Source organism: Pseudomonas sp. NFR02 (assembly GCF_900119375.1).
Classification (GTDB): Bacteria; Pseudomonadota; Gammaproteobacteria; order Pseudomonadales; family Pseudomonadaceae; genus Aquipseudomonas; species Aquipseudomonas paracarnis.
Window position 1 is genome coordinate 570332 of sequence record NZ_FPJJ01000001.1, and the last position, 230686, is coordinate 801017.

Below are 230686 nucleotides of genomic sequence, written 5' to 3' on the forward strand. Positions count from 1 at the left end.
GCTCGACCCAGGTGTTCCAGCGATCATAGGAATAGACCTGATTGTTGATGATGTCGCGGGCGTTGAGGGGCACGTTGTCCAACAGCGTTTCGTCGATATCCACCACCACCGCCGGGGGCAGGCCGGCCAGGTTGCGTGGGGCAAAAGGCAGGGCGTCCCAGCTCGGGTCGGCCAGGGCGACGTCCAGTTGACGGGTGGCATTGGCGAAGAGCTGGCGGTAGATCAGTTCGTGCTCGATGGACGTCTGGGTCCAGAGCACGGCGTCGAGTTGGTCATTGGCCGGCGGGTGTTGCTGGCAGCCTGCGAGGGCGGTGGTGAGCAAGCAGAGGCTGGCAAAGAACAGGTTGCGCATGGGCTAGGTCTCGAAGAGCGTGGTGGCGTGGTCAGCACGCCAGTCTAATCACTTGCGATGCTCGCGGCTCGTTGCCGTTTCGCAATCGTCTTAAAGCCAGGCTTCACCCCAGGTGGGCATGTGGTGATTGCCCATTCGCCAATGGGGCTGCCGAGGCCTGAGGCACACACCGCCGACCCAACGCTCATGGCTGGCGTGGTCCATCCAGTTGGTGTCGCCGTTCAATACAGCCTGCCCCAGTGGCGTCAACGCCAAGGGGCGCTTAGGCCATGGTTGATCCCTCTCTGTTTCCACCAGCAACGGCTGCTCGCCATCGATCAACGGCCGCATCAGCGCATGAAACATCAGGTCGCCAAGGAACGGCAGGGGTTCGCGCCTGGCCATCAACTCTGCGAAGACCCGGGCAAACGCCACTGGCCCGCTTTCGGCGATATACCTCAGCGCCAAGCGCTCGGTCAGTGAGAGGCCATCCTCAATTCCTGGCAACTCCTGCAATTGGCGGCGTAGCGCCGGTGCAAGCAGCGGCAGGCTCGGGTGAGCGGTACGGGCCAGTTCTGCCAGCTTGGTCGGCGAGGAGTCGCAATAAGCCGACCAGGCTTGTTTGGCCAGGTGCACCGCCGTGTCGTCGATCAAGCGTCGCTGCGGCCATAGCCAGGCAAGCACGTCGGGCGCCAGTTGCCCGATCCCGATAAACCGTTCGACGCCCGGTATGCGGTCGACCTCGATCAGCTCAAGTTTTTTCGGCGTGCGTTCAAGATTTGAGAGTGCGCGAATCAGGAACAATTGGTCATAGGCATCCGCTTCACACCACAACACGCTATGTTCGGCGCCGGCCAGTGCGTCCAATTGGGTGTATTCCCCGTCAACGCGCAGGTTTACATCAGCAGGGGTCAAGGCAAAAGTCTGGCTGATAAAAGCGCTGCGCAGGCGGCGGAATTCGGCGCTGGGAAGATTGCGTACGGGGCCCATGCACAGTGGGTCGCTGAGCATCTGGAAGCGGCCCTTGAACCCAGCCACCTGCAAGCTGTGGGCGATGTCATTGCCACAGCGCCAATGGTGAGTACGTGCCTCGTCGCTGGCCTCGAAACCGGGGTGGCGCGCAGCAAAGTCCAGGGCATCGATATGCGCCTTGAGCTTGGGCCAACTGGCAAAACCCAATTGCCTGGCGACCTGCCATTGGGCCTGGGCCAAGGTGGCGCTGGGGTCTAGTTTTTTCAGGTGCGACAACAGTTCCTTGGCGCGCTTGCGCTGCTGCTCAAGGTTGAGGCGGCCATTGGTAGAGGAGGCCAAAGGGCGTTGCGACATACGAGCTCCTTGCACAAACCTTTTCCGCTTCAAGGTTGGGAGTCGTAGAAATGTGGTGGAGCTGGGATGTCTTGGGCGCAGCCCTTTCCGCGGAAGGTGGCGTAGAGAGCGCCAGGCGGGAAATATAGGCAGCATTGCCGTTCGGTGCAACCCTGAAAATGTGGGCTTGCCCCAATGCCACTCAGTCAAGCGCAGCTCCCACATAGGATTTTCGTTGCTTTGGGGATTGCGTTCGCTTAATTCATCGACATTGGGGCAGGTGCTGTTTTATTTGTCCTGGCGCGCATCCAGGGTTTTTTGATGCTCGGCCAGGAAGGGTTGCTCCGCTGGATCAAAACGATCAATCCCGGCGGTGAAGCGGTGCCAGTAGGGGTACAACGGCTGACGGCGAGTGACGGCTTCGATGCGCGCCGACTGCTCGTCGGTGAGTTTCAGTTCGGTGGCCGCCAGGTTATCGCGCAGGTGTGCTTCCGTACGGGCGCCGACAATCAGCGAGGTGATCCCCGGGCGATCCTTGAGCCAGGCCAGGCAGGTGCGGGCGACCGAGACGCCGTGTTCATCGCCGACGGCGGCGAGGGTCTCGATAATGTCCAGCGCACGTTCCTGGTCGTGGACGTAGGGTTCCGGCCAACCGCTGCCCTGGCGGGTATTGGCCGGTGGCTTGTGCCCGCGTCGGGTTGTGCCGGTCAGCAAGCCTTCGCCCATCGGGCCCCACACCAAAGTGCCGACCTGCTGGTCCAGGGCCAACGGCAGCAACTCGAACTCGGCCTCGCGGGATTCCGGGGTGTAGTAGATCTGCTGGGTAATCGGCTTGAGCATGCCGTGCAGTTCAGCCTTGCCCAGGGTTTTCATCATCTGCCAGGCGGTGAAGTTGCTGGTGCCGAAATAGCGGATCTTGCCCGAACCCACCAACAGGCGCAGGGCTTCCAGGGTCTCTTCGATTGGCGTCATGCCGTCCCAGTTGTGCAGTTGGTACAAGTCGATGTGGTCGGTACCCAGGCGCTTGAGGCTGGCTTCGCACGCGCGGATCAAGTGGTAGCGCGATGAGCCGGAGTTGTTGGGGTTGTCGTCCACCGGGCTGCGGCCCTTGGTGGCTAGCAGAATGTCGTGACGCTTGTCGCCCAGCGCCTTGCCCACCACTTCTTCGGCCAAGCCGTGGGAATAGAGATCAGCGGTGTCGACCATATTCACCCCGGCGTCGAACGCCATATCGAACATGCGCTTGGCCAGGGGCACATCCACCGCACCGCATTTTTCAAATTCTGCGCGACCGCCAAAAGGGACGGTGCCAAGGATGATTTCCGATACCAGCAGGCCGGAATGACCCATTTGTCGATACTGCATGTTGCCTCCTACTTAACGTTGCACGTGAAGGTGTGAACGATGGGGGCGGCGATAGTTTGAATTTTTTCGTGAAATCCTCGCGCCCGTCTTGGCATGACGTCAATGAAGATTGTTTCGCTGGATGAAATGCTGGATTGTGAATCCTGGTCATTCCGCCAGACAGGGCAGCGGTAGAACATCCCTGGCGTCGATACCCACTCATTTGGAGCCTGTCATGACCCAGCCTGCGATCAAACTCTATGGTTTTCCCCTGTCCGGCCACTCCCACCGGGTCGAGCTGATGTTGTCCCTGCTGGGGCTGGCGAGTGAATTTATCCTGGTGGACCTCAAGCAAGGCGCGCATAAAACGCCTGAGTTCCTCACCACCCTGAACAGCTTTGGCCAGGTGCCGGTGATTGATGACGGCGGCATGGTACTGGCCGACTCCAATGCGATCCTGATTTACCTGGCCAGCACCTATGGCAGCGGCCAATGGCTGCCGAGCGACCTTGTCGGGCAAGCCAAGGTGCAGCGTTGGCTCTCGGCCGCCGCCGGCCCACTCCATGCCGGGCCTGCCACGGCGCGCTTGGCCACGGTGTTTGGCGCCGAGGTGGACACTGTCGGCGCAATCAACCGTGCCCATGCCTTGCTGAGCGTGATGGAGCAGCAACTGAGCCAGAGCCGTTTCCTCGCCAGTGAGCAGCCCAGCATTGCCGATATCGCCTTCTACACCTATGTGGCCCACGCGCCGGAAGGCAATGTGTCCCTGGCCGACTACCCTAAGGTGCGCGCCTGGCTCGCTAGCATCGAAGCACTGCCGGGTTTCGTTGGCATGCCGCGCACGGCGGTGGGGCTGCAATCGCAATAACAACCAAGGGGCACCGATGGACCGTTTTCATGAAATGCAGGTGTTCCTGGCCGTGGCCGAGGAGGAGGGCTTCGCGGCTGCCGCCCGGCGCCTGAACACGTCGCCGCCCAGCGTGACCCGCGCCATTGCCGCTATGGAACAACGCATCGGCACCCAGTTGCTGGCGCGCACCACCCGCAGCCTGCACTTGACCGAAGCCGGCCAGCGTTACCTGGAAGATTGCCGACGCATCCTTGCCGAGCTGGACGAAGCCGAGGAAGCGGCGGCGGGCAGTTACTCCATCCCGGGCGGCCAGTTGACAGTGACCGCACCGGTACTGTTTGGCGAGTTGTATGTGGCGCCGGTACTGGGGGATTATCTGGACCGTTTTCCCTTGGTGAGTATCAACGCCTTGCTGGTCGATAGGGTGGTCAATATGACCGACGAAGGTGTTGACGTGGCGGTGCGTATCGGCCACCTGCAGCCATCCTTGCAGCAAACGATCAAGGTCGGCGAAGTACGCCGGGTGGTGTGCGCATCGCCGGCTTATCTTGACCAACACGGGCGGCCCCAGCGCCCCGAGCAGCTGCGTGAGGCCAAGCTCGTCACCTCATCGTCCAGCCAACTGGTCAGTGAGTGGACATTCATCGACGCCGGCCAGCCGCTGAAGGTACCGATCGAGCCACGCCTGGTGGTCACCGCCAACAATGCCGCGATCAACCTGGCCCGCCTGGGCTGGGGCATGACGCGGGTACTGTCTTATCAAGTCGCGGCAGCGGTGGCGGCGGGTGAGTTGGAGCTGGTGCTGGAGGATTTCGAACCGGCGCCGCTGCCGATCCACGTGGTGTTCCAGCAAAACGGCCGCATACCGGCCAAGGTCAATACGTTTGTGGATTTCCTCAGCCATCGCCTCGGGCAGGACCCGGCCCTGAACGCGGCGACCAAGCAGCGCGCCTGATGGAGCGTTTTCGCGATATGCAGCTGTTTGCCGCGCTGGCCGGGCAACCCAGCCTGGCGTCGGCGGCACGCCATGCGCAGGTCTCCGGCCCGACGCTGGTACGAGCGGTTGCGCGCCTTGAGGCACGCCTGCGCGTGGTGTTGCTGCAACGCAGCACCCGTGGGGTCAGCCTGACCGATGCAGGCCAGGCTTACCTTGCCGACTGTGTGCGTCTGCTGGCAGCGGTGGACGCGGCCGAGGCTTCGGCCAACGGTTTGCATGTGCAGGCCCAGGGCGACCTGCGGATATTCCTGCCGTTGCTGTTCAGCCGCTATGTCATGGCGCCGTTGTTGGCCGGCTATGCGGATCGCTACCCGGCGGTGCGTGTCATCGCGCACTACCACGATTATTTCCCTAACCTGCACGTAGAAGGGCTGGATGTGGCGGTGCTGGTCGGCGAATTGCCCAGTTCGTCGCTGATTGCGCGGCAGGTCGGGCAGGTGGGCACTGTCCTTTGCGCCAGCCCCGCTTACTTGGCGAACCGGGGCGAACCCCGACATCCGGCCGACCTCAAGCAGCATCATCTGATTGCCAGCGCCGACCCGGTGCACTGGGATTTCCCGCATTACACCCTCAAGGCTCGCGCCCGGCTGCGTTGCGCCACTGTCCAAGGTGCGATCAATGCGGCGGTGCAGGGGGCGGGCGTGATTCGAGCCTTGAGTTACCCCCTGCACGAACACCTGGCGAGCGGCCAGTTGCAGCGTCTGTTGCCTACCTTCGAGTTGCCGCCGCAGCCGGTGTATGTGGTTTACCGCGAAGGTCGTCATGCGTCGATGCGCGTGCGCAGCTTTGTCGACTACTGCGTCACCGCGTTGCGCGAGCATCCGGCGTTTCAGTTGGCGTAATAGTGGATTGCCCAGGGTGGGCATTCTCTCCATCGCGGTGTGGGTGCAGCATCTTCAGTATCTAACCGGAGGTGAGCGCCATGCACTCGATTGAACCAACCCCTTGGCATGTCGGCGAACGACACATGCAGGAAAGTGCCGGCGTCTCTGAACGCATGGCCATGATCGGGCCCAAGGTCATTCGTGATCATCTGCCTGAGCAGCACCGCGATTTCTATCCGCTGCTGCCGTACTTGATCGCGGGCGTGGTGGACGAACAAGGCATCCCCTGGGCGACGATGCTGGAGGGCGCACCAGGCTTCGCGCACTCACCAGATCCGCACACGCTGCAGATCGACAGCCTGCCTTCCAGAACTGATCCCGCCTGGGCTGGAATAACGGATGGCTCGGCCATTGGCCTGCTGGGCATCGACCTCAACACCCGCCGCCGCAATCGCATGAATGGCCGCATTGGAACGCTTGAGCAGGAGGGCTTCACGGTCGAGGTGGTACACACCTTCGGCAACTGCCCCAAGTACATCCAACTGCGCCCCGTCGCCGGCATTGCGCGCAAACCCGGCAACCTGGCCGAGCGCAGCAACCGCCTGGACGATGCAGCTCAAGCGCTGATCCGCCACGCCGACACTTTCTTCGTCGCCAGCTACGTCGAACTGCACGGCGAACGTTCGGTGGACGTCTCCCACCGAGGCGGCAATACGGGATTTGTGCGAGTGGAAGGTAACGTACTGACCATCCCGGATTTTGCCGGCAACCTGTTCTTCAACACCCTCGGCAACCTGCACGCCAACCCGGTGGCGGGGTTGTTGTTTGTTGATTTTGAGACGGGTGACGTGCTGCAAGTGGCCGGGCGTACTTCGTTGATCCTGAGCGGGCCGCAAGTAGCTGAGTTCGAAGGCGCGCAGCGCTTGTGGACGGTGACGGTGGAACATGTGGTCCGCCGCCCGGCAGCGTTGGCCTTGCGTTGGCAATTCGCTGAATTTTCACCGCACAGCCTGGCGATGGGCACCTGGTAGCCTGGCACGATAATGCCATGTAGGAGCGAGCTTGCTCGCGAAAAACGTCAACGATAACGCGTGCTTCCTGAGTAAGTGCGGCGCCTGTGGGTTTTTCGCGAGCAAGCTCGCTCCTACAGAAGGTGGTATGAAGTGTGGCGCAGGCAGGTGGATGAGCTCGCTCTAGGGAAGAAGGTCAGCCTGACGTCGAGTCATGCCGTAATCAGCATTGGGAAACAGCTGACTGGTCATCTCGATGATTTTGCTTTGCGCGTCGATGAACTTGCCCATTCGGGCGCCACCCGAAGTTGAGTCATACAACGCCTGTCCGACCCTTCGACCGTTCTCGAACACCTGAATATCGGCGAAGCTCATGTACAGCGCCATGTCCCAGCTCCATGTACCGATATAAGTGGTCGACAGCGCGCAACTGGCGGGCGGGGCGCCTGGCGGCAACTCGCGGGGTTGAAAGCCCTTACTGCGTAATTGAGCGGTGTAAGTCGTATTGAAGCCTTCACGCAAGCCTGCGGCGGGAATCATGCAGATTTCGGGCGAGTGAACAGTTGAGGAGGGAACGGGGGTGACGGTTTGCGTGATACTGCAGCCGGTGAGGGCGCCGCATACCAGTAAGCAAGCGAGGGTTGTTACCTGGTGCATAGCGACCTCCATGTCATAAGTAGTGGCTGGATGATAGCAGTGAAGTTCCAGCATGGATCACTATCTACTGAGACACAGCCGATCCAATGTGGGAGCTGTCGAGCTTTAGCGAGGCTGCGATGGCGGCGGCACTGTCAACATACTCATTGCCTGACCCACCGCTATCGCGGCCTCGCTAAAGCTCGACGGCTCCCACAGGGGAATGTCATTGCCTGGCGGGTTTGCGCGTTTTCATCAGGCCGCCGGGCACTCAAGGTTCAGCGCTTCACCCACGAACATGTTGCTGGATGTTGAACCATCATCCTTAGCGATTCCTTTGGGTTAGCCTTGTTTTCCTACTGACAACAAGGATTGGTCATGCAACGAAAGGTTATTAATCCCACGACGGTATTCAACTCCCTGCAGTACGGTTTCAGCCAGGCCATGGAAGTGCCAGAGGGCCGGCGAATCATGCTGTCGGGGCAGGTGGGGGTAGATGCTCAAGAGCACACGGTCGGCCCCGGCATCGCCGAACAGACCGCCGCAGCGTTGGACAATATCGAAAAGGTGCTGGCCGAGGTCGGTGGCGACCTGTCTCATGTGATCATGCTGCGGCTGTATATCGTCGAGTCTGCCCGTGAGCAGCAAGCGTCGATCGCCCATGCGCTACTTGAGCGCTTCCCGCACAACCCGCCACCGTCTTCGTGGATTATCGTCAGCGGGTTGTCGTTGCCGCAGTGGTTGATTGAGATTGAGGCGGAGGCGGTGATATGAGTGGCTTTCACCGAGCGCTGACAAATGCTGCTGATCATCTGTAGTCAAACCGCGATTCCCCCCGTACCATTCGCCCCCCTCGCAGTGACGCGAGGCGCAGCGCCAGGAAGGCTCATCCCATATTTTTCCTGACGCCTGCCGTTTATTTTTATGCCTGCGTTCAGGGTTCGATATGTCTCGCTTCTCTCGGCCTTTGGCCTTGTTCTTGATTACGGCAGCCCTGGCAGGTTGCGGTACTCAGTCTGCGTCGCTGGTTAGCCAGCCGTTGCAACCTGGCCCCCAGGACCCGGTCGCTTATGTAGTCGGATCAATCGGCCCGCAGAGCCTTAGCGCATCTCCTGCGCCTAATCAGCGTTTACTGTTTCGCAAGCGCGGTTCCGAGTTTGGCGCCGCAGCGATCTGGGTGGGCGTCGGTCGGCAAACACCTCAGGATGTGAAGGATGCGGCCGGTGCCGCCAGTGTATTCGTGTTGGCGCTCAAGCCTGGGGATTATGAGTTCTATGATTTTCAGTTTTTCTCCAGCAGTTATTCACCCCCTCTGGGGACGACCTACACCTCGGTGCAGGCGCGAGAGAAATTCAACCTGCCACTGCGCCTGAAGGCCGGCAACGCCTATTACCTCGGTGAATTTCGCTCGTTATGCCTTGGCGCTTCGCTGTGTGCCTTCCGCTGGCGCGACCAGCAAGCACGCGATGAGCCGCTAGCGCGGCACTCTGTTGCGGGCCTGCCGGCTCTGGAGTTGTTGCCGCTGGATTATCGCAGCGCCGCCCCTTATATCATCGCGCCGCTGCCATCCGGCGCGGGCCAGAACATCCTTCACGAGACACGCCCATGAACCGTTTTATTACGTTCAGCGCCCTGGCGCTGCTGACCGGGTGTGCAACCACCCATACGCTTCCTGAGCGTGCATTGCCGGATGGCAAGGAATATCTCAAGCCGATCCACGTCATGATCGATGACCCGCTTAATGCAGCACAAATTCGTAACCAATTGCGTGAGACTGGGGTGTTTCGCAGTGTCGAAAGCGGCCGGGGCAACGCGGACGATTACTCGGTGTGGGTGCGCTACAACGTTCAGCGTGATATGCCGCCTTTCCCGGTGGTACTGCTGAGCGCGGCAACTCTGTTTCTGCTGCCCCTGTCCGTGAGCATTGACACCACCACCGAGTTCTCCCTGCAGCACAATGGGAAGCAGCTCAAGCAGTACAGCTACCGCAACGTCACCCACAAATATTCCTGGCTGCTGGATGGCCCTGGCGGGATGGAGCTACAGAGCGGTCACCGTGTTGCACGGGCTTTTGCCGAAGATGTACAGCGCGACGGGCTGCTGCCCGAAGAGCACGCACAATGATCAGGACTACGTTACTGGCCGCCGTGCTGTTGCTCGGTGGTTGCGGTACCGCCCTCAACCCGTTGGATTACAAGGCAGAGCGTGCCTACGTGCCGATGAGTGTCACGATGCCGTCGCCCGTGTCGAGGTTTGAACAGCAGACGCAACGCGAAGTTATCCAGTTGTTGCGTGACACAGGTGCCTTCAGTTTTATGGATGGCGGTTTCAGCAAGACGGGCTACAGCTTGTTGGTCGATCAACGCGGCGGTAAAGGGGCCGGTGCGCTCCCGGCGATACTTGGCGCGTTGACGCTGTTGACCGTGCCAGTGCCCTACACCTACGAGCGCCAGTTGCACGGCTCGCTGTTCAAGGACGGGCAACTGCTCAAAACCTATGCTTACAAGCGTGGTGGTTGGACAGCTACGACCTGGTACATCCCCATGACCGAGCCCCGCAGCGAAAGCGAGATGTTGAGCGAGTTGATGCGGGATCTGGAGCACGATCACTTGATTCCTTATCAGTGACAGTTGGTTATTTTAATTAGTGTTGATAGAGAGGTTCACGGATGAATTACGAATTGTTGTTTGGCTTGGATGTGCAACTGGGCTTTTTGGTGATGGCCTTTGTGTTGGTGATGGCGGTGATTGGCTTCATTCTCGACAAAGACACCACGCCGCAAGTTGTCGTGGCGACCGGCGTTGCGCTGATTTCGATTGCCGCGTGTGCCGTGGTCTCCATCGACGCATTCAATGGGCTGGCGCAGTCACTGCACGAAAAAGGCAAAATCAGCGGTGCTCTGTTTGACCAGGTGAAACACCGCTCCAACCTGTTCCTCTTTGTTTTCCCGTTTGTAACCGCCGCCATCGGCACGAACCTGATTTCCGACGTGTTGACCAAGAAATTGCATTATGAAAAATCCTTGGGCCCTGTGAATTTGTTGCAAGGGTGCTTGGAACTTATGAAAATTCTTTTCGGTTTGGTTATTTTTCCGTTTGTTGCAATTGGCTTGGCGCCCTTCGTGTTGGTCGATACGTGGAAGCGCCATGTCACCCGTTATATGGAAGGAGTTGGCGCAGTGAATCGTCATCTGCAACTCAAGATGCTGAAGGCCGACATCATTTCCAGGAACCTGTTTCGTGGCCCACCCGCCAAAGCTGCGCCCTGATTCCGGTCGTCGGCACTCAGCCCTTAATACCGAACCATCACCGACTTAAGCTCGGTGTAGTCCTCAATGAACGCACTGCCAAACTCCCGCCCTAATCCCGAAGACCGGCTGCCACCAAACGGCACTGCCGGGTCGAGCAAGGTGTGCATGTTCACCCACAGGGTGCCGGCCTTGACGGCCGGGATCATGCGCAGGGCCTTGCCCAGGTCATTGGTCCACAGGCTGGCGCTCAACCCGTAGGCCCCGTGGTTCATCATGGTCAGTAGTTCGTCTTCATCGTCGTAGGGCAGGAAGGTGGCGATGGGGCCGAAGGTCTCTTCGTTGAGCAGGGTGTCGTGCAGGTGGTTGGCGAGGATCACGGTGGGTTCGACGTAGCAGCCGGGGCGGTCGATGAGGTGGCCACCGTGGATGATCGTGTTGTTTTCGGCGCGGGCCTGGTTGAAGTAGCCGAGCAGTTTTTGTTGGTGTTGCTGGTGGGTCACCGGGCCGAATTCGGTGTGTTCATCCAGGGGCGAGCCGATGGTCAGGCGGCTGAGACGCGCCTTGAGTTTTTCCAGCACGGCGTCGATTTGCGAGCGGTGCACGAAGAAACGTTCGGCCGCTGCGCAGATTTGCCCCGAGTGCAGGAAACCCGCTTCGATAATGCCATCCACCGCTTTGTCTACATCCATGTCGCGCAGGAAGCCGGCGGCGTTCTTGCCACCCAGTTCCAGGGTCGCGCGGGTCAGCCCGGCGCCCATGGCACTGCGGCCTACTGCAATACCGGTGGGCACTGAGCCGGTGAAGGACACCTTGTGCGTGCCGGGGTGTTCCACCAGCCCCTTGCCGACTTGGCCGCCGCCGGTCAGCACATTGAGCACCCCCGCCGGCAACCCGGCGTCGATGGCCAGTTCGGCGATGCGCAGCAGGGTCAGCGGTGTGAATTCGCTGGGCTTGATGATGATGCTGCAACCGGTCACCAGTGCCGAGGCGAGCTTCCAGATGGCGATCATGGTCGAGAAATTCCACGGCACAATGCCCACCACCACGCCCACCGGTTCGCGCAAGGTGAAGGCGGTGTAGCGCTCGCCATTGAACGAAGGCAGCGACGGCGTGAGGGTCTGGCCGCTGAGCTTGGTGGCCCAGCCTGCGTAGTAGCGCAGGAAGTGCGCGGCCTGGTCGACCTCAAAGGCGCGGGAAATCTGGATGATTTTTCCCGACTGGCAGGTTTCGATCTGCGCCAGTTCTTCGCGATGGTGTTCCAGCAGGTCGGCCAGTTTCAGCAGCACGTTGCCACGGATGGCGGGAGCGGTCTGGGACCACAGCTGGAAACCACGGTTGGCGCAAGCGACCGCGGCGTCGATATCCGCCAGGTCTGCGTCGGCCACGTCGGCGATCACCTGGCCGGTGGCGGGGTTGGTCACGCTCAGGCGTGCATCGGCGTGGCTGCGCACACTGGCGCCGTCGATAAACAGCCCATGACGGCGACGCAAAAAGGCTTCGACGTGAGGCAGCAGCGGGATATCGCTCATGGCAGGTTCCTGGCAGTTCACAAAAGAAACCCCGAGGTTAACCAACGCGCAGGTACGCGGCTTGACTGTGCCTGCCAGGTTTTATGCCTGTGCCTGCCGTGCCTGTGAAAAGTACAACCTTGCCTGCCGAACGTGCATGTTGTGCCGGCGCAAGCCGTTCGATACTGGCCCTGCATCCCGCGCCGTTCCACGATTCGGAGCGCCTGCCGGACTTCCAATAATAAGCAGGGCCGTCCATGAAAAAGCCAAACCCGCTCCTCGAAGACCTCAAGCCTCTTCTGCCTGCCATTGCCGCGAACGCCAGCCGTGCCGAACAGCTGCGCCAGGTGCCGGATGAGAATATCGCGCTGCTCAAAAGCATCGGCCTGCACCGCGCCTTCCAGCCCAAGGCATTCGGTGGCCTGGAACTGTCGCTGCCCGAATTCGCCGACTGCATCGCCTTGCTCGCCGGCAGTTGCGCCAGCACCGCCTGGGCCATGAGTTTGTTGTGTACCCACAGCCATCAACTGGCGCTGTTCTCGGCGCAGTTGCAGGAGGAGATCTGGGGCGCCAACCCGGATGCCACGGCCAGCAGCAGTATTGCGCCGTTCGGCCGGGTGACCGAGGGCGAGGGTGGCGTGTACTTCAGTGGCGAGATGGGCTGGAGCAGCGGCTGTGACCATGGCGAGTGGGCGATTGTCGGCTGCCGTCGCCAGAATGCCGAAGGCACCCAGGATTACTGCTTTGCCGTCCTGCCGCGCAGTGACTATCAGATTCGCGATGACTGGTTCGCGGCCGGCATGAAAGGCAGCGGCACCAAGACCCTGATCATCGACAACGCCTGGGTGCCCGAGCACCGGATCCAGAAGGCCAAGGACATGATGGAAGGCAAGTCCGCAGGCTTTGGTCTGTACCCAGACAGTCAGATTTTCTACGCGCCGTATCGGCCGTATTTCGCCAGTGGCTTTTCCACCGTCAGCCTCGGCGTGGCCGAGCGCATGCTGGAGGTGTTCCGCGAAAAAACCAAAAACCGTGTGCGCGCCTACACCGGTGCTGCCGTTGGCGCAGCGACCCCGGCGCTGATGCGCTTGGCCGAGTCCACCCACCAGGTGGCCGCCGCTCGGGCGTTTTTGGAGAAAACCTGGCAAGACCACGCCGAACACAGCGCTGCCCACCGCTACCCCGCGCGAGAAACCCTGGCGTTCTGGCGCACCAACCAGGCCTACGCCACCAAGATGTGCATCGAAGCGGTAGACCGCCTGTTCGCCGCCGCCGGTGGCAATGCCTGGTTCGAACACAACGAAATGCAGCGCCTGTTCCGCGATGCCCACATGACCGGCGCGCATGCCTACACCGACTATGACGTGTGCGCGCAAATCCTTGGCCGTGAGCTGATGGGCCTGGAACCCGACCCGAGCATGGTGTAGCTGCGTTTTCCCTACAACAATCAGGGCGGCCCATAGAGGCCACCCGGGAGTCTTGCATGTCTGACGTATTCGACCCACGGGCCTTTCGTCGCGCCTTGGGCAATTTTGCCACCGGCGTGACCGTGGTCACCGCCGCCACCGCCTCCGGGCGCAAGGTGGGCGTGACGGCCAACAGTTTCAACTCGGTGTCCCTCGACCCGCCGCTGGTGCTGTGGAGCATCGACAAACGCTCCAATAGCCATGCCGTGTTCGAGGAGGCCAGCCACTTTGCCGTGAATGTGTTGGCGGCGGACCAGGTGCATCTATCCAACAATTTTGCCCGCCCCCGTGAAGACCGCTTCGCCCTGATCGAATACGAACCGGGGGAGGGAGGCTCGCCGGTATTCGCCGATTGCTCGGCGCGTTTTCACTGTGAGAAATACCAGCAGGTGGACGGCGGCGACCATTGGATCATGATCGGCAAGGTGGTGGCCTTTGATGATTTTGGCCGTGCGCCGCTGCTCTATCATCAGGGCTCCTATGCCGAGGTCCGGGCGCTGCCTCCGTGCGCGCCCGAGGCGGTTTAGAACGGCACGGCGACCACCAGTTGGCTGTAGACATTGGTGCCGTTGCCGCCGATCTGATTGCCGCCGTTTTCGGCTGATTTATTCGGTTTGTACAGGCCGAGCAGCGGCGTGATGATCAGGTGCTCGTTGACGGCCCATTCGGCATACAGGTCCAGTTCGCGGCCATCCAGGTTCAATTGGCCGCGGGTGCTGACGGTGTTGTAGTCGAAGAACAGCGCCCCAAGCGTGACGTTCTCCAGTGGCTTGACCTTGAGCGCCACGTGCTGCACGGCGGTGTTGCTGTTGAAGGGGCCGGAATAGTTGCCCGCTACTTCGCCCTGCACCCAGGTGCCGTAGCCACGGTTGAAGCCTGAGAACATGCCGTCCCAGTTCTTCGAATAACGGGCGTAGCGGTAGGTCAGGTCCGGTGACCACGGCAGGTTGGTGAAGGTGTAACCGGCTTCGGCGTAGCCGGCATTTTCCTGGCCGTCACGACGGCTTTGGCGCGCCAGTTCGAAGGCGAAGTGCGCGTTGTCGATACCGGCATTGCCGGCGCCGCGCAGGCTGTAGAGGTTCATGCCTTTGCGCTGGCGCTGCAGGTCGGTGGCGAAGCGCTCATCCACATCGATGCCGTGAATATAGGTCAGCCCCAGGGTACCCGGCGCGGCACTGTATTCCAGGGTACCGGCGGCCATTTCGGTGAGGGCCTGGGCGCGGTTGTCGGATTTGATCCACATCAGGCTGCCATGTACGCCGTCCTTGCCACCCAGGCGAATCACCGCCGTCTTATCGAAGGCATGGCGCGCGGCGATGTAGTAGGCGCCGCCGCGATTGAACTCGCCGTCGCCCACACCGTTGCCCAGGTTGGGGCCATCGTCGTTAAGGATAAAACCGTCGCCCAACATGATGATCTGGCGGCCAAACGACAGGTCCACACCGTCCTTGCCCAACACCGGGAACAGCTCCCCGGACCGCCAGCCGGCGAAGGCTTCGTCAAACTTGGTGGTGCGCTCGGTGCCGTTGGTCAGCCCGGATGCGTCGCCATCGCCCCAGGTACCGGAACTCACCAGGTTGGCCGTGCCATACACACCGCCCTGGTTGCCCAGGCTCTGGTCAACGCTCAGGCCGTACTTGATGAACGCCTCACGCCAGGTGGAGCCGCCGCTGCGCCCATCGTAGTTCTTCGGGCTATTGAACATACCGTACACGGCGAGGAAGTTGCCGGTGACCTGAGTGTCGGCGTCTGCATACAACTCGATGGCCTGCGCCTGGCCCACCAGCAGTGCCACGCCCAGGCCGACCGTCTGGCGCAGGCGGCGGTTTTTCAGTGTGTGCTCCATTGTTATTGACCCCATCTTGGTTAAGAGTGAGGGCGCATTAGGGCGAGCGGTATGAGGCCAAGTCTTTTCCCTGCGTGCCAGGCAATTGACTCTGGCCGCCAGGCCACACGCCCTGGCAGGCAGCAACAAAACCGGCGGCAGACAGGGGCAAGACGATCAACGGGAGTGGGGCGCAGAGTGCCGACACATTAAAAAAAACCGCTTCGAGGACCCCTCCATGTCGATCAACGACCGACTCACCGCACACCTCAACCGGGGCACGGTAGGTTTTCCCACTGCGTTGGCCAGCACCATCGGCCTGATCATGGCCAGCCCGGTGATCCTCACCGCCACCATGGGTTTCGGCATCGGCGGCAGCGCCTTTGCCCTGGCGATGCTGCTCGCCGTGGTGATGATGCTGGCCCAGGCCACCACCTTCGCCGAGGCCGCGTCGATACTGCCTACCACCGGTTCGGTGTACGACTACATCAACTGTGGCATGGGTAGGTTCTTTGCGATCACCGGGACCTTGTCGGCCTACCTGATCGTGCATGTGTTCGCCGGCACCGCCGAAACTATCCTCGCCGGGGTCATGGCCCTGGTGAACTTCGAACACCTCAATACCCTGGCAGAGTCGGCCGGCGGCTCGTGGTTGCTGGGCGTCGGTTTCGTACTGGTGTTCGGCGTGCTGAATGCTTTTGGCGTCAGCGCATTTGGCCGCGCCGAGATCATCCTGACCTTCGGCATGTGGACCACCCTGATGGTGTTCGGCGTACTGGGCCTGATCGCCGCGCCGGCGGTGCAGTTGGAGGGCTGGTTCGGCGAGTCGTTGGTGGGCACCGACCTGGTTACCGTGCTGTCGCTGGTGGGCATGGCGATGTTCATGTTCGTGGGCTGCGAGTTCGTCACCCCGCTGGCGCCGGACCTGCGCCAATCGGCCAAGGTGATGCCACGGGCGATGATGCTCGGGCTGATGGGCGTGGCCACCTGCATGTTCATCTATGGCGCGGCGATGAAACGCCAGGTGGAGAACGTGGTGCTCGACGCAGCTTCGGGGGTGCACCTGTTGGACACACCCATGGCCATTCCCCGGTTCGCCGAACAGGTGATGGGGCAGATCGGCCCGTTGTGGCTGGGCATCGGTTTTCTGTTCGCTGGCGCTGCGACCATCAATACCCTGATGGCCGGCGTGCCGCGCATTCTCTACGGCATGGCAGTGGATGGCGCCCTGCCCAAGGTGTTCACCTACCTGCATCCGCGCTTCAAGACGCCGCTGTTGTGCATCCTGGTGGCCATGTTGATCCCGTGCCTGCACGCGCTGTACCTGGGCGGCAACACCGACAACATCATGCACCTGGTGCTGGCGGCGGTGTGTGCCTGGAGTTTCGCTTACCTGTTGGTGACGCTGTCGGTGGTGATCCTGCGCATTCGGCGTCCGGACTTGCCCCGCGCCTATCGCTCGCCGTGGTTCCCGCTGCCGCAGATCGTCTCCAGCATCGGCATTCTGTTGGGCATGTGGTTTATCACCCCGCCCGGCATGAACCCGGCGGACATCTACGTGCCGTTTGGCGTGATGCTCGGCGTGACGGCCACCTACGCGCTGTTCTGGACCCTGGTGGTGCAGAAGGTCAACCCCTTCAAGCCCGCCTGCGTAGAGGAGGTGTTGGCCAAGGAATTCAATCACGAACCGGGGCACGCCCATGCAAGTTATAGCGACCTTGCGGCAAAAACTGTTTGAGCTGTTTCGTGCTGACCGCGCACCCAGTGGGTATCGGCCGGGGGTGACCCTGGCCCACCTGCGGCGTGATCTGGGCCTGGCAACCCTTGAAGTGGACGGTGTGGCCTTCGAAATTGTCGAGCGCACCGAGTCGCAGTTGTTGATGCACCTGGTGCTGACCGAATATGTCCTGGGCGCTCCCGCGGCAGCGGGTGGCGCTGGCAGCTTCGAAGTGCACCATGGCGGCGCGATCCGTCGCAGCGGCATTCATGTGCGGCGCCGCTCTGGCAATCAGGCACTGGGCCGTGAGTTGCAGGCGCGTCTGCTGGCTGACAGCACGTTGTTCCAAGCGTTAATGCCGCTGGATTTCAAGCGCCTGCGCATCGAGCTGCACGACCGGCAATGGTGCGTTCGCCTGGAGCATATGGGCGGCAGCGAGGTGGTCAACCGCATGCCGGCGTTTCGGCGCTACATTGCGCTAAGCCGTGCACAACGCGAGCATTTGCTCGCCACATTGGTCGGCCTGCACAGGGTACTGTCGAATCTCTGATTGGCACCATTAGTGCTTCTGCAAAGGGCAAACAGGTTGTTGTTGCGTGCATATAGATAACATGTTAACTATTGCGCAGAACAACAAGAATAACGCCACTGCGGAGACACCCCATGAGCATCCCACAGCATGCACCCGACGGGCTCGACAGCTGGAACCGCGAACTGCGCGCCGCGTGCGGCCACTTCGATACTCAGCTGGCTTTCAACCGTTCGCTGTTTATCGGCGAGATCCACAACCTGTCGCGTGGCCTGGCCATCCTGCGCACCAACGCCGGGCTGATCAAACGCCCGACGCACCAAGCCGACCATGACAACGACCAGGAATGTTTCCTGGTCAGCCAGCGCAGCGGCTACTCCCAGATCACCCAGAACGACCAGACCGTACAACTGGCCCCCGGAGAAATGCTGTTGATGGACTCGGTGGGCTCCATCGAAATCACCCCCTTCGGCCTGATCGAACACGCCTCGTTGTCCCTGTCGCGCAGTGCGGTGTGCAAGCACCTGGGCGGCCAGGCACGGGCCTTCGGCAAGATCTCCTCGACCAAAGCCTGCGGGCGCATGCTGCATGTGCTGATGGACCAACTGTGCAAGGACGATTCCGACGAAGACGCCACGCAAGTGGAAGCGCTGCAAGCGGCCTTCGTCTCGCTGTTGGGGTCGGCGTTGGAGCAGGGCGATGAGTGTCGCGAGGGCGTTGCTGCGTTGCACGGCAATAACCTGCGCAGCTATGTACAAAAGGTCATCGATGAGTCCCTGAGCCAGCCAGGCCTGAGCCCGATCGGCCTGGCCAACCGCCTGAATATTTCGGTGCGGCATCTGTACCGTCTGTTTGAAGAACAGGACGACAGCGTCTGCCGCTATATCCAGCGCGCACGGCTCAAGCGCAGTGCGGATGACTTGACCAACCCGTTCCTGCGCAGTGAGTCGATCACCTCGATTGCGTACAAATGGGGCTTTACCGACTCGGCGCATTTCAGTCGGTCGTTCAAGAAGCAGTTCGAGGTGTCGCCCAAGGAGTTTCGTTCCAGCCGGTTGCAGGCGGTGGGGGCATAAACAGCTCCTCGTGATCGTTCCCACGCTCTGCGTGGGAACGCCGCCCCGGACGCTCCGCGTCCCGCTCCAGAAGTCGTGACGCGAAGCGTCACAGGATGCATTCCCACGCAGAGCGTGGGAATGATCGGGTTTCAGATTTCGGGCAGCGTCGCGCCACCGTCCACCACCAGCGTCTGCCCGGTGATATAGCCCGCCAGGTCAGAGGCCAGAAACACCATCGCCCCGGCAATATCCGCCGCCGCGCCCAGGCGCCCCAGCGGCACACGGCGGGCGATGCTGTCATTCACGGCCGCATCGCCCAGGTTATCCATCGCCGGAGTGGCGATCATGCCGGGCTCCACGCCGTTGACCCGCACATTCAACGGCGCCAGCTCCAGCGCGGCATTGCGGATAAACCCATTCACCCCGGCCTTGGACGCCGCATAGTGGCTCAGCCCCGGGTAACCCACCCGGTTGCCGGTGACTGAAGACGTCACCAGCACGCAGCCCCGGCCTTGCTCGCGAAACCTCGGCAACGCCGCCTGGGTCAGCCAGAACAGCGCCGACAGGTTCACCGCCAGGGTGCGCTCCAGGATCGTTGGGGTGATGTCGGCAAAGGCGGTCAGCGGAAAGTACCCGGCGTTGTGCACCAGTACATCCAGTTGCGCCAAGCCTTGGACGCAAGCAAACACCGCTTTGGCATCCGCCAGGTCAACGCCAACGGCTTCAACTTGATGCCCCTGTGCGCACAACCGGGCAGCCACGGCTTCAGCCTGTTCAAGCAGACGGTCAGCAATCACCACCCGCGCACCGCGTTGGGCAAAGGCCTGGACGATGCCCAGGCCAATGCCCTGGGCGCCGCCGGTGACCAGCACGACCTGGCCGCTGAAATCCAGGTCATTCGTCATGGGCAGGCTCCAGGCGCGTAAACGCCAGCGTCGGCACGTCGACGATGCTGGCCCCACCGTCCGCCACCAACGTGGCGCCGGTAATGATCGAGGCGTCGTCGCTGGCCAGGAAGCGGCACACCTTGGCGATCTCGTCGGCACGGGCGGCGCGCCGCAGCGGGACATCGGCACACACCCGTGCATAGGCCTGCTGCAAGCTCTCGCCGTACGCCTCCATCAAAGGCCGCATCTCCGCGTCGGCCATCGGCGTGTGCACCCAGCCTGGGCACACCGCGTTCACGCGCACGCCATGGGGGCCATAATCACGGGCCAGCGAGCGGTTGAGCCCGAGCAGCGCATGCTTGGCGGTGGTGTAGCCACACACCTCGGGGCCTGCCGCCAATGAGGCGATGGAACCAATCAGCACCATGTTCCCGGCGCTTTCCTGCAACAGCGGCAGGCAGGCGCGGGCGCTGTAGAACGCACTGTCGAGGTTGCTGCGCAGCGCGCCTTCCCAGGTGGCCGGGCTGGTCTGGGTCGCGCTGCCTAGCCCGTGGCCACCGGCACAGGCCAGCAGCACATCGAGGCGCCCGAAGTGGCTGCGGATTTGCTGGATAAAGCCGTCCCAGGTGTCCGGGCAGGCGGCATCGCCCACCAGGATCAGCCCGCCGGTGTCCTGCGCCACCTGTTCCAGGGGCTCACGACGCCGACCGATCAGCACCAGCCGTGCGCCTTCCTGTGCGTACAAGCGTGCGCAGGCAGCGCCGATGCCGGTGCCGGCCCCGGTGATCACCACCGTGCGCGGCTCAGTCACGGGGATACTCCGTGCGGTTGAGCACCTGGCAATAGGAACTGATCGGGAAGTTCGACAGCGCGTCGAAGGACGTCCCGGCATAGCCGAAGATCTTGCCGTCGCTGCGGTGCTGTTGCAGGTCGATCAGCACCAGGCCGAGGGTCGGTACGATCTTCTCCTGCCAGACGAACAGGTACAGCTGTTCGGCGATCTTGTAGTAATGGCAGCGGTCGGTGTCGCACAGGCCTTTCTCCACGCCCTCAAGGCATTGCCAGGCGTAGAATTGCGGGTTGAGGTAGATGTGCTCGTAGACCTCGCTGGGGCTGTAGCGATAGTGGTTGCGCAGGCCGACCAACTCGTCGGTGGGGGCGTGCAGGCAGTGGCCGTTCTGCCACGGCCGGTCGAGGCTGCCATGGAGGAAGTCAACCTGTACCGAGGTCAGCGGTTTGCCGGCCAGGGCGCGGTGGTAAAGGCCTTCGTGGGTCTCTGCTGGTTCCGGCATACGGCCAATCACCGCGGTAAAGGAGGCATTTGGTGTGTCCAGCACCAGGCTGATCGACCAGCTTTGCCCGGCCTCGTGCTTGATAAAGTCCACCAGGTACAGGCCCGGGCGAATCGAGCTGGCGCGGTAGGCGGCGCTGCCGCTGGAGTGGCCATCGGCGGCGTGCCAGGCCAGGCGTTCCTGTTCGAAGCGGTGTTCGATCTGCCAGCCATTGGCAAAGTGCAGGGTGAAGGTCTGGCCGGCCAGGTCGGCCAGGTTCGGCAGGATGAAGGCCTCAGGTGCAAACCCCTCAGCCAGGGCGCCTACGGTGATCCAGTCAGATGAATTCGACATGGCAACCCCTCCCTTACACGACGGCGAAGTAGTGTTTGACGAAACTCTCGCTGACCACTTCCCACAGCACGGGCGTGCCCTTGGTCACGAACCAGCTGTCACCGGCTTTGTAGCGGGTGGATTGGCCGGTGGACTCGTCGGTCAGCACCACTTCACCGGTGACTATCGTGGCCTGTTCGGCGAACGGGTAAACCATGCGGAACTTGCCCTGGGTCGTGCCGAAGTACGCACTGCTGACCGCATCGGTGGGCGCGCCAAAGGTCATCTTGCCGAAGGCGCGTACTTCGCCTTCGAGGATTTGCGAGCCGAGGTCGGCCACGGTGCCCAAGGCGTCGAGTTCCGACAGCTGGACGTTGTGTTTCAGGGCGGTAAGAGGCATGGCAGTGGTTCCTGTGAGTGAGAAAAGAGGGTTAGCGGCGCCCATTCCAGTAGCCGGAAAGTTGGTGCCAGGATTTGCCCGCCGTCAGCAGCAGGGGGCGAATCGCGTCCTTGCCGATGATGGTGGGGCGGTGAATCGAGCTGACCAGGTCATAACGCGCCGAGCCTTCGCTCATGCCTTCGGCCAGTACCTTGCAGATGATGTGGCTGGGCGTGACGCCAAAGCCGGAATAGCCCTGCACGAAAAACGCATTGCTGCGCCCCGGCAAGGTGCCCACTTGCGGGAACAGGTTCGGGCTGCACGCCATCGGGCCGCCCCAGGCCAAGTCGATTTTCACGTCCTTGAGGTAGGGGAAAATCTTCAGCATCAGGTGACGGTTCCAGGCTTTCAGGTCGCCGGGAATGTGCTCCACCAAAGGCGTTGCGGCGCCGAACAGCAGGCGGTTCTCGTTGGTGACGCGGTAGTAGTCGATCACTGGGCGGATGTCGCTGTAGGCCCCACGGATTGGGCTGATGCGCTGGATCAACTCCTCGGACAACGGCTCGGTCATCATCTGGAACGCGTAGGTGTTGATGGTCGAGCGGTGCAGTTCTGGCTCCAGCTTGTTGAGAAAGCTGTCACAGGCCCACAGCAACTTGCTGGCGCGTACCGAACCGCGACCGGTGCGCACGGTGATGCGCTCGCCGTAGCTGACTTCCAGCGCCGGGCTGTTCTCGAAGATCTTCACGCCATGGCTGGCCAGTGCGGTAGCTTCGCCCAGCAGCAGGTTCAGCGAGTGCACATGCCCGCCACCCATGTGCAACAGGGCGCTGGTGTAGGCGGTGGAGCCGATGATCTGCTGCACATCGGAGCCGCCGAGAAAGCGGATTTCGTGCTGGCTGTTGATCGACTTGAAGTCTTTCTCCCAGGCGCGCAGGGTTTTTTCCTGGCGGGCGTTGAAGCCCATGTAGCCGTAGCCGTGGCAAAAGTCTGCATCGATGTTGTACTTGGCGATGCGGTTCTTGATGATGTCGGCGCCCAGGTCGCTGATCTCGAACACTTGGCGCAGCCCGTCTTCGCCCACGTCCTTCTTGATCTTCTCCAGGTCATGGCCGATGCCCGCCATGATCTGCCCACCGTTGCGGCCCGTGCCGCCAAAGCCCAGGTAGCGCGCTTCGAGCACCACAATGTTAGTGATGCCTTTTTCCGCCAGCTCAAGGGCCGTGTTGATCCCGGAAAAGCCGCCGCCGATGACCACGACGTCTGCGTCGATATCCTGTTCCAGGGTGGGGAAGCTGAGGTTGTATTTTTTGGTGGCGGTGTAGTACGTGGGGGTTTCGATGTTGATCATGGCGCAGCCTGAAAAAGTGAAGGAAGGCGCTAAAGCGGATGCCTCCATTAGGGCCCCTGGCGGGCTGGAAGTCTTGATCCTGCGTGCCCGGTTTTTTGATTCAGCGCGCCACGGGCGAGGGCACCTACAAGTTATAGCGCGCTCGCCGGCCGGGAATGTTAGAGTTTCGTTAAACTATTAACTAAATACTTCGTGACCCTGAGCCCTATGTCCACACCTCGACAATCCCTGACCCTGGCCTTGCTGCAAGCGCGTGAGGCCGCGATGAGTTTTTTCCGTCCTTCCCTGAATGAACACGGCCTGACCGAACAGCAATGGCGCATCATCCGCATCCTTGAACAGCATGGAGAGTTGGAGATCTACCAACTGGCGGAACTGGCCTGCATCCTCAAGCCGAGCATGACCGGCGTGCTGGTGCGCATGGAAGCGGCCGGCATGGTGCACCGGCGAAAGGCCGAACAGGACCAGCGCCGGGTGCTGATTACCCTGGCGGACAAGGGCAAAGCGAGTTTTGAGTCCATGAGCCAGTGCATGGAGGCCAACTACCAGCGCTTGCAGGATCAGTTTGGCGAAGAGAAATTCCAGACCTTGTTGGGGTTGCTGGATGACTTGAAGAACATCAAGCGATAAACCAACAGCTGAATCACCACCGATCAAAATGTGGGAGCGGGCTTGCTCGCGAATGCGGTATATCCGTCAATGAATCTGCTGACTGACACGCCGCATTCGCGAGCAAGCCCGCTCCCACAGGGGATATCAATACACTGCGCCAGTGGTGGTGGCCTGTGGAATATCTTTGAACTTCCCGGCCAGGCTTTGCAGCCCCCGCATCAACACCGTGGTATCCACCCCCACCGCCACGAACGTCGCCCCCAACTCGATATAGCGTCGTGCGAGATTTTCATCTGCACTGAGAATCCCTGCGGCCTTACCCGCCTTGACGATACGCACGATGGCGTCCTCAATCGCCGCCTGTACCTGCGGGTGCCCCGGGTTACCCCGGTGGCCCATGGACGCGCTCAAATCTGCCGGGCCGATAAACACCCCATCCACGCCTTCGACGGCGGCGATGGCGTCCAGATTGGCCAGGCCCTCGGCATTCTCAATCTGCACCAGCAGGCACATCTGCGCGTCGGCCTGGTCGAGGTAATCGGCGATGCTGTTCCAGCGCGAGGCGCGGGCCAGGGCGCTGCCGACCCCGCGAATACCCTGGGGCGGGTAGCGCAGGGCGCGCACCCGTTCTTGGGCCTGGGCGGCGTTTTCGACCATGGGTACCAGCAGCGTCTGGGCGCCGATATCCAGCAGTTGTTTGATCAGCGCCGTGTCGCCGATCACCGGGCGAATCAACGCCTGGCTGGGGTAGGGCGCGATGGCCTGTAATTGCGCGAGCATCCCCGGCAGGTGGTTGGGCGCATGTTCGCCGTCGATCAGCAGCCAGTCGAAACCGGCGTTGGCCGCCAGTTCCGCGCAGTAGGCGTTGGCAAGGCCGAGCCACAGGCCGATCTGTACTTCGCGGTTGTGCAGGCGTTGCTTGAAGCGGTTGACAGGCATGTCCATGACAGCACTCCTGGGTTCAGACGAAGCGGCAGGCAATCGAGCCGAGCAGGTCGTAGTCGACGTGGAAGGTATCGCCAGGGCGGGCCGCCACCGGGCGGGTAAACGAACCGCCGAGAATCACTTGGCCGGGCAGCAGGGTGACGTCATAGGGCGCCAGCTTGTTGGCCAGCCACGCCACGCCCTTGGCCGGGTGGTTGAGCACCGCCGCCGACACCCCGGACTCTTCGATCACTCCATTGCGATACAACACCGCCGGCACTTTGCGCAGGTCGATCTCGGTGGGGCGCACCGCACGGCCACCGAGCACCACACCGGCGTTGGCGGCGTTGTCGGAGATGGTGTCGAATACCTTGCGGGTGGCGTTGGTGTGCGGGTCGACCTGCTGGATGCGGGCGTCGATGATTTCCAGCGCGGGGATTACCCATTCGGTGGCGTCGAGCACATCGAACACCGTGCAGTTAGGCCCCTTGAGCGGTTTTCCGAGAATGAAGGCCAGTTCCACCTCCACCCGTGGCACGATGAAACGCTCGAAGGGAATGTCGCTGCCTTCGTCGAAAAACATGTCGTCGAGCAGGGCACCGTAATCGGGTTCGGTGATATTCGACGACACCTGCATGGCCCGTGACGTGAGGCCGATCTTGTGGCCCTTGAGCGTGCGCCCGTCCTTGATCTTCTGCGCGACCCATTCACGCTGGATGGCGTAGGCGTCGTTGATCGTCATATCGGGGTAGTCGAGGGAAAACTGGCGCACCTGTTCGCGGCTGCGTTCGGCGCGGTCCAGGTGGGCGGCGGCCGCAAGGATTTGCTGGGAGTCGAGCATGGCAACGGTCTCTAGTGTGGGTTGACGATGGCGGCCTGGGTGCGCAGCACCAGCAAGCCACCGAGGGCGATAAACAGCGCGAGTACGTACAGGGCCAGGCTGGCGCTCTGGGTGGCGTCGCGCATCCAGCCGATCAGGTAGGGCGCGAGGAACGCCGCGATGCTGCCGAACGAACTGATCATGGCGATGCCCGCGGCCTGGGTGGTGTGGGAGAGAAACGCCGGCGGCAGTTGCCAGAACATCGGCAGCGCGGCACTGGCGCCCATGCCGGCGACCACCAGCCCGCCCATCACCAGCAGCGCATTGGCGGGCGCCAGGCCCGCCACGGCGATGCCGAGCGCCGCCATCAGCAATGGCACGCACAGGTGCCAGCGGCGCTCGCGGTGGCGGTCGGACGAGCGCCCACAGCCGAGCATAAAGAAGCAACCGGCCAGATACGGCACGGCGCTGAGCAAGCCGACCTGGCTGTCGCGGCCGATGCCGGCGCCGTGGATCAGGGTGGGCATCCAGAACGCCAGGGTGTTGACCGCCAGCATCACCGCAAAGTACACGGCCACCAGCAGCCACACCTGCGGGTCACGCAGGATGCCGCCGAACGAGGTGATGGTCTTGCGCTGTTCCTCGTTGCTCAGTTGGGTACGTAGTTGCTGTTTTTGCTCGGCAGTCAGCCAGTGCACCGACTCGAAACTGTCCGGCAACCACTTGAGCACCACCAGCCCCAGCAGCACCACGGGCGCGCCTTCGATCAGGAACATCCATTGCCAGCCGCGCAGGCTGCCGACGTCGTGGAAGTTCTCCAGGATCGCCCCGGAAATCGGCCCGCCCAACACCCCGGCCATAGGCACGGCAATGGCAAACAAGGCGGTGACCTGGGCGCGACGGCGCGCCGGGTACCAGCGGTTCAGGAATACCAGGATCCCCGGAAAAAACCCGGCCTCGGCCACCCCCAGTAGAAAGCGCAGCACGTAGAACCCGCGCGCGCTCTCCACCCACAACATGCCGGTGGAGAGCAGGCCCCACACCACCATCAGGCAGGCGATCCAGCGCCGTGGCCCGACGCGGTCCAGGGCAATGTTGCTGGGCACGCCGAACAGTGCATAGGCGATGAAGAACAGGCCGGCGCCAAAGCCATACACGGTGTCGCTGAAGTGCAGGTCGCTGCTCATCTGCATCTTGGCAAAGCCGATGTTGATGCGGTCCAGATGGGCGAACAGGTAACACACCAGCAACAAGGGCATCAGGCGCCAGGTCACCAAACGATGGGTGCGGTCGTGCTCGGCAAGCCGCAGGCTTGCAGTGGAATGGGCTGTGCTCATGATGGTGTTCTTCTTGTAGTTGTAGGAGCCGGGGTCGTTTCAGCTCGCCGCGTTGTTCAGGAACGCGTGCACATTGTTCTGCTTGAAGTTGAGCTGCGGGTGCAGCTCGATCATCTCGAACGACAACGCGAGCAAGCGCTGTGCCTGCAGCTCGGCGAAGTGCGCGATGATCACCGCGAACACCGCTTGGGCGACGGCCTCGCGCGTGGTCAGGTCGCGGCCATGGCCGACCTTGAGGGTCATGTGCACAAAGGCATAGTCATGCTTGCCGTCGGCCATGCGCCAGGTGTCCAGGCGTACGCCGCGACTGCGAATGCCGCCCAGCGGAAACACACCGCTGTCGCCCAGCACGCGGTGGACTTTTTCAAACAGGCCGGGCAAGTCGGCCTGCTGTTCGAGGTTGTCGGTGTACTCAGCGATAAAGTGCGGCATGGGGCTCTCCCAGGGTTAAAGCGGGAAAATCGCGTTGATCTGGCCGGTGCCCGAACTGCCGAACGGCGGCGTGATGATCTCGGCCGGCTTGGCATAGTCCGGCCCACCCAGCAGGCCCAGGAGCATGGCGGTGTCGTGCATCTTGCCTTCGCCAAAACAGTGTTCGGCGTAGTCGGGCAACATGGCGCAGAACTCCTTGAAGCGGCCTTGCTTCCACATTTGCACGACATGCAGGTCCACCTGCTTGTCGAATTCGCGGGTCCAGTTGTGGATATTCGCCTCAGCCTCGCGGTCGTCCGAGAACCGATGGGACAGCGAGCCGGACGCCAGCACCAGTACCTTGCGATCGCTCTTTTCAATCGCCCGGCGCACGGCGGCGCCGAAGGCAAAACTGTCTTCCAGGCGATGCCAGGCGCACCAGGCAGCGATGGAAATGACTTTGAATTTTTCTGCGTCGGGCACGCCCATATGCATGTAGCGCATGGGCACCAGGGTGCCGTATTCCAGCTCCAGGCTCGGGATGTTGTGGGCCATGCTGCGCACGCCAGCCAGATTGGCTTCGGCGGCGATCAGCTCACCCAGTTCAGGGCAGCCGGGGTAGGCGTAGTCCATGTTCTTGATGAAGTGCGGCAGTTCGTTGCTGGTGTAGGTGCCCTGGAACTGCTCGCCGCAATTGACGTGGTAGCCGCTGTTGACCAGCCAGTGCACGTCGAACACTACCGCAGTGTCTGCCCCGAGTTCGCGGGCACGCCGGCCGATCTCCTTGTGCCCGGCAATCGCCGCTTCGCGACAGCCGTGATGCTTGCCGGGCAGTTCCGACAGGTACATCGACGGTACGTGGCAGATCTTCGCTGCCAGAACCACTTCGCCCATGATGACTCTCCTGAATAATTATTCTTGTATGGCCTGTGAGGTCCCTGTGGGAGCTGGCTTGCCTGCGATGGCATCGGCTCGGTACGGCTGAAGGACCGCGGTGTCTGCATCGCGGGCAAGCCCGGCTCCCACAGGAGGCTTGTTTGAGCCTGGGCTACACGCCCCAGCGCGGAATGTGATGACTGCCCATGGAAATACACACGTTCTTGATCTCGGCAAACACTTCGAAGCTGTACTGGCCGCCTTCACGCCCGGTGCCCGAGCCTTTGACCCCGCCAAACGGCTGGCGCAAATCCCGTACGTTCTGGCTGTTGATAAATACCATGCCCGCTTCGATACCGCGCGCCAGGCGGTGGGCCTTGCCGATGTCCTGGGTCCAGATGTAGGAGGCCAGCCCGTATTCGGTGTCGTTGGCCAGTTGCAGTGCCTCGGCTTCATCCTTGAACGGAATCAGGCACACCACCGGGCCGAAGATTTCTTCCTGGGCGATGCGCATCCGGTTGTTCACGTCGGCAAACACCGTCGGCTGGATAAACTGGCCGCGGCTCAGGTGCGCCGGCAGGTTGGCCGGGCGTTCCAGGCCGCCAGCCAGCAGCGTGGCGCCTTCCTCCAGGCCGATCTTGATGTAGCCGGTGACCTTGTCGTAATGGGCCTGGGTGATCATCGAGCCGACCTGGGTCTTCGGGTCCTGGGGGTCGCCGACGATCAAGCGCTTGGCTCGCGCCGCGAACTCGGCGACAAATCGCGGGTAGACGCTTTCCTGGATGAAGATGCGGCTGCCGGCGGTGCAGCGCTCGCCGTTGAGGGAAAAGATCGTGAACAACGCGGCGTCGAGGGCGCGTTCCAGATCGGCGTCTTCGAAAATCAGCACCGGCGACTTGCCCCCCAGTTCCATGGAGTACTTTTTCAGGCCGGCGCTCTGCATGATTTTCTTACCGGTGGCGGTGCCCCCGGTAAAGGAAATCGCCCGCACGTCCGGGTGGCGCACCAGTGCATCGCCAGCGGTGGCGCCGTAGCCCTGGATCACATTGAGCACGCCGTTGGGAATTCCGGCTTCCACCGCCAGGCGCCCCAGTTCATTGGCGGTCAGCGGCGACAGTTCCGACATCTTCAACACCGCCGTATTGCCCAGCGCCAGGCACGGCGCGGTCTTCCAGGTGGCGGTCATGAACGGCACGTTCCAGGGCGACACCAGCCCGCACACGCCCACTGGCTGGTACAGGGTGTAATTGAGCATCTGGTCGTCCACCGGGTAGGTGTGGCCGTCCATGCGGGTGCAGACTTCAGCGAAGAAATCGAAGTTGTGCGAGGCACGCGGGATCAACACGTTCTTGGTCTGGTGGATCGGCAGGCCGGTGTCCAGGGTTTCCAGCTCGGCCAGGTGTGGCACGTTCTGTTCGATCAGCTCGCCCAGCTTGCGCATCAAGCGCGCGCGCTCTTTGGCCGGCGTATTGGCCCACTTGGGGAACGCGGCCTTGGCCGCCGCCACGGCCTGCGCGACTTCTTCGGCACCGCCGCTGGCCACTTCACCGATGGCCTCGCCGGTGGCCGGGTTGTAGTTGATAAAGGTGTCTTTGCTTTCGACCTCACGGCCGTTGATCCAGTGTTTGATCATGGTGCTCAAGCCTCTTTGCGCGCGGAGAAAAACTCCGTTTCACTGACAATACGGTTGACCAGGCGGCCCACGCCTTCGACTTCCACCACCACTTCATCCCCCGGTACCACATCGGCCAGGCCCTCGGGCGTGCCGGTGGCGATCATGTCGCCCGGTTGCAGGGTCATGAAGCTGGACAGGTATTCGATGAGGTAGGGGATATCGAAAATCATGTCTTTCGTGCTGCCTTCCTGGCGCAGTTCGCCGTTGATCCAGGTGCGCAATTTCAGGTTGCCTGGGTCGGGCACATCGGCCACGTCGACGATCCATGGGCCGACCGGGGTGGTGGCGTCGCGGTTTTTCACGCGAAGGTTGGGGCGGTAGTAATTCTCGAGGTAGTCGCGGATCGCGTAGTCGTTGCACACCGTGTAACCGGCCAGGTAGTCCAGAGCGTCGGCGCGTTTGACGTTGCGCGCGGTCTTGCCGATCACCGCCACCAGCTCGCACTCGTAGTGCATGTAGGCGATGTTGTCCGGGCGCCAGGTGACTTGGCGGTGGCCGGTGTAGGTGCCCACCGATTTGATGAATGCCAGCGGTTCGGTCGGCGGCGTAAAGGCCAGTTCGGCGGCGTGGTCGGCGTAGTTCAAACCCAGGGCGAACATGTTGCCGGTGGCGGGTGGTAGCCATTGCACCTGGTCTTCGGCCAGCAACCGCCCATCCTCCAGGCGCACGCTGCAGTCGGCTTGCACCAATACGTTGTGGGTTGCACCTTCAAAGCGGATACGTGCGCGTTTCATGCCGATGCCTCTGCTGCAATGGTGTTGCTCAGTCGGCCTATGCCGGTGATGTCGACCTCAACCTGGTCGCCTGGCTGCACATCCACGCGGCCTTCCGGAGTGCCGGTGATCAGCACATCGCCGGGGTACAGGGTCATGAACTCGCTGATCTCGGCGATCAATTGCGGGATGTCGCGTACCCAATGGGCGGTAGAGCTTTCCTGGCGCAGCTCGCCATTGACGAACAGCTTGAGGCTCAGTTGATTGGGGTTGGCCACTTGATCCCGCGCAACCAGCCGTGGGCCCAGGGCGCAAAACCCATCGCGGCATTTAGCTTTGACGGCAGGGCGGTAGTAGCTGTCTTCCGGCAGGCTGAATTCATTCACCACCACATACCCGGCCACATGGGCCATGGCGTTCTCCGGGCTGACACGGCTGGCGCGCTGGCCGATCACCACGCCCAGCGCCGGGCCCGGTTGCAGGCGCTCGCCGTGCGGGTGTAACACCACGCCGTCGTGCCCATTGCGCGTGTTGGGGGTTTTGATAAACAGCACCGGCTTGGTCGGTGGCTGCTGGTAGGGCGCCTGCTGGAAGGCGGCGAGATGCTGGTCCAGCAGGCCTTGGTAGTTCAGCGCAACGCCGAACAGGGTGCCGCTGGCAACATCATGCAGGGTACGGCTCATGCGTTTCTCCTGGCGGTGACGACGGCTGCACAGGCCGTTCGTTAAGTTGTTAACGTTATAATTAATATGTTAACTACCGTCAAGCGTGGCACACTGCGCTGGCCTCACAACAACAAGAAGAGAGCCCCGTGAAGCCGATTCCCAACATCAACATCGGGCAGGTCTACGACCAGCGCTACAGCGACGCCGAGGTGCATTACGACAAGCTCGGCAACCTGGCAGGTTTTTTCGGGCGCAATATGGCGGTGCATCGCCATGACCGGTTTTTCCAGGTGCATTACGTCAAGAGTGGCGCGGTGCGGGTATATCTGGATGACCACCAATACGTTGAATCGGGGCCGATGTTTTTTCTCACGCCGCCCACGGTGGCCCACGCTTTTGTCACCGAGGCCGATGCCGACGGGCATGTGTTGACGGTGCGCCAGCAACTGGTGTGGAGCTTGATCGACGCCGACCCCAGCCTTGCTTGCGGTGCCGCATGTGTGGCCTTGACTGGCGACGCCGAGGGTCTGGAGCCACTCTTCGAGGCGCTGTGCAGTGAGATCAACGCCGAACGGGCAGGGCGCGCCGCCGCCCTCGACAGCCTCACAAGGCTGATCATGATCCGCCTGCTGCGCCTGTGCGCCCACGCCCAGCCCGCACGTCCGACAGCCCATGAAGACCTGCGTATCTTCCATCGCTTCAACGAACTGATCGAAGCCCACTATCTGGAACATTGGCCGTTGGCGCGTTATGCCCAAGGTATTGGCGTGACCCAGGCGCGGCTCAATGAAGTGTGCCGGCGCATCGCCGACCTGCCCTCCAAGCGCCTGATCCTTGAACGGCTGATGCAGGAGGCCAAGCGCCTGCTGTTGTTTACCGGCAGTTCCGCGAATGAAATCTGCTACCAACTGGGGTTCAAGGACCCAGCGTATTTCAGTCGGTTTTTCTTGCGGTACGCGCAGATGACGCCGGGGGAATATCGGGTGCGTCAGTCGGCGATACGCTGAGGATTGTTCGGAGAAAAAGCGCAACGCTGAGGAATTTTCTGATAGCGGTTCGTTGAACGAGAAGGATGTTGTTACCTGTCTGGCAGGAACTTTCCCGACCGCCTGGCCACGCATGAGTACTTGTTCAGTGCAGGCTTTCGGCAGCGGCGGTGAGCAAGTAGCGCCTGATAGTTTTCGCTTGTCCTCCTTCAATTAAATGAGACTTCCTACAATGCTCACGCACACTCAGCCTGCTTACTCACCTGCGCACTCAACGTTTACACAGCCTGATAAAACCCTTGATCAACCCGTTACAGATCGACCCAATCCCTTGGGTCAATCACCGGCACATTATCCGATTGGCCCAAGCGTTAACTCAAACCGTGACGCAGAGCTGGGGGAGCTGTTGAGGTTGTTGGGTACATTAGTCGTGGCACTTAAAACATGGATGAGCAGGGAGAATGAGGCGCCGAAACCCCAGCCACCCGTTGTGGCTTACCCAACCCCTGTTGTGAGTTCGCCGCACAGACCACTGATGAATACGCAGACTGCACCTGACACCGTGCCAACCGTTAAAAGTGTATGGAAAGAACAATTGGCGCCCTTCATGAACCGGCCGAACCTGGCCAAGACCCGTAGCGCGTTTGATACCGAACTCGCTGAGATGTTTTCAGGTAAAAACTATGAGCCAATCACTACGTTTATGTCTGAAAAACCCAAAGGGCAAAAGCCTGACGACCTGCGCAATGGGTTGCGTGCCACGTATGAGAACTTTCCTTACCTGGGCATCTTGGGCCGAGAGGAGCACGTGGCCGCGATCAAGGTTGTCATGGCTACATTCGGGCAAAGCCCTATCGGGATTTTCAAGCACGTCGTCAAACATGGCGACCACTATGACGTGACGATGCGAGACGGCTTCAAGCTGATAATCACCGTTGAAGAACTTGAACTGGCGGCCAGGGCGGCAAAGTTCAGTGGCGGCGATGAAGGCATGGTCAAGGATGCGCAATTTCTGTTTGGCGTGATGAGCAAGCGCCAGCACATTGAGCTGGCGCGCGAGAGGGCCGCGGACCGTTTCTTCAGCCACTATGAAAAAGACAGCGCGTACCATGCCGAGGCTAGTTATCCGGGTGTACTGGTGGGGGCCGGAGGCGGCATCGACGGTGACACGGCGCTGTCCTATCTGGGGCTGAAAGAACATATGCAGGTCATCGAGGCCAGTGCTTTGGGGGCGCAGGTCGGGGTGCCGTTGGACAAGGGCGGGAGAAACAAGAACGGCGTGATTATTGAGGGCGTGATGGAGGGCCAGTTATACAACACGCCGGTTTCACCGTCATTGAAGGTAGTCACTCTTCGCGGGTAATTTGAAGTGTTCGGTAAGTGTCAGGAGGTTATCCAACATGTTAGTGTCTTGCGTTAATGCTGTTGCTCTTGGTCATGCCAGGGCGAGCGATGCTGTAACTTCTCCAGTTGTTTTGTCTTCTTCCAATCCGCCTGCGCCAGCCAGCGAAGCCAAACAACTCAGTAGCCTGGTAGGCGAGTTGGAGCGTCTGTTGGCGACGTTATCCGCTCGGTTGAAACCCGACGTTGATTCAGTAACTTTGCCTGCGAGTGTCACCGATAACCGCACCGTCAATCGTGACGAATTCTTGAAAGGTACGCCTGCGAATACGGGCATCAAGCCCACTGATATTTTCAAAAGCTTTTACCAATTGACCGAAGGTAATTGCGTGACGATATCCGCCATTAAGGCCGCGATGATGAGATTCGGCCATAACCCTTACGGTATTTACAAATCCATCGTGGTCACCGACACCGGCTATCGTATTGTCACGCGCGATGGGTTCAAGCTGCACATCACCCATGACGAACTGAAGCAGGCCACGGCCGGCGCCAACTTCGGCACCGACCGGCCCAACGATGTTCTGGTCAATGCGCACTTTCTATATGCCGTCAGTGCCAAACGCGCCTACCTCGAAAATAATGACGGGGAGGCTAATAAGAGTTTTGCCGCCGCCATACGCAGCCTCAATGATGGCGAGTATCCGGGACAGGCCTTGCGTCGCCTGGGCTTGAAAGACTTCGTGGCGCCCGCAACCCTCCAGAACTTCCTGAACGGCGCTATCGGCACGGTCACCAGCGGCTTTCATTCGATGGCCGTGGTGGGCGGCTTCCTGGACAAATACGGGCACAAACAACCACTGGAAAGCGGCGATGCAAACCGGCGTGCCGCGGTTGGGCTCAAGTTACTCTAACGTCGTGTGTTTATCAGGCGCCCACCATCCATTTGGCCAGGCCATGCCGGCCGCTCACGCCCAGCTTGGCGGCGGCGCGCTTGAGGTAGGTCTCGATCGAGCTGTTTTTGACACTGAGTTTCTCCGCGATTTGCGGCACGGTACCGCCGGTCAGCAGACCGAGGCACACTTCCTGTTCCCGCGCCGAAAGGGTGATGTCGCTCAAAGACAAGCGTTTGTAGAACTCACGCTGCAACTGCGATTGTTCCAGCAGGGTATGGGCCGGCTCAGTTTCGGCGCGTGGAGCCTGGCGCAGGCTCTGGGCGTGCCGCTCCATCAACGGCAACAGTGTGTCCGACAGGCGCTTGAGAAACGACAACTCAGCCAGGGAAAACCCCTGCTGGGTCGGCGGACGGTAGAACGAAATCACACAGCGTCGATTGCCCTGGCGCGATACCAGGTTGCATTGGTGGGAAGTGCCGCGCGGATGCGCGCTGTTGGCCTTGGCGTTCATCTGGATCAGCAGCGGGTCTTGCATGTGCAGCATCTGCCGCAACAGCGGGTGGTCGTTCAGCGCATGCAAGGTCTGGGGCACCGACAAATCCTTTTTCACCCCGGCGCTGCCCAGTAACTTGATGCCCAGCACGCGGTCGCGCAGTTCATCCAGGGTCCATTCGCTGAGGTCTACCAGGTGAATCGGTACCCACTTGCCCACCAACTGCAACATCGTGGCGGCGAAATGTTCGTCGCCGCTGTTTGAAATCAACTCGCCCATTTCGGCATAGAAATGCGGGCCGCAGGTGCCGCCAATACTGGGGGTCAGACTCATAGCCATCTCATCCTTGATGTCGAAAACCGTCAACGGTTGCCCAGGGCCTGTGCAGGGCGCTCCGTACTGCTTGAACGTAACTCGGCGTTCGAGATTTCATTTAGCCATGGGGCTTTGTCCTACGTATGTAGCGGGAACGAGGGACACAAGCTGCCATAAAAACTGCGCCATTAAACCGACGTTTCTCATGAGTTGAGCCGGCTACGTACAGGCGTAAGTTATTTTTAGACTTTGTTAACTTATTGATGTAAATGAGAAATTTATAAAATCAATGGGATATCCAGAGGCTCGGCATGGATCAGCTGTAGCCAATCTCCTACAACGCTTTAATCGTTTCAGCCATGAACCTTCGGCCAAGGCCTATCCATCCATTTGAATGTCCGGGTTTCGGGTGACAGACACCCCCCGGCGCCCATGCTCCAATCCGGCCACTTCGGCGTAATGGGCCACCTCTGCGCGGCCAGTGCCTGACCCCCATGAGAAGGATCTTATGCAGTATTCCTCCAGCCTGCCGGCCCGCTTTCCCCTCACGGGTGCCCAACATGACATTTGGCTCGACCAACTGCGCGTGGGCGATTCGCCGCTGTACAACATTGGCGGCTGCCTGGATTTTGCCGGCAAAGTCGCGCCCGAACGCATGCAGCGTGCCGTCACACTGCTGGTGGCCCGGCACGATGCGCTACGCACTCAGTTGCACACCGACGCCAATGGCCTGCCAGGGCAAACATTCGCCCCTGAGCTGAGGGTGGAAATGGCGCTGCATGATTTCTCTGCGCTGCCCGACCCATCGGCGGCAACCCGAGCCTTGATGCAGGCGCAAATGGCTCGGCCCTACGCCCTGAGCGGCGAGCCCTTGTGCCGGTTTTTCCTGGTCAAACTTGACGATGATCACTACCGCCTTGGCATCCAGGCTCATCACCTAATCCTCGACGGCTGGGGTTTTGGCCAGATGCTGCAATCCCTCGCGCAGCTCTACAGCGCCCTGGAACAGGGGCGCGACGCCGAGCCGCTGGCGCCGTCCTACATCGACTTTATCGACACCGACCAACGCTACCTGCAATCGGCCCGCTACGCCTGCGACCGCGACTATTGGCTGGGCAGATACCAAGCGCTGCCCGAACCACTGCTCACCCCCAGGCACAACGCCAAGACGTCGAGCAACACCTGGGTGCAAGGCTTCCCGGTGCAGTTGCTCAACCGCATGGAGCAGGTTGCCAACCACTACCAGGCGTCGGCCTTTCATGTGTTGCTGGCGGCGATGTATGTGTATTTCACCCGCACCAGCCAACGCCAGGAATGGGCGGTGATGGCGCGGTTGAACGCGGCACGGTCTTTTGCAGGATCGAGGGGTGGATCGGGTAGGACTTTATTCATGGTGTAACTCCGCGTTGGATTAGGGGAAGACACCTGTCGCGACTAAACCAGGGACACGGCTTGCTGGCCTTTTAAAGTTGTTTCAAGGCGCTAACTCGGCGGACCGCTTGTCGGATTTATTACCGTTTTTTTGAAGTTTCACGCCGCTTCCTACGTAGAACTCGCCAGAGAACGGTTGTTGAATTACGAGGTTGGTAACTTCTAAGATGTTATTTTTTGAAGGAATAATCTGGTGTGTGAAAGTTGATTCATTGCCTCTTCTTTCTGACAATTATTGGTTTTCTGAATTTAATGAGTGAAATTTCCTAATTAGATGTAACTGAATTCCCACAAGGAAAAATTATTTTCGTTGCAAGTTTCTTCTTGTCTACTAAATTGTGAGTGTCACTTCGGTTTGGTGACAATACACGACTATATGAGGAACTTGAAAATGAAAAAATCAGAGTATGGCGAAGTTATCTATGATTTCGACAATGACTATGGATTTAACCCGTATGCTGGCAATGCTGGCGCTTCAGGAAGTCAGGGGGGATGTGGCGGAAGTGGAGGGTGTGGAGGTGGCGGTGGATGTAATGGAGGAAGTGGTGGCTCTGGTGGATGTGGTCACAACTCGATAGAAGAACAATCACTTGCCAAAGAATAGGTTTATTTACCCACTTGACGGGGTTTCTTAGGCAGCGCCTGAAACCCCTACAGGGGATCACATAATGAATATAGCCATTCCTAACTATCAGATTCTCAATTTTGAAACGGAAAGTTTAGTAATATCCGATGCGGGTATCTCTAAGGTGCATTCACGACCGATCTTGAAGGCGTTGCGACAGATACAAATGTCTCCTGCGCTGACGAAGGATGAGTTGGATGCAGCCAGTGCATTTGAGTTTCTGGAGAAAATAATTCCGTTCACGGCGGCTAAGGAGCTTTATTTTGAAAAGACTATAGTTGTGCATTCGTGGGAAGGGATTGCCGCGGTTGAAGATTTATTTAGACAAGAGTTATCGGGTGTCGTAGAGTTTAAAGATTTTTCAAGTGATATAGTAAGTTCTGTTGCGGGGTTTAGATGTTTTATTGTGTTGTTATGCCATTCTTATGATTATGAGGGCCTGAAAAAAATACATTTTGACTTGGCAAAAATATCACCAGCTAGCGCTATTAGCGTTTGTTGGCCGATGGGCGGTTTTTTTTGCATCGGGCAACCTTATATCTCGGAGGTCGGAAACCCTTGTCATTTTTGTACCGTTGATAGACTTATTCATAATGAGTCAGTCAAACGGGTGAAAAACAACTGGGCATCGGCATTGGCGTTTTGTAAAAATGAACATGTCAATGTGCCCTTTAAGAAGTTAAGTTTGTATCAAGAGTTGGTGGTTATTGGTGCAATTATTAGAAATGTGAAGTTTTTTACTGAGAGCGGCGTTTTGCGCAAGTATCATGATGATGTGTTGTGCTCCTCGTATGTGCAATTAAGTGACGGCAGAATATTTCAAGAGTCCAGTTCCCACTGGTATATCTGCGATTGCCTGGAGGTAAGGAAGTGAAAAATATTCCGCATGACTATTATTTTAGATTTATAGACCCTGCCGTCTATGAGGCAGTGCTTGAGTTTCATAGTAAAGGCAACTTCACATTTCATACAGCGTTTCAACATTGCACTGGCCTCCATACACTGGACGAAGAACATCTGACCCAGTTAACCGGGAATGAGCTCGTACTCTATCCTGATATGGGGCTAACGGTCAGCCTTGGATTGTCCGAGGAAGATAGGGCTGAATGCTTATACAGAAATGAATCATGCGAGAAGTTTTTGTCAGCGTCTCTGAACTTTGAAGTGCTTGAAAAGCTGGTGTCACCTCTTGTCTCTAGGAATGTCGGAGCACACAAACGTGGGTATCCGAGTGCAGGAGCACTCTACCCTGTTGAGATCTTCATTTGTTCACTCGCTGAGAGTAATGCAGACTGGCCCATTAAAGAGCGCGTTTTGCACTTGCTTCCTAGTTCTAGGAGGTTTGAAGTGATGCAGGTGGATGTGGATTTTGAATATGTGAAGGCGGCTATAATGGGTTCGTCTGGAGAACAGCTTGGTTTTCCGAGTTTGGCTATTGTTTATTCAGTCTATATGCCTAAAAATATTTTCAAATATAGGTATCGTGGTTATCGCATGGCGCTTATGGAAGTTGGCTCTATTTATATGCTTGTGGAGATTCAAGCAAAAAAATTAGGACTTGCCTGCCGCCCGTGGTCTGCTTATACGGACTCCATGGTATGTAAGTTGCTGGGGGTTAACCCCGCTCTGTTTCTTCCTGTATGTATTCATTTAATAGGTAAGCAGCATGAAACTTGTTAATGCAATGCAGAAGCCGGATCTTCCTGGAGTATTATTGTTTCAACCTGCCGGACTGCTCTATTTACCAAATTCTGTAGAGGTGTCAGACGCTCTTTCAGTTAACGGGTCAGGGGTGGGCGGGGGCGCACGCTCTATCAAAACTGCCTTGGGAGAGTATTTTGAAAGGCGTCATTTTTATAGAGAGATTTTGTCGATAAGGCGCGGCTTTCTTAGTGACTCGTTGACGAGAGCTGAAGTTGATAGTTTTGCCAGCGCTCTTACACAGACGGCTTCAAGGCTGATATCAATTGAAGAGGTTAAAAAACATCACTTCTCACTGACGCAAGTCATGAGAGCTTCTGATTTTTCTGAGTGCTTAATTCCCACTGTATGTATTTCTCTTTCTGCGCACGGCCTCGAAAAGGATAATTTTTTATATCCGCTGAGAGACACCTGTGGGTGCAGCTTTTACTGGAACGTAGATGTTGCGTTTTTAGGAGCTGTAAAAGAGTATCTTGAACGACAATTTCTACTGAGGTTTTGGCTGACTAAGCAATGCCAAGCACTGTTCTCGCTCGGTAAAGTTGAGTGTCTGTTACGAGGGAGGAATGTTAAATATTTATATGATGCGCTAATATTTTCCGGCGAGGTTTCCATTTTCGATATTTCTGACAAACGTTTTCCTGGGGTTTGTTTGTTGGCGGTTTATGGCCAAAACGATAGTGATCGACATGTGAAGTATTGTGCGGGTATGTCCTATTCAGGTGACGTCGGCGAAGCGTTGGAAAAAGCGCTGCTTGAGCTGTGGCAAACTTATCGTTTTATGGATTTGTTTAAATCGATCGGGTCTGATGAGCGAAAAGTGGAGGATGACTATCTTCGCTATTTTATGACCTGTAATGAGTATGGTACCTATTGTGAAATAACCGATTATGTGGTTGCTGATGGTGACGATAGGGAGACTTCTTTGGAGTTTTCATTGGAGGTTTTTCTGTCGGTGCTTAATGGGTTGGGTGTGTCGGGTTATTTTTATTCTCGGCGCGCCAGGATTAATGGGGTTAATTGCGTCTTTGCAAAGTATGTTTCACCTGATCTGTTTCTTCATATGAATAATTCAAGAAACATAAATCTGAGAAATAGTTATTCCAAAAGTTTTGAATCCTTAATGTTTTCGTCTCGTCTGAATAGAATGGTACCGTTTCCATGAGGTGAGCTATGCGTATTTACCCATTATTTAAACCTTTCTTGCTGGCGAAGCTTTTTATCAAGGAACAGTTGAAAGAGCCGGTCGCCCTGTTATGGGTCGTAATATCCCCTGTGGTAACCTTCTACTTGATTAGTTACGCCGGGTACTCTGGCAGAGAAACTTTACGTGACTACGCATCTGCCACTTCATGGTTTTACGCTTTCATCTCTTCAAGCGTGGCACTTTTTGGTTTGGCGTTTTATATAGTGGGGCGAAGAGAAAGTGGTTTTTTGCGTTCTTTTGTGTATGCAAAACGTACCAAGATCACCTTTCTCGCTGGGCAGTTTTTAGCGTACTCATTTATGTCGGTTATTTATTGCTCGGTGTTTTATGTGCTGACGCGGGGCTATTTTGGTTTGATGGCCCTGGAAGAGTGGTTGGTTATTGTTGGTCGTTTCTATATGTGTTTTTTGCTTTTCTCTACGCCATCCTTATTGTTGACGCTGGTGCCCATAGGCTTTCAAAATACTAATACTCTTTTCTCCATATTATCAGTCTCTATGTTGGCGCTGGGTATCGGTAGCCTTAGCACCTCGTATTCACTATTTAACTTAATCGGTCTTTTTAATCCGATGGGGTGGGCCAATCGCCTGATGTTGGTGGGGGTAACCGGGTCCGCTACGTTGGTAGCGTCGATTTTAGGAATGATCATTGTCACAGGGTGGTTTGTGTTCCGATTTTTACTCATCAACCCCGTTTGGAGTCGGTACTGATGAAACGGCTAATCGTGGATGCACTGGACGTTAGGTACGGTCAGCATATTTTATTCAAGAGTGCCTCATTGGAAGTCGAGGCCGGCACAATGACAGGTTTGTTGGGGCCTAATGGTTCCGGAAAAACTACGTTTTTTGACGTAATCTGTGGCCTGAAGAAATTGAATGGCGGTGAAGTGCAACATTCATTTTCCAAGCTACTTTACCTGTCACAGATCATCGCAACGCCTCCCGTATTTCGAATGTTCGATGTTTTTAACATGATGATGCTTTTTTGCTCCGATACGCGCGTTACCCAGCGGCACGCTTTGGAAAAAATTGAAAAGTGGAGCCCTGGTATTGCTGAACGCTATTGCGAAATCTGGAAGAAGAAATCATCCCTTTGCAGCTATGGTGAAAAGCGCTGGTTTTTCACCTTGTCGTTATTGTCCGTTAACGCAGACCTTGTGATTTTGGATGAGCCCACCGCAGGCGTTGACCCGGAGTTCCGTTACCACATTTGGCGTTGTTTGGAGGGAGCAGCGGCGGAAGGTGTGGCAATACTCGTGTCTTCGCATAACATCGATGAGATCGTCACTCACTGCGATGACTTTTACATGCTGAGCCAACAACGCTTTAATCATTTTTCCAATGCCGAGGGCTTTTTGAGCAGGTATGGCGGCAATACTTTGGATGAGGCATTTATTCACGCGGCGAGCCTGTCCAGAACTTGAGATGCTGGTAGCGGTGTCTGAATGCTTGCGAGAGGGGAACGGGTTTCTCCGCGATAGTGGTCCTCGATGGAGATATCACCATAGCGGGCAAGCCTGACGCTTATCAGTTGAGACTGACCGGTAACTATGGCGAGGGAGCTTGATCCCGTGACGGCCTGACAGCCGATATTGATTCGACTGATGCCCTGCGAACCCATGTGGGAGCTGGCTTGCCCGCGAAGAACCTCAACGATAACGCGCACCTCCTGAATAAACGCGGCGCCTGTGAGTTTTTCGCGAGCAAGCTCGCTCCTACAAAATGGGGCCAAACCCGCTTTTACATTTTAAGTGGTTGGCTTCAAAGGCTTCACGCATTCAATAGAGCGATCTACCGTCGTCTTGGCAATCTCCAACAAATGCCACACCGCCAGAATCTTCGCCCGCCCTGGGTTATCTAGCAGCTCGCCGCAATCAAGCGCCGTTGCCGAAGCGCTGTCGAGCAAGCTGGCGGTGTAGAGCAAGGCATCTTCAACACTCAGATCGTCGTTGACGTTGTGGAAACCCTGGCTGGGCAGGTAATGGTCGATGGCGCGGTTAAAGGCGGCACGGTCTTTTGCAGGATCGAGGGGTGGATCGGGTAGGACTTTATTCATGGTGTAGCTCCGCGTTGGATTAGGAGACGACACCCGTCGCGACTAAACGAGGGTGGCGGCTGTACGCAGGTTAGTCGACCGGCCCAACACGAAACATCCGGCGCACCCGAAGGCGCCCTACGCACAGCCACCATAAAACTCATGGAGACCATGCCGTGTTGGAAGATACGAGCGACTAAACCCGATCACTGATGAGCAGTGATGGACCGCAGACTAGCCACCGATTCCAACCGGCACAAGGCGGCGGAGATTGTCTCGGAAACGTCCTGCAATTTAAAGGGACACGGCTTGCTGGCCCTTTACAAACCATGACAAAAGGCCAGCAAGCACAGTGCCTCAGCGTATCCCCGGAACAAACGCCACACTCCCTCCCTCACGCGCCCTGAACAACCGCTCCCCATTATCCGGCTGGGTCGTCACCATCTGACGATCCACCCCCAGAAACGCCAACGGCGTCGGCTCGTCCTTGGAATACTGCGTGACGATAATCGTGCGTTGCGGATCAAACCCCTGGCCGCTGGTTTTTTCCAACCAGGCCATGAACGCGACGCTGTTGCCCTGGCGCGGGAAGTCCTGGCTTTCGCTGACGTAGTAGAAAGGTTTACCGTGGTTTTGCAGGTACATGGGCAGCTTGTTGTCGACCTCTACCAGCACCAGTTGCCATTGGGTCCAGGGCGCGCTTTTCTCCGCCTGGGCTTGCAGGTCGGCGGCGAAGCGGGTAACGCCGCCGTTGCCATTTGTCCAAGGGTAGATCACGCCCAGCACCAGCAAGAGCAGGCCTGCGCTGAGGCCAAAGCCTGTTTGCCAGCGCGGCCAGCTCATCGGTTTTTTGCGCAGGCGTTCGCTCAGCCACCAAGCGCCGAGCAGTTGGGCAAAGGGTACCAGCGGCAACACGTAGTAGCTGCGGCGGCTGCCGCTGGCGGTGAAGAATACAAACAACAGGCCCAGGCCCCACACCAGCCAGCGTACGTTGGGCGGCGCTCTGCGCCAGTTGCGCACGGCCAGCCACAGGCCAAGTATCCAGCAGGGTGCCCAGGGCAGGGTGTAGACCGGCAGGTAAATCAGGTAGGTGTAGATCGGCCCCATATGGTCGAAGGGGTCGAAGAAACGCACCACGTTTTCGCGGAACACCAGCTCCAGGCCGCTCTCGCCGTAAGTGGGGGCGCCGTAGCGGTGGGACAGTACAAAGGGAATCGCATACACCACGCCGGCGATGAGCAGGGCCAGCACCAGGCGCAGGTTGAGGTGGCGTTTGTAGCGGTGTTCGCTGAGCAAGTGTGGCAACAGCACCAGCGCCGGCAATACCACACCGATCAAGCCTTTGAACAGCGAGGTGGCGGCCAGCAACAGGAAAAACACCGTGTAGCGCCCCAGCCGCGTGTCATCCGGCCCGCGCCAATACCACCACACTGCCGCCAGCACGCCGCACACGGTGAGGACATCGGCGGTGGCCACGCGGGCCCAGAACAGGAAATAGAAGGTGGTGGCGAGCATCCACCCGGCGATCAGCCCGGTGCCTTTGCGAAACAGGCGTTCACCGATCAGGTACACCAGCCAGATGCTCAACCACGCGGCAATCACCGATGACAGGCGCAGCGACCACGGGCCGAGGCCGCCGAGCAGATGGGCAAACCCGGTGATCAGCCAGTAGGAGGGCAGGGGTTTGTCGTAATACGGCGTGCCTTTGAGGTATGGGTCGAAATAGTCACCGCTTTGCAGCATCTGCAAGGCGATATTCGCCCAGCGCGTTTCCGGCCCCCACAGGTCGCGGCTGCCCAGGCCCAGCAAGAGCAGCAAGGCCGAGGTGCCCAGCAGTAACACCAGGGCGCCGCGTTCGGTTTTCCAGAAGCTCATGGGGTGGTCCCTGTGGCAGGCGCTGCATTCAAGGTTGTTGGGGGTAAATCGTCAGCACCAGGTTGCCCTTGCGATAGCGTTTGCCGCCGGGGGGCAATTGCCCTTCTTCGCGGTGTTCGCTGGTGCTCTTGACCTGCATCAGCACGCCGACCGACCCGTGTTGGCGTGCCTCGACCAGCCAGGCCTGGACGCTGTCCGGCGTGACCTTGCGCTGTGCCGCGTCTTCGTAGTTCAAGCCGTAGCGCAGCTCGCCCTGGGTGTTATAAAACGCCACATCGGGCCGGCGCAGGCGCCAGGTCAAGGCCGATGCCAGGCCCAGGTCATTGCTTAGCAAAGCACGGGTAGGTTGCAGTTCGTCCAGATGTTCCAGCACGAATTGGTCGGGCATCTCGTTATCTTCGATCAGGGCCGGCATGCCCGCCGGCAGCAGTGCCACCAGCAAACCAATGCCCAGGGCGGGCATCGCCCACAACGTCAGCGGGCGCACCGCTTGCAGCAGGTTGGCGAGGATCCAGCCCAGCAGCACGATAAACGTCAGGGACAGGCTGAACATCTGCGCATGGCTATTGCCGTACAGCGGGCGGGTGATTTGCAGGTAAATCAGCGCCACCATGGCCGTCATGCCGAGCACGAAATTGAGCGCGCCGTTGATGACCAGTGGGCGCGCCTTGCCTTGCTTGATCAGGTCGATCAAACCGTGGCCCATCAACAAGGCCAGGGGCAACAGGCACGGCATGATGTAGGTCGGCAATTTGCCTTTGCTCAGGCTGAAAAAGCCCAGGGGCAGCAACAGCCACAGGGCGAGAAAGGCAATCACCGGCTGGCGCTTTTCCTGCCAGGTTTTTAGCAGGGTGCCGGGTAACAAGGCAGCCCACGGCAGGCACGCCACCACCATGATCGGCAGGAAGAACCACAGCGGCCGTGCATGCTGTGCATCGTCGGCGGCAAAGCGGCGGATGTGCTCATGCCAGAAAAAGAAATGCCAGTAATCCGGTTCGCGCAAGTGGATGGCCAGGGCCCAGGGCAGGCATACGAGCACGGCGACCAGCACCGCCAACGGCCCGTAGCGCATCAACTCGCCGACGCGCCGCTGCCAGACGAGGTAGGGTACGGCGATCAAGACCGGCAACAGCCAGGCCAGGAAGCCCTTGGTCATGAACCCCATGGCGCAGGCCACCCCCAACACCGCCCAGGCACAGAGGCGTTCGCGTGGCGTGCGGCAGTCCAGGGCAAACCACAACGCCACCAGGCTCAGGTTCACCCACAGGGTGAATTGCGGGTCGAGGTTGGCATACCCGGCTTGCCCGGCTACCAGGCCAAAACTCAGGTAGAGCAGCGCGCAGGCAAAGCTCTTGCGCGGGTCATTCCACACGCGCCGGGCGAGCAGGTAGGTCAGCACCACGCTCAGGATTGTGCTCAGGACCGAGGCGATGCGCACACCGAACAGGTTTTCACCGAATACCGCCTGGCCAAGGGCGATGAGCCAATAGCCGGCGGCGGGCTTCTCGAAATAACGCACGCCCATGAAGTGCGGCGCCACCCAGTTGCCGCTCATCAGCATTTCCTGGCTGACCTGGGCGTAGCGGGTTTCGTCTGGCGTCCATAAACCGTGAAAGCCCAGGGGCAACAAGATGAACACGGCAACGCCCAGCAATAGCCAGGCCAGAGGGTTTACGCGGGGCATGCGCACATCGCTCCATAACGTTCAAGTACGGGCAATGGCGGTATTAACTTAATAGGGTGAAGCATCGTAAGGGTCACTAAGTAGTTGTAGGAAAACATAAATAACAGACGCGACTAAACATGCCAGAACAGGGCTGTCGTTTTGCTGAACACGTTGTGGCTTAATATGTAAACAAGTGTAATTAAAGTTGTTTGAGTGCGGCGGTCCACTCTTCGCTGTTCATGGTGCCCATGGCCTTGAAGGTGCCGTTGGGCACCACCTTGACGAACAGTGCGCTGCCGTACTCTGCAGCGGCTGCGTGAGGGAAGCCCAGGCTGGTCTGGAAGTCGCTCATGCAGGCGCTGTGGGTGATCAGCATCAGGTTGCGTCCCGGCTGTTTGTGGCCGAGGATTTCATCGCCCATGGCGTCGCCGCAGATGGCCAGCGGGCCGGGGGACAGCTCGGTCTTGCCGAACATGAACAGTGACGTCTGGGCGGTTCGCGTGGTGGGGCTGCTGAGTACGTCGGTCAGGGCCATGCCCAATGAATCAAAGGCTTTGCCCAGTTCGACGGCGCGTTCAGTACCGTTGATGGTCAGGCCATCGGCGGGGCCGAAGCAGGGGTTGGCCGAGCGGTCGCAGCGCTCTTCATGGCGCACCAGCACCACCAGCTCACCCTCGCGCCAACTGGCGAGCACCCCGGAGGTCAGCAGGCGATTGCCCACGCCCAGGTCCAGGGGCGAGCTGGGCCAGAATAAAAAGCCCGTCAACAACAAGGCGGTAACGCTGATGCCAAGCAGGTGCAGGCGGTATTTTCTCAGGCGTTTTAACCTTGACCTTTTGGGTTGGGGGTTGGCCAGGATCATGTCTGCCACGCGGTTCATCCTCGGCACTGTTTATTGTGTTTATAAAAAGGCTGCACGATTGGGCAGTTGCCCTTGGTGAGGCAGGAGACTGTCACAGCGCCGCTGTCTTTTTGCTGAACACTTGCATGTTAGGAGTGTCACTTGGATTAACTAATAAGTTGTGAGTCACCACGAGTTGGCGGGCACTTTAAAGTTCGATGGATGGGCAGACGGTGAAATCCATGTGAAAAATTTGCGTGGGCAGGAGCGTCAGCCGTTATTCTCGTTGCTGGTCCTTCAGATGAGCGTTCTTATGTTGCAGGTGCAAGGTGTTGTTAAAAACTACGCGACCCCGCAAGGCCCGCTGACCGTCCTGGCCGGCGTCGACCTGCACCTGGGTGAGCGCAGCAGCCTGGCGCTGATGGGCGAATCGGGCAGTGGCAAAAGCACCTTGCTGCACCTGGTAGCCGGGCTGGACCGAGTGGACGCCGGCAGCATCCGCATCGGCGAGCAGCGCCTCGACCAACTCAACGAAGGGCAACTGGCCCATTGGCGCCGCACGCAAATCGGTCTGGTCTTCCAGCAGTTCAACCTCATCGGCAGCTTGCGCGTGGAAGACAACCTGGCGTTCCAGGCGCGGCTGGCGGGGCGTTTCGACCCGTACTGGCAAGCGCAATTGGTGGAGCGCCTGGGACTGGGCGACTTGCTCCGGCGTTACCCCGAGCAACTCTCCGGTGGCCAGCAGCAACGGGTTGCCGTCGGGCGGGCGCTGGCCTCGCGACCGGGTTTGTTGCTGGCCGATGAGCCCACCGGCAACCTCGACGAAGCCACCAGCGATGAAGTGCTGCAACTGCTGTTGGACCTGCTGCGGGACAGCCCCACCAGCCTGCTGATGGTCACCCACAGCCCGCGCCTGGCCGCACGGCTTGACCGGCAAGTGGTGCTGCACCGTGGCCGTGTCGTGCCAATGGACGCGCGCTGAAATGGCGCTGTTTTACTGGACGCTACGCGCATTGCTGAGCCACTGGCGGCGCCATCCGGTGCAATTTTTCAGCGTGCTCACCGGCTTGTGGCTGGCCACCGCGCTACTGACCGGCGTGCAGGCCCTCAACAGCCAGGCGCGGGACAGCTACGCACGCGCCAGCCAATTGATCGGTGGCGAACCCCAAGCCAGCCTGGTTGCGCCGGACGCCGCCAGTTTCCCCCAGGTACTGTTTGCCGAGCTGCGCCGCGCCGGCTGGCCGGTATCCCCGGTGGTGCAGGGGCGGGTGGTGCTCCAGGGGCGTGACCAACAGCGTCTGCAACTGATGGGCATCGACCCTGTGTCGTTGCCCGGCAGCGGCAGCGTGGCGGGGCAACGCTTGAGCCAGGCGCAAATGCTGGCGTTCTTCGAGCCGCCGGGGCGTACCTGGGTCGCTGCGCAAACTTTGCAGGCGCTGGGGTTGCATGAGGGCGAGCAGCCGCTGACTTCTACTGGGCAACGCCTGCCACCGTTCCAGGTGCAAGCGGATATGGCGCCCGGCCTGCTGCTGACGGATATCGGTTTTGCCCAACCCTTGCTCAACATGCCCGGGCGCCTGTCGCGCTTACTGTTGGACAACACCTTCGCCGCCCGCCACCCCGCGCCACCCGCCGCGTTGCAACTCAAGCAGGGCGAGGACAACAACCTGTCACGCCTCACCGAGAGCTTTCACCTGAACCTGGATGCGGTGGGTTTTTTATCCTTTGTGGTGGGGTTGTTTATCGTGCATGCGGCCATCGGCCTGGCCCTGGAACAGCGCCGTGGCCTGCTGCGAACCTTGCGCGCCTGTGGGGTCAGCGCACGCATGTTGATCCTGAGCCTGGGCATTGAATTGGGGTGTTTGGCGGTGTTGAGCGGTGTGCTCGGTATCGCCAGCGGCTACCTGCTGGCCAGCCTGTTGCTGCCGGATGTCGCCGCCAGTTTGCGTGGCCTGTACGGCGCCGAAGTCGCTGGCCAATTGAACTTGAGCCCCTGGTGGTGGCTGGCCGGCCTGGGCGTGAGCCTGCTCGGCGCGTTGCTCGCCGGAGCCAGCAGCCTGTGGCGCGCAGCGCGTTTGCCGTTACTCGCGCTGGCCAACGCCCAAGCCTGGCATCAAGCCCATGGCCGCTGGCTGCGGCGCCAGGGCTGGGTGGCATCCGCCGCCTTGCTGATCGCGTTGCTGGCACTGTGGCTGGGCGATAGCCTGGCCGCCGGGTTTGTGCTGATGGCGGCCTTGCTGTTGGGCGCGGCGTTGGCGTTACCGGTGCTGCTCAACGGGTTATTGAAAGCGGTGCTGGGGCGCAGCCGCTCGGTGCTGGGCCAGTGGTTCCTGGCCGATTGCCGCCAACAACTGCCGGCCTTGAGCCTGGCGCTGATGGCGTTGCTGTTGGCCCTGGCGGCGAATATCGGCGCCGGCTCCATGACCTCGGGCTTTCGCCAGACCTTCACCCATTGGCTGGAGCAACGCCTCACCGCCGAGCTGTACCTCAACCCGCAAAATCCGCAGCAGGCCGAGCAACTGAAAACGTGGTTGACCCGTCAGCCCCTGGTGCAGGCCGTATTGCCCGCCTGGCAGGTGGCGGTGCAACTGCAAGGCTGGCCCGCGGAGGTGTTCGGCGTGGTCGACAACCCCACTTATCGTCAACACTGGCCGCTGCTGGAGGCGGTGGACGCGCCCTGGGACCGCTTGCTGCAAGACGACAGCCTGATGCTCAGCGAACAATTGGCGCGACGCCTGAAGGTGCAACTGGGCGACACGGTGTCCATCCCCACTCCGCAGGGCACCTGGGCGCCGAAGATCGTCGGCATTTATGCCGACTACGGCAACCCCAAGGGCCATCTGCTGGTCAATGTCCAGCACCTGTTGGCGCATTGGCCGACGCTCTCACCGGCGCGCTTCAACCTGCGGGTGGCGCCCGCCGACGTGCCGCCGCTGATCCGTGAGGTGCAGCGTGAGTTCGCCCTGGAAGACAGCCGCATCGTCGACCAGCAGCAACTCAAGGGTTGGTCCAGCCAGGTCTTCGAACGCACCTTCGCCGCCACCGCGGCGTTGAACAGCCTGACCCTTGGCGTCGCCGGCGTGGCATTGTTCATCAGCTTGCTGACCCAGAGCCAAAGCCGCCTCGGCCAACTCGCGCCGTTGTGGGCGCTGGGCGTGACGCGCCGACAATTGATGCTGCTCAACCTCGGCCAGACCTGGCTGCTGGCGGTACTCACGTTGATCCTGGCGTTGCCGCTGGGGCTGTTGCTGGCGTGGTGCCTGGATGCGGTGATCAACGTGCAGGCCTTCGGCTGGCGCCTGCCGTTGCAAGTATTCCCCGGGCAGCTTGCGCAATTGCTGGGGCTGGCGATGCTTGCCACCTTGCTCGCGTCGGCCTGGCCCCTCTGGCAGCTGTACCGCAGCCGCCCGGCGGATTTGTTGAGGACGTTCGCCCATGAAGATTAAGGCACTGGCGTGCATCGCCTGGTTACTGCTGAGCGGCTGCGACCAGGCGCCCGCACCCGAGGACAGTTTCGCCGGGCTGGGCAGCGATGCCGCGGACTTTGCCCAGGTGGTGCCCGGCAAAGTCTTCAGTTTTCCCGAGGACCACGGGCCCCATGACGGCTTTCGTATCGAATGGTGGTACGTCACGGCCAACCTCAAGGATGCCCAGGGCAATGTCTTCGGCGTGCAATGGACGCTGTTTCGCAACGCATTGAAGGCCGGTCCCGTCCAACCGGGCTGGCGCGATTCAACCGTGTGGCTCGGCCACGCCGCCGTCACCTCGGCCACCCGGCACTACGCCGCCGAACGCCTGGCTCGGGGTGGCGTCGGCCAGGCTGGGGCTCAGGCAGAGCCATTCAACGCCTGGATCGACGACTGGAACTTCGCCAGCCGCCCCGGCACCGCCAGCCCCTTGGCCGACATGCAACTCAAGGCCAGTGGCGCGCAATTTGCCTACGATCTGCACCTGACCTCCAGCCGCCCGCTGGTGCTGCAAGGCGACCATGGCTACAGCCGCAAATCCGACCAGGGCCAGGCGTCGTACTACTACAGCCAGCCGTTTTTCACTGCCAACGGCAGCGTCAGCCTCGACGGCCATACCTACCAGGTCAGCGGCCCAGCCTGGCTCGACCGCGAGTGGAGCAGCCAACCCCTGGCCGCCAGCCAGACCGGCTGGGACTGGTTCTCCCTGCACCTGGACCGCGGCGCGCAACTGATGCTGTTTCGCGTGCGGCAGAAAGACAGCGACGGTTACCTCACCGGCACCTGGATCGACGCCCAGGGCCACACCCAGACCTTGCACAACAGCGACATCCAACTCACACCGCTGACCACCACGGCCATCGACGGGCGCAACATTCCCACACGCTGGTCGCTGAAAATTCCCGGCAAACAGCTGGACATCACCACCGAAGCCGTCAACCCGAAGGCGTGGATGGACCTGGGTATTCCGTACTGGGAAGGGCCGGTGCGGTTTGAGGGTGGGGTGGGGTATTTGGAGATGACGGGCTACTAGGAGGCTACAGCTGAGTTAATTTTTCCCTACGACTCGACGGGTAATACTCCCACAGATTTTTTAAAAAATACTGTACATACATACAGTCTTGTCCTACAGTCCATCCCAGGTGACCGGATGTCACCGGTTACCTGAGCTTCAATTTTTTAACTATGGATGGATAAAAAATGAAATCGAAAAAAGCCTTCATTCTGGGCGCGGCCATGGCGGCCTCTTGCTTCGTTTCGGCCTTTGCCCTGGCCGAGCAAACCCCGGCAAAACTCAGCGCGCAGGCGGTCAAGCAGGCCGTGGACAAAGCGTTGAAACCTGGCGGTACGCTGGAAAAGGCCAGCGTCTCGGGCGAGCTCAAGCAAAAGCTCAATGCGGCCAAGACCGGGCAGTCCAACGTCGTCAAAAAAAGCAAGGCAGCCGTCGGTAATGTGGCGATCGACTCCCCGGTTGGCCAGCTGGAAAAACCTGACTCGGCGCACATGAAACAGGCCGCGGTTGCAGCCTTCACGCCGTTGTTTCCCACCTTGGATATCAACACGCTTTACACTCTCACCGGTGTGGAGACCGGCGCGCAAATCGCTTACCACTTCAACCTGCCGAAAAACGCGCGAATCCAGGTGCAGCTGCTGAACCAGAGTGCCGGCACGGATATGTCGTTGACGCTGTTCCATGACGACGGCCAAGGCAACCTGACGCCGTTGGGCACCTCGGATAACCCCGGCAGTGCCGATGAATACCTCAACGGCGTGTTGCCGGCTGGTGACTACTACTGGTTCATGGTGGCCAATGCCGCGAGCAACTCGCAGTTCAGTTTCGGTGTGGCAGTGGACAGCAATATTGATGCCTACGAGCCCAACGACACTGAGCAAACCGCGTTCGCGCTGCCGGATGCCTTGAACCAGGTGACCGGTAACCTCGACAGCGTCAATGACGTGGATTACTTCTCCTTCGTCTCGTTGCGTGGCCAAGGTGTGGGCATGTTCCTGGGCGATGACGGTGCGGGCACGCGTAACCAGTGGATCTTCGAACGGTTCGATGGCACCCAGTGGGTGGAAGTCCCGCAGGGCTCTACTTCTACCTATCCCAACCTGACGCCGGGCTACACGGTCAAGGTGCGCGTGCGGGCCAACCCGGCGGTGGCATTGAACCCTCAGGCTCAATACAAGCTGACCCTCGGCTCGGCGCCACGCCTGAACCAGCACAATGTGAACGGCGATAACGTGGTGCGGATTCCCAGCTCGATCTTCCAACTGGCCACCCAGGCGGCTCGCAATCTGAGCTGGAGCACCCAGTGGTCAGACAGCACTGGCGAGCCCCTGCGCGGCGTCACTCCTGTACTGCGGGTCGACAAGCATTTTGGCGCCACTTACAACTGGGTCGACTATGAGGCCAAGACTGGCATCACCGGCGCGGCCTCGGGGAATGTCGCGCTGGGCACCTGCTCTGGGGACTACAAAGTGCGCTACCCGGACAGCGCCTCAGGCCAGACCTACAACTGGGAAACCTGGTTCAACGAGGGCGGCTGGCGCATCGAGCTCAGGGAGTTCCCTGGTGTGGGCGTGGGTGGCAATACCGTCCAATACGTCAGCCTCGGCCACATCTGCAGCCAGACTATCGTGCGCTGATTGATCTATGTGTGTGAAGCGGGGGGCAGTCCAGTTGGACTGCCCCTTTTTTTTACCGCGGGTTCCCAATGCAAAGTGCCAAATAGATAGTCCATCAACGGCAGCACGATGTTGAAGTTACGTCCCTGCATCAGCTCACGACGGTGATGCAAGGCGTGCAGGCGATGCATCTGGCGAATCCACGGTAGGCGTGCCACCGGGTGTTCGGCAGGCAGGTGTTCGCAGGCATGGAACACTTCGTAGAGCAGGTAGCCAAGGATCATGCAGCCTGCAAACAACCCGGCAACGTTGGGGCTCAGTTGGCTGAGCAGCCACCAGGCGGGGAGGGTGATGGCCAGGCTGTGCAGCACGATCAGCCAGGCTGGAAACAGGATGACGCGCCAGTCCCGGGGGCTGTCGTAAGTCATGTGATCAGGGGTGAAGAAGCTGTGGTGGTCGCCAGTGTGGCGTGCGTAGAACAGCCGGGCGAATGCATGTTTGTGATGGCCCAGGTGGCGGTGCACGAGATAGATACACAGGTTGAAAAACAGCAGGCTCAAGGGCACGGTCAGCCACTGGAGGGCGGTGATATCGGCGGTGGAGGACCAGGCCAGCGTGATGCAGGCGATGCCGTAGCCAAGCACGAATGCGGCGTGCAGCCAGGGGTTGTAACGCGGGTTGACGCTTGCGCGGTAACGGTCGCGGAAAGTCTCGGTCGGGTGGGGCATGGCCGGCTGCTCGCTGTGTTTTTATTTGAGGCTGAGCTTAGTTGGCGTAAGCGGATGTGCGAGTTTTTACTGACCACCTCATCGCCCTGTGGGAGCTGGCTTGCCTGCGATGGCGGTGTATCAGGGCCAGATCAGTAGACTGACACTGCGCCATCGCAGGCAAGCCAGCTCACATATTTTTGCCCGAGGCCGACCAGTGGAGGCTTGCACAGGTCTGAATTAATTGTTAGCTTCTGGCAAAATGTTAACGATAACATTTGCTCTAAAAATAAAAACAAAACAGAGACCCACGCCATGAAAATGCTCCCAAAAACCCTGTGTTTACTGGCTGCCAGCATCACCCTGGGCAGCGCGACCCCCGCGTTTGCCGACGCCGCCAAGCCCATCCGCATCGGCGCCTCGTTCCAGGAAATCAACAACCCCTATTTCGTCACCATGAAAAACGCCCTGGAAGAAGCCGGCGCGACCATCGGTGCCAAGTTGATCATCACTGACGCCCGCCACGACGTGTCCAAGCAGGTCAGTGATGTCGAAGACATGCTGCAAAAGGGCATCGACATCCTGTTGATCAACCCCACTGACTCCGTCGGCGTGCAATCGGCCGTCAAGTCGGCCCATGCTGCCGGCGTCGTAGTGGTGGCGGTGGATGCCCAGGCAGATGGCCCGTTGGATTCGTTCGTGGGCTCGAAGAACTTCGACGCTGGTTTCCAGGCCTGTGAGTACCTGGCTAAATCCATCGGTGACAAAGGCAATATCGCTATCCTTGACGGCATCGCCGTGGTGCCGATCCTCGAACGTGTGCGCGGCTGCAAAGAGGCGGTGGCCAAGCACCCGGACATCAAGATTGTCAGCATCCAGAACGGCAAACAGGAACGCGATCAGGCCCTGACCGTCACCGAAAACATGTTGCAGGCCCAGCCTACCCTCAAGGGCATTTTCAGCGTGAATGACAATGGCTCCCTCGGCGCGCTGTCGGCCATCGAAGCCAGCGGTATGGACGTGAAGCTGGTCAGCGTCGACGGTGCGCCGGAAGCGATCAAGGCGATCCAGAAACCCGGCAGCCATTTCATCGCCACCTCGGCCCAATACCCCCGCGACCAGATCCGCCTCGCCCTGGGCATTGCCCTGGCCAAGAAGTGGGGCGCCCAAGTACCGGCCAGCGTGCCGGTGGACATCACCCTGATCGACCAGGCCAAGGCCAAGGACTTCAGCTGGTAAACCCCCCAGGCCCCGCGTAGTTCGTGGGGCCCAGGTCTTCCTTCTGAGTGCGAGGTCGGCGGTATGAGCAGTCTTCTGAAGCTGGAAAACATCTGTAAGCGTTACCCTGGGGTGCAGGCCCTCAAGGCCATCAACCTGCAAGTGGAGCGCGGCGAAATCCACGCCTTGCTCGGGGAAAATGGCGCGGGCAAATCCACCCTGATGAAGATTCTGGGCGGGGTCGAGCACCAGGACGAAGGGCAGATCCTTATCGATGGGCAGGCCCGACAATTTGCGACCTATCGGGATGCGATTGCCGCCGGGATTGGCATTGTGTTCCAGGAATTCAGCCTGATTCCCTACCTCACGGCGGTAGAAAATATCTTCCTTGGCCATGAGCTGAGCAACCGCTTCGGCCTGTTGCGCAAACGCGAAATGGCCGAGGCCGCGCAGGCGTTGTTCCAGCGCCTCGGGGTCAGCATTGACCTGCACTGCGCGGTCAAGCACCTGAGCGTGGCCGAGCAGCAGTTTGTCGAAATCGCCAAGGCCCTGGCCCTGGATGCACGCCTGCTGGTGCTCGATGAGCCGACCGCGACACTGACTCCCAGTGAGGCCGAGTTGCTGTTCGACATCATGCGCGAACTCAAGCGCCAAGGCGTGGCGGTGATTTTTATCTCGCACCATCTGGAAGAGATTTTCCAGGTCTGCGACCGCATCAGCGTCCTGCGCGACGGCAGCAATGCAGGCGTTACCGAAGTGGCCGACAGCGATATCGATCACTTGGTCGAGATGATGGTCGGCCGCCGACTGGAATGCAGTTTCCCGCCCAAACCCAGCAGCGAACGCGGCCCCTTGCTGCTGGAGGTCAAGGATATCCAGCTGGTGCGCAACGGCCCCCACAACCGTTTCAATTTGCACAAAGGCGAGATCCTGGGCTTCGCCGGCCTGGTGGGCTCGGGCCGCACCGAGCTGGCCCTGGGCATGATGGGCGCGCTGCCCACGATGAGCAAAGACGTGTGGCTGCGCGGGGAAAAAGTCAGCCTCGATGACCCGGCTCAAGCCCTGGCCCACGGCATCGGCCTGCTCCCCGAAAGCCGCAAGAGCGAAGGGCTGATCACCGCCTTCAGCATTCGCGAAAATATCTCCCTGAACAATTTGCCCAAGTATCAGCACGCCTCGGGCCTGATCGACAAGGCCCGCGAGTGCGCCAGCGTCGAAGCGCTGATGCGCCAGCTGTCGATCAAGGCGCCCAGTGGCGAAAGCCTTGTGGTGAACCTCAGCGGCGGCAACCAGCAAAAAGTCGTGATCGCCCGCTGGATCAACCACCACTGCGACGTGCTGGTGTTCGACGAACCGACACGCGGCATCGATGTGGGGGCCAAGGCGCAGATCTACGCGTTGATGCGCAGCCTCACCGAACAGGGCTACGCGATCATCATGATTTCCTCCGAGCTGCCCGAAGTCATCGGCATGTGCGACCGCGTCGCCGTGTTCCACAAGGGCGCCATCGTCAAAGTACTGGAAGCGTCCGCCGTCAATCCTCAAGAGGTCATGCGCCATGCAACAGGGGGCTCAAGTGAATACGTCCATTAACACCGCCGGCACCGGCCGGTTGCGCCTGAACCTGGCGCGGCTGCTGCGTTCGCCGGCGTTTTATCCCTTTGTCGGGCTGGTGGTGGTGACCCTGGTGATGATCCTCGCCAGCGACACCTTCCTCACCGCCAGCAACCTCTCCAACATCGCCCGCCAGGTGTCGATCAACGCCATCATCGCGGTGGGCATGACCTGCGTGATTCTCACCGGCGGTATCGACTTGTCGGTGGGGCCGGTGATGGCGTTGTCCGGCACCTTGACCGCCGGGCTGATGGTCGCCGGGTTGCCGCCGGGCCTGGCGATTGGCGTCGGGCTACTAGTGGGCGTGGCCTTCGGCATCGGCAACGGACTGTTCGTGGCGTACCTGCATATGCCGCCGATCATCGTCACCCTGGCGACCATGGGCATCGCCCGTGGGTTCGGGCTGATGTACACCGACGGCTATCCGATTTCCGGCTTGCCAGAGTGGTTCGCATTCTTCGGTCGCGCCAGTGTGTTTGGCCTGCAGGTGCCGATCCTGATCATGCTGATCACCTACCTGGCGGCCTATGTGCTGCTGCAACACACCCGCATCGGCCGCTACATCTATGCCATCGGCGGCAATGAAGAAGCGGTGCGCTTGTCCGGGGTGCGAGCGGCGCGTTTCAAGCTGCTGGTGTATGGCATCAGCGGCTTCACCGCCGCGATTGCCGGGCTGGTGCTCACCTCGCGCTTGATGAGCGGCCAGCCGAATGCCGGCGTGTCGTTCGAGCTGGATGCGATTGCCGCCGTGGTACTGGGTGGTGCGTCGATTGCCGGCGGCCGCGGAGTGATCATCGGCACCTTGCTCGGCGCCATGCTGCTGGGCGTGTTGAACAACGGTTTGAACATGCTTGGCGTGTCGCCCTACGTCCAGAGCGTGATCAAGGGCGGGATCATCTTGCTGGCGATTTTCATCAGCCGTCAGCGCCATCGTTAATACCTCACTACACAGGACCGAACACATGGACAAGCACACTCACATGCAAGCCGTCGTCTGCCACGGCCCGAAAGACTACCGCCTGGAGCGCATCGGCAAACCCCAGGCGCGTACCAATGAGCTGGTGATCCGTATCGCCGCCTGCGGCATCTGCGCCAGTGACTGCAAGTGCCACTCGGGCGCGGCGATGTTCTGGGGCGGCGACAACCCCTGGGTCAAGGCGCCGGTAGTACCGGGCCACGAATTTTTCGGCTATGTGGTCGAAGCCGGCGAGGGCGCCGAGGAGCACTTTGAGGTCAAGGTCGGTGACAAGGTCATCGCTGAACAGATCGTGCCGTGTGGCAAGTGCCGCTTCTGCAAATCGGGCAAATACTGGATGTGCGAAGTGCACAATATCTTCGGCTTCCAGCGCGAAGTGGCCGAAGGCGGCATGGCCCAGTACATGCGCATTCCCAAGACCGCCATCGTGCACAAGATCCCCGAATCGGTGTCCCTTGAAGACTCGGCGCTGGTGGAGCCGATGGCCTGCTCGATCCATACCGTCAACCGTGGCGATATCCAGCTCGACGACGTGGTGGTGATTGCCGGCGCGGGTACCCTTGGCCTGTGCATGGTCCAGGTCGCCGCGCTGAAGACCCCGAAAAAACTGGTGGTGATCGACATGGTCGACGAGCGCCTGGAACTGGCGAAAAAGTTCGGCGCCGATGTGGTGATCAACCCCGCCCGTGACAACGCTCGCGAGATCATCAACGGGCTGACGGACAACTACGGCTGTGACGTCTATATCGAAACCACCGGCGTACCGGCCGGCGTCACCCAGGGCCTGGACCTGATCCGCAAGCTCGGGCGCTTTGTCGAGTTCAGCGTGTTTGGCGCCGAGACCAGTGTGGACTGGTCGATCATCGGCGACCGCAAGGAGCTCGACGTGCGCGGCGCGCACCTGGGCCCGTATTGCTACCCGATCGCCATCGACCTGTTCGAGCGTGGCCTGGTCACATCCCAAGGCATCGTCACCCATGATTTCCCGCTGGACGACTGGGCCGAGGCGTTTGAACTGGCCAATTCGACCAAGTCGATCAAGGTGCTGTTGAAGCCGGTGCTCTGAGATGGACTACGTCATCGGTGTAGACATTGGCACCCAGAGCACCAAGGCGCTGCTGGTGGATGCCCAAGGCACGATCATCGCCCAGCATAGCCACGGCTACCGGGTGGACACCCCGAAAGTGCGCTGGGCCGAGCAGTGGCCGCAGGTGTGGCTGGATGCTGTCGAAACTTGCGTGGCCCAGTGCATGGCCAAGGCCGGGGTGCCGGCGCCGCTGGTCAAGGCGCTGTGCATCAGCAGTTTGTACGGTGGTTCGGGCATTGCTGTGGATGCGCAGATGACGCCGCTGTACCCGTGCCTGATCTGGATGGACCGCCGCGCCGGCGAGCAGGTGGCCTGGGTGCGTGAGCATGTGGACCTGGAGCGCTTGTTCGCCATCACCGGCAACTCGGTGGACAGCTACTACGGCTTCACCAAGATGCTCTGGCTCAAGCAGCACCAGCCTCAGGTGTGGGCGGATACCCGTTACCTGTTGCCGCCCAACAGCTACATCAATTGGTGCCTGACCGGCGAGTTGGCGGTGGACCACAGCAGCGCCGGGAATATCGGTGGTGTCTACAACGTGGCGGCGCGCAACTGGTCAGGCGAGATGCTGGATGCGCTGGGTATCGCGCAGTCGATGATGCCCCAGCGGTTGCTGTATTCCGGCGAGGTGGTGGGTGGTTTGCGCGCAGACTGGGCTGCCCGCCTGGGCTTGCAGGCGGGCACGCCGATCCTCGCTGGGGGCGTGGACGCGGCCATGGCGACCCTGGCGGCGGGTGTCACTCAGCCAGGCAATCATGTGGCGATGATCGGCACCAGCATGTGCTGGGGCTATCTGAACCAGCAGGTGGATGCACGTCACGGTTTGGTGAGCATGCCCCACGTCTACAACGGCCACCGCGACCTGTACATCTTCGGCGGTGCGATCACCGCCGGGGCCTCGGTCAGCTGGTTTCGCGAGCAGTTCTGCCAGGCCGAAGAACAGCAGGCCCAGGCCACGGGGCAAGACAGCCTGGCGCTGCTGGAGCAGAGCGCGATGAAGATTCCGGCAGGCAGCGAAGGCGTGGTGTTTTTGCCTTACTTGATGGGCGAGCGCAGCCCGGTGTGGGATGACCGCGCCAGCGGCAGTTTTGTCGGGCTCAACCTCTACCACAGCCGCTTTCACCTGTACCGCGCGGTGCTGGAGGGCGTGAGTTTTGCCCTGCGCCACAATATCGAAGCGGGTACTCAAGGCGCGCACTCCCTGGACCCGCGCTTGATCGTGGTGGGTGGGGCCAGCCATTCGGATCTATGGATGCAGATCATCGCCGATGTCACACGCTACCCCGTCTACACCATCGTGCAGGAGGTAGAAGCAGCCCTGGGCGCGGCGTTGTTGGCGGCGCATACGGTGGGGCTGGTGAGTGATGGGCAGATGGACACCGGCTGGGTGCAGTTGCAATTGCGGGCGCAGCCCAAGCGGGAGAATGTCATGACCTATGACCGGGCGTTTGCCGAGTACCTGAAGCTGTATCCGGCCCTGAAACCGGTCATGCACAACCTGCCAGCCACCTGATTCAACACAGTCCAAAAATGTGGGAGCTGGCTTGCCTGCGATAGCGGAGTGTCAGTCTCCTTATCGGGAGCTGATACACCGCTATCGCAGGCAAGCCAGCTCCCACAGTGGGTCTTCATTGGTTTTGAGATCTTTATTTATGACCACCACCTTCGACTTCTCGCACCAGCGCATCCTCGTCACTGGTGCCAGCAGCGGCATCGGTCGCGAAATTGCCCAGCAACTGATCGCCAGCGGCGCTGAAGTCTTCGCTCTCGGTCGCGATGCCCAGGCGTTGGCTGCATTGGGGTGCCACACCCTGTGCGTAGATATCGCTGACAGCGTCGCCCTCGACAAAACCCTGCAAGATTTGCCGCCTCTGCACGGTCTGGTCAACTGCGCCGGTATCTCACGCCTGGAGCCTGCCGCGGCCATCAGCGCCAGCGCCTTCGACCAGGTGATGAGCGTCAACGCCCGCGCCGCTGCGCAAGTGGCCAGCCGGGTCGCGGCAAAGATGATCGAAGCGAACATGGCGGGCAGCATCGTCAACGTCTCCAGTCAGGCGTCGTTGGTGGCGCTGGACGATCACCTGAGCTACTGCGCCTCCAAGGCTGCACTGGATGCGATCACCCGCGTGCAATGCGCCGAGTGGGGCCGTTTTCGCATACGCGTCAACAGCGTCAACCCCACCGTGACCTTGACGCCGATGGCGGCCATGGCCTGGTCCGACCCGGCCAAGCGCGACCCGGCGCTGGCAGCGATTCCTTTGGGGCGTTTTGCGCAACCGGCGGAAGTGGCGCTACCGGTGCTGTTTTTGCTTAGCGACGCGGCGAGCATGATCAGTGGCGTCAGCCTGCCGGTGGACGGCGGCTACACCAGCCGCTAGCCGTTTTCCAACTGCCCGGCGATGACCACTTTGTCCCGTGGCTTGTGCGGGTCTTGCAGGCGGTCAAGTAGCAGGCGCACGGCACTGCTGCCGGCCAGGGATGCATCATGGGCTACGCAAGCGATGGGCACGCCGAAGATATCGGCGAAGGGCAGGCGGTCGATGCCACAGATGGTCAGGCTGTCATGGGCGATGTTGTGCATGCGCAAGGCGCGCAGGGCGCCCAGGGTGATCAACTGGTTGAAGCCCATGATCGCATCCGGCGCCGAGTGTGCGGCCAGGTAGTCGAGAGTATGTAAATAAGCCGGCATCAGCGTGTAGTCGCCCGCCTGCACCTCGACCTGAATGTCGGGGTGCTCGGCCAGCACTTCGCGCAGGCCCTTGAGGCGCTCCACGCTGATGCGCGAGTGCTCGGGGCCGGTCAGCACCAGCAGGCGCTTGAGGTTCGGGGTTTGGCGTAACAGGTAGTGCGCGGCTTGCAGCCCGCTGTGGTAGTTGTCGAGCACCACGCGGCTGAACGGGCTGTCGTGGATCGTGCGATCGAGCAGTACCACCGGGGTCTTGCCGTTGCCCAGGCGTTCGAGGTAGTCGGGCTGGTAGCTGGGCTCGTCGGAGACCGGCGACAGGATGATCCCCGCCACGCGGTAGCCCAGGAGGGTATCGACTGCCTTGCTTTCGAGTTCTTCAAGTTCATCGGTGTCTACCAGCATGATGGTGTAGCCGTGCTTTTTCGCCTCGCGGGAAATGGCCTTGATCATCTCGCTGTAGAACGGGTTGTCTACAGACGCGGTGATGACCCCGATGATCAGGCTTTCACTGCGCTTGAGCCCACGGGCGAAGGCGTTGGGCACGTAGTCGAGCTCGCGAGCCACTTCAAGAATGCGCGCCAGGGTGGCGGGTTTGACCAGGTCGGGTTTGCTCAGGGCCCGGGACACCGTAATGGTGGTCATGCCGACCCGTTTGGCAATGTCGCTGATGGTGACGGACTTTTTCTTGTTCATCGGTAAGGCTGCGAGAGGAAACACCAGCAGGCTAGCATGTGCGCAGATGTAGAGTGATTCAAATCAGCGGATCCCAGCGTTGCGACCAGTCGCCTTCGGCCTTCACCACCGCGCGTAGCAGTTCCAGGGCTTGCTGCAACACCGCCGAATCCCGCGCCCGCGAGTACACCAGGTAGGTCGGAAAGCTGAATTCCGGCGCCTTGGGCACGCGCTGCATCACGCCGCTGTCCAGGTAGCTTTGCACCACCCGTGTGCGGAAGTAGCCGGCACCGCCGTTTTCCAGAATGTACTGCAACGCCAGCGGCCCCAGGTTGAAACTCAGCGCGGCACGCGCACGGTCGGGCAGGGCGGCGTCGTGTTGCTGGCGAAAACCCTGGCCCCAGTCGATATACACGTAGGGCGAGGGTTTGCTCGCCAGTTGCACCAGAATCAGTTTTTCTTCCAGCACCTGCTCCACCTGCAAGCCCGGCCAGTATTGCGGCTGGAACACCAAGGCGGCGTCGAGCACACCCAACTCCAGTTGGCGCAGCAGGTACTCGCCTTCACGCACCTCGGTGCGCAGCGCGTGCCCCGGAATGTGCTCGCGCAGCGCCTTGGCCCAGCCGAGCATCAATGGGTTGCACAGGCTGACCTCTCCGCCGATATGCAGCACATTGCGATAGCCATCGGGCAACGGCAGGTCGCGTCGCGCCGCTTCCCAGGTCTGCAGCAACTGGTTGGCGTACACCACGAAGGCCTCGCCGTCGGCGGTCAGCCGCGCACCGGCACGGTTGCGCACAAACAGCGTGCAGCCGAGCTGGTTCTCAAGGTTTTTGACACGAGCGGTGATAGCGGTCTGGGTGACGTGCAGTTTCTCGGCCGCTGCGGCCAGGCTGCCGCAGCGGGTGATTTCGAGGAAGGTGCGTGCCAGTTCGATGTCCATGAAGCCCCCGGGGATGAATAGGGGCATTGTAGAGCGATGCAGGATTGGAATGCGATCCATGTGGGAGCTGGCTTGCCTGCGAAATCGCTGGTTCAGTTAGCCCATTGGCCTCTGACACACCGCTATCGCAGCATAGGTATCTACATAACTTTGGTACGACGCTGTATCTGTGGCGAGGGAGCTTGCTCCCGTGGCGGCCTGACAGCGACGCTTATCCACCTGACGCGCCGCAGTCCTATGTGGGAGCTGGCTTGCCTGCGAAGACGGCCTGACAGTCAACTGGGATGTTGGATCAGAGCGCGTACATATCCGTTATTTAGGTAACGGCCACTTAGGGTTCCGCCCTGACGGCGGCTCACTTTGCAAAAGCGGCAAAGTAAGCAAAACGCTCTTGCCCCACCACTCGGCACCTCGCTTAGGCTCGGTGTGCCCGTAATCCGCCAGTGATTTGGGGGGCCGCCGCCACGCGCCATCCATGGCGCGGGGCGGCTAAACCGGCATCCCTGCCGGTTTACCCCCCAAATCCCTGTCGAATTCCGGCCAGCGTGGTTTAACGGGGCGCCTGAGATCAAGATCAAAAGCAGATCAAGAGCGGCTCGCTTCGCATCGTGGTTACCGTTGGCTGCTACAACCTACAAAATTGTGTAGAAGCTGCGACGGCGGTGTGTCAGAGGCCAATGTGCTGACTGAACCAGCGCTATCGCAGGCAAGCCAGCTCCCACAGTTGTAGGTATTTCAGGTCGGGCTTCTCGGTGTGTGCAAGTGCGCTGTGGGGAATGCCTGTGCATACGCGTGACACACCCTAAGTACCTGCTCATCGGCAAACCGCGCGCCCACCACATGCAAGCCCACTGGCAAGCCATTTGCCGCCAACCCGCAGGGCACTGACGCCGCCGGTTGCTGGGTGAGGTTGAACGGGTAGGTGAACGGCGTCCATTCCATCCACTCAGTCATTCCCGAACCCGGCGGTACGTTGTGCCCGGCTTCGAACGCGGTGATCGGCATCATCGGTGACACCAGCACATCGTAATGCTCATGGAAAGCCGCCATCCGTGCGACCAGCGCCGCCCGGGCTTCCAGGGCTGCGTTGAAATCATCCAGGCTCAAGCGCTCGCCCCGTTGTGCAATGCGTAGCAGCCCTGGGTCCAGCAGTTGCCTTTGCGCCTCGCTCATCGTGCCGGTCAGGCGTGCTGCGCCGGCAGCCCATAGGGTGCTGAACACCTCCAGCGGGTCGCTGAAACCGGGGTCGATCTGCTCGACATGGGCGCCCAGTTGCACCAGGCCCTGCACAGCCCGATCCACTACCTGGGCAACTTGCGGGTCGACTTTCACATAGCCGAACGTGGGGCTATAGGCGACACGCAACCCTTTCAAGTCCGTTCCTGGAATGAGCCAGGGCGTGGTTCGCGGCGCACCGATCAAGCCGTCCCGTGCATCCGGTCGCGCCACGGCTTGCAGCATCAGCACGCTGTCTTCCACGGTGCGCGTCATCGGCCCCAGGTGCGACAGAATCGTCATGGAACTGGCCGGCCATTGCGGTACATAGCCGAAAGTCGGCTTGATCCCGAAGGTGCCGGTAAACGCACAGGGAATGCGGATCGAGCCACCGGCGTCGCTGCCCTGGTGCAGCACGCCCAGGTTCAATGCCGCCGCCGCAGCGGCGCCCCCGGACGAACCACCGGCGGTGGTGCGCGTGTCCCACGGGTTGCGGGTGATGCCATACAGCGGGTTATCGGTGACGCCTTTCCAGCCGAATTCCGGGGTGGTGGTCTTGCCCAGCAGCACCGCGCCGGCCTTGCGCATGAAGGCCGAGAAGGGCGCGTCCACGTCCCACGGGCCCTCGGCACTGGAGGTGCGCGAGCCTTTGCGCGTGGGCATACCGACCGTCAGCGTTAGGTCTTTGATCGACGCCGGCACGCCATCCAGCGCCCCGCAGGGTTCGCCCTTGAGCCAGCGTTGTTCCGACGCCCGCGCAGCGTCCAAGGCGCCTTGCGGGTCGACATGGCAGTAGGCATTCACCACCGGGTTATAGCGCTCGATGCGCAGCAACGCGTCTTCGGTGACCTCCACGGGTGACAAGGTCTTGTCGCGAAAGTGCTGCAACAGTTGCACCGCTGTCAGTTGGCCAATCTCACTCATGCCACATCCCCCTGTGCCGCCTTGACCATGGCGCGCAGCAACACCGCGCAACCCGCCGCCAGGTCATCCGGCGCGGCGTTTTCGATTTCGTTATGGCTGATGCCGCCTTCGCACGGCACAAAGATCATCCCGGCCGGGCCCAGTTCAGCGACGAAGATCGCGTCATGCCCGGCACCGCTGACAATGTCCATATGGCTCAAGCCCAATGCCTGGGCAGCCTCGCGCACGGCATTGACACAGGCTGGGTGGAAGTCCAGCGGCGGGAAGTCGGCGGTGGGCGTCAGTTCAAACGTCAAGCCGTTGCGGGCAGTGGAGTCCTCGATCACGCTACGCACTTCATCGACCATGGCTTGCAGCTTGTCGGCGTGCAGGTGACGCAGGTCGATGGTCATGTGCACCTGGCCGGGGATCACGTTGCGCGAGCCAGGGTGCAGGTTCAGGCAGCCGACGGTGCCGCAGGCATGAGGCTGATGCAGATGGGCGATACGGTTGACCGCGCTGACCACTTCGGCAGCGCCCACCAGGGCATCCTTGCGCAGGTGCATGGGCGTAGGGCCCGCATGCGCCTCTACGCCGGTGAGAGTCAGGTCGAACCACTTCTGGCCCAGGCAGCCCATCACCACGCCCAGGGTAATGGCCTGGTCCTCCAGCACCGGGCCTTGCTCGATATGCGCTTCGAAATAAGCGCCCACCGGATGGCCCAGCACCGCACGCGAACCGGCATAGCCGATGCGCTGCAATTCGCTGCCTACCGACAGGCCCTGGTCGTCGCGCTTGTCGAGGGTGTCCTGCAGGTCGAACTTCCCGGCAAATACCCCGGAGCCCATCATGCACGGCGGGAAGCGCGAGCCTTCTTCGTTGGTCCACACCACCACTTCGATGGGCGCCTGGGTTTCGATCTGCAAGTCATTGAGCGTGCGGATCACTTCCAGCCCGGCCATTACCCCGTAGCAACCGTCGAACTTGCCGCCGGTGGGCTGGGTGTCGATATGGCTGCCGGTCATGACCGGGGGCAGGGCGGGGTTGCGGCCAGGACGGCGGGCGAAGATATTGCCGATGGCATCCACACTGATGCTGCACCCGGCTGCCTCGCACCACTGCACAAACAGGTCGCGGGCCTGGCGGTCCAGGTCGGTGAGGGCCAGGCGACACACGCCGCCCTTGGCCGTGGCGCCGAGCCGGGCCAGGTCCATCAGCGACTGCCACAAACGGTCGCGGTTGATCAGCGGGGCATTGCTCTGGAGCGGTTGCGCAAGACTGTTCATCAGGAATCTCCACTCAGGCACTCAAGGCCAGGTAACGGTTTTTGATCGTCGGGTCGGCGCGGAAGTCAGCGGCGCTGCCTTCGTACACCACGCGGCCCTGTTCGAGCACGTAATGGCGGTCGGCGAGCTTGTCGCAGACCATCAGGTTCTGTTCCACCAGCAACACCGGCAGGCCCTCGTCCTTGACCTTGCGCAGGATCTTCACCAGCTCGTCAACGATCACCGGGGCCAGGCCTTCAGTGGGTTCGTCGAGGATCAGCAGCTTGGGGTCGTTCAGCAGGGCGCGGGCGATGGCGAGCATCTGCTGTTCGCCGCCGGACAACGCATGGCCGGCGTTTTTGCGCCGCTCCTTGAGGCGCGGGAACATGGCGTACACGTCTTCCAGTTGCCAGCGGCTGTGTTTGCGGGCGGCGATGCGCAGGTTTTCTTCCACCGTCAGCAGGCGGAAAATCCCGCGGTTTTCCGGCACCAGCGCCAAGCCCTGGCGCGCAATTTCGAAAATCTTCTGCCCCACCAACGCCTGGCCGTTGAAGTGGATCTGGCCCTGGCGCGGGCAGATGATGCCGAGGATGCTACGCAGGGTGGTGGTCTTGCCGGCACCGTTACGGCCCAGCAGGGTCACCAGTTCGCCAGGATTGACGCTCAGCGACACGCCCTCCAGCACATGGCTCTTGTCGTAGTAGGAATGGATATTCTCAACGATCAGCATCAGGCAGCCTCCCCAAGATAGGCAGTACGCACACGTTCATCGGCGCGCACGAACTCCGGCGTGCCTTCCACCAGAATCTGCCCATGGCTCATCACCGTGATGCGTTGGCTGATGGACATGACGATGCTCATGTTGTGTTCGATCAACAGCACCGTATGGTCGCGGCCAAGGTCGCTGATCAGTTGGGTCATGATCGGGATATCGTCGATGCCCATGCCCGAGGTGGGCTCGTCGAGCATCAACAGTTTGGGTTTGGAGCAGATCGACATGCCCACCTCCAGTACCCGTTGCTGGCCGTGGGACAACTCACCGGCCAGGGTGTCGGCGCGGGCCGTGAGTTGCAGGCGTTCCAGCACCTGGTCGGCCATCTCCAGGTGTTCGCGCTGGCTGTCCACCCGACGCCAGAAGTTCAAGGCACGCGAGCCATCGCGGCCCTGGGCGGCCAGGCGCAGGTTTTCGCGCACGCTGAGGTTCTGGAACAGGCTGGTGAGCTGGAACGAACGCGCCATGCCCAGGCCGACGCGGCCGTGGGCGGGCTTGCGCATCAGGTTCTTGCCGTCGAAATGGATCGCTCCGGCGGTGGCCTGGCGTTCGCCCGTCAGGCAATGAAACAGGCTAGTCTTGCCGGCGCCATTGGGGCCGATGATGGTGTGGATGGTGCCGGCTTCGACCTTGAGGTTGACGCCATTGACCGCATGGAACGCGCCGTAGGCCAGCTCCAGGTTCTGGGTTTCCAGCAAGATACTCATAGCCCGTCCTCCTTGGCGACGACTGCGGGTTTGCGCGTGCCGCGCAGCTTTTCGAACAGCGACGCCAAGCCGCCCCACAAACCGCCGCGCATGAAGATCACCACCAGGATCAGGATCACCCCCAGCAGCATCAGCCAGCGCGGCCACAGATCGGAGAGAAAGTCACCCAGCAGCACGATGGAACCGGCGCCCAGCAGTGAGCCGAACAGCGAGCCGGTGCCGCCGACGATGGTCATGATCAGGATGTTCTCGGACATCGCCAGGTCGATATTCGACAGCGGCACAAAGTGCAACAGCATGGCGTACAGCGCCCCGGCAATCCCGGTGACCGCGCCGGACAGCACGAACACCAGGATCTTGAAGTGACGCGTGTCGTAGCCGATGGCCGAGGCGCGGGTTTCATTTTCGCGTATCGCCATCAGCGTGCTGCCGAACGGCGAGGCGATCACCCGGCGTGCGCCGATGAAAATCAGCAGGAACAGCACCGCGACAAAACCGTAGAAGGCGCGGGCATCGGCCAGGGACAGCAGCACGGTGTCACCCACACGAATTTCCGGGCGTGGCACGCTGAGCAGGCCGTTGTCGCCGCCGGTCCAGTCGCTCAGGGTGTAGGCGACGAAGTAGGCCATCTGGCTGAACGCCAACGTGAGCATCACGAAGTAAATGCCCGTTCGCCGAATCGCCAGGGCACCCACCAGCAAAGCCAGCGCGCCACCGGCCAGCGCCGCGCCCAGCAACGCCATGAACAGGCCCAGTTGCAGGTGGATCATCAACAGCGCCGCACAATAAGCACCGGCACCAAAGAAGATGCCTTGGCCGAAGGACAGCAGCCCGGTATAGCCCAGCAGCAGGTTGCAGGCCAGGGCGGCCATGGCAAAGATCAGTATCTCGGTGGCCAGGGTCGCCGAGGGCAACACCAGCGGCAGGCCGATCAGCACGGCCAGCACCCACAGCAACATGGCTCTGGATTGGGTCTTGGCAAACGGCAGGGGGTTTTTCTCGCTCATGTCAGGCTCTCCCGAACAGGCCGTAAGGGCGTACCAGGATCACCACGGCCATGGCGCCGTAGATCATCAGGCTCGCACCCTGGGGCCAGAGTGTGGTCATCAGGCTTTGCACCACGCCCACCAGCAAACCGCCGACCAGCGCACCGCTGAACGAGCCCATGCCGCCGATCACCACCACCACGAAGGCGATGCCGAGAATCTCCGGGCCGACGAAGGGCTGGGCGCCGCGCAAGGGCGCGAACAACACCCCGGCGACACCGGCCAGGGCGACGCCGAGGGCGAAGGTCATGGAGAACAGGCGGAAAATATTGGTGCCCAGTAGCGACACGGTTTCGGTGCTTTCACTGCCGGCGCGCACCAGGGCACCGAAGCGCGTGCGCTCCAGCAGCAGCCACAGGCCCAGGCCCACCAGCCCGGAAAACACGATGAGGAACAGGCGGTAGTAGGGATAGACAAAATCACCCACCACCAGCACGCCGCGCAACAGTTCCGGCACGGCGACGCTTTTGCCCACCGGGCCCCAGATCATCACGCTGGCTTCCTGGATGATCAGAGCGATCCCCAAGGTCACCAGAATCTGGAACATGTGCGGCAAGTGGTAGATACGCTGGATCAACAAGCGCTCAATTACCCAGGCCAACGCAGCCACCACCAACGGCGCGATCAGCAACGCCAGCCAGAAGCTGCCGGTGAGGCTTACCGCGGTGTAGCAGATGTAGGCGCCGAGCAGGAAGAACGCGCCGTGGGCGAAGTTGACGAAGTTGAGCAGGCCGAAAATGATCGTCAGCCCCACCGCGATCAGGAAGTAGATCATCCCCAACCCAAGGCCGTTGAGGATCTGGAACAGGTACAGATTAAGCATGCAGGCACCCTCCGCAGGTGGCCGCTTGCGCGGCCCTGCGCGACAAAAGTTAAGCGGTCAGCCGAGTGTGCAGCCCGTCGCCTCGACTGCGGGGAACGACTGGCCAGCGCTGAGCACTTTGGCCAGGTCGTCCTTGTCGGCCATGTCGCCGCTGGCCTTGCCGATCAGCAGGTAGTAATCCTTGATCACCTGGTGGTCGCCGGCGCGGATCGACTCTTTGCCGGTCGGGCCTTCGTAGCTCAAGCCTTGCAGGGCCTTGGCTACGGTCGGACCGTCGAAACTGCCGGTGGCGATGATGGTGTCGAGCATGACTTTGGTGCTGATGTAGTCGGCGGCCAGCGGGTAGGTGGGGTTGATGCCGTAGGTGGCCTGGGTCAGCTTGACCAGCTCACGGTTGAGCGGGGTGTCGACCTGGTGCCAGTACTGCGCGCCCAGGTACACACCTTCGAGCACATCGCTGCCCAGTTCCTGGAACTGATCCAGGCCGGCAGACCACACCAGCAATACCTTCATGCGCTCCTTGATGCCGAAGTTCACGGCTTGGCGCAGGGTGTTGGACGATTGGCTGCCAAAGTTGAGCAGCACCAGCACATCGGGCTTGGTGGAAATGGCGTTGGTCAGGTAACCGGAAAACTCCTGTTCCTGCAGTGAGTGGTAGCTGTTGCCCACGTGTTCCAGGCTATGTTCCTTGAGCACGTTTTTGGCCCCTTCGAGCAAGGCTTCGCCGAACACGTATTGCGGGGTGATGGTGTACCAGCGCTTGGCGTCCGGCAGCAACTTGATCAGCGGCACCATGGTTTCGCGGATCGCACCGTAGGTGGGCACTGACCAGCGGAAGGTCGCCTTGTTGCAGTCCTTGCCTGTGACTTCATCGGCGCCCACCGGGGTCATGAACACGCCGCCGACCTTGTCCACTTCCTTGGCTACCGCCAGGGCGGAAGACGACAGCGTGCAGCCCTGGAAGAACCGTGCGCCGTCCTGCGCGATGGCCTCTTGCACCTTGCGCACCGCCTTGCCGGCGTTGCCTTCGGTATCGATGACCTTGTAGTTCAGCGGGCGGCCGAGCAAGTCGGGGTGTTGTTGCACCGCCAGGCGTGAACCCATGTCGGCAAATTTGCCATAGCTGGCAAAGGCGCCAGACATGGACTTGAGGCCGTAAAAGGTAAAGGGCTCGGCGGCGAATGCCGAACGCACGCTCAGCGGAAGGCTGAGGGCGGCGGCGGCGGTGAGGCTGGCTTTCAATAACGTACGACGCTGCATGGGGTGACTCCCTGGTTTAGTTATTGGCAGGAGCGGCAAGGGCGATACGGTGGAGCAAGGGCCTGTGGGCAGGCTTGTTATTGGATAACTCGATTTCGCGGGGGAACGGGGTCAAATGTGGGAGCTGGCTTGCCTGCGATGGCATCTACTCGGTCCCTCTGTAACACCGAGGCGCCCGCATCGCAGGCAAGCCAGCTCCCACATTGAACGGGTTCCCACATTGAATGGTTGGTGTGTTTAAGAGTGGTCGAACTCCAAGAGGAAGTGCGGGCTCACCTGGCCTTCCAGCGCGGTCATGTGGTGTTCGGCATCGCACATGTGTTCATGCATCAAGCTGCGCACCGCGCTTTCATCCCTGGCGCGAAAGGCGATCAGCAGTTGCTTGTGATAGTCGAGGTTGGCCGCATCGAACTGCTTGCGCTTGGGCTTGTAGGCCTTTTTCAGCACCACCAGGTCGCGCAGCAAGTCATTGAGGAACTGCGCCATGAAACTCAGCAGCGGGTTGGGGCAGGCCCGGGCCAGCAGGTTGTGGAACTCCAGTTCCGCCAGGCGTTGTTCGCGCTGGCCGGCTTCGCTGTCTTCGGGGGCGCTGCAAAAATCCACGTTGGCTTGCAGGGCCAGGTAGTCGTCTTCGCTCAAACGCCCCAGCACCGACACCGCCAGCTCCACTTCGATGACCTTGCGCAGTTGGTAGACCTGCTCGCCGTCCAGGTGCTGGAAGTGCAGGTAATTGCGCAAGGCGCGGCTGGCCGGCTCGGTGCCGGCCTGGTTCAAGTACGCCCCGCCACTGGGGCCGGTGCGCGTGCTCACCAGGCCCTCCACTTCCAACGCCTTGAGCGCTTCGCGTGCCGAACCCTTGGAACACTGGAAGCTTTCCATCAGCTCGCGTTCGGTGGGCAGGCGATCGCCGGGCTTCAAGGCGTCGGTGACGATCGAGCGCTTGACCGACTCGACAATCACATCGGACAGCTTCTGGCGTTTGCGGCGTAACGGACGACTCAGCATGGCGGTGATTTATCGTATTAATGCGGATAAATAGCACTTAATAACGATTGGGCAGGTGCGTCAACGCAAGGGGTCGTTTTCGGTGAATAGGGGTCGTAAATGCGCAGGTTATTCCCAGGCGCCCAAATCCAGGCAGCGTGCGGTCGCCGGCGGCTGTTTGCCATAAGCGAGAAAATCCCCTAGCCAGCGGCTCACACAGCCGTCAGCGCCTGCGTGTGCCGACTCCTTGAGCAAGAGCTGCTCGACACCGGCGGCGAGCGCTTCGCCAGGCTCGGTATTGATCAGCACCATGCGCCCGACGCGCTCGGGAAACAGCGTGCCATAGCGGTTGCCCAGGCGCGTGGCAGCGGCGTTGCCCAGGTAGTTGAGGCGCGCCTCGCCCAATTGCCCGCGCACGTACTCCATGTCCCGGGCGGCCTGTTCCACGGCATTGCCCTGGCGCAGGTCGCGGGTGCTCAACTCGATCACGTCGTAGCGGTCGACCAGGGTGCGATAGGCGGTGGTGGCAAGCGACTCCCAGCGGCTGGCCAAGTGAAGGACGAAAGGTGCGCCTTTGACCCGCTGGGGGTCGCCGGCCTGGATGAACACCACGCCTTCACGGTTGAGCGGCTGCCGTGCGCCTACCCGTGTCACGCTCAGGCGAATGCGGCCGCGCTGGGGGGCGGCATGGTCGCGGGGCACGCTGACCAGGCCGCATTGGGTGCGGCCAACCACTTCGGGGTCCAGGCGCGCTGTTGCAGTGAGTGGGCAGTCCAGCAACCAGTCGATCGCGGTGGGGGCGATCAAGGGCTCGGCCAACGCCAGGTTTGGTATCAGCCAAAAGCCGATGCAGGCCAGGCCGTTTACAAAAGCGCTGGGTTTCATCATGAGGTCCTGGGCATCCGTGTGATAACGGCTTTTTTACCAAGGACCTTGGGGTGGAAAATGTAAGGTGAAGAAACAACTCGTGTATGAAATATGAGTTTCGTTTATCAGATATCGGTGTTCCAGCCACCGCCCAATGCCTTGTACAGGGCGATGCTGGCTTGCAGGCGCGACAGGCGCAGTAGCACGTTCTGGTCTTGGGCGTCGTACAGGGTGCGCTGGGTTTGCAGTACCGTGAGCAGGTCTTCGGCGCCAGCTTCATAGCGGCTTTGGGCAATCTGGAAGGCGGCCTGCGCCTGTTGCAGCTCTTCGGTTTGCCACTGGCGTTGCTGGTCCAGGCGGGTGATGCTGCTGAGGGCTTTTTCCACATCGGCAAAGCCGTTGATGATCGCCCCACGGTAGGTTTGCAGCAGTTCATCCTGGCGTGCCCGAGCCTTGTCGCGCTCGGCGCTCAGCCGGCCATTATTGAAAATCGGCGCCATCAGGCCCGAAGTCAGGGTGTAGAAGGGGCTGCGCAGGATCTCTTCAGCCTTGGACGCGCCTGAGCCGAGCGTTGCGCCCAATGTCACCGTCGGCAGCATGGCCGCACGGGCCACCGTGACATCGGCGCTGGCCGCCGCCAACTGGGCCTCGGCCTGGGCGAGGTCGGGGCGCCGGCTCAATAACTGGCTGGGCACGCCAGGCCCGATACTTGGCCAGGTCAATGCCTGAAAGGGTTCTGTGCCTAGCTCCAGGGCCTGCACGGGCTGGCCGAGCAAGGCGGCGAGGGTGATCTGCGATTCTTCGGCCGATTGCTCGATCAGCGGCAGTTGCCGTTGCTGACCGGCCACCAGGCTTTTCTGTTGTGCCAGTTCCAGGGCCGTGGCGGAACCTGCGTCGTGGCGGGTCTGCACCAGGTTCAGCACATTGCGCGCATTCGCCAGGTTGAGCTCGGCAATCTGCAGGCGCTGGCGTGCGGCCAGGGTTTGCGCGTAGCGGTCGGCGACGTTGCTGAGCAGGGTCAGCTCCACGTTGGCCTGATCGAACTCACTGGCGTGCAAGCTGTGCACGGCGCTGTCGCGGGCAGCGGCGCGGCCACCCCAGAAGTCGATTTCGTAGCTGGCCGTGAGGTTGGCGTCATAGTTGTTGACAGTCCTGTTGCTCTCGGTGGCGTCCAGCTCCGAGTTGCCGCTGCCGCGCAACAGCCGTTGACGGCTGGCGCTGAGGTTGAACTTCAGTTCCGGCAACAATGGTGCACCGGCAATTACCGCCGTGGCCTGGGCCTGGCGGACACGCGCCATGGCCGCCGCCACGTCGAAGCTGTCACGGCGGGCCTGGTCGATCAGGCGGTTCAGCGCCGGGCTGCCAAACTGCGTCCACCAACGTTGGTTGATGGCTTGGGTCGCTTCGCGTTCGGCAAAATGCCAGGCGGCGGGCGCAGCAAGGCCGTTGTCGATGGCGGGCGGGTTAGTGCCGCAGGCCGTGAGCAACAGGCACACACTGAGCGCTGACAGTTGTGGAGTGAGAGATCGTTTATTCACTGGTCAACGCCTTAACCGGATCAAGCCGGGCAGCTTTACGGGCCGGCATGAAGCCGAATACGACGCCGGTGACCAGCGCACAGCCAAACGCGCCGAGCACCGCCACCAGGGAAAACTGTACCGCCACTTCAGCCAGCACCAGCACGCCGCCTACCAGCAATGCCAGGGCAATACCGAACAGGCCGCCGACCACCGAGAGCATCACCGCCTCGGTGAGAAACTGGCGCAGGATGTCGCGCTGGCGCGCCCCGGTGGCCATGCGGATGCCGATTTCACGGGTGCGTTCGCGCACGGTCATCAACATGATGTTCATCACGCCGATGCCGCCCACCAGCAGGGAAATCGCTGCAATCGAGCCGAGCATCAGCGACAGGGTGTTCTGGGTCCGTGCTTCGGCCTGGATCATCGCTGCGTCGTTGGTCAGGTGGAAGTCGCGTTTGCCGCCGTGCAGCTTTTGCATAAGCTGACTGATGGCTTGCTCGGCCTCTTGCACCTTGCGTGCATCGGCGGCGGCAATGACAACGTATTCGGGATTATAGGTGCCGAACAGGCGCACGCTGGCGGCGGTATAGGGAATGGCGACACGGTCGTCGCTGTCTTGCATCCCGGAGCTGGAGCCTTTTTCCGCCAACACGCCAATCACTTGGAAGGGCACGTTTTCGATCAGGATGTATTGGCCGATGGGGTCTAGCTGGCCTTTGAACAGTTTTTCGCGCACGCGATGGCCGATCACCGCCACCGTGGCCCCGGCGCGTTCGTCGGCTTCGGTAAAGTAGCTACCTTGGGCCACTGGCCAGTTGAAGATGTCCGGGAAGTTGGTGTCGTTGCCGCCCACATAGGCCATGTAGTCGACGTTGCCGAAGCGCACGCCGGCGTAGGTGCCGTTCACCGGCATGATGCGCTTGACCTGGGGCAATGTAGCCAATGCCGCCACATCATTGAGGGTCACGATACCTGCCGGTGTGCGCGGGTTAGGCGAAAAGCCGCTCAGATAGATGATGTTGGAGCCGAAGGCCGCCATCTGCGCCATGACCTGACGCTTGCTGCCTTCGCCCACCGCCAGCATCACTACCACCGACGCCACGCCGATGATGATCCCCAGCAGCGTCAGCGCGGTGCGGAAGCGGTTGATCCACATGACCCGCCAGGCTGCCTGCACCGCGTCCAGCAGCTCGGCTTTCCAGGCACCATTGTGTTCGGCACCGTCGGCCAGGCGCTGGCGCAGATCCACGGCTTGCAATGCGTCGCTGCCGGCCGGGACGGGCACGTGGGTGGTACTCAACGCCGAATCGCTGATGATCCGGCCGTCGCTGATCTCAATGATGCGGTTGGCATGCGCCGCGACTTCGCGGTCGTGGGTAATGAGGATAACCACATGGCCCTGGCTCGCCAATTCATCCAGCAGCACCATCACCTCGGCACCGCTGTGGCTGTCGAGGGCCCCGGTGGGTTCGTCGGCAAGGATTATATGCCCGCCGTTCATCAACGCCCGGGCAATCGAGACGCGCTGTTGCTGACCACCGGAGAGCTGGTGCGGGCGGTTGTTGGTGCGATCGGCCAGGCCCAGGCGGGTCAGCAGAGCCTTGGCACGGGCATGGCGTTCGGCAGCGCTGATACCCGCATAGATCGCCGGCATCTCAACGTTTTCCTGGGCCGAGCCGGACGGGATCAGGTGGTAGCCCTGGAACACGAAACCAAAGGCTTCGCGGCGCAGCCAGGCCAGTGCGTCGCTGTCCAGGTGCGCGACGTTTTCCCCTGCGAACAGGTAGTCGCCCACGGTGGGGCGGTCGAGGCAGCCGAGGATGTTCATCAGTGTGGATTTGCCGGAGCCGGAGGCGCCGACGATGGCAACGAACTCTCCTGCATGGATCGACAGGTCGATCCCACGCAATACGTCGACCTGCGGGCTGTCGCCGCCGCCGTAGGATTTGCGGATGTTCTTGAGTTCGATCAGTGGCGTGGTCACATCAACCCCCGCTGCCGCTGGCTGGGCCGATCAACAGGTGATCGCCTTCGTCCAGGCCATCCAACACTTCAACCCGCAGGCGGTCACTGATACCCAGCTGTACTTCTCGCTCCTTGATGGCGCCGTTTTTGGTCACGACCCGCGCGATCTGCTTGTCGGTGCCTTGGCTGCCGAGCAGCGCTGCGACCGGGATGGTGAGAGCGTCCCTGGCCTGGCTGGCGACGAAAAACACCTGGGTGGTCATTTCGGCCATTAACGCATTGTCAGCGTTGTCCACATCCAGCAGTACGGTGTATAGCACTACCCGGCCACTGCCGGTTTTGCTGGTACTACTGGGGCTGCCACTGCCTTGGCTGGTTTCGTTCAGGGGCTTGGGCGGGATCGGCAGGATCTGGCGCACGGTGCTGGTCCAGCGCCGGGTGCCGCCGGCGAGGGTGGTGAAATAGGCGCTCATGCCCGGTTTGACGTGGCCGATATCGGCTTCGGACACTTCGGCCCATACGGTCATCGGCGACAGTTTGGCGATGCGCAGGATCAACGGCGTCTGTTGCTGGGCGTTGAGCGTCTGGCCGACTCGCGCATCTACCGCCACTACGGTGCCGCTCATCGGCGCGTAAATCCGCGTATAGCCCAGTTCGGCCTCGTCACTGCGCAGGCTGGCCTGGGCCTGGCGGATCTGGGCCTTGAACATGTCCACCCGCGCCTGGGTCGCACTCAGTTCGGCCTTGGCGGTTTGCACATCTTCTTCGCGGGTGGCATTCCCGGCGCTCAGGCGCTGCTGGCGCTGATACTTCTGGCGCGCCAGCTCGTGCTGGGCTTTTTGCTCCTGCAACTGGGCCTCGAGGTTTTCGATGGCGTAGCGGCTGGCGTCGAGTTTGGCCTGCTGCGTGGCAGGGTCGATCTCTACCAGTAGCTGGCCTTGCGTGACCTGGTCACCGGCCTCGACATGGATCTTGCGGATCTGTCCGGAGGCCTGGGCGCCGACGTCTACGTAGCGTCGCGGTTGCAGGGTGCCCAGGGCGGTGACACTGTTCTCAATGTCGCCGCGCACGACAGTGACCGTGGGCAAGCTATCTCGACCTGGCGGCAACAGCTGCCAGGCTGCCACTGCAAGGAGGGGGATCAGGCAAACCACAGCAAGGAGGGCGAGGCGGGCGGGGCGAGGGCGTTTCATGCTTTGGTTCCAGCCAGGGAAAGGGGGCCGAGTGGCGAAGAGCTGACTGTTATACGAGAAAATTGCGCGAATATTTAGGCGTTTACATACGCAGTAACAGCTGCGTCGGCGAAAAAAACCATACGTGGGAGCAAGACTTCTTTAAAAGTAGATGAGAATTACTATAAATTGCACATACTCAAACTGCCATCATCGATGGCTGTCTGTTGGGAGCAAGTTCGCTCGCGAAAACGTCAACGATAACGCGTGCATCCAGATAAAACGATGTGCCCTCAGGTTCTTCGCGAGCAAGCACGCTCCTACAGGATTAACACCACCGGGAGGTGCTCAGGAGTCATGTTGGAAAACTACTATCGCGAGCTGGTGTGTTTCCTGAACGCCAAGCTGGGTAACCGCCAGGTGGCCGAAGATGTGGTGCATGACGCCTATGTGCGGGTGCTGGAGCGCGTAAGCGATACGCCAATCGAGCAGCCTCGCGCGTTTCTTTACCGCACGGCACTGAACCTGGTGATCGACGGCCATCGGCGTAATGCCTTGCGTCAGTCCGAGCCTCTTGAGGTGCTGGACAGCGAAGAGCGCTTCGCCGCCTGTTCCCCCCACACCAGCCACCACCAGGGCCAGCGCCTGGAGATGCTCGAGCGCGCCTTGGCCGAGTTGCCGGCGGCCTGTCGCGACAGTTTCCTGTTGCGCAAACTCGAAGGCCTGTCCCACGTGCAAATCGCCGAACGCCTGTGCATTTCCCGCAGCCTGGTGGAAAAACACATCGTCAATGCGATGAAGCACTGCCGGGTGCGCATGCGCGAGTGGGAAGCGCACTGATCGGCTGTTAGTTAAATTTTATTTCACTGTCCTCGTTTCCTATCAACACACGGCCTGTTGTTCAGGCCATGAAGGTATTCCCGCCCCACCGCCATGGGGCTTATCCAGAGGACACTGGAATGACACAGGCAATTGCTTCGCCCGCGGTTCATGACCTGATCGGGATCGGTTTCGGCCCTTCGAACCTGGCGCTGGCCATCGCCCTGCAGGAGCGTGAAAAGGCCCAGGGCAAGCTGGACGTGCTGTTTCTCGACAAACAAGCCGACTACCGCTGGCACGGCAATACCCTGGTGACCCAGAGCGAACTGCAGATTTCCTTCCTCAAGGACCTGGTGACCCTGCGCAACCCCACCAGCCCGTACTCCTTCGTCAACTACCTCAAGGCCCACGAACGCCTGGTGGACTTCATCAACCTGGGTACCTTCTATCCCTGCCGCATGGAGTACAACGACTACCTGCGCTGGGTGGCGGGGCAGTTCCAGGCCCAGGCCAACTACGGCGAGGAAGTGCTGGCCATCGAGCCGATCCTGCATCAGCAGCAGGTCGAGGCGTTGCGCGTGATCTCCCGTGATGCCCAGGGCGAGCAGCATGTGCGCACCACCCGTTCGGTGGTGGTCAGCGCCGGCGGCACGCCGCGTATTCCGGAGGCGTTCAAGGCACTCAAGGGTGACAGCCGGGTGTTCCACCATTCCCAGTACCTGGAGCGCATGGCCAGCCAGCCGTGCGTAGACGGCAAGCCGATGCGCATCGCCGTGATCGGCGGCGGCCAGAGCGCGGCAGAAGCTTTTATCGACCTCAATGACAGCTTCCCGTCGGTGCAGGTCGATATGATCCTGCGCGGTTCGGCGCTCAAGCCGGCCGACGACAGCCCGTTCGTCAACGAAGTGTTCTCGCCGGCCTTTACTGACCTGGTGTTCCAGCAAGTCGGTGCCGAGCGTGAGCGTTTGGTCGCCGAGTACCAGAACACCAACTACTCGGTGGTGGACCTGGACCTGATCGAGCGCATCTACGGGATTTTCTACCGCCAGAAAGTCTCCGGCATCGCCCGCCAGGCGTTCCGCACCCTGACCATAGTGGAGAAGGCCACCGCCGGCCCGCTGGGCATCGAACTGGCCCTGCGCAATACCGCCACCGGCGAAACCAGCCTCAACCATTACGACGCGGTAATCCTGGCCACCGGCTACGAGCGCCAGATGCACCGTGAACTGCTGGCGCCGCTGCAAGCCTACATGGGCGACTTTGAAGTGGCCCGCGACTACCGCATCGTCACCGACGAGCGCTGCAAGGCTGGCATCTACATCCAGGGCTTCAGCCAGGCCAGCCACGGCTTGAGCGATACCTTGCTGTCGGTGTTGCCGATTCGGGCGGATGAGATTGCGGCATCGTTGTATGAGCACGATCGAAACCGCGACAAAGGTCGTTCGGTGCAGGACTTGCTCCTGGCTACTGCCAGCTGACCGATCCCCTGTAGGAGCGAGCTTGCTCGCGAAGAACGTCAACGATAACGCGCCTCATCTGAATGAACGTGGCGCTCTCGCCTTCTTCGCGAGCAAGCTCGCTCCTACAGACGGCACTTGTGACAAAGTGTGGCTATTGGTACTGTACAAAAAACCAGTATCGGTAGCCCTCCATGCAGTTGATCGAAAAACTCAGCATCCTCGCCGACGCCGCCAAGTACGACGCGTCCTGCGCCAGCAGTGGCGCGCCCAAGCGCAGTTCCGAGGGCAAGGCGGGGCTGGGTTCCACCAATGGCATGGGCATCTGCCACAGCTACACGCCCGATGGCCGTTGCGTGTCGTTGCTCAAGGTGTTGCTCACCAACTTCTGCCTCTACGACTGCCAATACTGCGTCAACCGCCGCTCCAGCGACGTGCCCCGTGCGCGCTTCAGCCCGGAGGAGGTGGTCACCCTGACCCTGGATTTCTACAAGCGCAATTGCGTCAGCGGGCTGTTCCTCAGCTCCGGCATCATCCGTTCGTCGGACTACACCATGGAGCAACTGGTGCGGGTCGCCAAACTGCTGCGCGAAGAGCATGACTTTCGCGGTTATATCCACCTCAAGACCATCCCCGATGCCGACCCGGCCCTGATCGCCGAGGCTGGCCGTTATGCCGATCGCCTCAGTGTGAATATCGAACTGCCCACCGACGCCAGCCTGCAGACCCTGGCGCCCGAGAAGCAGATCGGCTCGATCAAGCAGGCCATGCAGACCATCTACACCGGCGAACAGACGGTGCTCAACGAACCCCGCGCGCCACGTTTCGCCCCGGCCGGGCAGAGCACGCAGATGATCGTCGGCGCCGACGACACCGACGACAGCACCATCCTGCACGGTGCCGAGGCGTTGTACGGTAATTTCAAGCTGCGCCGCGTGTATTACTCGGCGTTCAGCCCCATCCCCAACAGCCCGAAAAGCGTACCCCTGGCCGCGCCGCCCTTGATGCGCGAGCACCGCTTGTACCAGGCTGATTTCCTGCTGCGCAGCTACGGTTTCAGCGCCAATGAGCTGTTCGCCGGCCCCGGTGACCTGGCACTGGATATCGACCCCAAGCTGGCGTGGGCCCTGGAGCATCGCGAGGTGTTCCCCCTGGACCTCAACCGCGCCGAGCCGACCCTGATCGCACGTATCCCCGGCATCGGCCTGCGCACCACCCAGCGCCTGGTCGACCTGCGCCGTGAGCGCAAGATCCGCTTCGAAGACCTGGCGCGCATGCGCTGCGTGCTGGCCAAGGCCAAGCCGTTTTTCATCACCAGCGACTACCACCCGCAACAGGCCGACAGCACCAGTGTGTTGTTGCGCGAACAATTGCGGGACCGCCCGCAGCCGCAACAGATGGGATTGTGGGGATGATCAGCCTGGAGTGCGACAACCTGTTCAGCACCTGGCGCGAACAGGCCCGCTGGTTGCTCAGCCATCAGGTCGACCCCAGCCAGGTCAGCTGGGGCGAGGTGCAGGCGGCGGACCTGTTCGCTACCGATGAACCTATCCCACCAGGGATGGGGCCGTTTCAGGCGCGCATCCCCAAGGCGCTGTTGCAATTGTTGGAGTCCGCTGCCTGTTATCAAGGTGATCAGCGCTGGAGCCTGTTGTATGAAGTGCTATGGCGGGTCAGCCACGGTGATCGCACGGCCATGCTGGCAGGGGACAAGCTTGGCAGCGAGTTGCAACGGCGCATCAAGCAAGTCAGCCGGGAGGCCCACCACTTGCACGCGTTTGTGCGCTTCATCGCGCTGCCGGCCGAGGCAGGGCCGGAACTGCCGGAGTACGTGGCCTGGCATGAGCCGGCCCATGACATTCTCAAGAGCGCCAGCGAGCATTTTATCGGGCGCATGGGCCGCCATCGCTGGATGATCGCCACGCCCCTGGACGGGGTCTATTACGACGGCGAGCAATTGATTCATCAGCGCCAGTGCCCCGAGGCCTGGCAGCAACTGGCGCAGAATGTTGAAGATCCCCACAGCGCCATGTGGCTGACCTACTACAGCCACATCTTCAACCCGGCGCGGCTGAATCCCAAGGTGATGGAAGGGCATTTGCCCAGCCGCTTCTGGAAGAATTTGCCGGAGGGCAAGTTGATTCCGGGGCTGATCAGTGAAGCCCGCACGGGCAAGCAGAAAGATGGGCAGGCGAAGCTGGTGGGTGCCAAGCCAGGCAAAAGAATATTAAGTGGGCAGGGGTGAATGATCGTTCCCACGCTCTGCGTGGGAATGCCACCCTGGACGCTCCGCGTCTGCTCTTGAAGTTTTGTGACGCGGAGCGTCATTGGATGCATTCCCACGCAGAGCGTGGGAACGAGCTAGCTGGATCAGGCCAGGTCGGTTGATCGTTCCCACGCTCTGCGTGGGAATGCCACCCTGGACGCTCCGCGTCTGCTCTTGAAGTTGTGACGCGGAGCGTCATTGGATGCATTCCCACGCAGAGCGTGGGAACGAGCCAGCTGGTTCAGGCCAGTTCGGTCGCGGTGTTCTTGACCACCGCCAACTCCGGATGCGCCACCAGCTTATCAATGTGCAACTCATCATTGTTCAACCAGGTCTCGGTCAGCACCCGGTAATGTTCCATATCCCGGCAGCGCATGCGCAGGCTGTAGTCGAACGGCCCGCTGATCAACTGGCATTCGAATACCTGCGGGCAGGCTTTCACGCAGGCTTCGAAGGCCTTTTGCGCCGAGCGCCCGCTTTGGTTGGACAAGGCCACCAGCACCAGCAGTGACAGCCCCGGTGAGACCATCTGCACATCGATGATCGCCCCATACCCACGGATCACCCCGCGTCGTTCCAGCTTGCGCACCCGTTCCAGGCAGGGCCTGGGGGTGAGGTGCACCAGCGACGAGAGCTTTTCGTAGGTAATACGCCCCTGATGCCTGAGTACGTCGATGATCGCTTCGTCGATGCGATCCAGCGTAGGGGAAGAATGGGGTCCGTGGGCCTTGGTATCCATGAGTTCACTTCAAACGGTTGGAAAGAAATTGCTGCAAGCGTTCGCTGGTGGGATGGTCGAGGATATCGGCGCCGCCGTGTTCTTCGACTCGGCCCTGGTGCAGGAACAGCACTTGGCTGGACACCTGGCGGGCAAAGCCCATTTCGTGGGTGACCATCAGCATGGTACGACCTTCCTCGGCCAACGTCTGTATGACTTTGAGCACTTCTCCTACAAGTTCCGGGTCCAGGGCCGAGGTGGGTTCATCGAACAGGATAATCTCCGGTTCCATTGCCAGCGCGCGCGCAATGGCCACGCGCTGCTGCTGGCCACCGGACAGGAACGCCGGGTATTGGTCCGCCACGCGGCTCGGCAGGCCGACCTTGTCCAGGTACAGTCGCGCACGCTTCTCGGCTTCGGCGGCGCTCACGTTCAGCACCCGGCGCGGGGCCATGGTGATGTTTTCCAGCACGGTCATGTGGCTCCACAGGTTGAAGTGCTGGAACACCATGGCCAGGCGCGTGCGCAGGTTTTGCAGTTGCGCCTGGTGCGGCGCACGGGTGCCGGCGCGGCCTGGTTGCATTTCAATGCTGATGCCGTCCAGGGTGATCACCCCGGCGTCAGGCTGTTCCAGAAAGTTGATGCACCGCAGCATCGTGCTTTTGCCCGAGCCGCTGGCGCCGATCAAGCTGATCACATCGCCCTGGCGTGCGTTGAGGGACACGCCCTTGAGCACTTCGTGTTCGCCGTAGCGTTTATGGATACCTTCGACTTGCAGCTTGATGGCCGCCGTGGCGGTTTTGCCGACGGGTACATCCATTGGATAAGCGGCCAGGGCCTGCGCGGACTGATTCATGGGTTAGCCTCGGGTAGGAACAAGAAAGCGCATCCAGCGACGTTCGGCCAGCCTGAACAGGCCCACCAGTGCAAAGGACAGCAGCATGTAGAGCAGGGCGGCGATGCCGAAGGCCTGGAAGGTCAGGAACGTCTCGGCATTCGCATCGCGGGCGACCTTGAGGATGTCGGCGACGGTGGCGGTAAACGCCAGTGACGTGGCGTGCAGCATCAGGATCATTTCATTGCTGTAGGCCGGCAGGGCGCGACGCAATGCGGCGGGCACGATCACAAACAGGTTCAGCCGCCAGCCGTGCAGGCCATAGGCGCGTGCCGCTTCGATCTCGCCATGGGGAATGTTGCGGATTGCCCCGGCGAAGATTTCCACGGTGTAGGCGCAGGTGTTGAGCACAAACGCCAACAGTGTGCAGTTCAGCGCGTTGCGGAAAAACTGGTTGAGCAGGGCGTTGTCCTGCACCACTTCCAGGCTGTACAGCCCGGTGTAGCAAATCAGCAGTTGGATATACAGGGGCGTGCCACGGAACAGGTAGGTGTAAACCTCCACCGGCCAGCGCAGCCAGAAATGCTCTGAGACGCGTGCCAGCGCCAGGGGGATCGACAGGCCAAAGCCGAGCACCACCGAGATAATGAACAGCCACAAGGTCATGGCGACACCGGACAGGCCGCTGCCATCGCTGAACAGATAGGCCAGGCCGTATTGCTGGAACAGTTCGATCATCGCGCCATCCCCTTGATGCCCAGGTTATAGCGCCGTTCCAGGCGCTTGAAGATGCGGTTGGAGAGGGTGGTAATCACCAGGTACACCAGGCCCGCGAGGATCAGGAAGTACAGCGGCTCGCTGGTGGACTTGCCGGCGTTCTGCGCGGCCTTGACCAGGTCTGACAGGCCGATGATGGACACCAGCGCCGTGGACTTGAGCAGCACCAGCCAGTTATTGCCCAGGCCAGGCAGGGCAAAGCGCATCAGTTGCGGGAACAGCACCAGGTGAAAGCGCTGCCAGCGACTCAGGCCGTAGGCGGTGGCGGCTTCCAGTTGGCCCGCCGGCACACTGAGGATCGCACCCCGGAAGTTCTCGGTGAAATACGCACCGTAGATAAAGCCCAGGGTGATCACCCCGGCGGTAAACGGGTCGATTTCAACGTAGTCCCAGCCGAACGCTTCGGTCAGGTCGTTGAGCCACAGTTGCAGGCTGTAGAAGATCAGCAGGATCAGTACCAGGTCCGGCACGCTGCGGATCAACGTGGTGTAGAGCGTGGCCGGCACGCGCAGCCATTTGGCGCTGGAGAGTTTGGCGCCAGCGGCGACCAGGCCCAGCGTAAGGCTCAGAGCCAGGGCGAGGAACGCCAGCTTGAGCGTCATCCGGGCACCCTGGGCCAGCATGGGGCCGTAGCCTTGCAGGTTGAGGAGGTCGTTCATGGGGAAGATCTCGAAGGAGTGCACGGATTTACTGTGGGAGCTGGCTTGCCTGCGATAACGGAGGTGCAGTCACGGCGTGGGTGCCTGAAGCAACGCTATCGCGGGCAAGCCCGCTCCCACAGGGGCACGGGTTGCCGGTTACTCGTTGTAGATGTCCTGATCGCCAAAGTATTTCTTCTGGATCTGTGCGTAAGTGCCATCGGCCTGGACGGCGGCGATGCCCTTGTTGATCAGCTCACGCAATGCCTGGTCGTTCTTGCGCAGGCCCATGGCGATGTCCAGCGGCAGGGTCGGGTCCTTGAAGGCCGGGCCGGTCTTGAAGTCGGCGCCTTCGGGCTTGGACAGGAAGTTGAGCTGGGCTTCGAGCTTGTCCGTCAGGGTGGCGTCGAGGCGGCCGTTTTGCAGGTCGGCGTAGTTCTGTTCCTGGGACTGGTATGCCTTGATCTGTGCACCGAGCTTGGCCAGGTGTGCGCGGGCATAGGCTTCCTGCAACGAGCCTTGCAGCACGCCAACGTGCTTGCCGTCCAGCGACTCGGGGGTGTCACCGAAGGTGGCGTTTTTACGGGTGATCACCGAGGTGGGGCTGAGGAACAGGCGGTCGGTGAAGTCGATGACTTTCTCACGAGCCGGGGTCACGGCCATGGAGGACATGATCGCGTCGAACTTGCGCGCACGCAGGGCCGGGATCATGCCGTCGAATTCGTTGTGCACCCAGGTGCATTTCACTTCGAGCTTGGCGCAGATAGCGTTGCCCAGTTCGATATCGAACCCTTGCAGGCTGCCGTCGGCGGCGACAGATTCGAAGGGCGGGTATTCGGGGAACACGCCAAACCGGATTTCTTTCCAGTCCTGGGCGTGGGCAGCAGTGGCGCACAGTGGCAACAGCAACGCAGCGAAGAGTGATCGCAGAGGAGTCATGTGTCGGTCCCTATATTTTGTAATTGATGTCAGGGGCAGTGAATAACTGGGAGCAGAGAATGCTTCATGGTGGTGCGTTTTTTGTGTCGTTTACCCCCTGCGCAAAGCGCAAATTGCGCTGTTAAAACAAGCAATGCAGCGGAATCGGCTGTGGCACCGGCAAAATCGGCTTTTAACCCACTAGAATCTGGCCTGCCCTGGGCGCAAAGCGGCAGGCCAGAGCGGTTTCAGGCGCGCTTTTTATGCTGTACCACAGGTTGCTGGGCCAGGCGTGCGAACAGGTTTTTCGGGTCGGCCAGGTCCGGCACCAGCTCCAGCTCGCTGCCTACATCCAGGGCTTTGGCCACGTCCAATACATAGCGCAGGGCCGAGTAGTCTTCGATGGCAAAACCCACCGAGTCGAACAGGGTGATCTGGCGGTCATTCTCGCGGCCCGGCTGTTGGCCGTTGATCACTTGCCACAGCTCGGTGACCGGCGAATCTTCCGGCATATGCTGGATTTCACCTTCGATGCGGCTTTGCGGTTCGTACTCGACGATCACCCGAGCGCGCTCGACGATGCGGCGGTCCAGCTCGGTCTTGCCCGGGCAGTCACCGCCCACGGCATTGAGGTGCATGCCTGGCTCGATCATCTCGTCAGTCAGGATGGTGGCGTAGGCTTTGTCCGCAGTCACGGTGGTGACAATGTCCGCGCCTTTGACTGCCTCGGCGACGCTGGCGGCCAGGATCACCTTGATCGCCGGGAATGCCTTGAGGTTGGCGGCGAGCTTGGCGGTGGCCTGGGGGTCGATGTCGAACAGGCGGATTTCAGTAATACCGAGCATGGCGTGGAAGGCCAGGGCCTGGAATTCGCTTTGGCAGCCGTTGCCGATCAGCGCCATGCTGCGGCTGTTGGCGCGGGCCAGGTAGCGGGCGACCAGGGCCGAGGTGGCGGCGGTGCGGATCGCAGTGGTCAGGGTCATTTCCGCCAGCAGCACCGGTTTACCGGTGTCGACGTCGCCCAAGGCACCGAACGCCATCACGGTGAGCATGCCGGCCAGGGTGTTTTTCGGGTGGCCGTTGACGTACTTGAAGGCGTACAGCGAGGCGTCAGACACCGGCATCAGCTCGATCACCCCATCCGGTGAATGGTTGGCCAGGCGCGCGCATTTCTCGAAATCCTGCCAGCGCAGGTAGTCGGCGCGAATGTAGTCGGCCATTTCGGTGATGCAGGTTTGCAGGCCTTTTTGCGAAACCAGGTAGCTGAGGTCGTTGACGTCGATATAACGGGTCATGGCAAGACTCCTTATTGAAATGAGGGACGGGCCGGCAGATGCACTTCGGCCAGCATGCAGCGGGCACTGCCGCCGCCGATGCGTTCGATGTTGTCGATATTCACCACCACCGGCCGCGTATGGCGTTCCACATGCTGACGCTGCGCCGGATGCAGGGCGCCCCAGGCACTGGCGGACATCACCAGCAACGGCTGGCCGTCACGGTCGTGGACTTCCAGCATGTTGCCGGCGAAGGCTTCCAGCTGGTCGAAGTCCAGGCTGAGGATGTCTTTGCCGGTATCACGCAGGGAGCGTTCCAGGGCCAGGCGCTCGCTGTCGTCGGGCAGGGCCTGCAGGCACACCACCGCGAGGTCGCGGCCAACGCTCATCATCACGTTGCTGTGGTAGATGGGGGCCTGGTGACGGTCCAGGGCGTGGAACACGCAGAGTTGGTAGTCGAGGCGTTCGGCAAACTGGCGCAGGGCCGCGTGGTGGGTGCGCCCCGAATGGCAGGCGTAGCTGATGCGGTGCTGGCGGTCGAGTACCATGCTGCCGGTGCCTTCCAGGAAGATGTTCTGTTGTTCCAGGTGGCTGAGATCGATGGTGGTGTTGATCGCAAAGCGCTGCTCCAAAACTTGCAGCACGCCCTTGTTGCGCTCCAGTCGGCGGTTCTGGCCTTCCATGGGGTAGAGCACCAGGCTGCCGTCGGCATGGCTGCTCCACCAGTTGTTGGGGAAGATCGAGTCGGGCGTATGGGGCGCCGGCGTGTCCTGCACCACCAGCACCTCCACGCCATGCTGGCGCAGGGTGTCGACATAACCGTCGAACTCCTCCAGCGCTTTGTGCTGTGCACTGAGCGGGTCCAGCGGCGGGCGTTGGAAACGGTTGTTGATCGCGGTATCCGGGTTGAAGGCAAAGCGCGCCGGGCGGATCATCAGGACGGTGTTGGTGGTTTGCATGGGGGCACGGGTCCGTTGGGGATCTTGTGCCGCTATTGTGTGCGTTGCGGGGAAAGGATCCCGGCTGAAACGGCGGGATGGCTCAGCCAAGAAAGCTGAAAACGGGAGTGGCGCAGCCGGATCGGCTGCCGGATTGAAATGTGGACAAATGTGGGAGCGGGCTTGCTCGCGAATGCGGTCTGTTTGCACTGAATCTAGTGACTGACACTCCGCATTCGCGAGCAAGCCCGCTCCCACATTGGTATTGTTGTGGCTGTTATAGCGCTGTCAGCCAGGAGGAACCATGTCTACCGCTGTTCGCCTTGCCCAACCTTCCGATGCCGAAGGTATCAGCCACGTCATCCTGGCTGCGCTGCACAGCAGCAACGCACGTGATTACCCCGCGGATGTGATTGCGCGGGTTGCCAGCAACTTCACCCCCGACGCTGTGCTGGCATTGCTCCAGCGGCGGGTAGTGTTGGTGGCGACTCAGGCTCAACTGATCGTCGCTACGGCCGCACTGGATGGCAATGTGGTGCGCTCGGTGTTCGTCAACCCAGCGCTGCAAGGGCAGGGCATTGGCCGATTGTTGATGATCGAGATCGAACTGCGCGCCCGTGAAGCCGGCGTGACGGTCTTGAGCGTGCCGTCCTCGCTGACGGCGCAAGCCTTCTACGCCAAGTTGGGTTTTCACAACGTGCGTGACGTGTACCACGGCAATGAGCGCACGTTGGTGATGGAAAAAACGCTGTTGTCCCGCCACCCCATAGGGCCTTATCGCGACCGTCAACACCGTGCCCAGGTGATTGAGTTATGGCAGCAGGCGTTTGGCTATGACACCGCGCATAACCTGCCGAGCCTGGCGATTGATAAGAAACTGGCGGTCAACGACGGGTTGTTCTTCGTTGCCACCGACAACAAAGCCGTGATCGGTACCATTCTCGCCGGCTATGACGGGCATCGTGGCTGGTTGTATTCGGTGGCGGTGCATACCGACTATCGGCGCCATGGCCTGGGATCGTCGCTGGTGCGCTATGCCGAACAGGCGTTGACGGCGCTGGGTTGCATGAAGATCAACCTGCAGATCACCGGCGGCAATGACGTGGTGGTGGGGTTTTATGAGGCGTTGGGGTACGGGGTGGAGCCGAGGATCAGTATGGGCAAGAAGATTGGCGAGAATATTGCGTCACGCTCTTGAAGGCGCAGAAACCAGTGTGGGAGCTGGCTTGCCTGCGATAGCGGTGGGCCCTTGATCGTTCCCACGCTCTGCGTGGGAATGCCGCCTGGGATGCTCCGCGTCCCGCCGGACAACAGGTGACGCGGAGCGTCAGGGGATGCATTGCATTCCCACGCGGAGCGTGGGAACGATCATATGCTGACTGACAGTTCGCTATCGCAGGCAAGCCAGCTCCCACAGGGTTTTGTGGTGTCGCTGGCTTTTGTGGCTGTCAGACCTTGACGATCCAACCCGCTGGCGCTTCCACGTCACCGGTCTGCACACCGGTCAGCTCTTTGTAGAGCTTCTGGGTGATCGGGCCGACTTCGGTCTCGCTGTGGAACACATGCAGCTTGCCGTTGTACTGAATGCCGCCGATAGGCGAGATCACCGCTGCGGTACCGCAGGCGCCGGCTTCCTTGAACTGATCCAGCTTGTCGATGAACACTTCGCCCTCGACCACTTCCAGGCCTAGGCGGGTCTGGGCCAGTTCGATCAGCGACAGGCGGGTGATGCCTGGCAATACCGAAGGCGACTTCGGCGTGATGAACTGGTTGTCGTGGGTGATCCCGAAGAAGTTGGCCGAGCCGACTTCTTCGATTTTCGAGTGGGTCATCGGGTCCAGGTAGATCGCGTCGGCGAAGCCGAATTTCTTCGCTTCCGAACCGGGCATCAGGCTGGCGGCGTAGTTGCCACCGACCTTGGCGGCACCGGTGCCTTGCGGCGCGGCGCGGTCGTAGCCGGAGATCTGGAAGTTGTGCGGCACCAGGCCGCCCTTGAAGTAGGCACCGACCGGGATGCAGAACACCGAGAAGATGAACTCCGGCGCGCTACGCACGCCAATGTTGTCTCCGGTGCCGATCACGAACGGGCGCAGGTACAGCGCGCCGCCACTGCCGTACGGCGGGATGAAGCGCTCGTTGGCCTTGACCACTTGTTTGCAGGCGTCGATGAACGCGTCGGTCGGCACTTGTGGCATCAGCAGGCGGCCACAGCTGCGCTGCATGCGGGCGGCGTTCTGGTCCGGGCGGAACAGGTTGATCGAACCGTCCTTGCAACGATAGGCCTTCAAGCCCTCGAAGCATTGCTGGCCATAATGCAGGGCAGTGGAGCCCTCGCTGATGTGCAGCACATTGTCGTCGGTCAGGGTGCCAGCTTGCCATTCGCCGTTTTTCCAGACCTGGAGAAACCGCTTGTCGGTCTTGATGTAGTCAAAACCCAGCTTGTCCCAATTGATGCTCTCGTTACCCATGACACCCTCTATCTCTGGTCAAGTCGGATTTTTTTTCTGGATGGGCGCAACAATACTGCATTCTTGGCCGGTGTGGGAGGAGGGCGGCGGACCATTCAACCTCTGCATTGGCTGATCCACCGCTATCGCGGGCAAGCCCGACTCCCACATTGGAATGCATTCCAAGTGTGGGAGCTGGCTTGCCTGCGATAGCCACGCCACGGTTTTACAGGTGCAACGCGTGGCCCAACGCCCGCAGCGCGGCTTCCTGCACCGCTTCACCCAGGGTCGGGTGGGCATGGATGGTGCCGGCCACATCCTCCAGGCGCGCACCCATTTCCAGGCTCAGGCCGAACGCGGTCGACAGCTCGGACACTCCGGCCCCCACGGCTTGCCAGCCAACAATCAAGTGATTGTCACGTCGCGCCACCACCCGCACGAAGCCGGCTTTGGACTCCAGCGTCATGGCCCGGCCATTGGCGGCGAAGGGGAAGCTCGACACAATGCAATCCAGGCCGGCAGCCTTGGCCTCGTCCGGGGTCTTGCCGACCACCACCAGTTCCGGGTCGGTAAAGCACACCGCCGGAATTGCCGCCGGGTTGAATTCGCGGGCCTTGCCGCTGATCAGTTCGGCAACCATTTCTCCCTGGGCCATGGCCCGGTGCGCCAGCATCGGCTCGCCGCTGAGGTCGCCGATGGCATACACGTTGCGCATGCTGGTCTGGCAGCGGCTGTCGATCTTGATCGCCGCGCCGTTCATGTCCAGGTTCAGCGCTTCGAGGTTCCAACCCTGGGTGTTGGGTTTGCGCCCCACGGCGACCAGCACCTGGTCGGTGTCCAGCGCCAAGATGTCGCCGTTGGGGGCGCGCACCTGCAGTTTGCCGTCGGCAAAGCCGGTGACGCTGTGTTCCAGGTACAGCTTCACGCCAAGTTTCTTCAAGGATTCAGCCACCGGCAGGGTCAGCTCGGCGTCGTAGGCCGGCAGGATGTGCGCCTGGGCCTCGACCACACTGACGTCGGCACCCAGCTTGCGGTAGGCAATCCCCAGTTCCAGGCCGATATAACCACCGCCCACCACGATCAGGCGCCGGGGCACATGGGTCGGTGCCAGGGCTTCGGTGGAGGAGATAATCGGCCCGCCAATCGGCAGCATCGGCAGGTTGACGCTTGTCGAGCCGGTGGCCAGCAGCAGATGTTCGCACTGGATGCGCTGCTCGCCCACCTCGACAGTCTTGCCGTCGATGACTTTGGCCCAGCCATGGATCACCTGCACCTTGTGTTTTTTCAGCAGTGCGGCGACGCCGGTGGTCAGGCGGTCAACGATGCCGTCTTTCCATTCCACGCTCTTGCGGATGTCCAGGGTCGGTACATCCACTTCAATGCCCAGTTGCGAGCCCTGGCTATGGTGCACGGTTTGCTGGAACTGCTCGGCCACATGGATCAGCGCCTTGGAGGGAATGCAGCCGATGTTCAGGCAGGTGCCGCCCAGTGCCTGGCCTTCCACCAGGATGGTGGGAATGCCCAGTTGGCCTGCGCGAATCGCCGCCACATAACCGCCGGGGCCGCCGCCGATAATCAGCAGCGTGGTGTGCAATGTCTGAGTCATGCCCTTACTCCAGGAACAGGCTGGCGGGTTGTTCGAGCAGGCCGCGAATGGCCTGGATGAATTGCGCCGCGTCCATGCCATCGACCACGCGGTGATCGAAGGAGCTGGAGAGGTTCATCATCTTGCGCACCACGATCTGGCCCTTGATCACCATCGGCCGCTCAACGATGCGGTTGACGCCGACGATGGCCACTTCCGGCAGGTTCAGCACCGGCGTGCTGACAATGCCGCCCAAGGCGCCAAGGCTGGTCAGGGTGATGGTGGAACCGGACAGCTCATCGCGGCTGGCCTTGCCTGTGCGTGCGGCATTGGCCAAACGCGCGATTTCTTCGGCAGTGCCCCACAGGCTGCGGGCTTCGGCGTGACGTACCACCGGCACCATCAGGCCCACGTCGCTTTGGGTGGCGACGCCCACATGCACGGCACCAAGGCGCGTGATGACCTGGGCTTCGTCGTCGTAACGCGCATTGATCTGCGGGAAGTCGCGCAAGGCTACCACCATGGCCCGCACGATAAACGGCAGCAGGGTCAGCTTGCCGCGTGTCGCACCGTGCTTCTCGTTGAGGTGCACGCGCAACTCGTCGAGGGCGGTGACGTCGATTTCTTCCACGTAGCTGAAATGCGCGGCGCGCCGGGTGGCGTCCTGCATGCGCTGGGCGATCTTGCGGCGCATGCCGATCACCGGGATTTGGTGTTCGTCGTTGCGCTCGGCGTAAGGGTTGGCGGCACTGGCGCCCGTTGCCGTGCCCTGGCGCAAGTAAGCCTCCAGGTCTTCATGCAGAATTCGGCCGGCAGGCCCTGTGCCCTGGACCAGGCGCAGTTGAATCCCGGCATCCAGCGCGTGTTTGCGCACGGCAGGCGAGGCCAATGGGCGTTCGCTGGCTTCACGGGCCACGGGCGCTTGCGGCGCTTTCACTGCTGCAGCGGGCTTGCTTTCTACCGGCGCCTGTACCGGTTTGGCTTCGGCCACAGGCGGCGCGGCCTTCGCCGGCTCGGCAACCACCGGGACATCCTTGGTATTGCCTGCGCCTTCTACTTCAATGCTGATCAAAATACTGCCCACTGCCATGACCTCTCCCGGCTCGCCGCCGAGGGAAATCACCTTGCCGTGGACCGGCGAGGGAATATCCACCATCGCCTTGTCGGTCATCACATCCGCCAGCACCTGGTCTTCAACCACCAGGTCGCCGACCTTTACATGCCATACCGACAATTCAACTTCCGCGATGCCTTCGCCAATGTCCGGCATCTTGATAACGTGCGTGCCCATTCAGACCTCCATGACCCGTTTCAACGCCGCGCCCACTCGGGACGGCCCTGGGAAATACGCCCACTCCTGCGCGTGCGGGTAGGGAGTGTCCCAACCAGTGACGCGTTCGATCGGCGCTTCCAGGTGGTGGAAGCAATGCTCTTGCACCAGCGAGACCAACTCGGCACCAAAGCCGCAGGTGCGCGTGGCCTCATGCACCACCACGCAACGGCCGGTCTTTTTCACCGACTTGACGATGGTCTCCAGGTCCAGCGGCCACAGGCTGCGCAGGTCGATGACCTCGGCGTCGATGCCGGTTTCTTCAGCGGCGACTTGCGACACATACACGGTGGTGCCGTACGTCAGCACGGTCACGGCCGAACCCGGACGCACGATGGCGGCCACGTCCAGCGGCACGGTGTAGTAACCGTCCGGCACCTGGGCTTGGGGGTGTTTCGACCACGGCGTTACCGGGCGGTCGTGGTGGCCATCGAAAGGGCCGTTATACAGGCGCTTGGGTTCGAGGAAGATCACCGGGTCATCGTTTTCGATGGAGGCGATCAGCAGGCCCTTGGCGTCATAGGGGTTGGACGGCATCACCGTGCGCAGGCCGCAGACCTGGGTGAACACCGCTTCGATACTCTGGCTGTGGGTCTGGCCGCCATAGATGCCGCCACCGCAGGGCATGCGCATGGTCAAGGGCGCAGTGAACTGGCCGGCCGAGCGATAGCGCAGGCGCGCCGCCTCGGAAATGATCTGGTCGGTGGCGGGGTAGACGTAGTCGGCGAACTGGATTTCGGCCACCGGGCGCAAGCCATAGGCGCCCATGCCCACGGCCACGCCGACGATGCCGCTTTCCGAGATGGGGGCGTCGAACACCCGCGAGCTGCCGTACTTGGTCTGCAAGCCTTCGGTGCAACGGAACACGCCGCCGAAGTACCCGACGTCCTGGCCGAACACCACCACGTTGTCGTCACGCTCAAGCATCACATCCATGGCCGAGCGCAGGGCCTGGATCATGGTCATGGTGGTGGTGGTCATGGCGGTTTCCAGTTCGATGCTGTTGTTGTGGTCGTTCATGTCACACCCCCAACTCTTGACGCTGGCGCTTCAGGTGCTCCGGCATCTCTTTATAGACGTCCTCGAACATGGTCGCGGCGCTTGGAATCTGGCCACCGGCGAGGGTGCCGTACTGTTCGGCTTCCTTCTGCGCCTTGACCACTTCGGCTTCAAGTTCGGCACTGACCGCCGCGTGTTCCTCTTCGGACCACTGGCCAATCTTGATCAGGTGCTGCTTGAGGCGGGCAATCGGATCGCCCAACGGGAAGTGGCTCCAGTCGTCGGCGGGACGGTACTTGGATGGGTCATCGGAGGTGGAGTGTGGGCCGGCGCGGTAGGTGACCCACTCGATCAAGGTGGGCCCCAGGTTGCGGCGCGCACGCTCGGCAGCCCAGGCCGAGGCGGCGTACACGGCGATAAAGTCGTTGCCGTCCACGCGCAGGGAAGCGATGCCGCAACCGACGCCGCGTCCGGCGAAGGTGGTGGCTTCACCGCCGGCGATGGCCTGGAAGGTGGAAATCGCCCACTGGTTGTTGACCACGTTGAGAATCACTGGCGCGCGGTACACGTGGGCGAAGGTGAGGGCGGTGTGGAAGTCCGATTCAGCAGTGGCGCCGTCGCCAATCCAGGCCGAGGCGATCTTGGTATCGCCCTTGATCGCTGAGGCCATGCCCCAGCCCACGCCCTGCACGAATTGGGTGGCAAGGTTGCCGGAAATAGTGAAGAAGCCCGCCTCCTTGACCGAATACATGATCGGTAACTGGCGGCCCTTGAGCGGGTCGCGCTCGTTGGACAGCAGTTGGCAGATCAGGTCCACCAGCGGCACCTCGCGGGCCATCAGGATGCTTTGCTGGCGATAGGTGGGGAAGCACATGTCGTCGATATTCAAGGCCAGGGCCTGGGCGCTGCCGATGGCTTCTTCGCCAAGGCTTTGCATGTAGAACGACATTTTTTTCTGACGCTGGGCGACCACCATGCGGTTGTCGAAAATGCGCGTCTTGAGCATGGCGCGCATGCCGCGGCGCATGATCTCGGTGGAGACACCTTCGGCCCACGGACCCAGGGCCTGGCCCTGATCGTCGAGCACACGGATCAGGCCCTTGGCCAGGTCGGCGGTGTCGGCCGGTTCTACGTCGATGGCGGGTTTGCGTACCAGGCCGGCGTCGGTCAAACGCAGGTAGGTAAAGTCGGTCTTGCAGCCTGGGCGGCCCGAGGGTTCGGGAACATGCAGGCGCAGCGGTGCATACGGCTGGGTCATGGCTTTCTACGCTCTATCTTGTGAATTTCTTGTAGTGGGCGCGCTAGCTGACAGTCAGTCTTCGGGTAGAAGAAATCTTGTCCTACAACAATCATAGGCGTGGCGTAGAAGAATATTTATCTGTGTTTCATTGCGCTCACGGTCATTTGCGGATAAAAAAACTGCATAAACATAATAAACAGGTGATTTTGTCTCATGCGCAAACTGGACCGTACCGATATCGGCATTCTCAACGCCCTGCAGGAGAATGCCCGGATCACCAATGCCGACCTGGCCCGCTCGGTCAACCTGTCGCCCACGCCGTGTTTCAACCGGGTCAAGGCGATGGAAGAACTGGGGCTGATTCGTGAGCAGGTCACGCTGCTGGATGCTGATTTGCTGGGGCTGCACGTCAATGTGTTCATCCATGTGAGCCTGGAAAAACAGAACGAGCTGGCGCTGCAGCAATTCGAAGGGGCGATCTCGGATCGGCCTGAGGTGATGGAGTGCTACCTGATGGCCGGCGACCCGGACTATTTGATCCGGGTGTTGGTGCCCACGATTCAGTCGCTGGAGCGTTTCATGATGGACTTTTTGACCAAGGTGCCGGGGGTGGCGAACATTCGCTCCAGCTTTGCCTTGAAGCAAGTGCGCTACAAAACCGCATTGCCATTGCCGGCCAACGGCATCAGCCTCGGTTCCTGATTCAACACGGAACAAAATGTGGGGCTTGCCTGGGATGACGGCCTGCCAGCCGACGCCAATCTACCTGACACCCAACGATCCAACTGTGGGAGCTGGCTTGCTCGCGATGGCGGCCTGACAGCCGACGATTACCTACCTGACACCCTAACGATCCAACTGTGGGAGCTGGCTTGCCTGCGAAGACGGCCTCACAGTCAACGTAGCTGGATTGTGTACATATCCATTCCTGCGGTAACGGCCACTTAGGGTTCCGCTTTTACAGCGGCTTACTTTTGAAAAGAGCCCAAAAGTAAGCAAAACGCTCTTGCCCCACCACTCGGCACCTCGCTTGGGCTCGGTGTGCCCGTAATCCGCCAGTGATTTGGGGGGCCGCCGCCACGCGCCATCCATGGCGCGGGGCGGCTAAACCGGCATCCCTGCCGGTTTACCCCCCAAATCCCTGTCGAATTCCGGCCAGCGTGGTTTGATGGGGCGCCTAAGATCAAGATCAAAAGCAGATCAAGAGCAAGAGCGGCTCGCTTCGCATCGTAGTTACCGTTGAGCGCTACAGCGTTGTATCAAGACGCAACTGGCCCACCGCTATCGCAGGCAAGCCAGCTCCCACAGGGGGCCGGTGCTTCTAGAGTTGGTTGAGGGGGATCTTCAGGTAGGTCACGCCGTTTTCTTCCGGCGGCGGCATATTCCCCGCTCGCACATTCACCTGGATCGCCGGCAGCAACAAGGTCGGCATTCCCAACCCGGCATCGCGTTGGGTGCGCATCTCTACAAACGCCGCTTCATCCACGCCGTCATGCACATGGATATTGCCCGCCCGTTGTTCCGCCACGGTCGTTTGGCACTTCGCCTCTCGACCCTCGGGCGGGTAGTCATGACACACGTACAACTTGGTGTCCGAAGGGAACGCCAACAGCTTGCGCATCGACGCGTACAACTGCCGCGCATCGCCGCCGGGGAAGTCGCAACGGGCGGTGCCGACGTCGGGCATGAACAGGGTGTCGCCCACCAGGATCAAGCGGCCATCGATCAAATAGGCCATGTCGGCGGGGGTGTGTCCGGGCACATGCAACGCCTGGGCCTTCAAGTTGCCGATATGAAAGATGTCATCCGGCGCAAACAGGTGATCGAACTGCGAGCCGTCCACGCGAAATTCCGGCTCGAGGTTGAACAGGTTTTTGAACACGCCCTGCACCTTGCTGATCGACTCGCCTATCGCGATCTTGCCGCCCAAGGTGCGACGCAGGTAGGGCGCGGCGGACAGGTGGTCGGCATGGGCGTGGGTTTCCAGCAGCCATTGCACGTGCAGGCCATGCTCGCGCACAAAGGCGATCACCTTGTCGGCTTGCGTCGTGTCGGTGCGCCCGGACGCCGGGTCGTAATTGAGCACCGAGTCGACGATGGCGCAAGGGCCGCCATCGGCTTCATAGACGATATAGGTGTAGGTCGACGATGCGTCATCCAGAAAGGCTTGAATCAACGCTGGCATGGCGGCTGTCTCTGCTGAAGAAAAAAGTGGTTACAATCAGTTTATGTTTACACATAATGTTTTGAGCTTAAGTGACTTAAAGGACCCGAGGCAAATGGAATCTACGTTGAGTGAGGGCGAGGTCGCCCAGCTGCGTGCATCGGCGTCCAAGGCCTGTGCCTTGCTCAAGGCCCTGGCCAATGAAGACCGCTTGTTGATCCTGTGCCAGTTGACCCAGGGCGAGCGCAACGTCGGCGAGCTGGAAGCCCTGACCGGGGTACGCCAGCCCACCCTGTCACAACAGTTGGGCATCTTGCGCGATGAAGGGTTGGTCGCCACCCGTCGGGAAGGCAAATACATTTTCTACGGGCTGGCCAGCCATGAAGTGATTCAAGTGATGAAGACCCTGTCCGGGCTGTATTGCGGCGCGGTCATAAAAAGCTGGGCGTGACGCCATCCGGCAGCGACCCTTGTGTGCATTGACTCAAAAAGGCAGTAGACAATGACCGAACAACACTGGGGACCCACCATCAGTGGCGATATCGTAGTCATCGGCGGCGGCTCGGCAGGCATCGGCCTGCTGGCCAGCCTGCTCAAGCGCGACCCGCAGCTGAACATCACCCTGATCGAACCCAACGACTACCACTGCTACCAGCCGGCCTGGACCCTGGTCGGCGGCGGCGCCTACGACCTGCAAAAGACCCGCCGGCCCCTGGCCGATGTGCTACCCAATGGCGTCAGCTGGGTGCAGGCCGCCGTCAGCGAAGTGCTGCCCGATGAAAACACCCTGGTGCTCGACAGCGGCCAGCGCGTCACCTGGAAGAACCTCATCGTCTGCCCCGGCCTGCGCCTGGCCTGGGAAAAAATCGAAGGCCTGCAAGACACCCTCGGCCAGCACGGTGTCACCTCCAACTACAGCTACGAGCACGCCGCGTACACCTGGCAGCTGGTGCAGCAACTCAAGGGTGGCAAGGCGTTGTTCACCCAGCCGGCGATGCCAATCAAATGTGCCGGCGCGCCGCAAAAAGCCATGTACCTGTCCTGCGACCACTGGCTCAAGCAGGGTGACCTCAAACACATCGACGTCGAATTCAACCTGGCCGGTGCCGCGTTGTTCGGTGTGCCAACCTTTGTGCCGCCGCTGATGAAGTACGTCGAAAAATACAACGCCCGCCTGGCGTTCAATTCCAACCTGGTAAAAGTCGACGGTCCGGCGCGCAAAGCCTGGTTTGAAGTCAAAGACGCCCAAGGCAACGCGACGGTCGAAGAGAAAACCTTCGATATGCTCCACGTCGTACCGCCGCAGTTGTCCCCGGACTTTATCCGCCAGAGCCCGCTGGCCGATGCCGCCGGCTGGTGCGAAGTGAACCCCCACAGCCTGCAACACCTGCGCTACCCACATATCTTCGGCCTTGGTGATGTGTGCGGCACCACCAACGCCAAGACTGCTGCGGCGGTGCGCAAGCAAATCGTGGTGGTGGCCGAAAACCTGCTGGCCCTGCGCAAACAGGCGCCATTGCCGCTCAAATACGACGGCTACGGTTCCTGCCCACTGACGGTGGAGAAGGGCAAGGTGGTGCTGGCCGAGTTTGGCTACGGCGGCAAGTTGCTGCCGACCTTTCCCCTCGATCCCACGCAGGCACGCCGTTCGATGTGGTTCCTCAAGGCCACGCTGCTGCCGTGGTTCTACTGGAACGGCATGCTCAAGGGCCGCGAGTGGCTGACCCGTCTGAGCAAGGTGGACTGAATGCTGCTGGCCAGTGTGTTGGGTGTATTGATGGGCCTGGTCATGGGGCTGACCGGCGCGGGCGGCGGCATCCTCGGGGTGCCGGCGCTGGTGCTGGGACTGGGCTTGACCATGACCCAGGCCGCGCCCGTGTCATTGCTCGCGGTGGGCGCGGCGGCAGCGGTGGGGGCCATTGATGGCTTGCGCCATGGCCTGGTGCGGTATCGCGCGGCGTTGCTGATCGCCTTGCTTGGCGCGCTGTTTTCGCCGTTGGGCGTGTTCGTCGCCCACCAACTCTCGGAACCGGTGCTGATGGGCCTGTTCAGCGCGCTGATGGTGCTGGTGGCCTGGCGCATGCTGCAACGGGAAAAGCGCGAGGCCGGGCCGAGTGACCATGGCGCGGCGTCGTGGGGCCAGAAAAACTGCATGCTCAACCAGCAGACCGGGCGCCTGGCCTGGACCGCTAAGTGCAGCGCCACCCTGACCGCATTGGGTGCGGTGACCGGTGCTGTATCGGGCTTGCTGGGCGTGGGCGGCGGCTTCCTGATCGTGCCGGCGTTCAAGCAGCTCACCGATGTGCAGATGCGTGGCATCGTCGCCACGTCGTTGATGGTGGTCAGCCTGCTGTCGCTGATCGGCGTGGCCGGTGCGTTTCATGCGGGCGTGAGTATCGAGCCGGTGGGCTGGGCGTTTATTGGTGCGAGTGTCGTCGGCATGTTGGCGGGAAGGCGGTTGTGTTCGATGATCCCCGCGCGGGTGTTGCAAGTGGGGTTCGCCAGCCTGTGTGGGGTGGTGGCGATTGGCATGCTAACCAGCGCGTTGCTCTGACGCTGTACCCGTGCGCTGTCACGAAATCTTGTACTTGGTCAGGAACCTCCTCATTGAGCGCTGACACTCAGTGAACGGCCGCAAGCGCCGAAACGCGCTTTTGCCTGGATGATTCTTCGACTATGCACAGGCGCTTTATGACAATTACCGCAGCACATACGCATTTTTCGCTTCCCTTGCCAGACGCTGAAAAACGGCCATCGCCCGTGGCCGATGACCTTGAACCCTCGATGACGCCCCAGCGTCCCAGCCAGAATTTGCCATTACCCAACAGTCCTGTGTTCTCACTGGGCCCTTTGGGCGGGGCATTGTCCTGGCCAAATCCCTTGAGTGCAGACGAGCAGCGGCGCTTGCGTCTTGTGACGATGAATTACGCACACCCTCTGGGCGACCAGCCGCTGGTGCTGCAAACCAAGGGTGGCGTACTGGAGTTCCTGCGCTATCGCCAGCCGCTGCCGGCAGAGGCGGGGAACGACCCGGCCAAAATACTCGAAGCGCTGGTCAATTCCCCCCAAGGGCAACGGATGGGCAAAGCGCTGCAGCAAGCGATGCAAGGTATTGACAACGAAAGTAGCGCGAGAGACTACTTGCTGGCCGCCATCCTATTGCAGTTGGACCCTGAGTCGATCACCGCACCCGATCGCAACAAGGTCGCCGGGTTCGATCTGAGCAGTGACACCCATCAAGGGCACACCGCAGCCACGGTAGTGGCCAGCTTGGCCGAGCATTTGAGCAATACTGGCAAAAGCAGTGCTGCACTGGCGAGCGTCGGTGCGTACCTGTTGCTGGCCAAATCGGCGCCGCAGTTTCTGATCAAAGATATTCCTGCGACGGTGAAAGTCGGCAGCCAGGCATGGGCCAGCCTGGCGATTGCTGCGATGACGATTGAGGCGCAGACACCGGGCAAAGTCCCCGGCATGACGTTTGCCCAGGTCATGAGCGAGGCGCAAGAAGCGCAGCGGGTTGACCCGGCAGTCACCCAAGCGGCACAAACGGTGGCGTTACTGGACTGGGCCGTGGCCAGTGGCGTTCTCACAAAAAGACAGAATGGCGACTATCTGCCCGCGCAACTTGAATCGGCAAGAACCGCATTCAACGCGCAGATGGACACCCGGCTTGCTGCCTCCCAGGCACTGGACAATGCATTGCCCACGCGAAAAGAGATCGTAATAGCGACGCTCAAAGAGCGATTTGGCGACCTTGGCGCGTTTTTCGAAGAAAAAGTATTTGCTGTTGATCAACACTATGTGGCGATTGAAGGGGGAGGGCTTTCGCTTGTGGATATCGCCATGATCGACTGGCTGGAACCCCGGCCTTTCAAAGCGCATGAACCCAGCAGTTCACTCAAAGGCAATGACCTGCAAAGGGTCTTGAAGGCTTTGAACGCTAACCGGCAATTTGGCGTGCCGGCAGAATTCGAACGGCAGTTCAGCCGTGCGATCGAGGACAAAAAGGCCGCCGTCAATACAACGGTCCGGCACATGATCGCGCAGCTGCCGCTGGAGGATCGCCAGCGCCTGGAATTTGGAAAAATAAGCTTTTTCCAGGAAGGCTCATACGTCATGGATGGGCATTTCAATAATACGTATGGGCAAAATAAACCGGGACTGCTGGTCAAGACCGAACTGCACGGCACATCCCACGCCTACGTCATCGACTTCAATAAAGGCACGATTGAAAGGGCGAGCCTTCACGATGCGAGGATCAAGGAGTCCAGGGAGGGCAACAAAGTTGCGACGACCAAAGCGTTCACGCCCAGCCATGAAGCCGATGATCTGGGGCGTGAGCGACCGCTGAATAACTCACCATGGGATAGCTTTGCCAGCGCTCGATCCCATGCGATCGGCACGGCTTTCGTGGAACATCTTGAACTCGATGATCCGGCTATCAAGCAGCAAGCTCGCGGGCAGACCGCTCTGGACACGGCGAACGCGCAGTTGAGCGAGTTTTTGTTGAACCTGATCCCGTTCAGGTCCGCCATCGTCAACTTTCAGAATGGCCAGTACGGCACAGGCACATTCGATCTCTTGCTGGATGTTTTCGGCTTTCTTACCACTGGCGCCGCTACCGCCGGAAAACTCCTCAAGGTCGGCCGCTCTGCGCTTTCCACCGGCGCAAAAGCATTGCGGGCGGCCAAGGTCATCGGTGTGGCGGCCATTGATGTGCTCAACCCTGTGGGCGGGGTGGGTGATTTGCCCCGGTTGGTGGCCAGCGGTGGTCTTTATGTGCTGTCCAAAGGCGTCAAGGCCATCAACAAGCTAAGAGGCGCCACGGGCAGTTACGAGGTGTTGAAAACTATCAGCAAACAATATGAAGCCGCCGCAACAGGCACTGTGAAGGTGGCAGGCCAGACGGTGGAGGGAGCCGCGGTGCTCAAAGGCGGCAAGTGGTATGCATTCGATGCCGACGCGATGCGGCCTTATGGCGGCCCGCTCGATGAGTTCAAGGCCGCAACCCAGGCTGTCGACGGTGAGGTGGACACCGCGAGCTTCGATGGGCTAAGTGAGTTGAGCCATGAGCTGTTCGGGCACTTTAAAGTGCCTGAATCCCAGATCGCAGGGCTCACACGCAACAGCCAGGGCGTATATGTGGCAGCCGATGGGCACTCCTCGCACATACGCCATACTGACAGCAACGGTGACACAGCGGTGTATGAGGTGCGCCAGGTGTCTCGCACGGAAGACGGCACCGTGCAGGCCCGGGTTTATCACAACAACCGGCAGACCGAGTTGCTGGTCCAGCATATACAGGGTGACGAATGGCAACGCCTGGGCGCACCCGGTGGTGGGCAGATCACTGCTGAGCACTTGAAGACCTGGGAGGCCTTGTCGCCGGATGAACAGGCCAGTCTTACCCGCAAGGGCTTTGCCAAAAAGAATCAACTTACCCAGAAAACCTTTGAGTTCTTTGTGAAGCCTGACGGTCAGTTGAGCGATAGCGGCGTGATCGTACGTGACCGCCCCGCCAACGCATTCTCCGATAAGGTGACCGAAACGCATGTGCGTGATTGGAAAAACATGACCCAAGCGCAGCGTGACGAAATGACCCAGGAAGGTTTTGCCGTTCTTCATAATCTTCGGCCGGGCACGTTCAAAACGTATGCGCGCAAGGACGGCACCCTGATGAGCCGCGGGGAAACGCTGATCAACTCCTCCATTCGCACCAAAAACAACCAGATTACCGATGAGCATTTACGTCAGTGGAATGAGCTTTTCGGGCAACCAGACAACACATTGACGTCAGCACAGTTCGTGAGCCAGTACGGGCTAAGCCAACGTAGCTGGGCGCAGTACGTCCACGCGGATGGTTCGTTGAAGGAGGCGGGCGCGCAGCGTCTGGAACGCGCACAGCAAAACGCAGCGCGGGCGTCCACCGTTCAGGCCCCGCCCCCCATGGCTGATCATTTGCGCGCTTGGCAGGCGTTATCATTGGAGCAGCAGCAAAGCCTTACCCCCGCAGGCTTTGCCCGGCAGCAACATATCCACCCAAAAGTGTTCAAGCGCTATGTAAAACCAGATGGCCAGTTGACCGCTACCGGCGTGGCGCTACGCGACCGTGCACCCAATACGCCATTTTATGCCGTGACTGAAACCCATATCCGTGATTGGCAAGACATGCCCCAGACGGCGCGTGACGAAATGACTATCGAGGGGTTTGCCGAGCTTTATCACGTTAATCCAGGCTCATTCAAAACCCATGTGCGGCGAGACGGTACATTGGGGCCGGTCGGTAGAGAACTGATGGACAGGGTGGCCGGTGTGGCCCCTAACAAGATTACCGATGACCACCTTCGCCAGTGGAAAACCTATTTCGAGGACCCGAATAACACGGTCACCCAAGCGCAGTTCACGAGCGAGAACGGGCTCCATCCAGCCACTTGGAGAGACTGGGTCAACGTTGATGGTTCCTTGAAAAAGACCGCCAGCGAACGTCTTGAGCGCGCCGCACTGGGCCCGATCGCCCATGTTCCGAGGGCGCCCATGGAGTTGATCACGGCTGGGCATTTGCGCGAGTGGGAGGCGTTGCCGCCCGCGCAGCAACGAAGCCTTACACGCAGGGGCTTTGCTCGCCAGAAACACATATCTGCGAGAACCTTTGAGTATTACGTGCAGCCTGACGGCAAACTGAGCCCTGCCGGCGTGACGGTGCGCGACCGCTCTGCCAACATGGCGGCGGGTAGGGTGACCGAAACGCATATCGATATGTGGCAAAAGCTGACACAGCAGGAGCGTGACGCCATGACCATGGAGGGGTTCGCCGTTCAGCATAACCTGAATGTGCATTCGTTCAGAGCGCATGTCCGCACTGATGGTGGCCTGTCGGCGGCCGGCGAAGCCCTGATGAAGAATGTAACCGATGGCGCCTATCGCAGGATTACCGCTGACCTTTTACGCCAGTGGCAAGCGCTTGCCGAGAGCCCAGGCAACTCCGTCACGCAGGCGCAGTTTGTGCAACAGCACAGACTCAGTCCAGACCTATGGGGTAAGTACGTTAAAGTGGATGGCTCATTTACAGCGATCGCCTCGCAACGTCTCGGACGGTTACAGCAAGGCACTGGGCCGTTTCCCGTTCCAGAGCAACCGGCTGCAGATACTTCACGAAAACGCCCCGCATCAGAGCCCTTGGACCCGCCGCAATCAAAGGTCGGTGCCGGCACAACGCAAGGCCTGGAGGCCCCAGCCCCCTCTTCGGCAGCCCAGCCCGTGGTGATCAAGGTTGAACCCAGCGACTTCCCGACATTACCTCATCATCAAATCGACAACACGCTGCCGATTCTGCAGGACCCGGTGAACCCCAGAATCAGCTTGACCCAATCACTTGAAGGCCCGATCGATGACATCCGCATCTCCTACTGGAATGGCGTGCTCGACGGCCTTGATAGCCCGACTAAAGCGAGGGTTTCAGCACAGATCAAGGCATCGATCAAAGACTGGCTGCGCACCGAAGGTCAGCATCAGGCCCGATTTGATGATGCCCTGGAAGTGGTCACGCCGTTGGACGATGGTGGGCCGGCTCGCGGCGCTTCGGTATGGGCGCGGCGCGATATCCCCCAATATGAAGTGCTTGGCCCTTATGCAGGCAAATACCATGCAGACGAAGCGTCACTGTTCGAGGAGCAGCGCAAGCAGGGTTCGCGGGCTGTAATGACTTACCTGTTCGGTACGCGCTCGGGTACCCGGACGGTGAGCGGCCTGCACACTGGCAACACCCTGAGCCTGATCAATACCTCGCAACTGGGCGAGGGGCCTGTGTGGATGTCCAACAATGTCGTGTCCATCGCGGTCGGGAAAAACCTGACGTTCTATGTGGCGCTCAAGGACATCAAGAGAGGCGAGGAGCTACTGCTGGACTATGGACCGTTCTATAAGCCGGTGCCTGATATAGCGATCAAGCCGGACCCTGATCGCTGAGTTCAAGCGCTGGGCATGTAGCCCGAACGAAGGGGCAAGACAAATGATCCCAGGCAGTGGACCCCATTTGACTGTGCCCCATTGACGATCAATTGCGTCCTCAAGATGGCAACATGAACGCCTCTCAGGTTACTGTTCCTCTGTATAACGGATTCACCGGCCTTGCACCCCGGCTTACCAAGGTCACCGAATGGATAAATACACACCCCACACCTGGCAACCCCACGAGCGGCCGAGCCTGCCTGGCTCGCCGTCGACGCCGCTGCACCCTACGCATAAGCGCTGGCTCTTCGCGCTGGTCGGCGTGCTGGTGGCAATCACCGGCGGCTTGGGTAACGCCCTGGTCATCGCCAACCTGCAATACCTGCAAGGCGCCCTGGGCGCGACCACCGCGGAAATGGCCTGGCTGCCCGCCGCCTATGTGATGACCAACGTGTGCATGAACCTGCTGCTGGTGAAGTTTCGCCAGCAGTTCGGCCTGCGTGCGTTTACCGAGGTGTTCCTGGTGCTCTACGCGCTGGTGACCTTCGGCCACTTGTTCGTCAATGACCTCAGTTCGGCAATTGCGGTACGGGCCGCCCATGGCATGGTGGGTGCGGCGCTCAGTTCGTTGGGCTTGTACTACATGATCCAGGCATTCCCGGCCAAGTGGCGGCTGAAAGCGCTGGTACTGGGGCTGGGCACCGCGCAGTTGGCGTTACCGCTGGCGCGGCTGTTTTCCGAAGACTTGCTGCAAATCGCTGAATGGCGCGGGCTGTATTTGTTCGAACTGGGCCTGGCGCTGATCTGCCTGGGCTGCGTGTTCCTGCTCAAGCTGCCGCCGGGTGATCGCTTCAAGACCTTTGAAAAACTCGATTTTCTAACCTTTGCCATCCTCGCCAGCGGCGTAGCCTTGCTCTGCGCTGTGCTGTCCCTGGGGCGTATTGACTGGTGGCTGGAAGCGCCGTGGATCGGCGTGGCCTCCGCCTGTTCCCTGGTGCTGATCATGGCGGGGCTCGCCATCGAGCATAACCGCAGCAACCCGATGCTGATGACGCGCTGGCTGGGCAGCGGCGTGATGATCCGCCTGGCGTTGGCGGTGGTGCTGATTCGCATGGTGCTGTCCGAGCAATCCACCGGTGCGGTGGGGTTCATGCAGATGTTGAACATGAGCTACCAGCAGATGCACACCCTGTACGTGGTGATGCTGGCCGGGGCGATTGCCGGGCTGGTGGTCAGCGCGTTGACGATCAACCCGGCGCATTTGCTGATGCCGCTGATCATCTCCCTGGCGCTGATGGCGACCGGTTCGGTGATGGACAGTTTTTCCAGCAACCTGACCCGTCCGCAGAACCTCTATATCAGCCAGTTCCTGCTAGGCTTCGGCGGTACATTCTTCCTGGGGCCGACCATGGTGCTGGGCACCAAAAACGTACTGACCAACCCGCGCAACCTGGTGAGCTTCTCGGTGATGTTCGGGATCTGCCAGAACCTTGGCGGCCTGATCGGCGCGGCGTTGCTGGGCACCTTCCAGATCGTGCGCGAGAAGTACCATTCGAGCATGATCGTCGAGCACCTGACCCTGATCGATCCGCTTGTGGCGGCGCGGGTGCAGAGTGGTGGGGCGGCCTATGGCAAGATCGTCGCTGACCCGGAACTGCGCAACCTCATGGGCATCCGCAGCCTGGCCACGGCGGCCACCCGTGAGGCGAACGTCATGGCTTACAACGATGTCTTCATGCTGATCGCGATTATCGCGATCCTGACCATGCTGTGGATCTTCACCCGCAGCCTGTGGCTGATGAGCACTACCAAGGCAACTCCTCCTGTTCAACCCAGCGGCGCGACTTCATGACTGAACCTTCAACCACCACCACGACTGCCATTGCCGCCACGCCGGAAGGCAGCACGCCACCGGGCGCGGTGCCCACCCAATTGCGGCCCTTGCGCGTGCGGATCATCTCGTCCCTGGGCTTTGCCGCCATCGCCATCATCGGTGTGCTGATCGTGTTGTACGCCTGGCAACTGCCGCCGTTCAGCAGCGCGGTGGAAACCACCGAAAACGCCCTGGTGCGTGGGCAGGTGACGATTATCGGCCCGCAACTCAGTGGCTATGTGTTCGAAGTGCCGGTGCAGGACTTCCAGTACGTCAAGACCGGCGACCTGCTGGTGCGCCTGGATGACCGTATCTACAAGCAACGCCTCGACCAGGCCCTGGCACAACTGGCGGTGCAAAAGGCCTCGTTGGCCAACGTGGTGCAGCAACGCAACAGCGCCGAAGCGACCATCAAGCTGCGCCAGGCCGCGTTGGTCGACAGTCAGGCTCAGGCACGCAAGAGCACTGCGGATTTGCGCCGCAATGAAGAACTGATCAGCGATGGTTCGGTGTCCAAACGCGAACTGGACGTGACCCGTGCCGCCAACGCGCAGACCATCGCTGCCGTGGCCCAGGCCCAGGCCAGCCTGGAAATTGCGCGCCAGGATTTGCAGACGGTGATCGTCAACCGCGGCTCCTTGGAGGCAGCTGTCGCGAGTGCCGAGGCGGCAGTGGAACTGGCGCGCATCGACCTGTCCAATACCCGCATCACGGCGCCACGGGATGGTCAGCTGGGGCAGATTGGCGTGCGCCTGGGCGCTTATGTCAATTCCGGCGCGCAACTGATGGCCCTGGTGCCCAAGCAGTTGTGGGTGATTGCCAATATGAAAGAAACCCAGATGGACAATGTGCAGGTCGGCCAGCCGGTGACGTTCACCGTGGATGCGCTGAACCACCGCAAATTCCATGGCACGGTGCAGCATATTTCCCCGGCCACCGGTTCCGAGTTCAGCCTGTTGCAGGCGGACAACGCCACCGGCAACTTCGTCAAGATCGCCCAGCGGGTGCCCGTGCGCATCACCGTGGATCCGGATCAAGCCGAGAGTGAGCGCTTGCGGCCGGGGTTGTCGGTGGTGGTGAGTATCGACACGGCAGGGCGTCTCAAAAATTCACCGCCCTGACACTGGCACGCTTGGCGTGTATTTCAGGTTGAAATTGAGGTGGGTTGACTGGCCTTGCTCCAACAGCTTCAGGCCAGGCTTGCCCGCCAGGTGATGGGCATTCACTGGATGGCTCACCGGCTCGATGCAGAAAAACTCCAACCCCGGCGGGCAGTACAACAGGAAATAATCGGCGCCGCTGGCCTGGCATTCGAGACGGTAGCCAAGCTCCGGTTGTTCGATCAGGCAGTGCCCATCCCAGCCGCAAAAGCCGTTGTCCACCAGCCCCTCTGGCAATCCTTTGAGTTGCCGGAAATCCCAGGCTTCGGGAACCGGTGCCAACTCGGTGGGCAGCTTGGCTGCATCACTCATCCACACTTGCCCAGCCTTGGCCTGCAGCCGCGTACCCGGCCGGCGCGGTAAGTACGGATGCAAGCCCAGCCCATGCCACGCGGGTTGCTCGGCCAAGTGATTCACGCACAAATCGATATTCAACTCACCGTTGTTCAAGCGTACCCGCTGGCGGGCGTGATAGGCGAAGGGTGTGGCGCATTCCAATTCCAGCACCACTTCATGCGTGGTATGGCTCACCACCTGCCATGCCTGCTGCCAGGCCGAGCCGTGAATCGGTAAAGGATCAATGAGGCTATTAGCTGCCAGTGCCAGCCAACCACCGGGGTTGTCGAACCCGCCTTGGGCGATTCGGTTGGACCAGGGTGCCAAGGGATAGCAACCCAGCTTGCCCGGCAGCCCGGTATTGATCGCCTGTGCATCGCTGTGCCGTAACAGCGGCTGCCCGGTGGCGCGCACCGTCCAGTTGACGAGGCTGCCGCCGAGGGCGGGGGAGAGCACCAGATGGGTGAATTGATCAGTAAGCTTAATCACGATTGCCTGCCCTATGTAGTCAAAACAAACAGCGCCGATCAAATGTGGGAGCGGGCTTGCTCGCGAATGCTGAGTGTCAGTCACCGAATCTACCAACTGAAACACCGCTTTCGCGAGCAAGCCCGCTCCCACATTTTGATCTTTTGTGATCTTAAGGTCGGGTTTACAGCACCAAATGGGGCAACCACAGCGACAACGCCGGAACGTAGGTCACCGCAATCAGCACCAAGAACAACACCGCATAAAACGGCAGCAGTGCCTTCACGGTTTTCTCGATACTGGTCTTGCCCACCGCCGCACCAACGAACAGCACCGCGCCCACCGGCGGGGTAATCAGGCCGATGCCCAGGTTCACCAGCATGATCATGCCAAAGTGCACCGGGTCGACGCCGATGCCCAGGATCACCGGCATCAGGATCGGCGTGAGGATCAGAATCAGCGGCGCCATGTCCATCACCGTGCCCAGCAACAACAGCATGACGTTGATGCACATCAGGATCACGTAGCGGTTGTCCGACAGGGTCAGGAACAGCGTGGTGATCTTCGCCGGGATCTGCATCAGGGTCATGATGTAGCCGAAGCTGGCGGCGAAGGCGATCAGAATCATCACGATGGAAATGGTGCGCACCGTGCGGTGCATCAGCTTGGGCAGCTCGCGCCATTTGTAGTCGCGGTAGATGAACATGGTCACGAAGAATGCCCACAACACCGCAATCGCCGCCGACTCGGTGGCGGTGAAGATGCCCGAGAGGATGCCGCCGAGGATGATCACCATGGCCATCAGGCCCCAGAGCGCATCGGCGGCGATCTTCAGCGCCTGCTTCAAGGGGATGACTTCGCCTTTGGGGTAGTCGCGCTTTTTCGCGAAGATCAGGCAGAGCACCATCAGGCACGCGCTCATCAACAAGCCCGGCACCACACCGGCCATGAACAGCGAGGCGATGGAGACCGTGCCGCCCGCCGCCAGTGAGTACAACACCGAGTTATGGCTGGGCGGCGTCAGCAGCGCCTGCACCGAACCGCTGACGGTCACGGCGGTGGCGAATTCGCGCGGATAACCCCGCCGTTCCATTTCCGGAATCAGCACCGAGCCGACCGAGGCGGTATCGGCCACGGATGAGCCGGAAATCGCGCCAAAAAACGTCGAAGCCATGATGTTGACCAGGGACAAGCCGCCACGCACAAAGCCCACCAGCACCCCGGCAAAGGCCACCAGGCGCCGCGACATACCGCCCTCGGCCATGATCGCCCCGGCCAGCACGAAGAACGGAATCGCCATCAGCGAAAACTTGTTCACCCCACCGGCAATCTGAATCATCAGGGCCTGGAACGGGATGTCGATCCACCACGCGCCAATCAGCGCCGACAGCCCCAACGCGTAGGCCACCGGCATGCCGATCAGAATCAATACAACAAAGCTGCCCAACAGAATCAATGCGTCCATATCAGGCGGCCCCTTCGTTTTCTTCAACCAAGTCGAAGCGCACCACCTTGCGGTTGCTCTGGTCACCGAGCAGCAGCTTTTCGACCACGAACACCAGGGTCAGCACGCCGCCAATCGGGATCGGCATGTAGGTGATGCCCACGCGCAGGGTAGGGATGGCGCTCATGAATTGGTTCCAGGTGGACAGGCACAGCTTGGTGCCCCAAATCGTCATGAACACGCAGATGGTGCCCATCAGCAGTTGCGAGAGGATGCCGACGAGGCGGCGTTGGACAGGCGGCAAGCGGTCAATGATCATCGCCACCGACATGTGCGCGCCGGCACGGTAACTGGCAGCGGCTCCGATAAAGGTGAACACCAGCATCAGCAGGATGGCGGTGGGCTCCGGCCAGCTGGAACCGGTGCCGAGGGCGTAGCGGGTGAAGATACCCCAGGGAATGATCAATGCCACCCCCAGGACCGAAAGGCCGGCGACCCAGATGCAGGTCATGTAGAGGCGGTCGTTGAAGCGCAGCAGTAAAGTCTTCATGGCGTTCACCGTGACCGGGCGCGTCGATGCCGACCGCGCCGGGCCTTATGCAGGGGCAGGGGAGGTTATTGAACCGCGTCGATGCGCTTGATCATGTCCGCATACGGCGCACCGTACTTGGCACGCACCTGGGCGGTGGCCTCATAGAAGGGCTTTTTATCGACGGTGATGAACTCCACGCCGGCCTTCTTGAGTTTCTCTTCACTGCTGGCGGACTTGGCGTCCCAGAGCACGCGCTCATCAGCCTGGGCGGCCTTGGCAGCGGCCTTGACCATGTCCTGCTGGGCGGGGTCGAGCTTGTTCCAGGTGATTTTCGACATCACGATAGGTTCAGGCAGGATCAGGTGTTCGGTGAGGGTGTAGTACTTGGCGTTCTGGAAGTGGTTGTGTTCCAGCAAGGTCGGCGGGTTGTTTTCCGCGCCGTCGATGACCCCGGTCTGCAGGGCGCTGAAGATCTCGCCGGTGTCCATGGCAATGCCGTTTGCGCCCATGGCGTTGAAGGCTTCGATGAAAATCGGGTTGCCTTGCACGCGGATCTTCATGCCCTTGAGGTCTTCGATCTTGCGCACCGGTTTCTTGGTATAGAGGTTGCGCGTGCCGCCATCCATCCAGGCCAGGGCCACTAGGCCGAACTCGGAGTTGGTGATCTTGGCGAGGATCTCGTCGCCAATCTCGCCATCGATGACCTTGCGCATATGCGCCTGGTCGCGGAACACGAACGGCAGGTTGAACACGTTCACGTCCGGCACCACCGGGCCGACGATGCCGAGGCTGACGCGGGTCATTTGCACGGCGCCGACCTGGGCCTGTTCGACCACTTCCTTCTCGGAGCCCAGCACACCGCCGGGGAAGTACTTGAAGGTCAGCTCGCCGTTGCTCGCCTTGGTCAGGGCCTTGCCCATGTTCTCTTCGGCGACCACGGTGGGGTAGCCAGCGGGGTGAATGTCGGCGAACTTGATTTCCAGCGCGTGGGCGGCGCTGCTGAGGGTGAAGATTGCAGCGGCGAGCAAGGTGCGTTTGAAGTCCATGGAAGTCACTCCTGTCTTGTTATTGTTGTATTCAAGGCACAGCGATTAAACGATGAAGCGGGGTTCGGGCAGCCCTTGGACGCCGGGGTTGAGGGCGAACACGCCACCAGACAGCGACTGCTCACTCGGGTCGTCACGGATGGAAGTGACGTACAAGGTGTCCAGGCGGCTGCCACCGAAGGCGCACATGGTGGGTTTTTTCACGGGCACGCTCAGGGAGCGGTCCAGTCGGCCGTCGGGGCTGAAACGGTGAATCAGTCCGGCGTCGTTGGCGCAGATCCAGTAGCCGCCCTCGGCGTCCACGGCTGCACCGTCGGGCCGCCCGGGGAAGTCGTTCATATCAACGAACAGGCGGCGATTGGACGGTGTGCCGGTCTCGATGTCGTAGTCGAACGCCCAGACCTTTTGCACCTTCGGGTGCGAATCGGAAGCGTACATCGTGCGGCCATCGGGGCTGAAGGCCAGGCCGTTGAGGGTGATGAACCCGTCCAGTTGCGCGTGGGGCGCAGCCCCGGACCCATAGCGATAAAGGACACCAGCGGCGGCGTTCAAGCCCATGTCCAGCACCATGCTGCCGGCCCAGAAACGGCCCTGGCGATCGCAGCGGCCATCGTTCAAACGCATGTCCTTGCGCGAATGCTCGAGGCTGGCCAGCGGCACGGTGTCGAGGCTGCCGTCGTTGTGGGGTGTGAGTTGGAAGAAGCCGGTTTGCATGCCGGCGACCCAATTGCCTGCCTGGGTGCGCGCAATACAGGCGAGCATCTCTGGGGCTTTCCACGCTGCCAGATGGCCGGTGGCGGCCTTCCAGCGTTGCAAGCCACCGTTGGGGATATCCACCCAATACAGCGCGTTTTCTTCAGGCACCCACACTGGGCATTCGCCCACGGCATTGCGGGCATCGACAATCAATTCAGCAGGCATAGTCATTCCCTTGGGTTGCTGGGCACTCAGTCACCGAACGGCCCCGCCGCGCAGAACGCACCGCCCTGGTAGACCTTGGCCGGGTCATCGGCGGCCACGGGCGGTTGGGCTTCGACCTGGGCGCGGAACACTTCGGAGCTGTCCTTGGGGGCAAAGCCCAGGTGCGCGGCGTAGCGGTTGTCCCACCAGGTGTCGAGGTTGGCCGACATGCCGTACACCACGGTATGGCCGACGTTGGGCGTGTACAGCGCCCGTTCGAGCAGTTGGGTCAGGTCGTCGAAGCTGAGCCAGGTGTGCATCATCCTTCGGTTCTGCGGTTGCGGGAACGAGGAGCCGATACGGATGCTCACGGTCTCGATGCCATAACGGTCGAAGTAGAAACTGGCCATGTCTTCGCCGTAGGACTTGGACAGGCCGTAGTAACTGTCCGGGCGGCGCGGGGAATGGGCGTCAAGTTGCTCGCCCTGTTTGTAGAAACCGATCACGTGATTGGAACTGGCGAAGATCACCCGCTTGACCCCGTGGCGGCGGGCGGCTTCGTAGATATGGAACACGCCACTGATATTCGCGCCCAGTACTTCTTCGAACGAGCGCTCCACCGAAACGCCGCCAAAGTGCAGGATGGCGTCGACGCCCTCTACCAACTGATGCACGGCGTGTTTGTCGGCCAGGTCGCAGGTGTGTACCTCTTCGCGAGCATCGGTGGCGGGGGCCATTTCAGCGATATCCGAAAGGCGCAGCACCTGGGCATAAGGACGCATGCGTTCGCGCAGGACTTTGCCCAGGCCGCCGGCGGCACCAGTTAGCAACAGACGGTTGAAGGGGGCGGGGGTGGTGGTGGTCATGGGCCTTCCAGATTTTTGTTGTAGGTTGTCGTATGACTATGGGGAAATAGTGTTAGGGATTCCTGGTGTTGTCAACGTCCTTCCAGGCACATGAGATCAAAGGTGGGAGCTGGCTTGCCTGCGATAGCGGTGAGTCTGAAAAGGATGTGGTAACTGACCCACCGCTATCGCAGGCAAGCCAGCTCCCACATGGATAGGTGGCACCTTAGAGATCGGATTTGCCTTTGGAGCTACAACAACGAAATCGGATAGCTGATAAAAATCCGGTTCTCGTCGAACTCGTTATTGCTGAAATCCCGGCGCATGGTCGAGTTGCGCCACTTCACATTGAGGTTCTTCAGCGCACCGCTCTGCACCGTGTAGGCCAACTCCGACTCACGTCCCCACTCCTTGCCGTCGGTGATCGCTCCGGTGTGTACATTGCTGCCGCTGATATAGCGGTTCATCAGGGTGAGCCCTGGAACGCCGAGCACCACAAAGTTGAAGTCGTGGCGCACCTGCCAGGACTTTTCCTTGGCGTTGTCGTAGCTGGCGTTGTAGCTGTCGTTGGCCAGGGTGCCGCCACTGGTGCCGTTGATGCGCATCCAGGCGCTGTCGCCGCTGAGTTTTTGCAGGCCAACGTAGAAGGTGTGGCCGTTGTATTTGGCCGAGAGCAGAGCGAACAGGGTCTTGTTATCGAGGTCGCCGGCCAGGGCGCTGCCGTCTTCCTTGCCGTTGAAGAACCCGAGGTTGGCGCCCAGAGTCCAGTCGCCCAGCGGCTGGCTGTGGGTGAGGTTGAGGTACTGCTGTTGGTAGATATCAGTCAGTTCGGCGTACCACAGGCCGACCTGGGTACGTTTGTCGTTGAAGGTGTATTCGCCGCCGCCGAAGTTGAAACGGTCCGAAGTGAACGCGGCTTTGCCGTTCATGAACATGTCTTCCATGCTCGCGTCGTTGCGTGGGCTGTTGCCGCGAAACTGGCCACCGTAGAGCGTCAGGCCGGCGATTTCATTGGAGGTGACCTGGCCGCCACGAAAGGTCTGGGGCAGGGAGCGGCCATCATCGGAACGCAGGATCGGCAGCACCGGCATCCATTCGCCAACCTTCAACTCGGTCTTCGACAGCCTGGTTTTCAGCGCGACACCCAGACGCCCGAAATTGTCGGCGGGGCGGCCATCGTCATGCACCGGCAACAGTTGGGTGCCGGCGGTGCCTTTGCCGCCATCAAGCTTTTGCGAATACAGGCCCAGCACGTCAATCCCGAAACCGACCGTGCCCTGGGTAAAGCCGGACTTGGCATCAAGGATAAAATTCTGCGTCCACTCTTCGGCCTTGCCCTGGGGGTTGGTCGGGTTGGTGAAGTTGCGATTGAAGTAGGCATTACGCAGGTTGAGCGTGGCCTTGGCGTCGTCGATAAAACCTTCGGCGTTGACGCCCAGCGGCAGGGTGACGGCCAGGCTGCCGAGACCGAGAAGGCCCAGGCGCGTGCAAGAGTGACGGGCGGATTGACTCACAGTGAGGCTCCCTTTGTTTTGTTGTTTTTATTATTTGTTATACGTTGTCGTACAACATTGAGCGCGATATTTGCTAGGTTTTGAGGGCGTGTCAAGCAGAAGTTATACGATGACTTGGGTGAAACGATTCAACTGATGGGGCACGGTCAGTGTGGGAGCTGGCTTGCCTGCAATGGCGACGAGTCAGACAGTATGCAGTCACTGATCCACCGCCATCGCAGGCAAGCCAGCTCCCACGTTGATTGCATTGCACAAGACTTTTCAGCCAGCCATGACCATCGGCGGCAGGGTGCCAAGCAGGGAAACCGCAGCCACCGCTGCAATGCCCAACAGCCACTCCATCATCACGCTGGCTTTCAAACTGCCCAGGCGTTGCTCGCAGCGTTTGATACGCAACCGATTCAACAGCGCCAACCCGAGCATGCCCAGCACCAGCCCCACCTTGATCAGCAAAATCAAGGCAAACCCTTGGAACAGCGGCGTGGGCCACAGTTGCCCAGTGAGCACCCGCACGTTGATCAAGCCAGTCACCAACAGGCCGGCGACCAGGCCATAGCCCACACCACTGAAGCGATGCAGAATCGGTTCCAAGCGCTGGTCATGCGCCTGCCTGAGGATCAGCACCAACACCAGCAACCCCCCGAGCCAGGCCCCCACGCACAGCAGGTGCACCACCTGGTTAAGGATCAGCAACCGCCCACTCAGCCCGTCGAGCATGGCGCCGTGGCCTACGGGGGCCAGGGTCGCCAGCAGCAGGGCGAGCAGCGGCAAGCGCAAGGCCGGCCAGGGCTTGATCAGCACGATCACCAGCAGCAGGTTAAACAGCAGATGCCAGGTCCATACCTGGCCAAAAAAGGTTTTGCCCAGCACCAACTGCACCGTGGCCGGTTGCAGCGCCGAGTCCCAACTGCCAGCCATGCTGGCGGTGATCAACAGCAGCCACGCAACCCCGGTGAGCAGCCCCAGGCTGGCCAGGCCACGGGTGATGCGCAGCAATTGCCGGTCCAGTGTCGGCTGCACGACGTGAGCGCCGAGCAGCCAGGGCCTGAACACCCAGGCCCCGAACATCAGCAACACGACGCAAAAGTGCAGGAAGCGGCACAGCACCAGCAGGGTTGCCATGGGTTATTGGCCGACCTTGAAGCTGTAAGTGCCTTCGCTTTTGTGAGTGTCGACGGACACCGCATGCCATTCGACCTTATACGTGCCGCTTGCCAGCGGAGCGGCAGGCGTGACCACCAGGGTTTTCTTGTCGGCGTCCGGGGTTTCCAGGCCCTTGATGGCAATTTCGGTGCCGTCCTTGCTCAGGGAGACCTTGGTAAAGGTGGCTTCGACGCCTTCGCTGAAGGTCAGGCGCAGGTCTGTGGGGGCGGCGACGCGGCTGTCAGCCGCAGGCTGCGCGCTCTTGAGGTGGGCGTGGGCAAACGCGGCAGAAGCGCCCAGCAGGGCAGTGAACAGGACAGCAGCGGTCAGGGACTTCTTGAGCAACATTGTTCAACACCGATCAGAGGATAGGAGCCGGCAGTGTACGAAGTTTCGGCTTGGCCTGTCGCCCCGATCTAGAGCCGGTGGTAGTCTTTAGGCCGTGTTGTTGTCAGGGAGCCCTTATGGGCAATCACAAGATCGGAATTCGTCGGGTCAACGTCGAGAAAATCCTGCTGGCGGCGGAGAAGGTCTTCGCCAACAAAGGCTATGGCAGCACCGCCATGGCCGACATCGCCGAAGAAGCGCAACTGCCGCGCTCCAACCTGCATTACTACTTCACCACCAAGAGCGAGCTGTACAGCGCGGTGCTGTTCGACCTGCTGGAATTGTGGAAGCAGGACGCCCTGAGCTTTGAAACCTTTGACGACCCCCGTGTGGTGCTCAGCAGCTACATCCGCGCCAAGATGCAGCGCTCGCGCACGCGTCCGTATGGTTCCAAGGTCTGGGCCAATGAAATCATCCACGGCGCGCCCACACTCGGCGAGGCCCTGGATGAAAGCCTGTACGACTGGGCCAAGATGAAGGAAGCGAAGATTCGCCAATGGGTGCAAGACAAACGCATCCTGCCGGTGGAGCCCTCGAGCCTGCTGTACATGATCTGGGCCTCGACCCAGCACTATGCCGACTTTGACCACCAAGTGAAGATTTTGAATGATCACCAGCCGTTGTCGGACAGGCAGTTCGAGAAGGCCATTCAGACAGTGACCGGTGTGATTTTGCGCGGGATTGGCTTGGAACCCTGAGCTGATCGTTCCCACGCGGAGCGTGGGAACGAGGGGCAAGGGTTACACCGCTTCGCGGTAAGGATTGCGCGGGTCCTGCGTCCAGTTCAAAAACGGCTTGCCGTTATCGATCGGCACCATCTCGATGCAGCCGGCCACCGGGCAGGTGATCTGGCACAGGTTGCAGCCCACGCACTCATCGTCGATCACCTCATACAGATGCGTGCCATCAGCCTGCTTCAAGCTGGCAATGGCCTGGTGCGAGGTGTCCTCGCAGGCAATATGGCAACGCCCACAGCCAATGCACGCCGCTTGATCAATCTTGGCGATGACCTGGTAGTTGATGTCCAAGTACTTCCAGTCTGTGGTATTGCCCACCGCCCGCCCGGAAAACGCCTGCAGGTTGGCATGGCCCTGGCTGTCCATCCAGCGCGACAAGCCGTCCTTCATCTCTTCAACGATGCGAAACCCATGCAGCATCGCCGCCGTGCACACCTGCACCGCGCCGCAGCCCAGGGCGACGAATTCCGCGGCGTCGCGCCAGGTACCGATGCCGCCGATGCCGCAGATCGGTAGGCCGTTGGTCTGTGGGTCCCGGGCGATTTCGGCGACCATGTTCAATGCAATCGGCTTCACCGCCGAGCCGCAGTAACCGCCATGGGTACTCTGGGTGCCGACCACCGGCAGCGCGACCATGCGTTCCAGGTCCACGCTGGTGATGGAGTTGATGGTGTTGATCAGCGACACCGCATCGGCGCCACCGCGATAGGCCGCTCGCGCCGCCACGCGGATGTCGGTGATGTTCGGCGTGAGTTTGACGATCACCGGCAGCGAGCAATAGGTCTTGCACCAGCGCGTCACTTGCTCCACGTACTCCGGCACCTGGCCGACGGCGGCGCCCATGCCCCGTTCGGGCATGCCGTGAGGGCAGCCGAAGTTCAGCTCGATGCCGTCGCAGCCGGTCGCCTCTACCAAGGGCAGGATGTTTTTCCAGGACGCTTCGACACAAGGCACCATCAGCGAGACGATCAGTGCGCGGTCCGGCCAGTCCTTTTTCACCTGGGTGATTTCCCGCAGGTTGATCTCCAGGGAACGGTCGGTGATCAGTTCGATATTGTTGATGCCCAGCACTTCGCGGTTGGCGCCATAGTGCGCGGAGTAACGCGACGACACGTTCACCGCCGCCGGGTCTTCCCCCAGAGTTTTCCACACGACGCCACCCCAGCCGGCCTCGAAGGCGCGCACCACGTTGTAGGCTTTGTCGGTGGGCGGCGCGGAGGCCAGCCAGAACGGATTGGGCGCTTTGATACCGGCGAATACAATCGAGAGATCGGCCATTACGCAGCCTCCACAGTCAGCATGAGTTGGGCATGCATGGCTTCGGCGGCCCGCTTGCCATGTTGTACCGCCTGAACGGTTAGGTCCTGGCCGAGGCTGACGCAATCACCGCCGGCATACACCCCTGGGATGCTGGTGCGCAGTTGCTCATCGACGAAGATGCGCTCGCCGACGCGGTGCAGCTGCTGGGCCAGCGGGTCGTGCAGGGCGTCGTTGTCGAAGCCTTGCCCGATCGCCTTGAAGATCGCATCGGCGGCCAGTTCGAAGGTTTCCCCGGTAGGCAGCAGGCGACCGTTCTCCAGGCGGGTGCGGGCAAAGCGCATGCCGCGTACGCGGCCTTGGTCGTCGAGTAACACCTCGTCGGGTTGGGCCCAGGTCAACAGCCGGACTTGATTGGCCTTGGCGATGTCCTGTTCGTGGTGGGTTGCGCCCATGTCGGCCAGACCACGGCGGTACACCAGGTTGACATCGCGGGCACCGAGGCGGGCCATCTGCACGGCCATGTCGATGGCGGTGTTGCCGGCGCCGAGCACGATGCAGCGGTCGGCCAGGGGCAGTTGGGTGAGGTCGTCGGCCTGGCGCAGTTCGCGGATATAGTCGGTGGCGGCGAGCAGGCCGGGGGCGTCCTCAAAGGGCAGGCCCAGCTGTTTGCTGGCAGCGAGCCCCAGGCCGAGGAACACCGAATCGAACTGATGGTGCAGTTCGCTCAAGGTCAGGTTGTCACCCAGGCGCTGGCCGTGGCGAACCTCGATGCCGCCAATCTGCAGGAGGAAATCCAGTTCCTTCTGGGCGAAGTCGTCCACCAGTTTGTATTTGGCGATTCCGTATTCATTCAGGCCGCCGGCTTTTTCCCGCGCCTCGAATATCACCACGTCATGACCGTGCAAGGCGGCGCGGTGAGCGCAGGCCAAACCGGCAGGCCCGGCGCCGACCACGGCGATACGCTTGCCGGTGGACGCGGCGCGTTGGAACGGGTGTTCGCTGAAGTGCGCGTTGTCGATGGCGTAGCGTTGCAGCAGGCCGATCAGCACGGGGGCGCATTCTTCGGCGTTATTGCGTACGCAGGCTTGCTGGCAAAGGATTTCCGTCGGGCACACCCGTGCGCAACTACCACCGAGGATGTTGGCCGAGAGGATTTTTTGCGCGGCCCCCTGCACGTTTTCGGTGTGGATATTGCGGATGAACGAGGGGATATCGATCTCGCTGGGGCACGCATTCACACAAGGCGCGTCGTAGCAGTACAGGCAGCGCGAGGCTTCCAGTTGGGCCTGGCGTGCGTTGAGGGGCGGTGCCAGGTCGGTGAAGTGGCTGGCGAGGGTGGCCCCGTCTTCGCGGGGGTGGGGGAGGTGGGTCAGGGTCTGGATCACGGTGTTGGCCTCACGGTTATTGAGGTGCTGCCTCTGATGGGCGATCGTTCCCACGCTCTGCGTGGGAATGCCTCACTGGACGCTCCGCGTCCGCTTTTTTTGGACTCAGCGGTTCACGGCCACTGGCTTGCAAAGCGCTGCCCGCTTGCTCAACTGCTCGAACACCGACGGATACGCCGGCCGCTCCACATATCGTCCGGCCCCTCGCTCGGCGCGCAGGTCACCATCGGCCCACACCAGCTTGCCCTGGCTGATGGTGCGGCTGGGCACGCCGCGCACGGTCTTGCCTTCGAAGATGTTGAAGTCCACCTGCTGATGGTGGGTCTTGGCGGAAATGGTCCGCGTGCCCTCGGGGTCCCATAGCACCAGGTCGGCATCGGCGCCCACGCGTATCGCGCCTTTACGGGGGTAGAGGTTGAAAATCTTCGCGGTGTTGGTGGAGGTCAGCGCGACAAATTCTTGCATCGATAAACGCCCGGTATTGACCCCTTCGTGCCACAGCAGCGCCATGCGGTCTTCAATGCCGGCGGTGCCGTTGGGGATCTTGCTGAAGTCGTCACGCCCGGCGGCTTTTTGCTCGGCGCAGAAACAGCAGTGGTCGGTGGCGGTGGTGTGCAGGTTGCCCGCTTGCAGGCCGTGCCACAGCGCCTCTTGATGCCCGCGTGGGCGGAATGGCGGGCTCATTACATAGCCGGCGGCGGTCTGCCAGTCGGGGTGCTGGTACACACTGTCATCGAGCAACAGGTGGCCGGCGAGCACTTCACCGTACACCGCCTGGCCTTTGCCTCGGGCATAGGTGATTTCATCCAGGGCTTCTTTCGTCGACACATGCACCAGGTACAGCGGCGTGCCGATGGTCTCGGCAATCCGGATGGCACGGCTGGCCGCTTCGCCTTCCACCTGGGACGGGCGCGACAGCGGATGGGCTTCCGGCCCGGTGATGCCCTGGGCCATCAGTTTGCGTTGCAGGTGATACACCAGCTCGCCATTTTCGGCATGCACGGTGGGCACGGCGCCGAGTTCCAGGCAGCGTTCGAAACTGGCGACCAAGGTGTCATCGGCCGCCATGATCGCGTTCTTGTAGGCCATGAAATGCTTGAAGCTGTTGATGCCGTGATGGCTGACCAACTCGGCCATTTCCTCACGTACCTGCTCACTCCACCAGGTGATCGCTACGTGAAACCCGTAGTCGGCGGCGGACTTTTCGGCCCAGCCGCGCCACTGGTGGAAAGCTTCCATCAGCGATTGCTGCGGGTTGGGAATCACGAAGTCGATGATCGACGTGGTACCACCGGCCAAGCCTGCCGCCGTACCACTGAAAAAGTCTTCACTGGCCACCGTGCCCATGAAGGGCAGTTGCATATGGGTATGGGGGTCGATGCCGCCCGGCATCAAGTATTGGCCGCTGCCATCGAGTATTTCAGTGCCTGCGGGAATATCCAGATTCGTGCCAATGGCGCGAATTAGACCCTCCGCACATAACACATCGGCGCGGTAACTTTCATCATGGGTAATAACGGTGGCGCCACGGATCAACAGCGACATGTCGAGTTCCTCACAGGCTTGACCGGCTTGTGCCAGTTCTAAGTGTTGTAATACTGCGCACCGAGGGTCGGTTAATTCCTGTCATCGGTGACAGGAATAGAAACTAGCCCGAGTTTTTCGAATGAGCAAGCAGATTTTTCGCAAACTTTTGTGTGTTTCATCTTGTTGATATTTATAAGAAAAATCCTATTTTCACCAAAATGAAGCATGCCCACCCTGTTTTGACGCACTTGACAGGTTCTTGATCTGATCAATATTTCTTATTGCAAATCAGGCGCTTGAGATATGCCGCTTGACGCCGTCGATAAATAAAAATAATTGTGATGCACCAGATTGAGACCTGAAGGTTCTGGCAACTTGCGTATTGTTTAGCCTGACGCATGCGGCAAGTACCGCAGGTTCAATTGGAAAGCTGATAAACATCAGCACGTTATATAAGCGGTGCGGGTTCAGAGACGGTTGTCGGCACGGTTATTGAGTGCACGGGCAGTTGGCCGGAACCCTGGATGTCATGTTGTCGATGCGGTACTCCGGCCACCTGAACCTAGCGTGCAGGTGAGCAACAATAATTTTAAAAAACCGTGGAGCGGCCATGCAACAGAACAGATCGCAAGTCATCGAGCGCAACGGCCTGTACGAACTCGACGCCGGCCCCGACGTCCTCGACAGCCCTCGCTACAACCACGACATGGCACCCACCAAAGTGCACGAGCGCACCTGGAACAAATGGCACATCACGGCGCTATGGGTCGGCATGTCGATCTGCGTGCCCACCTACACCCTGGGCGGGGTGCTCACGGCGTATTTCGGGCTGTCGGTGGGGGAGGCGCTGGTAGCGATCCTGCTGGCCAATATCGTGGTGTTGATCCCGCTGACCCTAAACGCGTTTCCCGGCACCAAGTACGGCATTCCGTTTCCGGTGCTGTTGCGTTCGTCCTTTGGCATCCTCGGCTCCAACGTACCGTGCCTGATCCGCGCGCTGGTGGCCTGCGGCTGGTTTGGTATCCAGACGATGTTCGGCGGGCTGGCGATCCACCTGTTCCTGGGCTCGATTTTCGACGGCTGGAAAGCCCTCGGCGGTACCGGAGAGGTGATCGGTTTCATGCTGTTCTGGTGCTTGAATCTGTGGGTGGTGCTGCGTGGCGCCGAGTCGATCAAGCGCCTGGAAACCTTGTCGGCGCCGTTGTTGGTGGCGGTGGGGGTTGGGCTGCTGGTATGGGCGATGCCCAACGTGTCCCTCAGCGAGTTGATGGCGATCCCACCCAAGCGCCCCGAAGGCGCCAGCCTCACCGGTTACTTCATGGCGGGGCTCACGGCGATGGTGGGTTTCTGGGCCACATTGTCATTGAACATTCCGGATTTCAGCCGCTACGCCAAGAGCCAGAAAGACCAGATTCTGGGGCAGATTTTCGGCTTGCCGCTGACCATGTTCCTGTTCGCCGCCCTCGGCGTGGTGATGACCGCCGCCTCGGTGAAACTGGTGGGGGTGAGCGTCTCCGACCCGGTGAGCCTGATCGGGCATATCCAGAGCCCGGTGTGGGTGGCCATCGCCATGGCGCTGATCATCGTCGCGACCTTGTCCACCAATACCGCGGCGAACATCGTCTCGCCCACCAACGACTTCCAGAACATCGCGCCCAAGCTGATCAACCGCACCACGGCGGTGATCCTCACCGGCCTGGTAGGGCTGGCGCTGATGGCCCATGAACTGCTGAAAAAACTCGGGCTGATCGTCTCGGACGTGAGTCTTGAAACCGTGTATTCCAATTGGCTGCTGGGTTATTCAAGCCTGCTGGGGCCGATTGCCGGGATCATGGTGGTGGACTATTTCATCACCCGCAGACAACAGTTGGACCTGGCCGGCCTGTACCGCGACGACGTGTACCCGGCCTGGAACTGGAGCGGCTTTATCGCCTTTGGCGTACCGGTGGTGCTGACGCTGCTGTCGCTGGGCAGCGATGCGTTCAGCTGGTTCTACAGCTACGGCTGGTTCACCGGCTCGGCGTTGGGCGGGGTGTTGTATTACGGCTTGAACGCCAAGCGCGGGGCGAGCCCGATCACCGCCAAGGCGCCGTTGTAATGCGTTGAAATGCAATCCAAATGTGGGAGCGGGCTTGCTCGCGAATGCGGTAGTCCAAGCGACATTTTCGGTGACTGACACACCGCTTTCGCGAGCAAGCCCGCTCCCACATTTTTGACTTCTTTACACAGTTGGATCGAGCCGACTCATAAGAAAATCAGCCTGAGGAGACCCCCATGAACGCTGCCCTCGACGTTCTGCAATCGCCCCATCAGCACATCAATCGCGACCGTCTGTGGCAGTCGCTGATGGACCTGGCCAAACTCGGCGCCACGCCCAAGGGCGGTGTGTGTCGCCTGGCCCTCACCGACCTCGACCGCAAGGCTCGCGACCTCTTCGTGCAGTGGTGTGAAGCGGCGGGTTGCACCGTGACCATCGACGGCATCGGCAATATCTTTGCGCGCCGCCCCGGTCGCAATCCCGACCTGCCACCGGTGATGACCGGCAGCCATATCGACACCCAGCCCACCGGCGGTAAGTTCGACGGTTGCTTCGGCGTGCTGGCCGGTGTGGAAGTGCTGCGCACCCTCAACGACCTCAAGGTGGAAACCGAGGCGCCGCTGGAAGTGGTGGTGTGGACCAACGAAGAAGGCTCGCGCTTCCCGCCGTGCATGATGGGCTCAGGGGTGTTTGCCGAGAAGTTCACCCTGGCCGATACCCTGGCCAAGGTCGATGCGGACGGCGTCAGCGTGGAGGAGGCGTTGAACGCGATTGGCTATGCGGGAACGCGGCCGGTCAGCGGGCACAAGGTCGGCGCGTATTTCGAAGCCCATATCGAACAAGGGCCGATTCTGGAGGATGAACACAAAACCATCGGCGTGGTGCTCGGCGCCCTCGGGCAAAAGTGGTTTGACCTGAAGCTGCGCGGTGTTGAGGCCCATGCCGGCCCTACACCCATGCACTTGCGCAAGGACGCCCTGGTCGGCGCGGCAGCGGTGGTGGCCGCCGTGAACGCGGCGGCGTTGGCGCACCAGCCCCATGCATGCGGCACGGTGGGGTGCCTGCAAGCGTATCCGGGATCGCGCAACGTGATTCCCGGTGAAGTGCGCATGACTCTGGATTTTCGTCATCTTGAACCGGCGCGGCTGGATTCGATGATTGCCCAGGTGCGTCAGGTGATCGAAGACACCTGCGCCAAACATGGCTTGAGTTTCGACATGCAGCCTACGGCGGACTTCCCGCCGCTGTACTTCGACAAAAGCTGCGTGGAGGCAGTGCGCAATGCCGCCAATGGTTTGGGCTTGTCGAACCTGGACATCGTCAGCGGGGCAGGGCACGACGCGATCTTCGTCGCTGAGCTTGGCCCGGCGGGGATGATCTTTGTGCCGTGTGAAGGCGGCATCAGCCATAACGAAATCGAAAATGCCGCGCCGGATGATCTGGCGGCGGGGTGTGCGGTGTTGTTGCGGGCGATGGTGGCCGCTTCAGCGGCCATCGCCAGCGGCCAGCTCGCGGCCTGATCGTTCCCACGCTCCGCGTGGGAATGCACCCTGTGACGCTCCGCGTCACGATTTTAGAGGCAGACGCAGAGCGTCCTGAGCGGCGTTCCCACGCAGAGCGTGGGAACGATCAGTGGGTATTAACCCGGCTGCCAGCCGCCGCCCAGTGCGGTCAACAGCCCTACGCTCGCCTGCAACTGCCGGGTCTGCACCGCCTGCAACGTTCTCTGTGCCTGCAACGCGGCGGTTTGGGCGGTGACCACATCCAGATAGCTCACTGCCCCGGCCTGATAGCTGTTCATCGCCAAGGCCTGGGTATGTTGCGCCGCCTCTGCCGCCGCTTGCTCGTCCTCGGCTTGCTGCTGCAGATCCCGCAGTTGCGCGAGGTTATCTTCCACCTCGCGCACGGCTTTCAATACGTGGCTACGGTACTGTGCCGCGGCCTCCTCGAACTCGGCCTTGGCCTGGCGCTCGTTGGCGCTCAAGCGCCCGCCGTCGAAGATCGGCAGGTTCATCAGCGGCCCCAGTGCCCAATACCGGTTGCCGGCGGACAGCAGGTTGCCAACACCTTGGGTCTGCCCGCCCAGCACACCGGTCAAACTGAAATCCGGAAACCACGCTGCCTTGGCCACGCCGATCGTTGCGTTGGCCGCAAACACGCGACGTTCAGCTGCGGCAATGTCCGGACGACGCTGCAGCAGGTGGCTGGGCAACTGCGCCGGAATGCCTGGCAACGCCATTAACTGCGAGCTGGGCGGCAGTGAAAACTCACTGGCCGTCACGCCCACCAATTCGCCGATGGCATGTTCGGCGAGGTTGCGCTGGCCACGCACTTCGTCCAGCTGCGCCTTGGCTTCGGCCAGTTGGTTCTGCGCGCGGGTCAGGTCCAATTCCGAGGCAATCTGGCCTTCATAACGGCTGCGGGTCAGTTGCAGCGCCTGGCTGAAGTCTTGCAACGAAGTGCTCAGGATTCGGCGCTGCGCATCCAGCCCATTGAGCTGTACATACAGGCTCGCCAACTGCTGTTGGAGGCTCAAGCGCACCACCGCCAAATCATCAAAGGACGCTTGTGCCTGGGCATCGCCCGCGGCGACCTGGTTGCGGATTCTGCCCCACAGGTCGAGGTCGTATCCCAGGGAGAACCCAGCGGTATTGCTGTTGTACACCGACGGCTGTGTAGTACCGCGTAACGGTCGTGAATCCGATTGACGCTGGCGCAGCGGTTGCACGCTGGCGGTGATTTGCGGGAAAAGGCCCGCGTGCAGTTGACTGGCATAGGCCTGGGACGCATCGAAGTGCGCCAGCGCCGCGGCCAGGTCCGGGTTGGCCTTGAGCAGTTGCTGCTGCAGCGCGTTCAGGCGCGAATCGTTGTAGAGCTGCCACCACTGGGGCGCCAGTTGGTCTGACGGTTGCGCGCTGTGCCAGGGGCCTTCGCTGGTTTGTTCGCGGTAGTGGGCGGGCAGGTCAATCGACGGCACCGTATAGGTGGGCGCCATCGAGCAACCCTGCAACGCCAGCACCATCAGTGCCGCCAGCGACTTAAGCCTTGGGCGCATGCGCACCTCCCGAGGCGGCGGCCAGTTGCACTGGGTCGCCTTCGCGCAGGGCGTCGGGCGGGTTGTCGATGATGTGGTCAGCAGGCTTCAGGCCTTGGTCGATCACCAAGCGCTCGCCGAGGTCCAGGCCAATATGAATGTCTTGCAGGTGCACATGATTGCGCCCGTCCAGCACCGCAACCTGGGTGCCCTGGGCGCGGAAGATCAAGGCGCTGGCCGGGATGCTTACGCCATGGGTGTCAGCCGGAATCGGTAGGGTGACTTCGGCGTAGTCGCCCGGCAGCAGTTCGCCGTTGGGGTTGTCGGCGACGAACTGGGCCAGCAGGGTGCCGGAGCGGCGGTCGATGGCGGTGGAGTCACCGATCAGGCGTGCCTTGAAATGCTCGCCGGGGTGCTCGGGGACGGTCAGTTCGACCTCAAGGCCCGCATGAATGACCGCTGCATAGTTCTGCGGCACCGGCACGTACAAGCGCAATTGGTGGGTGTCGGCAATGTTGAACAGTTCTGGATCGCTGGCGTTATCGGCTTTGATCAACTGGCCGATGTCCGTGTTGCGGGCGGTGATGGTGCCGGCGAACGGCGCGCGCAGGGTCTTGTAGCTTTCCAGGGCGCACAGTCGCGCATAGTCTGCTGCAGCGGCTTCGGTGTTGGCCTTGGCGGCTGCGGCGTTGGAGGTTTTCTCATCGGCGTCCTGGCGCGATACCGAATGGCTGGCCAGCAGGTTTTGCCAGCGGGTCGCCGTGGTGGCTGCCAGGCGTGCATTGGCTTGTTGCTGGATCAGGCGCGCATGGGCCTGGGCCAGTTGTTGGTCGAGGTCGGGGCTGTCGATTTCGGCGAGGATTTGCCCGGTCTTGACCTGGGTCCCGATGTCGACTTTCCAGTCCTTCAAGTAGCCGCTCACCCGCGCATGGATAGCCGCCTTGCTCCACGCCTCCAGGTGGGCGGGCAGGCGCAGGGTGTCACCGCCGGCGTTTGGCTTGGGTTGGAACACCATCACCTGGGGGACGGCGGCGGCTTCGGTCCAGGCAGTGACCGATTGCTCGTGCAGCGTACGCGCGTGCAGGCCGCTGGCGACCAGCAAGGCAGCCAACGTCAGGCCACCGACACCCAGGAGCATCAGGCGCTTGCGCGAGGGTTTTTGATCAGGCGACATGGGGCGTTTCTCCAGCAGTTGCGCGAGTAGGATGACGACCGTGGACCAGGCTGAAGACCACGGGAACAAACAACAAAGTGGCGATGGTGGCGAAGACCAGGCCACCGATGACCGCCCGGCCGAGCGGGGCGTTCTGCTCCTCGGAAATCGCCAGGGGCAACATGCCAATGATCATTGCCAGGGCGGTCATGCACACCGGGCGAAAGCGTGTGTAGCCGGCTTCCAGCGCGGCTTTCAACGCATCGCCGTGTTCGGCCAGGCGCTCACGGCAGAAGCTCACCACCAGGATCGAGTTGGCGGTCGCCACACCCATGCACAAGATGGCCCCGGTGAGTGCTGGCACCGACAACGAGGTGCCACTGAGGAACAGCATCCACACGATGCCCGCCAATGCTGCCGGCAACGCCGTGATGATCACAAAGGGGTCAGCCCACGACTGGAAGTTGACCACGATCAGCAAGTAGATCAGCACCACCGCGCCGAGCAGTCCGAAGCTCAAACCACTGAACGCCTCATGCAGCGCATCGATCTGCCCGTGCAGGCTGATGGTCGCGCCTTTGGGGCGCATGGACGCCGTGTCATCCAGCACCTTTTGCACATCGCGGGCCACACCGCCGAGGTCGCGACCTTGCACGTTGGCGTACAGGTCCAGGGTCGGTTCGATGTTGTAGTGGGTCACCACGGCCGGGCTTTGTACCCGGGAAATAGTTGCCACGCCGCCGAGGATTTGCGCCTGGCCATTGGCACCGGTCACCGGCAGCGCTTCCAGGGACGGCAGGCTGTCGAGACGGTATTGCGGGGTGGCAGCGACGATGGAATAAGACACGCCATTGGCCGGGTTGAGCCAGAAGGTCGGCGCGGTTTGCGAGCTGCCGGCGAGGGAGGCGACCATGCTGTTGGTAACATCACGCTCGGTAATGCCCAGGCCGTTAGCGCGCATGCGGTCCACGTTTACTTGCAGCGAGGGGTAGCCGGTGGACTGCTGGATGCGCAGGTCGGCAATCCCCGGTACATGCTGCAAGCGCCGTTCAAGCTCGACGGCATAAGCGCGGTTTTCTGCGTCATTGCGCCCGGAGATTTTGACGTCCAGCGGGGCGGGGGCGCCGAAGTTGAGGATCTGGCTGCTGATGTCGGCGGGCAGGAACGCAAAGTGGCTGCCGGGGAAACTTTGCGGCAGGGCTTCGCGCAGTTTTTTCACATAGTCGGCGGTGGGCGCGTGGTGCGTTTTCAAGCTGACTTGAATATCGCCATCCTGCGGGCCGATGGTGCCGCTGCTGCTGTAGGCCATGTCGATGCCGCTGAGCGGAATGCCAATATTATCGACGATGGTGTCCAGCTCTTCGGCGGGGATGACCTCGCGGATCCGCGCTTCGATGCGGTCGAACGCCGCGGCGCTTTCCTCGATGCGCGTGCCCAGTGGCAAGCGCACATGCAGGGCCAAGGCACCCGCATCGGTGGCCGGGAAAAAGTCCTGGCCCAGGCTCGGCAACAACAGGAACGACGCGAGTACGCAGGCCAGGAACCCGACAATGAAGCGCTTGCGTGCGCCCAGTGCCAGCGTCAGCAGGCCATGGTAGGTGTCGCGGACATTGGAAAAGTGCCGCTCGAATCCCTGTTGAAAATTCAGCACCGATTGCAGCAACGCATTGCGTGGTTTCGGGTGTTGTTCACCCTCGTGGTGATTGATGAATGCATCTTCCGGATGATGCCCCGCGCCTGGCTCCGGCCTATGCGGTTTGAGCAAAAACATCGCCAGTGTCGGCACCAGGGTGCGCGAGAGAATGAACGAACTGGCCATGGCAAAGATCACCGCCAGCGCCATTGGCCGGAACAGGTAACCGGCGATGCCTTGCAGCAAAAACATCGGCACGAACACGATGCAGATGCACAACAGCGAGACGAACGCCGGGCCGACGATTTGCGCGGCGCCGTCGAGAATCGCGGCCTTCACCGCCTTGCCTTGCTCCAGGTGCCAGTTGATGTTTTCGATGGTCACCGTGGCGTCGTCCACCAGGATGCCCACCGCCAACGCCAGCCCGCCCAACGTCATGACGTTGAGGGTTTGCCCACTGACAGCCAATAGCGCGATGGCCGAGAGCACCGCCAGGGGAATCGACGCGGCGATGATCAAGGTCGAGCGCCAACTGCCGAGAAACAGCAGGATCATCGCACTGGTGAGCAGTGCAGCAATGATGCCTTCCTGGGCCACGCTGCCCACCGACTGCTTGACGAACGCCGAGGCATCGCCCAGCAGCGAGGTTTTCAGCGACGGCGGCAGGGTTTCGTTGATGCGCGGCAGCATCTGCCGGATACCGTCGATGATCGACAGGGTGGAGATGCTGCCGTTTTTCAGCGCCGGCATCAGCACGGCGCGATGGCCGTCGACCCGCACGATATTGGTTTGCGGCGGTGAACCGTCGCGCACGTGGGCCACTTGGCCGATGGTGATCAGCGCCCCGTCAACCGTCTTGATCGGCAGGTCGTTGAGTTCATCGATGGCCTTGGGGCTGTTATTGAGCAGGATCGTGTATTCGTTGAGGCCCAGCTTGGCGGTGCCCACCGGGATGATCTGGTTCTGCAGCGCCAGGGCATTGCCCACATCCTGGGCCGACAAGCCTTTGGCGGCCAGCGCCTGAGGGTCGAGGTCGAGGGTGATCTGCCGTTGCTTGCCGCCCATCGGTGTAGGCATGGCCAGGCCAGGCAGGGCGCTCAAGGGCAGGCGGATATTGTTCTGCACCAGGTCGCGAATTTTGGCTTCCGACAGGCTGGGGCTGGAAAACGCCATTTGCAGGATCGGCACCGTGGAGGCGCTGTAGTTGAGGATCAGCGGCGGGGTGATGCCCGGTGGCATTTGCTTGAGCACAGTCTGTGACACCGCCGTGACCTGGGCGTTGGCGGTACGGATATCGACGCCAGGCTGGAAGAAGATCTTGACGATGCCCATGCCGGGCAGCGATTGCGACTCGATATGTTCGATGTCGTTGACGGTGGTGCTCAGGGAGCGTTCGTAGGTGTAGATCACCCGACCGGCCATGGCGTCCGGGGACAGGCCGTTGTACTGCCAGACCACGGCGACCACGGGAATGCCGATATCGGGAAAAACATCCGTGGGCGTGCGCAGGGCCGCCATCGGCCCGATGATGCAGAGGAATATAGCCAGCACGATGAAGGTGTACGGCTTGTGCAGTGCGGTCTTTACCAGCCCGAGCATGCGTGAGTCTCCGAGAAGAGCAGGATTGCAAACCCCGGCAGTCTTGACCGACCCACCTAACACGCACCTTTCAGCCAGGTGAAGGAAGTTTTAGTCAAGGGCTGAAGATACTTTCATAGGGATTCATTTGTTCCAGGAAGGGCGGCTGATCAAGCTTGTCAGCCATCGGATACGCCCTTTTTACATCTGCCCTTTGGAGCGCTGTCATGTCACTCAAACCGCTGTTGTTAGTTCCCGTCCTTGGCTTTGTCTGTTTGTTGTCGGCGTGCGCCGGCCCGATCCCCAAGGCGGACCCCAGCCAAGCCTGGATCGGCTTGCAGGAAGAAGCGCCGAATGACCTGATGGCCGAGCGTGTCGATGGCAAGCGTGTGGACGATGGGCGCTATTTTGAAGTGACCCCGGGGGACCATCGCCTGGACGTGACTTTATTTGAAGACGAGCCGGGTGATGACAACCAGCAGGACTGCCAGGGCCGCATCGAGTACAAGCACTTCAAGGCAGGTGAGCACTACACCCTGGTGGAGTCGAGCCTGGGCACCACGGTGCGTGCGTCCCTTGAGGACGGCCACGGCAAGGAAATTGCCGCCACCCAGGACTTCAATTGCATGCCTGGCTAGGCGTGATGCGCCGTCGTCTTGCGTGGCTCGGCGGGTTCAGCAGGTTTGACGTGGGGATGATGATGCCGGCGCGTCACGCGCATGACCCCCCACAGCATGGCGGCGGCGACGGCCAGCCAACCACAGATCAACAGGAAAATCGTTGTCGCAAGGCTCATTCGGGCCTCCTTTCGCCCACTTGGGGCACACACAGTCTTCTCAATGGACAGTCTAGCCAGCCGGCGGTTGCCTGCTATTGACCAATGGTCGAGTCCGTCCAACTTGTTTGCTCTATCGTCACCGCTTTATTGCACGCGTCGGCTATAGATATCTTGCGCCGCCCCCTGTAGGAGCGAGCTTGCTCGCGAAAAACGTCAACGATGACGCAGGCTTCCTGAATAAACGCGGCGCCTGTAAGTTTTTCGCGAGCAAGCTCGCTCCTACGGGATAGAGAAAGCGCGATTGGGCTATGATCGGGGCCTTTACCGGCAGTTGATCAAGAGAGTGAAAAAATTGCGCTTACGGTCGAACCTTAAAACTTCCTTGCTACTGGCCGTTGCCCTTGGGTTGGCGGCCTGTTCCAGCAACACTCCATCGAAACTGCCTGGCTTGCCCGAGCGCGTCGAACTCAATGGCGTGCCGACCTTTCGCAGTGAGGCTTATCAGAGCGGTCCTACGGCACTTGCCAGCATGCTGTCGCAACAAGGCATTGTCATGACACCGGGTTTGCTTGATAAGCCGCTGCGCCTGCCCGGCGCCGAGGCGGGCCTTGAGCGCAACATGCAGGTGCTGGCGCGTGAGTACGGGCTGATGGTGTACCCATTGGAGGCCAAGCTGACCGCCGTGCTGGCGCAGGTGGCGGCGGGTTACCCGGTGATGGCGCGGATCAACGCCAGCTATTGGTCCGGGGCGCGTTATGTCGTGGTGGTGGGGTTCAACCAGCAGAAGAGTACGGTGCTGTTGCGCTCAGGCAATGAGCGCCGCTTGAGCATGAGCTTCAGCGACTTTGAGTCGGCGTGGAAGGGCGCGGGCCATTGGGCCATCCTGACCCAGCGCCCGAGCCAGTTGCCGGCCAATGTGGACGCGCAGCGCTGGCGCGATGCGGCCAATGCCACGGCCCAGGCGGGGCAGGAGCAAGCGGCGGCCCAAGCGCTCAAGGTGTTGGCAGAGAAGAAGTGAAACTCAAATGTGGGAGCGGGCTTGCTCGCGAAGGCGCAGTGTCAGTCGCTGAATGCTTAGGCTGACCCACCGCATTCGCGAGCAAGCCCGCTCCCACACTAAAATCGCTGTTTATCGACGTACTTCCGTAGCAGTCGCTCGATTCTTGAGGTTTTTATCGGCCTTGTAACGCAGCGCCACATCCGGCACTGCGCCGCCTTTGCCGGTCTCGACCCAGCTACGAATACGGCTGGCATCGGCAAAATGGGTGAACTTGCCAAAGGCATCCAGGATCACCAGCGACACCGGGCGATTGCCCATGCTCGTCACCAGCACCAGGCAGTGGCCGGCCTGGTTGGTGAAGCCGGTCTTGGTCAGCTTGATATCCCAGTTGGCGCGGTTGATCAGGTGGTCGGTGTTGGAGAAGCCCAAGGTGTAGTTGGGCTTGCGGAACGACACGGTCTTTTCCTTGGTGGTGCTCAGCTGGCTCAGCATCGGGAATTTACGCGCATAGGCCAGCAGCTTGCTCAGGTCGCGGGCGGTCGACACGTTATGGATCGACAGGCCGGTGGGCTCCACGTAGTGGGTGCTGGTCATGCCCAAGGACTTGGCCTTGGCGTTCATCGCCGCGATAAAGGCTGCGTAACCGCCAGGATAATGGTGGGCCAGGCTCGCAGCGGCGCGGTTTTCCGAAGACATCAGCGCGATCAGCAGCATTTCCTTGCGCGGCATCTGGCTACCGATCTTCACCCGGGAGAACACGCCTTTCATCTCGGGCGTGTCGGTGATGTTGATGTCGATGTACTCGTCCATATTCTGCTTGGCTTCGAGGACGATCAGGCCGGTCATCAGCTTGCTCACCGAAGCGATAGGTACCACCACGTCGGGGTTGCTGGAATAAATGACTTTATTGGTCTGCAAATCGACCAGCATGGCGCTGCCGGAGGCGATCTGCAGCTTGGAGGCGTCACGCGGGGCCAGGGTGGTTTCGGCGGCGTGGGCGAAGGTACCTGCCAAAGCAAAAAACAGGCTGACAATAGAAAGACGAATTTTCACGCGGATGAACTCGCTAAAAAGTAAGGAAATGCCGTTGTGAAACGGATCTTGTGACAAATGACGTTACATTTTAGGAGTATGGATCAGAAAGCGATAGAGAGCCTTTAAATAAAGGCTGTAAGCCGATGATTGGTCGGGCTTGTAGCGATTTTTACCTACTGCTTTGATATTTTTTCCCGAGTGTCCTCATCGATAAGATGTCGAAGTTGCTCAAACAGAGGGTTGGCATCTGTGTACTTCTTGCCGTAAGCCAGATTGAACTCGTAATTGAAGTCCGGTGGGTTCTTGCCCTGATTGTGCTGGAGCAGCGTTTCCAGCTTGTCCAGCGCCTTGACGGCTTTTGCCTCCGCAGACTGTGCGTGCTCATAGTCATCCCAGAGCGCCAATATCTCAGCTTTCAGCGGTTCATCCAGCGCAGAGGTCAGAAGCAGAAGATCGTTTCTCTCTTGCTCGCCCTTGTTGGGAAACGCCGCCTGGCTGACGGCTGGAATGTCTCCGCTGATGGCCTCACCCAGATCGTGAATGACGCACATCTTGAGGATCTTCAGCATGTCTAGTTCGGCCAGTTGGTCCTCGAAAACAATAGCCATCAGGCAAAGACGCCAACTGTGTTCCGCCGTGCTTTCCGTGCGCCCGGAAGAGGTGTGTGCACTTCTGAGAACGTCCTTGAGTTTTTCCGTTTCGCGCAGGAATTCGAGGCGCCCTTTGATTTTGTCGATGTTCATGAAGTTCTCTGTCTCCGGTGGCGAAGGCTATGCTATTGGAGTCAGATTAAGCCCGGGTAGGCTGTGCGTCCACGCATACAATATGCATAGCGCAGGGCAGTCAAAGCGTCTCCACCAAACGCGCCGATGTACCGTCTGAAAGAGGAATGCGCGTCCACCGACAGGCGCTCTGGCTGATAGGCACAACAAGTGAGTCATTGTGGCCGGTGACGAACTCGATCGCCGGTGGCGCACTGACTTCCCTCCACCCGGATTCATCCAGGGAGAGCTCCTTGCTGATGATTTCCGGTGTCGCAAAGCGCCATAGCGAACGCCCCAGCAATTCGCTGACGGGGCTTGCGAACTGGGCTGCGCGGGCAGGGGAGCAAGCCAGCAGACGATGGGTCAGGTCGCACATGAGATGAACGGGTCGTGAGCTTTCCCTGACCAGGCGGGCCAAGGCTTGATCGGCGGCCGCATCAAGGCGGGCGGCGAGCAATTGCTCAAGCTGTTGGTGCGCGCAGGGGTCGATTGCCTGTACGCCGCTTTCCCAGCGCGAAATAGTGGATTGGGTGACGTTGAACAACTGCGCAGCGTGGGCTTGTTTGACTCGGTGCAACAAGCGCCACCGCCTGAGCGCGATACCAGGCAAGGCTGGCTTTGGGAAGATGCCAGGCATTTCGAATCCGGAAGAGTGGCGGCTTTTGGCTAGTTTGTTTAATGCACTAACAGCCTGCAACAAGGGTTTTTCACGGGCATTAAAAAGCCCTGCGATAAAGCAGGGCTTTTTCATCATGCCTGGTTATCAGCCGTGTAGGGTTTCTGCGGCATACAGCGTATTTTCCAACAGGCACGCCCGGGTCATCGGCCCGACACCGCCTGGAACCGGCGTGATCCAGCCAGCGCGGGGCAGGGCGGTTTCATACACCACGTCGCCCACCAACTTTCCGTCTTCCTGGCGGTTGATGCCCACGTCGATGACGATAGCGCCTTCCTTGATCCACTCACCCTTGACCAGGCCTGGCTTGCCGGCGGCGACTACCACCAGGTCAGCGCGGCCGACGTGGCCGGCCAGGTCCTTGGTGAAGCGGTGGGTGACGGTCACGGTGCAGCCGGCCAGCAGCAGCTCCATGGCCATCGGGCGACCGACGATGTTCGATGCGCCCACCACCACAGCGTCAAGGCCATACAGGTCGACACCGGTGCTTTCCAGCAGCGTCATGATGCCTTTGGGGGTGCATGGGCGCAGCAGGGGAATGCGTTGGGCCAGGCGGCCGACGTTATAAGGGTGGAAACCGTCGACGTCTTTGTCCGGGCGGATGCGCTCCAGGAGCTTGGAGGCGTCCAGGTGCTCGGGCAGTGGAAGTTGCAGCAGGATGCCGTCCATGTTCGGGTCATCGTTGAGGCTGTCAATCAGGTCGGTCAGGGCCTGTTGAGTGGTGTCCGAAGGCAAGTCATAGGCCTTGGAAATAAAGCCGACCTCTTCACAGTCTTTACGCTTGTGCGAGACATAAACCTGAGAGGCAGGATCGCTGCCGACCAGGATCACCGCGAGGCCAGGCGTGCGCAGGCCTTGCTGGCTGCGCTCGGTGACTCGTTTGGCGATCTGCTGGCGCAGGCTGGCGGCGATTGATTTGCCGTCGATAAGTTGTGCAGTCATTACGCGTGATTAACCATCGAGAGGGGGAAGAAAAGTGCGCGCATTCTCGCATGCCAAGGCGCGAGGGCAAAGGCGCTTGGTCTGCAAATTGCCCTAACCCCTTAAATAAAATCAGTTTTTTTCAAAAAAGATTTGACGGGTTTCCGGGGCATCTATACTATTCGTCGCACTTGTCGGGCACAGCCTAGCACTGGTTAAGAAGGTCGAGCAGAATAGTTGTACTGCAAGGCTGGAAGCACTTAGTTTGTAATCCTCCAAGAGTACAGATTAATAAGGCGCCCGTAGCTCAGCTGGATAGAGCATCCGCCTTCTAAGCGGATGGTCGCAGGTTCGAGTCCTGCCGGGTGCGCCATTAGGCAGCTTTGGCACAAGTAGCGCTATATGGTGGGCGTAGCTCAGTTGGTAGAGCACGGGATTGTGACTCCCGTTGTCGAGGGTTCGATCCCCTTCGTCCACCCCATATTCTGAAAAGGCGCCAGATTTAACAGTCTGGCGCCTTTGCTTTAAGAGCTTCAAGCGCGGATGTGGTGGAATTGGTAGACACACTGGATTTAGGTTCCAGCGCCGCGAGGCGTAAGAGTTCGAGTCTCTTCATCCGCACCAATTAAAGCTTTTCCCGGTCGTCAGGCGGGGCAGGGCTCAACAAAGAAGTGGTTTGGTTTCTTTGTTAACGCAATATGGTGGGCGTAGCTCAGTTGGTAGAGCACGGGATTGTGACTCCCGTTGTCGAGGGTTCGATCCCCTTCGTCCACCCCATATTCGAAAGGCGCCAGATTTAACAGTCTGGCGCCTTTTTTGGTTTTGGCGGTTTGAGATTGGGTGGTCGCAGGTGCTGGGCTGCCCCGGCAGGGCGTGTCGTCGTATTTGTGTATCTCGATGATGCCGCGTTGCTTGCTCGCTCTGTTCGCAGGGCGGGCCGTCAGGGAGATGGATGCGTGTTCCTTCTATATATAGAGAGGGGCGGCGCAGAGCCCTGGCGCAATTTGGCTGTATTTGTCACCGGGGCGAGGTACTTCAGTGCTTTCGTACCGATAAATTGCCGGCTGTTTTCCGCTGTGTTTTCAGTAGGGTGACTTCTTGAGTTTGACCCACTAGAATGCATGCCCTTGATTGGGGTCGGAAATGGCCGGCTAATGTCTGTGCAACGAGGAATATCCATGCAAGTTTCTGTTGAAAATACTACTGCTCTCGAGCGCCGCCTGAGCATCACCGTGCCGGCAGAGCGTATCGAGACTGCGGTCAACAAGCGTCTGCAGCAGACTGCCCAAAAGGCCAAGATCGCTGGTTTCCGTCCAGGCAAAGTGCCGATGAGCGAAATCAAGCGTCGTTTTGGTGCCGATGCGCGCCAGGAAGCTGTAGGTGACGTGATCCAGGCTTCTTTCTACGAAGCCGTTGTCGAGCAAAAGCTGAACCCGGCAGGCTCGCCTTCGATCGAGCCCAAGTCCCTGGAAGCGGGCAAGGACCTGGAATACGTTGCCGTATTCGAAGTGTTCCCGGAATTTGAAGTGGCCGGTTTCGACGGTATCGAAATCGAGCGTCTGAGCGCCGAAGTGGCCGATTCGGACCTGGACAACATGCTGGAAATCCTGCGCAAGCAGAACACTCGTTTTGAAGTGGCCGACCGTGCCGCCCAGAACGAAGACCAACTGAACATCGATTTCGTTGGCAAGGTTGACGGCGAAGTCTTCGCTGGCGGCTCCGCAAAGGGCACTCAACTGGTGCTGGGTTCCAACCGCATGATCCCTGGTTTCGAGGACGGCCTGGTTGGCGCCAAAGCCGGCGAAGAGCGCGTTCTGAACCTGACTTTCCCTGCTGACTACCAGAACCTGGACCTGGCTGGCAAAGCCGCCGAGTTCACCGTTACCGTCAACAGCGTTTCCGAGCCTAAGCTGCCAGAGCTGAACGAAGAGTTCTTCGCCCAGTTCGGCATCAAGGAAACCGGCATCGAAGGCTTCCGCACCGAAGTTCGCAAGAACATGGAGCGTGAGCTGCGCCAGGCTATCAAGTCCAAGGTCAAGAACCAGGTCATGGACGGTCTGCTGGCCGCCAACCCGATCGAAGTGCCTAAGGCCCTGCTGTCCAACGAAGTGGATCGCCTGCGCGTTCAAGCGGTTCAGCAGTTTGGTGGCAACATCAAGCCTGACCAACTGCCGGCCGAGCTGTTCGAAGAGCAAGCCAAGCGCCGCGTTGTGCTGGGCCTGATCGTGGCTGAAGTGGTCAAGCAGTTCGACCTCAAGCCAGACGAAGACCGCGTTCGTGAAATGATCCAGGAAATGGCTTCGGCCTACCAGGAGCCTGAGCAGGTCGTGGCTTGGTACTACAAGAATGAGCAGCAGATGAACGAAGTACGTTCGGTTGTGCTGGAAGAACAAGTTGTGGATACTGTTCTGCAGAAGGCTAAGGTGACCGATAAAGCGGTCTCTTACGAAGAAGCAGTCAAACCGGCGGAAGCAGCACAAGCCGACTGATTGTCCAACTCGTTGGAAATTCAACCATAAGCCAGCCTCGCGCTGGCTTATGCGTTTTCAAGACATGACTATTTGGGAGTAACTGCAGAGCATGTTCCGTAATTCCTATATTCAGCAGAACTCTGATATCCAGGCCGCAGGCGGCTTGGTCCCGATGGTTGTCGAGCAGTCCGCTCGTGGCGAACGCGCCTACGACATCTACTCGCGCCTGCTCAAGGAGCGAGTGATCTTTCTGGTTGGCCCGGTAGAGGACTACATGGCCAACCTGATCTGTGCGCAATTGCTGTTCCTTGAAGCGGAAAACCCGGACAAGGACATCCATCTCTACATCAACTCACCGGGCGGTTCGGTGACTGCGGGCATGTCGATCTACGACACCATGCAGTTCATCAAGCCAAACGTGTCGACCACCTGTATTGGCCAGGCGTGCAGCATGGGCGCCTTCCTGCTGACTGCGGGTGCCGAAGGCAAGCGTTTCTGCCTGCCGAACTCGCGCGTGATGATTCACCAGCCGCTGGGCGGTTTCCAGGGCCAGGCGTCGGACATCGAAATCCACGCCAAGGAAATCCTCTTCATTCGTGAGCGTCTCAACACGCTGATGGCCAAGCACAGCGGGCGCACCCTGGAAGAAATCGAGCGCGATACCAACCGTGACAATTTCATGAGCGCTGAAGCCGCCAAGGAATACGGGTTGATCGACGCAGTGATCGACAAGCGCCCCGCTTAATATAAGCCGCTCAAAATAGGGCTGGTCGGCATGTCCGACCACTGGCGGGCTTGAAAAAGCCCGCATAAGCCTTCATCTTGTGTTGCAAGCCTATCGGATTTGGATCGAACGAATGACTGACACCCGCAACGGCGAGGACAACGGCAAGCTGCTCTATTGCTCCTTCTGTGGCAAAAGCCAGCATGAAGTACGCAAATTGATTGCCGGCCCCTCGGTGTTTATCTGCGACGAATGCGTCGACCTGTGCAATGACATCATCCGTGAGGAGGTGCAGGAAGCCCAGGCCGAGAGCAGTGCGCATAAATTACCTTCGCCTAAAGAAATCAGCGGCATCCTTGACCAGTACGTCATTGGTCAAGAACGTGCAAAGAAGGTTCTGGCCGTAGCGGTGTACAACCACTACAAGCGCTTGAACCAGCGTGACAAGAAAGGTGATGAGGTTGAACTCGGCAAGAGCAACATCTTGCTGATCGGTCCTACAGGCTCGGGTAAAACCCTGCTTGCAGAAACCCTCGCTCGCCTGCTGAACGTTCCGTTCACCATCGCCGACGCCACCACCCTCACCGAGGCTGGCTACGTGGGTGAAGATGTCGAGAACATCATTCAGAAACTGCTGCAGAAGTGCGACTACGACGTAGAGAAAGCCCAGATGGGTATTGTCTACATCGACGAGATCGACAAGATCTCGCGCAAGTCTGATAACCCGTCGATCACCCGGGACGTTTCCGGTGAAGGCGTGCAGCAGGCCCTGTTGAAACTGATCGAAGGCACGGTTGCGTCCGTACCGCCGCAAGGTGGTCGCAAGCATCCGCAGCAGGAATTCCTTCAGGTTGATACGCGTAACATCCTGTTCATTTGTGGCGGTGCGTTCTCCGGTCTGGAGAAGGTGATTCAGCAGCGTTCCACCCGTGGCGGCATTGGTTTCAGTGCGGAAGTGCGCAGCAAGGAAGAGGGCAAGAAGGTGGGCGAGTCCCTGCGTGAAGTCGAGCCTGACGATCTGGTCAAGTTCGGTCTGATCCCGGAATTCGTTGGCCGTCTGCCGGTCCTGGCCACGTTGGACGAGTTGGATGAGGCGGCTTTGATCCAGATCCTCACCGAGCCGAAAAACGCCCTGACCAAGCAATACGGCAAATTGTTCGAGATGGAAGGTGTAGACCTCGAGTTCCGGACCGACGCGCTGAAATCGGTGGCCAAGCGAGCACTGGAGCGTAAGACCGGTGCACGTGGCCTGCGTTCTATCCTCGAAGGCGTGTTGCTCGACACCATGTACGAAATCCCCTCGCAGTCTGAGGTGAGTAAAGTGGTGATCGATGAAAGCGTGATCGAAGGCAAGTCCAAGCCACTGTATATCTACGAAAACAGTGAGCCGGCTGCCAAGGCTGCACCCGACGCATAAGCGTTCAGCAGTTGCGGTACAAGCAAGGGGCCTCTAGGGGCCCCTTGTCTTTGGGGGCGTTTCTTAGGGCGGTGGTTAAATTCGCGTGTATTCATGCGTTTAACTACTGGCATTGAGCTTGTTTTTTTTGCATGTAACCCCCATCTTGGTTTCAAGCTTATTTTTGAACTGTCATAGAGGCGAAATCATGAAGACAACCATCGAATTGCCTCTCCTGCCGTTGCGCGATGTCGTCGTCTATCCGCACATGGTTATCCCGCTGTTCGTGGGGCGCGAGAAGTCTATCGAAGCCCTCGAGGCCGCGATGACGGGCGACAAGCAAATCCTGCTGTTGGCCCAGAAGAATCCTGCTGATGATGATCCGGGTGAAGATGCCCTGTATCGCGTCGGCACCATTGCCACTGTCCTGCAATTGCTCAAGCTGCCCGATGGCACCGTCAAGGTGTTGGTCGAAGGTGAGCAGCGCGGTGCCGTAGAGCGCTTTATGGAGGTGGACGGCCACCTGCGCGCGGAAGTGGCGCTGATCGAAGAAGTCGAAGCCCCGGAGCGTGAATCCGAGGTGTTCGTGCGCAGCCTGCTGTCGCAGTTCGAGCAATATGTGCAGTTGGGCAAGAAAGTCCCGGCTGAAGTCCTGTCTTCGCTCAACAGCATTGATGAACCGAGCCGCCTGGTCGACACCATGGCTGCACACATGGCGCTGAAGATCGAGCAGAAGCAAGACATCCTCGAAATCATCGACCTGTCGGCCCGTGTCGAACACGTATTGGCGATGCTGGATGGCGAAATCGACCTGTTGCAGGTTGAGAAGCGTATCCGTGGCCGCGTGAAGAAGCAGATGGAACGTAGCCAGCGCGAGTACTACCTGAATGAGCAGATGAAGGCCATTCAGAAGGAGCTCGGCGACGGCGAGGAAGGCCACAACGAAATCGAAGAGCTGAAAAAGCGTATCGATGCCGCTGGCCTGCCCAAAGACGCCCTGACCAAGGCCACCGCCGAGCTGAACAAGCTTAAGCAGATGTCGCCAATGTCGGCCGAAGCCACTGTGGTGCGCTCGTATATCGACTGGTTGGTGCAAGTGCCGTGGAAGGCCCAGACCAAGGTGCGCCTGGACCTGGCCCGTGCTGAAGAGATTCTCGACGCTGACCATTACGGTTTGGAAGAGGTCAAGGAGCGCATCCTTGAGTACCTCGCCGTGCAAAAACGTGTGAAAAAAATCCGCGGTCCGGTGCTGTGCCTGGTCGGGCCTCCAGGTGTGGGTAAAACTTCCCTGGCGGAATCGATTGCCAGCGCGACTAACCGCAAGTTCGTGCGCATGGCCTTGGGTGGCGTGCGTGACGAAGCTGAGATCCGTGGTCATCGCCGTACCTACATCGGTTCGATGCCAGGAAGATTGATTCAAAAGATGACAAAAGTGGGTGTACGCAACCCGCTGTTCCTGCTCGATGAAATCGACAAAATGGGCAGCGACATGCGTGGCGACCCGGCGTCGGCCTTGCTCGAAGTGCTTGATCCCGAGCAGAACCATAATTTCAACGACCATTACCTGGAAGTCGACTACGACTTGTCTGACGTAATGTTCTTGTGCACCTCCAACTCCATGAACATTCCGCCAGCCTTGCTGGATCGGATGGAGGTGATTCGTCTGCCGGGCTACACCGAAGACGAGAAGATCAACATCGCGGTCAAGTACCTGGCGCCCAAGCAGATTTCGGCCAACGGCCTGAAGAAGGGCGAGATCGAATTCGAGGTCGAGGCGATCCGTGACATCGTGCGCTACTACACCCGCGAGGCCGGTGTACGGGGCCTTGAGCGCCAGATCGCGAAGATCTGCCGCAAGGCGGTGAAGGAGCACGCGTTGGAAAAACGCTTCTCTGTGAAGGTGGTCGCCGATTCCCTGGAACACTTCCTGGGCGTGAAGAAATTCCGCTACGGCCTGGCCGAGCAGCAGGATCAGGTCGGCCAGGTGACTGGCTTGGCGTGGACCCAGGTGGGTGGCGAATTGCTCACCATCGAAGCGGCGGTGATTCCGGGCAAAGGCCAGTTGATCAAGACCGGCTCCCTGGGTGATGTGATGGTCGAATCCATTACGGCCGCGCAGACCGTGGTACGCAGCCGCGCCCGCAGCCTGGGCATCCCGCTGGACTTCCACGAGAAGCACGACACCCATATCCACATGCCGGAAGGGGCGACCCCCAAAGACGGCCCTAGCGCTGGCGTGGGCATGTGCACGGCGCTGGTATCAGCGTTGACCGGCATTCCTGTGCGCGCTGATGTGGCGATGACCGGAGAAATTACCCTGCGTGGCCAGGTATTGGCGATCGGTGGTCTGAAAGAGAAATTACTCGCTGCGCACCGAGGTGGAATCAAGACCGTGATCATTCCTGAAGAGAATGTTCGCGACTTGAAGGAAATTCCTGACAATATCAAGCAGGATCTTCAGATTAAACCGGTTAAATGGATTGACGAGGTCCTGCAAATTGCGCTGCAATACGCGCCGGAGCCCTTGCCGGATGTGGCCCCGGAGATCGTCGCGAAGGACGAAAAACGCGAGTCCGATTCCAAGGAAAGAATTAGCACGCATTAATGTGTTGGAGCCTGGGGGGCTTCCTTGACAGCTTTTTAGAGCCCTTGTTATAAAGCGGCTCTTAAGTGTCTGTAGGCCATTCAGCACTGGTTTTGCTTTTTACCAAAAAACTTAGAATCATACTCAATAGATATATAAGGGGACTTAGAGTGAACAAGTCGGAACTGATTGATGCTATCGCTGCATCCGCTGATATCCCGAAAGCTGCTGCTGGCCGTGCGCTGGACGCAGTAATCGAATCCGTCACTGGCGCTCTGAAGGCCGGCGACTCCGTGGTACTGGTAGGCTTCGGTACTTTCTCTGTGACTGACCGCCCAGCTCGCACTGGCCGTAACCCACAGACCGGCAAAGCACTGCAAATCGCTGCTGCCAAGAAACCAGGTTTCAAAGCCGGTAAAGCCCTGAAAGAAGCCGTTAACTAAGCTTCGTTCAAGCCTTTGCTTACCCGGGTCGGACGCAGGTCTGGCCTGGCAGCGGAGCGGTAGCTGACCCACGTATCGGGTCGCCACGCCGGGGGTGCAGATTCGAACCCCCGTCCGCTCCGCCAGTTACGAGAAGGCGCATCCTCGGATGCGCCTTTCTTCTATCCGGACTCTACCCACGCTCCACGGTTGCCTAATTTTTGAAGTTCAACCGTTTCTGGGGGACGCATGCTGCAAAATATCAGGGACAATTCACAAGGCTGGATTGCCAAGACCATTATCGGGATCATCGTCGCTTTGATGGCGTTCACCGGTATCGAAGCCATTTTCCAGGCTTCGGGTAATAACAAGCAGGACGTGGCCAAGGTCAACGGTGAACAAATCACCCAGACCGAGCTGAGCCAGGCTGTCGATATGCAACGGCGCCAGCTGATGCAACAGTTGGGTAAGGATTTCGATGCTTCCCTGCTCGACGAAAAACTGCTGCGCGATGCTGCCCTCAAGGGCCTGATCGATCGCAAGCTGCTGCTGCAAGGCGCTGCCGATTCCAAGTTCGGCTTCTCGGAAGCTGCGCTGGATCAGGTGATCCTGCAGACGCCGGAATTCCAGGTGGACGGCAAGTTCAACGCCGAACGCTTTGACCAGGTGATCCGTCAGCTGGGCTATAGCCGCATGCAATTCCGTCAGATGCTGACCCAGGAAATGCTGATCGGCCAGGTTCGCGCAGGCATCGCCGGCAGCGGGTTTGTGACCGACGCCGAGGTGCTGGCATTTGCCCGTCTGGAAAAACAGACCCGCGATTTCGCCACCGTCAACATCAAGGCTGATCCCGCGGCGGTGAAACTCACCGACGCTGAGGTCAAAGCCTACTACGACCAGCGCGCCAAAGAGTTCATGACCCCGGACCAAGTGGTCATCGACTATCTGGAATTGAAGAAGTCTTCCTTCTTCGACCAGGTGACTGTCAAGGACGATGAGCTGCAGGCTGCCTACGAGAAGGAAACCGCCAACCTCGCTGAACAGCGTCGTGCCGCGCATATCCTGATTGAAGTCAACGACAAGGTCACCGAGGCGCAAGCCAAGGCCAAGATCGAAGACATCCAGGCGCGCCTGGCCAAGGGTGAGAAGTTCGAAGCTCTGGCCAAGGAGTTCTCCCAGGATCCAGGTTCGGCCAACAATGGCGGCGACCTCGGTTTTGCTGGCCCTGGTGTTTACGACCCGGACTTCGAAACCGCCTTGTACGGCTTGAAGCAAGACCAGGTGTCGGCGCCGGTGCGCACCACCTTCGGTTGGCACCTGATCAAGTTGCTGGGCGTTGAAGCGCCTGAAGTGCCATCGTTCGCCAGCCTGAAAGACAAGCTGACCCGCGAGCTCAAGGCACAGCAGGTTGAACAGCGTTTTGTCGAAGCGACCAAGCAATTGGAAGATGCGGCATTCGAAGCCTCTGACCTGGCTCAGCCGGCGTCTGACCTGAAGCTGACCGTCCATACCTCCGCGCCGTTTGGCCGCGAAGGTGGCGAAGGTGTAGCGGCCAACCGTGCCGTGGTCACTGCCGCATTCAGCCCGGAAGTGCTGGATGAAGGTGCCAACAGCAGCGCCATCGAACTGGACCCGGAAACCATCATCGTGCTGCGTGCCAAGGAGCATCTCAAGCCGGCCCAACTGCCGCTCGAGAAGGTCGAGGCGGCCATTCGCACCCAGATGACCAAGGAGCGCGCAAGCGCTGCTGCCAAAGCCCGTGCCGACGAGTTGATCGCCAGCCTGCGTGATGGCAAGACCGCGCTGGACCAGCCGGTTGACGGTCAGGCTTGGAAGGTGACTGAGGCGGCTACCCGTGGTCAGGAGTCTATCGACCCGGCCGTGCTGCAAGCCTTGTTCCGCATGCCTAAGCCGGCGGCCAAGGACAAGCCTACCTTCACCACCGTGACCCTGCGCGATGGCAGCCTGATGATCGTGCGCTTGAACGGCGTGAACGAAGCGGCGGCCCCTACGGACGAAGAAAAGGCGCAATACCGCCGCTTCCTCGCTTCCCGTATTGGCCAGCAGGACTTCGCGGCCTACCGCAAGCAGCTGGAAACCCAGGCAGACATCAAGAAGTACTGATGCCGGCCTGAATAAAAAGACCCCGACCTGAAAAGGCCGGGGTCTTTTTTTGCCCTTGATAAAGTGAGTGCTGAATGCGCTTTAGGCGTTCTTGGCTGCAAACTTGAGCTTGCCCCACGTCAACCCGATCACCGCCGCCAGGGTTGAAGCCGCCAATACGCTCAGCTTCGCAGCCGACAGCAGGGCCGGGTCGGAAAATGCCAGGGACGAGATAAAGATCGACATGGTGAAACCGATCCCCGCCAACAGCCCTACCAGGCCAACGCCCGTCCAGTTCACACCGTCCGGCAGCTTGCAGATGTTGAGCTTGACCAGCGCCAGGCTCGCCAGCATCACGCCCAGAGGCTTGCCGAGCACCAGGGCGAAGACGACACCCATAAATACGCCATGGGCCAGCGGGTCATCCAGATTGAAACCGTCCAGGCTCACACCGGCGTTGGCCAATGCAAACAGCGGCATTACGCCGAACGCGACCCAGGGGTGCAGCGCCGATTGAACACGCTGCACTGGCGGCAGTATTTCCCGTTGAGCTTCGCGCAATTGTTTGAGGGGCGTGGCGACTTGCTGGGCCCCTTCGGCTGGCTGCGAGAACCGGTCCATCAGCTCGTTGAAGGTGCGTTCGATGGTTTCCAGCGGGCGTTCCCGGGTGGGCTTGGAATTGACGGGGGTCATCAAGCCAAGGATCACCCCGGCGAGTGTTGGGTGCACGCCGGTCTTGAGCAGGCCAAACCACACGATAGCGCCTGGCAGCAGGTAGATCGCCGCCTTGCTGATGCCCATGCGTTGGAACACCAACACCAGGGCCAGCCCGCCGACAGCAATCACCAAGCCCATGTAGTCGAGGCTGGCGGTGAAAAAGATCGCGATGATCAGAATCGCCACGATGTCATCGATGATCGCCAAGGCCAGCAGCAGGATGCGCACGCCACTGGGAATCGATTTGCCCAGCAGCGCGAGCACGCCCACGGCAAAGGCGATGTCGGTCGCGGTGGGGACCGCCCAGCCACTCGCGGCGGCGGTGCCGTGGTTGAGCAGGGTGTAGATGAGGGCGGGCATCAGCACACCGCCCAACGCCGCGCCCAACGGCAGCGTGGCCAGCTTCAGGTTAGCGAGGGCGCCGTCTTTGATTTCCTGGCGGATCTCGGCTCCGACTACCAGAAAGAAAATGGTCATCAGCCCGTCATTCACCAGAAAATGCAGGGAGCGCGACACGCTGTAATCGCCCAGCCCGAGGGTGATGGGCGTGTTCCAGAAATGCTCGTAGGTCGCGGCGGCGGGGCTGTTGGCCCACAGCAGCGCGACGATGGCGGCCAGCAGCAGCACGATACCGCTGACGGCTTCGATGTGTGAAAAGCGCTCAAGGGCGGACAGCGCGCCCTCAGTCAAACGCTGGGGGCGGGGGATGGCAGGGTGTTTATCAGGCACGACAAATCTCCATTGGCGGCCCGACCAATGCTTGGCTTTTAACCTGCGCCGTGCTTTATGCAACAACGCACCCAGGGGCGATGATAGGAAGGTGAGGAATAAGTTGTAAACAAACTTGTCATCGCGCGGGCAGCGCTTTACCCCGGATTGCGCCCAGCGCCAACACGATCAATCCTAGAACTGCCCATGGAAATGCCACGACGCCCCAACGTTCGAGCAAGAGCCCGCCCACTAATCCACCTCCGGCGATGCCCAGGTTCCATACCGTAACCAACATCGATTGGGCGGCATCGGCCGAGTTGCCAGCCGACTTGGCCAGCGCGGTTTGCAATAGCGCTGGGAGGCCACCGAAGGCGAGCCCCCACAACGCCACGCTGACGTAAATGGCGACTACGCAGTTGAACCATAGTCCGAGCAGCAGGGCCGCAACGGCGAACATCGCGCAACTGATGAGGGTCAGCAGCCTCAGGTGCTGATCAATCCAGATGCCTACCAGCCAAATGCTCAGCAGGGCCATCAGGCCGAACACCAGCAGCACGCGATCAATCTCGCGGTCGATACCGGCGGGCACCAGCAAAGGGGCGATGTAGGTATAGAGAATGTTATGCGCGAGCACGTAGGTAAAGGTCACCCAGAGCACCGGCCTGATGCCTGGCAACGCCAGTACCTGACGTAAGCCGAGGCGTTTGCTTGGCGGTTCACCGGCAAAATCCGGCAGTTGCCAACGCGCCCATATCAGCAGTAACAGGGTCAGGCCAGTCATGATGGCAAAACTGGCGCGCCATCCGACAAGCGTGCCCAGCAGGGTGCCGGCGGGCACGCCGAGGGACAAGGCCAGCGGCGCACCCAGCATGGCCACGGCAATCGCCCGGCCCTGCAGATGAGGTGCGACCATACGACTGGCGTAACCCGCCAACAAGGCCCACAGCAAGCCAGCGAACACACCGGCGAAAAATCGTGCAGCCAAGGTCAAGCCATAGTGGCTGGAGAACGCGGTGACGCTGTTAACCAATGCAAAACCGCCGATGGCGATCAACAGTAGCGGCCGCCGGCGCCAACCCCGGGTCAGCAATGTCAGGGGGATAGCAGCAAGCAACGAGCCGAGCGCATAGAGGGTCACCAGTTGCCCGACCAGGGCCTGGGAGACCCCAAGCCCAGCACCGATTTGCGGTAATAAGCCGGCGGGCATCGCCTCGGTCAGGATGGTGATAAAGCCGGCGCAGGCCAACGCCAGCAGACCGGCCAGGGGCAGGCGTTCAGCGTGGGGCGCTGTATCGACCAATAGGGGACTGTCGTTCATGGGCGCTCTCCTTGAAAGGGCAAGGAGCCAGGGTAGGGGGCTGCGAGGCGCGGAAAAACAGGCTAAGGTTCCGAACTTATCGGACGTTGATGTCCGCAATCGGCAAAGGCATCACCATGGACAATCTGGGCAGCCTCTCGGTTTTTGTGCAGGTCGCGCAAACCCTCAGCTTTACCGCTGCGGGCCGCGTACTGGGCGTGTCATCGTCGGCGGTGGGTAAAAGCATTGCGCGGATGGAGGAGCGCCTGGGCGTCAGGTTGTTTCATCGCAGCACCCGCAGTATCACCCTGACCAGCGAGGGCGCGCTGTTCCTGGAGCGTTCGCGGCGCATCCTGGCGGAACTGGAGGCGGCCGAACAGGAGTTGACTGAGGTCACTGCCAGCCCTCGCGGTAAACTGCGGATCAGTGTGCCCCAAGTGCGCGGCTTGTTGATGCCGGTGATCAGCGACTTTATGCGCGCCTACCCGGACATTGAGTTGGATGTGGATTTTTCCGACCGCATGGTGGACGTGATAGAGGAGGGCTTCGACGCGGTGATTCGCACCGGCAAGCCAGAAGATTCGCGCTTGATGGTGCGCCATCTAGGGCATTACCAGTTGGTTCTCGTCGGTACGCCCGGCTATTTCGACCAGCATGGTACGCCCCATCGGCCACAGGACCTGAATCATCACGCCTGCCTGCGGCACAAATTCTGCGCCACCGGCAAGCTGGAGCCCTGGCCACTGCGTCCTGTCCCGGGGGCTGCGGAACTGAACCTGCGCGCACCGCTGGTCAGCACCACCATCGAGTCCCTCAATCATGTGGTGCAAGAAGGACTGGGCATTGCGTGCCTGCCGGACTACATGGTCAACCAGGCCGTACAACATGGGCGTTTGCGACGGGTGCTGGATGAGCACCTCGAACATCGCGGCAGTTTCTGGTTGCTGTGGCCGGCCAGTCGCCATGCTTCGGCCAAGCTGCGGGCCTTTATCGATCATATGTGCGCCGGGCTTTTTCCTACTGACGCCGCTGTCTGAGCTTGAGATGTTTTACCGACAGGAATCGCGCTTCAATGTCGCGTTCTGTTGCACAATACCGTCCGGACCGTTTTCTTCAGGATTTTCAATGTCGACATCATTTCACTTGCGCAATCTCGGGTTGGCGCTGGTGCTGGCGGGCGCCGCGGGCTGCTCGTCACCCAAGACCGCTATCTATGAACATGAGAATTTCGACGATTCCGGTACGTTTTCCCGCGATTACCCGGTCAGCGATGTGGCGGCCTGTGAAGCTGCGCGCCGTGCCCTGCTGAGCCAGGGCTACATTATCACCAGCAGCGATCCGAAACTGGTGGCCGGCAACAAGAGTTTCCAGCAGACCGGCGAGACCCACCTGCAGATCAGTTTCAATGTGGTGTGCGCTGCTGATGGCAAGGGCAGCAATCACTCGACGATGTTTGCCAACGCCTTGCAGGACCGCTATGCGCTGAAGAAGGTCAACAACTCCGCGAGCCTCGGTGTGGGCGTGCTGGGCTCGGTGTCGATGCCGATTGGCTCCACCGACGACTCGATGGTGAAGGTGGCAAGCGAGACCGTCTCGGCACCGAAGTTCTACGAGCGTTACTTTGCGTTGGTGGACGTGTTCCTGCCGCAGGAAGTAAAGCAGGCCGAGCATATCCCCGAGCAGCCCAAGGCTGACCTGGGCGTGCCTGAACCCAAGGCCGCTCCGGCACCCGAGAAGGTCGAAGCGCCGAAGGAGGTGCCTGTAGCGCCTGCCGCTGCAGAGCCGCTTGCGCCGCCACCTGAGGCTGCACCGATTGCACCGGTGACAGAGCCCGCTCCGGTTGCGCCGGCGCCGACTGATCCTGCCTTGCCGGCCCCGACAGAAGCGATTCCACCGCTTCCGATGCCTGCGCAATAACGCAATGCTCTTCTACTGTTGGAGCGGGCTTGCTCGCGAATACGGCGTAACAGTCGCCAGGTGTGTTGAATGACACACCGCTTTCGCGAGCAAGCCCGCTCCCACATTTTGACCGAGGTTGCGGTTAAGTTAAATCCAGTGATCGCCGCTACGTTTAATCCTGAAGAGCAGGAATGTCACGACGTCGACATTTTTTCGTCATGACGGCACTTTAGGCTGGGTTCGCAGGTCATTAATCTGCAACCGCTTTCAACACGAAAAGGAGTCCACCATGGACGATTACCAGGAAGAGCTGCTGGAGTACCAGGCATTCGAATTGGACCCGCTGGATCCGGTCGACGATGCCACCGAGCTGTAACGCTGACTTCAGGCGGAATGCCGCTGACTGCGGCGAAATTCCCCTGGGGTCTGGTTGTTCCAGCGTCTGAAGGCCCTTTGGAAGGCTTGGGCCGAAGCAAAACCGAGCAAGTAGGCGATCTCGCCGAACGCCAGTTCCGTATCGCGAATGTAGGTCATGGCCAGGTCGCGACGGGTGTCATTGAGGATCGCGCGAAACTGCGTGCCTTCCTCGGCCAGTTTGCGCCGCAATGTCCAGGTTGGCAGCTTCAAGCGTGCCGCCACTTCCTCCAGGTCGGGTTCCCGGCCGCCATTGAGCATCCGCCCGAGCAAACGGGTAATGCGCTCGCGCAGGCTGCGGGTGCGGGTCAATTGCTCTAATTCCCTTTCACACAGCTGTAGCAACAGGTGCCAGGTGCTTGGGCAATGCTGCAGGTTGCGCAGCGCCAGGGTGGGTTGGCTGAGGCGCAGTTGATTGACCTCGGCGCCGAAGTGGACCACGCCCTCTCCCAACACCCTGTAGTGGTCGTGGTAGTCCGGCGCGTCGAATTCGATTTCAATCCGCTGGGCCTGCACCGGCTGTTGCGCCAGGCCAGACAATTGCTGCAGCCAGCCGGCGATGATCGAATCCACCACAAAGCGGTTGTAGGCGTTATAGGGGCTGATGGAATAAAACCGCAGCCACGCGCCTTCAGCGTCTTCATGAAAGCTTGATTGCCCGCGATAGTTGGAGCCGTACAGCGCTTCAAAGCGTGTGAGCGTGCGCGCCGCTTCGCGCACTGTAGGCGCTTGGGCGGCAGTGACGCCGGCAAGACCAGCCTGGCTCAAGCGGCTGAGCTGGCCCATACGCAGGCCCAGGCCGGGGTTGCCGGTCAGTTGGATGGCCGCGTGGCCCAGGCGCATGTAGCGCGGGATCGACAAGCGTGCGCCGGCCTCAGCCAGGCGAGCTGGATCAAGGCCGTATTGCAGCAGCAGGGGCTGTGGGTCCAGGCCGTGGCTGTGGATCGCGTCGGCCAGGGTGTGCACGAAGCCCACCGACAGATCCCCCAGGCGCACCGGCTTCAAGGCGCTACAGCCAGATATTCAGCAAGCGCGCACCACGGGCGTCGCCATCGGCGAAGACTTGCCCATTGCGGCTGAGAAAACTCTGGCCGGCGCTGCCCAGGTCCCAGAATTGCCCGCGCAGAAAGACGCTCATGCCCGCGGTGGCTTCGCTGACAGGTGGCTGGCTGATCAGGGTAAGACGACGCCAGGCCGCGCCCTCACTGGTTTCTTCGGGCTTGAGGCTCACTTCTGAGGGCGTAGATACGCTCTTGAAACCGCGCCACGGACGCTCCCAGGTATCGCGGCCGGTGACAAAAGCGGGTACCGCGATCAATTGCGCGCCTTGCTCGTTGAGCTTGCGGTAGTTGTCCGGGTACCAGCTGTCGCTGCCGACCAGGATGCCCAGGCGCCCGGCGGGGGTGTCGACAACGTTGACGACATGCTCATCGCCCGGCTCGATAAAGCCACGCTCATCGTAGATCGGGTAAAGCTGGCGCTGCGGCTGGCCCAGCGGCAAGCCGTCGGCGGCAAACACCACGCTGGCGTTGTACAGCGCGCCGTGGCCGATCTCCAGTTGTCCCTGGATCACGCTTGGGTTGGGCAGGGCGATGGAGCCGGCCACCAGGGTCACGCCAAATTCTTTGGCGAGGCCGCCAAACAACACTTGATAGTCGCGGGCCATGGCCGGGGCTTTCATGCGCAGGTATGCATCGTCCATGCGGTTGTCGCCGGTGGCGCTGATCCAGGCTTTGGCAAATTGCAGCGGGTTGCTGATCGACAGCCAGTTCATGGCGTCCTTGAGGTGAGCGGCCTGGTACAGCTCATTCTTCTCTGCGCCGAGCATCAGCCAGGTGCCGATATGTTCCGGCAGCACCACCACGGTCTTGGCATTGATCAGCCCAAGGTCCCGGGCATTTTGCAGGTAGGCCGACAGCTTCAGGTGCAGGCGTTCCAGGCTTTGGTAATCAGCAGGGAACAGTTCCGGCTGGATGCCCAGCAGGTTGCCCCGGTCGGCCGGTTCGCCCTCGTTGACGGCGAGGGTGATGCGCAGGTCGGACAGGTAATGCGCCACGGGGCGCTCCTGGGTCCAGACCAAGTACGCGGCGAGGGAGGCAACCAGGGCCATGATGACGGTGAACGCTAGAAGTTTACGCATGGGGCAACAGACAACAGACCAGGTGCAGGGTTCGCGACTAGGGTAGGGCCCATGGCGTGGCTTGCCAAGGGGCACTGTGCATTTGGATCAATAACTTGTCAGTTTCAGTCATTGAGCCGTGGTCCACCGCCTCTTAGTCTGTGGGACATAAACCGATGGCACGCCGTTCGAGTGCGCCACGTCCCGTGATGATCCGTTGTGGAGCTGTACCATGACCGCTGCTGCCTACCCGCACCTGCTGGCCCCGTTGGACCTGGGTTTTACCACCTTGCGCAACCGTACCCTGATGGGCTCGATGCACACTGGCCTGGAAGAAAAGCCCGGCGGTTTCGAGCGTATGGCCGCTTACTTTGCCGAGCGTGCCCGTGGCGGCGTGGGCCTGATGGTCACCGGCGGTATCGGCCCCAATGACGAGGGCGGCGTGTACGCCGGTGCAGCCAAGCTGACCACCGAAGAAGAGGCGCGCAAGCACAAGATCGTCACCCAGGCCGTGCACGACGCGGGTGGCAAGATCTGCATGCAGATCCTCCACGCCGGGCGTTACGCCTACAGCCCCAAGCAGGTGGCACCGAGCGCTATCCAGGCGCCCATCAACCCGTTCAAGCCCAAGGAATTGGATGAAGAGGGCATCGAAAAGCAGATCCAGGATTTTGTCACCTGCTCGCTGCTGGCCCAGGTCGCCGGGTATGACGGCGTCGAAATCATGGGTTCCGAAGGCTATTTCATTAACCAGTTCCTTGCCGCCCACACCAACCATCGCACCGACCGTTGGGGCGGCAGCTTTGAAAATCGCATGCGCCTGGCGGTGGAAATCGTGCGCCGGGTACGCGAAGCCGTAGGCCCGAACTTCATTATCATCTTCCGCCTGTCGATGCTCGACCTGGTGGAAGGCGGCAGCGTCTGGGAAGAAATCGTGCAGTTGGCCAAAGCCATCGAACAGGCCGGCGCGACGCTCATCAACACCGGTATCGGCTGGCACGAAGCCCGCATCCCGACCATCGCCACCAAGGTACCCCGTGGTGCGTTCAGTAAAGTCACGGCCAAATTGCGCGGTTCGGTACAGATCCCGCTGATCACCACCAACCGCATCAACACTCCGGAAATTGCTGAGCAGATCCTGGCCGAAGGCGACGCCGATATGGTCTCGATGGCGCGGCCGTTTCTCGCCGACCCCGAGTTCGTCAACAAGGCCGCTGCCGGGCGCGCTGATGAGATCAATACCTGCATCGGCTGCAACCAGGCCTGCCTGGACCACACCTTTGGCGGCAAGCTCACCACCTGCCTGGTCAACCCGCGGGCGTGCTACGAAACCGAACTCAATTACCTGCCGGTCAAGCAGATCAAAAAGGTCGCGGTCGTCGGCGCAGGCCCCGCGGGTCTGGCCGCTGCCACCGTGGCCGCCGAGCGCGGACATCAAGTGACCTTGTTCGACTCGGCCAGCGAGATCGGCGGCCAGTTCAATATCGCCAAGCGCGTGCCGGGCAAGGAAGAGTTCTTCGAGACCCTGCGTTATTTCAAGCGCAAATTGCAGACCACCCACGTCGAGCTGTGCCTCAACACCCGTGTGGACGTTGCGCAACTGGTAGCGGGTGGTTATGACGAGGTGATCCTGGCCACCGGCATCGCACCGCGTACCCCGGCGATTCCCGGTGTCGACAACGCCAAGGTCCTGAGTTACCTGGACGTGATCCTTGAGCGCAAGCCGGTGGGCAAGCGCGTGGCGGTGATCGGCGCCGGTGGCATCGGTTTTGACGTGTCTGAATTCCTCGTGCACCAAGGCGTCTCCACCAGCCTGGATCGCGAGGCGTTCTGGAAAGAATGGGGCATCGACACCCAACTGCAAGCCCGTGGCGGCGTGGCCGGGATCAAACCCGAGCGCCATGCACCGGCCCGTGAAGTGTTCCTGCTGCAACGCAAGGCTTCCAAGGTGGGCGACGGCCTGGGCAAGACCACGGGCTGGATCCACCGCACCGGCTTGAAGAACAAGCAGGTGCAGATGCTCAACAGCGTTGAGTACCTGAAGATCGACGATGAAGGCTTGCATATCCGCATCGGCGCTGAGGGCGAGCCGCAAGTCCTGGCGGTGGACAATATCGTCATCTGCGCCGGCCAGGACCCGCTGCGCGAATTGCACGACGGCCTGGTCGCAGCCAACCAGAACGTGCACCTGATCGGCGGCGCCGATGTGGCGGCCGAACTGGACGCCAAGCGCGCCATCAACCAGGGCTCGCGCCTGGCGGCCGAGTTGTAAGGCGACAATAGGGGCGGTGTTAGACTACCGCCCCTTTTTTCATGCAGATGCGCCCACATGGGTCCTTTCGACTGGCTGCCCCACGCGCCCCTTGAATCTTTGCAGCTGGATTGGCTGAACGGAGTCGAGCTGGCCGTGCTGCGCCTGGACCGTATCGATCCGCTGATCAGCGGCAACAAGTGGTTCAAGCTCACCGAGCACTTGGCCCAGGCTCGCGATGCCGGAGCGTCAGGTATTATCAGCCTCGGCGGAGCCTACTCCAATCATCTGCACGCATTGGCGGCCGCGGGCAAGCGCTTTGATTTCCCCACCGTCGGCCTGTTGCGCGGCCATCCTCAAGACACACCCACGGTGCTCGACCTCAAGGCCTTCGGCATGCAACTGCATTGGCTCGGTTATGGCGGCTATCGCGCACGCCACGAGCCGGGCTTTTGGCTGCCTTGGCGCGAACAATATCCCCACCTCCATCTGATACCCGAAGGCGGCGGTGGGCTGGCCGGTGCGCAGGGCTGTGGCGTGTTGGTCGAGCAGGCGCGGGCGCAGTTGGGCAGCGTCGGTTGGACCGATTACGACGCCTGGTGGCTGGCGGCAGGTACCGGCACGACAGTGGCGGGGCTGGCACTGGCGGAGGCGGGTGCGCATCGGGTGTATGGTGCTCTGGCGGTGCCGGATGATCACGGTGTAGCGCAGAACGTGAGTGCTATCGTGCAGGACGGTTATGCGTTGCTGGACGCCAGTCGCGGTGGCTTTGCCAAGGTCGATCCGCTGTTGTTGGACTTCATCCAGTGCACCGAGCAAGCATGCGGTCTACCGTTGGAACCGCTCTACACCGGCAAGGCGCTGCTGGCATTGAAACAGCAGATCGAGGCCGGACGCTTTGCCCCCGGCACGCGCCTGATCTTCATCCACACCGGCGGCCTGCAAGGTCGCCGACGCTTCAGCGACTGACGCAAACCCCTTGTGGGAGCGGGCTTGCCTGCGAAAGCGGTAGTGCAGTAGGAGATACTGTGGCTGACACACCGCCTTCGCGGGCAAGCCCGCACCCACAGGGGAGTTGCGCTTAACTGATGGCCTGAGTTCAGTCGATGAATGGGTTGGCTTAAAGCCTCCTCCCACCCGGCATCATGCGCAGCGCCGTGTTATCGCGCACCACATAATGATGAAAGATCCCCGCCAGTGCATGCAGCCCGATCAACCAATAGCCGACCTGGGCGAACAGCACATGCCAGCCTTCAATCTCCTCGGCCAGCGCCTTGTTTTCCGCGATCAGCGGCGGCAATTCCATTCCATAGAACATCACCGAATGCCCTTTGGCACTGACGATCAACCAACCGGCAATCGGCAACCCGATCATCAACGCATACAGCGCCCAGTGCATCAGCTTCGCCAGCAGGCTCTGCCACTGCGGCGGCGTCGGCACGATCTTCGGCGCCACCCCCAGGCTGCGTGCGAACAGGCGCAGCCATACCAGCACAAACACGGTAAGGCCGAGCATAAAGTGCATTTCCACAATCAGCGTGCGTGCGCCGCTGCCTTTGGGGAATTGCCCGCGCAGTTCAATGCAGGCGTAGACCACCGCCAGCAGCACCACCATCAACCAGTGCAACGCAATGGACATAGTGCTGTAGCGCGTATCGGAATTTTTCCACGGCATCGCTGTGTTCCTCACTCATCAGGGCATACCTCCATTCTTTAGCGATGGAGTGCATTAACTGTATGCCTGTTTTGAGCGCTGCGCTTGTTGCCAATGCCCTTGTCTTGACTTCGGTCAGTAGGCCTGCGGCATTTCCCCGCGGGCCAGGCGCTGGTTGATGTTACTGATGACCCGTGGCAGATCGGTGATGGTGTCAATCAGGTAGTGTGGACGTGAAGCTTCGAACATCGCCTCGATGCGCTGGCGCTCGCTGGCCAGTGTGTCGCTGTCCAGGGCGCGGAATTGCTCGTAGGTGAGGCCCAGCGCGTTGCCCGAGCAGGTCAGGGCCACGGTCCACATGCCGGCACGTCGGCCTTCGAGAATGCCCGGCACGGTGTCGTCGACCTTCACGCAGGCGGCCACATCATCAATGCCCAGGGCGATCACGTTGGCCAGTGCCTGGGCCGGCCAAGGGCGACCGTTGGGGACTTCGTCGGTAGCCACGACGTGGTCGGCGACATAGCCGTTGGTGGCAGCCAGGGCCACGACCTTGTCCATCACTTGCTTGGGATAGCCGGAGCAGGAGCCGATCTTGATCCCTTGCGCCCGCAGCGCTGCAATGCTGTCGAGGGCGCCGGGGATCAGGGCCGAGTGTTCAGCGATCTTCTCGATCTGCAGCGGCATGAAGCGCTGGTAAATGGCGGTCACATCGTCGTCGGTCGGCGTGCGGCCGAACGCCTTGCGGTAGCGTTCGGCAACCTGCGGCTGGTCGCAGAGGGTACGGATATGGTCCCACTTGCCCATGCCCATCGGACCACGGGCTTCCTCGATAGACACCTGCACGTCGAACTCGGCGAAGGCCTCGACAAAAATCTGCGTGGGGGCGAAGGAGCCGAAATCGACCACGGTGCCGGCCCAGTCGAGGATAACGGCCTGGAGGGTGTTGGGGTTTTGATAGTTCATGGTTCAGATCCTGTGGTAATGGGGGGAGTCAAATATCCAACACTTCCATTTCTTGCAGCACCTCGGCGATGGCCTCGACCGCCGCGCGCATGCCGGCTGCGTCGACATGGCCGATGCAGCCCACGCGAAAGGTTTCCACCTGGGTCAATTTGCCGGGGTACAGGATGAAACCCTGGGCCTTGACCCGTTCGTAGAAGTCCTTGAACTGGTAGCGCGGGTCTTTTGGGGCGTGGAAGGTGACGATGATCGGCGCCTGGATTGCCGCCGGCAGAAAGCTGCGCAGGCCCAGCGCGGCCATGCCATCCAGCAGTGCCTGGCAGTTGTCCGCGTAGCGTTGATGGCGGGCGGGCAGGCCGCCTTCCTCAGCGTATTGCAGCAAGGCTTCATGCAGGGCGGCGACCACGTGGGTCGGCGGGGTGAAGCGCCATTGTCCGGTCTTGGCCATATAGGTGTGCTGGTCGAACAGGTCCATCGCCAGGGAATGGCAGTTGCCCTGGGACGCAGCCAGCGCCGCTTTTTCGGCAAAGACAAAGCCCATCCCCGGCACGCCTTCCAGGCATTTGCCCGAGGCGGCAATCAGCGCGTCGAAGGGGATTTCACGGGCATCAATCGGTAGCGCGCCGAAGGAACTCATGGCGTCGATGATCAGGCGCTTGCCGTGGCGTTTGACCACCTCGGCGATCTGCGGCAACGGGTTGAGAATGCCCGTGCTGGTTTCGCAATGGATCAGCGCGACGTGGGTGATGGCGCTGTCGGAGCTCAACAGGCGATCCACATCGGCGGCAGTGGTGGGCTCGTCTTCGGCGGTTTCAAAGGTGCTGAATTCGCGGCCAAGCACCTCGCAGATTTTCGCCAGGCGCTTGCCGTAGGCGCCGTTAATCAACACCAGCACCTTGCCATTGCGGGGGACCAAGGTGCCGATCGCCGCTTCGACGGCGAAGGTACCGCTGCCTTGCAGCGGCACGCAGTGGTGGCTGTCCGCACCGTTGAGGATCGCCAGCAGCTGCGTGCACACACTGGCTGTGAGCTGGTTGAAGCGGTCGTCCCACGACCCCCAATCCACCATCATCGCCTGGCGGGTGCGGGTCGAGGTGGTCAGGGGGCCGGGGGTCAACAGGATCGGCGCGGCAGTGGGCATGTCAAATCCTCGCAAGGTGTCGGGGTTCAAGCTACGGCGCCTAAATTGCAGTTTGGCTTGTCATCAATCAAATTGTTTGTTGTTATGTGAGCTATCAGTGAGGTCGATAGCTATGAACCTGTTCCAACTGCGTGCATTCGATGCCGTGGCCCGCGAGGGCAGTTTTACCCGCGCGGCGGCTCGGCTGTTTATCAGCCAGCCGGCGGTCACCGGGCATATCAAGGCGCTTGAGGAGCATTACCAGATCCCGCTGTTGCGCCGCACCGCACGCCGGGTGGAGTTGACCGAGGAGGGCGCACGCCTGGCGGCCATCACTCGGGCGATCTTCGGTTTGGTCGACGAGGCGCAAACCATGCTGGAAGCCAACCGCCAGTTGCTCACCGGGCGCCTGGAAGTGGCGGCCGATGGCCCTCATCTGGTGATGCCGATGATCGCCAGCCTGCGCGCGCGCTACCCCGGCATTACCGTGAACCTGCGTTTGGGCAATGCCCAGGAAACCCTGGCGGCGCTGCTGTCCGAACATGCGGATGTGGCGGTGCTCACCGAGGTGGAACCGCGCAATGGCCTGCACTTGCAACCCTTGGACCAGTCACGGATTTGCGCCTTGGTGCCGGCCGCGCACCCGTGGGCCAAGCAGCCTGACGGTATCGAGTTGGCGCAGTTGCATGAGGTGATCATGGTGCTGCGCGAGCCCAACTCCATTACCCGTCGCACTTTTGATGACGCGTGCCTGGCGGCGAATGTGCAACCCAAAGTGCTGCTGGAACTGGACAGTCGTGAAGCCGTGACCGAAGCGGTGGCGGCAGAGTTAGGGGTGGGCGTGGTGTCGTCGATGGAGGTCAGCCCGGACCCGCGTGTACAGGCGGTACCGATCCTGGGCGATGGCCTGCTGAACCGGCACATGCTCGGCTGCATGGAGCGGCGCCGCTCGCTGCGCTTGATTCAGGCGTTTTTCGAGTTGGCGTGAAGGCTCTCACGCACGATCTCCAGGAAGGTCGCGACCACGCGGCGTGAACTCTGCTCTTTCAGGCACACCAGGGTTTCTTTCATGCGTTGTGTGCAATCGCGGATCGGCATGGCGTATACCCGCGCGTCGGCGCCGAACTCTGCCGCCGACACCACGCCCACGCCAATTCCCACCACCACGGCTTCCCGGGCGGCTTCGCGGCCTTCCACCTGGATGGCCGGGCGAATGCGCAGGCCGGCCTGGCGCATTTCCTGCTCCAGGGTTTGACGGGTGACCGAGCCGGTTTCCCGCAGCACCAGCGGAGTGTTATCGAGGTCGGCCAGGCAGATCGATTCGCGCCCGGCCCAGGCATGGTCACGTGCGACAAAAGCCAGTAGTTGATCGTCGGGCAGCGGCAGTGACAACAGGCGCGGATCATCGACATCGCGCCCCAACAGCGCCAGGTCGGCCTGGTAGTTGTAAAGGCGCGACAGCGACTCATCGGTGTTGCCGGTTTCGATTTTCACGCTGATCCCAGGGTAGCGCTGGCAGAAGCGCGCAATCTGCGGCAGTACGTGCACGGGTGCATCCACCGCCAGGGTGAGGGTGCCGGTGAGCAGGGCGCGCGAATCCTGCAGCAATTCTTCGGCTTCGGCTTCGATCACAAACAGGCGCTGGGTGATGCCCAGCAGGCGCTCACCCAGATCGGTCAGGCGCACCGAGCGCTTGTTGCGGTGGAACAGCAACACGCCGAAGCGCTCTTCCAGTTTGCGCACCTGGTCGGAAATCGCAGGCTGGGTCAGGAACAGGCGTTCGGCCGCCCCGGTAAAACTGCCGTGAATGGCCACCGCATGGAAGGCTTTGAGCTGGGCATGGGAAACCGACATAGCGCGTCCTCTTACAAGCTGGGCTTATATTTGAAATACGATAAATCGATTTTACCTATGAGTCAGCCATTGCTTTCATGCGCCTCAGTCGCCGTAGGTTGAGTCCTACAACCACGGCTGCCATGGGGGCAGGCACACCGCACCCATCTGACCAATACCGCGCTCTCCAAGGCCCGGCATTGCAGTGCTCAACCATAAAAACAACAGGCGTTTTCTTTCGATTCTGCCGGCACACTCACACCTGAGGTCAGAACCACCATGAATATCCCTATGGGTAGCATCAAGCGTTGGCGCGTGCAGATTTTTGCCATCACCTGGCTGGCGTATGCCGCGCTCTATTTCACCCGCAAAGCGTTTTCAGTGGCGAAGCTGGGGATCGGCGACGACCCGAGTTTCCCCCTCGACAAAATGATGATGGCCAACCTGGATGGCCTCTACCTCGCCGCGTATGCCGTAGGCCAGTTCACTTGGGGCATGCTTGCCGACCGCTTTGGACCACGGGTGGTGGTGCTCGGTGGCTTGCTGATTTCCGCAGGCGCAGCGCTGGTGATGGGCACCTTTGCCACCTTGCCGATCTTTGTTACCTGCATGTTGGTACAGGGCTTGGCCCAGTCCACTGGCTGGTCGGGGCTGTGCAAGAACCTCGGCAGTTTCTTCCCGGCCCAGCAGCGGGGGCGGGTGCTGGGGTTATGGAGTTCGTGTTACGCGTTCGGCGGATTGGTCGCGTCACCGTTTGCCGGTTGGTGGGCCTATACGCTGATCGGTAGTTGGCATGCGGCGTTTATTTCCAGTGCCGCAGTGGTAGCGGTGGTGGCCGTGCTGTTCTTTATGTTCCAGCGCAATACCCCGCAGGATGTGGGCTTGCCGGCAGTCGAGCCTGAGCCGGTGCTGAGCGCCGAGCAGTTGGCCGCCCAGCAGCGCGTCAGCGTACTCGAACCCCTGCGCGCGATCCTGCGTAACCGCACAGTGTTGACCCTGGGGCTGGCGTACTTCCTGCTCAAGCCGGCGCGCTACGCGATTCTGTTGTGGGGGCCGGTGATCGTCTACGAGCAGATGCCGTCGGTGGGCAAGGTCGGCGCCGCCATCGTGCCCACCGCGTTTGAGTTGGCTGGTTTACTGGGGCCAGTGTTGATCGGCCTGGCCTCCGACAAACTGTTCGGCGCCCGGCGCATGCCCGCCTGTGTGCTGAGCCTGTTGGCGCTGACGGTTGCCCTGGCGCTTTTCATGGGCGCGCTGCACACCGGCAGTGTGGTGCTGGTGATGACGTTGCTGTTTGTCATGGGGCTGACGCTGTATGGGCCCGACTCAATGATCAGCAGCACGGCGGCCATCGACTTCGGCACCGCCAAGGCCGGCGCTACCGCCGCGGGTTTTGTGAACGGCTGCGGTTCGGTGGGGGCGATTCTGGGTGGTTTGCTGCCAGGCTATTTCGATACCGTGACGGTATTTATCGTGTTTGCCGGTGCGGCGCTGTTTTCTTCGTTGGTGCTGATGCCCTACTGGAATGCCAGGCCCGCCGTACTGGCCCAGGCGGGGGATTTTGTACCGGACCGCAATGCGGTGATCAAACCCTTGCGCACCTGAGTACCCTGGCCGGTTTTTTGGTGGAACGAAGCGTTCTCGCGCTATAAACTCTGCCCCCAAAGCGCCGGCCAGTAGACGTTTCGGCGCGATGGAAATAAGAGAGTGAGTCATGGGCGCACAGTGGAAAGTCAAACATAAAGAAGCGGCAGCCAATGCCAAGGGCAAGATTTTCGGCAAGCTGGTGAAAGAAATTACCATCGCCGCCCGCAACGGCGCCGATACCGCGACCAACGCGCACCTGCGCCTGGTGGTGGAACAGGCCAAAAAAGCCTCGATGCCCAAGGAAACCCTGGACCGCGCAATCAAAAAGGGCGCCGGTCTGCTCGGTGAGACCGTGCAATACCACCGCGTGACCTACGAAGGTTTCGCGCCGCACCAGGTGCCTTTGATCGTCGAGTGCGTGACCGACAACATCAACCGCACCGTGGCGGAAATCCGCGTGGCCTTCCGCAAAGGCCAACTGGGCGCTTCCGGTTCGGTGGCCTGGGATTTCAACCATGTGGGCCTGATCGAAGCATCGCCGGACACGCCGGACGCTGATCCGGAAATGGCCGCTATCGAAGCGGGCGCCCAGGACTTTGAAGAGGGTGAAGAAGGCGCCACCTTGTTCATCACCGAAACCACCGACCTGGATGCCGTGCAGAAGGCCTTGCCGGAGCAGGGCTTCACCGTGCTGTCGGCCAAGCTGGGTTATATCTCCAAGAACCCGGTCAGCGGTTTGACCGATGAGCAGATGGCAGAAGTCGAGGCGTTCCTGGAAGGCCTGGACAACCATGATGATGTGCAGGATATGTTTGTCGGCCTGGCGGGCTGATGTTTATCTGAGTACACGCGGTCAACCTGTGGGAGCGGGCTTGCTCGCGAATGCGGTGTGACAGTCAACAGATGTATTGGCTGTTCCACCGCATTCGCGAGCAAGCCCGCTCCCACATTGGTTTAGTGGTGTTGCATAGATTCGAGCAAAACCTCAATTTCTTCAAAGCCCGGCCGCGCCAGCACATCCGGCTGGCAGCAGCGTTGTTGCAGTGCCTGCAAGCCTTCGTCACTGGCCTCAGCCCGCTCCAACAACTCCCCCAGCAACACCCCGAACGCGCGCACTTCAATACGCTGCAGCGCACGGGTTTCCAACGTGTCCGCCGTGGCATGGAAGGACGCCGCGCCAAAGTCTCCCAGCAAGCAATCACCCGCTGCATTCCACAGGATATTGTGGCCATACAGGTCACCATGGGTAATGCCGTGCCGATGCAGGTGCGCCGCCACCGAAGCAATACCCCGCGCCATGCGCAGTGCCACATCCAGGCTGAAACGGGTGTCGGGGGCGTAGATGTCGCGCGTGCACGACGCCAGGCTCGGCAGGGCCGCGAGATTGCGGTAACTCGGGTCGATCAGGTCCATCACCAGGGCGGCCTGGTTATCGGGATGGCCGACGACGCGCCCTTCAACCTTGATCAGGTTGGGATGCAGACCGGCAGCGATGCAGGCTTGCATTTCATGCAGCGGTGAACCGTCGCTGGTGATGGTGCCCTTGTACAGTTTGACCGCGACCGGCAACGCCCGGGGTTTCCACAGCGCCTTGCGAATAATCCCCGAAGCGCCTTCGCCAAGGACTTCGCCCATGTCCAGTTCCTGCCAGGCGATGTTCGGCGTCGCCTCATCACTGCTCACCTGCACGGCCATTTCCACCGGGTTGCCGGCGTAGGCCAGCCAGGTCAGGCTCGGCAGGGTCAGCAGCCACTGCGGTAGTTGGGTGAGGCGGTTGGAGGCGATACGGATCAACTCCAGGTTTTGGCACTGGGCCAGGCTTGGCGGCAGGTCGGTCAACTGGTTACCGGCCAACATCAACTTTTGCAGTAACGGGCGCTGACCCAGTTCATCGGGCAATTGGCGGATGCAGTTGTCGGTGAGGATCAGCCAGCGCAATTGTGGCGGCAGGGCAGCGGCGGCTACCTGGCTGATTTGGTTGGCCTTGAAGCCGATCATGCTCAGCTTGGCGCACTGGCCCAGGCATTGCGGCAGTTCGGTAAAGGCGTTGTCCGAACAGAACAGCACACGCAGGTGCGTCAGGCGGTGCAGGTCGTCGGGCAGGCTGCTCAGGGCGTTGCCGGTGAGGTTGAGGATTTCCAGCGAGTCGGCCAGTTCGAAGATTTCCCGGGGAAACTCGGTCAGCCCGCAGGCCAGGTCCAGGCGTGTAGCGCCGGCCAATTGGCCAGCCTTGAGTTGGGCGAGGGTATTCATGCAGGGCGCGGTGCTCGGAAGAGGGCGTAAAAGGCGCTCATGATAGCGGCTCGGACGCGGTTTGCGGGCACAGCGTCTGCAATTGGCGCAGGCGACTGGCGGTGCGGGCGAGGTCGATGGCTTGGCCTTCCAGGCATTTATCCAAGGGCTGATGGCCGATCAGCGTCAGTTGCTTGTCCTGGTCGTAGAGCACGTCTACCAGATTGATAAAGCGCTGTTGCACGGCGATGGGGCATTCGGCCAACTGCGGCAGGCCGTCGATGATCCAGTGGTCGAAGTCCTGGCACAACAACAGGTAATCCATGACCGCCGTGAGTTGTTCGCACAGGTCATTGAAGGTGAACGCGATGGTTCGTGCCTGATGGCCTCGGCACGTTAACTGCCGAGTGCCGACCTTCAGGGTTTGCGCCGGGCAATCTGTGGCAGGCAGGCCCAGGCTTTCACGCTGTCCAGCGGTACCTGGCCAGACGTACTGGCCGCCCGTGAAGCGCTGTTGCGCGTGGGCCTGGGCCAGGCTGCGAAAGTCCTGAGGCGCACTGACTTCCAGCACCTCCATGCGCGCGGCGATCAGCTCGATCACCGGTTTGAAACGCTCGTGATACAGCGGATTGGGCAGCAAGCCTTCGGGTGGGTAGTTGGAGGTCACCAACACCAGCACACCGCGCTGGAACAGGGCCTTGAACAAACGGCTGATGAGCATCGCATCGCCGATATCGTGCACATGGAATTCGTCGAAACACAGCACTCGGCAGCCGGCCAGCAGCTCGTCCAGCGTGACGCCCAGAGCATCATCATGTCCGCGGTGCAGGAACATGCCTTGGTGCAGCCGGGCGAAGAAAGTGTGGAAATGCACACGTTGCTTCTCGGCGATGGGCAGTGCCTGGAAAAATCCATCCAGCAGCCAGCTTTTGCCACGCCCCACCGGGCCATGCAGGTACAGGCTGCGCGTGGCCTGGCCGTTGAGCAGGTGTTGAGCTTCGCGATTCAGGGCGGTAATCGCCCGGATTTGCCCATCACTGAGGGTATAGCCCTGTTGTTCGGCCTTTTTTTGAAAATACGCCGGGATAGGCGAGGCGTCCGAGGCGTCGGTTTTTTTACCCAGCAGGCGCTGGAGCAGGGCAAGCACGGCCAAGAATAAACACTCTGTATTACGGTGGTCGCTCACTGTAGGACGCCCGATGCCATTTGACCAATGGTGAAGGGCCCCAAGCCTTGCAAACTGGCACTTTCGCGTTAACTGGCTAACCTCATACACAGTTGTCACCCCTGTATAAGGAATTGGGGCTGTGAAGGGACCGGCGGTATTGGCTGTCATGGGCACGATGCTCTGCAACACGGTGTTTGCTGCGCAACTCCAGGTGCAGGTGCGCATCGACGTGCAGCGGGGTTGCCAGTTGGTGGGCACCACCCGCAATGCGGGCATCGAGCAACTTGGCGTATTGGATTTCGGCAGCGGCCCGCGTCTGGATGACCCGGCCGGCCCCCTGAGTGCGGCCCTGATCAGCCAGCGCCAGCCGCGCCTGGAATGTAACCCCGACACGCCTTACCAAATGCGCGTTGACGGCGGCCTGCATGGCGGCGCCGGCGAAGTGCGTTATCTCGCCAATCCGGCGCCCTCCAGCCGGCCCATTCCCTATCGAATCTATGCTGACGCCGCGCGGCTGATCCCCTTGCCGGTGGACGTGCCGATCAGTGGCCGCGTGCCGGACACTGGCTCTGTCGACCTGCCGCTGTATGGGCGCATCGAACCGCTCAAGGACATCCCCGCCGTCGGCCGTTATTCCGACCTGCTCAAGGTCACGGTCACATGGTAAGCCGCTACCTGGCCGTGACGGTCCTGGGTGGCCTGCTGTTGCTGGCGGATGACGCGCAGGCGGCGGTGGTCAACGGCCAGGTCCATGCGCGGTTGGTAATCACCGCCAGTTGCGAAGTGAGCAAGGGCGTGGAAACCGCGCCGGTCACGCCCGAAGGCGGCACCGCGCTGTTGGACTTTGGCAGCCAGGGGCCGACGTGGAACGAGACCTTGGACGCGGCGATCTCCGATGGCGACAAGGCGCCGCTGTCGGTGTCCTGCAATCCTTCGGTGGTCAGCAGTTTCACGGTGACCATCGATGGGGGGGCTAACGGCGACGGGACCACGCGGCGCCTGAGCAATGGCCGCCAGACCATTCCCTATCGACTGTCGGCTGACCCCCAGGGGCGCAGTGCCTACAGGATCGGCCAGCAACGCAATTTCGTCGTGACCCAGGGCACCCAGGTACCGATCCCGGTATTCGGTTCCGTGGTGGCGAATACCAGGGCCCTACCGGCCGGCCTCTACACAGACACCCTGACGGTGACTCTGGATTGGTAAACCATGAGGATGGATATCATGCATGTACTTGTATCGCGAATCGGCCTCTGTGCCCTGGGCCTGGGGCTGGCGTCCAGCCTGAACGCGGCGACCACGGTGACCGGGCAGATCAGTTCCAGCCTGACCTTGATCGCCAGTTGCCAGGTCAACGGCTCTGGAGCGGCCACCGGGCTGAATTTCGGTAGCTTGAACTTCGGCACCACCAACAGCCTGTTTACCAATGCCGACGCCCAGCTGCTCGGCGGCACCGGTACCGGCGGCGCGTTGTCGATCCTGTGTTCGGCTGGCACCGCGCCAACGATCAAGGTGCGTGCCGGCGCCCACGACGGTGCTTCCCCCGGTGGCACCCGTGCGCTGGCCGATGGCGTGGGTAACTTCGTGCCCTACGATTTCTACACTGATAGCGGGCGTTCAGCGCTGTTGGCGATTGACGGCGTGGTGACCCTCGCCACCAGTACCGGCGTGGCGCAGACCGTCAACCTTTACGGCCGGGCGGTGGGCAAGGCGGGTCTGCCGGCGGGCACCTACACCGACACCGTGGCCGTGGAACTGACGTTCTAACGATGTGGCCCAGGGTGTTGCTCGCCATCGGCCTGGCGATACCGTTACCGCTGTCGGCGGTGGTCAACCAGAGCTTCCAGGTGAGTGCGACCATCACGCCGGGCTGTCTGATCGTGGGCGGCGGCGCCAACTACGGCACCTTGGCCTACGGCAGCTATTCGGCCCTGGCCACCAGCACGGTCACAGCGGCTCTCACTGGCGGCGTAACCCTGCAATGCACGCCGGGCGTGGCCCTGAGCATGAGCGTGGATGGTGGCCTGTACAGCAGCACCGGACGCAATTTGCAGCTCAACAGTGGCAGCGCGCGGGTGGCTTACCAATTGTTTCGCGATGCGGCGTTCAGCCAGAGCCTGGGCATCAACCAGAGCGTCAGCGTGACCTACAGCGATGCGAGCAACATCAGCCTGCCGATTTACGGGCGGGTGGTTTTACCGGGCAATCAGCCTGGGGGGACGTACAGCGACACGCTGCAGGTGCAGCTGACGTGGTAGGGCTAACGGTTTTAAGGAGGGGTGTCATGGGTTGTGCTTTGCGACGGTTATGGACCGCGGGTTTCGCCTTGGGGGCGTTGTGCTCGGCAGGGTTTGTACAGGCGGCCAGTTCGGTGCTGATCTGGCCCATCGACCCGGTGCTGGAGGCTGACCAACAGGCCAGCGCGCTGTGGCTGGAGAACCGTGGCACCGAGACCGCCAACCTGCAGATCCGCGTGTTTGCCTGGAGCCAGAATGGCTTTGACGAGCAGTACCAGAACCAGCGCGATGTGATCGGCAGCCCGCCGGTGGCCAAGATCGAGCCGGGCCAGAAGCAACTGGTGCGCCTGACCCGCACCCGGGAAGTGCCGCCGGGGCAGGAGTTGGCCTATCGCATCATCATTGATGAAATCCCCTCGGCGTTGCAGGTGCCGGCGCCGCCGGAGGGCAAGAACACGGCGGCGGCGATTCGCTTTCAGATGCGTTATTCGGTGCCGCTGTTTGCCTACGGCGCCGGCTTGTGGAGCAAAGATGACGCTACCCGGCAGCGCGATCCCAAGGGCGCGGGCAAGCCGCAGTTAAGCTGGCAAAAGGTCAACGTGGCAGGGCGCAACTACATCGAGGTGCGCAACCAGGGCGCCGTGCATGCGCGGCTTACCGATGCGTCATTCAAACAGGGCGGGCAGACCCGGCCGTTGGTAGAAGGCTTGCTCGGCTATGTGCTGCCGGGCGCGAGCATGCGTTGGCCGGTGCCGGACGCGGTATCGGCCGACCAGCCGTTGCAGGTCCGGGTCAACGGCGCGCCGCAACTGGAGAGCCTGGCGCCCAAGCGCTAACCGCAATGTAGCGCAACGGGCACACGCCCGGGTTTTAACAGGATGGAGATGTCCATTGAAGGACACAACGCCATGGTGAGTCGTGGTTGGGCTCGGGTTTTATGGCCGTCGGTGGCAGTGGCAAGCGGGCTGTGGGGCGCAGCGATGGCGGGCGACTTGCCGCCGCCGCCCGGCAGCATGGAGGCAGTTGCCGATGCACAGCTGTTTCTGGAACTGGTGGTCAACCAGATGGACACCGGCCGCGTTATCGCGGTCGAGCAGCGCGCCGGCCAGCTGTTTGTGCCGGCCAGCGCGTTGCAGGACGTGGGCATGAAACTGCCCGGTGAGCCCGTCGGCAGTGTGGCCCTGGACCAGGTGCCGGGCCTGCACAGCGACTACGACAGCAACGGCCAGCGCCTGCTGCTGGATGTGCCGCCTTCCTGGCTGCAGGAACAGTTCATCGGCAACCGCAATACCTATCCGCGTACCCAGGCCATGAGCAGCTTCGGCGCCTTGCTCAACTATGACGTGTATTTCAATGACACCGACGACGGCGGCAGTTACCTCGCGGCGTGGAACGAAGTGCGGCTGTTCGACACCTGGGGCACCTTGTCCAACACCGGGCAACTGCGCCAGACCCTGTCCGACGGAGTCAGCGGCGGCACCCTCAACAATGGTTACCGACGTTACGACACCACCTGGCGTTTCTCCGACGATGAGCGCCTGCTGACCTACGAGGCTGGCGACGTGATCAGCGGTGCGCTGCCCTGGAGCAGTTCGGTGCGCCTGGGCGGGGTGCAACTGTCGCGGGACTTTGCCGTGCGCCCCGACCTGGTCACGTACCCCTTGCCGCAGTTTGCCGGTGAGGCGGCGGTGCCGTCGTCGGTGGATCTGTTTATCAACGGCTATAAATCCGACAGCGCACAGTTGCAACCCGGCCCCTACACCTTGACCAACATCCCGTTTATCAACGGTGCCGGCGAGGCCGTGGTGGTCACTACCGACGCCCTGGGACGCCAAGTGTCGACCACGGTGCCGTTCTACGTCACCAGCACCTTGCTGCAACAAGGCTTGACGGATTTTTCGCTGGCCGCCGGTACCTTGCGCCGTGACTACACCCTGCGGGACTTCGGCTACGGGCCGGGCGTGGCCAGTGGCACGTTCCGCTACGGCTATTCCGATAACCTGACCCTGGAAAGCCACGCCGAAGCCTCCAGCGACCTGACCCTCGGCGGGCTCGGCGGCAACCTGCGCCTGGGCAACTTCGGCGTGCTCAATACCGCCCTCAGCCAGAGCCAGTTCGACAGCCGCACGGGCCAGCAACTGAGCCTCGGTTACCAGTACAACAGCACGCGCTACAGCTTTATGTACCAACGGGTGGAGCGCCGCGACGACTACGCCGACCTGACCCTGGTCGATACCCCTTACGCCAGCCTCAGCAAGCGCAGCGAGCAGGTGACCCTGAGCCTCAACCTCCAACGTTTCGGCAGCCTGGGCCTGGGTTATTTCGACGTGCAGGCGGCGGACGACTCGCGCACGCGCCTGCTCAACCTGAGCTGGAGCAAACCGTTGTGGCGCAACACCAGCTTTTATCTGTCAGCCAACCGCGAAATCGGTGACAGCAACTGGGCCATGCAGGCGCAACTGGTCATCCCGTTCGACCTCAACGGCAGCCTGGCCTTGAGTACCGAGCGCAGCAAGGACGGCGCCAGTCGCCAGCGCATCAACTACAGCCGCGCGGTGCCCAGCGAAGGCGGGGTGGGCTACAACCTCGGCTATGCCCAGGGCGATGCCCCCAGCTATCGACAGGCCGACCTGACCTGGCGCTTGCAGTCGGTGCAGTTGCAGGCCGGCGTGTACGGCAGCAGCGAGGCCATGACGCGCTGGGCCGATGCCAGCGGCTCACTGGTGTGGATGGGCGGCGAAACCTTTGCCGCCAACCGCATCAATGACGCCTTTGTGGTCGTGAGCACCCAGGGCTTTGCCGGGATTCCGGTGCGCTACGAAAACCAGCTAGTGGGCCAGACCGACCGCAACGGCCATTTGCTGGTGCCGTGGAGCAGTGCCTATTACCGCGGCAAATACGAGATCGACCCGTTGAACCTGCCGGCGAATGTGCAAAGCCCCAATGTGGAACAGCGCGTGTCGGTGCGCCGAGGCAGTGGCTACCTGCTGGAATTCCCCCTGCGCCGGGTGCTCGCTGCAAGCATCACCCTGGTGGACCGCCAGCATCAGGAGTTGCCGCTGGGCAGCCTGGTGGTGCACGAGCAAAGCAACACCCAGGCGGTGGTCGGCTGGGATGGCCTGGTGTACCTGGAAAACCTCAGCGCCCACAACACCTTGCAGGTCACTTTGGGACAGGGCCGCACCTGCCAGGCAACCTTCGATATGGACGAGCAGCAACAGGACGTGCCCTTGATCGGGCCATTAGTGTGCCAATGAGGGATTGAACAGGGAGTGTTCAGGTGAGGGGCAGCGTAGGGTTGTATGGCGTGGGGTTGTTGTTTTGCGGGCAGGCCATGGCGGCGTGTTCGGTGGTGTCCACCGTGCCGGCCAGTTTTGGTTCGATCAGTTCGATGACGGTGCGCACCGCCGCGCAAACCAGCTCTACGGCCAACTCAGGGTTGAGTTGCACCTCGGCGCTGATATCGCTGCTGGTGTCCACCGACCATTTTTACGCCACGATCACCTCGCCCCAGACCGGTATGGTCGGGCCGACCGGTGATGTGATCAGCTACACGATTTATGGCAACAACAGCACCAGCTATCCCATCACCCGTGGCAGCCAATTCGATTTCGGCGGCGCTGGCGGCATCGCCCAGAGCATCGGCCTGATCGCCGGGCCCGGCGCGAAAACTGTGCCGTTGTACCTGAGCAGCATCACTGGCAGCAACGTCGCCGCCGGGGTGTACACCGAGACATTGAGCATCGCCTGGGTGTGGAATTATTGCTCGGGGATCGGCCTTGGCGGCATTTGCCTGGGACGTGACATTGGCAGCGGCACGGCGTCCCTGACCGTCAGCATGACCGTGACCAACGATTGCCAGATCACCGCCCCGAATATCAGCTTCGGCAGCGCGCCGGTGGTCAGTGGGTTTAGTGCGGTGAGCGGGCAGACCATCAACATCGCCTGCACCAAGGGCAGCGCCTATACCGTGGGCTTGAGCGATGGCCAGAACCCGGTGAGTGTCGGCGGCCGGCGGCGCATGGTTTTCGGCGGCAATTACCTGGCCTATGACATTTTCAAAAGTGCCGGCACCACGCGTTGGGGCAGTGTCGGCGCGGCGCGGCGGGCCAGCTCCACGGCCGAGGTCAATCCCGGCAACGGCTTGGGTAATGGCAGCCAGGTGTACAACTACAACGCCAAGGTCTACACCGACCAGCCCACGCCGCCGGCTGGCACCTATCTGGATAACGTGGTGCTGGACGTCGGTTTCTAGAATGGCGTCTGCAACGCGGCGGCCTGATCCACCGGGCTGACCATCGCGTAGTTGTAGCCGCCGCCCGACCAGTAGTCGGCCTGCAAGCCATCGGCACTGCGGCTGCCGCGAGGCAGGAAACCGTTGTTCGGGCCCGGCGGGCGGATATAGAAGCTGATGCGCCGGCCTTGCGCGTCCTGGTACAGCACCATGGCTGCCGCGCCTTGGTCGGTGGTGAGCAGGCGCCCGCTGACCGGCTTGAAACCGGCTTGGCTCAGGTCGGGCAGGCGATGGGCCTGGTTGAAATAACGGTCGAGCCAGGCCTGCATGGTGCCGCGGTCCTGGGCGTTGTAGTCGGCGGGCATGATGCCGTCCTGGGCAAACAGGCGGTAGGCCTGCATGGCGTCGGTCATCGGCAACAGCGGCGGCTGGGTGGCTTCACGGGCGTGCCAACCGCCAACCCCGCCGAGGCTCACGGCGATCAGCAACAACGCCGCCGTGGCCAAGTGCCGACGGGACTGTTTCTTGATGCGCTGGCGAATCAGCGCCGGGTCCAATGCCGGGTTGTGCGGCTGTTGCAGGGCGCCGCTCAACGACGCACGCAGCAACTGCGCATCCTGTTGCCAGGCCTGTACCTGGGCCGCCACTTCGGGGTGGCTGGCCAGCCAGGTTTCAAGCACACGGCGATCAGTGTCGAGCAATTGGTGATCGACGTAGGCATGTAAATCGCGTTCGCTGGGGGGCAGGCTGATCATTTGAGTCTCCGCAGGGCAGGGCCGGTCATTTCGCCATCGCTGAGTTGACGCAGCGCTTGGCGTGCGCGGGACAGGCGTGACATCACGGTGCCGATGGGCACCTTGAGGATCTCGGCCACTTCCTTGTAGCTCAAGCCCTCGACGGACACCCACAGCAACAGGGCGCGCTGTTCGGTGTTCAGTTGGTCGAAGGCTTGCAAGGTGGATTGGGCCAGCACCGTGCGTTCCACCGAAGGTTGCACGTCATCGCGGCCGGTGAAGAATTCGAGCATGCGCGCATAGCGGCGGTTGCGGCGGTGGGCGTCGAGGAACTGCCGGTAGAGGATCGAAAACAGCCAGGCGCGCAGATCGCCCTCGATACGTTTATCGGCCCAGGCGACGATCGCGCGTTCCAGGGTCGATTGCACCAGGTCATCGGCGCTGCTGCTGTTGCGCGTCAGGGACACGGCAAAACGCCGCAACCTGGGGATGAGTTCGCGTAACTGTTCGTCGAGTTCATGCATGGGTGTCTGGCTGATCACTACGCTGGGACTAGAGAGACGTTTGGCGTTGAAGGTTATTCCCCGTCCCGCAAAATAAATCCAGGGCCTTGGAATAGAGCCCATCGGCGTTCGTCTTAATGCTCCGACCTTATGTTTCAGCCTGAGGCCTCTGGCCCTGGAGTTCCTGCATGGTAGATCACTCATCACCACCCCGTCCTCCCTTGAGCACTGCGAGCCTGATCGCACGACTTGCCGGCATCGGTGCCGTGGTTGCGGTTGTTGCCGGGGCATTTGCCTACGTCAATGGCACGCTCGACCCACAACGCCTGCGGCCAAAAACCTTGGTCAATGCTCTGGAAACCAATAACGGCGTGCATCCGGGCTTTCGCCGTAACCATGCCAAGGGCGTATGCGTGGCGGGTTATTTCCAGAGTAGTACCGAGGTCCGTGCCTATTCCAACGCCCAGGTGTTCAGCGAGGCCAAGACTCCGATCATCGGCCGCTTTGCCTTGCCCAGCGGCAACCCCTACGCGCCGGACAGCAGTGTGCCGATTCGCAGTTTCGCCGTGCAGTTCAGCCAGGCCAACGGCCAGCAATGGCGTACAGGGATGAACAGCATGCCGGTGTTCCCGGTGGGCACGCCCGAGGCGTTCTACCAGTTGCTCAAGGCCGGCGCGCCAGACCCGGCCACTGGCAAGCCGAACCCGTCGAGCATGCCGGCTTTTTTTGCCGCACACCCGGAGACCGCGCCATTCCTGGCCTGGGTCAAGACCGCCAAGCCATCGGCCAGTTATGCGACTGAAACCTATAACGGCATCAACGCGTTTTACCTAGTGGCTGCCGATGGTACGCGCCAGGCCGTGCGTTGGGAGGTGGTGCCCCAGAGCCAGGATGCGGCGGGTGATACCGCACCTGCTGGCAGTGACTTCCTGGAGCAGGATTTGGTGCGACGCCTGGCTGCCGGGCCCTTGCGTTGGCAGTTGAACATGACCCTGGCCAACCCCGGCGACTCGCTGGACGACGCAAGCAAGATTTGGACCGGCGCGCACAAGGTACTCAACGCCGGCACGTTGGTGTTGCAAAGCAGCCAGCCCCAGGCAGACGGTGATTGCCGCGATATCAACTTTGACCCGTTGATTCTGCCCAGTGGTATCCAAGCCTCCAACGACCCCTTGCTGGCCGCACGTTCGGCCGCGTATGCCAGTTCGTACCTGCGCCGCGCCGGTGAAGTCAGCCCGTTGCACAGCGCCCCTCAGGAGTTGAAGCCATGAATGCTCAACCACGGTTCTTTGCGCCCCTGGCGCGCGTGTTGCACTGGCTGATGGCGTTGATGATCATCGCCATGCTGTTTATCGGCGCGGGTCTGGCGGCGTCGGTGTCGGAGCGCCATGAGTGGCTGATCCACCTGCACAAGCCGCTGGGCATTGCGATTCTGGCACTGGTGATCGTGCGCCTGGCGGTACGTTTTTCCACCCGTCAGCCGCCGTTACCAGCGGATTTGCCGGTGTGGCAGAGGCTGGCAGCCAAGGCCTCTCATGTGCTGTTGTACGCGTTGATGCTGGTGTTGCCGCTGCTGGGTTGGGCGATGATTTCAGCGGCCGGTGACCCTGTGATGCTCAGTAGTAACCTGCAACTACCCGCGCTGCTGGGGGCGAATGCGCCGTTGTTTGCGTTGTTGCGCAAGGCTCACGGTTATTTGGCCTATCTGCTGTTTCTCACCGTGCTGGTGCATCTGGCGGCCGCGTTGTTCCACGGTTTGATCCGCCGCGATGGTGTCTTGCAAAGCATGACCGGCAGCAAGGATTGACCGCTTTTGGTGGCGAGCGAGCAAAGCTCGCCTCAGGGGTTAGCGCAAACGCCCGACGATATCGGCGATGCTGCTCAATACGTCCTTGCCCAACTGTTTCGAACGATCACCTGACCAGCCAGTTCGCAGGTTGGGCGCGTCGTCGTTGTCCTTGAAGGGCATTTCCAGGGTCAGGGACAGGCAGTCGTATTTTTCTCCTACCGCGTTGCAGGCCAGGGTCATGTTGGCTTGGCCGGGCAGGTCACGGGTGTAGCCGTGGGTGGTCTGGAAGTCGCGGGTCAGGTGGCTCAAATGGCTGCGGAAGTGTTTTTCCAGGGCTTCGATGCGCGGCGTGTAGCCGGGGTTGCCTTCGCAGGCGGCGGTGAACACATAGGGGATTTCTTCATCGCCGTGAATGTCGAGGAACATATCCACGCCGTATTTTTCCATCTGTTGCTGGACGAACAGGACTTCCGGGCTGAGTTCCTGGCTGGCGCTTTGCCAGGCGCGGTTGAGGTCCTGGCCCATGGCGTTGGTGCGCAGGTGGCCGTGGAAGGCGCCATCCGGGTTCATGTTCGGTACCAGGTACAGGTCTGCGACGGCCAGCAGCTTTTTCAGTTCGTCGTCGCCGTCCTTTTGCAGGCGCTCAATCACGCCCTCCATAAACCATTCGGCCATGTGCTCACCGGGGTGCTGCTGGGCGATGATCCACACCTTGCGCCGGCCTTCGATCCCTTTGCCACGGCGCAGCAGTTGGATATCGCGGCCTTCAGCGCTCTTGCCAGTGGCCAGCAGGGTGACCCCGGCGTACTTCAGGGCTTGCTCGATCAGCCAGTCATGGCGTTCACGGCTGTAGGGTTCGAAATAGGCAAACCAGACGTGCTTTTGCCGGGTCTGAAGGGTGATGTGCAGGATCTCGCCATCAAAGCGCGTCGGTACCCGGAACCAGTTGATATGGTCGTAGGATGCCACGGCGTTGTAGCCGCTCCAGGCATGTTTGTAGGACGAGCGCCCGGCGTTGCTCAAGCGAAAGGTGTGGGTGTGCCCCACGTGCATGCCTTCGGCCTTGAAGTGGAACCATTGGTAGTGATCGCTGCGGGTGTCGGGTTTGATTGCCAGCAACAACTGATAAGCGTCGCTGGCATCCAGGACCTGGATGTTGCCGCTGTCGAAGTCGGTGCTGATCTTGATGGAGGTCAAGGCCACGGTCATAGTCTGGTTGCCTGAATATGAGTGATGTGGCGGCTATCTTACACAGGCGTTCGGTAAAACCTGGATGCAAAAATTGTTGCAGGGGGAGGGGGCGTCATCCCTGACGCCGCCGCAGCTTAGAGTCTATGAGATTGATTCTCAAGCGCTAATTCGCAGAGATACGCGCTAGAGCACTCGGACGACTTTCGTTGGGCGATAGTCTTTTGCTACCATGCGCGGCATCAAGCAACACACAGTCTTCATTAGCCTGAAGCCACGCCAGGAAAACTGGCAAAAAAAAGACCCGGCCAAAGAGCCGGGTCAAAAACCGTGATTAGCCTGATGAGGAGATATTCCAAGAGTCCGACCTAAGGTCTCTTGGTCTATCGACTGATCTTGCGATCAGCTGAGCCCAATAATAATCATTATCATTTGCAAGTCAAATGTTTTTATCCGTGGGATAGAAATATTTTTCTTTCATGCCTGCTACGCGTTTGCCGCCGCTCTGGGCGCTTGCAACGACCGCTCCACCATCGCCTTCGCCATATCGATCAAATACACCACTGAAAACGCCAGGTCGCGTTGGTTGCCCTGATGGCTGCACGCCGACTCGTAGGCGGTTGCCGCTGCACTGCGCAACAGGTCCGAGGCGTGTATCAGGGCTTCCTCCTGGCTGACATCGGATTTGATCGCGAACATGGCCCCGTCCGAATCCGGCGTCGACCGATTTTCTTTCAAGTAGTAGTCCAGTGCGCGCTGGGCCGCGCCACTGTTGCACATGTCGTTTACTTCAGTCAGTTCGGATGTGTCGGGCGTTGGGTGCGTGCGGGTCGTCATAAGCGGCAGTACTCCGGTGGGTGTCGAAATCCTTGGGCTTGATGATAGTACGTATCGTATTCCTGTCGTTTTATGGATTACTACAAACTGTTTATTGCCCGCAAAAATGGGCGCCGTATTGTGATGCGCCATGGATAACTGGATAGCGTTGGTCAAAGCCAACATGAAAGACCGCAAGGTCACGCAGGATGAACTGGCGCAGCGCCTGGGGATGTCCCAGGGCGGCATCGGCCATTGGCTCAATAAACGCCGCGTGCCGAGCCTGGCGGACATGAACCGCGTGCTGGCCGAACTGGGGCTGGGGTATTTGGAGGTGGCGCTGGAGATTCGTGAACGGGCCGCGCAAGTGCCTGAACGGGAAGCGCACTACAACCCGTATTTCCGCTACCCGGTCAGCGACTGGAAGCAGGCCTGCGAGCTGCGTGAAGAGCGTGCGCCTTATAGCACCGAGCGCTACGAATTGACCGATTACCACGCCCGAGGCGAGGCATTCTGGCTGCCGGTGACGGGAGACGCCATGACCGCCCCCACGGGCATGAGCATTGCGGCTGGCATGATGATCCTGGTTGACCCGGCCATCGCGCCCGAGCCCGGCAGGCTGGTGGTGGCCCAATGGGCTGGCACCCCCCAGGCCACCTTTCGCCGATTGCAGGAAGAAAGCGGCCAGCACTACCTGGTGCCGCTCAACCCCACTTACCCCAAGGTGCTGCTCACCGACGGCTGCCGCCTCCTGGGTGTGGTGGTGCAAGCCACGGCGAAGTTCTAGCCGGCCGTTTCAAGCTCCACCAGCGCGCTGCCTTCTGCCACCATTTCACCTTCCTGGCAGAACAGCGCCTTGACCACCCCGGCGTGGGGCGCCCGGATACTGTGCTCCATCTTCATGGCTTCGAGCACCACCAGTTGAGCGCCGGCTTCAACAGTTTGGCCCACCTCCACGAGTACTCGCACGATGCTGCCGTTCATCGGTGCGGTGAGGCCGCCCTGATGAGATTGACTGGCCTCGACCGCCGCAATCGGGTCGAACAGGCTGACGGCATGCATCTCGCCGTCCCAACGCAGGTACAGGCTGCCTTCACTGCGCACCGCCAGATGAGCACGGCGCACGCCCTGATGTTCAGTCAGCAACTGTTCGCCGCATAACTGAGACGGTTGCCCGGTCAGTGTCACCAACCGATCCTGCCCATTGCAGCTCAGGTGCAGCGACACCTCGGCAGGCAGGCCCGCACGAAAGCCCTGGCGATTGGCCCAAGGCCCGTCACCCGCCGGCAAGCTCTGCATAAACGCCGAGCCCGCCGCCTGCCAGAACTCATCGCTCAAGGCCCCTGGCGTCGGCAACAGCTCATCCTGATAGCGCGGGATAAACCCGGTGTCCAATTCGGCGGCGGCAAACGCAGGGTGCCCGATGATGCGCCGCAAAAAGCCCAGGTTGGTCTTGAGCCCGCCGACCGCAAACTCATCCAGCATGCTCAATAAGCGCAGGCGCGCCTGTTCGCGGTCTTCACCCCAGGCAATCAACTTGCCGAGCATCGGGTCGTAGAAGGGCGACACGCTGTCGCCTTGCTCGACGCCACTGTCCACGCGGCGTCCAGGGCCCTGGCTGGACTCGCGGTACAGCGCCAGGTGCCCGGTGGCGGGCAGAAAGTCATTGGCCGGGTCTTCGGCATACAGCCGCACTTCAATTGCATGACCGTTCAACGCGACCTGTTCTTGCGTGATCGGTAGCGCCTCACCTTGGGCCACCCGGATCTGCCAGGCCACCAGGTCGAGGCCGGTAATCGCTTCGGTCACCGGATGCTCCACTTGCAACCGCGTGTTCATCTCCATGAAGAAAAACTCGCCACGGGCATCCAGCAAAAACTCCACCGTACCTGCGCCGACATACCCGATGGCCTGGGCAGCGCGCACGGCCGCTTCGCCCATGGCCCGGCGCTGCTCGACACTCAAGCCGGGTGCCGGGGCTTCTTCCACGACTTTCTGATGGCGCCGCTGGATCGAGCAGTCGCGCTCATTGAGGTACAGGCAATGACCTTGCTGGTCGGCAAACACTTGGATCTCGACATGCCGCGGCTTGAGCAGGTATTTCTCCACCAGCATCTGCCCGTTGCCGAACGACGACAGCGCCTCACGCTGGGCGGAGGCCAGGGCTTCGGCCAGTTGGCTGACGTCCTCGACCACCTTCATACCCTTGCCACCGCCGCCCGCCGTGGCCTTGAGCAGCACCGGGTAGCCGATACGCTCACAGGCGGCGCGGAAGGTCTCCAGGTCCTGGGCCTCGCCGTGATAACCCGGTACCAAAGGTACGCCAGCCGTCTCCATCAGGGCCTTGGCCGCGGATTTGCTGCCCATGGCGTCGATGGCCGAGGCGGGCGGGCCGAGGAAGATCAGGCCTGCCGCCTCGATGGCACGGGCGAAGCCGGCGTTTTCTGAAAGGAAGCCGTAGCCGGGGTGAATCGCCTGTGCGCCGCTGGCGTGGGCGGCGGCAATCAGCTTGTCGATTTGCAGGTAACTGTCGGTGGCTTTGCTGCCGCCCAGGTCGACGCGGATATCGGCTTCACGGCTATGGCGGGCATCGCGGTCGATGGCGCTGTGCACAGCCACGGTGGTCAACCCCATGGCCTTGGCGGTGCGCATGACCCGGCAGGCGATCTCGCCACGGTTGGCCACCAGAACGGTGGTGAGTGTGCTCATGAGCGTGGCTCCTGATTTTGCCAACTTGGCGCACGCTTTTGCAGAAACGCGCGCAAACCTTCCTGGCCCTCGGCGCTCACCCGAATACGCGCTATGGCATTTTCGCAATAGCGTCGCAATGCGGGGGTGAGGGCACCGTTGCCCACTTCGCGCAGCAAATCCTTACTGGCACGCATGGCCGCCGGGCTGTTTTGCAGCAGGTTGGTGACCCACAGGTCCACCTGTTGATCCAGGCTCTCGGCCGGATAACTGTCCGCCAGCAAGCCGATCTCCCGTGCGCGCTGGCCGCCGAACCGCTCGGCTGTCAGTGCATAACGACGGGCAGCGCGTTCGCCGATGGCCTGCACCACGAACGGGCTGATCACCGCCGGCGCCAGGCCGATACGCACTTCCGACAGGCAGAACTGCGCGTCGTCGGCACCGATGGCCATGTCACAGCAGCTGATCAGGCCCAGCGCGCCCCCGTAGGCCGCACCTTGCACCACCGCCAGCGTGGGGATTTTCAGTTTGGACAGGTTGTACATCAGCTCTGCCAGTTCCCGGGCGTCGTCCAGGTTGGTGTGGTAGTCCAACTCGGCCGATTGCTGCATCCAGGCCAGGTCGGCACCGGCGCTGAAGTGCTTGCCACGCCCGCGCAGTACCAGGAAGCGCAGGGACGGGTCGCCTTGTACGCGGTCAAGGGCCAGGATCAGCTCGCGGATCATCTGGGCGTTGAACGCGTTGTTCTTGGCTTCGCGGCTGAGCCACAGCGTGGCAAAGCCACGGCGGTCAGTGATCAGTTCGAGGGTGTTGAAGTCGCTCATGCAAGGAGCTCCGAAATAATGAGAGGCCTCCTGTAGGAGCGAGCTTGCTCGCGAAGATCGTCAACGATAACGCGGGGCTTCAGAATGACCGCGTTGCCCTGAGGTTCTTCGCGAGCAAGCTCGCTCCTACAGGCTACATGCGGAACACGCCGAAGCGGCTCGGCTCGATGGGGGCGTTCAGTGCGGCGGACAAGGCCAGGGCCAGCACGTCACGGGTCTGCAGCGGGTCGATCACGCCGTCATCCCACAAGCGCGCGCTGGAGTAGTAGGGGTGGCCCTGGGTTTCATACTGGTCGAGGATCGGCTGCTTGATCGCGTCTTCCTCCTCGGCACTGAAACCGTTGCCGGCGCGCTCAGCCTGTTCGCGCTTGACCTGCACCAACACCCCGGCGGCCTGTTCGGCCCCCATCACGCCAATGCGTGCGTTGGGCCACATCCACAAAAAGCGCGGGTCATAGGCGCGGCCACACATCCCATAGTTACCCGCACCAAAGCTGCCGCCGATGATCACGGTGAATTTCGGCACCTTGGCGCACGCCACGGCGGTGACCAGCTTGGCGCCGTGCTTGGCAATGCCGCCGGCTTCGTACTTCTGGCCGACCATAAAGCCGGTGATGTTTTGCAGGAACAGCAGCGGAATCCCGCGCTGGCAGGCCAGTTCGATAAAGTGCGCGCCTTTTTGCGCGGCTTCGGCGAAGAGGATGCCGTTGTTGGCCAGGATCGCTATCGGGTAGCCATGCAAGTGCGCAAAGCCGCACACCAGGGTCGTGCCGAACAGGGCCTTGAACTCATCGAACACCGAGCCGTCCACCAGCCGTGCGATGACTTCGCGCACATCAAAGGGTTGCTTGGCATCCGCCGGGATCACGCCGTACAACTCTTCGCTGCTGTACAGCGGCGCCACCGGCGGGCGTTGCAGCAGCTCACCCTGCTTGCGCCAATTGAGGTTGGCCACGCTGCGCCGTGCCAGTGCCAGGGCGTGTTCATCGCTGTCGGCATAGTGGTCGGCTACGCCCGAGACCTTGCAGTGCACATCGGCACCGCCCAGGTCTTCGGCGCTCACCACTTCACCGGTGGCGGCCTTCACCAGCGGCGGGCCGGCGAGGAAGATGGTGGCTTGCTGGCGCACCATGATCGCTTCGTCGGCCATGGCCGGCACGTAGGCGCCGCCGGCGGTGCACGAGCCCATCACCACGGCAATCTGGGGAATGCCCTGGGCGCTCATGTTGGCCTGGTTGAAGAAGATCCGCCCGAAGTGCTCGCGGTCGGGGAACACCTCGTCCTGGCGCGGCAGGTTGGCGCCGCCGGAGTCCACCAGGTAGATGCACGGCAGGCGGTTCTGCTCGGCGATGGTCTGGGCGCGCAGGTGCTTTTTGACGGTCAGCGGGTAATAGGAGCCGCCTTTGACCGTGGCATCGTTGGCCACGATCATGCATTCGACACCTTCCACCCGGCCGATGCCGGCAATCACCCCGGCAGCCGGGACGTCTTCGCCATACACCTGGTGGGCGGCCAGTTGGCTCAGCTCGAGAAACGGTGAGCCCGGGTCGAGCAGACGGTTGATACGCTCGCGGGGTAACAGTTTGCCGCGTGAGGTGTGGCGTTCCTGGGCCTTGGCGCCGCCACCTTGATGGACATGGGCGAGCAGGCTGTGCAGGGCGTCGACCTGTTCAAGCATCGCCGCGCGGTTGGCGGAAAATTCCGCAGAGCGCGGGTTGAGCTGGGTGTGCAGGGTGGCCATGAGCGTGCTCCTTCAGCGGGTTTCGTTGAACAGTTCGCGACCGATCAACATCCGCCGAATCTCACTGGTGCCCGCACCAATTTCGTAGAGCTTGGCGTCACGCAACAGGCGCCCGGCGGGGAATTCGTTGATATAGCCATTGCCGCCCAGAATCTGGATCGCATCCAGGGCCATTTGCGTGGCGCGCTCGGCGCTGTAGAGGATCACGCCCGCGGCGTCCTTGCGCGTGGTCTCGCCACGCTCGCACGCCTGGGCCACCGCGTAGAGGTAGGCGCGGCTGGCGTTGAGTTGGGTGTACATGTCGGCGACCTTGCCCTGGATCAACTGGAATTCGCCGATGCTCTGGCCGAACTGCTTGCGGTCGTGGATGTAGGGCACGATCAAGTCCATGCATGCCTGCATGATCCCGGTAGGCCCTCCGGAGAGCACCACGCGCTCGTAGTCCAGGCCGCTCATCAACACTTTCACGCCGCCATTGAGCACGCCGAGGATGTTTTCTTCGGGTACCTCGACGTCGTCGAAAAACAGCTCGCAGGTGTTGGAGCCGCGCATGCCCAGCTTGTCGAATTTATTGCTGCGGCTGAAGCCTTTCCAGTCGCGCTCGACGATGAAGGCGGTGATGCCGTGGGGGCCTTTTTCCAGGTCGGTCTTGGCGTAGATCACATAGGTATGGGCGTCCGGGCCGTTGGTGATCCAGGTCTTGCTGCCATTGAGTACGTAATGGTCGCCGCGCTTGTCGGCGCGCAGTTTCATCGACACCACGTCGGAACCGGCATTCGGCTCGCTCATGGCCAGGGCGCCGATGTGCTCGCCGCTGATCAGCTTGGGCAGGTACTTGAGTTTTTGTGCGTGGTTGCCGTTGCGGTTGATCTGGTTGACGCACAGGTTGGAGTGCGCCCCGTAGGACAACGCCACCGAGGCCGAGCCACGGCTGATTTCTTCCATGCTCACCACATGGGCCAGGTAACCCAGGCCGGCACCGCCGTATTCCTCGGGCACGGTGATGCCCAGCAGGCCCATGTCGCCGAACTTGCGCCACAGGTCGGCGGGGAACAGGTTGTCGATGTCGATCTGGGCCGCGCGCGGTGCGATCTCCTTGGCCACGAAGGACTGCACCTGGTCGCGCAGCATGTCGATGGTCTCGCCGAGGGCGAAGTTCAGGGACGGGTAACTCATGGACAGGCACCTTAATGTGAGCTTTGTTGTTGTGTGGGCGGGGCGCGGGAGGAGGGCGCTCACCTTTACGTTAACGTAAGCTTGCGTTACGGCGCTGTCAATCGTAGTTTACGTATACGTCAACCTACAAAAAAGATAACAGGGGTCGTTATGGATCAACTGCACCCGAGCTACAGCCGTGGCTCCCAGGACAAGACCTTGCTGGCCATGACCATTGGCCAGGCATTCGATCACACCGTTGCGCAGTATCCAGATGGCGAAGCCTTGGTGGTGCGCCACCAGCAGCGGCGCTACACCTGGCGGCAGCTGGCCGAGACGGTTGAGCTGCACGCCCGCGCGTTCCTCGCCCTGGGTATGCAAACCGGTGACCGCCTGGGTATCTGGGCGCCTAACTGTGCCGAGTGGCTGATCTGCCAAGTGGCAAGCGCCAAGCTCGGGGTGATCCTGGTCAATATCAACCCGGCCTATCGCAGCAGCGAATTGGACTACGTGCTCAAACAATCCGGCTGTCAATGGCTGGTGTGCGCCGGCTCGTTCAAAAGCTCCGATTACCACGCCATGCTCCAGGCGCTGAAGCCCGAGCTGCGCGGCCTTCTCAGCCTGGACCCCAGCCCGCCGCCTGAATTCATGCCCTGGTCGCAGTTGGCGGCCCTTGGCGCAGGCGTGCCGCCCGAGCACCTGCACAGCCGCCAGGCCAGCCTGCATTTCGATCAACCCGTGAATATCCAGTACACCTCCGGCACCACCGGCTTCCCCAAGGGCGCCACCCTCAGTCACCACAACATCCTCAATAACGGTTACATGGTCGGTGAAAGCCTGGGCCTGACGGCAGGGGACCGCCTGGTGATCCCAGTGCCGCTGTACCACTGCTTCGGCATGGTCATGGGCAACCTCGGTTGTATCACTCACGGCACCACCATGATCTACCCCAATGACGGCTTCGACCCGTTGCTGACGCTGAGCGCCGTCGCCGAAGAACAAGCCACCGGCTTATATGGCGTGCCGACCATGTTTATTGCGCTGCTCGATCACCCACGCCGGGCCGAGTTCGAGGTGTCCAGCCTGCGCACCGGGATCATGGCCGGGGCGACATGCCCGATCGAGGTGATGCGTCGGGTCATTCATGAGCTGCACATGGCAGAGGTGCAGATTGCCTATGGCATGACTGAAACCAGCCCGGTGTCGCTGCAGACCGGCGCAGATGACGATATCGAACGGCGTGTCACCACGGTGGGCCGCACCCAACCGCAACTGGAAACCAAGATTGTCGACGAGGCCGGTAACACCGTGGCCCGTGGCGTGATCGGTGAACTGTGCACCCGGGGCTACAGCGTGATGCTGGGTTACTGGAACAACCCTGAAGGCACCCGTGAGGCCATCGACGATGCCGGCTGGATGCACACCGGTGACCTGGCGACCATGGATGAGGAGGGTTACGTGTGCATTGCCGGGCGTAACAAGGACATGATCATTCGTGGGGGGGAGAACGTTTACCCGCGGGAGCTGGAAGAGTTTTTCTTTACTCACCCGGCGGTGGCGGACGTGCAGATCGTTGGCATCCCGGATGAGCGTTATGGCGAAGAGATTGTTGCCTGGATCAAGTTCCATCCCGGTCAGGTGGCCAATGAGTTGGAGTTGTTGAGCTGGTGCAAGGACCGCATCGCCCATTTCAAGACGCCCAGGTATTTCAAGATCGTGGATGAGTTTCCGATGACGGTGACGGGCAAGATTCAGAAATTTCGGATGCGCGAGATTTCCATCCAGGAGCTGCAAGCGCGCTGACAACGTCAAACCCCTGTGGGAGCTGGCTTGCCTGCGATGGCGGCCTGACTGCCGGCCCACATCTACCTGATACCCCGCGAACCTGCTGTGCCACCCAAATAGTGAAACCCAGAAAGCACAAAGGGGACCCGAAGGTCCCCTTTAATTTGTCGTTGCGTGCTCTTTTCTTATTATTGAGGGGCGGCCTGTTGTTGTTTTTGGTAGCCGTGGCCCGTACCGCTTTTTTTGGCGACCCCCATCCGGGGTCAAGAGCAAACGTATTTTTTTGAACGCTGACCTGCTTCTTCGTAAACGATCCAACCAGTGGGTAGCTACCTGAGGTAGTTTTATTTTTCTCTATCCGGTTGCGGGTTGCGGCATGCCGTACCCTGGGAAGCACATCTTCTCCAAAAAAATCTGTTAGCTGCGTCTCTGCCGTGTTGTTTTTGTTATGTCAGAGTCGTTTCGTCTTATTTTTATTAGGTTTGGCGCTTTTTATTCTTGTTATGCCATAGAGATAGCAGAAGGCGTGCCAACTTTTTAAAAGCCTTTAAAATCAACGAGTTGGTTTTTTGTCAGTATTTTCTTTCAGTTTGCACGGCGGATTTTGTTCCCGCGTTACCCGTTATGCCGGGAAGCGGTAACACATTCTCACAGCTGTGCTACTCACCTGCGTTACGCACCTTCGCCACGCGGGAACCCGTAGGCCGTCCCAGCACCTGGCTGATCTGCTGGCCGGCGCCAATCAAGCGTTCCAGGTCGATGCCCGTGTCGATGCCCAGGCCGTTGAGCAGGTACAGCACGTCCTCGGTGGCGACGTTACCGCTGGCGCCTTTGGCGTAAGGGCAGCCGCCCAGGCCTGCGATTGAGCTGTCGAACACCGTGATGCCTTCCAGCAGGCTGGCGTAGATGTTAGCGATGGCCTGCCCGTAGGTGTCATGGAAATGCCCGGCCAGCTTGTCCCGTGGCACTTGGGCGCCGACCACTTCGAACAGGCGCCGGGTAGCGCCCGCCGTGCCGGTACCGATGGTGTCGCCCAGGGACACTTCATAGCAGCCCATGGCATACAGCTCGCGGGCGACGGCCGCCACTTGCTCCGGGGCGATCTCGCCTTCATAGGGGCAACCCAGCACACAGGACACATAACCGCGCACGCTGACGCCGTGCTGCTTGGCGGCGGCCATGATCGGTGCGAAGCGCTCCAGGCTTTCGCTGATGGAACAATTGATATTGCGCTGCGAGAACGCCTCGGACGCCGCCGCAAACACCGCGACTTCCTTGACCCCGGCCGCCAGCGCATCCTCGAACCCGCGCAGGTTCGGTGCCAGTGCGCCATAGGTCACGCCGGGCTTGCGCTGGATCTGCGCAAATACCTCGGCTGAACCTGCCATTTGCGGCACCCATTTGGGCGAGACAAAACTACCGACTTCGATATAGCTCAAGCCAGCGGCGCTCAACGCGTCTACCAATCGGACTTTATCCGCCACGCTGATGGGCTGGGCTTCGTTCTGCAAACCGTCGCGCGGGCCGACTTCAACCAGGCGTACGTGGGAGGGGAGGGACATGGCAGTTACCTTCTGGTCAATGGCCGGCTTGGCTGATGGTCTGCGCCAGGGCCTGGGTGCAACGCTCTTCAGCGGTGTCCAGTTCCAGCTTCATCTGTTCGATATCCAGCAGTTGTTGTTCCAGCTGTTCACGGCGTTCGGCGATCTTGGCCAGCATGCTGTTGAGTTGGATCTGGTTGCCGCCGGTGGGGTCGTAGAGTTCGATCAGTTCGCGGCATTCGGCCAAGGAGAAGCCGATGCGCTTGCCACGCAGGATCAGCTTGAGGCTGACCTTGTCCCGCGCCGAGTAAATGCGCTCCTGGCCCCGACGTTCGGGGGCCAGCAGGCCTTGTTCTTCATAGAAACGAATGGCGCGGGTGGTGATGTCGAGCTCGCGGGCGAGGTCGGAGATGCTGTAGGTGGTGCTCATGGCGGTGCTCAAGGAAGTCTTGGCGCTAAGCTAATTGCAGGTTGACGTAAACGTCAAGGCTGCTGGGCTTTCTTTTCCTGGGCCGTCACCTGCTGGCACAACTCGATCATCTGTTCACGCATCCAGCGGTTCGCCGGGTCCTGGTCGGTGCTTTCGTGCCAGTACAAATGGGTTTCCACCGGCGGCACGTTGTTGACCGGCAAATGGAACCAGTGCAGTTCATGACGGCGAGCGAAACGCTCGGGCACGGTCATCACCATGTCGGTCTGTTGCAGCACCTGGGAGGCCATCAGGTAATGCTGGGAACGCAGGGCGATCTTGCGCTGAATGCCCATCTTGCCCAAGGCCAGGTCCACATAGCCCAAACCGTTGCGGCGGCTGGAAATATGGATATGGGTCAGCGACAGGTAATCATCCAGCGTGAATTTATCCTTGCCCGCCATCGTGTGGCCCTTGCGCATGGCACACACGTAGCGGTCTTCCATCAGCTTGACGTGACGCACCTGCGGGTCGGTATTGAGCGGCGCATCCACGGCAAAATCCAGGCGCCCGGCGGCCAGTTCCTTGGTGGTTTCGCGGCGTTTGGACAGGAAACTCTCGATCACCACGGTCGGCGCCAGGCGACGCAGGCGCTGGAACAGCAGCGGCAGGATCACGGCCTCGGTCAGGTCGGTCATGCTGATGCGGTAGGTCTTGGCCGCCTGCTGCGGGTTGAAGATGCGGTTTTCCTGCACCGACACGCGCAACAACGACAGCGCATTGCGCACCGGGCCGATAATATTCTGCGCCATGGGCGTGGGCACCATGCCTTGGGCGGTGCGCACGAACAGCGGGTCGTTGAAGGTCTCGCGCAACCGTGCCAGGGCGTTGGACACCGCCGGCTGGGTGATACCGACGATCTGCCCGGCGCGGGTCAGGTTGGCTTCGGTGTAGATCGCATCAAAGACGATGAAGAGGTTGAGATCGACCTTGCTCAGATTCATTTCGTTGCGCTCTTATTGTGAGGTGCTCATACGCCGATCATATATCGGTGATGAATGTTAATACACGGCGAGAATAGGCTAGGTAAATTATGAGCGCTGTTCTAGCATCGAATGCATGACCTAAACAACCTCTCAGAGAAGGGAGCTGCTCATGGATTTCGCCTATTCGCCCAAGGTTCAGGAACTGCGTGAACGCGTCACTGCGTTCATGGACGCTTATGTCTACCCAGCCGAACCGGTATTCGAACGCCAAGTCAGCGAAGGTGATCGCTGGCAGCCCACGGCAATCATGGAAGAGCTCAAGGCCAAGGCGAAGGCCGAGGGCTTGTGGAACCTGTTCCTGCCGGAATCCGAACTGGGCGCTGGCCTGACCAACCTTGAATACGCACCCTTGGCGGAAATCATGGGCCGCTCGTTGCTCGGCCCGGAGCCATTCAACTGCTCCGCTCCCGACACCGGCAATATGGAAGTGCTGGTGCGCTACGCCAACGAAGAACAGAAACAGCGCTGGCTCGAACCCTTGCTGCGCGGCGAGATTCGTTCCGCCTTTGCCATGACAGAACCGGATGTGGCTTCCTCGGACGCCACCAACATGGCCGCCCGCGCCGAACGCCAGGGCGACGAGTGGGTGATCAACGGCAAGAAGTGGTGGACCTCCGGCGCCTGCGACCCGCGCTGCAAGATCCTGATCTTCATGGGCCTGAGCAACCCCGATGCACCGCGTCACCAGCAGCACTCGATGATCCTGGTGCCGGTCGATACCCCAGGTGTGAAAATCCTGCGGCCGCTGCCGGTATTCGGTTACGACGATGCGCCCCACGGCCATGCCGAAGTGCTGTTCGACAATGTGCGTGTGCCCTATGAAAACGTGTTGCTGGGCGAAGGCCGTGGCTTCGAGATCGCCCAGGGCCGCCTTGGCCCTGGCCGCATTCACCACTGCATGCGTTCGGTCGGCATGGCCGAACGCGCATTGGAGTTGATGTGCAAACGCTCGGTCAGCCGCACTGCCTTCGGCAAGCCTTTGGCGCGGTTGGGCGGCAATATCGATAAGATCGCCGACTCACGCATGGAAATTGACATGGCGCGCCTGTTGACCTTGAAAGCGGCGTACATGATGGACACCGTGGGTAACAAAGTGGCGAAAAGCGAAATCGCCCAGATCAAGGTGGTGGCGCCGAATGTGGCCTTGAAGGTCATCGACCGCGCGATCCAGATGCACGGCGGCGCCGGGGTGTCCAATGATTTTCCGCTGGCCTATATGTACGCCATGCAACGCACCCTGCGCCTGGCCGACGGCCCGGACGAAGTGCACCGTGCGGCGATTGGCAAGTTCGAGATTGGCAAATATGTGCCGCGGGAATTGATGCGCGGCGGGCAGTAACACTGATGATCGTTCCCACGCTCTGCGTGGGAACGCCTCCCGTGACGCTCTGCGTCACCCTTTCAAGAGCGGACGCGGAGCGTCCAGAGCGGCATTTCCACGCGGAGCGTGGGAACGATCTTCAGTACACCCAAACCTCCACCCGCCGATTCTTGATCCGCCCCTCATCCGCCGTATTGGCTGCCACCGGCATCTGCGCGCCAAACCCACGAATATCCTTGAGCACCACGCCGCTCTTGACCAGCTCTCGGCGCACTGCCATCGCCCGCAACTTCGATAGCAGCGCCGCACGTTGCGGATCATTCTTGGTATCGCCAAACCCCACCAGCGTCACCTGTTTATTCAGCTTGCCGTGGCTTCTGATATAGGCGACCACCCGCTGCACATCCTGGCGCGCTTTATTGTCGAGGCTGGCGCTGCCCTCGTCGAAGCGAAAATTCACCGTCAGGCGCTGAGCGTCTCGGGCGATGGCCTGGTAATCGTCGGGCATCGGCGGGCGCGGCGCGACACCGATCGCTTGCACCTGCTGGGCGATGAAGCCATTGGCAGCCACAATCGCCTGGCCCTTGCTGCCTTGGGAAAACTCCACCAACGCCTTGGCCCATGGGTTGCGGGAAGAGGGCGGCAAGTAGAAGAACAGCCGACGTGACAGCGGGTAATCCTCGGTGGCGATCAGGCTGGTCAGCGGCAACATCGGTTGCGAGTCGCCGTCGACAATCGCCACCGCCTTGGCCTGGCGCACAGAGGGCAGGCCGATAAAACCGATGCCCTGGGGGTCCTGGCTCACCGCATCGGACAGCTGTTCGCTGGATTCAAAGCGCTTGGCCGAGGGTGCAAGCGGTTGGCCGCGGCGGCTCAGCACCAGTTCGCGGAAGGTGTCGAAGGTGCCGGATTGATCATCCCGGGCATATAAATGAATGGGCCCGCCTGTACCTCCCAGCGCCTCCCAGGTGCTGACCTCGCCGTTGAAGATCTGCGCCAATTGTTCGGTGTTCAGGGTACTGAGTGAGTTACGCGGGTTGACGATGATTGCCAGGCCATCGATGGCGATCACATGCTCGGCGCCTGGGCTTTTCAAGTCCCCCAGGGGATCGAGGTCCACCAGCTCGCTGTCTTTGATCGGGCGGGACGCTGCGGCGAGGTCGGCGCGGTTGTTTTTCAGCGCCGCAAAGCCGGTGCTGGAACCGTGGGCCGCCACCTCGATGGTGACCGTCTGGCCTTGGCGTGTCTTGCCGACCACGCGCTGCTCATTCACCCCGGCACCCGGTTCAGCACGCACATCCTGCAAGCCCTGATACTCCATCAAGCCTTTGACCAGCGCCGGGCCGAGTGCCGCGCCGATGGTGTTGGAGCCCTGGATGCGCAGGGCCGGGCCTTGGTCGGGAATGGACAGAGGGGCCGCCACGGCGGGGAGTGCGATTGCAAAACACAGGAACAGAACGCGCAGCATCATGCCGGCACCTTCTTAGGCCAAAGGGAGTGCCGCAAGATTAAGTCAGTTGGATTGCAGCCATATGACCGACACGGGGCTGGCACCCCTGATCTCCTGTAGGAGCGAGCTTGCTCGCGAAAAACGTCAACGATAACGCGGGCTTCCTGAATAAACGCGGCGCCCTCAAGTTCTTCGCGAGCAAGCTCGCTCCTACAATCAGCTCAGTTCCAACCAGATCGGCGCATGGTCCGACGGTTTCTCCAGCCCACGCAAATCATAATCCACCCCGGCGTCCTTGACCCGTGGCACCAACCCGGTGGACGCCAAGATCACGTCGATGCGCAGCCCGCGCTTGGGCTCGTCCTCAAAGCCACGGCTGCGGTAATCGAACCAACTGAAACGGTCGGTCACGTCCGGGTTGAGGTGGCGGAAGCTGTCGACCAGGCCCCAGTTCTTCAAGCGTGCCATCCACTCGCGTTCTTCCGGCAGGAAGCTGCACTTGCCGGTTTTCAGCCAGCGCTTGGCGTTGTCGGCGCCAATGCCGATGTCGCAGTCCTCTGGGGAAATGTTCACGTCGCCCATCACCACCAGTGCCTGGTCATTGCTGAACTGGGTTTCCAGCAAGTGCTGCAAGTCTGCATAGAAGCGCTGTTTGGCCGGGAACTTGGTTGGGTGGTCGCGGCTTTCGCCCTGGGGGAAGTAGCCGTTCATGATGGTCACTGGGTGGCCGTTTTCATCGGCGAAGGTGCCCCAGATAAACCGGCGTTGGGCATCTTCTTCATCGCTGGCAAAACCTTTGTGCATGCTCAAGGCCGGCTGGCGCGAGAGCAGCGCCACGCCGTAATGGCCTTTCTGCCCGTGGTAGTACACGTGATAACCCAGGGCCTGCACTTCAGCCAACGGGAACTGATCATCGTGGACCTTGGTTTCCTGCAAACCGATCACGTCCGGTTGATGCTTTTCAATCAGCGCCGCCAACTGATGAGGGCGAGCACGCAGCCCGTTGATATTGAAGGAGACGATTTTCATGGTCGGCAGTCCAGTCTGGCAAAAGGGCGATGCTAGCCGACAAGTCGGACGGGGGCCAGCGTGGCGGTAGGGTGAATGCGCTGCTAAGGTGGGAACGACTGGAGCTGTGCAGGTTCGTACCCATAAGAACGCCATGTTTGAGTGGCGCCCAGGGAGATTGATTGTTATGCCAGACACTTCGACGGCCACTGCCGAAATCCGCCTGCTCAATAGCGGCTACTCCCGGGAAGCGCGATCCCTGCTTTATCAGGCGTATCGCCATGAGCCGACCTTCGCCTACATCTTCGAAGCCGAGCGGCCGGGCTATGAGCAGCGAGTACGTGCCACCGTGCGCGAACTGGTCAAGCAGCATTTCTTCCAGAAACTTCCGGCCATTGGCCTGTTCGTCAACGACCGGCTGATCGGCATCGCCCTGATTGCACCGCCGCAACGGCGCCTGGGCATCACCGAAAGCTGGGCCTGGCAGATCCGCATGTGGCTGAGCACAGGCGTGCGGGGTACGCGGCGTTATCTTGAATACCATCATGCCGTCATGGCGTGCCTGCCCCACGAGTCTGTGCATGTGTTGCCGCTGCTGGGCATTCACCCGCAGTTTCAGGGCAAGCACCATGGTGAGCAGTTGCTGGAAGCGGTACACAATTGGTGTGCCGACGACCCGCATTCATCCGGCGTGGTGCTCGACACCGGCAACTCCCGTTACCTGGATTTCTACAAGCGCCAGGGCTATGAGGAAATCGGCGAAGTCGCCGTAGGGCCGGTGCGCGAGCATGTGTTTTACCATCCCAATCCCCAGGCGTTACATCCTGCAACGGCTTAGAACAGAATTATTCAGACTAATCTTGGTTCAAAGTTCCTCCCTCGCTCGTGTAGCATCCGCGCCTATGAAGTTTCCAGGAAGATTTACCAGCGGCTTGATTCTGCTGTTCACAAGCTGCGGCGCATTGGCGCAAAGCGAACTGGACGTGCGGATCAAACCCTCAAACGACGCGCTGAAAGCCAACATCGAAGGCTATATCGGCGGTGTGGGCGATCGTGATGAAGAAGCCTTGATGCGGTTCAGCCGTGGCGCCGAGGAGCAGGCGCGCAAAGCCGCGCAGGCCTTGGGCTACTATCAGCCACAGATTGCCAGCGAGGTGAAGGGCGGCAAGAACCCGCGTCTGACCCTCACCATCGACCCCGGCGAACCGGTGCATTTGCGCGACGTCACCCTAAGGGTCGATGGCCAGGCCGCGAGCCTCAAGGCCTTTCGCGTGCCCGCCAGCGACGACCTCAAATCCGGCGCCGTGCTCAACCACGGCCATTACGAAGACGCCAAGCGCCTGATCCAGAACCAGGCCTCGCGCTACGGTTTTTTCAGCGGGCGCTTCACCAGCCAGAAACTTGCCGTAGACCCTCAAGCGGGCGTGGCCGACATCGAACTCATTTACGACAGCGGCCCGCGCTACAGCATGGGCAAGGTCAGCTTTACGGGCGACACGCCCTTTGATGAAGAGCTGTTGCAGCGCATGGTGCCGTTCAAACCCGGCACGCCCTATGACTCCGAACTGGTCGCCGAACTCAATCAGAACCTGCAAGCCAGCGGCTTCTTTGAAGGCGTGCGCGTCGACGCCAGCCCCACCGCCGCCACCGATGACGTGATCCCGGTGGCGGTGCAACTGGACACCCGCAAGCCGCGCACCATGGGCCTGGGCCTGGGTTACTCCACCGACGTCGGCCCACGGGGCAAAGCCAACTGGACGCGCCATTGGGTCAACCCCCAGGGCCACAGTTATGGCTGGGAAGCCGAACTGTCGGCGCCGCGGCAGAACGTCGGGCTGTGGTACGACATCCCGCTCGACCCGCCGCTCACCGACAAACTGCGCTTTGCCGGCGGCTACCAGAATGAAGAGATCGCCAACACCGACACCTTGAGCAAGTTGCTCACCATCGGCCCCGAATGGCACAGCAAGTTGCCCAGTGGCTGGACGCGTGTGATCTCCCTCAAGTACCAACGCGAGGAATACCGCCTGGGCAATGACTCGGGCCTGAGTAACCTGCTGATGCCTGGCGTGAGCTATTCCTACCTGCGCAGTGACAACCGCATCGACCCGCACCATGGCTACCGCCTGATGTTCGACACCAAGGTCGCCAAAGAGGGGCTGGGGTCTGACACCAACCTGCTTTACGGCACGGCCACCGTCAAAGGCCTGACCACCTTGTGGGACAACCACCGCTTTCTGGGGCGTGCACAATTTGGCGGCAGTGCCACCAACGGCTACAAATCCGTGCCGCCGTCGTTGCGCTTCTTTGCCGGTGGTGACCAGAGCGTGCGCGGTTACGAGTACCAGACCCTGTCGCCAGAGAACGATCGCGGCGATCGCATCGGTGGTCGCTACATGGTGGCCCTGAGTGCCGAGTATCAATACTCCATCACCGACAAATGGCGTATCGCGACTTTTATCGACCAAGGCAACTCGTTCAACAACCTCGACCTGCCGAGCCTGAAAACCGGCGTGGGCGTCGGCGTGCGCTGGGTCTCCCCGGTGGGGCCGATTCGCCTCGACCTGGCCCATGCCCTCGAAGATCCGGGCGGCGTTCGCTTGCACTTTTCCATGGGGCCTGAGCTGTGATGCGTGGTTTGAAAATAGCGGGGCTGGCGTTGGTTGCCATCCTCGTCTTGCTGTTGTTGGCGCTGTGGTCAGTGCTTGGCACCCAGGCGGGCAGTCGCTGGGCCTTGGGCCAGGTGCCAGGTTTGAGCGTGGAAAATTTCCAGGGGCGCCTGGGCGGGCAGTGGAGCGCCGACCATCTGCTGTGGCAGCAGGATGGCAGCCGCGTCGAGTTGAATGCGCCAAAGTTTGACTGGTCGCCCGGCTGCCTGCTTCGCATGACCCTTTGCATCGACCAATTGGATGTGGAACAGGTCAGCCTGGAATTTGCGCCCAGTACCGACGAAAGCAGCAGCGGTCCGATCCAATTGCCTGAGCTCAAGCTGCCGGTTGCGATCCAGTTGGGCGATGTGCGCATCGGTCGCCTGCTGTTCAACGGCAGCGAAGAACTCAAGGGCCTGCAACTGGCGGCGCATTGGACTGGCGCCGGTATGCAGATCGACTCGGTACATTTACAACGCGACGACCTGGTGCTGGACCTCGCCGGCCTGCTGCAACCCACCGGCGACTGGCCGCTGAACGCCACCGGCAACCTCAGCCTGCCCTACGCCCCAGGCGGTGTTCCCTGGAGCGTTGCGCTCAAGATCGATGGCGACCTGCTCAAGACCCTCAAGCTCGACGCCGACAGCAGCGGCTACCTGCCCGCCAAGCTCACTGGCGAGCTGCAACCCCTGGTGGAAAACCTGCCGGCGCAGGTGCACATCACCTCCGAGTCGTTCAAACCCAGTGCAGACCTGCCCGATACCCTGCAACTCAACCAACTGGACCTGAGCGCCAAAGGTGACCTGAGCAATGGCTACCAATTGCTGGGCAAAGCCGTGCTCCCGGCCGAAAAAGGCCCGGTGGATTTACTGCTCAAGGGAAAGGTTGACGCCAAGGGCGCGCAGATTGCCGGCCTGGACCTGACGGCGAGTGACAAGCAAAGCCTCAAGCTCAGTGCCAACCTGGACTGGCAGCAAGGCTTCAGCGCGGACGCCAAGATCGACTGGCTGGATTTTCCCTGGCACCGCCTCTATCCGGTCATCGACGAACCGCAAGTGGCCTTGCGCACCTTCAACGGTGAAATCTCCTATAAAGACGGCAACTACCTGGGCAATCTCAAGGCTGACCTCGACGGCCCGGCGGGCAAGTTCAATGTGGTCACCCCCTTCAGTGGCGACCTCAAGCAGGTCTTCCTGCCTGAGCTGAAACTGAGTGCCGGCCAAGGCAAGGCCGAAGGCCACCTGAACCTGCAATTTGCCGACGGCATTGCCTGGGACACCGCCCTGGATCTGTCGGCGCTGAACCCCGCCTACTGGGTCGCAGAGCTGCCCGGCACCCTGGCCGGGCCGCTGCGCAGCAAAGGCGAGTTCAAGAACGAACAGCTCAAGCTCAACGCAGACCTGGACCTCAAGGGCCGCCTGCGCGGGCAAACCGCCGTGCTCGCCGCCAAGGCCGAAGGCGCCGGCGAACAATGGACCCTCGCCAACCTGGACATCCGCCTGGGCGACAACCGCATCAACGGCAGCGGCAGCCTGCAACAGCGTCTGGCCGGGCAGATCGACATCAAGCTGGCGCGCCTGGCCCAGCTCTGGCCGCAACTGCGCGGGCAAGTCAACGGGCGTGTCGAGGTGGCCGGCACCTTGAAAGCCCCTCAAGGCAAGCTCGACCTCAAGGGCCAGCAACTGGCCTTTGCCGACAACCGCCTGCAAAGCCTCAACCTGGACGCCAACCTCGATAGCGCCCAACGCGCCAAGCTCGACCTCAAGGCCAGCGGCATTCAAAGCGGCGAGACGCAAGTTGGCAACCTCACCGCCAGCGCCCAGGGCGATATCAAGAGCCAGAAGGTCCAACTGGCCCTGACTGGCCCGCTGGTCAAGCTGGCCCTGGCATTGGATGGCAACCTCGACAAAGACAACTGGCGCGGGCGCCTGGCCAGCGGCGACGTGCAAGCCGGTGGCCAGGACTGGCGGCTGCAAGCCCCGGCGAAGATCGAACGCCTGGCCGATGGCAAGCTGACCTTTGGCGCGCACTGCTGGGTCTCCGGCGGCGCCAGCCTGTGTGGCGAAGACCAGCGCCTGATGTCCGAGCCGAAGTTGCGTTACCACCTCAAGCAATTCCCCCTCGACAGCCTCTCGGGGTTCTTGCCCAAAGACTTCGCCTGGCAGGGCAGGCTCAACGCCGATGTGCAACTGGACCTGCCCCAGAGCGGCCCAAAAGGTGTGGTCGCGGTGGACGCCAGTGGCGGCACCCTGCGCGTGCGCGACAAGGGCCAGTGGCTGGATTTCCCCTACGACACCCTGAAACTGGAAACCACTCTCAACCCCAAGCGCATCGACACCCAGCTGAATTTCCGTGGCGGCAAGCTCGGCGAGCTGTTGTTGCAGGCGCAGATCAACCCGTTGCCGAACAACAAGCCGATCACTGGCACGTTCAGCCTCACCGGCCTGGACCTCGCCGTCGCGCGGCCCTTTGTGCCGATGGTGGAAACGCTCAACGGCAAACTCAACGGCAATGGCCGTATCTCCGGCGGCTTGCTCGCGCCCCTGGTCAACGGCAACCTGAACCTTGTGGACGGCGAAGTCTCCGGGCCGGAACTGCCCATCAGCCTCGAGGGCCTGAACCTGCAGGCGCAAATCGCCGGCGAAAGCGTGCAGCTCAACGGCGGCTGGCACAGCGGCAAAGCCGGGCAGGGCAGCCTCAAGGGGCAGATCGACTGGGGCCGTGCCCTGGTGGTTGACCTCAGCCTCAAAGGCTCGCAACTGCCGGTCACCGTGGAGCCCTACGCCAAGCTGGAAGTGGCCCCCGACCTGAAGATCAGCCTCAAGGACGACAAACTGGCGATTGCCGGCAAAGTCCACATCCCCCGTGGCGATATCACCGTACGCGAACTGCCGCCTTCGACGGTCAAGGTCTCCGACGACACCGTGATCATCGGCAGCCAGACCGAAGAGGGCAAACCGCCGATGGCCATGGCCATGGATATCGACGTGGAGGTAGGCGAAGACCAGCTCAACTTCGCCGGCTTCGGCCTCACCGCCAAGGTCCAGGGCCATGTGCACATCGGCGACAACATGGACACCCGCGGCGAGCTGTGGCTCAACGACGGCCGCTACCGCGCCTACGGCCAGCGCCTCAACGTGCGCCGTGCACGCCTGCTGTTTGCCGGGCCGCTGGACCAACCCTTCCTCGACATCGAAGCCGTGCGCGTGGTGGTCGAACCGTCCCGCACCGTGACCGCCGGTGTACGCCTGAGCGGCAGCGCCGAACAGCCCACCACGCAGATCTTCTCCGAGCCGACCATGGCCCAGGAAGATGCGTTGTCATACCTGGTGCTGGGCCGTTCGCGCACCAACACTGGCGAAGACAACAACATGCTCGCCGAAGCCGCCCTGGGCCTGGGTTTGATGGGCAGCGCGGGGGTGACCTCGGATATTGCCAACAAGCTGGGGATTCAGGACTTTGATCTGGACACCCAAGGCACTGGCAACAGTACGGCGGTGGTGGCCAGCGGCAAGATCAACGAGAAGCTCAGCCTGCGTTATGGGGTAGGGGTGTTCGAGCCGGCCAATACCATTGCCTTGCGCTATTTGCTGAGCAAGAAGGTGTACCTGGAAGTGGCGACGGGTGTCGCCAGCTCTCTGGATATCTTCTACAAGCGCGATTTCTGACCGGTATCCGGTAAAAATGTGGGCGGGGGCTTGCCCCCGATAGCGGTGGGTCAGCTACAAACAAGTTGACTGACATACTGTTATCGGGGGCAAGCACCCTCCCACATTTTGGTTTTCATTTCACTCCAGCCTTCGACCAACTACCAAGCAACCTAATTATTCCATTTGACATTCGCTGCCTAAGCAGTAACATCTCGTCACACATTCACTGCCTAGGCAGTAATAAGGTGACTTTCGATGCCTCACTTCACCCCTGACAACTTTCACAACTGCCACCTCGGCCTGTTGCTGGGCCGCGCCGCGATTCTCAAGGACCGCATCATCGACACCCATATGGAACCCCACGGCATCACCGCCGCGCAGTTCAAGGTGTTGATCATCATGGCCCAGTTCGGCGTCGATACCCCGGCCGAGCTGTGCCGCAACCTGTCCCTCGATAGCGGTTCGATGACGCGCATGCTCGACCGGCTGGAGCAAAAAGACCTGCTCAGCCGCAAGCGCTCCGAGCTGGACCGGCGCCAGGTGCAGTTGGTGTTGACCGCCGAGGGCCAGCGCCTGGCGGACATGCTCCCGAACATTGGCGCCAAGGCGCTCAACCAGCTGGCCGGTGTGCTTGAGCCGGGCGAGCTAGAAACCCTGGAGCGCATCCTGAAAAAAATGCTGATCGCTGCGGGTGACCCCATCACGATCCAGCGGGTAGGTCGATCATGAACACTCGCGCACTCAGCCTGGTGCTGGCGGCGACGTTGGCCGGTTGCGCCAATTACAGCGGCCTCGACACCCAGGGCCAGCGCCTCGACGCCAACACCCTGCACACCGGCAAGTCCCTGAGCGGGGTGACGCTGTCGAGCGCCGCCTGGCCGGCCGCTGACTGGTGGAAAAGCCTGGGCGACCCTCAGCTTGACGGCCTGATCCAGGAAGCCCTGCAAAACAGCCCCGACATGCAAGTGGCCGACGCCCGCGCCCACCAGGCCGAAGCGGCGGCCTATGCCGCCAACGCGGCGCGTATGCCGACCGTGGATGCCAGCGCCGGCGTGAGCCGTTCGCGCCTGGCCAAGGACCAGGACCCACGCGGGCAGGGCGATGCCTATTCGACGGTGCGTAACATCGGCGCCAGCTTCAATTACAACTTCGACCTGTGGGGCGGCCAGCGCGCCGCCTGGGAAGCGGCGTTGGGCGAGGCCCGTGCTGCCGAAGTCGACCAGCAGGCCGCGCGCCTGACACTGGCCGCGAACGTGGCCAAGGCCTACAGCGACCTGGGCCAGGCGCATATCGTGCGTGACCTGGCCGTCGATGACCTCAAGCGTACCCGCCAGATGCTCGACCTGAGCAAGCGCCGCCTGAGTTCCGGTATCGACAGCGAGTACCAGTTCCAGCAGACCGAGAGCCTGGAAGCCAGCTCTCAGTCGCAACTGATTGACGCGGAAAAACAACTGCAAAGCGCCAAGATCGCCCTCGCGGTATTGCTGGGTAAAGGCCCGGACCGCGGTGACGAGTTGGCTCGCCCAGCGGTGCTCAAACCCAGCGCCGTGGCCGTGCCGGCGGTGTTGCCTGCCGAGTTGCTTGGCCGTCGCCCGGACCTGGTCGCCGCACGTTGGCGGGTAGAGGCCGCGAGCAAGAACATCGATGCCAGCAAGACCCGCTTCTACCCCAACCTCAACCTGAGCGCGAGCGCCGGTGCCGAGTCGTTGCTGGGCGATGCGATGTTCGGTTCGGCCAGCCGCTTCTTCAATATCGCACCGACGATTTCGCTGCCGATTTTTGACGGCGGCCGCCTGCGCGCCGACCTCGATGCCCGCGACGCCGACTACGACCTAGCCGTGGCCCAGTACAACAAAACCCTGGTGCAAGCCTTGGGTGATATCGGCAACAGCCTGTCCCAACTGCGCGACACCGGGCGGCAGATCCAGGCCCAGCAACACGCGGCCGACATCGCGCAACAGTCCTACGACACCGGGGTGCAACGCTACAGCTCAGGCATCGGTAACTACCTGGATGTGCTCAGCATCGAGCAGCAATTGCTGCAGGCCCAGCGTCAGTTGGCCACCCTGAATGCGGCGCAGATCGACCTGTCGATTCAATTGATGCAGGCCCTGGGTGGCGGGTATCACGCCAACAGCGTGGCCGCGACCACCCCAGCTACACGCACGGAATAATTTGAGGTATTTGTCATGGCCACTGCCGACAGCAACAACGCAACCGAACAACCCAAAGACACCAACCCGCGCAAACGCAAAGTGATGCTGATCGGCCTGGCGCTGATCGTTATCCTCAGTGTGGTGGGCGTGTGGGCCTGGTATGAGTTCTACGGGCGCTTCAATGAGAGCACCGACGACGCCTATGTGAACGGCAACGTGGTGGAAATCACCCCGCTGGTCACCGGCACCGTGGTCAGCATCGGCGCCGACGATGGTGACCTGGTGCATGAAGGCCAGGTGCTGATCAATTTCGACCCCAACGACGCCGCAGTCGGCCTGCAAAGTGCTCAGGCCAATCTGGCCCGCACCGTACGCCAAGTGCGCGGTTTGTACAGCAACGTCGATGGCATGAAAGCCCAAGTCAATGCGCAGAAAGCCGATGTGCAAACCGCCCAGGACAACTACAACCGCCGTAAAACCCTGGCCCAGGGTGGCGCGATTTCCCAGGAAGAACTGTCCCACGCTCGCGACAGCCTGACCGCTGCCAAGAACGCCTTGACCAACCTTGAGCAACAACTCAAAACCACCAATGCCCTGGTGGATGACACGGTGATTTCGTCCCATCCCGATGTGCAAGCGGCCGCCGCGCAACTGCGCCAGGCGTACCTGACCAATGCCCGCAGCACCTTGATCGCGCCGGTCACCGGCTATGTGGCCAAGCGCACCGTGCAACTGGGCCAGCGCGTCCAGCCGGGCACGGCGCTGATGGCGGTGATCCCGCTGGACCAGCTGTGGATCGACGCCAACTTCAAGGAAACCCAACTGCGGGATATGCGCATCGGCCAGCCGGTGGATATCGAGTCGGACATCTACGGCAGCGACGTCAAGTACAGCGGCACCGTCGACAGCCTCGGCGCCGGCACCGGCAGCGCGTTCGCCTTGTTGCCTGCACAGAACGCCACCGGCAACTGGATCAAGATCGTGCAGCGGGTACCGGTGCGCATCCACATCAATGCTGAAGAGCTGGCCAAGCATCCGCTGCGCGTGGGCTTGAGCACCGTGGTGAATGTAGACCTGCACGACCAGAGCGGCCCGGTGCTGGCGCAACAGGCGCCGCAAAAAGCCTCGTTCACCACCAACGTGTATGACCGCCAATTGGCCGAAGCCGATGCCATGATCAACCAGTTGATCCATGACAACAGCGTCGCCGCTCCCAAGGCTGCGCAACGCTGATGAGCAATAACGCCTCGTTCACGCCACCCAGCCTGTTGATGGCCACTATTGGCCTGTCGCTGGCGACCTTTATGCAGGTGCTCGACACCACCATCGCCAACGTGGCGTTGCCGACCATCTCCGGCAACCTGGGGGTGAGTTCGGAGCAGGGCACCTGGGTGATCACCTCGTTTGCGGTGAGCAACGCCATCGCCTTGCCGCTCACCGGTTGGTTGAGCCGGCGCTTTGGCGAGGTGAAGCTGTTTTTGTGGGCGACCCTGCTGTTTGTGCTGGCGTCGTTCCTGTGCGGTATCTCCACCTCGATGCCCGAGCTGATCGGCTTTCGGGTGCTGCAAGGCTTGGTCGCCGGGCCGTTGTACCCGATGACGCAGACGCTGTTGATTGCGGTCTACCCGCCGGCCAAGCGCGGCATGGCCCTGGCGTTATTGGCGATGGTCACGGTGGTCGCGCCGATTGCCGGGCCCATCCTCGGCGGCTGGATCACCGACAGCTACAGTTGGCCGTGGATCTTTTTCATCAACGTGCCCATCGGTATCTTCGCGGTGATGGTGGTGCGTGCGCAGCTAAAAAAGCGCCCGGTGGTCACCAGCTACCAGCCGATGGATTACGTCGGGTTGTTGAGTCTGATCGTCGGGGTGGGGGCCTTGCAGATCATCCTCGACAAGGGCAATGACCTGGACTGGTTCGAGTCCAACTTCATTATCATCGGTGCGGCCATTTCGGTGATCGCCCTGGCGGTGTTCGTGATCTGGGAGATGACCGACAAGCACCCGGTGGTCAACCTGCGGCTGTTCGCGCACCGTAACTTCCGGATCGGCACCATTGTGCTGATCCTCGGTTATGCGGGCTTTTTCGGCATCAACCTGATCCTGCCGCAGTGGCTGCAAACCCAGATGGGCTACACCGCCACCTGGGCCGGGCTGGCGGTGGCGCCGATCGGCATTTTGCCGGTGCTGATGTCGCCGTTCGTGGGCAAGTACGCGCACAAGTTCGACCTGCGCCTGCTGGCGGGCCTGGCGTTCCTGGCGATTGGCTTGAGCTGCTTCATGCGCGCCGGTTTCACCAACGAAGTGGACTTCACCCATATCGCCATGGTGCAGCTGTTCATGGGCATCGGCGTGGCGCTGTTCTTCATGCCGACCTTGAGCATTCTGATGTCCGACCTGCCGCCGCACCAGATTGCCGACGGCGCGGGGCTGGCGACCTTCCTGCGTACATTAGGCGGCAGTTTCGCGGCGTCGCTGACCACCTGGATCTGGATCCGCCGGGCCGACCAGCACCATGCCTACATGAGCGAGAACATGACCGTCTACGACTCGACCACCCGCGATGCGTTGCAGGCGCTGGGTGGGGCAGGGCAGAAGGCCTATACCCAACTGGACCAGATTCTCACCAGCCAGGCGTACATGATGTCCACCGTGGATTACTTCACGTTGCTAGGGTGGATGTTCATGGGCTTGATGTTGCTGGTGTGGCTGGCCAAGCCGCCGTTTACGGCGAAGGCCGGGCCTGCGGCTTCGGGGCACTGATCATAAGGTCAGCGCGGTTCCCACAGGTTGAACGGTGTTGTGGCAGAGGTTCAGGCGCCAGGCAACGCCAACTGCGGGTTGACGAAGTCAAACGCCGCCAGCTGAAAGCCTTGCTCATCCACCTGCAACGCCCAGCCTTGCTTGTCCCAGTCCCCCAGCACAATGCGCTTGGCCGCCTGGTCGCCGATCTGCAACTTATGGATGGCGGGGCGGTGGGTATGGCCGTGGACCAGGGTGCGCACGCCGAACTGCTGCATCACCCGTGGCACTTCTTCAGGGGTGACATCGACAATGTCGTTGGCCTTCATGCGCACTTGAGCGCTGCTCTCACTGCGCAACTTGCGCGCCAGTTTGTGGCGGGTGCCCAAGGGCAGGTGGCGCAGGATAAACAGTACAACCGGGTTACGCAGGATGCGCCGCAGCTTCATATAGCCGAGGTCGCGGGTGCAGAGGCTGTCGCCGTGCATCAACAGCACTGGCTCGCCATACAACTGCACGACCGTCGAGTCCTTGAGCAAGGTAGCGCCTGCCGCTTTGCAGAACGCCTTGCCGATCAGGAAATCACGGTTGCCGTGCATGATGAAAATCGGGGTGCCGCTGTCGCTCAGCTCACGCAGAGCCGCGCAGATGGAACGCTGGAAGGGGGTCATGCCATCGTCGCCAATCCAGGCTTCGAAGAAGTCCCCCAGAATGTACAACGCCTGGGCGCCACGGGCGCGGCCGTGGAGCAGATCCAGAAACGCCCGGGTAATGTCCGGGCGTTCCTCTTCCAGATGCAAGTCTGAAATCAGCAATATCACGCTTCGATGATCTCGGCTTTCTCGACGATCACGTCTTCGGCTGGAACGTCCTGGTGACCGGCCTTGGAGGTGGTCGATACGCCTTTGATCTTGTCGACAACGTCAGTGCCTTGGGTGACTTTACCGAACACCGCGTAGCCCCAACCCTGCACGTTCTTGCCGCTGTGGTTCAGGAAGGCGTTGTCGGCGACGTTGATGAAGAACTGCGCGGAGGCCGAATGCGGCTCCATGGTACGGGCCATGGCGACGGTGTACTTGTCGTTGGAAAGGCCGTTGTCCGCTTCGTTCTGGATGCTTGGACGCTTGTCTTTCTTCTCTTTCATGCCAGGCTCGAAACCGCCGCCCTGGATCATGAAGTTGCCGATAACACGGTGGAAAACGGTGTTTTCGTAGTGGCCGGCTTTCACGTATTCAATGAAGTTGGCGACGGTGATCGGCGCTTTCTCGGCGTTCAGCTCGATGACGATGTCACCGTGGTTGGTGGTCAGTTTGACTTGAGTCATGTTCACTACTCTTTTCAGGGAATTCGTGGGTGTGGGCGCCTGGGCACCTTACCTGTCTGGCTAAACGACGGCCAAGGCGCGCAGTTTAGCGTGCCCTGCGGGAATTTCGAGGTGGTTTTTTACCGCCCGGGCAATTAATTGGCCGCGCTCTGTATGTGTCTTGACTGCTTCGGCTATTATGAGCCCTTTGTTTTATCTGGCCCCACCTGGCCATGCACCTGTCTGTTCAAGGATCCTATGAGCAAGCCCACTGTCGACCCTACCTCGAATACCAAGGCCGGACCTGCCGTCCCGGTCAATTTCCTGCGCCCGATCATCCAGGCGGACCTGGATTCGGGCAAGCACACGCAGATCGTCACCCGTTTCCCGCCAGAGCCCAACGGCTACCTGCACATCGGCCACGCCAAGTCGATCTGTGTGAACTTCGGCCTGGCCCAGGAGTTCGGTGGCGTCACGCACCTGCGTTTCGACGACACCAACCCGGCCAAGGAAGACCAGGAATACATCGACGCCATCGAAAGCGACATCAAGTGGCTGGGCTTCGAATGGTCCGGTGAAGTGCGCTATGCCTCCAAGTATTTCGACCAGTTGTTCGACTGGGCCGTCGAGCTGATCAAGGCCGGCAAGGCTTATGTGGACGACCTGACCCCGGAGCAGGCCAAGGAATACCGTGGCACGCTGACCGAGCCGGGCAAGAACAGCCCGTTCCGCGACCGTTCGGTAGAAGAGAACCTGGACTGGTTCAACCGTATGCGCGCCGGCGAATTCCCGGACGGCGCCCGCGTGCTGCGCGCCAAGATCGACATGGCCTCGCCGAACATGAACCTGCGTGACCCGATCATGTACCGCATCCGCCATGCCCATCACCACCAGACCGGTGACAAGTGGTGCATCTACCCGAACTACGACTTCACCCACGGTCAGTCGGACGCCATCGAAGGCATCACCCACTCCATCTGCACCCTGGAGTTCGAAAGCCATCGCCCGCTGTACGAATGGTTCCTGGACAGTCTGCCGGTTCCGGCGCACCCGCGTCAGTACGAGTTCAGCCGCCTGAACCTGAACTACACCATCACCAGCAAGCGCAAGCTCAAGCAACTGGTGGATGAAAAACACGTGCATGGCTGGGACGACCCGCGCATGTCCACACTGTCGGGCTTCCGTCGCCGTGGCTACACCCCGGCGTCGATCCGCAACTTCTGCGACATGGTCGGCACCAACCGCTCCGACGGCGTGGTCGATTTCGGCATGCTCGAATTCAGCATCCGTCAGGACCTGGATGCCAATGCACCGCGCGCCATGTGCGTGCTGCGTCCGTTGAAAGTCGTGATCACCAACTACCCGGAAGGCCAGGTCGAGAACCTCGAACTGCCGCGCCACCCGCAGAAAGAAGAGCTGGGCGTGCGCAAATTGCCATTCGCCCGCGAAATCTACATCGACCGTGACGACTTCATGGAAGAGCCGCCCAAGGGCTACAAGCGCCTGGAGCCGAATGGCGAAGTGCGCCTGCGCGGCAGCTACGTGATCCGTGCGGACGAAGCGATCAAGGACGCCGATGGCAACATCGTTGAACTGCGTTGCTCGTACGATCCGGACACCCTGGGCAAGAACCCTGAAGGCCGCAAGGTCAAGGGTGTGGTCCACTGGGTACCGGCCGCTGCCAGCATCGAGTGCGAAGTGCGCCTGTACGATCGTCTGTTCCGCTCGCCGAACCCTGAGAAGGCGGAAGACAGCGCGAGTTTCCTCGACAACATCAACCCTGACTCCCTGCAAGTACTCACTGGTTGTCGTGCCGAGCCATCGCTTGGCGACGCACAGCCGGAAGACCGTTTCCAGTTCGAGCGCGAAGGCTACTTCTGCGCAGATATCAAGGACTCGAAACCAGGCACTCCGGTATTCAACCGTACCGTGACCTTGCGAGATTCGTGGGGCCAGTGATTTAAGGGAAACATCGTGCTAACGATCTACAACACGCTCAGCAAGACCAAAGAAGTCTTCAAGCCGCTGGATGGCAACAAGGTGCGCATGTACGTGTGCGGCATGACCGTGTACGACTACTGCCACATCGGCCACGGCCGCAGCATGGTTGCCTTCGACCTGGTGACCCGCTGGTTGCGTTTCAGTGGCTATGACTTGACGTACGTGCGCAACATCACCGACATCGACGACAAGATCATCAACCGTGCCAACGAAAACGGCGAGTCGTTCGATGCGCTGACCGAGCGCATGATCGCCGCCATGCACGAGGACGAGGCGCGCCTCAACATCCTCAAGCCGGACATGGAACCGCGTGCCACGGACCACATCCCTGGCATGCACGCGATGATCCAGACCTTGATCGACAAGGGCTACGCCTACGCCCCAGGCAACGGCGACGTGTACTACCGCGTCGCCAAGTTCATGGGCTACGGCAAGCTGTCGCGCAAGAAGATCGAAGACCTGCGCATCGGCGCGCGGATCGAAGTCGACGAAGCCAAGCAGGACCCGCTCGACTTCGTACTGTGGAAAGGTACCAAGCCGGGCGAGCCGAGCTGGGAGTCGCCGTGGGGCGCCGGGCGTCCGGGCTGGCACATCGAATGCTCGGTGATGTCCACCTGCTGCCTGGGCGAGACCTTCGACATTCATGGCGGCGGCAGCGACCTTGAGTTCCCGCACCACGAAAACGAAATCGCCCAGAGCGAAGCCGCCACCGGCAAGACCTACGCCAACGCCTGGATGCACTGCGGCATGATCCGCATCAATGGCGAGAAGATGTCCAAGTCCTTGAACAACTTCTTCACCATCCGCGACGTGCTGGAAAAGTACCACCCGGAAGTGGTGCGTTACCTGCTGGTGTCGAGCCACTACCGCAGCGCCATCAACTACTCCGAAGACAACCTCAAGGACGCCAAGGGCGCTTTGGAGCGTTTCTATCACGCGTTGAAAGGCCTGCCCGCGGTGGCACCTGCAGGCGGCGAAGCCTTCGTGGCACGTTTCACCGAAGTGATGAACGACGACTTCGGCACCCCGGAAGCCTGCGCCGTGCTGTTCGAGATGGTGCGCGAGATCAACCGCTTGCGCGAGACCGATATCGACGCAGCGGCGGGCCTGGCGGCGCGCCTGAAAGAACTGGCCAGCGTGCTGGGCGTGTTGCAGATGGAAGCCGATGACTTCCTGCAAGCGGGTGCCGAAGGGCGTGTGGATGCCGCTGAGGTAGATGCACTGATCCAGGCGCGTCTGGCGGCTCGCACCAATAAAGACTGGGCGGAATCCGACCGTATCCGCGACCAACTGACCGCGATGGGTGTGGTGTTGGAAGACGGCAAGGGTGGGACGACGTGGCGGTTGGCTGACTGACCGTTGAAAGCTGCACGCTGAATAAAAAAAACGCCCCGACTGGTTCGGGGCGTTTTTTTGCACTCTCGTTCCCACGCTCTGCGTGGGAATGCATACCGAGACGCTCCGCGTCGCCCGCTCGCCCGAGTGGGGCGGACGCGGAGCGTCCTGGGCGGCGTTACCACGCAGAGCGTGGGAACGATCTGCGCTCCTACAAAAACATCAGCGGCGGCTGCTGACTTCGGCGGGCACGTCATCGCCGGCCATGCGTTTGCGGAACAGCGCCGTTCGCGCCAGCAGCAGTGTGGTGACCGGCACGGTGATCGCGAGCAAAATCGGAATCAACCAGCCGTGCAACACCGGCCCGGATTTGAGCACTGAAAAGTAGATGATCGACGCCAACGCCACGCTCCACGCCCCTAGCGTCGAGGCGAGTGCCGGCGGGTGCATGCGCTGGAAAAATTCTTTCATCCGCAGCAAGCCAATCGCGCCGATCAAGGCAAACGCGCTGCTGAGCAGCAGCAACGCCGCCACGATAATTTCAACCCATAACGGCATCATTCAATCACCTCCCCACGCAGCAGGAATTTGGCCAGGGCGAACGAGCCGACGAAGCCGAACAGCGCGATCAATAGCGCTGCTTCAAAGTAAGTGTCGCTGGCATAGCGAATACCCAGGGTCAGCATCATCAGCATCGCCAGGATGTACAGGTAGTCCAGCGCCAGTACCCGGTCCTGGGCCGAGGGGCCTTTGAACAGGCGCACCAGGGTCAGCACCATGGCCAGGGAGAACAGGAACAGGCTGAACAGGATCGCATTGGCGAGCAGGGCGCTCATTCGAAGATCTCCATCAGGGGCCGTTCGTAGGCGTGCTTGAATTGCTGGATAAACGAGGCTTCGTCATCCAGGTCGAAAACGTGCAGCAGCAGGATGCTGCGGTCCAGGGCCAGTTCCGACCAGACGGTGCCGGGGGTCACGCTGGTGATCATCGCCAGCACCGCCAGGCCGTTGGCGTCGCGCAGGTCCAGGGGGATCTTGATAAAGCGCGAGCGCGGTGGTCGGGAGCCGCAAGTGAGTACGCCCCAGGCCACGTGCAGGTTGGAGATGATCACGTCAAGGCCGACCCGGAAAAACAGGCGGATGATCACCCCAGGGCGACGGATGCGGATCGGCAGCGGGCGCAGCGGCGCCATCATCAGCGGCGCAAGAAAGCCCAACAGTGCGCCCAGCAGCAGGTTGCCGTGGCTGATCGACAAGTTCAGCACCAGCCACAATACCCACAACGCCAATGACAGCCAGGGAGCCGGGAACAGACGTTTCATGGCTGCACCTCCAGGGCGGCGGCCTTGGCTTCAGGGCTGGGCACTGGCCGGGTCGCGAGCACTGCCATCACGTAGTGTTCCGGGTTGTTCAGGCTTTGGGCGGTGGCCTGGGTGTAGCGCATCAGCGCCTCGGCCTTGAAGGTCAGCGCGATGCTCAACCCCAGCAGCAGGAAGATCGGCACACACTCGTAGCGGCGCAGCAGCGGTGATGGGCGTTCTTCCGGGGTCCAGAAGCGCTGGATGCCGAGGCGGGCGAAAGCGATGAGCGAGGCCAGGCCAGAGAGAATCAGCAGCGCGACCAGGCCCCAGGCCGCCGGGCGGATGGACTCGTCCACGGCGTTGCCCAGGCCCAGTGGATTGATCAGCGCACTCAACAGGCTGAGCTTGCCGATAAACCCGGACAGCGGCGGCATGCCGATAATCAACAGCGCGCAGGCGATAAAGCTCAGGCCCAGGAAGGCCATGGTCCAAGGGATGACCTGGCCGATCACCGCTTTTTGCTCATCGTCCAGGTTCACACCCGGGCGCGGATGCAGCGATTCCATGGCTTTGGGCAGCGCATCAATCTCCTCATCCAGCGGCAGGTCGTTGGCCGAACGCGAACGCTCGATCAACTCCGCCAGCAAAAACAATGCACTCAGTGCCAGGGTTGAGCTGACCAGATAGAACAGCGCCCCCGCGGTCAGGCTCGGCTGGGCAAACCCTACCGCTGACAGCAGGATCCCGGCCGACACCAGGATACTCAGGCTGGCCATGCGCTCCAGGCGCTGCGCCGCCACCATCGCCAGTGCCGCGCAAATGATGGTCGCCATGCCGCCATACACCAGCCAATCCCCGCCAAACAGCGCCGAGGCGCCGGCCTGGCCGGAGAACAGCAGGGTCCACAGGCGCAGCACGGTGTACACGCCGACCTTGGTCATGATCGCGAACATTGCCGCCACCGGCGCGCTGGCCGAGGAATAGGCGGGCGCCAGCCAGAAGTTCAGCGGCCACATGCCGGCCTTGGCCAGGAACGCCGTAGCCAGGATCGCCGCACCGGCATGCAACAGGCCGCGATCCGCCTCCGGCACCAGCGGGATCTTCAACGCCAGGTCGGCAAAGTTCAGCGTGCCGGTGACGCCGTAGATCATCGCCGCGCCAATCAGGAACAGCGACGACGCCAGCAGGTTGATCGCAATGTAATGCAGCCCCGACGATACCCGCGCGCGGCCGGAACCGTGCAGCATCAGGCCGTAGGAGGCGGCCAGCAGCACTTCGAAGAACACGAACAGGTTGAACAGGTCGGCGGTGAGGAAGGCGCCATACAGCCCCATCAGTTGGATCTGGAACAGGGCATGGAAGCTAGTGCCCGCACGGTCCCAGCGGGCCATGGCGAACAGCAGCGCGCTGACGCCGATAACTCCGGTCAGCACCAGCATCATCGCCGAGAGTTGGTCCACCACCAACACGATGCCGAACGGCACCTGCCAGTTGCCCGGCAGGTACACGCCAATGGAGCCGGGGCCGCCTTGTTGCGTCCAGTACAAGAGCAGGACGGCCACGCCCAGGCCGACGATGCTGGAGCACAGATTGATCTGGGCTTTGAGCGGGCGGCGTTTCTCGCCCAGCATCAGCATCAGCCCGGCGGTGAGCAGCGGCAGCAGGATCGGCGCGACGATCAGTTGATTCATCCACGTCATTCCTTGGGCTCCCGGCCGTCTACATGGTCAGTGCCGGTGAGGCCCCGGGAGGCCAGCAGCACCACCAGGAACAACGCGGTCATGGCGAAGCTGATCACAATGGCCGTGAGCACCAGGGCCTGGGGCAGTGGGTCGGTGTAGTTGAGCAGGTCTTGGGGCACGCCGTCCTTGATGATCGGCTCCTTGCCGATAAACAGGCTGCCCATGCTGAAGATGAACAGGTTGACGCCGTAGGACAGCAGGCACAAACCCATGACCACCTGGAACGTCCGTGGCCGCAGGATCAACCAGACGCCGGAGGCCGCCAGGACCCCAATGGCTATTGCGATGACTTCTTCCATCAGGCGGCTCCTTCGGTTGCAGCAACCACTTTGGGCTGGTTGCTCGGTTTATGCGCGCGCACCGACTGGTGGCCGAGGGCGGTGAGCATCAACAGGGTCGAGCCCACGACCATGGCGTACACGCCGACGTCAAAGAACAGCGCACTGGCGATATGAATATCGCCCAGTAACGGCAGGCTGAAATGCCAGGTATGCGTAGTGAGGAACGGGTACCCGGCGAACAGCGCACCCAGCCCGGTCAAGGTGGCCGACAGCAGGCCGAAGCCCATCCAGCGCATGGGCCGCAGGCTCATCTGCGCCTCGACCCACTGGGTGCCGGCAACCATGTATTGCAGGATAAACGCCACCGACATCACCAGCCCGGCGACGAAACCACCACCCGGTTGGTTGTGGCCACGCATGAACAGGTAGAACGACACCACCAGCGCAATCGGCAGCAGCAGGCGCACCAGTACCGCCGGCACCATCATAAAGCCCAGGGCGGTGTCGCTGGCCTGGCGCGGGTTGACCAGGTCGGTCGCCACGTCCGGCGCCAGTTGGCGCTGTTGGGGCGGCAACTCCATGCTTTCCTTGGATGGGCGGAAGCGGCGCAGCAAGGCGTACACGGTCAAGGCCACGGCGCCCAGTACGGTGATTTCGCCCAGGGTGTCGAAGCCACGGAAGTCCACCAGCATCACGTTCACCACATTGCTGCCGCCGCCTTCGGGCAGGGCACGGCTTAAGTAGAACGAGGAAATATCGTTGGGCGTCTGGCGGGTCAGCATCGCGTAGGACAACAGCGCCATGCCGCCGCCGACTACGGTGGACAGCAGCAAGTCACGCAGGCGGCGGATACGCGCCTTGCGCAGCGAGCTGGGCAGGGGTGAGACCTCTTCGATCCGCCGTGGCAGCCAGCGCAGGCCAAGCAGGATCAACACGGTAGTGACCACTTCCACCACCAATTGGGTGAGGGCCAGGTCCGGCGCCGAGAACCACACGAAGGTGACGCAGGTCATCAGGCCGCACACGCTGACCATGGTCAGGGCCGCCAGCCGGTGGTACTTGGCTTGCCAGGCGGCGCCGAGGGCGCAGGCAATCGCCAGCAACCACAGGGTGACGAAGACGATGGACCCCGGGATTTTCGGGCGGTCGCCCCAGCTGAGGCCACTGTTGAGCATCGGGATCATCGCGCCGATCACTGCCAGTAGCACCAACAGGAACAACTGGGTTTGCAGGCGCTTGGTGCTGATGCGTTTCTCGATCCGGCGCACACCGCGCATCATCACCACCAGGCAGCGCTCGAAACCGCGCTTGCCGTTGAAGTAGCCGATCAGCGGCGGGTATTCGAAGCGGCCACGCTTGAGTTGTTTGCGCAGCATCAGGTACAGCACCACGCCGCCGGTCATCGCCACCAGGCTCATGATCATCGGCGCGTTCCAGCCGTGCCAGATCGCCAGGCTATATTCCGGCAACGTACCGCCCACCACCGGCAGGGCGGCAGCGGCGAGGATCGAGCCGACCATCTGGGCCGGGAAAATCCCCACCAGCAGGCAGGTGAACACCAACAGCTCGACCGGTGCACGCATCCAGCGCGGCGGCTCGTGGGGCGTGTGTGGCAAGTCGGTGGCGGGCGGGCCGAAGAACACATCCACGGTAAAACGCAGGGCATAGGCCACGCTGAATGTACCGGCAATGGTCGCGATCAGCGGCAGGGCGATTTCCACCCATTGGGTCGACGAGATAAACACGGTTTCGGCAAAGAACATCTCTTTGGACAGGAAGCCATTGAGCAACGGCACCCCGGCCATGGACGCACTGGCGACCATCGCCAGGGTCGCGGTAAACGGGATCAGGCGCACCAGCCCGCTGAGCTTGCGGATATCCCGCGTGCCGCTTTCGTGGTCGATGATGCCCGCGGCCATGAACAGCGAAGCCTTGAAGGTGGCGTGGTTGAGAATATGGAATACCGCGGCAACAGCGGCCAGCGGGCTGTTAAGGCCCAGCAGCAGGGTGATCAGCCCGAGATGGCTGATGGTGGAATAGGCCAGCAGGCCCTTGAGATCGTTTTGAAACATGGCGCAGTAAGCGCCGAGGAGGAGCGTGAGGGCGCCGGCACCGCCGACGATCCAGAACCATTCTTCGCTGCCGGACAGCGATGGCCACAGGCGGGCCAGTAGGAACACGCCGGCCTTCACCATCGTCGCCGAGTGCAGGTAGGCCGAAACCGGCGTCGGCGCCGCCATGGCGTGGGGCAGCCAGAAATGGAAGGGGAACTGCGCGCTTTTGCTCAAGGCGCCGATCAGCACCAGGGCGAGCATGACCGGGTACAGCGAATGCGCGCGAATCTGATCGCCCGCCGCCAGCACCTGGTCCAGGTCATAGCTGCCGACGATATGCCCCAGCAGCATCACCCCCGCCAACAGGCACAGCCCGCCGGCGCCGGTGACCATCAGCGCCATATACGCTCCGCGTCGCGCATCGGCACGGTGGTGCCAATAGCCGATCAGCAGGAACGAGAACAGGCTGGTCAGTTCCCAGAAGAATACGATCTGGATCAGGTTGCCGGAGATCACCAAACCCAGCATGGCGCCCATGAACGCCAGGAAAAACGCAAAGAAGCGCGGCACCGGGTCGTCCGGCGACATGTAGTAGCGCGCATACAGCGACACCAGCGTGCCGATGCCCAGCACCAGCATCGAGAACAGCCAGGCAAACCCATCCATGCGCAACACGAAGTTCAGCCCCAGGCTGGGCAACCACATGAATTCTTCGCGGATCACGCCACCGTGGGCGATCTGGGGGTAGAGCAGGGCGACTTGAATAGTACCGACCAGCGCCACAAGGCCGGCCAACAGGGATTCGGTGTTACGTGCGTTATGCGGCAGCAAGGCCGCCAGACAGCTGCCGATAAAAGGCAGAAGCAGTAGAACTATCAGGGACATAGGCTTCTAATCTGCGGGAGTTTGGGATGCATCATACGTGCCGCTTTCATGATCACCAAACGCCAAGATGTGGCAGGATCCTACAAGGTAGGCTGAAACCTCCCATTTGGCACTGTTTCAACCTCCCTCTGAACTGAAATGCCGACCCTCTGGGAGTCGGGCTTGCCCTCGCCTACTGTAGGAGCGAGCTTGCTCGCGAAAAACGTCAACGATAACGTGGGTTTGCTGAGTGAACGCGGCGCCTGTAAGTTTTTCGCGAGCAAGCTCGCTCCTACAAAAAGCCTTAACTGGCTGGTATTCGGGCTTGCCCGCGATGACGATAGACCTGGCACCCCAGCGTTCCCAGGTTAGCCCTGACGCTCCTGTTCCAAGGCATCTGCCAGCTCAACGGCCTTTTGCCCTTTGGTCTTCAACTCACTCACAATCACCGCCAGCACAATCAACACCGCACCCAGCATCGCGATTGGCGGGAACCGTTCCCCGGCGATCCGCCCCACAACGCCTGCCCACACCGGCTCACCGGCATAAATCAACGTCGCCCGCGTTGGCGAAACACTTTGCTGGGCCCAGTTCATTGCCACCTGGATCACCGCACTGGTCAAGCCCAGGCCTACGGCGCTGAACAGCAGCAACCACGAAAAGCCCGGTAACGCCTCGCCCATGGGCACCACCATCATGAACGACAGCACCGAAGCGGTGGCCAGTTGCACCACGGTCACCCGGCGAATATCCACCTGGCCGGCAAATGCGCTGATCAAGATGATCTCGGCCGCTATTGCCACTGCACCGATCAAAGTGGCGATTTCACCCGCACTGAAGTTCAGCGAGGCCCCTGCCGGGCCGGTCAACAGCATCAAGCCGGCAAATGCCAGCATGATGCCGATGCTGGGCATCAACCCGGGGCGACGGCCCAGGACCAGCCACTGCAACAGCGGCACGAACGGTACATAGAGCGCGGTAATGAACGCCGACTGGCTGCTCAGGATCGTCTGCAGGCCGATGGTCTGCAAACCGTAGCCGAACATGATCGCCACCCCGATAAACACTCCGGCCTTCAATTCGAACAGGGTCAGGTCGCGCAGGGTGCGCAAGGAAAAGAACCCCACCACAATCGTCGCGGCTGCGAAGCGCAGGCCGACAAAGAACATCGGCCCGCTGACCGCCATGGCGTGCTGCACCAGCAAAAAGGTGCCGCCCCAGATCATGGTGATCACCACCAGGATGCATTCGGCTTTACTGAAACGGTTGAAACGCGAAGGGGAGTTCGGGGCGGTCATGGCGGCTCGGTCTTGCAAGGGGAAAGCACGGACCGCACAATGCGCCGCACGCTGGGCAGTATACTGCGCACACCCACCTATTGAGCAATATAGTGCACAAAGAAAATCCGCAACGGGCTTCGGTCCTGCAGCACGTCAGCCAGAACGTTCGTCGCCTGCGCCATGCCGCCGACTTGAGCCAGACCGCGCTCTCGGAAAAGTCCGGAGTCAGCCGGCGTATGCTGGTGGCGATTGAGGCGGGGGAGAAGAACGTCAGCCTGTCGACCCTGGACCGTGTCGCCGAAGCGTTGGACGTGGCGTTCAGTGACCTGATCCAGGCGCCGGATGTGCGGGACCACAGCCGTATCAACGAGCTGGCCTGGGCGGGCGAGATTGTCGGCAGTAAGGCAGTGTTGCTGGCCAAGGCCACGGCACGGCGTGAAGTCGAATTGTGGGAGTGGCGGCTTGAGCCTGGTGATCGTTATTGCCCGGACCCTGATTTGGAAGGGTGGAGCGAGCAACTGTTTGTGTTCGAGGGCAGCCTGACGCTGGTGATAGGTGATCAGGAAACTGTCATCGAGGCTGGAGAGTTCTTTATGTTCGCCAGCCACCAGCCCCATGCTTATCGCAATGATGGGAGCGCGGCGGTACGGTTTGTTCGAAATGTGGTGATTTGAGCAACAATAAGGGCGAACTGGCATGAGTGAATCCACCCGCGTTGCAGACGTACTGATCATCGGTGGTGGCCTGAGCGGCACGATGCTGGCCGTGCAACTGCTGCGCCTGCCGGGCACGCGGCGCATCCTGATAGTCGAACCCCGTGCTGAACTGGGGCGCGGCGAAGCCTACAGCGCGGTCGAATTGGGGCATACGCTAAACGGCAATGCGGCGCGTATGAGCGTTGACCCGGACAACGCCGACGACCTGACCCAATGGCTCACCGACTACATCAGCGCCGGCGGATGGCCCGAGTCGTACCAACAGCATGTGCCCATCAGCGAACTGTTCCCGCCGCGGGGGCTTTTCGGCCTGTACGCCCAGCAGCGTCTGGCGCAAGCCAAGGCAGTGTCCACCTCGATCGTCGAGCACATCCGCGCCGAAGGGGTAGACCTGCAAGTCGACTCCACCTCGGCGTTGTTGACCCTCGATACTGGCGAGCAACTGCGCGGCGCCTGTGCGGTATTGGCCACCGGCATGTTTGCGGCGGCGCGCACTCCGCAGACCGAGTCCACAGGATTGAATGCCGCCGCGTTGGACCCTTGGGATGTCCCCGCGATGACTCGTCTCGACCCACAATCGACCGTACTGATCATCGGCTCCGGTCTGACCATGGTCGATGCCGTGGTCTCCCTGGAACAGGCCGGGCATCGCGGGCCTATCGAGGTTTTTTCGCGGCACGGCTTGTTGCCCCATGTACGCCGGCAACCGCCGAGCTGGGACGACTTCCTCGCCGCCGACCACAGCCTGAGCAGCCCCCGACAATTGCTGCGTGAGGTGCGACGCCAATGCCAGCTCGCGCTGAGGCAAGGTATTGACTGGCAGGCACCGCTGGACACGGTGCGCGTGCACATAGCACGCCTGTGGAGCCAGGCCAGTGAGGCTCACAAGCGCCAGTTCGTGCGGCATGTACGGCCTTGGTGGGAAAGCCATCACCACCGTTCGCCGCCCTTGAGCGCGCAGTTGGTGGCGCGGTTGCAGGAGCAAGGGCGATTGCGGATTCAGGCGGCGTCGTTCAAGGGCTTGGTGCCGGTGCAAGAGGGAGTTGCCATTGCGGTGCGTTACCGTGGCGAGGATGTGATCACCCAGGTGTTGGGCGCTGCGCTGATCAATTCCAGCGGCATCGAATACGACTGGCGCCGGGTGGCCCGGCCTTTACCGCAGCAACTGCTCAAGCGTGGGTTGGTCCAGCCTGGGCCGCTGGCGCTGGGGATTGCGGCGGATGCAACGGGGGCGGTGCTGGATGCTCGCGGCCAGGTCAGCCAGCGACTGTTCGCCATGGGGCCGCCGTTGCGGGGCATGTGGTGGGAGAGCACGGCGGTGACCGATGTGGCCCTGCAGGCCAAGGCGCTGGCCGCCAGGCTGTTACAGGTTTGACTGTGGGAGCTGGCTTGCCTGCGAAAGCGCTAGTGCAGTAACAGATGCAGTGACTGACACACCGCTTTCGCGGGCAAGCCCGCTCCCACATTGTGTTCTCCTTTTATCTTGAGATTTTCACAAACCCGGATGTCAGCCCAAACACCTCAATCCCCTGGGGCGTCGATTGCCCAGGGGTCACTTTCACCCGCTGCACCGGTTTATCCATCGCCGCCCGATACTCCACCGTCATGTCCGCCTGGATCGCCTGGCTGGGAATCACGATCGCCTGGTCATTGTTATAAGTGACAATCGTCAACCGCGCACTCATGCCCAGACGCACCCGCTGCAACTGCTGGGGCGTCAGGGTGGGGATCGACAAGGTCACCGGAAACTGCGCGCTGCCCTGGCTGTCGCTGGCGATGGCCAGGCCGCTGACCACACTGACTGAACCCGACAGCCGCTCGCCATCAAAGCCATCGCCCATGACTTCAACGGCCTGACCCTGACGCAACTGGTTGATATCCAGCTCTGAGACTTTGGCGACGATTTTCAAGCGTTCGATATTGGCCAGGCCGAACAGCACCTGGCCCTGGCTGACCTTGCTGCCGGCCTGCACCGGCGCGTTGTTATTGCCGCCACCTTGAGCGGTATTGGTGTTGCCGGGCGCCGGTACTACGATGCCGGAGAAGGGCGCCTTGACCTCCTTGCCTTCGAGCAGTGTTTGCAAGGCTTGGTACTTCACCGTGGCATTGGTCAGCTCCATCTCGGCGATCTGCCGGTATTCGCCCTGGCCTTGGTCCAGGGCTTGTTGCAGCTCACTGCGCGCCGCCACCAAGTCCAATTGCTGTTGCTGGGTTTGCTGTTTGAGGTCATCCAGTTCGTTGCGCGGGATGATGCCGCGCTTGAACAGGTTTTCGCTCTCGGTGAGTTTGCGTTGGGTGTTGCCTGCGGTCATTTCAGCGGTGCGTAAACTGCGACGGGCGCGGCTGACGGTGGGGCTGCTGCCCCAGTCCTGCATTTCCTGCACGGTACGCCGGGCCTTGAGTTGCGCGGAGAGGGCGTCGCGCAGCTGTATTTCAAGCGTCGCCGGGTCCATGCGCAACAGGACCTGGCCGGCCTCGACGCGCTGGCCTTGTTCGACCAGGTTGGCCAGCACATTGCCGTCGAACGGTGCTGTCAGGACGACGGTGGTGTCAGGCTCGATCTTGCCCACCAGGCCGATCTGGTGCACCAATGGGTCGGGCTTTACGGCCAGCCATTGTTCGCCTGTAGCCGCTTGCTCAGCCCCGCTGCGTTGACTGAGCAGGCCGGCGGCCGCGCCGGCCAACAGCAGGATCAAGGCAACGGCCAGCAGGGATTTTCTGTTAGTAGTCATTGAGGGCAATTTCCCAACTTTCCAGCGTCATGCCCAGGGTCAGATCGAGCTGGGTCTGGGCGTTCAAATAAGCGATCAGCGCATTGAGCTGGGCATTTTCGGCGTTGCGCAGGTCGGTCTCGAAGCTCAGCACCTGAAAGTTGGTGGAGCGCCCGGCGCTGAGCTTTTCCCGCTCGATCTCGATCTTGCGTCTGGACAACTCCACGGCGCGCTTGGAGATTTCATATTGGCGCCAGCGGGTGCCGAGGTCACGCACCACATTGTTGACGTTACGCTCAAGTTCCTGACGAGCGTCGGTAATGCGGATTTCCTGATCCTCCACATTCACTCGCGCACGTACCTCGGCCTGGCGCGTGCTGATGTCGCCAATGGGGATCTGCACCTGCACCCCGGCGTAGCTGTCCCAGGTACGGTTATTGTCATGGCCGTTGTCGTTGTCGGTGGCGGCGCGCACCTGGTTGGCGCCGGCGACCAGGTCCACCTGCCAGCGCCCGGAATCCTTGGCGATCACCAGGTTGAGGTCGGCCTGCTGACTGCCGAGCAGGGCGGCGAGGTATTCCGGTTGCTGGTTTTGCGCGAGGTTGAAGGCCTGGCTTTTGTCGATCTCCAGGGGGGTGGCTTCCAGGGCCTCGGTGGCACGCACCGGTGTCGACAGGTCCAGGGCCAGCAGGCGCAGCAACGCCAGGCGGCTGGTGTCGAGTTGGTTGCGCGCTTCTTCCACGCCTAATTGCTGGGTGGCGATATCGGCTTCGGTCTGGACGATCTCGAACTCGGCCATGCGCCCGGCGCTGATCAGCGCTTTGTTCACCTCCAGTAAAGTAGTGGAGCGTTTGAGCGCTTCCTGGACGATCACCAACTGTTCCTGGGCGCGCAACAATTCGCGGTAGGTGGCGATGATCTGGCTGATGGTCTGCGCCACGGTGGCTTTGAGGTTCAGGCGGTTGGCCTGCTCGGCCAGGCGCGACAGGCGCAGCGGTGCGGTGGTGGCATCCCAACCGGCCCCGCGCATCAGCGGTTGGATGATCGCCAGGTCCAGGCCGTCGCTGCGGTAGCGGCCGGCGCGGTTGGCATTGTTCAACTGCTGGGTCCAGGCCATGCTCAAGCGCGTGCCGTATTCGCCGAGCAGGCTGCTGGTGGGCGCGACGTTGGCGTTGCGCGCATTGTCTTGGGAGCCGCGGGTGCTGCGGTAATAGCTGTTGAGGGTGAGTTTGGGGTTGAACACGTCTTCGGCCACGCGCAGGTCGAACTTCTGCGCCACCCGTTGCAGGTAGGCGCTGCGGATCGCCGGGTTATTACGCAGGCCCAGGTACACCGCGTCCCCCAGGGTCATGGTGGTGGCCTGGGCATTCAGCGAGACGCTACGCTCGTAGCCGCTGCGGGTAGTGCTGGGGGCCTGAGGGGGGATCACCACATCGGCGGCCATGCCCGGCAGGCTGATCAGCATGAGCAGTGCCAGGTACTTATTCATCGCGCAGGGCCTCAACCGGCTGCAAGCGTGAGGCCGACACCGCCGGATAAATGCCAAAGAACAACCCCACCAGCAACGTGCTGCCCACGCCCAGGGGCAGCGCGGCCACCGCCAGGGAAAACGCCCAGCCCGACAGCCACGCATACACCCAGGCGGCAGTCATGCCCAGGACTGCGCCGCACAGGGCCCCCACGGCGGTGAGGGTGACCGCTTCGAGCAAAAACAGATTACGGATGTCCCGCTGGCGTGCGCCCAAGGCCATGCGGATGCCGATCTCACGGCGGCGTTCCGAGACGTTCATCAGCATCACGTTCATCACTCCGACACCGCCGCCTACCAGGGAGATCGCGCCGAGGGCCAGCAGCAGGTAGGCGAAGGTGCGGCTTTGGCGGGTCATGCCATCGATCATTTGCTGGGGCACTGTGATGTCGACGCTATGGTCGGTGAGCTGGGGTTGCAGCGCGGCGGCGGCATCCTTGGCGATACGTTCCATGTCCTGTCCCGGCGCTGCGCGAATGATCAGGTTGTTGATCTGCGGGTTGGCGTAGATGCGGCGCATGCCCTCGGCGGGAATAAACAACGATTCGTTGGCTTGCACCGGCATCAGCATGGCCCTGGGCTGGTTGCGCAGGATGCCCACCACCACAAACAGGTAATCGTTGATACGCACACGGTCGCCCAGTTGCAGCGGGTCACCTGGCGCGCCAAGGGCCTGGGCGAGTTGGTCGCCGATCACTCCGTAGGTTTCGTTGGCATCGAAGGGTGACAGGAAGCGCCCCTCACGCAGCGCCAGGCGCATGGCGTCCTGGATGCCCGCAGTACTGCCGACAAAGTTGGCATTGGCGGTCCGCCCATGAAACACAATGGGCCCGCTGAACAGGCTGAGCGCGCCGATATGGGCAATGCCTGGCACTGCCTGGCGCACCGCGTCGAGGTCGAGCTGGGTGCGCATCGGCACGTTGCTGCTGCCCTTGGGCGGGAACTGGGCGATGAGGGTGTCGGTACCCATGTCCTTGAAAATCATCGCCGCATCCACCGCCGCGTTGTGGCCGATATTGATCAGCGCCACCACCGAGGAACTGCCGATGACGATCCCCAGGAGCGCCAGGATCGAGCGCTTGCCCAAGGTACGCAGGCTGATAAACGCTTCATGCAGCAGGTGGCTGAGGTTCTGCTCGACCCGCAGGCTCATGGGCGCCCGGCCTCACGCACCACGCCATTGCGCACCAGGATCTTGCGCTCCAGGCGGTCGGCAATGTGGGGGTCGTGGGTGACGATGATCAGCGTCACCTGTTGGTCACGATTGAGGTTCAGCAGCAGGTCCATGATCTCCTGGGCGGTGGTGCTGTCGAGGTTGCCGGTGGGTTCGTCGGCCAAAATCACCGAGGGGTTGCCTACCAGGGCGCGAGCAATGGCCACGCGCTGGCGCTGGCCGCCGGAGAGGTCGGCGGGGCGGTGGTGGGCGCGTTCGGCGAGGCCGACTTGTGCGAGCATGCGCTGGGCGTGTTCCACCGATTCATGCCGCGACACGCCGCGATAACTCAAGGGCAGTGCGACATTGTCCAGGGCACTGAGGCGGGGCAGCAGGTTGAAGCTCTGGAACACGAAGCCGATCTGCTGGTTGCGGATCGCCGCCAGCTCATCGGGGGTGGCGTTGAAAATATCGTGGCCGGCAAAGTGGTATTGGCCGCAGTTGGGCAGGTCCAGCAGGCCGAGGATGTTGAGCAGGGTGCTTTTGCCGGAGCCGGAGGCACCGAGGATACCGCAGCTGTCACCGCTGGCGATGGACAGGCACACGTCATTGAGAATGTTCAACTCTTGCCCGGCGAGCTGATAGCGCTTGCCGATGCCTTGCAGGGAAATCAAGCCGGGTTGCGCGGGGGTCTGTGTCATCATGACTACGCCTGCAGTCTCGACGGTGCCGACGTGCTCCCCGAAAACCCTTGTAACAAGTTCGGAAGCTGCCTGTACGCGTCACGGACTGGTTTTATTTCTTGTTTTTAAAATATTGTTTGAATAGTAACTGCCTTCCTGACGCTTCGCCAGCCACGGAGGTAGAGCGGTTTTCTCTCTCGAAGCGATTTCGCCGTCACCTGTGTGTGGCTCACAAAAATCCCATACCTGGTCTCAAAAGCCCGGTTATACAGGCTTTGGAAGATATGGCGGAGTGTCACTACTTGCTTTCGACGGGCCGCCCCGGTATAAAAAATCAAATTATTTTTTAAAACAATATTTCCGCCGTGGAATCCATATGGTCGCGAAGAAACTCAGCGCTCCAAACGTTACCAAGACTCGACTGCTGGATGCGACAGAGGCTCTTTTTATCAAGTACGGCTATGACGCCGTGTTGCTACGGCAGATAACCGAACGCGCCCAGGTCAACCTGGCGGCGGTGAACTACCACTTCGGGGACAAGGACTCCCTGATGAAAACCCTGCTGATGCAGCGCCTGGAGCCGCTCAACGAGCAGCGCCTGGAATTGCTTGCGCGCTGTGAAGCCGAATCCGATGGCCCACTGGACTGCGACACGCTACTGGGCGTGCTGTTTGCCCCGGCCATGGGCCTGGAGCGCAGCGACCCAGCCAGCGGGGAAGGGCGTTCGTTCATCCGCTTCCTGGGCCGGGTCTACAGCGACACGTCGCCGTTCATTCAGGAATACCTCAAGGTCCATTACCAGCCGGTGTTCCAGCGGTTCTTCGAAGCCTTCGCCCTGGCCTTGCCGGATTTGCCACGTAATGAACTGGGGGTGCGCCTGCAATTTGCACTCAAGGCCATCTCCGGCGTCATGGCCGGCACCGAACTGCGCTTGCTGATGAACTCCATGAGCCTGGGCCGCCCGGCCACGGATGCCGAGGTGATGGCCAAGCTGATTACCTTGGTGTCGGCAGCGATCCGAGTGCCGCAGCAGAGTGCAGAGGCTGAAACGGCGTTGGCGAAGGTGCTGGATACCCAGCGCGCCATTCGCGAACAAGCCACACGCTGAAGCCAATCCTCAAACCCCTGTAGGAACGAGCTTGCTCGCGAATAACGTCAACGATAACGCGGGCATTCTGGTTAACCGCGCCGTCATTACGTTCTTCGCGAGCAAGCTCGCTCCTACAAAAGCGGGGCGTTTTCCAGCACCAAAAGGCAGGCAAAAAAAAGCCCGCTGGGGCGGCGGGCTTGATATGCAACGTTTGTAACGGATGAGGCTTCACACTACGTCTCGGCTTGTGAATAAAACGTGAAAAATATGTAAGAGAAAGTGTGAATGTGTCGATGTGCGTAAAGCTGCTCTCCAGCTGTCGCTAAATCTTCCAGCGTGCGGCACTTTTGCCAAGCCGTTGACGCATCTGATCCACGTTCGCCGCCAGTTGCAGGGTCAACAGGCGATACCCATCCAGCGCGCTGTACACCGGTGCATCAAGCGCAGGCTCACTGGCATGGGCGTGACCGGTACGCTCCAACCGCTCCGTCGCCCCCGACTTCAATGCCCGCGCCATCCCCACCAACTGCACCCGAATCTGCCGATGCTCGGCTTTCAACATGACTTGCATCCGCGCCGTGGACTGCTCATCACGCGGGGCCGGCCGGGTATTGCCCAGAATCTCCAGGGTGCTGATGCACAGGCGCAGGTGCCGCTGGATCGCATCCAGTTCAGTCATGGAAATCCGCACTTCCTTGGACACCGACGGCATCAACGAGCGCAGTTGCACCATCGCCCCGTTCAAGCGGTTGAGCAGCTTGAGGTGTTCATCGTCAGTTACCGATTGGCCATTGATGATCCGGCTATAAATCTGCGCGCAGTCACGCAGGGCGCTGGCCAGGTTGTAGCGCCACGAATACACGGCGTACAACGGCAAGGCAAAGGAAAACGCCAGGGCCAGCACAATGCCGATCAGGATATCGACGGTGCGCCACAATCCATCGGAGATAGGGTTATCGCCGTGGCCGGCGACGATAAACACCGTGATCGCCGACAGCAGTGCGATATAGCCGCCTTTGCCGATGGCGTGATAGGAAAAGAACCCGCACACCACCGACATCAACAGGTAGGTGAGCAACGGCAGGCCGAAGTAAGCCTGCTGCACCACCAGCAGCAAGCCGACGCTGGCGCCGATCAAGGTGCCGTAGGCGCGCTCGACGGCTTTCTTGCCGATATTGCCGTGGTGCTGCAACCCGCCGATCACGATCAGCATGGTCACCGACGCCCATTCACCGTGGGGCAGGTTGAGGCCGGTGGTCAGCAGGATGGTTGCCAGCAACCCCACCGACACGCGCGCGGCGTGGATCAGCTTGGCATGGCGAAAGCGGCGGTAGGGGTCGAGCAAGGGGCGCAGCAGGCGCCGGGCAAAGAAGGGCAGGTTCATCAGCAGTAAAGTGGCCTCGATTATCTGAGTGCGCGCGATCAAATGTGGGAGCTGGCTTGCCTGCGATAGCATCACCGCGACCTGACTGAAAGACCGAGGTGCCGGCATCGCAGGCAAGCCAGCTCCCACACTGACCTGTCTGCACATTGGAACGGGGTTGATTTTAGAAGATGTAATCGGTAGTCAGGAAACTCGAATCGCGGTTGCGCAAAATATCGCTGACCAACGCCTTGTTACTTTCCTGAAACTTGGTTGCCACCAAGGTGCGGATCGAGAACACGCGCAAGGCATCATGCACCGACAACGTGCCTTCGGCCGAGTTCTTGCGCCCGTTGAAGGGGAAGGTGTCCGGCCCGCGCTGGCATTGGGCATTGATATTGATACGGCCCACCTGGTTGGCGAAGGTGTCCACCAGGCGTCCGACTGCCACGGGGTCGGTGCCGAAGAGGCTCAACTGCTGGCCGAAATCCGAGTCCAGCACGTAGTCGATCACGGTCTCCAGGTCACGATAGGGCACGATCGGCACCACCGGGCCAAATTGCTCTTCGTGGTAGACGCGCATCTGCGGGTTTACCGGGTACAGCACCGCCGGGTAGAAGAACGAACCACGGCTGCTGCCGCCCTCGGGGTTCATGACCTTGGCGCCATGGCGCGCCGCATCGGCCACCAGTTCGCTGAGGTAATCGACCTTGCCCACTTCCGGCAGTGGCGTCAGCGCCACGCCATCCTCCCACGGCATGCCGGGCTTGAGCGTCGCCAGCTTGGCGTTGAATTTCTCGATAAAGCGCTCGACCACGTCTTCATGCACGAACAGGATCTTCAACGCGGTGCAACGCTGGCCGTTGAACGACAGCGAGCCGGTGACGGCTTCGTTCACCGCGTTGTCCAAGTCCACTTCGGGCAGCACGATCCCCGGGTTTTTGGCATCCAGGCCCAGCGCAGCACGCAAACGGTGTGGCTTGGGGTGCAGTTTTTTCAAATCACTGGCGGCCTTGTTGGTGCCGATAAATGCAAAGATATCGATCTTGCCGCTGGCCATCAGCGCGCTCACGGTCTCGCGGCCGCTGCCGTAGATCACGTTGATCACCCCGGCCGGGAAGCTGTCGCGGAACGCCTCCAGTAACGGGCGGATCAACAGCACACCGAGCTTGGCCGGCTTGAACACCACGGTATTGCCCATGATCAAGGCCGGGATCAGCGTGGTGAAGGTCTCGTTCAAGGGGTAGTTGTAAGGCCCCATGCACAGCGCCACGCCCAGGGGCACGCGGCGGATTTGTCCGAGGGTGTCCTGCTCCAGTTCGAAGCGGCTACTGCGGCGGTCAAGCTCCTTGAGGGCATTGATGGTGTCGGTGATGTAGTCGCAGGTGCGGTCGAATTCTTTCTGCGAGTCCTTGAGGTTCTTGCCGATTTCCCACATGAGCAGTTTCACCACCGCGTCGCGCTGTTCGCGCATACGCCGCAAAAACGCCTCGACGTGCTGGATGCGCTCAACAACGCGCATCGTCGGCCACTCACCCTGGCCACGGTCATAAGCACGCACCGCCGCATCCAGCGCGGTTAGGGCGGTCTCCGCGTCCAGCAGCGGCGTGCTGCCGATATGCACGCGTTCATCGCCCAACTGCACCGGGCTTTGCACGCGCGCAAGCGGGCCGTTCCACACCCGCAGCTGGCCATCGACCAGGTAGTCGCGCTGTTCAATGGGCGCCGCCAGGCGAAATTGCTCGGGAATCTGGGAGACGGAAGTGGGAAACAGCTGGGCGAGCAGGTTGCTGGTGGTCATGTCGCTACCCCTGGAATAGTTGCAAAACATGACTAGAGAGTCACCCAACTGACGGCTCTAAGGCAAGGCTTACGCGCATTGTTGTTCGCAGCGCGGTGCTCGCCGGGTAAACTGCGCGGCTTTTCAGAAGGAGTTCACATGAGTCAGTACCAGCCGGGCATTCTTGCCGCACCGGTGCCTTTGCAGGCCCGCCATCTGTTTTTCGCCCTCGATTCCCTGCAAGCCGTGCCCGCAGCATTGGACGCGCTGGTGCAACTGACGGATGCGCAGGCGGTGGTCGGTTTCGGTGAGCCGCTGGTAAAGGCACTGGGCGCCGAGATTGAAGGGCTGCGCGCATTTCCCTCAGTAAGCGCCCCTGGCGCGCACAACCCGTCCACCCAGCAGGCGTTGTGGGTATGGCTGCATGGGGTGGATCGCGGTGAGTTGCTGCTGCGCAGCCGGGCCGTCGAAAAAGCCCTGGCCCCGGCGTTTGCCCTGGTGCAATCGATTGAAGGCTTCCGCTACAAGACCGGTTTTGACCTGACCGACTACGAAGACGGCACAGAGAACCCTCACGACGATGCCGCCGTGGAAGCGGCGTTGACCGACAGCGGCGCCAGCTTTGCCGCGATCCAGCAATGGCAGCACGATCTCGACGGTTTCGCCGCATTGCCTGCCCAGGAGCGGGATCACATTATCGGCCGTCGCCATGGCGACAACGAAGAACTCGACGACGCCCCGGAATCGGCCCATACCAAACGCACGGCCCAGGAGAGCTTTACCCCGGAAGCCTTCGTGGTACGTCGTTCGATGCCCTGGGCCGAGAATGGCCAAGCGGGGTTGATGTTTCTCGCCTTCGGGCATTCCTTCGATGCGTTTGAGGCCCAGCTTCGGCGTATGAGCGGGTTGGAGGACGGGATCGTCGATGGCCTGTATCGCATCAGCAAACCGCTGACCGGTGGCTATTACTGGTGCCCGCCGGTGAGGGAAGGGCGCCTGGACCTGAGTCTGGTTTTTTAACTGCTTTTTGCCTGCGTCCTGAGGTACGCCTCAAGCGCTTTTGAGCGTTTCCAGCCACGCGGGATCGAGCCGGGTTTGTTCGGTATCGATCCCCATCGCGTGCATCTTCGCCTTGTGTGCGTCAATCTCGCCGACCAGTTGCGCCTGGGCGCTGGAGTTGGCGTCCAGCTCATGCATCTGCGTCAGCCCCAAGTGATAGAAACGCAACAGCTTGATGGCGGTGGGGTCGTTAGCTTGTACCCGCTCGGTGACCTTGTGCATCACGTTGGTCACGCTCATCAGGCTGCGCTTGAGCTGCCAGCCATACACCGCTGGCGCCAACCAGGCCTGGCTCCAGAACGGACCACGCACCAGCGCCAAGACGATCAACACAGCGGCAAATACACCGCCGACATTGAAGCGAAAGTTGTCACCGCCAGGTTCGCCGAACAGCATCACCGCCAGGCTCGACAGCAGCATGGCCAGGGCCAGGAATAGCACGGCCACGATCAGCGTGCTGCGGCGGGTTTGTTGACGGTAGGTGACGGGGTCGCAGGGTTTGAGCTCGAACATCCGGTTCAGGTCTCCAGAAAGGGCGCTTATCTTCTCATGCTTGCAACAATGAAGTTGAACGATGGCTGCGCACGGTTTCTCTAAACCTGTGAAGCCCCCATGAGGTATGCCGTCATGTCTGAACACAAGCAGCCACCGCCGGGTACACCGGATCCTAACCGCACGCCGGGTGAAGAGGAGCGCGACAACGATGCACTGCGTCCCAACGATCCCAAAGAGCGTGGCCCCGACAACGATGTGGAGCGCGTCGAAGAAGACCTGGAAAACCTCCACGACAAAGCGCGCCCGCTTTAGCAGGAGCATGTGATGAACAAACGTACCGATGGTCCCCACTCCAACGAGCACGCCAGTGGTAAGGATGAGCTGGGTTTTGACCCGGACTCGCCCGATGTGGCCGACCCGCAGGTTGATCCGGTAGGCCCGGCTATTGCACCGCTGGATGAGAAAAAGTCATCTGAGAAAAAGCCGCCCTACGATCCGTTGGGCGACTTGAAGAAGTGAACCGAGCCCCGCCGTTGTGCGGGGCTTTGTTTATTTGGGCGGGTTCCAGCTGACGTCGCTGATACCGTATTTTTCCGCCCAGGGCCGGGTAGTTTTTTTCACTTGCTCGTGACCAACGCGACCGATGCGGCTGACATGCGCAATGTCGGCATCAACGGCCGCCCAGTGCCAAGCTTCAGCGTTGTTCATCACCTCGGCGCGCACCACGAAAGACTTGGGTTTACCGTGTAGCTGATAGTGGATGGTGTAGATTTTTGCGGTACTCATGTTGCCTCCCTGTCTTGTTATAGATGGATAGGCCGTCGTTCTAAAAGGTTCATTCAAAATGACAACGTACGCAGAGGCGCGGCATAGTGACGCTCTTGCCCTGCGCCCGAGGATCGCGCCATGCTCACACCCACGGATAGCCGCCTGTACCTGCAACGCCTGGGCTATGCCTCGCCACCGGCGCCGACCTTGCAGACCCTGCGGGACTTGCAACTGCGCCATGTGTGCACCTTCGCCTTTGAAAGCCTGTCGACCCTGATGCAGGTGCCGGTGCCGATTGACCTGCCAAGCGTCGCGCAGAAGGTGTTGCACCAGGGACGCGGCGGCTATTGCTATGAGTTGAACCAGCTGTTCCTGGCGCTGTTGCAGGCGCTCGGTTTTGACGCCCGTGGCATCACCGGTCGTGTGGTGATTGGCGGGCCACCGGACGCCCACACCGGGCGTACTCACCGTCTGAGCCTGGTGACCGTTGATGGCGTGCGCTATATCACCGATGTGGGCTTCGGTGGCATGGTCCCCAGCAGCCCGTTGCAACTGGACAACGAAGCGCCCCAGGCCACGGCCCATGAGCCTTTTCGCCTGACACACCATCAGGGCAGCTACACGTTGTGGGCCCAGGTCGGTGAGGAGTGGCGCGGCTTGTATGTGTTCGACCTGCAAGTGCAGGCCGATATCGACTATGAAATCGGCAACTGGTATGTCTCAACGCACCCGGGGTCACCGTTCGTGGGGCAGTTGAAAGCGGCGCTACTGGCTCCCGGCCAACGTCATACTTTGGCCAACGCCCGCTATGCGCTTCATTACCTGGATCGACCCAGTGAAAAGCGCACGCTTGAGAGTGCCGATGAACTGCTGGGGCTCTTGCGCGACACCTTCGGCATTCGGCTGCCGGATCAGCCTCAACTGCGCGAAGCCGTCGAACGCCTTATTCGCATGAATCCTGAAGAATATTGAGATAGAGCCTTCGCTGAACCGTTTTTTCTCCATTTTGGTGCAAATCAGTTCGAACTTTTCGCAAACGCGAGGGTTCGAACCGATTCCTGAATACTTTGCCCACCTTAAAATGGAGATGTAAAACGATGTCCAAACTATTCGGAAAATTCATCAAGAGCACCTCGCTGCTGGCCCTGGTAGCTGCGCCAGGCGTGGTGTTTGCTGCACCCTCCACCGACCCGATTTCCACGTTCGGGATCATGGGCAGCTACAACGACTTCAAACTTGAAGGCGGCAGCGAAAGCGACAAGGACCACATGCCCGAAGCGGGCCTGTTCTACAACTTCGGCAACAAGCTCACCGCCGAGTCGGGCTTTATCTACCAGGCCGGTATCGAAGCCAAGTACGGCGAGAAGAGCGATAACAAGCTCAAGGAAGGCCAGGCTGACCTCGACCTCGGCTGGCGTGCCGCGCTGGATGCGCGCAACTTCGTCGACGTGATCGTGGGTGGTGGTTACACCTGGACCCGCTACGAGCCGGACACCAATGGCTACGACATGAAGCTCACCAAC

Annotated in this window: 205 protein-coding genes, 4 tRNA genes and 2 pseudogenes (2 of these 211 cut by a window edge); 99 read left to right on the forward strand and 112 right to left on the reverse strand. The window is 61.1% G+C overall.

Annotated elements, in window-relative coordinates:
- From BT199_RS02745 to BT199_RS02755, 3 genes are all read right to left on the reverse strand, one after another.
- Window positions 1-352 carry the 5' end (the start) of a 5'-nucleotidase, lipoprotein e(P4) family gene (locus BT199_RS02745; protein ID WP_072433816.1) on the reverse strand. Its footprint begins 485 nt before the window's first position, so the window shows 352 of its 837 coding nt (coding positions 1-352); its start codon is at window positions 350-352; its stop codon lies off the left edge, out of view.
- Window positions 353-442: 90 nt separating this feature from the next.
- Entirely contained in the window at window positions 443-1657 is a 1215-nt protein-coding gene (locus tag BT199_RS02750; protein WP_072433817.1) for a DUF1835 domain-containing protein, read from the reverse strand.
- A gap of 267 nt (window positions 1658-1924) precedes the next feature.
- The gene (locus tag BT199_RS02755) at window positions 1925-3001 is read right to left on the reverse strand and encodes an aldo/keto reductase (RefSeq protein ID WP_072433818.1); all 1077 of its coding nucleotides are present in this window, start codon (window positions 2999-3001) and stop codon (window positions 1925-1927) included.
- Window positions 3002-3215: 214 nt separating this feature from the next.
- On the opposite strand from BT199_RS02755, the gene BT199_RS02760 reads away from it, so the two are divergent.
- The 4 genes from BT199_RS02760 (at window position 3216) to BT199_RS02775 (ending at window position 6682) form a co-directional block, all read left to right on the forward strand.
- Window positions 3216-3848, forward strand: coding sequence for a glutathione S-transferase family protein (locus BT199_RS02760; protein ID WP_019821152.1), 633 nt, complete (start codon window positions 3216-3218; stop codon window positions 3846-3848).
- A 16-nt stretch (window positions 3849-3864) separates the two neighbouring features.
- On the forward strand, window positions 3865-4785 hold the full coding sequence (locus BT199_RS02765) for a LysR family transcriptional regulator (RefSeq protein ID WP_032901996.1): 921 nt from the start codon (window positions 3865-3867) through the stop codon (window positions 4783-4785).
- Window positions 4785-5669, forward strand: coding sequence for a LysR family transcriptional regulator (locus tag BT199_RS02770; protein WP_020300749.1), 885 nt, complete (start codon window positions 4785-4787; stop codon window positions 5667-5669). The genes BT199_RS02765 and BT199_RS02770 overlap by 1 nt, the downstream gene beginning before the upstream one ends.
- Window positions 5670-5749: 80 nt before the next feature.
- Complete coding sequence (locus tag BT199_RS02775; protein ID WP_072433819.1) at window positions 5750-6682, forward strand: pyridoxamine 5'-phosphate oxidase family protein; 933 nt, start codon at window positions 5750-5752, stop codon at window positions 6680-6682.
- A gap of 162 nt (window positions 6683-6844) precedes the next feature.
- Here the strand turns inward: BT199_RS02775 and BT199_RS02780 are convergent, their stop codons facing one another.
- Window positions 6845-7318, reverse strand: coding sequence for an Sbal_3080 family lipoprotein (locus tag BT199_RS02780; RefSeq protein ID WP_032901991.1), 474 nt, complete (start codon window positions 7316-7318; stop codon window positions 6845-6847).
- A 357-nt stretch (window positions 7319-7675) separates the two neighbouring features.
- On the opposite strand from BT199_RS02780, the gene BT199_RS02785 reads away from it, so the two are divergent.
- From BT199_RS02785 to BT199_RS02805, 5 genes are all read left to right on the forward strand, one after another.
- On the forward strand, window positions 7676-8071 hold the full coding sequence (locus BT199_RS02785) for a RidA family protein (protein WP_003192423.1): 396 nt from the start codon (window positions 7676-7678) through the stop codon (window positions 8069-8071).
- A 172-nt stretch (window positions 8072-8243) separates the two neighbouring features.
- Window positions 8244-8906 carry a hypothetical protein gene (locus BT199_RS02790; protein ID WP_032874242.1) on the forward strand — a complete coding sequence of 221 codons (663 nt, stop codon included), beginning with the start codon at window positions 8244-8246 and terminating at the stop codon, window positions 8904-8906.
- Window positions 8903-9421: a hypothetical protein gene (locus BT199_RS02795; protein WP_003192421.1), complete on the forward strand. Its 519-nt coding sequence runs from the start codon at window positions 8903-8905 to the stop codon at window positions 9419-9421. The genes BT199_RS02790 and BT199_RS02795 overlap by 4 nt, the downstream gene beginning before the upstream one ends.
- Window positions 9418-9924 carry a hypothetical protein gene (locus BT199_RS02800; protein ID WP_072433820.1) on the forward strand — a complete coding sequence of 169 codons (507 nt, stop codon included), beginning with the start codon at window positions 9418-9420 and terminating at the stop codon, window positions 9922-9924. The genes BT199_RS02795 and BT199_RS02800 overlap by 4 nt, the downstream gene beginning before the upstream one ends.
- A gap of 41 nt (window positions 9925-9965) precedes the next feature.
- Window positions 9966-10565 carry a hypothetical protein gene (locus BT199_RS02805; protein WP_072433821.1) on the forward strand — a complete coding sequence of 200 codons (600 nt, stop codon included), beginning with the start codon at window positions 9966-9968 and terminating at the stop codon, window positions 10563-10565.
- A gap of 23 nt (window positions 10566-10588) precedes the next feature.
- Here BT199_RS02805 and BT199_RS02810 read toward each other — a convergent pair whose 3' ends face one another.
- A complete protein-coding gene (locus tag BT199_RS02810) occupies window positions 10589-12076 on the reverse strand; it encodes an aldehyde dehydrogenase family protein (RefSeq protein ID WP_072433822.1) in 1488 nt (495 codons plus the stop codon).
- 236 nt (window positions 12077-12312) lie between these two features.
- Between BT199_RS02810 and BT199_RS02815 the strand changes: the two genes are divergently transcribed.
- Window positions 12313-13482, forward strand: coding sequence for a p-hydroxyphenylacetate 3-hydroxylase oxygenase component (locus tag BT199_RS02815; RefSeq protein ID WP_032901980.1), 1170 nt, complete (start codon window positions 12313-12315; stop codon window positions 13480-13482).
- Between the two features lie 56 nt (window positions 13483-13538).
- A pseudogene (locus BT199_RS02820) lies at window positions 13539-14012 on the forward strand (flavin reductase family protein); the annotation flags it as partial.
- A gap of 32 nt (window positions 14013-14044) precedes the next feature.
- Here BT199_RS02820 and BT199_RS02825 read toward each other — a convergent pair.
- Window positions 14045-15367 (reverse strand): alginate export family protein, encoded by a 1323-nt coding sequence (locus BT199_RS02825; protein ID WP_072433824.1) that lies wholly within the window; start codon window positions 15365-15367, stop codon window positions 14045-14047.
- A 217-nt stretch (window positions 15368-15584) separates the two neighbouring features.
- Between BT199_RS02825 and BT199_RS02830 the strand changes: the two genes are divergently transcribed.
- The 3 genes from BT199_RS02830 to feaR all read left to right on the forward strand — a co-directional run bounded on the left by BT199_RS02830 (window position 15585) and on the right by feaR (window position 18668).
- Window positions 15585-17084: an APC family permease gene (locus tag BT199_RS02830; RefSeq protein WP_032901975.1), complete on the forward strand. Its 1500-nt coding sequence runs from the start codon at window positions 15585-15587 to the stop codon at window positions 17082-17084.
- A complete protein-coding gene (locus tag BT199_RS02835; RefSeq protein WP_072434108.1) occupies window positions 17047-17613 on the forward strand; it encodes a DUF3156 family protein in 567 nt (188 codons plus the stop codon). The genes BT199_RS02830 and BT199_RS02835 overlap by 38 nt, the downstream gene beginning before the upstream one ends.
- A 113-nt stretch (window positions 17614-17726) precedes the next feature.
- The gene (feaR, locus tag BT199_RS02840; RefSeq protein WP_072433825.1) at window positions 17727-18668 is read left to right on the forward strand and encodes a transcriptional regulator FeaR; all 942 of its coding nucleotides are present in this window, start codon (window positions 17727-17729) and stop codon (window positions 18666-18668) included.
- Between the two features lie 131 nt (window positions 18669-18799).
- On the opposite strand, the gene BT199_RS02845 is transcribed toward feaR, so the two are convergent.
- The 5 genes from BT199_RS02845 to BT199_RS02865 are packed head-to-tail and all read right to left on the reverse strand — an operon-like array spanning window position 18800 to window position 22871.
- A complete protein-coding gene (locus BT199_RS02845; protein WP_014719083.1) occupies window positions 18800-19555 on the reverse strand; it encodes an SDR family oxidoreductase in 756 nt (251 codons plus the stop codon).
- Window positions 19545-20348, reverse strand: coding sequence for an SDR family NAD(P)-dependent oxidoreductase (locus BT199_RS02850; RefSeq protein WP_072433826.1), 804 nt, complete (start codon window positions 20346-20348; stop codon window positions 19545-19547). Before BT199_RS02850 ends, BT199_RS02845 begins: the two co-directional genes overlap by 11 nt.
- Complete coding sequence (locus BT199_RS02855) at window positions 20341-21162, reverse strand: molybdenum cofactor biosynthesis F family protein (protein WP_072433827.1); 822 nt, start codon at window positions 21160-21162, stop codon at window positions 20341-20343. Before BT199_RS02855 ends, BT199_RS02850 begins: the two co-directional genes overlap by 8 nt.
- Window positions 21163-21175: 13 nt before the next feature.
- Window positions 21176-21541, reverse strand: coding sequence for a cupin domain-containing protein (locus tag BT199_RS02860; protein WP_072433828.1), 366 nt, complete (start codon window positions 21539-21541; stop codon window positions 21176-21178).
- A gap of 31 nt (window positions 21542-21572) precedes the next feature.
- Window positions 21573-22871, reverse strand: a complete 1299-nt coding sequence (locus BT199_RS02865) for an NAD(P)/FAD-dependent oxidoreductase (RefSeq protein WP_020301330.1) — start codon at window positions 22869-22871, stop codon at window positions 21573-21575.
- A gap of 207 nt (window positions 22872-23078) precedes the next feature.
- On the opposite strand from BT199_RS02865, the gene hpaR reads away from it, so the two are divergent.
- The gene (gene hpaR / locus BT199_RS02870) at window positions 23079-23501 is read left to right on the forward strand and encodes a homoprotocatechuate degradation operon regulator HpaR (RefSeq protein ID WP_014719078.1); all 423 of its coding nucleotides are present in this window, start codon (window positions 23079-23081) and stop codon (window positions 23499-23501) included.
- Between the two features lie 126 nt (window positions 23502-23627).
- Here hpaR and hpaI read toward each other — a convergent pair whose 3' ends face one another.
- From hpaI to BT199_RS02910, 8 genes are all read right to left on the reverse strand, one after another.
- On the reverse strand, window positions 23628-24428 hold the full coding sequence (hpaI, locus tag BT199_RS02875; RefSeq protein ID WP_072433829.1) for a 4-hydroxy-2-oxoheptanedioate aldolase: 801 nt from the start codon (window positions 24426-24428) through the stop codon (window positions 23628-23630).
- Between the two features lie 16 nt (window positions 24429-24444).
- Window positions 24445-25248, reverse strand: a complete 804-nt coding sequence (hpaH, locus tag BT199_RS02880) for a 2-oxo-hept-4-ene-1,7-dioate hydratase (protein ID WP_072433830.1) — start codon at window positions 25246-25248, stop codon at window positions 24445-24447.
- 11 nt (window positions 25249-25259) lie between these two features.
- Window positions 25260-26564 (reverse strand): MFS transporter, encoded by a 1305-nt coding sequence (locus BT199_RS02885; protein ID WP_072433831.1) that lies wholly within the window; start codon window positions 26562-26564, stop codon window positions 25260-25262.
- A 39-nt stretch (window positions 26565-26603) separates the two neighbouring features.
- Window positions 26604-26996, reverse strand: coding sequence for a tautomerase family protein (locus BT199_RS02890; RefSeq protein ID WP_014719074.1), 393 nt, complete (start codon window positions 26994-26996; stop codon window positions 26604-26606).
- A 15-nt stretch (window positions 26997-27011) separates the two neighbouring features.
- Window positions 27012-27869 (reverse strand): 3,4-dihydroxyphenylacetate 2,3-dioxygenase, encoded by an 858-nt coding sequence (hpaD, locus tag BT199_RS02895; RefSeq protein WP_014719073.1) that lies wholly within the window; start codon window positions 27867-27869, stop codon window positions 27012-27014.
- A 154-nt stretch (window positions 27870-28023) separates the two neighbouring features.
- A complete protein-coding gene (gene hpaE / locus BT199_RS02900) occupies window positions 28024-29484 on the reverse strand; it encodes a 5-carboxymethyl-2-hydroxymuconate semialdehyde dehydrogenase (RefSeq protein WP_072433832.1) in 1461 nt (486 codons plus the stop codon).
- Window positions 29485-29489: 5 nt separating this feature from the next.
- The gene (locus BT199_RS02905) at window positions 29490-30260 is read right to left on the reverse strand and encodes a fumarylacetoacetate hydrolase family protein (protein ID WP_014719071.1); all 771 of its coding nucleotides are present in this window, start codon (window positions 30258-30260) and stop codon (window positions 29490-29492) included.
- Entirely contained in the window at window positions 30257-30922 is a 666-nt protein-coding gene (locus BT199_RS02910) for a fumarylacetoacetate hydrolase family protein (protein ID WP_072433833.1), read from the reverse strand. Before BT199_RS02910 ends, BT199_RS02905 begins: the two co-directional genes overlap by 4 nt.
- Window positions 30923-31050: 128 nt before the next feature.
- On the opposite strand from BT199_RS02910, the gene hpaA reads away from it, so the two are divergent.
- From hpaA to BT199_RS02925, 3 genes are all read left to right on the forward strand, one after another.
- Window positions 31051-31911: a 4-hydroxyphenylacetate catabolism regulatory protein HpaA gene (gene hpaA, locus BT199_RS02915; RefSeq protein ID WP_014719069.1), complete on the forward strand. Its 861-nt coding sequence runs from the start codon at window positions 31051-31053 to the stop codon at window positions 31909-31911.
- A gap of 514 nt (window positions 31912-32425) precedes the next feature.
- Window positions 32426-33253: a type III secretion protein gene (locus tag BT199_RS02920; RefSeq protein WP_256575923.1), complete on the forward strand. Its 828-nt coding sequence runs from the start codon at window positions 32426-32428 to the stop codon at window positions 33251-33253.
- Window positions 33254-33290: 37 nt separating this feature from the next.
- Entirely contained in the window at window positions 33291-34145 is an 855-nt protein-coding gene (locus BT199_RS02925; protein ID WP_256575810.1) for a hypothetical protein, read from the forward strand.
- A gap of 13 nt (window positions 34146-34158) precedes the next feature.
- Here BT199_RS02925 and BT199_RS02930 read toward each other — a convergent pair whose 3' ends face one another.
- Entirely contained in the window at window positions 34159-34953 is a 795-nt protein-coding gene (locus BT199_RS02930) for a helix-turn-helix transcriptional regulator (RefSeq protein WP_072433835.1), read from the reverse strand.
- 490 nt (window positions 34954-35443) lie between these two features.
- On the opposite strand from BT199_RS02930, the pseudogene BT199_RS02935 reads away from it, so the two are divergent.
- From BT199_RS02935 to BT199_RS02960, 7 genes and pseudogenes are all read left to right on the forward strand, one after another.
- Window positions 35444-36259: pseudogene (locus BT199_RS02935) on the forward strand (condensation domain-containing protein); the annotation flags it as partial.
- Between the two features lie 541 nt (window positions 36260-36800).
- Window positions 36801-36944, forward strand: a complete 144-nt coding sequence (locus BT199_RS27165) for a hypothetical protein (RefSeq protein ID WP_158068761.1) — start codon at window positions 36801-36803, stop codon at window positions 36942-36944.
- Between the two features lie 90 nt (window positions 36945-37034).
- Window positions 37035-37865: an McbB family protein gene (locus BT199_RS02940; RefSeq protein WP_072433836.1), complete on the forward strand. Its 831-nt coding sequence runs from the start codon at window positions 37035-37037 to the stop codon at window positions 37863-37865.
- Complete coding sequence (locus BT199_RS02945; protein WP_072433837.1) at window positions 37862-38671, forward strand: SagB/ThcOx family dehydrogenase; 810 nt, start codon at window positions 37862-37864, stop codon at window positions 38669-38671. The genes BT199_RS02940 and BT199_RS02945 overlap by 4 nt, the downstream gene beginning before the upstream one ends.
- The gene (locus tag BT199_RS02950) at window positions 38658-39857 is read left to right on the forward strand and encodes a YcaO-like family protein (protein WP_072433838.1); all 1200 of its coding nucleotides are present in this window, start codon (window positions 38658-38660) and stop codon (window positions 39855-39857) included. Before BT199_RS02945 ends, BT199_RS02950 begins: the two co-directional genes overlap by 14 nt.
- Window positions 39858-39865: 8 nt before the next feature.
- A complete protein-coding gene (locus BT199_RS02955) occupies window positions 39866-40609 on the forward strand; it encodes an ABC transporter permease (protein WP_072433839.1) in 744 nt (247 codons plus the stop codon).
- Window positions 40609-41322: an AAA family ATPase gene (locus BT199_RS02960; protein ID WP_072433840.1), complete on the forward strand. Its 714-nt coding sequence runs from the start codon at window positions 40609-40611 to the stop codon at window positions 41320-41322. Before BT199_RS02955 ends, BT199_RS02960 begins: the two co-directional genes overlap by 1 nt.
- A 323-nt stretch (window positions 41323-41645) precedes the next feature.
- Here BT199_RS02960 and BT199_RS02965 read toward each other — a convergent pair whose 3' ends face one another.
- The 4 genes from BT199_RS02965 to BT199_RS02980 all read right to left on the reverse strand — a co-directional run bounded on the left by BT199_RS02965 (window position 41646) and on the right by BT199_RS02980 (window position 46354).
- The gene (locus BT199_RS02965) at window positions 41646-41954 is read right to left on the reverse strand and encodes a DUF6124 family protein (RefSeq protein WP_072433841.1); all 309 of its coding nucleotides are present in this window, start codon (window positions 41952-41954) and stop codon (window positions 41646-41648) included.
- 336 nt (window positions 41955-42290) lie between these two features.
- Window positions 42291-43808, reverse strand: coding sequence for an ArnT family glycosyltransferase (locus BT199_RS02970; RefSeq protein ID WP_072433842.1), 1518 nt, complete (start codon window positions 43806-43808; stop codon window positions 42291-42293).
- Window positions 43809-43836: 28 nt separating this feature from the next.
- On the reverse strand, window positions 43837-45492 hold the full coding sequence (gene arnT, locus BT199_RS02975) for a lipid IV(A) 4-amino-4-deoxy-L-arabinosyltransferase (RefSeq protein ID WP_072433843.1): 1656 nt from the start codon (window positions 45490-45492) through the stop codon (window positions 43837-43839).
- A 181-nt stretch (window positions 45493-45673) separates the two neighbouring features.
- Window positions 45674-46354, reverse strand: coding sequence for a lipopolysaccharide core heptose(II)-phosphate phosphatase PmrG (locus tag BT199_RS02980; RefSeq protein WP_072433844.1), 681 nt, complete (start codon window positions 46352-46354; stop codon window positions 45674-45676).
- A gap of 274 nt (window positions 46355-46628) precedes the next feature.
- On the opposite strand from BT199_RS02980, the gene BT199_RS02985 reads away from it, so the two are divergent.
- From BT199_RS02985 to BT199_RS03000, 4 genes are all read left to right on the forward strand, one after another.
- Window positions 46629-47297, forward strand: coding sequence for an ABC transporter ATP-binding protein (locus BT199_RS02985; protein WP_014719054.1), 669 nt, complete (start codon window positions 46629-46631; stop codon window positions 47295-47297).
- A gap of 1 nt (window position 47298) precedes the next feature.
- A complete protein-coding gene (locus BT199_RS02990; RefSeq protein WP_072433845.1) occupies window positions 47299-49761 on the forward strand; it encodes an ABC transporter permease in 2463 nt (820 codons plus the stop codon).
- Window positions 49751-50815: a lipocalin-like domain-containing protein gene (locus tag BT199_RS02995; protein WP_019821209.1), complete on the forward strand. Its 1065-nt coding sequence runs from the start codon at window positions 49751-49753 to the stop codon at window positions 50813-50815. The genes BT199_RS02990 and BT199_RS02995 overlap by 11 nt, the downstream gene beginning before the upstream one ends.
- A 167-nt stretch (window positions 50816-50982) precedes the next feature.
- A complete protein-coding gene (locus BT199_RS03000; protein WP_020301315.1) occupies window positions 50983-52431 on the forward strand; it encodes a hypothetical protein in 1449 nt (482 codons plus the stop codon).
- Window positions 52432-52436: 5 nt separating this feature from the next.
- Here the strand turns inward: BT199_RS03000 and BT199_RS03005 are convergent, their stop codons facing one another.
- A complete protein-coding gene (locus BT199_RS03005) occupies window positions 52437-53138 on the reverse strand; it encodes a sterol desaturase family protein (RefSeq protein ID WP_038450634.1) in 702 nt (233 codons plus the stop codon).
- 294 nt (window positions 53139-53432) lie between these two features.
- Here BT199_RS03005 and BT199_RS03010 point away from each other — a divergent pair, with 294 nt between their 5' ends.
- From BT199_RS03010 to BT199_RS03035, 6 genes are all read left to right on the forward strand, one after another.
- Complete coding sequence (locus BT199_RS03010) at window positions 53433-54356, forward strand: substrate-binding domain-containing protein (protein ID WP_072433846.1); 924 nt, start codon at window positions 53433-53435, stop codon at window positions 54354-54356.
- Between the two features lie 63 nt (window positions 54357-54419).
- Window positions 54420-55928 (forward strand): sugar ABC transporter ATP-binding protein, encoded by a 1509-nt coding sequence (locus BT199_RS03015; protein WP_014719048.1) that lies wholly within the window; start codon window positions 54420-54422, stop codon window positions 55926-55928.
- Entirely contained in the window at window positions 55894-56886 is a 993-nt protein-coding gene (locus BT199_RS03020; RefSeq protein ID WP_014719047.1) for an ABC transporter permease, read from the forward strand. The genes BT199_RS03015 and BT199_RS03020 overlap by 35 nt, the downstream gene beginning before the upstream one ends.
- A gap of 25 nt (window positions 56887-56911) precedes the next feature.
- Window positions 56912-57991, forward strand: coding sequence for an erythritol/L-threitol dehydrogenase (locus tag BT199_RS03025; protein WP_014719046.1), 1080 nt, complete (start codon window positions 56912-56914; stop codon window positions 57989-57991).
- A 1-nt stretch (window position 57992) separates the two neighbouring features.
- Window positions 57993-59525, forward strand: a complete 1533-nt coding sequence (locus tag BT199_RS03030) for an FGGY-family carbohydrate kinase (protein WP_072433847.1) — start codon at window positions 57993-57995, stop codon at window positions 59523-59525.
- 139 nt (window positions 59526-59664) lie between these two features.
- On the forward strand, window positions 59665-60390 hold the full coding sequence (locus tag BT199_RS03035; protein WP_014719044.1) for an SDR family oxidoreductase: 726 nt from the start codon (window positions 59665-59667) through the stop codon (window positions 60388-60390).
- On the opposite strand, the gene BT199_RS03040 is transcribed toward BT199_RS03035, so the two are convergent.
- The 14 genes from BT199_RS03040 to BT199_RS03105 all read right to left on the reverse strand — a co-directional run bounded on the left by BT199_RS03040 (window position 60387) and on the right by BT199_RS03105 (window position 76833).
- Window positions 60387-61391: a LacI family DNA-binding transcriptional regulator gene (locus tag BT199_RS03040; protein WP_054897430.1), complete on the reverse strand. Its 1005-nt coding sequence runs from the start codon at window positions 61389-61391 to the stop codon at window positions 60387-60389. The genes BT199_RS03035 and BT199_RS03040 overlap by 4 nt on opposite strands.
- A 58-nt stretch (window positions 61392-61449) precedes the next feature.
- Window positions 61450-62313 carry a LysR family transcriptional regulator gene (locus BT199_RS03045; RefSeq protein WP_014719042.1) on the reverse strand — a complete coding sequence of 288 codons (864 nt, stop codon included), beginning with the start codon at window positions 62311-62313 and terminating at the stop codon, window positions 61450-61452.
- Window positions 62314-63048: 735 nt separating this feature from the next.
- Window positions 63049-64452, reverse strand: a complete 1404-nt coding sequence (locus BT199_RS03050; RefSeq protein ID WP_072433848.1) for an amidase — start codon at window positions 64450-64452, stop codon at window positions 63049-63051.
- Entirely contained in the window at window positions 64449-65717 is a 1269-nt protein-coding gene (locus BT199_RS03055; RefSeq protein WP_072433849.1) for a Zn-dependent hydrolase, read from the reverse strand. The genes BT199_RS03050 and BT199_RS03055 overlap by 4 nt, the downstream gene beginning before the upstream one ends.
- 13 nt (window positions 65718-65730) lie before the next feature.
- The gene (locus BT199_RS03060; protein WP_003192343.1) at window positions 65731-66426 is read right to left on the reverse strand and encodes an ABC transporter ATP-binding protein; all 696 of its coding nucleotides are present in this window, start codon (window positions 66424-66426) and stop codon (window positions 65731-65733) included.
- Entirely contained in the window at window positions 66426-67175 is a 750-nt protein-coding gene (locus BT199_RS03065; RefSeq protein ID WP_014719039.1) for an ABC transporter ATP-binding protein, read from the reverse strand. The genes BT199_RS03060 and BT199_RS03065 overlap by 1 nt, the downstream gene beginning before the upstream one ends.
- Window positions 67172-68182, reverse strand: coding sequence for a branched-chain amino acid ABC transporter permease (locus BT199_RS03070; protein ID WP_072433850.1), 1011 nt, complete (start codon window positions 68180-68182; stop codon window positions 67172-67174). The genes BT199_RS03065 and BT199_RS03070 overlap by 4 nt, the downstream gene beginning before the upstream one ends.
- Before the next feature lies 1 nt (window position 68183).
- Window positions 68184-69044 carry a branched-chain amino acid ABC transporter permease gene (locus BT199_RS03075; protein ID WP_020301305.1) on the reverse strand — a complete coding sequence of 287 codons (861 nt, stop codon included), beginning with the start codon at window positions 69042-69044 and terminating at the stop codon, window positions 68184-68186.
- Window positions 69045-69101: 57 nt separating this feature from the next.
- A complete protein-coding gene (locus tag BT199_RS03080; protein WP_038450627.1) occupies window positions 69102-70304 on the reverse strand; it encodes an ABC transporter substrate-binding protein in 1203 nt (400 codons plus the stop codon).
- A gap of 237 nt (window positions 70305-70541) precedes the next feature.
- A complete protein-coding gene (locus BT199_RS03085; protein WP_060767049.1) occupies window positions 70542-71309 on the reverse strand; it encodes a FadR/GntR family transcriptional regulator in 768 nt (255 codons plus the stop codon).
- A gap of 108 nt (window positions 71310-71417) precedes the next feature.
- Window positions 71418-72173 carry a proteinase gene (locus BT199_RS03090; RefSeq protein ID WP_032902363.1) on the reverse strand — a complete coding sequence of 252 codons (756 nt, stop codon included), beginning with the start codon at window positions 72171-72173 and terminating at the stop codon, window positions 71418-71420.
- 107 nt (window positions 72174-72280) lie between these two features.
- A complete protein-coding gene (locus BT199_RS03095; RefSeq protein WP_038450623.1) occupies window positions 72281-73693 on the reverse strand; it encodes an efflux transporter outer membrane subunit in 1413 nt (470 codons plus the stop codon).
- The gene (locus tag BT199_RS03100) at window positions 73686-75659 is read right to left on the reverse strand and encodes a MacB family efflux pump subunit (RefSeq protein WP_072433851.1); all 1974 of its coding nucleotides are present in this window, start codon (window positions 75657-75659) and stop codon (window positions 73686-73688) included. Before BT199_RS03100 ends, BT199_RS03095 begins: the two co-directional genes overlap by 8 nt.
- Before the next feature lies 1 nt (window position 75660).
- Complete coding sequence (locus tag BT199_RS03105) at window positions 75661-76833, reverse strand: efflux RND transporter periplasmic adaptor subunit (protein WP_014719031.1); 1173 nt, start codon at window positions 76831-76833, stop codon at window positions 75661-75663.
- Window positions 76834-77169: 336 nt separating this feature from the next.
- Here BT199_RS03105 and BT199_RS03110 point away from each other — a divergent pair, with 336 nt between their 5' ends.
- From BT199_RS03110 to BT199_RS03125, 4 genes are all read left to right on the forward strand, one after another.
- Window positions 77170-77652, forward strand: coding sequence for a sigma-70 family RNA polymerase sigma factor (locus BT199_RS03110; protein WP_014719030.1), 483 nt, complete (start codon window positions 77170-77172; stop codon window positions 77650-77652).
- A gap of 119 nt (window positions 77653-77771) precedes the next feature.
- Complete coding sequence (locus tag BT199_RS03115; RefSeq protein WP_072433852.1) at window positions 77772-79109, forward strand: lysine N(6)-hydroxylase/L-ornithine N(5)-oxygenase family protein; 1338 nt, start codon at window positions 77772-77774, stop codon at window positions 79107-79109.
- Between the two features lie 173 nt (window positions 79110-79282).
- On the forward strand, window positions 79283-80503 hold the full coding sequence (locus BT199_RS03120; RefSeq protein WP_014719028.1) for a putative DNA modification/repair radical SAM protein: 1221 nt from the start codon (window positions 79283-79285) through the stop codon (window positions 80501-80503).
- A complete protein-coding gene (locus tag BT199_RS03125) occupies window positions 80500-81333 on the forward strand; it encodes a TIGR03915 family putative DNA repair protein (RefSeq protein ID WP_058410694.1) in 834 nt (277 codons plus the stop codon). Before BT199_RS03120 ends, BT199_RS03125 begins: the two co-directional genes overlap by 4 nt.
- 262 nt (window positions 81334-81595) lie before the next feature.
- Here BT199_RS03125 and BT199_RS03130 read toward each other — a convergent pair whose 3' ends face one another.
- The 7 genes from BT199_RS03130 to ctlX form a co-directional block, all read right to left on the reverse strand.
- Window positions 81596-82093, reverse strand: coding sequence for an Lrp/AsnC family transcriptional regulator (locus BT199_RS03130; RefSeq protein WP_014719026.1), 498 nt, complete (start codon window positions 82091-82093; stop codon window positions 81596-81598).
- Window positions 82094-82097: 4 nt separating this feature from the next.
- Window positions 82098-82928, reverse strand: a complete 831-nt coding sequence (locus BT199_RS03135; RefSeq protein ID WP_305883523.1) for an ABC transporter ATP-binding protein — start codon at window positions 82926-82928, stop codon at window positions 82098-82100.
- Between the two features lie 3 nt (window positions 82929-82931).
- Entirely contained in the window at window positions 82932-83645 is a 714-nt protein-coding gene (locus tag BT199_RS03140; protein WP_014719024.1) for an ABC transporter permease, read from the reverse strand.
- A complete protein-coding gene (locus BT199_RS03145) occupies window positions 83642-84343 on the reverse strand; it encodes an ABC transporter permease (protein WP_072433853.1) in 702 nt (233 codons plus the stop codon). Before BT199_RS03145 ends, BT199_RS03140 begins: the two co-directional genes overlap by 4 nt.
- 138 nt (window positions 84344-84481) lie before the next feature.
- Window positions 84482-85261 (reverse strand): ABC transporter substrate-binding protein, encoded by a 780-nt coding sequence (locus BT199_RS03150; protein WP_072433855.1) that lies wholly within the window; start codon window positions 85259-85261, stop codon window positions 84482-84484.
- A gap of 227 nt (window positions 85262-85488) precedes the next feature.
- On the reverse strand, window positions 85489-86535 hold the full coding sequence (locus BT199_RS03155) for an ornithine cyclodeaminase (protein ID WP_020301301.1): 1047 nt from the start codon (window positions 86533-86535) through the stop codon (window positions 85489-85491).
- A gap of 11 nt (window positions 86536-86546) precedes the next feature.
- Window positions 86547-87473, reverse strand: a complete 927-nt coding sequence (gene ctlX, locus BT199_RS03160) for a citrulline utilization hydrolase CtlX (RefSeq protein WP_057974965.1) — start codon at window positions 87471-87473, stop codon at window positions 86547-86549.
- Between the two features lie 283 nt (window positions 87474-87756).
- Between ctlX and BT199_RS03165 the strand changes: the two genes are divergently transcribed.
- Window positions 87757-88650, forward strand: coding sequence for a GNAT family acetyltransferase (locus tag BT199_RS03165; RefSeq protein WP_072433857.1), 894 nt, complete (start codon window positions 87757-87759; stop codon window positions 88648-88650).
- 250 nt (window positions 88651-88900) lie between these two features.
- On the opposite strand, the gene BT199_RS03170 is transcribed toward BT199_RS03165, so the two are convergent.
- From BT199_RS03170 to BT199_RS03190, 5 genes are all read right to left on the reverse strand, one after another.
- Entirely contained in the window at window positions 88901-89920 is a 1020-nt protein-coding gene (locus BT199_RS03170; RefSeq protein ID WP_014719018.1) for a branched-chain amino acid aminotransferase, read from the reverse strand.
- Between the two features lie 205 nt (window positions 89921-90125).
- The gene (gene lpdA / locus BT199_RS03175; RefSeq protein ID WP_038450611.1) at window positions 90126-91505 is read right to left on the reverse strand and encodes a dihydrolipoyl dehydrogenase; all 1380 of its coding nucleotides are present in this window, start codon (window positions 91503-91505) and stop codon (window positions 90126-90128) included.
- Between the two features lie 4 nt (window positions 91506-91509).
- Window positions 91510-92775 carry a dihydrolipoamide acetyltransferase family protein gene (locus BT199_RS03180; protein ID WP_014719016.1) on the reverse strand — a complete coding sequence of 422 codons (1266 nt, stop codon included), beginning with the start codon at window positions 92773-92775 and terminating at the stop codon, window positions 91510-91512.
- The gene (locus tag BT199_RS03185; protein ID WP_005789444.1) at window positions 92776-93834 is read right to left on the reverse strand and encodes an alpha-ketoacid dehydrogenase subunit beta; all 1059 of its coding nucleotides are present in this window, start codon (window positions 93832-93834) and stop codon (window positions 92776-92778) included.
- A 1-nt stretch (window position 93835) separates the two neighbouring features.
- The gene (locus BT199_RS03190) at window positions 93836-95071 is read right to left on the reverse strand and encodes a 3-methyl-2-oxobutanoate dehydrogenase (2-methylpropanoyl-transferring) subunit alpha (protein WP_014719015.1); all 1236 of its coding nucleotides are present in this window, start codon (window positions 95069-95071) and stop codon (window positions 93836-93838) included.
- Between the two features lie 195 nt (window positions 95072-95266).
- Here BT199_RS03190 and bkdR point away from each other — a divergent pair, with 195 nt between their 5' ends.
- Window positions 95267-95755 carry a Bkd operon transcriptional regulator BkdR gene (gene bkdR / locus BT199_RS03195; protein ID WP_003174877.1) on the forward strand — a complete coding sequence of 163 codons (489 nt, stop codon included), beginning with the start codon at window positions 95267-95269 and terminating at the stop codon, window positions 95753-95755.
- A gap of 619 nt (window positions 95756-96374) precedes the next feature.
- Here bkdR and BT199_RS03205 read toward each other — a convergent pair.
- The gene (locus tag BT199_RS03205) at window positions 96375-97238 is read right to left on the reverse strand and encodes an MBL fold metallo-hydrolase (RefSeq protein WP_072433859.1); all 864 of its coding nucleotides are present in this window, start codon (window positions 97236-97238) and stop codon (window positions 96375-96377) included.
- Window positions 97239-97332: 94 nt separating this feature from the next.
- Between BT199_RS03205 and BT199_RS03210 the strand changes: the two genes are divergently transcribed.
- From BT199_RS03210 to BT199_RS03235, 6 genes are all read left to right on the forward strand, one after another.
- Window positions 97333-97668 (forward strand): ArsR/SmtB family transcription factor, encoded by a 336-nt coding sequence (locus BT199_RS03210; RefSeq protein ID WP_003174875.1) that lies wholly within the window; start codon window positions 97333-97335, stop codon window positions 97666-97668.
- 51 nt (window positions 97669-97719) lie between these two features.
- Window positions 97720-98964 carry an NAD(P)/FAD-dependent oxidoreductase gene (locus tag BT199_RS03215; RefSeq protein ID WP_072433860.1) on the forward strand — a complete coding sequence of 415 codons (1245 nt, stop codon included), beginning with the start codon at window positions 97720-97722 and terminating at the stop codon, window positions 98962-98964.
- Window positions 98965-99771: a sulfite exporter TauE/SafE family protein gene (locus BT199_RS03220; protein WP_072433861.1), complete on the forward strand. Its 807-nt coding sequence runs from the start codon at window positions 98965-98967 to the stop codon at window positions 99769-99771. It begins immediately after the preceding gene.
- Between the two features lie 137 nt (window positions 99772-99908).
- Window positions 99909-105182: an SET domain-containing protein-lysine N-methyltransferase gene (locus tag BT199_RS03225; protein WP_072433862.1), complete on the forward strand. Its 5274-nt coding sequence runs from the start codon at window positions 99909-99911 to the stop codon at window positions 105180-105182.
- 190 nt (window positions 105183-105372) lie between these two features.
- Complete coding sequence (locus BT199_RS03230; protein ID WP_014719011.1) at window positions 105373-107016, forward strand: MFS transporter; 1644 nt, start codon at window positions 105373-105375, stop codon at window positions 107014-107016.
- Window positions 107013-108158, forward strand: coding sequence for an HlyD family secretion protein (locus BT199_RS03235; RefSeq protein WP_003192298.1), 1146 nt, complete (start codon window positions 107013-107015; stop codon window positions 108156-108158). The genes BT199_RS03230 and BT199_RS03235 overlap by 4 nt, the downstream gene beginning before the upstream one ends.
- Here BT199_RS03235 and BT199_RS03240 read toward each other — a convergent pair.
- The 9 genes from BT199_RS03240 to copC form a co-directional block, all read right to left on the reverse strand.
- Window positions 108147-109022 carry an aldose 1-epimerase gene (locus BT199_RS03240; RefSeq protein WP_072433864.1) on the reverse strand — a complete coding sequence of 292 codons (876 nt, stop codon included), beginning with the start codon at window positions 109020-109022 and terminating at the stop codon, window positions 108147-108149. The two genes, BT199_RS03235 and BT199_RS03240, sit on opposite strands and share 12 nt — an antisense overlap.
- Window positions 109023-109185: 163 nt before the next feature.
- Complete coding sequence (locus BT199_RS03245) at window positions 109186-110466, reverse strand: TRAP transporter large permease (protein WP_032903436.1); 1281 nt, start codon at window positions 110464-110466, stop codon at window positions 109186-109188.
- Between the two features lies 1 nt (window position 110467).
- Window positions 110468-110995: a TRAP transporter small permease gene (locus tag BT199_RS03250; protein ID WP_072433866.1), complete on the reverse strand. Its 528-nt coding sequence runs from the start codon at window positions 110993-110995 to the stop codon at window positions 110468-110470.
- A gap of 65 nt (window positions 110996-111060) precedes the next feature.
- Complete coding sequence (locus BT199_RS03255) at window positions 111061-112023, reverse strand: TRAP transporter substrate-binding protein (protein WP_014719006.1); 963 nt, start codon at window positions 112021-112023, stop codon at window positions 111061-111063.
- A gap of 45 nt (window positions 112024-112068) precedes the next feature.
- A complete protein-coding gene (locus BT199_RS03260; RefSeq protein ID WP_072433867.1) occupies window positions 112069-112944 on the reverse strand; it encodes an SMP-30/gluconolactonase/LRE family protein in 876 nt (291 codons plus the stop codon).
- Window positions 112945-112970: 26 nt separating this feature from the next.
- Window positions 112971-113789 (reverse strand): NAD-dependent epimerase/dehydratase family protein, encoded by an 819-nt coding sequence (locus BT199_RS03265; RefSeq protein ID WP_032903439.1) that lies wholly within the window; start codon window positions 113787-113789, stop codon window positions 112971-112973.
- A gap of 230 nt (window positions 113790-114019) precedes the next feature.
- The gene (locus tag BT199_RS03270; protein WP_014719003.1) at window positions 114020-115282 is read right to left on the reverse strand and encodes an OprD family porin; all 1263 of its coding nucleotides are present in this window, start codon (window positions 115280-115282) and stop codon (window positions 114020-114022) included.
- A gap of 261 nt (window positions 115283-115543) precedes the next feature.
- A complete protein-coding gene (gene copD, locus BT199_RS03275; RefSeq protein ID WP_014719002.1) occupies window positions 115544-116404 on the reverse strand; it encodes a copper homeostasis membrane protein CopD in 861 nt (286 codons plus the stop codon).
- Window positions 116405-116407: 3 nt separating this feature from the next.
- The gene (gene copC / locus BT199_RS03280; RefSeq protein WP_014719001.1) at window positions 116408-116773 is read right to left on the reverse strand and encodes a copper homeostasis periplasmic binding protein CopC; all 366 of its coding nucleotides are present in this window, start codon (window positions 116771-116773) and stop codon (window positions 116408-116410) included.
- A gap of 116 nt (window positions 116774-116889) precedes the next feature.
- Here copC and BT199_RS03285 point away from each other — a divergent pair, with 116 nt between their 5' ends.
- The gene (locus tag BT199_RS03285) at window positions 116890-117510 is read left to right on the forward strand and encodes a TetR/AcrR family transcriptional regulator (protein WP_014719000.1); all 621 of its coding nucleotides are present in this window, start codon (window positions 116890-116892) and stop codon (window positions 117508-117510) included.
- A gap of 42 nt (window positions 117511-117552) precedes the next feature.
- On the opposite strand, the gene preA is transcribed toward BT199_RS03285, so the two are convergent.
- The 3 genes from preA to hydA form a co-directional block, all read right to left on the reverse strand.
- The gene (gene preA / locus BT199_RS03290; protein WP_014718999.1) at window positions 117553-118827 is read right to left on the reverse strand and encodes an NAD-dependent dihydropyrimidine dehydrogenase subunit PreA; all 1275 of its coding nucleotides are present in this window, start codon (window positions 118825-118827) and stop codon (window positions 117553-117555) included.
- Window positions 118827-120194 (reverse strand): NAD(P)-dependent oxidoreductase, encoded by a 1368-nt coding sequence (locus tag BT199_RS03295; protein WP_072434111.1) that lies wholly within the window; start codon window positions 120192-120194, stop codon window positions 118827-118829. Before BT199_RS03295 ends, preA begins: the two co-directional genes overlap by 1 nt.
- Window positions 120195-120299: 105 nt before the next feature.
- A complete protein-coding gene (gene hydA, locus BT199_RS03300) occupies window positions 120300-121739 on the reverse strand; it encodes a dihydropyrimidinase (protein WP_072433869.1) in 1440 nt (479 codons plus the stop codon).
- 592 nt (window positions 121740-122331) lie between these two features.
- Here hydA and BT199_RS03305 point away from each other — a divergent pair.
- Together BT199_RS03305 and BT199_RS03310 are read left to right on the forward strand one after the other, a co-directional pair.
- Window positions 122332-123819, forward strand: a complete 1488-nt coding sequence (locus BT199_RS03305) for an NCS1 family nucleobase:cation symporter-1 (protein ID WP_019818076.1) — start codon at window positions 122332-122334, stop codon at window positions 123817-123819.
- Window positions 123820-123995: 176 nt separating this feature from the next.
- Window positions 123996-125279 carry a Zn-dependent hydrolase gene (locus BT199_RS03310; RefSeq protein ID WP_072433870.1) on the forward strand — a complete coding sequence of 428 codons (1284 nt, stop codon included), beginning with the start codon at window positions 123996-123998 and terminating at the stop codon, window positions 125277-125279.
- A 119-nt stretch (window positions 125280-125398) separates the two neighbouring features.
- Here the strand turns inward: BT199_RS03310 and BT199_RS03315 are convergent, their stop codons facing one another.
- Genes BT199_RS03315 through BT199_RS03325 form a run of 3 tightly spaced genes read right to left on the reverse strand, consistent with a single transcriptional unit; the run spans window position 125399 to window position 131178 of the window.
- Entirely contained in the window at window positions 125399-126814 is a 1416-nt protein-coding gene (locus BT199_RS03315; RefSeq protein WP_072433872.1) for an efflux transporter outer membrane subunit, read from the reverse strand.
- Window positions 126798-127967, reverse strand: a complete 1170-nt coding sequence (locus tag BT199_RS03320; protein WP_072433873.1) for an efflux RND transporter periplasmic adaptor subunit — start codon at window positions 127965-127967, stop codon at window positions 126798-126800. Before BT199_RS03320 ends, BT199_RS03315 begins: the two co-directional genes overlap by 17 nt.
- Window positions 127957-131178 carry an efflux RND transporter permease subunit gene (locus BT199_RS03325; protein WP_072433875.1) on the reverse strand — a complete coding sequence of 1074 codons (3222 nt, stop codon included), beginning with the start codon at window positions 131176-131178 and terminating at the stop codon, window positions 127957-127959. Before BT199_RS03325 ends, BT199_RS03320 begins: the two co-directional genes overlap by 11 nt.
- Window positions 131179-131384: 206 nt before the next feature.
- Here BT199_RS03325 and BT199_RS03330 point away from each other — a divergent pair, with 206 nt between their 5' ends.
- Window positions 131385-131795 carry a PA0061/PA0062 family lipoprotein gene (locus BT199_RS03330; RefSeq protein WP_003192269.1) on the forward strand — a complete coding sequence of 137 codons (411 nt, stop codon included), beginning with the start codon at window positions 131385-131387 and terminating at the stop codon, window positions 131793-131795.
- Here the strand turns inward: BT199_RS03330 and BT199_RS27170 are convergent.
- On the reverse strand, window positions 131792-131953 hold the full coding sequence (locus BT199_RS27170; protein WP_003192266.1) for a hypothetical protein: 162 nt from the start codon (window positions 131951-131953) through the stop codon (window positions 131792-131794). The two genes, BT199_RS03330 and BT199_RS27170, sit on opposite strands and share 4 nt — an antisense overlap.
- Window positions 131954-132287: 334 nt before the next feature.
- Here BT199_RS27170 and BT199_RS03335 point away from each other — a divergent pair, with 334 nt between their 5' ends.
- Window positions 132288-132953: a peptidase C39 family protein gene (locus BT199_RS03335; protein ID WP_034134471.1), complete on the forward strand. Its 666-nt coding sequence runs from the start codon at window positions 132288-132290 to the stop codon at window positions 132951-132953.
- 111 nt (window positions 132954-133064) lie between these two features.
- Here the strand turns inward: BT199_RS03335 and pbpG are convergent, their stop codons facing one another.
- The 4 genes from pbpG to folD form a co-directional block, all read right to left on the reverse strand.
- Window positions 133065-133988, reverse strand: a complete 924-nt coding sequence (gene pbpG, locus BT199_RS03340) for a D-alanyl-D-alanine endopeptidase (protein ID WP_072434112.1) — start codon at window positions 133986-133988, stop codon at window positions 133065-133067.
- 155 nt (window positions 133989-134143) lie between these two features.
- Window positions 134144-134713 carry an HD domain-containing protein gene (locus BT199_RS03345; protein WP_072433876.1) on the reverse strand — a complete coding sequence of 190 codons (570 nt, stop codon included), beginning with the start codon at window positions 134711-134713 and terminating at the stop codon, window positions 134144-134146.
- Window positions 134714-134813: 100 nt separating this feature from the next.
- Window positions 134814-135371: a helix-turn-helix domain-containing protein gene (locus BT199_RS03350; RefSeq protein ID WP_072433877.1), complete on the reverse strand. Its 558-nt coding sequence runs from the start codon at window positions 135369-135371 to the stop codon at window positions 134814-134816.
- Window positions 135372-135497: 126 nt separating this feature from the next.
- Window positions 135498-136352 carry a bifunctional methylenetetrahydrofolate dehydrogenase/methenyltetrahydrofolate cyclohydrolase FolD gene (folD, locus tag BT199_RS03355; RefSeq protein WP_014718989.1) on the reverse strand — a complete coding sequence of 285 codons (855 nt, stop codon included), beginning with the start codon at window positions 136350-136352 and terminating at the stop codon, window positions 135498-135500.
- A 275-nt stretch (window positions 136353-136627) separates the two neighbouring features.
- Here folD and BT199_RS03360 point away from each other — a divergent pair.
- From BT199_RS03360 to BT199_RS03405, 10 genes are all read left to right on the forward strand, one after another.
- Window positions 136628-136704: transfer RNA gene (locus tag BT199_RS03360), tRNA-Arg, on the forward strand.
- A 32-nt stretch (window positions 136705-136736) separates the two neighbouring features.
- Window positions 136737-136812, forward strand: a tRNA-His gene (locus tag BT199_RS03365).
- Window positions 136813-136870: 58 nt separating this feature from the next.
- Window positions 136871-136955, forward strand: a tRNA-Leu gene (locus BT199_RS03370).
- A gap of 77 nt (window positions 136956-137032) precedes the next feature.
- Window positions 137033-137108, forward strand: a tRNA-His gene (locus BT199_RS03375).
- Window positions 137109-137509: 401 nt separating this feature from the next.
- Window positions 137510-138820: a trigger factor gene (gene tig, locus BT199_RS03380; protein WP_014718988.1), complete on the forward strand. Its 1311-nt coding sequence runs from the start codon at window positions 137510-137512 to the stop codon at window positions 138818-138820.
- Window positions 138821-138911: 91 nt separating this feature from the next.
- The gene (clpP, locus tag BT199_RS03385) at window positions 138912-139547 is read left to right on the forward strand and encodes an ATP-dependent Clp endopeptidase proteolytic subunit ClpP (protein WP_003192255.1); all 636 of its coding nucleotides are present in this window, start codon (window positions 138912-138914) and stop codon (window positions 139545-139547) included.
- Window positions 139548-139659: 112 nt separating this feature from the next.
- Complete coding sequence (gene clpX, locus BT199_RS03390; RefSeq protein WP_003192254.1) at window positions 139660-140943, forward strand: ATP-dependent Clp protease ATP-binding subunit ClpX; 1284 nt, start codon at window positions 139660-139662, stop codon at window positions 140941-140943.
- Between the two features lie 187 nt (window positions 140944-141130).
- Window positions 141131-143527, forward strand: a complete 2397-nt coding sequence (gene lon, locus BT199_RS03395; RefSeq protein WP_003192252.1) for an endopeptidase La — start codon at window positions 141131-141133, stop codon at window positions 143525-143527.
- 149 nt (window positions 143528-143676) lie between these two features.
- Window positions 143677-143949, forward strand: a complete 273-nt coding sequence (locus tag BT199_RS03400) for an HU family DNA-binding protein (RefSeq protein WP_003174819.1) — start codon at window positions 143677-143679, stop codon at window positions 143947-143949.
- Window positions 143950-144177: 228 nt separating this feature from the next.
- Window positions 144178-146052 (forward strand): SurA N-terminal domain-containing protein, encoded by a 1875-nt coding sequence (locus tag BT199_RS03405; protein WP_072433878.1) that lies wholly within the window; start codon window positions 144178-144180, stop codon window positions 146050-146052.
- 81 nt (window positions 146053-146133) lie between these two features.
- On the opposite strand, the gene nhaA is transcribed toward BT199_RS03405, so the two are convergent.
- Window positions 146134-147477, reverse strand: coding sequence for a Na+/H+ antiporter NhaA (nhaA, locus tag BT199_RS03410; protein ID WP_072433879.1), 1344 nt, complete (start codon window positions 147475-147477; stop codon window positions 146134-146136).
- Window positions 147478-147595: 118 nt separating this feature from the next.
- Window positions 147596-148777: an MFS transporter gene (locus BT199_RS03415; RefSeq protein WP_072433880.1), complete on the reverse strand. Its 1182-nt coding sequence runs from the start codon at window positions 148775-148777 to the stop codon at window positions 147596-147598.
- A gap of 116 nt (window positions 148778-148893) precedes the next feature.
- Here BT199_RS03415 and BT199_RS03420 point away from each other — a divergent pair, with 116 nt between their 5' ends.
- A complete protein-coding gene (locus BT199_RS03420; protein ID WP_014718984.1) occupies window positions 148894-149793 on the forward strand; it encodes a LysR family transcriptional regulator in 900 nt (299 codons plus the stop codon).
- Window positions 149794-149881: 88 nt separating this feature from the next.
- The gene (locus BT199_RS03425; protein ID WP_014718983.1) at window positions 149882-150673 is read left to right on the forward strand and encodes a DUF2242 domain-containing protein; all 792 of its coding nucleotides are present in this window, start codon (window positions 149882-149884) and stop codon (window positions 150671-150673) included.
- Window positions 150674-151039: 366 nt separating this feature from the next.
- Here BT199_RS03425 and BT199_RS03430 read toward each other — a convergent pair whose 3' ends face one another.
- Together BT199_RS03430 and BT199_RS03435 are read right to left on the reverse strand one after the other, a co-directional pair.
- Window positions 151040-152074 carry an AraC family transcriptional regulator gene (locus BT199_RS03430; RefSeq protein ID WP_072433881.1) on the reverse strand — a complete coding sequence of 345 codons (1035 nt, stop codon included), beginning with the start codon at window positions 152072-152074 and terminating at the stop codon, window positions 151040-151042.
- Between the two features lie 4 nt (window positions 152075-152078).
- A complete protein-coding gene (locus BT199_RS03435) occupies window positions 152079-153209 on the reverse strand; it encodes a carbon-nitrogen hydrolase family protein (RefSeq protein ID WP_072433882.1) in 1131 nt (376 codons plus the stop codon).
- A gap of 211 nt (window positions 153210-153420) precedes the next feature.
- On the opposite strand from BT199_RS03435, the gene BT199_RS03440 reads away from it, so the two are divergent.
- Window positions 153421-155460 (forward strand): NADPH-dependent 2,4-dienoyl-CoA reductase, encoded by a 2040-nt coding sequence (locus BT199_RS03440; RefSeq protein ID WP_019819476.1) that lies wholly within the window; start codon window positions 153421-153423, stop codon window positions 155458-155460.
- A 57-nt stretch (window positions 155461-155517) separates the two neighbouring features.
- Window positions 155518-156408, forward strand: coding sequence for a 1-aminocyclopropane-1-carboxylate deaminase/D-cysteine desulfhydrase (locus BT199_RS03445; protein WP_072433883.1), 891 nt, complete (start codon window positions 155518-155520; stop codon window positions 156406-156408).
- 151 nt (window positions 156409-156559) lie between these two features.
- Here the strand turns inward: BT199_RS03445 and BT199_RS03450 are convergent, their stop codons facing one another.
- The 3 genes from BT199_RS03450 to BT199_RS03460 form a co-directional block, all read right to left on the reverse strand.
- The gene (locus tag BT199_RS03450; protein ID WP_072433885.1) at window positions 156560-157114 is read right to left on the reverse strand and encodes a cytochrome b; all 555 of its coding nucleotides are present in this window, start codon (window positions 157112-157114) and stop codon (window positions 156560-156562) included.
- A 114-nt stretch (window positions 157115-157228) separates the two neighbouring features.
- Window positions 157229-158056, reverse strand: coding sequence for a phosphonoacetaldehyde hydrolase (phnX, locus tag BT199_RS03455; protein WP_072433886.1), 828 nt, complete (start codon window positions 158054-158056; stop codon window positions 157229-157231).
- A 28-nt stretch (window positions 158057-158084) separates the two neighbouring features.
- Complete coding sequence (locus tag BT199_RS03460) at window positions 158085-159194, reverse strand: 2-aminoethylphosphonate--pyruvate transaminase (protein WP_014718976.1); 1110 nt, start codon at window positions 159192-159194, stop codon at window positions 158085-158087.
- 112 nt (window positions 159195-159306) lie between these two features.
- Between BT199_RS03460 and BT199_RS03465 the strand changes: the two genes are divergently transcribed.
- Entirely contained in the window at window positions 159307-160161 is an 855-nt protein-coding gene (locus BT199_RS03465; protein ID WP_057710322.1) for a LysR substrate-binding domain-containing protein, read from the forward strand.
- Here the strand turns inward: BT199_RS03465 and BT199_RS03470 are convergent.
- Window positions 160137-161027, reverse strand: a complete 891-nt coding sequence (locus BT199_RS03470) for a LysR substrate-binding domain-containing protein (RefSeq protein ID WP_014718974.1) — start codon at window positions 161025-161027, stop codon at window positions 160137-160139. The genes BT199_RS03465 and BT199_RS03470 overlap by 25 nt on opposite strands.
- 258 nt (window positions 161028-161285) lie before the next feature.
- Between BT199_RS03470 and BT199_RS03475 the strand changes: the two genes are divergently transcribed.
- On the forward strand, window positions 161286-162611 hold the full coding sequence (locus tag BT199_RS03475) for an MFS transporter (protein WP_072433888.1): 1326 nt from the start codon (window positions 161286-161288) through the stop codon (window positions 162609-162611).
- A gap of 109 nt (window positions 162612-162720) precedes the next feature.
- Complete coding sequence (locus BT199_RS03480) at window positions 162721-163425, forward strand: YebC/PmpR family DNA-binding transcriptional regulator (RefSeq protein ID WP_003192227.1); 705 nt, start codon at window positions 162721-162723, stop codon at window positions 163423-163425.
- Window positions 163426-163547: 122 nt separating this feature from the next.
- Here the strand turns inward: BT199_RS03480 and BT199_RS03485 are convergent, their stop codons facing one another.
- Window positions 163548-164846 carry a protein kinase gene (locus tag BT199_RS03485; RefSeq protein WP_072433889.1) on the reverse strand — a complete coding sequence of 433 codons (1299 nt, stop codon included), beginning with the start codon at window positions 164844-164846 and terminating at the stop codon, window positions 163548-163550.
- Between the two features lie 37 nt (window positions 164847-164883).
- Window positions 164884-165978, reverse strand: coding sequence for a cell division protein ZapE (gene zapE / locus BT199_RS03490; RefSeq protein ID WP_072433890.1), 1095 nt, complete (start codon window positions 165976-165978; stop codon window positions 164884-164886).
- 190 nt (window positions 165979-166168) lie between these two features.
- Between zapE and BT199_RS03495 the strand changes: the two genes are divergently transcribed.
- The 7 genes from BT199_RS03495 (at window position 166169) to BT199_RS03525 (ending at window position 172485) form a co-directional block, all read left to right on the forward strand.
- Entirely contained in the window at window positions 166169-166660 is a 492-nt protein-coding gene (locus BT199_RS03495; protein WP_093114405.1) for a Csu type fimbrial protein, read from the forward strand.
- The gene (locus BT199_RS03500; protein ID WP_072433892.1) at window positions 166654-167199 is read left to right on the forward strand and encodes a spore coat protein U domain-containing protein; all 546 of its coding nucleotides are present in this window, start codon (window positions 166654-166656) and stop codon (window positions 167197-167199) included. The genes BT199_RS03495 and BT199_RS03500 overlap by 7 nt, the downstream gene beginning before the upstream one ends.
- Window positions 167200-167217: 18 nt before the next feature.
- A complete protein-coding gene (locus BT199_RS03505) occupies window positions 167218-167760 on the forward strand; it encodes a Csu type fimbrial protein (RefSeq protein WP_003192220.1) in 543 nt (180 codons plus the stop codon).
- 2 nt (window positions 167761-167762) lie between these two features.
- A complete protein-coding gene (locus BT199_RS03510) occupies window positions 167763-168251 on the forward strand; it encodes a Csu type fimbrial protein (protein ID WP_014718968.1) in 489 nt (162 codons plus the stop codon).
- A gap of 26 nt (window positions 168252-168277) precedes the next feature.
- Entirely contained in the window at window positions 168278-169066 is a 789-nt protein-coding gene (locus BT199_RS03515; protein WP_072433893.1) for a fimbrial biogenesis chaperone, read from the forward strand.
- A 72-nt stretch (window positions 169067-169138) separates the two neighbouring features.
- A complete protein-coding gene (locus tag BT199_RS03520; RefSeq protein ID WP_014718966.1) occupies window positions 169139-171487 on the forward strand; it encodes a fimbria/pilus outer membrane usher protein in 2349 nt (782 codons plus the stop codon).
- 77 nt (window positions 171488-171564) lie between these two features.
- The gene (locus BT199_RS03525) at window positions 171565-172485 is read left to right on the forward strand and encodes a Csu type fimbrial protein (protein ID WP_072434113.1); all 921 of its coding nucleotides are present in this window, start codon (window positions 171565-171567) and stop codon (window positions 172483-172485) included.
- Here BT199_RS03525 and BT199_RS03530 read toward each other — a convergent pair.
- Together BT199_RS03530 and BT199_RS03535 are read right to left on the reverse strand one after the other, a co-directional pair.
- Window positions 172482-173219, reverse strand: coding sequence for an anti-sigma factor family protein (locus tag BT199_RS03530; protein WP_034127926.1), 738 nt, complete (start codon window positions 173217-173219; stop codon window positions 172482-172484). The genes BT199_RS03525 and BT199_RS03530 overlap by 4 nt on opposite strands.
- A complete protein-coding gene (locus BT199_RS03535; RefSeq protein ID WP_034127925.1) occupies window positions 173216-173722 on the reverse strand; it encodes a sigma-70 family RNA polymerase sigma factor in 507 nt (168 codons plus the stop codon). Before BT199_RS03535 ends, BT199_RS03530 begins: the two co-directional genes overlap by 4 nt.
- A gap of 167 nt (window positions 173723-173889) precedes the next feature.
- Here BT199_RS03535 and BT199_RS03540 point away from each other — a divergent pair, with 167 nt between their 5' ends.
- Together BT199_RS03540 and BT199_RS03545 are read left to right on the forward strand one after the other, a co-directional pair.
- Entirely contained in the window at window positions 173890-174972 is a 1083-nt protein-coding gene (locus BT199_RS03540) for a catalase family peroxidase (RefSeq protein WP_072433895.1), read from the forward strand.
- Window positions 174969-175508 (forward strand): cytochrome b, encoded by a 540-nt coding sequence (locus BT199_RS03545; protein ID WP_003192209.1) that lies wholly within the window; start codon window positions 174969-174971, stop codon window positions 175506-175508. Before BT199_RS03540 ends, BT199_RS03545 begins: the two co-directional genes overlap by 4 nt.
- A 39-nt stretch (window positions 175509-175547) precedes the next feature.
- On the opposite strand, the gene BT199_RS03550 is transcribed toward BT199_RS03545, so the two are convergent.
- Entirely contained in the window at window positions 175548-176699 is a 1152-nt protein-coding gene (locus tag BT199_RS03550; protein WP_072433897.1) for a M14 family metallopeptidase, read from the reverse strand.
- 465 nt (window positions 176700-177164) lie between these two features.
- The gene (locus BT199_RS03555; RefSeq protein WP_014718960.1) at window positions 177165-177458 is read right to left on the reverse strand and encodes a DUF6124 family protein; all 294 of its coding nucleotides are present in this window, start codon (window positions 177456-177458) and stop codon (window positions 177165-177167) included.
- A 187-nt stretch (window positions 177459-177645) separates the two neighbouring features.
- On the opposite strand from BT199_RS03555, the gene BT199_RS03560 reads away from it, so the two are divergent.
- Window positions 177646-178281, forward strand: a complete 636-nt coding sequence (locus tag BT199_RS03560; protein ID WP_014718959.1) for a LexA family protein — start codon at window positions 177646-177648, stop codon at window positions 178279-178281.
- Here the strand turns inward: BT199_RS03560 and BT199_RS03565 are convergent.
- The 4 genes from BT199_RS03565 to BT199_RS03580 all read right to left on the reverse strand — a co-directional run bounded on the left by BT199_RS03565 (window position 178278) and on the right by BT199_RS03580 (window position 183923).
- Window positions 178278-180203, reverse strand: a complete 1926-nt coding sequence (locus BT199_RS03565) for an acetyl/propionyl/methylcrotonyl-CoA carboxylase subunit alpha (protein WP_032902817.1) — start codon at window positions 180201-180203, stop codon at window positions 178278-178280. The two genes, BT199_RS03560 and BT199_RS03565, sit on opposite strands and share 4 nt — an antisense overlap.
- Entirely contained in the window at window positions 180200-181006 is an 807-nt protein-coding gene (locus BT199_RS03570; protein ID WP_014718957.1) for a gamma-carboxygeranoyl-CoA hydratase, read from the reverse strand. Before BT199_RS03570 ends, BT199_RS03565 begins: the two co-directional genes overlap by 4 nt.
- Window positions 181007-181139: 133 nt before the next feature.
- Window positions 181140-182747, reverse strand: coding sequence for a carboxyl transferase domain-containing protein (locus BT199_RS03575; protein WP_019819450.1), 1608 nt, complete (start codon window positions 182745-182747; stop codon window positions 181140-181142).
- Between the two features lie 12 nt (window positions 182748-182759).
- Window positions 182760-183923 (reverse strand): isovaleryl-CoA dehydrogenase, encoded by a 1164-nt coding sequence (locus BT199_RS03580; protein WP_019819448.1) that lies wholly within the window; start codon window positions 183921-183923, stop codon window positions 182760-182762.
- A 150-nt stretch (window positions 183924-184073) separates the two neighbouring features.
- Here BT199_RS03580 and BT199_RS03585 point away from each other — a divergent pair, with 150 nt between their 5' ends.
- On the forward strand, window positions 184074-185705 hold the full coding sequence (locus BT199_RS03585; RefSeq protein ID WP_072433899.1) for an AMP-binding protein: 1632 nt from the start codon (window positions 184074-184076) through the stop codon (window positions 185703-185705).
- A 641-nt stretch (window positions 185706-186346) separates the two neighbouring features.
- Here BT199_RS03585 and BT199_RS03590 read toward each other — a convergent pair.
- From BT199_RS03590 to BT199_RS03600, 3 genes are read right to left on the reverse strand one after another with little or no spacing between them, the layout of a single operon-like run.
- Window positions 186347-187249 (reverse strand): hydroxymethylglutaryl-CoA lyase, encoded by a 903-nt coding sequence (locus BT199_RS03590; RefSeq protein WP_014718953.1) that lies wholly within the window; start codon window positions 187247-187249, stop codon window positions 186347-186349.
- A gap of 16 nt (window positions 187250-187265) precedes the next feature.
- Window positions 187266-187658: a MerR family transcriptional regulator gene (locus BT199_RS03595; protein ID WP_003192195.1), complete on the reverse strand. Its 393-nt coding sequence runs from the start codon at window positions 187656-187658 to the stop codon at window positions 187266-187268.
- Between the two features lie 53 nt (window positions 187659-187711).
- Entirely contained in the window at window positions 187712-188641 is a 930-nt protein-coding gene (locus tag BT199_RS03600) for a LysR family transcriptional regulator (protein WP_072433901.1), read from the reverse strand.
- A gap of 151 nt (window positions 188642-188792) precedes the next feature.
- Here BT199_RS03600 and BT199_RS03605 point away from each other — a divergent pair, with 151 nt between their 5' ends.
- Entirely contained in the window at window positions 188793-190022 is a 1230-nt protein-coding gene (locus BT199_RS03605) for an acyl-CoA dehydrogenase (protein ID WP_034127914.1), read from the forward strand.
- Between the two features lie 121 nt (window positions 190023-190143).
- Here BT199_RS03605 and BT199_RS03610 read toward each other — a convergent pair whose 3' ends face one another.
- Together BT199_RS03610 and xthA are read right to left on the reverse strand one after the other, a co-directional pair.
- Complete coding sequence (locus BT199_RS03610; protein WP_072433902.1) at window positions 190144-191475, reverse strand: substrate-binding domain-containing protein; 1332 nt, start codon at window positions 191473-191475, stop codon at window positions 190144-190146.
- A gap of 195 nt (window positions 191476-191670) precedes the next feature.
- Window positions 191671-192483 (reverse strand): exodeoxyribonuclease III, encoded by an 813-nt coding sequence (gene xthA, locus BT199_RS03615; RefSeq protein ID WP_038450559.1) that lies wholly within the window; start codon window positions 192481-192483, stop codon window positions 191671-191673.
- A 166-nt stretch (window positions 192484-192649) separates the two neighbouring features.
- Between xthA and BT199_RS03620 the strand changes: the two genes are divergently transcribed.
- The 7 genes from BT199_RS03620 to BT199_RS03650 all read left to right on the forward strand — a co-directional run bounded on the left by BT199_RS03620 (window position 192650) and on the right by BT199_RS03650 (window position 203678).
- Window positions 192650-193300, forward strand: a complete 651-nt coding sequence (locus tag BT199_RS03620) for a GNAT family N-acetyltransferase (RefSeq protein WP_020302341.1) — start codon at window positions 192650-192652, stop codon at window positions 193298-193300.
- A gap of 64 nt (window positions 193301-193364) precedes the next feature.
- Entirely contained in the window at window positions 193365-195092 is a 1728-nt protein-coding gene (locus tag BT199_RS03625) for an autotransporter assembly complex protein TamA (protein ID WP_032904934.1), read from the forward strand.
- Window positions 195092-198778, forward strand: a complete 3687-nt coding sequence (locus BT199_RS03630; RefSeq protein ID WP_083535063.1) for a translocation/assembly module TamB domain-containing protein — start codon at window positions 195092-195094, stop codon at window positions 198776-198778. Before BT199_RS03625 ends, BT199_RS03630 begins: the two co-directional genes overlap by 1 nt.
- Window positions 198779-199015: 237 nt before the next feature.
- Window positions 199016-199489 (forward strand): MarR family winged helix-turn-helix transcriptional regulator, encoded by a 474-nt coding sequence (locus tag BT199_RS03635; RefSeq protein ID WP_032896609.1) that lies wholly within the window; start codon window positions 199016-199018, stop codon window positions 199487-199489.
- Window positions 199486-200934 carry an efflux transporter outer membrane subunit gene (locus tag BT199_RS03640; RefSeq protein ID WP_072433905.1) on the forward strand — a complete coding sequence of 483 codons (1449 nt, stop codon included), beginning with the start codon at window positions 199486-199488 and terminating at the stop codon, window positions 200932-200934. The genes BT199_RS03635 and BT199_RS03640 overlap by 4 nt, the downstream gene beginning before the upstream one ends.
- A gap of 15 nt (window positions 200935-200949) precedes the next feature.
- On the forward strand, window positions 200950-202149 hold the full coding sequence (locus BT199_RS03645; protein ID WP_034127907.1) for an HlyD/EmrA/EmrK family protein: 1200 nt from the start codon (window positions 200950-200952) through the stop codon (window positions 202147-202149).
- Window positions 202149-203678 carry a DHA2 family efflux MFS transporter permease subunit gene (locus tag BT199_RS03650; RefSeq protein WP_003192178.1) on the forward strand — a complete coding sequence of 510 codons (1530 nt, stop codon included), beginning with the start codon at window positions 202149-202151 and terminating at the stop codon, window positions 203676-203678. The genes BT199_RS03645 and BT199_RS03650 overlap by 1 nt, the downstream gene beginning before the upstream one ends.
- Window positions 203679-203728: 50 nt before the next feature.
- On the opposite strand, the gene lpxH is transcribed toward BT199_RS03650, so the two are convergent.
- Together lpxH and BT199_RS03660 are read right to left on the reverse strand one after the other, a co-directional pair.
- Window positions 203729-204478: a UDP-2,3-diacylglucosamine diphosphatase gene (gene lpxH, locus BT199_RS03655; protein ID WP_072433906.1), complete on the reverse strand. Its 750-nt coding sequence runs from the start codon at window positions 204476-204478 to the stop codon at window positions 203729-203731.
- Complete coding sequence (locus BT199_RS03660) at window positions 204475-204981, reverse strand: peptidylprolyl isomerase (protein ID WP_014718940.1); 507 nt, start codon at window positions 204979-204981, stop codon at window positions 204475-204477. The genes lpxH and BT199_RS03660 overlap by 4 nt, the downstream gene beginning before the upstream one ends.
- A 237-nt stretch (window positions 204982-205218) precedes the next feature.
- Here BT199_RS03660 and BT199_RS03665 point away from each other — a divergent pair, with 237 nt between their 5' ends.
- Window positions 205219-206919, forward strand: a complete 1701-nt coding sequence (locus BT199_RS03665) for a glutamine--tRNA ligase/YqeY domain fusion protein (RefSeq protein WP_014718939.1) — start codon at window positions 205219-205221, stop codon at window positions 206917-206919.
- Between the two features lie 15 nt (window positions 206920-206934).
- The gene (gene cysS / locus BT199_RS03670; RefSeq protein ID WP_032902823.1) at window positions 206935-208317 is read left to right on the forward strand and encodes a cysteine--tRNA ligase; all 1383 of its coding nucleotides are present in this window, start codon (window positions 206935-206937) and stop codon (window positions 208315-208317) included.
- Window positions 208318-208518: 201 nt separating this feature from the next.
- Here cysS and BT199_RS03675 read toward each other — a convergent pair whose 3' ends face one another.
- The 7 genes from BT199_RS03675 to BT199_RS03705 form a co-directional block, all read right to left on the reverse strand.
- A complete protein-coding gene (locus BT199_RS03675; protein WP_072433907.1) occupies window positions 208519-208857 on the reverse strand; it encodes a Na+/H+ antiporter subunit G in 339 nt (112 codons plus the stop codon).
- Complete coding sequence (locus BT199_RS03680) at window positions 208854-209132, reverse strand: K+/H+ antiporter subunit F (protein ID WP_003192168.1); 279 nt, start codon at window positions 209130-209132, stop codon at window positions 208854-208856. Before BT199_RS03680 ends, BT199_RS03675 begins: the two co-directional genes overlap by 4 nt.
- Entirely contained in the window at window positions 209129-209617 is a 489-nt protein-coding gene (locus BT199_RS03685) for a Na+/H+ antiporter subunit E (RefSeq protein WP_072433908.1), read from the reverse strand. Before BT199_RS03685 ends, BT199_RS03680 begins: the two co-directional genes overlap by 4 nt.
- The gene (locus BT199_RS03690) at window positions 209614-211296 is read right to left on the reverse strand and encodes a monovalent cation/H+ antiporter subunit D (RefSeq protein ID WP_072433909.1); all 1683 of its coding nucleotides are present in this window, start codon (window positions 211294-211296) and stop codon (window positions 209614-209616) included. Before BT199_RS03690 ends, BT199_RS03685 begins: the two co-directional genes overlap by 4 nt.
- Window positions 211293-211637, reverse strand: coding sequence for a Na+/H+ antiporter subunit C (locus BT199_RS03695; protein ID WP_003192163.1), 345 nt, complete (start codon window positions 211635-211637; stop codon window positions 211293-211295). The genes BT199_RS03690 and BT199_RS03695 overlap by 4 nt, the downstream gene beginning before the upstream one ends.
- Window positions 211637-214558 carry a monovalent cation/H+ antiporter subunit A gene (locus tag BT199_RS03700; RefSeq protein WP_072433911.1) on the reverse strand — a complete coding sequence of 974 codons (2922 nt, stop codon included), beginning with the start codon at window positions 214556-214558 and terminating at the stop codon, window positions 211637-211639. The genes BT199_RS03695 and BT199_RS03700 overlap by 1 nt, the downstream gene beginning before the upstream one ends.
- A gap of 347 nt (window positions 214559-214905) precedes the next feature.
- On the reverse strand, window positions 214906-215835 hold the full coding sequence (locus BT199_RS03705; RefSeq protein ID WP_072433912.1) for a DMT family transporter: 930 nt from the start codon (window positions 215833-215835) through the stop codon (window positions 214906-214908).
- 92 nt (window positions 215836-215927) lie between these two features.
- Between BT199_RS03705 and BT199_RS03710 the strand changes: the two genes are divergently transcribed.
- Both BT199_RS03710 and BT199_RS03715 read left to right on the forward strand, forming a co-directional pair.
- Entirely contained in the window at window positions 215928-216491 is a 564-nt protein-coding gene (locus BT199_RS03710) for a helix-turn-helix domain-containing protein (protein ID WP_038450543.1), read from the forward strand.
- A gap of 22 nt (window positions 216492-216513) precedes the next feature.
- A complete protein-coding gene (locus BT199_RS03715; protein ID WP_072433914.1) occupies window positions 216514-217908 on the forward strand; it encodes an FAD/NAD(P)-binding protein in 1395 nt (464 codons plus the stop codon).
- Window positions 217909-218011: 103 nt separating this feature from the next.
- Here the strand turns inward: BT199_RS03715 and BT199_RS03720 are convergent, their stop codons facing one another.
- Genes BT199_RS03720 through BT199_RS03735 form a run of 4 tightly spaced genes read right to left on the reverse strand, consistent with a single transcriptional unit; the run spans window position 218012 to window position 222629 of the window.
- Window positions 218012-219265 carry an efflux RND transporter periplasmic adaptor subunit gene (locus BT199_RS03720; protein ID WP_072433915.1) on the reverse strand — a complete coding sequence of 418 codons (1254 nt, stop codon included), beginning with the start codon at window positions 219263-219265 and terminating at the stop codon, window positions 218012-218014.
- Window positions 219255-220733 carry a TolC family protein gene (locus tag BT199_RS03725; protein WP_072433916.1) on the reverse strand — a complete coding sequence of 493 codons (1479 nt, stop codon included), beginning with the start codon at window positions 220731-220733 and terminating at the stop codon, window positions 219255-219257. Before BT199_RS03725 ends, BT199_RS03720 begins: the two co-directional genes overlap by 11 nt.
- Window positions 220726-221925, reverse strand: a complete 1200-nt coding sequence (locus BT199_RS03730) for an ABC transporter permease (protein ID WP_072433918.1) — start codon at window positions 221923-221925, stop codon at window positions 220726-220728. The genes BT199_RS03725 and BT199_RS03730 overlap by 8 nt, the downstream gene beginning before the upstream one ends.
- Window positions 221922-222629, reverse strand: a complete 708-nt coding sequence (locus tag BT199_RS03735; RefSeq protein ID WP_020302320.1) for an ABC transporter ATP-binding protein — start codon at window positions 222627-222629, stop codon at window positions 221922-221924. Before BT199_RS03735 ends, BT199_RS03730 begins: the two co-directional genes overlap by 4 nt.
- Window positions 222630-222984: 355 nt before the next feature.
- On the opposite strand from BT199_RS03735, the gene BT199_RS03740 reads away from it, so the two are divergent.
- Together BT199_RS03740 and BT199_RS27175 are read left to right on the forward strand one after the other, a co-directional pair.
- Complete coding sequence (locus tag BT199_RS03740; RefSeq protein WP_014718925.1) at window positions 222985-223716, forward strand: TetR/AcrR family transcriptional regulator; 732 nt, start codon at window positions 222985-222987, stop codon at window positions 223714-223716.
- Window positions 223717-223747: 31 nt separating this feature from the next.
- The gene (locus BT199_RS27175) at window positions 223748-223915 is read left to right on the forward strand and encodes a hypothetical protein (protein WP_155717093.1); all 168 of its coding nucleotides are present in this window, start codon (window positions 223748-223750) and stop codon (window positions 223913-223915) included.
- Window positions 223916-224020: 105 nt separating this feature from the next.
- Here BT199_RS27175 and BT199_RS03745 read toward each other — a convergent pair whose 3' ends face one another.
- Both BT199_RS03745 and BT199_RS03750 read right to left on the reverse strand, forming a co-directional pair.
- Window positions 224021-225082 carry an FUSC family protein gene (locus BT199_RS03745; protein WP_072433920.1) on the reverse strand — a complete coding sequence of 354 codons (1062 nt, stop codon included), beginning with the start codon at window positions 225080-225082 and terminating at the stop codon, window positions 224021-224023.
- A 163-nt stretch (window positions 225083-225245) separates the two neighbouring features.
- Window positions 225246-226862: an NADP-dependent glyceraldehyde-3-phosphate dehydrogenase gene (locus BT199_RS03750; protein ID WP_020302317.1), complete on the reverse strand. Its 1617-nt coding sequence runs from the start codon at window positions 226860-226862 to the stop codon at window positions 225246-225248.
- Between the two features lie 138 nt (window positions 226863-227000).
- Here BT199_RS03750 and BT199_RS03755 point away from each other — a divergent pair, with 138 nt between their 5' ends.
- Entirely contained in the window at window positions 227001-227861 is an 861-nt protein-coding gene (locus BT199_RS03755; RefSeq protein WP_020302316.1) for a Dyp-type peroxidase, read from the forward strand.
- Window positions 227862-227891: 30 nt separating this feature from the next.
- On the opposite strand, the gene BT199_RS03760 is transcribed toward BT199_RS03755, so the two are convergent.
- Window positions 227892-228413, reverse strand: coding sequence for a DUF3087 family protein (locus BT199_RS03760; RefSeq protein ID WP_014718920.1), 522 nt, complete (start codon window positions 228411-228413; stop codon window positions 227892-227894).
- Window positions 228414-228527: 114 nt separating this feature from the next.
- Here BT199_RS03760 and BT199_RS03765 point away from each other — a divergent pair, with 114 nt between their 5' ends.
- The gene (locus BT199_RS03765; RefSeq protein ID WP_014718919.1) at window positions 228528-228707 is read left to right on the forward strand and encodes a hypothetical protein; all 180 of its coding nucleotides are present in this window, start codon (window positions 228528-228530) and stop codon (window positions 228705-228707) included.
- Between the two features lie 12 nt (window positions 228708-228719).
- Window positions 228720-228914: a DUF6021 family protein gene (locus tag BT199_RS03770; protein ID WP_005789138.1), complete on the forward strand. Its 195-nt coding sequence runs from the start codon at window positions 228720-228722 to the stop codon at window positions 228912-228914.
- A gap of 30 nt (window positions 228915-228944) precedes the next feature.
- Here the strand turns inward: BT199_RS03770 and BT199_RS03775 are convergent, their stop codons facing one another.
- On the reverse strand, window positions 228945-229181 hold the full coding sequence (locus BT199_RS03775; RefSeq protein ID WP_014718918.1) for a DUF6555 family protein: 237 nt from the start codon (window positions 229179-229181) through the stop codon (window positions 228945-228947).
- A 120-nt stretch (window positions 229182-229301) separates the two neighbouring features.
- On the opposite strand from BT199_RS03775, the gene BT199_RS03780 reads away from it, so the two are divergent.
- Together BT199_RS03780 and BT199_RS03785 are read left to right on the forward strand one after the other, a co-directional pair.
- Window positions 229302-230135, forward strand: a complete 834-nt coding sequence (locus BT199_RS03780; protein WP_072433921.1) for an arylamine N-acetyltransferase family protein — start codon at window positions 229302-229304, stop codon at window positions 230133-230135.
- A 125-nt stretch (window positions 230136-230260) separates the two neighbouring features.
- Window positions 230261-230686, forward strand: the 5' portion of a protein-coding gene (locus BT199_RS03785; protein WP_072433923.1) for an outer membrane beta-barrel protein. The gene runs 327 nt beyond the window's last position; the window shows 426 of its 753 coding nt (coding positions 1-426); its start codon is at window positions 230261-230263; its stop codon lies off the right edge, out of view.

Bases quoted from the DNA above. Each gene is read 5' to 3' on its own strand.
- BT199_RS03285 (WP_014719000.1), top strand. From the start codon at position 116,890: ATGGGCAATCACAAGATCGGAATTCGTCGGGTCAACGTCGAGAAAATC.
- BT199_RS02835 (WP_072434108.1), top strand. From the start codon at position 17,047: ATGCAAGTTATAGCGACCTTGCGGCAAAAACTGTTTGAGCTGTTTCGT.
- BT199_RS02755 (WP_072433818.1), bottom strand. From the start codon at position 3,001: ATGCAGTATCGACAAATGGGTCATTCCGGCCTGCTGGTATCGGAAATC.
- BT199_RS03780 (WP_072433921.1), top strand. From the start codon at position 229,302: ATGCTCACACCCACGGATAGCCGCCTGTACCTGCAACGCCTGGGCTAT.
- BT199_RS03065 (WP_014719039.1), bottom strand. From the start codon at position 67,175: ATGAGTATCTTGCTGGAAACCCAGAACCTGGAGCTGGCCTACGGCGCG.
- BT199_RS02805 (WP_072433821.1), top strand. From the start codon at position 9,966: ATGAATTACGAATTGTTGTTTGGCTTGGATGTGCAACTGGGCTTTTTG.
- BT199_RS03530 (WP_034127926.1), bottom strand. From the start codon at position 173,219: ATGATCAGCCTGCCCCCCAGCGAACGCGATTTACATGCCTACGTCGAT.
- BT199_RS03460 (WP_014718976.1), bottom strand. From the start codon at position 159,194: ATGCCCACTGCCGCGCCGATCCTGTTGACCCCCGGCCCCCTGACCACC.
- BT199_RS03520 (WP_014718966.1), top strand. From the start codon at position 169,139: ATGGTGAGTCGTGGTTGGGCTCGGGTTTTATGGCCGTCGGTGGCAGTG.
- BT199_RS02955 (WP_072433839.1), top strand. From the start codon at position 39,866: ATGCGTATTTACCCATTATTTAAACCTTTCTTGCTGGCGAAGCTTTTT.
- BT199_RS03640 (WP_072433905.1), top strand. From the start codon at position 199,486: ATGAACACTCGCGCACTCAGCCTGGTGCTGGCGGCGACGTTGGCCGGT.
- BT199_RS03510 (WP_014718968.1), top strand. From the start codon at position 167,763: ATGTGGCCCAGGGTGTTGCTCGCCATCGGCCTGGCGATACCGTTACCG.
- BT199_RS03585 (WP_072433899.1), top strand. From the start codon at position 184,074: ATGGATCAACTGCACCCGAGCTACAGCCGTGGCTCCCAGGACAAGACC.
- BT199_RS03500 (WP_072433892.1), top strand. From the start codon at position 166,654: ATGGTAAGCCGCTACCTGGCCGTGACGGTCCTGGGTGGCCTGCTGTTG.
- BT199_RS03775 (WP_014718918.1), bottom strand. From the start codon at position 229,181: ATGAGTACCGCAAAAATCTACACCATCCACTATCAGCTACACGGTAAA.
- BT199_RS03050 (WP_072433848.1), bottom strand. From the start codon at position 64,452: ATGAGTGAGATTGGCCAACTGACAGCGGTGCAACTGTTGCAGCACTTT.
- BT199_RS03310 (WP_072433870.1), top strand. From the start codon at position 123,996: ATGAACGCTGCCCTCGACGTTCTGCAATCGCCCCATCAGCACATCAAT.
- arnT (WP_072433843.1), bottom strand. From the start codon at position 45,492: ATGCCCCGCGTAAACCCTCTGGCCTGGCTATTGCTGGGCGTTGCCGTG.
- BT199_RS03005 (WP_038450634.1), bottom strand. From the start codon at position 53,138: ATGCCCCACCCGACCGAGACTTTCCGCGACCGTTACCGCGCAAGCGTC.
- BT199_RS03745 (WP_072433920.1), bottom strand. From the start codon at position 225,082: ATGAACCTGCCCTTCTTTGCCCGGCGCCTGCTGCGCCCCTTGCTCGAC.
- BT199_RS03060 (WP_003192343.1), bottom strand. From the start codon at position 66,426: ATGCTGATCGTTGAGAATATCCATTCCTACTACGACAAGAGCCATGTG.
- BT199_RS03750 (WP_020302317.1), bottom strand. From the start codon at position 226,862: ATGACCACCAGCAACCTGCTCGCCCAGCTGTTTCCCACTTCCGTCTCC.
- BT199_RS03010 (WP_072433846.1), top strand. From the start codon at position 53,433: ATGAAAATGCTCCCAAAAACCCTGTGTTTACTGGCTGCCAGCATCACC.
- BT199_RS03265 (WP_032903439.1), bottom strand. From the start codon at position 113,789: ATGACCACCACCACCCCCGCCCCCTTCAACCGTCTGTTGCTAACTGGT.
- BT199_RS03535 (WP_034127925.1), bottom strand. From the start codon at position 173,722: ATGCATGAACTCGACGAACAGTTACGCGAACTCATCCCCAGGTTGCGG.
- feaR (WP_072433825.1), top strand. From the start codon at position 17,727: ATGAGCATCCCACAGCATGCACCCGACGGGCTCGACAGCTGGAACCGC.
- BT199_RS03035 (WP_014719044.1), top strand. From the start codon at position 59,665: ATGACCACCACCTTCGACTTCTCGCACCAGCGCATCCTCGTCACTGGT.
- clpX (WP_003192254.1), top strand. From the start codon at position 139,660: ATGACTGACACCCGCAACGGCGAGGACAACGGCAAGCTGCTCTATTGC.
- BT199_RS03225 (WP_072433862.1), top strand. From the start codon at position 99,909: ATGACAATTACCGCAGCACATACGCATTTTTCGCTTCCCTTGCCAGAC.
- BT199_RS02795 (WP_003192421.1), top strand. From the start codon at position 8,903: ATGAACCGTTTTATTACGTTCAGCGCCCTGGCGCTGCTGACCGGGTGT.
- BT199_RS03760 (WP_014718920.1), bottom strand. From the start codon at position 228,413: ATGTTCGAGCTCAAACCCTGCGACCCCGTCACCTACCGTCAACAAACC.
- BT199_RS03665 (WP_014718939.1), top strand. From the start codon at position 205,219: ATGAGCAAGCCCACTGTCGACCCTACCTCGAATACCAAGGCCGGACCT.
- BT199_RS03210 (WP_003174875.1), top strand. From the start codon at position 97,333: ATGGAATCTACGTTGAGTGAGGGCGAGGTCGCCCAGCTGCGTGCATCG.
- BT199_RS02985 (WP_014719054.1), top strand. From the start codon at position 46,629: ATGTTGCAGGTGCAAGGTGTTGTTAAAAACTACGCGACCCCGCAAGGC.
- BT199_RS02965 (WP_072433841.1), bottom strand. From the start codon at position 41,954: ATGAATAAAGTCCTACCCGATCCACCCCTCGATCCTGCAAAAGACCGT.
- BT199_RS03590 (WP_014718953.1), bottom strand. From the start codon at position 187,249: ATGTCCCTCCCCTCCCACGTACGCCTGGTTGAAGTCGGCCCGCGCGAC.
- BT199_RS03350 (WP_072433877.1), bottom strand. From the start codon at position 135,371: ATGCCTGGCATCTTCCCAAAGCCAGCCTTGCCTGGTATCGCGCTCAGG.
- BT199_RS03705 (WP_072433912.1), bottom strand. From the start codon at position 215,835: ATGACCGCCCCGAACTCCCCTTCGCGTTTCAACCGTTTCAGTAAAGCC.
- BT199_RS02925 (WP_256575810.1), top strand. From the start codon at position 33,291: ATGTTAGTGTCTTGCGTTAATGCTGTTGCTCTTGGTCATGCCAGGGCG.
- BT199_RS03110 (WP_014719030.1), top strand. From the start codon at position 77,170: ATGTTGGAAAACTACTATCGCGAGCTGGTGTGTTTCCTGAACGCCAAG.
- BT199_RS03595 (WP_003192195.1), bottom strand. From the start codon at position 187,658: ATGAGCACCACCTACAGCATCTCCGACCTCGCCCGCGAGCTCGACATC.
- BT199_RS03155 (WP_020301301.1), bottom strand. From the start codon at position 86,535: ATGACCCGTTATATCGACGTCAACGACCTCAGCTACCTGGTTTCGCAA.
- BT199_RS03515 (WP_072433893.1), top strand. From the start codon at position 168,278: ATGGGTTGTGCTTTGCGACGGTTATGGACCGCGGGTTTCGCCTTGGGG.
- BT199_RS02890 (WP_014719074.1), bottom strand. From the start codon at position 26,996: ATGCCGCACTTTATCGCTGAGTACACCGACAACCTCGAACAGCAGGCC.
- BT199_RS03470 (WP_014718974.1), bottom strand. From the start codon at position 161,027: ATGTCGGTTTCCCATGCCCAGCTCAAAGCCTTCCATGCGGTGGCCATT.
- BT199_RS03770 (WP_005789138.1), top strand. From the start codon at position 228,720: ATGAACAAACGTACCGATGGTCCCCACTCCAACGAGCACGCCAGTGGT.
- BT199_RS03025 (WP_014719046.1), top strand. From the start codon at position 56,912: ATGGACAAGCACACTCACATGCAAGCCGTCGTCTGCCACGGCCCGAAA.
- BT199_RS03755 (WP_020302316.1), top strand. From the start codon at position 227,001: ATGAGTCAGTACCAGCCGGGCATTCTTGCCGCACCGGTGCCTTTGCAG.
- folD (WP_014718989.1), bottom strand. From the start codon at position 136,352: ATGACTGCACAACTTATCGACGGCAAATCAATCGCCGCCAGCCTGCGC.
- BT199_RS03445 (WP_072433883.1), top strand. From the start codon at position 155,518: ATGGGTCCTTTCGACTGGCTGCCCCACGCGCCCCTTGAATCTTTGCAG.
- BT199_RS03485 (WP_072433889.1), bottom strand. From the start codon at position 164,846: ATGAATACCCTCGCCCAACTCAAGGCTGGCCAATTGGCCGGCGCTACA.
- BT199_RS02810 (WP_072433822.1), bottom strand. From the start codon at position 12,076: ATGAGCGATATCCCGCTGCTGCCTCACGTCGAAGCCTTTTTGCGTCGC.
- BT199_RS03635 (WP_032896609.1), top strand. From the start codon at position 199,016: ATGCCTCACTTCACCCCTGACAACTTTCACAACTGCCACCTCGGCCTG.
- BT199_RS03320 (WP_072433873.1), bottom strand. From the start codon at position 127,967: ATGTCGCCTGATCAAAAACCCTCGCGCAAGCGCCTGATGCTCCTGGGT.
- BT199_RS03715 (WP_072433914.1), top strand. From the start codon at position 216,514: ATGAGTGAATCCACCCGCGTTGCAGACGTACTGATCATCGGTGGTGGC.
- BT199_RS03735 (WP_020302320.1), bottom strand. From the start codon at position 222,629: ATGATGACACAGACCCCCGCGCAACCCGGCTTGATTTCCCTGCAAGGC.
- BT199_RS03135 (WP_305883523.1), bottom strand. From the start codon at position 82,928: ATGAATCAGTCCGCGCAGGCCCTGGCCGCTTATCCAATGGATGTACCC.
- BT199_RS02910 (WP_072433833.1), bottom strand. From the start codon at position 30,922: ATGAGCCGTACCCTGCATGATGTTGCCAGCGGCACCCTGTTCGGCGTT.
- BT199_RS03085 (WP_060767049.1), bottom strand. From the start codon at position 71,309: ATGCTGAGTCGTCCGTTACGCCGCAAACGCCAGAAGCTGTCCGATGTG.
- BT199_RS03605 (WP_034127914.1), top strand. From the start codon at position 188,793: ATGGATTTCGCCTATTCGCCCAAGGTTCAGGAACTGCGTGAACGCGTC.
- BT199_RS03055 (WP_072433849.1), bottom strand. From the start codon at position 65,717: ATGAACAGTCTTGCGCAACCGCTCCAGAGCAATGCCCCGCTGATCAAC.
- BT199_RS02885 (WP_072433831.1), bottom strand. From the start codon at position 26,564: ATGAGCACAGCCCATTCCACTGCAAGCCTGCGGCTTGCCGAGCACGAC.
- BT199_RS03330 (WP_003192269.1), top strand. From the start codon at position 131,385: ATGTCACTCAAACCGCTGTTGTTAGTTCCCGTCCTTGGCTTTGTCTGT.
- BT199_RS03600 (WP_072433901.1), bottom strand. From the start codon at position 188,641: ATGAATCTGAGCAAGGTCGATCTCAACCTCTTCATCGTCTTTGATGCG.
- BT199_RS27165 (WP_158068761.1), top strand. From the start codon at position 36,801: ATGACTATGGATTTAACCCGTATGCTGGCAATGCTGGCGCTTCAGGAA.
- BT199_RS03220 (WP_072433861.1), top strand. From the start codon at position 98,965: ATGCTGCTGGCCAGTGTGTTGGGTGTATTGATGGGCCTGGTCATGGGG.
- BT199_RS03695 (WP_003192163.1), bottom strand. From the start codon at position 211,637: ATGGAAGAAGTCATCGCAATAGCCATTGGGGTCCTGGCGGCCTCCGGC.
- BT199_RS03475 (WP_072433888.1), top strand. From the start codon at position 161,286: ATGAATATCCCTATGGGTAGCATCAAGCGTTGGCGCGTGCAGATTTTT.
- BT199_RS03415 (WP_072433880.1), bottom strand. From the start codon at position 148,777: ATGAACGACAGTCCCCTATTGGTCGATACAGCGCCCCACGCTGAACGC.
- BT199_RS03150 (WP_072433855.1), bottom strand. From the start codon at position 85,261: ATGACTCCTCTGCGATCACTCTTCGCTGCGTTGCTGTTGCCACTGTGC.
- BT199_RS03545 (WP_003192209.1), top strand. From the start codon at position 174,969: ATGAATGCTCAACCACGGTTCTTTGCGCCCCTGGCGCGCGTGTTGCAC.
- BT199_RS03145 (WP_072433853.1), bottom strand. From the start codon at position 84,343: ATGAACGACCTCCTCAACCTGCAAGGCTACGGCCCCATGCTGGCCCAG.
- hpaR (WP_014719078.1), top strand. From the start codon at position 23,079: ATGTCCACACCTCGACAATCCCTGACCCTGGCCTTGCTGCAAGCGCGT.
- BT199_RS02940 (WP_072433836.1), top strand. From the start codon at position 37,035: ATGAATATAGCCATTCCTAACTATCAGATTCTCAATTTTGAAACGGAA.
- BT199_RS03255 (WP_014719006.1), bottom strand. From the start codon at position 112,023: ATGGACTTCAAACGCACCTTGCTCGCCGCTGCAATCTTCACCCTCAGC.
- hpaI (WP_072433829.1), bottom strand. From the start codon at position 24,428: ATGGACATGCCTGTCAACCGCTTCAAGCAACGCCTGCACAACCGCGAA.
- copC (WP_014719001.1), bottom strand. From the start codon at position 116,773: ATGTTGCTCAAGAAGTCCCTGACCGCTGCTGTCCTGTTCACTGCCCTG.
- BT199_RS02775 (WP_072433819.1), top strand. From the start codon at position 5,750: ATGCACTCGATTGAACCAACCCCTTGGCATGTCGGCGAACGACACATG.
- BT199_RS03165 (WP_072433857.1), top strand. From the start codon at position 87,757: ATGTCTACCGCTGTTCGCCTTGCCCAACCTTCCGATGCCGAAGGTATC.
- BT199_RS03305 (WP_019818076.1), top strand. From the start codon at position 122,332: ATGCAACAGAACAGATCGCAAGTCATCGAGCGCAACGGCCTGTACGAA.
- BT199_RS03040 (WP_054897430.1), bottom strand. From the start codon at position 61,391: ATGAACAAGAAAAAGTCCGTCACCATCAGCGACATTGCCAAACGGGTC.
- BT199_RS02785 (WP_003192423.1), top strand. From the start codon at position 7,676: ATGCAACGAAAGGTTATTAATCCCACGACGGTATTCAACTCCCTGCAG.
- BT199_RS03675 (WP_072433907.1), bottom strand. From the start codon at position 208,857: ATGATGCCGTTATGGGTTGAAATTATCGTGGCGGCGTTGCTGCTGCTC.
- BT199_RS03650 (WP_003192178.1), top strand. From the start codon at position 202,149: ATGAGCAATAACGCCTCGTTCACGCCACCCAGCCTGTTGATGGCCACT.
- BT199_RS03230 (WP_014719011.1), top strand. From the start codon at position 105,373: ATGGATAAATACACACCCCACACCTGGCAACCCCACGAGCGGCCGAGC.
- BT199_RS03250 (WP_072433866.1), bottom strand. From the start codon at position 110,995: ATGAAGACTTTACTGCTGCGCTTCAACGACCGCCTCTACATGACCTGC.
- tig (WP_014718988.1), top strand. From the start codon at position 137,510: ATGCAAGTTTCTGTTGAAAATACTACTGCTCTCGAGCGCCGCCTGAGC.
- BT199_RS03345 (WP_072433876.1), bottom strand. From the start codon at position 134,713: ATGAACATCGACAAAATCAAAGGGCGCCTCGAATTCCTGCGCGAAACG.
- BT199_RS02970 (WP_072433842.1), bottom strand. From the start codon at position 43,808: ATGAGCTTCTGGAAAACCGAACGCGGCGCCCTGGTGTTACTGCTGGGC.
- BT199_RS02995 (WP_019821209.1), top strand. From the start codon at position 49,751: ATGAAGATTAAGGCACTGGCGTGCATCGCCTGGTTACTGCTGAGCGGC.
- BT199_RS03680 (WP_003192168.1), bottom strand. From the start codon at position 209,132: ATGAGCGCCCTGCTCGCCAATGCGATCCTGTTCAGCCTGTTCCTGTTC.
- BT199_RS03030 (WP_072433847.1), top strand. From the start codon at position 57,993: ATGGACTACGTCATCGGTGTAGACATTGGCACCCAGAGCACCAAGGCG.
- BT199_RS03555 (WP_014718960.1), bottom strand. From the start codon at position 177,458: ATGTGCAACAGTGGCGCGGCCCAGCGCGCACTGGACTACTACTTGAAA.
- BT199_RS03575 (WP_019819450.1), bottom strand. From the start codon at position 182,747: ATGGCCACCCTGCACACCCAGCTCAACCCGCGCTCTGCGGAATTTTCC.
- BT199_RS03020 (WP_014719047.1), top strand. From the start codon at position 55,894: ATGCAACAGGGGGCTCAAGTGAATACGTCCATTAACACCGCCGGCACC.
- BT199_RS02860 (WP_072433828.1), bottom strand. From the start codon at position 21,541: ATGCCTCTTACCGCCCTGAAACACAACGTCCAGCTGTCGGAACTCGAC.
- BT199_RS03420 (WP_014718984.1), top strand. From the start codon at position 148,894: ATGGACAATCTGGGCAGCCTCTCGGTTTTTGTGCAGGTCGCGCAAACC.
- BT199_RS03560 (WP_014718959.1), top strand. From the start codon at position 177,646: ATGGATAACTGGATAGCGTTGGTCAAAGCCAACATGAAAGACCGCAAG.
- BT199_RS03660 (WP_014718940.1), bottom strand. From the start codon at position 204,981: ATGACTCAAGTCAAACTGACCACCAACCACGGTGACATCGTCATCGAG.
- BT199_RS02800 (WP_072433820.1), top strand. From the start codon at position 9,418: ATGATCAGGACTACGTTACTGGCCGCCGTGCTGTTGCTCGGTGGTTGC.
- BT199_RS03580 (WP_019819448.1), bottom strand. From the start codon at position 183,923: ATGAGTTACCCGTCCCTGAACTTCGCCCTCGGCGAGACCATCGACATG.
- BT199_RS03205 (WP_072433859.1), bottom strand. From the start codon at position 97,238: ATGCCAGCGTTGATTCAAGCCTTTCTGGATGACGCATCGTCGACCTAC.
- BT199_RS03090 (WP_032902363.1), bottom strand. From the start codon at position 72,173: ATGAAACCCAGCGCTTTTGTAAACGGCCTGGCCTGCATCGGCTTTTGG.
- BT199_RS03185 (WP_005789444.1), bottom strand. From the start codon at position 93,834: ATGAACGACCACAACAACAGCATCGAACTGGAAACCGCCATGACCACC.
- phnX (WP_072433886.1), bottom strand. From the start codon at position 158,056: ATGAACTATCAAAACCCCAACACCCTCCAGGCCGTTATCCTCGACTGG.
- hpaE (WP_072433832.1), bottom strand. From the start codon at position 29,484: ATGATCAAACACTGGATCAACGGCCGTGAGGTCGAAAGCAAAGACACC.
- lpdA (WP_038450611.1), bottom strand. From the start codon at position 91,505: ATGACTCAGACATTGCACACCACGCTGCTGATTATCGGCGGCGGCCCC.
- BT199_RS02830 (WP_032901975.1), top strand. From the start codon at position 15,585: ATGTCGATCAACGACCGACTCACCGCACACCTCAACCGGGGCACGGTA.
- BT199_RS03315 (WP_072433872.1), bottom strand. From the start codon at position 126,814: ATGCGCCCAAGGCTTAAGTCGCTGGCGGCACTGATGGTGCTGGCGTTG.
- hpaH (WP_072433830.1), bottom strand. From the start codon at position 25,248: ATGCTCGACTCCCAGCAAATCCTTGCGGCCGCCGCCCACCTGGACCGC.
- BT199_RS03215 (WP_072433860.1), top strand. From the start codon at position 97,720: ATGACCGAACAACACTGGGGACCCACCATCAGTGGCGATATCGTAGTC.
- BT199_RS03260 (WP_072433867.1), bottom strand. From the start codon at position 112,944: ATGCCTGCTGAATTGATTGTCGATGCCCGCAATGCCGTGGGCGAATGC.
- BT199_RS03190 (WP_014719015.1), bottom strand. From the start codon at position 95,071: ATGACCCAGCCGTATGCACCGCTGCGCCTGCATGTTCCCGAACCCTCG.
- BT199_RS03045 (WP_014719042.1), bottom strand. From the start codon at position 62,313: ATGGACATCGAACTGGCACGCACCTTCCTCGAAATCACCCGCTGCGGC.
- BT199_RS03610 (WP_072433902.1), bottom strand. From the start codon at position 191,475: ATGATGCTGCGCGTTCTGTTCCTGTGTTTTGCAATCGCACTCCCCGCC.
- BT199_RS03105 (WP_014719031.1), bottom strand. From the start codon at position 76,833: ATGAAACGCCCTCGCCCCGCCCGCCTCGCCCTCCTTGCTGTGGTTTGC.
- BT199_RS02750 (WP_072433817.1), bottom strand. From the start codon at position 1,657: ATGTCGCAACGCCCTTTGGCCTCCTCTACCAATGGCCGCCTCAACCTT.
- BT199_RS03140 (WP_014719024.1), bottom strand. From the start codon at position 83,645: ATGATCGAACTGTTCCAGCAATACGGCCTGGCCTATCTGTTCAGCGAT.
- BT199_RS03550 (WP_072433897.1), bottom strand. From the start codon at position 176,699: ATGACCGTGGCCTTGACCTCCATCAAGATCAGCACCGACTTCGACAGC.
- BT199_RS03080 (WP_038450627.1), bottom strand. From the start codon at position 70,304: ATGCAGCGTCGTACGTTATTGAAAGCCAGCCTCACCGCCGCCGCCGCC.
- BT199_RS03690 (WP_072433909.1), bottom strand. From the start codon at position 211,296: ATGACGTGGATGAATCAACTGATCGTCGCGCCGATCCTGCTGCCGCTG.
- BT199_RS03075 (WP_020301305.1), bottom strand. From the start codon at position 69,044: ATGCTTAATCTGTACCTGTTCCAGATCCTCAACGGCCTTGGGTTGGGG.
- BT199_RS02920 (WP_256575923.1), top strand. From the start codon at position 32,426: ATGAATACGCAGACTGCACCTGACACCGTGCCAACCGTTAAAAGTGTA.
- BT199_RS03070 (WP_072433850.1), bottom strand. From the start codon at position 68,182: ATGAGCGAGAAAAACCCCCTGCCGTTTGCCAAGACCCAATCCAGAGCC.
- BT199_RS03620 (WP_020302341.1), top strand. From the start codon at position 192,650: ATGCCAGACACTTCGACGGCCACTGCCGAAATCCGCCTGCTCAATAGC.
- BT199_RS02780 (WP_032901991.1), bottom strand. From the start codon at position 7,318: ATGCACCAGGTAACAACCCTCGCTTGCTTACTGGTATGCGGCGCCCTC.
- BT199_RS02855 (WP_072433827.1), bottom strand. From the start codon at position 21,162: ATGTCGAATTCATCTGACTGGATCACCGTAGGCGCCCTGGCTGAGGGG.
- BT199_RS02790 (WP_032874242.1), top strand. From the start codon at position 8,244: ATGTCTCGCTTCTCTCGGCCTTTGGCCTTGTTCTTGATTACGGCAGCC.
- BT199_RS02865 (WP_020301330.1), bottom strand. From the start codon at position 22,871: ATGATCAACATCGAAACCCCCACGTACTACACCGCCACCAAAAAATAC.
- BT199_RS02905 (WP_014719071.1), bottom strand. From the start codon at position 30,260: ATGAAACGCGCACGTATCCGCTTTGAAGGTGCAACCCACAACGTATTG.
- bkdR (WP_003174877.1), top strand. From the start codon at position 95,267: ATGCGCAAACTGGACCGTACCGATATCGGCATTCTCAACGCCCTGCAG.
- hpaD (WP_014719073.1), bottom strand. From the start codon at position 27,869: ATGGGCGAAGTGGTTCTGGCAGCGAAGATCTGCCACGTACCGTCGATG.
- BT199_RS03465 (WP_057710322.1), top strand. From the start codon at position 159,307: ATGAACCTGTTCCAACTGCGTGCATTCGATGCCGTGGCCCGCGAGGGC.
- BT199_RS03565 (WP_032902817.1), bottom strand. From the start codon at position 180,203: ATGAGCACACTCACCACCGTTCTGGTGGCCAACCGTGGCGAGATCGCC.
- BT199_RS03765 (WP_014718919.1), top strand. From the start codon at position 228,528: ATGTCTGAACACAAGCAGCCACCGCCGGGTACACCGGATCCTAACCGC.
- BT199_RS02760 (WP_019821152.1), top strand. From the start codon at position 3,216: ATGACCCAGCCTGCGATCAAACTCTATGGTTTTCCCCTGTCCGGCCAC.
- lon (WP_003192252.1), top strand. From the start codon at position 141,131: ATGAAGACAACCATCGAATTGCCTCTCCTGCCGTTGCGCGATGTCGTC.
- BT199_RS03685 (WP_072433908.1), bottom strand. From the start codon at position 209,617: ATGAAACGTCTGTTCCCGGCTCCCTGGCTGTCATTGGCGTTGTGGGTA.
- BT199_RS02845 (WP_014719083.1), bottom strand. From the start codon at position 19,555: ATGACGAATGACCTGGATTTCAGCGGCCAGGTCGTGCTGGTCACCGGC.
- preA (WP_014718999.1), bottom strand. From the start codon at position 118,827: ATGGCCGATCTCTCGATTGTATTCGCCGGTATCAAAGCGCCCAATCCG.
- BT199_RS02980 (WP_072433844.1), bottom strand. From the start codon at position 46,354: ATGAACCGCGTGGCAGACATGATCCTGGCCAACCCCCAACCCAAAAGG.
- BT199_RS02960 (WP_072433840.1), top strand. From the start codon at position 40,609: ATGAAACGGCTAATCGTGGATGCACTGGACGTTAGGTACGGTCAGCAT.
- copD (WP_014719002.1), bottom strand. From the start codon at position 116,404: ATGGCAACCCTGCTGGTGCTGTGCCGCTTCCTGCACTTTTGCGTCGTG.
- BT199_RS03525 (WP_072434113.1), top strand. From the start codon at position 171,565: ATGGCGGCGTGTTCGGTGGTGTCCACCGTGCCGGCCAGTTTTGGTTCG.
- BT199_RS03245 (WP_032903436.1), bottom strand. From the start codon at position 110,466: ATGGACGCATTGATTCTGTTGGGCAGCTTTGTTGTATTGATTCTGATC.
- BT199_RS03450 (WP_072433885.1), bottom strand. From the start codon at position 157,114: ATGCCGTGGAAAAATTCCGATACGCGCTACAGCACTATGTCCATTGCG.
- BT199_RS03505 (WP_003192220.1), top strand. From the start codon at position 167,218: ATGCATGTACTTGTATCGCGAATCGGCCTCTGTGCCCTGGGCCTGGGG.
- BT199_RS03730 (WP_072433918.1), bottom strand. From the start codon at position 221,925: ATGAGCCTGCGGGTCGAGCAGAACCTCAGCCACCTGCTGCATGAAGCG.
- BT199_RS03180 (WP_014719016.1), bottom strand. From the start codon at position 92,775: ATGGGCACGCACGTTATCAAGATGCCGGACATTGGCGAAGGCATCGCG.
- ctlX (WP_057974965.1), bottom strand. From the start codon at position 87,473: ATGCAAACCACCAACACCGTCCTGATGATCCGCCCGGCGCGCTTTGCC.
- BT199_RS02770 (WP_020300749.1), top strand. From the start codon at position 4,785: ATGGAGCGTTTTCGCGATATGCAGCTGTTTGCCGCGCTGGCCGGGCAA.
- clpP (WP_003192255.1), top strand. From the start codon at position 138,912: ATGTTCCGTAATTCCTATATTCAGCAGAACTCTGATATCCAGGCCGCA.
- BT199_RS02765 (WP_032901996.1), top strand. From the start codon at position 3,865: ATGGACCGTTTTCATGAAATGCAGGTGTTCCTGGCCGTGGCCGAGGAG.
- BT199_RS03405 (WP_072433878.1), top strand. From the start codon at position 144,178: ATGCTGCAAAATATCAGGGACAATTCACAAGGCTGGATTGCCAAGACC.
- BT199_RS03630 (WP_083535063.1), top strand. From the start codon at position 195,092: ATGCGTGGTTTGAAAATAGCGGGGCTGGCGTTGGTTGCCATCCTCGTC.
- BT199_RS02950 (WP_072433838.1), top strand. From the start codon at position 38,658: ATGAAACTTGTTAATGCAATGCAGAAGCCGGATCTTCCTGGAGTATTA.
- BT199_RS03480 (WP_003192227.1), top strand. From the start codon at position 162,721: ATGGGCGCACAGTGGAAAGTCAAACATAAAGAAGCGGCAGCCAATGCC.
- BT199_RS03235 (WP_003192298.1), top strand. From the start codon at position 107,013: ATGACTGAACCTTCAACCACCACCACGACTGCCATTGCCGCCACGCCG.
- BT199_RS03125 (WP_058410694.1), top strand. From the start codon at position 80,500: ATGATCAGCCTGGAGTGCGACAACCTGTTCAGCACCTGGCGCGAACAG.
- BT199_RS03435 (WP_072433882.1), bottom strand. From the start codon at position 153,209: ATGCGTAAACTTCTAGCGTTCACCGTCATCATGGCCCTGGTTGCCTCC.
- BT199_RS27170 (WP_003192266.1), bottom strand. From the start codon at position 131,953: ATGAGCCTTGCGACAACGATTTTCCTGTTGATCTGTGGTTGGCTGGCC.
- BT199_RS03325 (WP_072433875.1), bottom strand. From the start codon at position 131,178: ATGCTCGGGCTGGTAAAGACCGCACTGCACAAGCCGTACACCTTCATC.
- BT199_RS03115 (WP_072433852.1), top strand. From the start codon at position 77,772: ATGACACAGGCAATTGCTTCGCCCGCGGTTCATGACCTGATCGGGATC.
- BT199_RS03725 (WP_072433916.1), bottom strand. From the start codon at position 220,733: ATGAATAAGTACCTGGCACTGCTCATGCTGATCAGCCTGCCGGGCATG.
- BT199_RS03170 (WP_014719018.1), bottom strand. From the start codon at position 89,920: ATGGGTAACGAGAGCATCAATTGGGACAAGCTGGGTTTTGACTACATC.
- BT199_RS03720 (WP_072433915.1), bottom strand. From the start codon at position 219,265: ATGACTACTAACAGAAAATCCCTGCTGGCCGTTGCCTTGATCCTGCTG.
- BT199_RS03495 (WP_093114405.1), top strand. From the start codon at position 166,169: ATGCTCTGCAACACGGTGTTTGCTGCGCAACTCCAGGTGCAGGTGCGC.
- BT199_RS03700 (WP_072433911.1), bottom strand. From the start codon at position 214,558: ATGTCCCTGATAGTTCTACTGCTTCTGCCTTTTATCGGCAGCTGTCTG.
- BT199_RS03000 (WP_020301315.1), top strand. From the start codon at position 50,983: ATGAAATCGAAAAAAGCCTTCATTCTGGGCGCGGCCATGGCGGCCTCT.
- BT199_RS03440 (WP_019819476.1), top strand. From the start codon at position 153,421: ATGACCGCTGCTGCCTACCCGCACCTGCTGGCCCCGTTGGACCTGGGT.
- BT199_RS02815 (WP_032901980.1), top strand. From the start codon at position 12,313: ATGAAAAAGCCAAACCCGCTCCTCGAAGACCTCAAGCCTCTTCTGCCT.
- BT199_RS03625 (WP_032904934.1), top strand. From the start codon at position 193,365: ATGAAGTTTCCAGGAAGATTTACCAGCGGCTTGATTCTGCTGTTCACA.
- BT199_RS03425 (WP_014718983.1), top strand. From the start codon at position 149,882: ATGTCGACATCATTTCACTTGCGCAATCTCGGGTTGGCGCTGGTGCTG.
- BT199_RS03015 (WP_014719048.1), top strand. From the start codon at position 54,420: ATGAGCAGTCTTCTGAAGCTGGAAAACATCTGTAAGCGTTACCCTGGG.
- BT199_RS03740 (WP_014718925.1), top strand. From the start codon at position 222,985: ATGGTCGCGAAGAAACTCAGCGCTCCAAACGTTACCAAGACTCGACTG.
- BT199_RS03645 (WP_034127907.1), top strand. From the start codon at position 200,950: ATGGCCACTGCCGACAGCAACAACGCAACCGAACAACCCAAAGACACC.
- BT199_RS03120 (WP_014719028.1), top strand. From the start codon at position 79,283: ATGCAGTTGATCGAAAAACTCAGCATCCTCGCCGACGCCGCCAAGTAC.
- BT199_RS03130 (WP_014719026.1), bottom strand. From the start codon at position 82,093: ATGGATACCAAGGCCCACGGACCCCATTCTTCCCCTACGCTGGATCGC.
- BT199_RS03570 (WP_014718957.1), bottom strand. From the start codon at position 181,006: ATGAGCGACTTCAACACCCTCGAACTGATCACTGACCGCCGTGGCTTT.
- BT199_RS02930 (WP_072433835.1), bottom strand. From the start codon at position 34,953: ATGAGTCTGACCCCCAGTATTGGCGGCACCTGCGGCCCGCATTTCTAT.
- hydA (WP_072433869.1), bottom strand. From the start codon at position 121,739: ATGTCGCTGTTGATCCGTGGCGCCACCGTTATTACCCATGATGAAAGT.
- BT199_RS02825 (WP_072433824.1), bottom strand. From the start codon at position 15,367: ATGGAGCACACACTGAAAAACCGCCGCCTGCGCCAGACGGTCGGCCTG.
- xthA (WP_038450559.1), bottom strand. From the start codon at position 192,483: ATGAAAATCGTCTCCTTCAATATCAACGGGCTGCGTGCTCGCCCTCAT.
- BT199_RS03540 (WP_072433895.1), top strand. From the start codon at position 173,890: ATGGTAGATCACTCATCACCACCCCGTCCTCCCTTGAGCACTGCGAGC.
- BT199_RS02990 (WP_072433845.1), top strand. From the start codon at position 47,299: ATGGCGCTGTTTTACTGGACGCTACGCGCATTGCTGAGCCACTGGCGG.